This window comes from Streptomyces noursei ATCC 11455, from assembly GCF_001704275.1.
In the GTDB taxonomy this organism is placed as follows: Bacteria; Actinomycetota; Actinomycetes; order Streptomycetales; family Streptomycetaceae; genus Streptomyces; species Streptomyces noursei.
Genome location: NZ_CP011533.1, coordinates 3,081,346 through 3,312,031, shown reverse-complemented (window position 1 = coordinate 3,312,031; position 230,686 = coordinate 3,081,346). Strand labels below are relative to the sequence as shown.

The 230,686-nt window shown below is 71.9% G+C and carries 197 protein-coding genes, 5 tRNA genes, 6 pseudogenes and 2 riboswitches (2 of these 210 running past the window's edge); of the genes and pseudogenes, 150 read left to right on the top strand and 58 right to left on the bottom strand.

Annotated elements, in window-relative coordinates:
* Together SNOUR_RS13705 and glgX are read right to left on the bottom strand one after the other, a co-directional pair.
* Positions 1–510: the beginning of an ABC transporter ATP-binding protein gene (locus SNOUR_RS13705; protein WP_067346811.1), read on the bottom strand. The gene continues 1,356 nt to the left of window position 1, outside the view; the window shows 510 of its 1,866 coding nt (coding positions 1–510); the start codon lies at positions 508–510; its stop codon lies off the left edge, out of view.
* A 158-nt stretch (positions 511–668) separates the two neighbouring features.
* Complete coding sequence (gene glgX / locus SNOUR_RS13700; protein WP_067346809.1) at positions 669–2,933, bottom strand: glycogen debranching protein GlgX; 2,265 nt, start codon at positions 2,931–2,933, stop codon at positions 669–671.
* 313 nt (positions 2,934–3,246) lie between these two features.
* Here glgX and SNOUR_RS13695 point away from each other — a divergent pair, with 313 nt between their 5' ends.
* The 7 genes from SNOUR_RS13695 (at position 3,247) to SNOUR_RS13665 (ending at position 10,166) form a co-directional block, all read left to right on the top strand.
* A complete protein-coding gene (locus SNOUR_RS13695) occupies positions 3,247–4,560 on the top strand; it encodes a L,D-transpeptidase (RefSeq protein WP_067346808.1) in 1,314 nt (437 codons plus the stop codon).
* 201 nt (positions 4,561–4,761) lie between these two features.
* Positions 4,762–5,991, top strand: a complete 1,230-nt coding sequence (locus SNOUR_RS13690; RefSeq protein WP_067346806.1) for a L,D-transpeptidase — start codon at positions 4,762–4,764, stop codon at positions 5,989–5,991.
* A 77-nt stretch (positions 5,992–6,068) separates the two neighbouring features.
* On the top strand, positions 6,069–6,836 hold the full coding sequence (locus SNOUR_RS13685) for an enoyl-CoA hydratase/isomerase family protein (RefSeq protein WP_039632643.1): 768 nt from the start codon (positions 6,069–6,071) through the stop codon (positions 6,834–6,836).
* 275 nt (positions 6,837–7,111) lie between these two features.
* A complete protein-coding gene (locus tag SNOUR_RS13680; RefSeq protein WP_359665497.1) occupies positions 7,112–7,651 on the top strand; it encodes an ATP-binding protein in 540 nt (179 codons plus the stop codon).
* Between the two features lie 337 nt (positions 7,652–7,988).
* Positions 7,989–8,453, top strand: coding sequence for a hypothetical protein (locus SNOUR_RS13675; RefSeq protein ID WP_159425857.1), 465 nt, complete (start codon positions 7,989–7,991; stop codon positions 8,451–8,453).
* 64 nt (positions 8,454–8,517) lie between these two features.
* A complete protein-coding gene (locus SNOUR_RS13670) occupies positions 8,518–9,291 on the top strand; it encodes a DsbA family protein (protein WP_067346803.1) in 774 nt (257 codons plus the stop codon).
* A complete protein-coding gene (locus tag SNOUR_RS13665; protein WP_067346801.1) occupies positions 9,288–10,166 on the top strand; it encodes a cytochrome c biogenesis CcdA family protein in 879 nt (292 codons plus the stop codon). The genes SNOUR_RS13670 and SNOUR_RS13665 overlap by 4 nt, the downstream gene beginning before the upstream one ends.
* 3 nt (positions 10,167–10,169) lie before the next feature.
* Here SNOUR_RS13665 and SNOUR_RS13660 read toward each other — a convergent pair whose 3' ends face one another.
* From SNOUR_RS13660 to SNOUR_RS13645, 4 genes are all read right to left on the bottom strand, one after another.
* Entirely contained in the window at positions 10,170–10,538 is a 369-nt protein-coding gene (locus SNOUR_RS13660) for a hypothetical protein (protein ID WP_067346799.1), read from the bottom strand.
* Positions 10,539–10,721: 183 nt separating this feature from the next.
* The gene (gene nadE / locus SNOUR_RS13655; RefSeq protein ID WP_067346798.1) at positions 10,722–11,552 is read right to left on the bottom strand and encodes an NAD(+) synthase; all 831 of its coding nucleotides are present in this window, start codon (positions 11,550–11,552) and stop codon (positions 10,722–10,724) included.
* 98 nt (positions 11,553–11,650) lie between these two features.
* Positions 11,651–12,205, bottom strand: coding sequence for a glycoside hydrolase family 25 protein (locus SNOUR_RS13650; protein ID WP_067346796.1), 555 nt, complete (start codon positions 12,203–12,205; stop codon positions 11,651–11,653).
* 216 nt (positions 12,206–12,421) lie between these two features.
* A complete protein-coding gene (locus tag SNOUR_RS13645; protein WP_067346794.1) occupies positions 12,422–13,711 on the bottom strand; it encodes a glycosyltransferase in 1,290 nt (429 codons plus the stop codon).
* A 248-nt stretch (positions 13,712–13,959) separates the two neighbouring features.
* Here SNOUR_RS13645 and SNOUR_RS13640 point away from each other — a divergent pair, with 248 nt between their 5' ends.
* Together SNOUR_RS13640 and SNOUR_RS13635 are read left to right on the top strand one after the other, a co-directional pair.
* Entirely contained in the window at positions 13,960–14,706 is a 747-nt protein-coding gene (locus tag SNOUR_RS13640) for a response regulator transcription factor (RefSeq protein ID WP_067346793.1), read from the top strand.
* 1 nt (position 14,707) lies between these two features.
* Entirely contained in the window at positions 14,708–16,207 is a 1,500-nt protein-coding gene (locus tag SNOUR_RS13635; RefSeq protein WP_079142614.1) for a sensor histidine kinase, read from the top strand.
* 35 nt (positions 16,208–16,242) lie between these two features.
* Here the strand turns inward: SNOUR_RS13635 and SNOUR_RS13630 are convergent, their stop codons facing one another.
* On the bottom strand, positions 16,243–17,202 hold the full coding sequence (locus SNOUR_RS13630) for a M56 family metallopeptidase (protein WP_067346791.1): 960 nt from the start codon (positions 17,200–17,202) through the stop codon (positions 16,243–16,245).
* Positions 17,199–17,636 (bottom strand): BlaI/MecI/CopY family transcriptional regulator, encoded by a 438-nt coding sequence (locus tag SNOUR_RS13625; RefSeq protein WP_067346789.1) that lies wholly within the window; start codon positions 17,634–17,636, stop codon positions 17,199–17,201. The genes SNOUR_RS13630 and SNOUR_RS13625 overlap by 4 nt, the downstream gene beginning before the upstream one ends.
* 115 nt (positions 17,637–17,751) lie before the next feature.
* Between SNOUR_RS13625 and SNOUR_RS13620 the strand changes: the two genes are divergently transcribed.
* From SNOUR_RS13620 to SNOUR_RS13605, 4 genes are all read left to right on the top strand, one after another.
* Complete coding sequence (locus tag SNOUR_RS13620) at positions 17,752–18,480, top strand: DedA family protein (RefSeq protein ID WP_067358269.1); 729 nt, start codon at positions 17,752–17,754, stop codon at positions 18,478–18,480.
* A 105-nt stretch (positions 18,481–18,585) separates the two neighbouring features.
* The gene (locus tag SNOUR_RS13615) at positions 18,586–19,242 is read left to right on the top strand and encodes a phosphatase PAP2 family protein (protein WP_067346787.1); all 657 of its coding nucleotides are present in this window, start codon (positions 18,586–18,588) and stop codon (positions 19,240–19,242) included.
* Positions 19,239–20,003, top strand: a complete 765-nt coding sequence (locus SNOUR_RS13610; RefSeq protein ID WP_067346786.1) for a phosphatase PAP2 family protein — start codon at positions 19,239–19,241, stop codon at positions 20,001–20,003. The genes SNOUR_RS13615 and SNOUR_RS13610 overlap by 4 nt, the downstream gene beginning before the upstream one ends.
* A 153-nt stretch (positions 20,004–20,156) precedes the next feature.
* Entirely contained in the window at positions 20,157–20,453 is a 297-nt protein-coding gene (locus SNOUR_RS13605) for a hypothetical protein (RefSeq protein WP_039632613.1), read from the top strand.
* Between the two features lie 103 nt (positions 20,454–20,556).
* Here the strand turns inward: SNOUR_RS13605 and SNOUR_RS13600 are convergent, their stop codons facing one another.
* The 4 genes from SNOUR_RS13600 to gcvT form a co-directional block, all read right to left on the bottom strand.
* On the bottom strand, positions 20,557–21,939 hold the full coding sequence (locus SNOUR_RS13600; protein ID WP_067346784.1) for an L-serine ammonia-lyase: 1,383 nt from the start codon (positions 21,937–21,939) through the stop codon (positions 20,557–20,559).
* A 327-nt stretch (positions 21,940–22,266) separates the two neighbouring features.
* Positions 22,267–23,526, bottom strand: a complete 1,260-nt coding sequence (gene glyA / locus SNOUR_RS13595; protein WP_039632608.1) for a serine hydroxymethyltransferase — start codon at positions 23,524–23,526, stop codon at positions 22,267–22,269.
* Between the two features lie 66 nt (positions 23,527–23,592).
* Positions 23,593–23,970 carry a glycine cleavage system protein GcvH gene (gene gcvH / locus SNOUR_RS13590; protein WP_039632606.1) on the bottom strand — a complete coding sequence of 126 codons (378 nt, stop codon included), beginning with the start codon at positions 23,968–23,970 and terminating at the stop codon, positions 23,593–23,595.
* Positions 23,971–24,092: 122 nt separating this feature from the next.
* Positions 24,093–25,211 carry a glycine cleavage system aminomethyltransferase GcvT gene (gene gcvT, locus SNOUR_RS13585; RefSeq protein WP_067346782.1) on the bottom strand — a complete coding sequence of 373 codons (1,119 nt, stop codon included), beginning with the start codon at positions 25,209–25,211 and terminating at the stop codon, positions 24,093–24,095.
* 33 nt (positions 25,212–25,244) lie between these two features.
* Positions 25,245–25,362: riboswitch (glycine riboswitch) on the bottom strand.
* A riboswitch (glycine riboswitch) is annotated at positions 25,363–25,458 on the bottom strand.
* A gap of 277 nt (positions 25,459–25,735) precedes the next feature.
* Here gcvT and SNOUR_RS13580 point away from each other — a divergent pair.
* The 9 genes from SNOUR_RS13580 to SNOUR_RS13540 all read left to right on the top strand — a co-directional run bounded on the left by SNOUR_RS13580 (position 25,736) and on the right by SNOUR_RS13540 (position 36,488).
* Complete coding sequence (locus tag SNOUR_RS13580) at positions 25,736–26,524, top strand: AAA family ATPase (RefSeq protein ID WP_376738512.1); 789 nt, start codon at positions 25,736–25,738, stop codon at positions 26,522–26,524.
* Positions 26,525–26,649: 125 nt separating this feature from the next.
* The gene (locus SNOUR_RS13575) at positions 26,650–27,495 is read left to right on the top strand and encodes an enhanced serine sensitivity protein SseB (protein ID WP_079142608.1); all 846 of its coding nucleotides are present in this window, start codon (positions 26,650–26,652) and stop codon (positions 27,493–27,495) included.
* Between the two features lie 53 nt (positions 27,496–27,548).
* Entirely contained in the window at positions 27,549–28,337 is a 789-nt protein-coding gene (locus tag SNOUR_RS13570) for an enhanced serine sensitivity protein SseB C-terminal domain-containing protein (protein ID WP_079142606.1), read from the top strand.
* A gap of 412 nt (positions 28,338–28,749) precedes the next feature.
* Positions 28,750–29,748 (top strand): ABC transporter permease, encoded by a 999-nt coding sequence (locus tag SNOUR_RS13565; RefSeq protein ID WP_067346781.1) that lies wholly within the window; start codon positions 28,750–28,752, stop codon positions 29,746–29,748.
* Positions 29,749–29,827: 79 nt separating this feature from the next.
* Positions 29,828–31,576, top strand: a complete 1,749-nt coding sequence (locus SNOUR_RS13560) for an ABC transporter substrate-binding protein (protein WP_067346779.1) — start codon at positions 29,828–29,830, stop codon at positions 31,574–31,576.
* A gap of 78 nt (positions 31,577–31,654) precedes the next feature.
* Positions 31,655–32,665, top strand: a complete 1,011-nt coding sequence (locus SNOUR_RS13555; RefSeq protein ID WP_067346777.1) for an ABC transporter permease — start codon at positions 31,655–31,657, stop codon at positions 32,663–32,665.
* On the top strand, positions 32,662–33,774 hold the full coding sequence (locus SNOUR_RS13550) for an ABC transporter ATP-binding protein (RefSeq protein WP_067346776.1): 1,113 nt from the start codon (positions 32,662–32,664) through the stop codon (positions 33,772–33,774). Before SNOUR_RS13555 ends, SNOUR_RS13550 begins: the two co-directional genes overlap by 4 nt.
* Before the next feature lie 179 nt (positions 33,775–33,953).
* Entirely contained in the window at positions 33,954–34,979 is a 1,026-nt protein-coding gene (locus SNOUR_RS13545) for an ABC transporter ATP-binding protein (protein ID WP_312635963.1), read from the top strand.
* A gap of 99 nt (positions 34,980–35,078) precedes the next feature.
* The gene (locus SNOUR_RS13540) at positions 35,079–36,488 is read left to right on the top strand and encodes a M1 family metallopeptidase (RefSeq protein WP_067346774.1); all 1,410 of its coding nucleotides are present in this window, start codon (positions 35,079–35,081) and stop codon (positions 36,486–36,488) included.
* A 4-nt stretch (positions 36,489–36,492) separates the two neighbouring features.
* Here the strand turns inward: SNOUR_RS13540 and SNOUR_RS13535 are convergent, their stop codons facing one another.
* Complete coding sequence (locus tag SNOUR_RS13535) at positions 36,493–37,125, bottom strand: trimeric intracellular cation channel family protein (protein ID WP_067346773.1); 633 nt, start codon at positions 37,123–37,125, stop codon at positions 36,493–36,495.
* A gap of 116 nt (positions 37,126–37,241) precedes the next feature.
* Here SNOUR_RS13535 and SNOUR_RS13530 point away from each other — a divergent pair, with 116 nt between their 5' ends.
* Both SNOUR_RS13530 and SNOUR_RS13525 read left to right on the top strand, forming a co-directional pair.
* The gene (locus tag SNOUR_RS13530) at positions 37,242–38,090 is read left to right on the top strand and encodes a thioesterase family protein (protein WP_067346771.1); all 849 of its coding nucleotides are present in this window, start codon (positions 37,242–37,244) and stop codon (positions 38,088–38,090) included.
* A gap of 205 nt (positions 38,091–38,295) precedes the next feature.
* Complete coding sequence (locus SNOUR_RS13525; protein WP_067346769.1) at positions 38,296–39,465, top strand: cysteine desulfurase family protein; 1,170 nt, start codon at positions 38,296–38,298, stop codon at positions 39,463–39,465.
* Positions 39,466–39,651: 186 nt separating this feature from the next.
* On the opposite strand, the gene SNOUR_RS13520 is transcribed toward SNOUR_RS13525, so the two are convergent.
* The gene (locus SNOUR_RS13520) at positions 39,652–40,446 is read right to left on the bottom strand and encodes an N-acetylmuramoyl-L-alanine amidase (RefSeq protein ID WP_376738511.1); all 795 of its coding nucleotides are present in this window, start codon (positions 40,444–40,446) and stop codon (positions 39,652–39,654) included.
* 45 nt (positions 40,447–40,491) lie between these two features.
* Here SNOUR_RS13520 and mnmA point away from each other — a divergent pair, with 45 nt between their 5' ends.
* The 18 genes from mnmA (at position 40,492) to SNOUR_RS13430 (ending at position 60,585) form a co-directional block, all read left to right on the top strand.
* Positions 40,492–41,619, top strand: coding sequence for a tRNA 2-thiouridine(34) synthase MnmA (mnmA, locus tag SNOUR_RS13515; RefSeq protein ID WP_067346768.1), 1,128 nt, complete (start codon positions 40,492–40,494; stop codon positions 41,617–41,619).
* Positions 41,620–42,209: 590 nt separating this feature from the next.
* A complete protein-coding gene (locus tag SNOUR_RS13510) occupies positions 42,210–42,761 on the top strand; it encodes a nitroreductase family protein (protein ID WP_312632564.1) in 552 nt (183 codons plus the stop codon).
* Complete coding sequence (gene albB / locus SNOUR_RS13505; protein WP_039632579.1) at positions 42,721–43,038, top strand: albonoursin biosynthesis protein AlbB; 318 nt, start codon at positions 42,721–42,723, stop codon at positions 43,036–43,038. The genes SNOUR_RS13510 and albB overlap by 41 nt, the downstream gene beginning before the upstream one ends.
* Positions 43,039–43,074: 36 nt before the next feature.
* On the top strand, positions 43,075–43,794 hold the full coding sequence (locus tag SNOUR_RS13500) for a tRNA-dependent cyclodipeptide synthase (RefSeq protein ID WP_079142603.1): 720 nt from the start codon (positions 43,075–43,077) through the stop codon (positions 43,792–43,794).
* 170 nt (positions 43,795–43,964) lie between these two features.
* Positions 43,965–44,693 carry a VC0807 family protein gene (locus tag SNOUR_RS13495; protein WP_067346762.1) on the top strand — a complete coding sequence of 243 codons (729 nt, stop codon included), beginning with the start codon at positions 43,965–43,967 and terminating at the stop codon, positions 44,691–44,693.
* A gap of 188 nt (positions 44,694–44,881) precedes the next feature.
* Positions 44,882–46,258, top strand: a complete 1,377-nt coding sequence (gene gdhA, locus SNOUR_RS13490; protein WP_067346761.1) for an NADP-specific glutamate dehydrogenase — start codon at positions 44,882–44,884, stop codon at positions 46,256–46,258.
* Positions 46,259–46,359: 101 nt separating this feature from the next.
* Positions 46,360–46,902 (top strand): LOG family protein, encoded by a 543-nt coding sequence (locus SNOUR_RS13485; RefSeq protein ID WP_067346759.1) that lies wholly within the window; start codon positions 46,360–46,362, stop codon positions 46,900–46,902.
* Positions 46,903–46,936: 34 nt separating this feature from the next.
* Positions 46,937–47,626 (top strand): SDR family oxidoreductase, encoded by a 690-nt coding sequence (locus SNOUR_RS13480; protein ID WP_039632571.1) that lies wholly within the window; start codon positions 46,937–46,939, stop codon positions 47,624–47,626.
* A 90-nt stretch (positions 47,627–47,716) separates the two neighbouring features.
* Complete coding sequence (locus tag SNOUR_RS13475) at positions 47,717–48,175, top strand: MarR family winged helix-turn-helix transcriptional regulator (RefSeq protein WP_312632563.1); 459 nt, start codon at positions 47,717–47,719, stop codon at positions 48,173–48,175.
* 132 nt (positions 48,176–48,307) lie between these two features.
* Positions 48,308–49,708, top strand: coding sequence for an MFS transporter (locus SNOUR_RS13470; protein WP_067346758.1), 1,401 nt, complete (start codon positions 48,308–48,310; stop codon positions 49,706–49,708).
* Between the two features lie 90 nt (positions 49,709–49,798).
* Entirely contained in the window at positions 49,799–50,812 is a 1,014-nt protein-coding gene (locus tag SNOUR_RS13465; RefSeq protein WP_067358252.1) for a methionine synthase, read from the top strand.
* Positions 50,813–50,842: 30 nt separating this feature from the next.
* Positions 50,843–53,059 (top strand): NAD-dependent DNA ligase LigA, encoded by a 2,217-nt coding sequence (gene ligA / locus SNOUR_RS13460; RefSeq protein ID WP_067346756.1) that lies wholly within the window; start codon positions 50,843–50,845, stop codon positions 53,057–53,059.
* 156 nt (positions 53,060–53,215) lie between these two features.
* Positions 53,216–55,324: a putative bifunctional diguanylate cyclase/phosphodiesterase gene (locus tag SNOUR_RS13455; protein WP_067346754.1), complete on the top strand. Its 2,109-nt coding sequence runs from the start codon at positions 53,216–53,218 to the stop codon at positions 55,322–55,324.
* A gap of 511 nt (positions 55,325–55,835) precedes the next feature.
* Complete coding sequence (gene gatC / locus SNOUR_RS13450) at positions 55,836–56,132, top strand: Asp-tRNA(Asn)/Glu-tRNA(Gln) amidotransferase subunit GatC (RefSeq protein WP_039632565.1); 297 nt, start codon at positions 55,836–55,838, stop codon at positions 56,130–56,132.
* A 2-nt stretch (positions 56,133–56,134) separates the two neighbouring features.
* On the top strand, positions 56,135–57,628 hold the full coding sequence (gene gatA, locus SNOUR_RS13445; protein ID WP_067346752.1) for an Asp-tRNA(Asn)/Glu-tRNA(Gln) amidotransferase subunit GatA: 1,494 nt from the start codon (positions 56,135–56,137) through the stop codon (positions 57,626–57,628).
* Positions 57,629–57,662: 34 nt separating this feature from the next.
* Complete coding sequence (locus SNOUR_RS13440) at positions 57,663–57,905, top strand: hypothetical protein (RefSeq protein ID WP_039632561.1); 243 nt, start codon at positions 57,663–57,665, stop codon at positions 57,903–57,905.
* A gap of 31 nt (positions 57,906–57,936) precedes the next feature.
* Complete coding sequence (gatB, locus tag SNOUR_RS13435; RefSeq protein WP_067346750.1) at positions 57,937–59,445, top strand: Asp-tRNA(Asn)/Glu-tRNA(Gln) amidotransferase subunit GatB; 1,509 nt, start codon at positions 57,937–57,939, stop codon at positions 59,443–59,445.
* Positions 59,446–59,658: 213 nt separating this feature from the next.
* On the top strand, positions 59,659–60,585 hold the full coding sequence (locus tag SNOUR_RS13430; protein WP_067346748.1) for an LLM class F420-dependent oxidoreductase: 927 nt from the start codon (positions 59,659–59,661) through the stop codon (positions 60,583–60,585).
* A 53-nt stretch (positions 60,586–60,638) separates the two neighbouring features.
* On the opposite strand, the gene SNOUR_RS13425 is transcribed toward SNOUR_RS13430, so the two are convergent.
* The 3 genes from SNOUR_RS13425 to SNOUR_RS13415 are packed head-to-tail and all read right to left on the bottom strand — an operon-like array spanning position 60,639 to position 62,700.
* A complete protein-coding gene (locus SNOUR_RS13425) occupies positions 60,639–61,643 on the bottom strand; it encodes an aldo/keto reductase (protein WP_067346745.1) in 1,005 nt (334 codons plus the stop codon).
* Positions 61,640–61,882, bottom strand: coding sequence for a DUF397 domain-containing protein (locus SNOUR_RS13420; RefSeq protein WP_067346744.1), 243 nt, complete (start codon positions 61,880–61,882; stop codon positions 61,640–61,642). Before SNOUR_RS13420 ends, SNOUR_RS13425 begins: the two co-directional genes overlap by 4 nt.
* On the bottom strand, positions 61,879–62,700 hold the full coding sequence (locus tag SNOUR_RS13415) for a helix-turn-helix domain-containing protein (protein WP_067346742.1): 822 nt from the start codon (positions 62,698–62,700) through the stop codon (positions 61,879–61,881). The genes SNOUR_RS13420 and SNOUR_RS13415 overlap by 4 nt, the downstream gene beginning before the upstream one ends.
* A gap of 112 nt (positions 62,701–62,812) precedes the next feature.
* On the opposite strand from SNOUR_RS13415, the gene SNOUR_RS13410 reads away from it, so the two are divergent.
* The 6 genes from SNOUR_RS13410 (at position 62,813) to SNOUR_RS13385 (ending at position 72,443) form a co-directional block, all read left to right on the top strand.
* Positions 62,813–63,244: an ATP-binding protein gene (locus SNOUR_RS13410; protein WP_067346740.1), complete on the top strand. Its 432-nt coding sequence runs from the start codon at positions 62,813–62,815 to the stop codon at positions 63,242–63,244.
* A gap of 159 nt (positions 63,245–63,403) precedes the next feature.
* The gene (locus SNOUR_RS13405; protein ID WP_067346738.1) at positions 63,404–65,521 is read left to right on the top strand and encodes a phosphocholine-specific phospholipase C; all 2,118 of its coding nucleotides are present in this window, start codon (positions 63,404–63,406) and stop codon (positions 65,519–65,521) included.
* Positions 65,522–65,864: 343 nt separating this feature from the next.
* Positions 65,865–68,060 carry an MMPL family transporter gene (locus tag SNOUR_RS13400; RefSeq protein WP_067346737.1) on the top strand — a complete coding sequence of 732 codons (2,196 nt, stop codon included), beginning with the start codon at positions 65,865–65,867 and terminating at the stop codon, positions 68,058–68,060.
* A gap of 59 nt (positions 68,061–68,119) precedes the next feature.
* Positions 68,120–68,779, top strand: coding sequence for a hypothetical protein (locus SNOUR_RS13395; RefSeq protein ID WP_067346730.1), 660 nt, complete (start codon positions 68,120–68,122; stop codon positions 68,777–68,779).
* 254 nt (positions 68,780–69,033) lie between these two features.
* Complete coding sequence (locus SNOUR_RS13390; RefSeq protein WP_067346729.1) at positions 69,034–69,222, top strand: hypothetical protein; 189 nt, start codon at positions 69,034–69,036, stop codon at positions 69,220–69,222.
* 80 nt (positions 69,223–69,302) lie between these two features.
* Positions 69,303–72,443 carry a helix-turn-helix transcriptional regulator gene (locus tag SNOUR_RS13385; protein WP_067346728.1) on the top strand — a complete coding sequence of 1,047 codons (3,141 nt, stop codon included), beginning with the start codon at positions 69,303–69,305 and terminating at the stop codon, positions 72,441–72,443.
* Positions 72,444–72,497: 54 nt separating this feature from the next.
* Here SNOUR_RS13385 and SNOUR_RS13380 read toward each other — a convergent pair whose 3' ends face one another.
* Together SNOUR_RS13380 and SNOUR_RS13375 are read right to left on the bottom strand one after the other, a co-directional pair.
* Positions 72,498–73,673 carry a PQQ-dependent sugar dehydrogenase gene (locus SNOUR_RS13380; RefSeq protein ID WP_067346727.1) on the bottom strand — a complete coding sequence of 392 codons (1,176 nt, stop codon included), beginning with the start codon at positions 73,671–73,673 and terminating at the stop codon, positions 72,498–72,500.
* A 202-nt stretch (positions 73,674–73,875) separates the two neighbouring features.
* Positions 73,876–74,919 carry an aldo/keto reductase gene (locus SNOUR_RS13375; RefSeq protein WP_067346725.1) on the bottom strand — a complete coding sequence of 348 codons (1,044 nt, stop codon included), beginning with the start codon at positions 74,917–74,919 and terminating at the stop codon, positions 73,876–73,878.
* Between the two features lie 89 nt (positions 74,920–75,008).
* On the opposite strand from SNOUR_RS13375, the gene SNOUR_RS13370 reads away from it, so the two are divergent.
* Both SNOUR_RS13370 and SNOUR_RS13365 read left to right on the top strand, forming a co-directional pair.
* Positions 75,009–76,001 (top strand): 2-hydroxyacid dehydrogenase, encoded by a 993-nt coding sequence (locus SNOUR_RS13370; protein WP_067346723.1) that lies wholly within the window; start codon positions 75,009–75,011, stop codon positions 75,999–76,001.
* 274 nt (positions 76,002–76,275) lie between these two features.
* A pseudogene (locus tag SNOUR_RS13365) lies at positions 76,276–77,172 on the top strand (phosphodiesterase); the annotation flags it as partial.
* Here the strand turns inward: SNOUR_RS13365 and SNOUR_RS13360 are convergent.
* A pseudogene (locus SNOUR_RS13360) lies at positions 77,166–77,970 on the bottom strand (transposase family protein). The pseudogenes SNOUR_RS13365 and SNOUR_RS13360 overlap by 7 nt on opposite strands.
* Positions 77,971–78,141: 171 nt before the next feature.
* The gene (locus SNOUR_RS13355) at positions 78,142–78,888 is read right to left on the bottom strand and encodes a transposase family protein (RefSeq protein WP_067342830.1); all 747 of its coding nucleotides are present in this window, start codon (positions 78,886–78,888) and stop codon (positions 78,142–78,144) included.
* A 136-nt stretch (positions 78,889–79,024) separates the two neighbouring features.
* Between SNOUR_RS13355 and SNOUR_RS13350 the strand changes: the two are divergent.
* The 7 genes and pseudogenes from SNOUR_RS13350 to SNOUR_RS13320 all read left to right on the top strand — a co-directional run.
* Positions 79,025–81,076: pseudogene (locus SNOUR_RS13350) on the top strand (putative bifunctional diguanylate cyclase/phosphodiesterase); the annotation flags it as partial.
* A 233-nt stretch (positions 81,077–81,309) separates the two neighbouring features.
* Positions 81,310–83,166 carry an acetolactate synthase large subunit gene (locus SNOUR_RS13345; protein WP_067346720.1) on the top strand — a complete coding sequence of 619 codons (1,857 nt, stop codon included), beginning with the start codon at positions 81,310–81,312 and terminating at the stop codon, positions 83,164–83,166.
* 41 nt (positions 83,167–83,207) lie between these two features.
* Positions 83,208–83,732 (top strand): acetolactate synthase small subunit, encoded by a 525-nt coding sequence (ilvN, locus tag SNOUR_RS13340; RefSeq protein WP_067346718.1) that lies wholly within the window; start codon positions 83,208–83,210, stop codon positions 83,730–83,732.
* 102 nt (positions 83,733–83,834) lie between these two features.
* On the top strand, positions 83,835–84,836 hold the full coding sequence (gene ilvC, locus SNOUR_RS13335; RefSeq protein ID WP_039632531.1) for a ketol-acid reductoisomerase: 1,002 nt from the start codon (positions 83,835–83,837) through the stop codon (positions 84,834–84,836).
* Between the two features lie 273 nt (positions 84,837–85,109).
* On the top strand, positions 85,110–86,732 hold the full coding sequence (gene serA, locus SNOUR_RS13330) for a phosphoglycerate dehydrogenase (RefSeq protein WP_067346716.1): 1,623 nt from the start codon (positions 85,110–85,112) through the stop codon (positions 86,730–86,732).
* Positions 86,733–87,004: 272 nt separating this feature from the next.
* Positions 87,005–87,394 carry a PRC-barrel domain-containing protein gene (locus tag SNOUR_RS13325; protein ID WP_079142595.1) on the top strand — a complete coding sequence of 130 codons (390 nt, stop codon included), beginning with the start codon at positions 87,005–87,007 and terminating at the stop codon, positions 87,392–87,394.
* A 42-nt stretch (positions 87,395–87,436) separates the two neighbouring features.
* Positions 87,437–87,655: a hypothetical protein gene (locus SNOUR_RS13320; protein WP_067346714.1), complete on the top strand. Its 219-nt coding sequence runs from the start codon at positions 87,437–87,439 to the stop codon at positions 87,653–87,655.
* A 21-nt stretch (positions 87,656–87,676) separates the two neighbouring features.
* Here the strand turns inward: SNOUR_RS13320 and SNOUR_RS13315 are convergent, their stop codons facing one another.
* Both SNOUR_RS13315 and SNOUR_RS13310 read right to left on the bottom strand, forming a co-directional pair.
* Complete coding sequence (locus tag SNOUR_RS13315; RefSeq protein ID WP_067346713.1) at positions 87,677–89,404, bottom strand: TIGR03767 family metallophosphoesterase; 1,728 nt, start codon at positions 89,402–89,404, stop codon at positions 87,677–87,679.
* 279 nt (positions 89,405–89,683) lie between these two features.
* Positions 89,684–90,943, bottom strand: a complete 1,260-nt coding sequence (locus tag SNOUR_RS13310; RefSeq protein ID WP_067346711.1) for a PucR family transcriptional regulator — start codon at positions 90,941–90,943, stop codon at positions 89,684–89,686.
* 203 nt (positions 90,944–91,146) lie between these two features.
* Here SNOUR_RS13310 and SNOUR_RS13305 point away from each other — a divergent pair, with 203 nt between their 5' ends.
* The 3 genes from SNOUR_RS13305 (at position 91,147) to SNOUR_RS48315 (ending at position 94,451) form a co-directional block, all read left to right on the top strand.
* On the top strand, positions 91,147–92,073 hold the full coding sequence (locus SNOUR_RS13305) for a proline dehydrogenase family protein (protein ID WP_067346709.1): 927 nt from the start codon (positions 91,147–91,149) through the stop codon (positions 92,071–92,073).
* A 282-nt stretch (positions 92,074–92,355) separates the two neighbouring features.
* Positions 92,356–93,996: an L-glutamate gamma-semialdehyde dehydrogenase gene (gene pruA / locus SNOUR_RS13300; RefSeq protein ID WP_067346707.1), complete on the top strand. Its 1,641-nt coding sequence runs from the start codon at positions 92,356–92,358 to the stop codon at positions 93,994–93,996.
* A 323-nt stretch (positions 93,997–94,319) separates the two neighbouring features.
* The gene (locus tag SNOUR_RS48315) at positions 94,320–94,451 is read left to right on the top strand and encodes a hypothetical protein (protein ID WP_099055687.1); all 132 of its coding nucleotides are present in this window, start codon (positions 94,320–94,322) and stop codon (positions 94,449–94,451) included.
* A 73-nt stretch (positions 94,452–94,524) separates the two neighbouring features.
* Here SNOUR_RS48315 and SNOUR_RS13295 read toward each other — a convergent pair whose 3' ends face one another.
* Positions 94,525–96,138, bottom strand: a complete 1,614-nt coding sequence (locus SNOUR_RS13295) for a purple acid phosphatase family protein (RefSeq protein WP_067346706.1) — start codon at positions 96,136–96,138, stop codon at positions 94,525–94,527.
* 141 nt (positions 96,139–96,279) lie between these two features.
* Here SNOUR_RS13295 and SNOUR_RS13290 point away from each other — a divergent pair, with 141 nt between their 5' ends.
* Positions 96,280–97,320 (top strand): 3-isopropylmalate dehydrogenase, encoded by a 1,041-nt coding sequence (locus SNOUR_RS13290; RefSeq protein WP_067346705.1) that lies wholly within the window; start codon positions 96,280–96,282, stop codon positions 97,318–97,320.
* Between the two features lie 399 nt (positions 97,321–97,719).
* The gene (locus SNOUR_RS13285) at positions 97,720–98,826 is read left to right on the top strand and encodes a branched-chain amino acid aminotransferase (RefSeq protein WP_067346703.1); all 1,107 of its coding nucleotides are present in this window, start codon (positions 97,720–97,722) and stop codon (positions 98,824–98,826) included.
* A gap of 95 nt (positions 98,827–98,921) precedes the next feature.
* Here SNOUR_RS13285 and SNOUR_RS13280 read toward each other — a convergent pair whose 3' ends face one another.
* Entirely contained in the window at positions 98,922–100,364 is a 1,443-nt protein-coding gene (locus tag SNOUR_RS13280) for a cytosine permease (protein WP_067346701.1), read from the bottom strand.
* Positions 100,365–100,632: 268 nt separating this feature from the next.
* Here SNOUR_RS13280 and ureA point away from each other — a divergent pair, with 268 nt between their 5' ends.
* From ureA to cimA, 6 genes are all read left to right on the top strand, one after another.
* Positions 100,633–101,358 (top strand): urease subunit gamma, encoded by a 726-nt coding sequence (gene ureA / locus SNOUR_RS13275; RefSeq protein WP_067346699.1) that lies wholly within the window; start codon positions 100,633–100,635, stop codon positions 101,356–101,358.
* A complete protein-coding gene (locus SNOUR_RS13270) occupies positions 101,355–103,067 on the top strand; it encodes an urease subunit alpha (protein WP_174717868.1) in 1,713 nt (570 codons plus the stop codon). Before ureA ends, SNOUR_RS13270 begins: the two co-directional genes overlap by 4 nt.
* A 178-nt stretch (positions 103,068–103,245) precedes the next feature.
* Positions 103,246–104,286, top strand: coding sequence for an agmatine deiminase family protein (locus SNOUR_RS13265; RefSeq protein WP_067346697.1), 1,041 nt, complete (start codon positions 103,246–103,248; stop codon positions 104,284–104,286).
* A gap of 44 nt (positions 104,287–104,330) precedes the next feature.
* Entirely contained in the window at positions 104,331–104,948 is a 618-nt protein-coding gene (locus SNOUR_RS13260) for a TetR/AcrR family transcriptional regulator (protein WP_039632510.1), read from the top strand.
* Between the two features lie 160 nt (positions 104,949–105,108).
* Positions 105,109–106,422 (top strand): MFS transporter, encoded by a 1,314-nt coding sequence (locus tag SNOUR_RS13255; RefSeq protein ID WP_067346696.1) that lies wholly within the window; start codon positions 105,109–105,111, stop codon positions 106,420–106,422.
* Positions 106,423–106,702: 280 nt separating this feature from the next.
* A complete protein-coding gene (cimA, locus tag SNOUR_RS13250) occupies positions 106,703–108,313 on the top strand; it encodes a citramalate synthase (RefSeq protein WP_067346694.1) in 1,611 nt (536 codons plus the stop codon).
* 264 nt (positions 108,314–108,577) lie between these two features.
* Here cimA and SNOUR_RS13245 read toward each other — a convergent pair whose 3' ends face one another.
* Entirely contained in the window at positions 108,578–109,207 is a 630-nt protein-coding gene (locus SNOUR_RS13245) for a YceI family protein (RefSeq protein WP_067346692.1), read from the bottom strand.
* A gap of 256 nt (positions 109,208–109,463) precedes the next feature.
* On the opposite strand from SNOUR_RS13245, the gene SNOUR_RS13240 reads away from it, so the two are divergent.
* From SNOUR_RS13240 to SNOUR_RS13230, 3 genes are all read left to right on the top strand, one after another.
* Entirely contained in the window at positions 109,464–111,914 is a 2,451-nt protein-coding gene (locus tag SNOUR_RS13240; protein ID WP_079142591.1) for a polysaccharide lyase 8 family protein, read from the top strand.
* Between the two features lie 217 nt (positions 111,915–112,131).
* Positions 112,132–113,715, top strand: coding sequence for an acyl-CoA carboxylase subunit beta (locus SNOUR_RS13235; RefSeq protein WP_067346690.1), 1,584 nt, complete (start codon positions 112,132–112,134; stop codon positions 113,713–113,715).
* A 44-nt stretch (positions 113,716–113,759) separates the two neighbouring features.
* The gene (locus tag SNOUR_RS13230; RefSeq protein ID WP_067346688.1) at positions 113,760–113,972 is read left to right on the top strand and encodes an acyl-CoA carboxylase epsilon subunit; all 213 of its coding nucleotides are present in this window, start codon (positions 113,760–113,762) and stop codon (positions 113,970–113,972) included.
* A gap of 79 nt (positions 113,973–114,051) precedes the next feature.
* Here SNOUR_RS13230 and SNOUR_RS49245 read toward each other — a convergent pair.
* A pseudogene (locus SNOUR_RS49245) lies at positions 114,052–114,189 on the bottom strand (MFS transporter); the annotation flags it as partial.
* Between SNOUR_RS49245 and SNOUR_RS13225 the strand changes: the two are divergent.
* Positions 114,190–115,080, top strand: coding sequence for a DAK2 domain-containing protein (locus SNOUR_RS13225; protein ID WP_312632561.1), 891 nt, complete (start codon positions 114,190–114,192; stop codon positions 115,078–115,080).
* Between the two features lie 171 nt (positions 115,081–115,251).
* Here the strand turns inward: SNOUR_RS13225 and SNOUR_RS13220 are convergent, their stop codons facing one another.
* From SNOUR_RS13220 to SNOUR_RS13185, 8 genes are all read right to left on the bottom strand, one after another.
* Positions 115,252–115,830, bottom strand: a complete 579-nt coding sequence (locus tag SNOUR_RS13220; protein ID WP_073447656.1) for a GTP-binding protein — start codon at positions 115,828–115,830, stop codon at positions 115,252–115,254.
* Positions 115,811–116,446 carry a DUF742 domain-containing protein gene (locus tag SNOUR_RS13215; RefSeq protein WP_067346687.1) on the bottom strand — a complete coding sequence of 212 codons (636 nt, stop codon included), beginning with the start codon at positions 116,444–116,446 and terminating at the stop codon, positions 115,811–115,813. Before SNOUR_RS13215 ends, SNOUR_RS13220 begins: the two co-directional genes overlap by 20 nt.
* Positions 116,447–116,530: 84 nt before the next feature.
* Complete coding sequence (locus SNOUR_RS13210; protein ID WP_018542541.1) at positions 116,531–116,944, bottom strand: roadblock/LC7 domain-containing protein; 414 nt, start codon at positions 116,942–116,944, stop codon at positions 116,531–116,533.
* 10 nt (positions 116,945–116,954) lie between these two features.
* Positions 116,955–120,041: a sensor histidine kinase gene (locus SNOUR_RS13205; RefSeq protein ID WP_079142589.1), complete on the bottom strand. Its 3,087-nt coding sequence runs from the start codon at positions 120,039–120,041 to the stop codon at positions 116,955–116,957.
* Positions 120,042–120,442: 401 nt separating this feature from the next.
* Positions 120,443–121,036 (bottom strand): GTP-binding protein, encoded by a 594-nt coding sequence (locus SNOUR_RS13200; RefSeq protein ID WP_067346685.1) that lies wholly within the window; start codon positions 121,034–121,036, stop codon positions 120,443–120,445.
* Positions 121,017–121,427, bottom strand: a complete 411-nt coding sequence (locus SNOUR_RS13195) for a DUF742 domain-containing protein (RefSeq protein ID WP_018542538.1) — start codon at positions 121,425–121,427, stop codon at positions 121,017–121,019. The genes SNOUR_RS13200 and SNOUR_RS13195 overlap by 20 nt, the downstream gene beginning before the upstream one ends.
* A gap of 113 nt (positions 121,428–121,540) precedes the next feature.
* On the bottom strand, positions 121,541–121,954 hold the full coding sequence (locus tag SNOUR_RS13190) for a roadblock/LC7 domain-containing protein (RefSeq protein ID WP_039632486.1): 414 nt from the start codon (positions 121,952–121,954) through the stop codon (positions 121,541–121,543).
* 9 nt (positions 121,955–121,963) lie between these two features.
* A complete protein-coding gene (locus SNOUR_RS13185) occupies positions 121,964–125,536 on the bottom strand; it encodes a sensor histidine kinase (protein ID WP_067346684.1) in 3,573 nt (1,190 codons plus the stop codon).
* A gap of 609 nt (positions 125,537–126,145) precedes the next feature.
* Here SNOUR_RS13185 and SNOUR_RS47130 point away from each other — a divergent pair.
* The 9 genes from SNOUR_RS47130 to SNOUR_RS13140 all read left to right on the top strand — a co-directional run bounded on the left by SNOUR_RS47130 (position 126,146) and on the right by SNOUR_RS13140 (position 130,034).
* Positions 126,146–126,319: a hypothetical protein gene (locus SNOUR_RS47130; protein ID WP_099055686.1), complete on the top strand. Its 174-nt coding sequence runs from the start codon at positions 126,146–126,148 to the stop codon at positions 126,317–126,319.
* An 81-nt stretch (positions 126,320–126,400) separates the two neighbouring features.
* The gene (locus tag SNOUR_RS13175; protein ID WP_039632480.1) at positions 126,401–127,162 is read left to right on the top strand and encodes a fumarylacetoacetate hydrolase family protein; all 762 of its coding nucleotides are present in this window, start codon (positions 126,401–126,403) and stop codon (positions 127,160–127,162) included.
* On the top strand, positions 127,155–128,645 hold the full coding sequence (gene gltX, locus SNOUR_RS13170) for a glutamate--tRNA ligase (RefSeq protein ID WP_067346680.1): 1,491 nt from the start codon (positions 127,155–127,157) through the stop codon (positions 128,643–128,645). The genes SNOUR_RS13175 and gltX overlap by 8 nt, the downstream gene beginning before the upstream one ends.
* 90 nt (positions 128,646–128,735) lie before the next feature.
* Positions 128,736–129,461: an HAD family hydrolase gene (locus SNOUR_RS13165; protein ID WP_067346679.1), complete on the top strand. Its 726-nt coding sequence runs from the start codon at positions 128,736–128,738 to the stop codon at positions 129,459–129,461.
* Positions 129,462–129,551: 90 nt separating this feature from the next.
* Positions 129,552–129,623: transfer RNA gene (locus tag SNOUR_RS13160), tRNA-Gln, on the top strand.
* 21 nt (positions 129,624–129,644) lie between these two features.
* Positions 129,645–129,717, top strand: a tRNA-Glu gene (locus SNOUR_RS13155).
* Between the two features lie 62 nt (positions 129,718–129,779).
* Positions 129,780–129,852: transfer RNA gene (locus SNOUR_RS13150), tRNA-Glu, on the top strand.
* A 16-nt stretch (positions 129,853–129,868) separates the two neighbouring features.
* A tRNA-Gln gene (locus SNOUR_RS13145) sits at positions 129,869–129,940 on the top strand.
* A gap of 21 nt (positions 129,941–129,961) precedes the next feature.
* Positions 129,962–130,034: transfer RNA gene (locus tag SNOUR_RS13140), tRNA-Glu, on the top strand.
* Between the two features lie 213 nt (positions 130,035–130,247).
* Here SNOUR_RS13140 and ndgR read toward each other — a convergent pair.
* A complete protein-coding gene (gene ndgR / locus SNOUR_RS13135; protein ID WP_018541140.1) occupies positions 130,248–130,967 on the bottom strand; it encodes an IclR family transcriptional regulator NdgR in 720 nt (239 codons plus the stop codon).
* Positions 130,968–131,140: 173 nt separating this feature from the next.
* On the opposite strand from ndgR, the gene leuC reads away from it, so the two are divergent.
* From leuC to SNOUR_RS13110, 5 genes are all read left to right on the top strand, one after another.
* Positions 131,141–132,574 (top strand): 3-isopropylmalate dehydratase large subunit, encoded by a 1,434-nt coding sequence (leuC, locus tag SNOUR_RS13130; RefSeq protein ID WP_067346677.1) that lies wholly within the window; start codon positions 131,141–131,143, stop codon positions 132,572–132,574.
* Positions 132,575–132,577: 3 nt separating this feature from the next.
* The gene (leuD, locus tag SNOUR_RS13125) at positions 132,578–133,171 is read left to right on the top strand and encodes a 3-isopropylmalate dehydratase small subunit (RefSeq protein ID WP_067346675.1); all 594 of its coding nucleotides are present in this window, start codon (positions 132,578–132,580) and stop codon (positions 133,169–133,171) included.
* 136 nt (positions 133,172–133,307) lie between these two features.
* On the top strand, positions 133,308–133,553 hold the full coding sequence (locus SNOUR_RS13120; protein ID WP_039632468.1) for an SCO5555 family protein: 246 nt from the start codon (positions 133,308–133,310) through the stop codon (positions 133,551–133,553).
* Positions 133,554–133,678: 125 nt separating this feature from the next.
* Positions 133,679–134,338, top strand: a complete 660-nt coding sequence (locus tag SNOUR_RS13115) for an HU family DNA-binding protein (protein WP_067346674.1) — start codon at positions 133,679–133,681, stop codon at positions 134,336–134,338.
* Between the two features lie 100 nt (positions 134,339–134,438).
* Positions 134,439–134,642, top strand: a complete 204-nt coding sequence (locus SNOUR_RS13110) for a hypothetical protein (protein WP_067346672.1) — start codon at positions 134,439–134,441, stop codon at positions 134,640–134,642.
* Here the strand turns inward: SNOUR_RS13110 and cofC are convergent.
* Positions 134,623–135,390 carry a 2-phospho-L-lactate guanylyltransferase gene (cofC, locus tag SNOUR_RS13105; RefSeq protein ID WP_312632560.1) on the bottom strand — a complete coding sequence of 256 codons (768 nt, stop codon included), beginning with the start codon at positions 135,388–135,390 and terminating at the stop codon, positions 134,623–134,625. The two genes, SNOUR_RS13110 and cofC, sit on opposite strands and share 20 nt — an antisense overlap.
* A 140-nt stretch (positions 135,391–135,530) precedes the next feature.
* Here cofC and SNOUR_RS13100 point away from each other — a divergent pair, with 140 nt between their 5' ends.
* The 3 genes from SNOUR_RS13100 (at position 135,531) to SNOUR_RS13090 (ending at position 138,626) form a co-directional block, all read left to right on the top strand.
* Entirely contained in the window at positions 135,531–136,397 is an 867-nt protein-coding gene (locus SNOUR_RS13100; RefSeq protein WP_067346668.1) for a lysophospholipid acyltransferase family protein, read from the top strand.
* On the top strand, positions 136,394–137,395 hold the full coding sequence (locus SNOUR_RS13095; RefSeq protein ID WP_067346666.1) for an NAD(P)H-dependent glycerol-3-phosphate dehydrogenase: 1,002 nt from the start codon (positions 136,394–136,396) through the stop codon (positions 137,393–137,395). The genes SNOUR_RS13100 and SNOUR_RS13095 overlap by 4 nt, the downstream gene beginning before the upstream one ends.
* A 94-nt stretch (positions 137,396–137,489) precedes the next feature.
* Positions 137,490–138,626, top strand: a complete 1,137-nt coding sequence (locus tag SNOUR_RS13090) for a D-alanine--D-alanine ligase family protein (RefSeq protein WP_067346664.1) — start codon at positions 137,490–137,492, stop codon at positions 138,624–138,626.
* A gap of 198 nt (positions 138,627–138,824) precedes the next feature.
* On the opposite strand, the gene SNOUR_RS13085 is transcribed toward SNOUR_RS13090, so the two are convergent.
* Together SNOUR_RS13085 and SNOUR_RS13080 are read right to left on the bottom strand one after the other, a co-directional pair.
* Entirely contained in the window at positions 138,825–139,319 is a 495-nt protein-coding gene (locus SNOUR_RS13085; RefSeq protein ID WP_067346663.1) for a DUF3515 domain-containing protein, read from the bottom strand.
* A gap of 9 nt (positions 139,320–139,328) precedes the next feature.
* The gene (locus SNOUR_RS13080; protein ID WP_039632455.1) at positions 139,329–139,562 is read right to left on the bottom strand and encodes an Lrp/AsnC family transcriptional regulator; all 234 of its coding nucleotides are present in this window, start codon (positions 139,560–139,562) and stop codon (positions 139,329–139,331) included.
* A gap of 157 nt (positions 139,563–139,719) precedes the next feature.
* Between SNOUR_RS13080 and SNOUR_RS13075 the strand changes: the two genes are divergently transcribed.
* Positions 139,720–140,688, top strand: a complete 969-nt coding sequence (locus SNOUR_RS13075) for a thiamine-phosphate kinase (RefSeq protein ID WP_067346661.1) — start codon at positions 139,720–139,722, stop codon at positions 140,686–140,688.
* A 9-nt stretch (positions 140,689–140,697) separates the two neighbouring features.
* Complete coding sequence (gene thiD / locus SNOUR_RS13070) at positions 140,698–141,516, top strand: bifunctional hydroxymethylpyrimidine kinase/phosphomethylpyrimidine kinase (RefSeq protein WP_079142585.1); 819 nt, start codon at positions 140,698–140,700, stop codon at positions 141,514–141,516.
* A 138-nt stretch (positions 141,517–141,654) separates the two neighbouring features.
* Here the strand turns inward: thiD and rpmB are convergent, their stop codons facing one another.
* Positions 141,655–141,840 (bottom strand): 50S ribosomal protein L28, encoded by a 186-nt coding sequence (rpmB, locus tag SNOUR_RS13065; protein ID WP_043266286.1) that lies wholly within the window; start codon positions 141,838–141,840, stop codon positions 141,655–141,657.
* Positions 141,841–142,046: 206 nt separating this feature from the next.
* On the opposite strand from rpmB, the gene SNOUR_RS13060 reads away from it, so the two are divergent.
* The 9 genes from SNOUR_RS13060 to mutM all read left to right on the top strand — a co-directional run bounded on the left by SNOUR_RS13060 (position 142,047) and on the right by mutM (position 152,232).
* Positions 142,047–143,738 carry a fatty acid kinase ATP-binding subunit FakA gene (locus SNOUR_RS13060; protein ID WP_079143416.1) on the top strand — a complete coding sequence of 564 codons (1,692 nt, stop codon included), beginning with the start codon at positions 142,047–142,049 and terminating at the stop codon, positions 143,736–143,738.
* 108 nt (positions 143,739–143,846) lie between these two features.
* Entirely contained in the window at positions 143,847–146,834 is a 2,988-nt protein-coding gene (locus SNOUR_RS13055) for a helicase-related protein (protein ID WP_067346657.1), read from the top strand.
* A 175-nt stretch (positions 146,835–147,009) separates the two neighbouring features.
* Positions 147,010–147,609: a 16S rRNA (guanine(966)-N(2))-methyltransferase RsmD gene (gene rsmD / locus SNOUR_RS13050; RefSeq protein WP_067346656.1), complete on the top strand. Its 600-nt coding sequence runs from the start codon at positions 147,010–147,012 to the stop codon at positions 147,607–147,609.
* Positions 147,606–148,118 (top strand): pantetheine-phosphate adenylyltransferase, encoded by a 513-nt coding sequence (gene coaD / locus SNOUR_RS13045; RefSeq protein ID WP_039632444.1) that lies wholly within the window; start codon positions 147,606–147,608, stop codon positions 148,116–148,118. Before rsmD ends, coaD begins: the two co-directional genes overlap by 4 nt.
* Positions 148,119–148,246: 128 nt before the next feature.
* Positions 148,247–149,344 carry a F0F1 ATP synthase subunit B family protein gene (locus SNOUR_RS13040; RefSeq protein ID WP_067346654.1) on the top strand — a complete coding sequence of 366 codons (1,098 nt, stop codon included), beginning with the start codon at positions 148,247–148,249 and terminating at the stop codon, positions 149,342–149,344.
* 199 nt (positions 149,345–149,543) lie between these two features.
* Entirely contained in the window at positions 149,544–150,131 is a 588-nt protein-coding gene (locus tag SNOUR_RS13035; protein WP_067346652.1) for a YceD family protein, read from the top strand.
* A gap of 2 nt (positions 150,132–150,133) precedes the next feature.
* A complete protein-coding gene (gene rpmF / locus SNOUR_RS13030) occupies positions 150,134–150,307 on the top strand; it encodes a 50S ribosomal protein L32 (RefSeq protein WP_016578620.1) in 174 nt (57 codons plus the stop codon).
* 7 nt (positions 150,308–150,314) lie between these two features.
* Positions 150,315–151,163, top strand: a complete 849-nt coding sequence (gene rnc, locus SNOUR_RS13025; protein WP_174717867.1) for a ribonuclease III — start codon at positions 150,315–150,317, stop codon at positions 151,161–151,163.
* Positions 151,164–151,284: 121 nt separating this feature from the next.
* On the top strand, positions 151,285–152,232 hold the full coding sequence (gene mutM / locus SNOUR_RS13020) for a bifunctional DNA-formamidopyrimidine glycosylase/DNA-(apurinic or apyrimidinic site) lyase (RefSeq protein ID WP_067346648.1): 948 nt from the start codon (positions 151,285–151,287) through the stop codon (positions 152,230–152,232).
* A gap of 28 nt (positions 152,233–152,260) precedes the next feature.
* Here the strand turns inward: mutM and SNOUR_RS13015 are convergent, their stop codons facing one another.
* Positions 152,261–153,199, bottom strand: coding sequence for a CAP domain-containing protein (locus SNOUR_RS13015; protein WP_067346647.1), 939 nt, complete (start codon positions 153,197–153,199; stop codon positions 152,261–152,263).
* Positions 153,200–153,373: 174 nt separating this feature from the next.
* On the opposite strand from SNOUR_RS13015, the gene SNOUR_RS13010 reads away from it, so the two are divergent.
* From SNOUR_RS13010 to SNOUR_RS12995, 4 genes are all read left to right on the top strand, one after another.
* Positions 153,374–153,655: an acylphosphatase gene (locus tag SNOUR_RS13010; RefSeq protein ID WP_067346645.1), complete on the top strand. Its 282-nt coding sequence runs from the start codon at positions 153,374–153,376 to the stop codon at positions 153,653–153,655.
* Positions 153,656–154,037: 382 nt separating this feature from the next.
* The gene (locus tag SNOUR_RS13005) at positions 154,038–154,241 is read left to right on the top strand and encodes a hypothetical protein (protein ID WP_039632428.1); all 204 of its coding nucleotides are present in this window, start codon (positions 154,038–154,040) and stop codon (positions 154,239–154,241) included.
* 421 nt (positions 154,242–154,662) lie between these two features.
* Positions 154,663–158,355, top strand: coding sequence for a chromosome segregation SMC family protein (locus tag SNOUR_RS13000; protein ID WP_067346643.1), 3,693 nt, complete (start codon positions 154,663–154,665; stop codon positions 158,353–158,355).
* 256 nt (positions 158,356–158,611) lie between these two features.
* Complete coding sequence (locus SNOUR_RS12995; protein WP_067346641.1) at positions 158,612–160,030, top strand: sugar porter family MFS transporter; 1,419 nt, start codon at positions 158,612–158,614, stop codon at positions 160,028–160,030.
* 109 nt (positions 160,031–160,139) lie between these two features.
* Here SNOUR_RS12995 and SNOUR_RS12990 read toward each other — a convergent pair whose 3' ends face one another.
* The 3 genes from SNOUR_RS12990 to SNOUR_RS12980 all read right to left on the bottom strand — a co-directional run bounded on the left by SNOUR_RS12990 (position 160,140) and on the right by SNOUR_RS12980 (position 164,521).
* A complete protein-coding gene (locus tag SNOUR_RS12990) occupies positions 160,140–161,867 on the bottom strand; it encodes an ankyrin repeat domain-containing protein (protein ID WP_067346639.1) in 1,728 nt (575 codons plus the stop codon).
* A gap of 60 nt (positions 161,868–161,927) precedes the next feature.
* Positions 161,928–162,932: an LLM class flavin-dependent oxidoreductase gene (locus tag SNOUR_RS12985; RefSeq protein WP_067346638.1), complete on the bottom strand. Its 1,005-nt coding sequence runs from the start codon at positions 162,930–162,932 to the stop codon at positions 161,928–161,930.
* 92 nt (positions 162,933–163,024) lie between these two features.
* The gene (locus tag SNOUR_RS12980) at positions 163,025–164,521 is read right to left on the bottom strand and encodes a purine-cytosine permease family protein (protein WP_067346636.1); all 1,497 of its coding nucleotides are present in this window, start codon (positions 164,519–164,521) and stop codon (positions 163,025–163,027) included.
* A gap of 434 nt (positions 164,522–164,955) precedes the next feature.
* Between SNOUR_RS12980 and SNOUR_RS12975 the strand changes: the two genes are divergently transcribed.
* Both SNOUR_RS12975 and ftsY read left to right on the top strand, forming a co-directional pair.
* Positions 164,956–165,198: a hypothetical protein gene (locus SNOUR_RS12975; RefSeq protein ID WP_067358240.1), complete on the top strand. Its 243-nt coding sequence runs from the start codon at positions 164,956–164,958 to the stop codon at positions 165,196–165,198.
* A gap of 111 nt (positions 165,199–165,309) precedes the next feature.
* Entirely contained in the window at positions 165,310–166,545 is a 1,236-nt protein-coding gene (ftsY, locus tag SNOUR_RS12970; RefSeq protein WP_067346633.1) for a signal recognition particle-docking protein FtsY, read from the top strand.
* A 260-nt stretch (positions 166,546–166,805) separates the two neighbouring features.
* On the opposite strand, the gene SNOUR_RS12965 is transcribed toward ftsY, so the two are convergent.
* Complete coding sequence (locus SNOUR_RS12965) at positions 166,806–167,507, bottom strand: bifunctional DNA primase/polymerase (RefSeq protein WP_067346631.1); 702 nt, start codon at positions 167,505–167,507, stop codon at positions 166,806–166,808.
* 487 nt (positions 167,508–167,994) lie between these two features.
* Between SNOUR_RS12965 and nsdA the strand changes: the two genes are divergently transcribed.
* From nsdA to ffh, 5 genes are all read left to right on the top strand, one after another.
* Positions 167,995–169,479 carry a transcriptional repressor NsdA gene (nsdA, locus tag SNOUR_RS12960; protein WP_067358238.1) on the top strand — a complete coding sequence of 495 codons (1,485 nt, stop codon included), beginning with the start codon at positions 167,995–167,997 and terminating at the stop codon, positions 169,477–169,479.
* A gap of 171 nt (positions 169,480–169,650) precedes the next feature.
* Positions 169,651–171,000 (top strand): ammonium transporter, encoded by a 1,350-nt coding sequence (locus tag SNOUR_RS12955; protein ID WP_067346629.1) that lies wholly within the window; start codon positions 169,651–169,653, stop codon positions 170,998–171,000.
* A complete protein-coding gene (locus tag SNOUR_RS12950; protein ID WP_039632407.1) occupies positions 170,997–171,335 on the top strand; it encodes a P-II family nitrogen regulator in 339 nt (112 codons plus the stop codon). Before SNOUR_RS12955 ends, SNOUR_RS12950 begins: the two co-directional genes overlap by 4 nt.
* A 70-nt stretch (positions 171,336–171,405) precedes the next feature.
* On the top strand, positions 171,406–173,898 hold the full coding sequence (locus tag SNOUR_RS12945; RefSeq protein WP_067346627.1) for a [protein-PII] uridylyltransferase: 2,493 nt from the start codon (positions 171,406–171,408) through the stop codon (positions 173,896–173,898).
* Between the two features lie 145 nt (positions 173,899–174,043).
* Complete coding sequence (gene ffh, locus SNOUR_RS12940; RefSeq protein ID WP_067346625.1) at positions 174,044–175,594, top strand: signal recognition particle protein; 1,551 nt, start codon at positions 174,044–174,046, stop codon at positions 175,592–175,594.
* Between the two features lie 83 nt (positions 175,595–175,677).
* On the opposite strand, the gene SNOUR_RS12935 is transcribed toward ffh, so the two are convergent.
* Positions 175,678–176,529 carry a methyltransferase domain-containing protein gene (locus tag SNOUR_RS12935; protein WP_067346623.1) on the bottom strand — a complete coding sequence of 284 codons (852 nt, stop codon included), beginning with the start codon at positions 176,527–176,529 and terminating at the stop codon, positions 175,678–175,680.
* A gap of 569 nt (positions 176,530–177,098) precedes the next feature.
* Here SNOUR_RS12935 and SNOUR_RS12930 point away from each other — a divergent pair.
* The 17 genes and pseudogenes from SNOUR_RS12930 (at position 177,099) to SNOUR_RS12850 (ending at position 191,375) form a co-directional block, all read left to right on the top strand.
* Entirely contained in the window at positions 177,099–177,689 is a 591-nt protein-coding gene (locus SNOUR_RS12930; protein ID WP_039632402.1) for a hypothetical protein, read from the top strand.
* A gap of 155 nt (positions 177,690–177,844) precedes the next feature.
* Entirely contained in the window at positions 177,845–178,285 is a 441-nt protein-coding gene (gene rpsP / locus SNOUR_RS12925; RefSeq protein ID WP_039632400.1) for a 30S ribosomal protein S16, read from the top strand.
* Between the two features lie 2 nt (positions 178,286–178,287).
* A complete protein-coding gene (locus SNOUR_RS12920; RefSeq protein ID WP_003980229.1) occupies positions 178,288–178,527 on the top strand; it encodes an RNA-binding protein in 240 nt (79 codons plus the stop codon).
* 193 nt (positions 178,528–178,720) lie between these two features.
* The gene (gene rimM / locus SNOUR_RS12915) at positions 178,721–179,266 is read left to right on the top strand and encodes a ribosome maturation factor RimM (protein ID WP_039632397.1); all 546 of its coding nucleotides are present in this window, start codon (positions 178,721–178,723) and stop codon (positions 179,264–179,266) included.
* On the top strand, positions 179,266–180,075 hold the full coding sequence (gene trmD / locus SNOUR_RS12910; protein WP_067346621.1) for a tRNA (guanosine(37)-N1)-methyltransferase TrmD: 810 nt from the start codon (positions 179,266–179,268) through the stop codon (positions 180,073–180,075). Before rimM ends, trmD begins: the two co-directional genes overlap by 1 nt.
* 134 nt (positions 180,076–180,209) lie before the next feature.
* Entirely contained in the window at positions 180,210–180,557 is a 348-nt protein-coding gene (gene rplS / locus SNOUR_RS12905; protein ID WP_039632393.1) for a 50S ribosomal protein L19, read from the top strand.
* 96 nt (positions 180,558–180,653) lie between these two features.
* Positions 180,654–181,418 (top strand): signal peptidase I, encoded by a 765-nt coding sequence (gene lepB, locus SNOUR_RS12900; RefSeq protein ID WP_067346619.1) that lies wholly within the window; start codon positions 180,654–180,656, stop codon positions 181,416–181,418.
* Positions 181,411–182,448: a signal peptidase I gene (lepB, locus tag SNOUR_RS12895; protein WP_067346617.1), complete on the top strand. Its 1,038-nt coding sequence runs from the start codon at positions 181,411–181,413 to the stop codon at positions 182,446–182,448. Before lepB (SNOUR_RS12900) ends, lepB (SNOUR_RS12895) begins: the two co-directional genes overlap by 8 nt.
* 130 nt (positions 182,449–182,578) lie before the next feature.
* Entirely contained in the window at positions 182,579–183,352 is a 774-nt protein-coding gene (gene lepB / locus SNOUR_RS12890; protein ID WP_067346616.1) for a signal peptidase I, read from the top strand.
* Between the two features lie 54 nt (positions 183,353–183,406).
* Positions 183,407–184,135 (top strand): signal peptidase I, encoded by a 729-nt coding sequence (gene lepB, locus SNOUR_RS12885; protein WP_067346614.1) that lies wholly within the window; start codon positions 183,407–183,409, stop codon positions 184,133–184,135.
* Positions 184,136–184,262: 127 nt separating this feature from the next.
* Positions 184,263–184,814 carry an NUDIX hydrolase gene (locus tag SNOUR_RS12880; RefSeq protein WP_067358235.1) on the top strand — a complete coding sequence of 184 codons (552 nt, stop codon included), beginning with the start codon at positions 184,263–184,265 and terminating at the stop codon, positions 184,812–184,814.
* A gap of 38 nt (positions 184,815–184,852) precedes the next feature.
* The gene (locus tag SNOUR_RS12875; RefSeq protein WP_003980220.1) at positions 184,853–185,161 is read left to right on the top strand and encodes a DUF2469 domain-containing protein; all 309 of its coding nucleotides are present in this window, start codon (positions 184,853–184,855) and stop codon (positions 185,159–185,161) included.
* 403 nt (positions 185,162–185,564) lie between these two features.
* A pseudogene (locus tag SNOUR_RS12870) lies at positions 185,565–185,918 on the top strand (YraN family protein); the annotation flags it as partial.
* Positions 185,918–187,511, top strand: a pseudogene (locus tag SNOUR_RS12865) (YifB family Mg chelatase-like AAA ATPase); the annotation flags it as partial. The pseudogenes SNOUR_RS12870 and SNOUR_RS12865, both read left to right, overlap by 1 nt.
* A 331-nt stretch (positions 187,512–187,842) precedes the next feature.
* Positions 187,843–189,258, top strand: a complete 1,416-nt coding sequence (gene dprA / locus SNOUR_RS12860) for a DNA-processing protein DprA (protein WP_079142581.1) — start codon at positions 187,843–187,845, stop codon at positions 189,256–189,258.
* A gap of 374 nt (positions 189,259–189,632) precedes the next feature.
* Positions 189,633–190,469, top strand: coding sequence for an RNA polymerase sigma factor WhiG (gene whiG, locus SNOUR_RS12855; protein ID WP_067346609.1), 837 nt, complete (start codon positions 189,633–189,635; stop codon positions 190,467–190,469).
* Positions 190,470–190,835: 366 nt separating this feature from the next.
* Positions 190,836–191,375 carry a TetR/AcrR family transcriptional regulator gene (locus SNOUR_RS12850; RefSeq protein WP_067358230.1) on the top strand — a complete coding sequence of 180 codons (540 nt, stop codon included), beginning with the start codon at positions 190,836–190,838 and terminating at the stop codon, positions 191,373–191,375.
* A gap of 317 nt (positions 191,376–191,692) precedes the next feature.
* Here the strand turns inward: SNOUR_RS12850 and SNOUR_RS42895 are convergent, their stop codons facing one another.
* Positions 191,693–192,556, bottom strand: a complete 864-nt coding sequence (locus SNOUR_RS42895) for a murein hydrolase activator EnvC family protein (RefSeq protein WP_099055819.1) — start codon at positions 192,554–192,556, stop codon at positions 191,693–191,695.
* An 847-nt stretch (positions 192,557–193,403) separates the two neighbouring features.
* Here SNOUR_RS42895 and rpsB point away from each other — a divergent pair.
* From rpsB to SNOUR_RS12805, 9 genes are all read left to right on the top strand, one after another.
* Positions 193,404–194,252 carry a 30S ribosomal protein S2 gene (gene rpsB / locus SNOUR_RS12845; protein ID WP_039632376.1) on the top strand — a complete coding sequence of 283 codons (849 nt, stop codon included), beginning with the start codon at positions 193,404–193,406 and terminating at the stop codon, positions 194,250–194,252.
* Between the two features lie 107 nt (positions 194,253–194,359).
* The gene (tsf, locus tag SNOUR_RS12840; protein ID WP_067346607.1) at positions 194,360–195,196 is read left to right on the top strand and encodes a translation elongation factor Ts; all 837 of its coding nucleotides are present in this window, start codon (positions 194,360–194,362) and stop codon (positions 195,194–195,196) included.
* 161 nt (positions 195,197–195,357) lie between these two features.
* Positions 195,358–196,128 (top strand): UMP kinase, encoded by a 771-nt coding sequence (pyrH, locus tag SNOUR_RS12835; RefSeq protein WP_067346605.1) that lies wholly within the window; start codon positions 195,358–195,360, stop codon positions 196,126–196,128.
* 175 nt (positions 196,129–196,303) lie between these two features.
* Entirely contained in the window at positions 196,304–196,861 is a 558-nt protein-coding gene (gene frr, locus SNOUR_RS12830; RefSeq protein WP_067358227.1) for a ribosome recycling factor, read from the top strand.
* Positions 196,861–198,012, top strand: coding sequence for a phosphatidate cytidylyltransferase (locus SNOUR_RS12825; RefSeq protein ID WP_079142575.1), 1,152 nt, complete (start codon positions 196,861–196,863; stop codon positions 198,010–198,012). The genes frr and SNOUR_RS12825 overlap by 1 nt, the downstream gene beginning before the upstream one ends.
* Before the next feature lie 168 nt (positions 198,013–198,180).
* Positions 198,181–199,293 carry a dual-specificity RNA methyltransferase RlmN gene (gene rlmN, locus SNOUR_RS12820; RefSeq protein ID WP_067346601.1) on the top strand — a complete coding sequence of 371 codons (1,113 nt, stop codon included), beginning with the start codon at positions 198,181–198,183 and terminating at the stop codon, positions 199,291–199,293.
* A 258-nt stretch (positions 199,294–199,551) separates the two neighbouring features.
* Positions 199,552–200,631, top strand: coding sequence for a thiamine ABC transporter substrate-binding protein (locus SNOUR_RS12815; RefSeq protein WP_067346599.1), 1,080 nt, complete (start codon positions 199,552–199,554; stop codon positions 200,629–200,631).
* A 53-nt stretch (positions 200,632–200,684) separates the two neighbouring features.
* Positions 200,685–202,334, top strand: coding sequence for an ABC transporter permease (locus SNOUR_RS12810; protein WP_067346598.1), 1,650 nt, complete (start codon positions 200,685–200,687; stop codon positions 202,332–202,334).
* On the top strand, positions 202,335–203,405 hold the full coding sequence (locus SNOUR_RS12805) for an ABC transporter ATP-binding protein (protein ID WP_067346596.1): 1,071 nt from the start codon (positions 202,335–202,337) through the stop codon (positions 203,403–203,405). It begins immediately after the preceding gene.
* A gap of 115 nt (positions 203,406–203,520) precedes the next feature.
* On the opposite strand, the gene SNOUR_RS12800 is transcribed toward SNOUR_RS12805, so the two are convergent.
* Both SNOUR_RS12800 and SNOUR_RS12795 read right to left on the bottom strand, forming a co-directional pair.
* Positions 203,521–204,207, bottom strand: coding sequence for a response regulator (locus tag SNOUR_RS12800; RefSeq protein ID WP_067346594.1), 687 nt, complete (start codon positions 204,205–204,207; stop codon positions 203,521–203,523).
* On the bottom strand, positions 204,201–205,355 hold the full coding sequence (locus SNOUR_RS12795; RefSeq protein ID WP_067346593.1) for a sensor histidine kinase: 1,155 nt from the start codon (positions 205,353–205,355) through the stop codon (positions 204,201–204,203). The genes SNOUR_RS12800 and SNOUR_RS12795 overlap by 7 nt, the downstream gene beginning before the upstream one ends.
* A 284-nt stretch (positions 205,356–205,639) precedes the next feature.
* Between SNOUR_RS12795 and SNOUR_RS12790 the strand changes: the two genes are divergently transcribed.
* The gene (locus SNOUR_RS12790; RefSeq protein WP_067346591.1) at positions 205,640–207,037 is read left to right on the top strand and encodes a glycosyltransferase family 87 protein; all 1,398 of its coding nucleotides are present in this window, start codon (positions 205,640–205,642) and stop codon (positions 207,035–207,037) included.
* The gene (locus SNOUR_RS12785; RefSeq protein WP_067346590.1) at positions 207,034–207,909 is read left to right on the top strand and encodes a glycosyltransferase family 4 protein; all 876 of its coding nucleotides are present in this window, start codon (positions 207,034–207,036) and stop codon (positions 207,907–207,909) included. The genes SNOUR_RS12790 and SNOUR_RS12785 overlap by 4 nt, the downstream gene beginning before the upstream one ends.
* A 124-nt stretch (positions 207,910–208,033) precedes the next feature.
* Here the strand turns inward: SNOUR_RS12785 and SNOUR_RS12780 are convergent, their stop codons facing one another.
* The 3 genes from SNOUR_RS12780 to SNOUR_RS12770 form a co-directional block, all read right to left on the bottom strand.
* Positions 208,034–209,095 carry a DMT family protein gene (locus tag SNOUR_RS12780; protein WP_312632559.1) on the bottom strand — a complete coding sequence of 354 codons (1,062 nt, stop codon included), beginning with the start codon at positions 209,093–209,095 and terminating at the stop codon, positions 208,034–208,036.
* A 213-nt stretch (positions 209,096–209,308) separates the two neighbouring features.
* Positions 209,309–210,478 carry an LOG family protein gene (locus SNOUR_RS12775; RefSeq protein WP_067346588.1) on the bottom strand — a complete coding sequence of 390 codons (1,170 nt, stop codon included), beginning with the start codon at positions 210,476–210,478 and terminating at the stop codon, positions 209,309–209,311.
* Between the two features lies 1 nt (position 210,479).
* Positions 210,480–210,887, bottom strand: coding sequence for a MarR family winged helix-turn-helix transcriptional regulator (locus SNOUR_RS12770; RefSeq protein ID WP_039632353.1), 408 nt, complete (start codon positions 210,885–210,887; stop codon positions 210,480–210,482).
* A gap of 166 nt (positions 210,888–211,053) precedes the next feature.
* Here SNOUR_RS12770 and SNOUR_RS12765 point away from each other — a divergent pair, with 166 nt between their 5' ends.
* Positions 211,054–211,476, top strand: a complete 423-nt coding sequence (locus SNOUR_RS12765; RefSeq protein WP_067346587.1) for a RidA family protein — start codon at positions 211,054–211,056, stop codon at positions 211,474–211,476.
* 993 nt (positions 211,477–212,469) lie between these two features.
* On the opposite strand, the gene SNOUR_RS12760 is transcribed toward SNOUR_RS12765, so the two are convergent.
* The 4 genes from SNOUR_RS12760 to SNOUR_RS12745 all read right to left on the bottom strand — a co-directional run bounded on the left by SNOUR_RS12760 (position 212,470) and on the right by SNOUR_RS12745 (position 216,446).
* A complete protein-coding gene (locus SNOUR_RS12760; RefSeq protein ID WP_067346585.1) occupies positions 212,470–213,645 on the bottom strand; it encodes a hypothetical protein in 1,176 nt (391 codons plus the stop codon).
* The gene (locus SNOUR_RS12755) at positions 213,627–214,367 is read right to left on the bottom strand and encodes an ABC transporter ATP-binding protein (protein WP_067346584.1); all 741 of its coding nucleotides are present in this window, start codon (positions 214,365–214,367) and stop codon (positions 213,627–213,629) included. The genes SNOUR_RS12760 and SNOUR_RS12755 overlap by 19 nt, the downstream gene beginning before the upstream one ends.
* A 241-nt stretch (positions 214,368–214,608) precedes the next feature.
* Complete coding sequence (locus SNOUR_RS12750) at positions 214,609–215,970, bottom strand: aspartate aminotransferase family protein (protein ID WP_067346582.1); 1,362 nt, start codon at positions 215,968–215,970, stop codon at positions 214,609–214,611.
* A 2-nt stretch (positions 215,971–215,972) separates the two neighbouring features.
* A complete protein-coding gene (locus SNOUR_RS12745) occupies positions 215,973–216,446 on the bottom strand; it encodes an Lrp/AsnC family transcriptional regulator (RefSeq protein WP_039640768.1) in 474 nt (157 codons plus the stop codon).
* A gap of 180 nt (positions 216,447–216,626) precedes the next feature.
* On the opposite strand from SNOUR_RS12745, the gene SNOUR_RS12740 reads away from it, so the two are divergent.
* From SNOUR_RS12740 to SNOUR_RS12730, 3 genes are all read left to right on the top strand, one after another.
* Entirely contained in the window at positions 216,627–218,081 is a 1,455-nt protein-coding gene (locus SNOUR_RS12740; protein WP_067346580.1) for a gamma-aminobutyraldehyde dehydrogenase, read from the top strand.
* A 134-nt stretch (positions 218,082–218,215) separates the two neighbouring features.
* The gene (locus SNOUR_RS12735) at positions 218,216–219,397 is read left to right on the top strand and encodes a polyamine ABC transporter substrate-binding protein (RefSeq protein WP_067346578.1); all 1,182 of its coding nucleotides are present in this window, start codon (positions 218,216–218,218) and stop codon (positions 219,395–219,397) included.
* A gap of 99 nt (positions 219,398–219,496) precedes the next feature.
* On the top strand, positions 219,497–220,123 hold the full coding sequence (locus tag SNOUR_RS12730; protein ID WP_079142569.1) for an HXXEE domain-containing protein: 627 nt from the start codon (positions 219,497–219,499) through the stop codon (positions 220,121–220,123).
* Between the two features lie 328 nt (positions 220,124–220,451).
* Here the strand turns inward: SNOUR_RS12730 and SNOUR_RS12725 are convergent, their stop codons facing one another.
* Both SNOUR_RS12725 and ybiA read right to left on the bottom strand, forming a co-directional pair.
* Entirely contained in the window at positions 220,452–221,474 is a 1,023-nt protein-coding gene (locus tag SNOUR_RS12725; RefSeq protein ID WP_067346576.1) for an adenosine deaminase, read from the bottom strand.
* A gap of 164 nt (positions 221,475–221,638) precedes the next feature.
* On the bottom strand, positions 221,639–222,259 hold the full coding sequence (ybiA, locus tag SNOUR_RS12720; RefSeq protein WP_067346574.1) for a riboflavin biosynthesis intermediates N-glycosidase: 621 nt from the start codon (positions 222,257–222,259) through the stop codon (positions 221,639–221,641).
* Between the two features lie 201 nt (positions 222,260–222,460).
* On the opposite strand from ybiA, the gene SNOUR_RS12715 reads away from it, so the two are divergent.
* The 7 genes from SNOUR_RS12715 to SNOUR_RS12685 all read left to right on the top strand — a co-directional run.
* Positions 222,461–223,978 (top strand): gamma-aminobutyraldehyde dehydrogenase, encoded by a 1,518-nt coding sequence (locus SNOUR_RS12715; protein WP_067346573.1) that lies wholly within the window; start codon positions 222,461–222,463, stop codon positions 223,976–223,978.
* A gap of 112 nt (positions 223,979–224,090) precedes the next feature.
* Entirely contained in the window at positions 224,091–225,365 is a 1,275-nt protein-coding gene (locus tag SNOUR_RS12710; RefSeq protein ID WP_067346571.1) for an ABC transporter substrate-binding protein, read from the top strand.
* Between the two features lie 79 nt (positions 225,366–225,444).
* Positions 225,445–226,611 carry an ABC transporter ATP-binding protein gene (locus SNOUR_RS12705; protein ID WP_067346569.1) on the top strand — a complete coding sequence of 389 codons (1,167 nt, stop codon included), beginning with the start codon at positions 225,445–225,447 and terminating at the stop codon, positions 226,609–226,611.
* On the top strand, positions 226,608–227,546 hold the full coding sequence (locus SNOUR_RS12700) for an ABC transporter permease (RefSeq protein WP_067346568.1): 939 nt from the start codon (positions 226,608–226,610) through the stop codon (positions 227,544–227,546). The genes SNOUR_RS12705 and SNOUR_RS12700 overlap by 4 nt, the downstream gene beginning before the upstream one ends.
* The gene (locus SNOUR_RS12695) at positions 227,546–228,424 is read left to right on the top strand and encodes an ABC transporter permease (protein WP_067346566.1); all 879 of its coding nucleotides are present in this window, start codon (positions 227,546–227,548) and stop codon (positions 228,422–228,424) included. Before SNOUR_RS12700 ends, SNOUR_RS12695 begins: the two co-directional genes overlap by 1 nt.
* A 14-nt stretch (positions 228,425–228,438) precedes the next feature.
* The gene (locus tag SNOUR_RS12690; protein WP_067346564.1) at positions 228,439–229,866 is read left to right on the top strand and encodes an NAD(P)/FAD-dependent oxidoreductase; all 1,428 of its coding nucleotides are present in this window, start codon (positions 228,439–228,441) and stop codon (positions 229,864–229,866) included.
* A gap of 181 nt (positions 229,867–230,047) precedes the next feature.
* Positions 230,048–230,686 carry the 5' portion of a DUF4232 domain-containing protein gene (locus SNOUR_RS12685; RefSeq protein ID WP_067346562.1) on the top strand. 84 nt of this gene lie beyond the right edge of the window, so 639 of the gene's 723 nt are visible here — the first part of the coding sequence; it begins with the start codon at positions 230,048–230,050; its stop codon lies off the right edge, out of view.

The window sequence follows — 230,686 nt, the reverse complement described above, 5'->3', positions numbered from 1 at the left end:
CACCCCGCCCACCGCGATCGTCGCGCCGTTGACCAGCAGGAACACCAGCGGGAAGACCAGGAACAGACGTATCAGCTGGAGGTCCGTGGTGGCCCGGGAGAGCAGCTGCCCCGAGGCCCAGCGGTCGTGGAAGGCCACCGGGAGCCGCTGCACATGGCGGTAGAGGGCGTCGCGCATCGCCGCCTCCACCGCCGCCGTCGGCCGGGCCACCAGCCACCGCCGCAGCCCGAACAGCAGCGCCTCGGCGACCCCGAGCAGCAGCAGAAACCCGCCGCCCAGCCACACCCCGCCGGTGTCCCGGTGCGCCACCGGCCCGTCCACCAGCCACTTGAGCACCAGCGGAACGACCACCGAGAGGCAGGACGCGACCACCGCCACGCACGCGGCGGTGCACAGCCGGGCCCGCACCGGCCGCACGAACGGCCACAGGCGTAACAGCGAGCGCACCGCGGAGCGCCGCACCGCTCCGGTCCGCTCGTCACAGGACGTCGAACGCGTGGTCGTGGCCATCACCCGCGAGCGTACGGCGCACCACTGACAATGCTCATGCGGTTTTGGCCCGAGCGTCCGGAACGGATCGGAACGGGGCGCGATGGGCCGGTAATCCCCCTTACCGACAAGAAAGATGACGTAGCGTCAGGTGCAGGGGAGTGGCCGGTCCGCGGGCGTCATTCCGGCACCGCGCGGAACAGCAGCACCGTCCGCCCCGGCACCGTGAGTGCGGCGCCCGCCGCGAACGTCCCCGATTCCGGAGGGCGTTCGGCCGTCCCGTCCGAAGGCGGCTCGACCGACGTGTCCACCAGGAGCGCGTACGACCCGGCCCAGGGGAGGCCGGGCAGGACCACCGACCGGGGCTCGGCGCCGGCGTGCAGGACGGCGAGGAAGCTGTCGTCGGTGACGCGGACGCCGCGGGCGTCGCGCTGCGGGATGTCGTTGCCGGAGAGGTACATGGCCAGGGTGGCACCGGGGGCGTACCAGTCCGCCTCGGTCATCTCGATGCCGTCCGCGCCGAACCACGCCAGGTCGCGCAGGCCGCCGCGGCGCTGCGGGCGGCCGGAGAAGAACGCCCGGCGGCGGAGCACGGGGTGGGCGCGGCGCAGCGCGATCAGGCGGGCGGCGAGGGCGGCCAGGCCGCGCCAGTGGGGGTCCTCCAGCAGCGACCAGTCGAGCCAGCCGGTGGGGTTGTCCTGGCAGTACGCGTTGTTGTTGCCGTGCTGGGTGCGGCCCATCTCGTCGCCGGCGACCAGCATCGGCACCCCGGTGGACAGCAGCAGGGTGGTCAGCAGGTTGCGGAGCTGGCGGCGGCGCAGCGCGATGACGTCCCCGTCGTCGGTCTCGCCCTCGGCGCCGCAGTTCCAGGCCCGGTTGTCGTGGGTGCCGTCGCGGTTGTCCTCGCCGTTGGCCTCGTTGTGCTTGTGCTCGTAGCTGACCAGGTCGCGCAGGGTGAAACCGTCGTGCGCGGTGATGAAGTTGACCGAGGCGTACGGGCGCCGGCCGCCCCAGGCGTAGAGGTCGCTCGATCCGGAGAGCCGGTAGCCCAGGTCGCGGACGTCGTGCGTGGCGCCGCGCCAGAAGTCCCGGACGGTGTCCCGGTAGCGGTCGTTCCACTCCGTCCACAGGGGCGGGAAGGCGCCGACCTGATAGCCGCCGGAACCGACGTCCCACGGCTCGGCGATGAGCTTGACCCGGCGCAGCACGGGGTCCTGGGCGATCACCGCCAGGAACGGGGAGAGCATGTCCACGTCGTGCATCGAGCGGGCCAGCGCCGCCGCCAGGTCGAAGCGGAAGCCGTCCACCCCCATCTCGGTGACCCAGTAGCGCAGCGAATCGGTGATCAGGCGCAGCACGTGCGGCTGGACGACGTGCAGAGTGTTGCCGCACCCGGTGTAGTCGGCGTAGCGGCGACGGTCCCCCTGGAGGCGGTAGTAGCCGCGGTTGTCGATGCCGCGGAGGGAGAGCGTCGGCCCCCTTTCGCCGGCCTCGGCGGTGTGGTTGTAGACGACGTCCAGGATCACCTCGATGCCGGCGTCGTGCAGCGCCCGGACCATCCGCTTGAACTCGCCGACCTGCTGGCCGCGGGTCCCGGTGGCGGCGTAGCCGGCGTGCGGCGCGAAATAGCCGAGGGAGTTGTAGCCCCAGTAGTTGCGCAGCCCCCGGCGCACCAGGTGGTCCTCGTGCGCGAACTGGTGGACCGGCAGCAGTTCGACGGCGGTCACCCCGAGCCGGGTCAGGTGCGCCAGCGCGGCCGGGTGGGCCAGCCCGGCGTAGGTGCCGCGCAGCCGCTCCGGGATGCCCGGGTGGCGCATGGTGAAGCCCCGGACGTGCAGCTCGTAGAGGACGGAATCCGGCCACGGAGTCTTGGGCCGCCGGTCGTCCCGCCACTCGTCCTGGCCGTCGCCCTCCTCGCCGACCACCACCCCCTTGGGGACGTACGGCGCCGAGTCGCGGTCGTCCCGCACGGTGTCGGCTATGTGCTGCTCGGGCCAGTCCCGGACGTGCCCGTAGAGCTGGGCGGGCAGCGCCGGTCCGGTGGGGCCGGCCTCGATACGGGCGCCGAAGTCGCCGTCCACGGCCCGGGCGTACGGGTCGAGCAGCAGCTTCGCCGGGTTCCAACGGGCACCGGTCCAGGGGTCCCAGCGGCCGTGCACCCGGTAGCCGTAGCGCTGCCCGGGGCGGACGCCGGGCAGGAAGCCGTGCCAGATCTCGTGGGTCAGTTCGGTGAGGGGGCAGCGGGTCTCCTGCTCCTCCTCGTCGAAGAGGCACAGTTCGACGGCCTCGGCACCGCCCGCCCACAGGGCGAAGTTGGTGCCCGCCACGCCGTCCGGCCCGGTGCGGCAGCGGGCCCCCAGGGGCGTCGGGCTGCCGGGGCGGACGTCCGCGGGCGGGGCGAGCGGTTCGTCCGCCACCGCCTCCTGCTCGGGTGCGCTGGACACGTGCCGGCCTCCTGCGGCTCGGGGCTGGCGGCGGCGTCCCGGGCCCGGAGCGTCCCGGCCGGGCGCGGGGCCGCCGCCCGCGGTGCGGTGCACGATGATGCACCGTTGTTCTGCCCGCAACCGGGCGTTGCCTCACGCTTCCCGCTGCCGTGGGCTTCCCGCCCCCGGCTCCCGGGCCGTTTCGGGCGGGCACCCGCCCCCGGCCCGCCGCCCCGCGCCACCCGCGTGCCCCGGCCCGCGGAACGGAGCGTCCATGACATTCCTCTTCGCGGCATACCGACCAACTTGCGAATCATCCGTCACAATCCGGCATATGACCGGCCATCAGTATCACCGACCAGGGGGCGACACCGGCGGCCGCAGCGCGGACCGCGCGCCGGCGGGCGCCCCGGCGGCCCGCCGCGCGCCCTGTAGGACGGCGACGCCCCGGCCGTCCCGTCTGCGCCGCGCCGCCCACGTCCTGCTGATCGCGCTCACCGGTGCGGCGACCCTGGCCGGCTGCGCCGACCGGGACCTCTTCCTCGGCGGCGCGCCGCCCGCCCCCGAGGAGGCGATCCGGATCTTCCCCGGCGACGGCGCCCGCGGCGTACGGGCCAACGGGCGGCTGGAGGTCCGGGTCCCGGAGGGCCGCCTGGAGCGGGTGGAGGTCAACCGCGCCGGCGGCAGTGGCCGCCAGCCGGTCGCCGGCCGGATCTCCCGGGACGGCACGATCTGGCGGCCGGTGACCGACTCCCTCGAACTCGCCTCCCGGTACACCGTCGACGCGGTCGCGGTGGACGGCGCCGGCCGCCGCACCACCCGGCACACCACCTTCAACACCTTCGCGCCCCCGCACCGCCTCATCGGCTTCTACTCGCCGGAGAGCGGCGCCACGGTCGGCACCGGCCTGATCTTCTCGCTGGTCTTCAACCGCCCGGTCCTCGACCGCGCGGCCGTCGAGCGCGCGGTCACCGTCAGCGCCCGTCCCGCCGTCGAGGTCGCCCCCCACTGGTTCGGCCACCGGAGGCTGGACTTCCGGCCCCGGGAGCGCTGGCGGCCGGGCACCCGCCTCACCGTCCAGCTGCGGCTGCGCGAGGTGCGGACCGGACCGGGCGCCTACGGGATCCAGCACAAGACCCTCCACTACCAGGTGGGCCGCGACCAGGTCAGCACCGTCGACGCCGCCCGGCACACGCTGACCGTCCGCCGCGACGGCAAGGTGGTGGCCACCCTGCCGGTCACCGCGGGCAACGCCGAGAACCCCACCTACAACGGGACGATGGTGATCCTGGAGCGCCACGCGGTGACCCGGATGGACGGCGACACCGTCGGCTTCGGCGCCGAGTACGACATCCCGGACGTGCCGCACGCCATGCGGCTGACCCGGTCCGGGACCTTCCTGCACGGCAACTACTGGGCCCGGCGGGAGGTCTTCGGCGGGCTCAACACCAGCCACGGCTGCGTCGGACTGCGGGACATCCGGGGCGGCGGCCCGGACACCCCGGCCGGCTGGCTCTACCGGAACTCGATCGTCGGCGACACCGTGGAGGTCCGCAACTCCCCGGACCGCACGGTCGCCCCCGACAACGGCCTGGGCGGCTGGAACATGCCCTGGGCCGCCTGGCGGGCGGGCAGCGCGCTGAACTGAACCGGCCCCCGCCGGCGCGCCCGCGGAACACCCCCGGGCGCTCGTACGCATGCCCGCGCACCCACCCATCACTCGGGACTAAACGGTGACGTCCAGGGGGAGTTCACTGTCGGTGCGGTGTGGTTATGTAGCGGCACGCACCCGGTCGACGGAGCCCGGGAGCGGGGGACCGGGGGCCGTGCGAGGGGGAAGGGGCCAGTCGTGAACGTCCAGCCGATGGCGGGGGAGCCGGTGCGTCGGAGGCGGGCGCGCCGCGCGGGCGCACCGCTCGCGCTGCTGCTCGCTCCGCTGCTGCTGTTGGTCTCCGCCTGCGGGGGCGACGAGGGGGCCGCGTCGCCCCGGCGGACCGGGGCGGACACCGCCGCCTCGCAGGCCGCCGTGGTGATAGCGCCCCAGGACGGCGCGCGGGAGGTGGCCACCAGCGGCGCCCTGAAGGTGACCGCCCGGAAGGGCACCCTGCGGTCCGTCAAGGTCACCGACGCCAAGGGCAACGCGGTCGACGGGAAGATATCCGGCGACGGCGCCCTGTGGCGGCCCGACAGCCACCTCGGCTCCTCGACGCGGTACACCGTCGACGCGGTGGCGGTGGACGCCCGGGGCCGACAGGCCGCCGAACACGCCACGTTCACCACGCTCGTCCCGAAGAACACCTTCATCGGCCAGTACAGCCCGGAGAACGGCCAGCGGGTGGGCGTCGGGATGCCGGTCTCGATCCGTTTCAGCCGCGGCATCACCCGCCCCCGGGCCGTCGAGAAGGCCATCACGGTCACCGCGCGGCCCGCGGTCCCGATCGCCGGCCACTGGTTCGGCAACGACCGCCTCGACTTCCGCCCCCGTGCGTACTGGGCACCGGGCACCAAGGTCACCCTCCGGCTCGACCTCGACGGCGTCGAGGGCCGCCCGGGCGTCTACGGCACCCAGGCCAAGGAGGTCTCGTTCACCATCGGCCGCAGCCAGGTCAGCACCGTGGACGCCCGGACCAAGCAGATGACCGTCGTCCGCGACGGGAAGACGCTGCGGACCGTGCCGATCACCGCGGGCGCCCCGGGCACCGAGACCTACAACGGCCAGATGGTGATCAGCGAGAAGCACCCGGTGACGCGGATGAACGGCGAGACCGTCGGCTACGGCGGCGAGTACGACATCAAGGACGTCCCGCACGCCATGCGGTTGAGCACCTCCGGCACCTTCATCCACGGCAACTACTGGTCGGGCCGGGACGCGTTCGGCACCCGCAACGCCAGCCACGGCTGCGTCGGCCTCTACGACCAGCGCGGCGGCGGCGACGCCGGGACCCCGGCGGCCTGGTTCTACCGCAACTCGCTGATCGGCGACGTCGTCATCGTCAAGAACTCCCACGACCGCACCATCCAGCCCGACAACGGCTTCGGCGACTGGAACCTCTCCTGGGAGCAGTGGCGGGCCGCATAGGGACCCGCGGTCCGGGGGAGGGGAAGGACGATCGGGGCGGGGCGGCGCGCCGCGTTAACGCGTACTAACCTGCCCGCATGACTGTGCATCTCGAGGTCGCCGACGGCGTCGGCACCATCCGCCTGGACCGCCCGCCGATGAACGCCCTGGACGTCGCCACCCAGGACCGGCTCCGCGAACTGGCCGAGGAGGCCGGCCGCCGCGACGACGTCCGCGCCGTCGTCCTGTGGGGCGGCGAGAAGGTGTTCGCGGCCGGCGCGGACATCAAGGAAATGCAGGCCATGGACCACGCCGCCATGGTCGTCCGGTCCAAGGCCCTGCAGGACTCCTTCACCGCGGTGGCCCGGCTCCCCAAGCCGGTGGTCGCCGCGGTCACCGGCTACGCCCTCGGTGGCGGCTGCGAACTGGCGCTCTGCGCCGACTTCCGGATCGCCGCGGAGAACGCCAAGCTGGGCCAGCCGGAGATCCTGCTCGGCCTGATCCCGGGCGCCGGCGGCACCCAGCGGCTGGCCCGGCTGGTCGGCCCGTCCAAGGCCAAGGACCTGATCTTCACCGGCCGCCACGTCAAGGCCGACGAGGCGCTGGCCATCGGCCTGGTGGACCGCGTGGTCCCCGCCGACGAGGTCTACGCGCAGGCGCACGCCTGGGCGGCGCGGCTGGCGTCCGGGCCGGCGCTGGCGCTGCGGGCCGCCAAGGAATCCGTCGACGCCGGTCTGGAAACCGACATCGACACCGGGTTGACGATCGAACGCAACTGGTTCGCGGGGCTCTTCGCGACCGAGGACCGGGAGATCGGGATGCGCAGCTTCGTCGAGGAAGGGCCCGGCAAGGCCAAGTTCCTCTGAGGTTCATGGTGTTGACGGGGCGTATGGGGTTTGGCCGGTACGGCATGCCTCGTGTGGGCGAATTGCGGAAAACTCCGTTGCGCCTTAATGGAGCCTTATCGGCTACCCTCATCGCCCCGTCGCCCATGGGGAGTTGTCGCAGGTCAGCGCGGTAACGCCACCCTCCGGCTGCCGTTGGCATATGTCCAGGGAGAGGCGTGGAGGCCCTGATTCCGGACAAGGGATTCCGGAGGTTCCGCCCCCCAAGGCGGCGCCGAACGGCCATCATGGAGGGCATGGCGGGCCTCGATGGAATGGAGCAGCCGCGGCCGCGGAACGGTCCGGCCGCGCGCTGGGGGACCCCCGGCGCGGACGGGGAAGCACCCCCGGCTCCCACGGAACCGGCGCCTGCCGCCGCGGTGCCGGCCGGACTCGACCTGGTCGGCGACCCGACCCTGGGCGAGGTCAGGCTGCCCTCCCGCCCGCAGTCCGCGCGCACCGCGCGCCGGCTCACCGCCGCCATCCTCCTCAAGCAGTGGTCCCTCTCGCCGCAGCTCGCCGAGCACTCCGTGCTGCTGGTCTCGGAGTTGGTCGGCAACGCCGTGCGGCACACCGGCGCCCGGACGTTCGGGCTGCGGATACTGCGCCGCCGTGGCTGGATCCGGGTGGAGGTGCGCGACCCCTCGCGCGGCCTGCCGTGCCTGATGCCGGTCCAGCCGATGGACGTCAGCGGCCGGGGTCTCTTCCTCGTCGACAAGCTCTCGGACCGCTGGGGCGTGGACCTGCTGCCGCGCGGCAAGACGACCTGGTTCGAGGTCCGGGTCACCGACCGCTGACCGCGTCCGCGCCCGCCGCCTCGCGTACCGGCCCCGAGGACGGGACTGGGGCCCTCCCGCGGGATGCCGCGGGGTGAGCCCCAGTGCCCGGCCGTCCGCGGGCGGAAGGGGAGGCCCGCGCGACCGGCGGCGACCGGTCCCCGCCGTCGGCCGGGAGTACCTCCCGCGCCGCAGGGCATGGGGGAGGGGCGCCGCGGACGACTATGGCAGGCCGGCCCGCCGTCGACCAAAGGCCGCAAAGCGGAAATGAGTGGATATACCGCCATTGGCGGAGGGGTGCTCCGCAGGTGAGCTCCGCCACCGCGGTCGCCCCGGCGCCGGCAATCCGTAGGATGGGATGTTCGAAGCGACACGGACCGACGGCTACAGGGGAGGGACCATGCACCGGCTGCGCCGCTCGGCGACGCTGACCCTGCTGCTCCTCCTCGCGGTCACCTTCGGCCCGCTGCTCTGCCGGATCGGCGGCGACCAGGCATGGCTCGCCGGTCGTGCGGCGGCCGCGGCCGAGTTCTGGCGGGGCGCCCCCGCGGAGCCGGCCGCCACGTTCGCCGCGCACCCCGCCGCCACCGCCCCCATCGCGGTGGCCGACACCGTCAAGAACTGCTCCGGCCGCCATGCGCCGAGCCCCGGCGAGGCCGCCCCGCTGCCCGCCCCGCACCGCGCCGAGCCGCTCGCCCCGGACGTCACCGCCCCCGGGCCGCTCGCCGCCGACCTGCCGCACCGTTTCGCCCTGGCCCGCCCGCCCACCGGCGCCGCGCCCACCCCGGACCACACCGCGCTCCTGCCCGTACTGCGGATATAGGCCGCCCGGCCACCACCCCGGCCGCCCTGTGTCCCACACCCCTCCGTACGTCAGGAGCTTTCGCATGCCCGCTTCCGCTTCCCCTGCCCGCAAATTCGCCGCCGTCGGCGCGGTCCTCGCGCTCGTGGTGGCGGTGATCGCCATCGCCATCGCGGTCGGCAAGGCCGTCGAGAACGGCCGGGACACCCCGGCCGCCTCCCCCGGCGCCGCCTCCACCGCACCCCAGGAGAACGCCGACCAGCAGAAGCTGTACGACGAGCTGGCCACCCGCACCAGCCGCCGCACCGCCGGCGACCCGCTCGCCGTCGGCAAGCCGGACGCCCCGGTCGTCCTCGTCGAGTACGCCGACTACCAGTGCTCGTTCTGCGGTCGCTTCACCCGTGAGACCCAGCCGGCGCTGGTCAAGAAGTTCGTCGACGCCGGCACCCTGCGCATCGAGTTCCGCAACTTCACCGTCTTCGGCGCCGACTCCGAGCGCGCCGCCCGGGCGTCCTGGGCGGCCGGCCGGCAGGGGAAGTTCTGGCAGCTGCACGACGAGCTCTACGCCAAGACCCGCAAGGGCGACGCGCTCGCCGAGGACAAGCTGGTCGAGATGGCCCGCACCGCCGGCGTGCCGGACCTGGAGAAGTTCCGCACCGACCTCAACGGCCCGGACGCCGCGGCGGCCCTGAAGAAGGACCAGGACGAGGGCTACCAGCTCGGCGTGCAGTCCACCCCGTCCTTCCTGGTCAACGGCCGCCCGATCGCCGGCGCGCAGGAGACCGCGGTCTTCGAGCAGGCCATCGAGCAGGCCGCCGCGGCGGCCGGCAAGCACGGCGGCGCGGGGGCCGGGAAGTGACCGCCGACATCGGATACCTCGCCGCGTTCCTGGGCGGTGCGCTGGCGCTGATCAGCCCGTGCAGCGCCCTGCTGCTCCCGGCGTTCTTCGCCTACTCGCTGGCCAGCCCCGGCCGGCTGCTGGCCCGCACCGGGGTCTTCTACCTCGGGCTGGCCACGACGCTGGTGCCGCTGGGCGCCGCCAGCACGGCCGCCAGCCGGCTCTTCAACGGCCATCGCGACCTGCTGATCGCGATCGGCGGCTGGGTCGTGATCGCGCTCGGCCTGGCGCAGATCCTCGGCCTGGGCTTCGCGTCCCGGCGCGCCCAGGCCGCCGCCGCCAGGATCACCCCGCGCACCGCGCTCTCCACGTTCCTGCTCGGCTGCGTCTACGGCCTGGCCGGCTTCTGCGCCGGTCCGATCCTCGGCGCGGTGCTGACCGTGACCGCGGTCAGCGGCTCCCCGGTCTACGGCGCCTCGATGCTCGCCGTCTACGCGCTGGGCATGGCGCTGCCGCTGTTCCTGCTGGCCCTGCTGTGGGACCGCTTCCGGCTCGGCAGCCGCGGCTGGCTGCGCGGTCGCGAACTCGCCCTCGGCCGGCTGCGACTGCACACCACGTCGCTGATCTCCGGCCTCTTCTTCATCGCCATCGGCGTGCTCTTCCTGCGCTTCAACGGCACCAGCGCGCTGCCCGGGATCCTGGACGCGGACACCGAGGCCCGGCTGGAGGAGTGGGCGGCCCGCCTGGGCAACGGCGTCCCCGACGCGCTGCTGCTCGCGGTGGTCGCGCTGGTCGTCGCCGCGGTGCTGGGCCGGATCGCGCTGCGGCCGGCCCGGAAGCGGGACGCCGCGGAGGAACGCCCCGGCGCCGAGCCCGAGGGCTCGGACCGGACCTAGGGCCTACGCGCTCAGCCGGCGGTGCCAGTCCGGGTGCGGCCGGGGGCGCGGGCGGGTGTACGGGCGGGCGTGCGGAGGGTGCGCGTCCGCCCGGCGCCGGCGGTCGTTGCACAGCAGGCATTTGCCGTAGCCCGGCGGAAGCGGGTCTTCCGGGTCGCCGTGCAGGGGGTCCACCGCACCGTTGGGGTGCAGGGCACAGCCCGTCGGGCCGGTGGTCCGGCCGCCCAGCGAGCTGGCGGCGGTCAGTGCCTGGCGGAGGACGTCGACGAGCTGGTCGGCGTCCCGCCGGGTCGGCGCGGCGCGGAGCGCGGAGGCGAGGTCGGAGGCAGTGGTCAGCGCGGTCTGGAGTTCGTGCAGGCGGGCGTCTCCCATGTCGTGGAGAGTAGGCGGCCCCACTGACAGTTGATCTTCCGATCGCACTTCGTGGCTTCCCATGGCGGCATGCATGCCCGCGCGGGCCCACGTTTTAGCACCGGTCCGGTGACCGCTCCCTGGCCGGAGCATGACCAATGTGTGCCGGGGGCGCGCCCGCGGACGGCCGCGCCCCCGCCCGTCTCAGGGCGCGATCGGCAGCGCCCGCTTGTGGGCGGTGAGGCGGTAGCGCCGGGTGATCGCCTCGAAGGCGGCCTCCTCGACGGGCCGGCCCTCCAGGAAGTCGTCGATCTGGTCGTAGCTGACGCCGAGCGCGTCCTCGTCGGGCTTGCCCGGGTCGAGGGTCTCCAGGTCGGCCGTCGGGACCTTGTGGACCAGCTCGGCCGGGGCACCCAGCGCCTGCGCCACGGCGCGCACCCGGCGCTTGGTCAGCCCGGTCAGCGGGACCACGTCGGCCGCGCCGTCGCCGAACTTGGTGAAGAAGCCGGAGACCGCCTCGGCGGCGTGGTCGGTGCCCACGACCAGGCCGTGCTCGGCGCCGGCCACCGCGTACTGGGCGATCATGCGCTGGCGGGCCTTGATGTTGCCGTGGACGAAGTCCTGGTGGTGGGCGTCCCGGAAGGTCACGCCGCCGGCCACGGCAGCGGCCAGCGCCGCGTCGCTGGCCGGGCGGACGTCGACGGTCAGCAGCCGGTCGGCGCGCAGGAACTCCACCGCCCGCTGTGCGTCCTTCTCGTCCGCCTGCTCGCCGTAGGGCAGCCGCATCGCGTAGAAGGTCGCCTCGTGGCCCTCGGCGCGGGCCCGCTCCACGGCGAGCTGGCAGAGCCGGCCCGCGGTCGTCGAGTCGACCCCGCCGCTGATGCCCAGCACCAGGGAGCGCAGACCCGTCGACGTCAGCTGCGCTGTGAGGAAGGACACCCGGCGCTCGATCTCGTGCGCGGCGTCGAATACCGCGGGCACCTGGAGTTCGCGGGCTATCTCCTGCTGCAGGGCCTTGGCCGCCGGGTCCGTCACGGGTGCTCCTTTTGCGTTTCGTCACGCACTGTTCGCCCGCCGCGCGATCGTGTCACGCGGAGTGTCCGCCAGGCGTGTCCGGATACTGCCGGAGGATTTTATGCGGGATGCGCCCACTTCTTGAGCTCGCCCTTGCTGTCGAATGCCGCGACGTTCTTGTCCAGCGGCGAATCGGTGTACTGGTGGAGCCGCCATTTCGCCTTGATCCGCGGATGCCCGGCGGTGACGTAGTCGGCGATCCACAGCCCGTCCGCGGCATACGACGTGGTGTCGCGGTTCAGCCAGAAATCGCGGTTGCAGTAGAGCAGTACGCGGTGGCTGGGCCGCAGTTTCTTGACCTCCAGGAGGAACTGGTCCTTCTGGGCGTTGCTGGCGTAGGTGCCAGAGCCGGTGGTCTCCCAGTCGGCGGCCAGGAGATCACCCTGGACCGACGCGCATTGCTCCACGAAATAGCGGGCCTGGGCGGCGATGTTCCCCGGCCACAGGAAGTGGTAGAAGCCGACCACGGCACCCGCCTCCCGGGCCCGTGCCGCCTGTGCCGACTGGTGCGGGTTCACATAGGAACGGCCCTCGGTGGCCTTGATGAGAACGAAGTCCAATCCCTTGGCGGAATATCCGGTGTTGTAGGAGCTGACATCTACGCCGTGCAGCATGAGCGGCCTCCTGCCCGTCGGACTTGCGGAATGCGAAGCGTCATCTGCTCGAAGCGGCTGCCGCCCCCTCAGCAGTTCAGCATGTGCACGATCGGAGACGCCAGATCGGCGCGCCGAAGTTCCCTATGGAACAGGCGAGTTGAGTAACGCGCGACGCGCATGGGGCGGGTGGTGCGGGTGGGGTGGCGGTCGTCGGTCCGCCCGCGGCCGGCCGTTTCAGGCCCGCCGGGCCTGCCGGGGCAGCGTCCGCGCCCGGGACCGGGCCAGGCCCAGCGCCCGGCGCACGGACCGGGAACGGCGGGTGGCCCGCAGCTCCTCGACGAGCACCCGGTAGCGCTCGGCGATCGGCTCCGGGCCGTGCCGGCGGGCACTCTCCCGCGCGGCGGCGCCCATCGCCCGGCGGCGCTCCGGGTCCCCGACCAGGTCCAGCAGCGCCCCGGCCAGCGCCCGCCCGTCGTCGCACGGCACCAGCAGTCCGCCCCCGCCGCCCTGGATCAGCTCGGTGGGGCCCGGCGGCCGGCCGGTGCCGACGACCGGGACGCCGCGCCGCATCGCCTCGACCAGGGCCGGACCGGACGCCTCGGCGTCCGAGGCGGAGGCGGCGATCGAGGCCCCGGCGAACTCCGCCCCGTCCGGCATCCGCGGCCCGGCCAGCTCGGCCCGGCCGGTCAGCCCCAGCCCGTCGATCAGGTTCCGCAGCCGGGTGCGTTCCGGGCCCTCGCCGTGGATCCGCAGCCGCCAGTCGGGGTCCTTGGTGCAGACCGCGGAGAACGCCGCCAGCAGGAGGTCGAAGCGCTCGCCGGGGACCAGCCGGCCGGCCGCCACGATGATCCGCGTACCGTCGTCCGCGTCCGCGTCCGCGTCCGCGTCGGTGCCCGTGCCCGCGTCCGTGCCTGCGTCCGCGTCGGTGTCGGTGTCGGTGTCGACGTCCGGCGCGGGGACGACGGCCGGTACCGCAAGCACCCGCACCCCGGGCAGCGGCAGCCCCGCCCGCCAACGGGCCGCCTCCGCCTCGGTGGTGGCCACCAGCGCGTCCAACGCCCGGTAGGGGCGGGCGAGTTCGGCTCGCAGCAGGCCGCTGTGCGTGTCGTACCGCAGCGGCTCCTGGGCGATCCGCAGGGCCCGCCGGGGGCCGAAGCGGGCCAGGTAGACATTGACGCCGCTGCGGGTCCCGATGACTACGTCCGCGTCGCAGCCGCGCAGGAACTCCGCGGCCCGCAGATCGGTCAGCCGGCTGTACTGGTGGTGGTGCCGGTCGGCGATCGGGACGTCCACCGCCGGCTCGCCGAACAGCGGGTGCGCCATGTCGTCGCTGCCCACCCGGGTGTCCACCAGCGGCACCAGCCGCACCCGGGGGTCCACCGCGCACCGCGGGACCTCCCGGTGCCGCAGCATCGAGACCAGCTCGACGTCGTGGTGGTCGGCGAGCGCGGCGGCGAGCGCGAGCGTGCCGCGCAGGGTGGCACCGACGGCATACGCGTTGTGCAGCAGGAGCGTGATCTTCATGCGCCGTCTTCCGGTGATGCGCTGGTTCCGGGTGTCGCGCCCAGGGGCCGTACCCGGGGCGCCGGGCCGTGCGGGTGACCGGCCGGGCCGGTCCCGCGGCCGGTCCCCGCGGGTGGCCCGTCCGGCACCGGCCACCGTGGCGGGACCGGGTAAGCACCGGGCGTGTCCCGGGTGAGAGCGCGGTAAGAAACCGCCCGGCGGCCCGACCGCCTCTCGGTCCTCACAGGGGCCCTTGGCAGACTTGCCGGGTGACCCACTCCGTGCTGCTCGCCGAGGACGACCGCCCCATCCGCACCGCGCTGGAACGCGCCCTGACCCTGGAGGGGTACCGGGTCACCGCCGTCGCCGACGGCATCCAGGCGCTGGCCGCCGCCCACCGCGAGCGGCCGGACGTGATCCTGCTCGACGTGATGATGCCGGGGATCGACGGCCTCCAGGTCTGCCAGGTGCTGCGCGCCGAACAGGACCGCACCCCGGTCCTGATGCTGACCGCCCGGGTCGAGACCGCCGACCGGATCGCCGGCCTGGACGCCGGGGCCGACGACTACGTCGTCAAGCCCTTCGAGGTCGAGGAGGTCTTCGCCCGGATCCGGGCGCTGCTGCGGCGCACCGCGGAGCCACCGGCGCGGGCCGGCGCCGACGGCACCGGGCCCGGCGAGCCCGGCGAGGGACACGACGCCCGGGCGGCGGAGAGCGGCGTGGTCGAGGCGGCCGACCTGCGGATCGACGGCCCCTCCCGGCGCGCCTGGCGGGGCGCGCGCGAGCTGGAGCTGACCCGCACCGAGTTCGAGCTGCTGGAGCTGCTGGTCCGCAACGCCGGCATCGTCCTGGACCACTCGACGATCTACGACCGGATATGGGGCTACGACTTCGGACCCGGCTCCAAGAACCTCGCGGTCTACGTCGGCTATCTGCGGCGGAAGGTCGACGTGCCGGGCAGCCGGCCGCTGATCCACACGGTGCGCGGCGTCGGTTACGTCCTCCGGGAGGACTGAGGTGCCCAGGGGCCGTGGCCTGCTCGCCCGGCTGCCGGTGGCCCGGTGGGCCGCCCGGTGGCTGCCGGCCCGGCTGTGCGCCCGTGCACCGGCCAGTCTGCGCACCTCCTTCGCGCTGGCCTTCGCCGCCGGCGCCGCCGGGGTGACCGTCCTGGTCGGCTTCCTCAGCTACGACTCGGCCGCCCGGCTGGTGCGGCTGGACGAGAAGTCGGTCTTCACCGAGGTCGTCCGGGACCTGCGGGCCCAGGTGCGGGAGCGTCCCTACAGCCCCTCCGACTACACCGCCGTCCCCGACCCCGGCGGGCCGCGCGACGAACTGGCCGGCGCCAGCCGCACCGCCGTCCAGGTGCTGGCCGCCGGCGGGCGGATCGTCGGTGCCGGGCACCCCGTGCTGCCGGCCGGGGACCGCGAACGGCGGGTGGCCGCCCGGCGGGACGCCGGAGGCTACGAGGAGCGGGTGGTCGTCCTCGGCGACGCGGAGTACCACGTGGCCACCGTGGCGCTCGGCGGCGGGCGCGGCGCCGTCCAGGTCGCCCGGAAGCTCAGCGGCACCGAGGACCTGCTCTCCGCGCTCCAGCAGCGCACCGTGCTGCTGGCCGCCGCGGTGATCGCGCTGGCCGGAGCCGTCGGCTGGTGGCTGGCGCGACGGATCACCGGGCGGCTGGTCCGGTTGACCACGGCCGCCGAGAGCGTCGCCGCGCACGGCCGGGTGGACGTCGTGGTGCCGGTCGCGGGCCGGGACGAGGTCGCCCGGCTCGGCCGGGCCTTCGACGACATGCTGGGCCGGCTGACCGCCGCGGTGCGCGACCAGCAGCGGCTCGTCCAGGACGCCGGGCACGAGCTGCGCACCCCGCTGACCTCGCTGCGGACCAACATCTCGCTGCTCAAGCGCTTCGAGGAGCTGCCGCCGGACGCCCGCGGGGAGCTGCTCGCCGACCTGGCCGGCGAGGCCCGCGAACTGACCGACCTGGTCAACGAACTGGTCGCGCTGGCGGCCGGGCAGCGCGACGACGACCCGCCGTCGGACGTCCCCCTGGCCGAGGTCGCCGACCGCGCGGCGGCCGCGGCCCGCCGCCGCACCGGCCGCGAGATCATCGTGCGGGCCGTCCGCCCGGCGGTCGTCGAGGGCCGCCCGGCCGCCCTGCAGCGGGCGGTCAGCAACCTCCTGGAGAACGCCGCGAAGTTCGACGCCGACGGCACCGCGCCCATCGAGGTCGTGGTCACCGGCGCCCGCGTCGAGGTCCTCGACCGCGGCCCGGGCATCGCCGACTGCGACCTCCCCTACGTCTTCGACCGCTTCTACCGCGCCCCGGCCGCCCGCGGCCTGCCCGGCTCGGGGCTGGGCCTGGCCATCGTGCGGGAGATCGCGGCGGCGTACGGCGGCCGGGCCTTCGCCGCCGCCCGCCCCGGCGGCGGTGCCCGGCTGGGCTTCACGGTGGGCGACGACGACCCGGACCGGCCGCCCCACGGAACGGCCGAGGACGCCGTCGGGGCGGTATGACACCCGCCGGCGCCCCGAGGGGGCGCCCCGACGCCCTAACGGCCCGGCTGCTCCCCCTGGGCCGTCTCCACGGTCTGGTGGAGATCGGCCGCGGCGTCCGCCGCGCCCGCCGCGGAGAAGGCGACGCAGGCCAGCAGGGCGGCGGCTATCAGCCGGCGGCCACCCGGCAGGGACCGGCCGCGCGGGCGGTCCGCCGCGCGGTCGGAGCCCAGCAGGGCGGCGACCCGGCGGGGGACCGGGCCGGTCGTGGCGGCCGCCGCGGCGCTTGGGCGGGGCGCCGCGGCGTGCGTGCGGGCGGCCAGCGCCGCGCGGCCGATGGCCCGGGCGGTGACCTGCCGGTCGCCCACCCGGGCGGCGGCGGACTCGTCGGCCCAGCGCTCCAGCGCGTACGCCAGCGGGGACCGCAGCTCGCGCAGCAGCGGGTGGCAGACCGCGGCCAGCTCGGCGGCCAGCAGGAAGAGGTGGTGGCGGCCCGCGAGGTGGGCGCGCTCGTGGGCGAACAGGGCCTCGCGCTCGGCGGGCGGCAGCGCCCGCAGCATCCCCGCGGTGACCACCACCCTCCCCGGCCGGCCCGGGAGGGCGTAGGCGTCGGGCGCCGACTCCGGCAGGACGCACAGGTCGCCGGCGAGGCCGTGGGCGTCGGCGGCACGCCGGGCGGCGCGCAGCTCGGCGCGGTGCCGCAGGGCGCGGCGGGCGACCGCGAACGCGCAGCAGGCCAGCAGCGCCCCGGCGACCGGGGCGGCCGGGACCGTCACCACCGCGTCGCCGCCCGGCAGCGCCCGCTCCAGGTGGCCGAAGGCGGCCACCGGCGGCAGCCGCAGCGCCCCGGCGACCGTGAGCAGCCCCAGCGCCGCGGCCGTGCAGGCGGCCAGCGCGGCGGCGCACCCCGCCAGCAGCCAGGCCGCGGCGCGCGGCGGCAGCGACCCGGCGAGCCGGCGGGCGGTCGGCACCGCCAGCAGCGGCATCACCAGCGGGAGCCAGACGGCGAAGATCATGGCGTGGTCCCGGTCCAGGGGGACCGGCCGTCGACCGTGCCCGCCGCTCCCTGGGTGCCCGCCGGGTCCGCCTCGTCCAGCAGCGAGCGGAGCAGTTGCTCGTCCTCGCTGGTCAGCTCCGAGACGAAGCGGGCGAGCGCGGTGGTGCGGTCGTCCTGTTTGTCCAGCTCGCTGCGCATCCGTCGGGCGGTCAGGCCGGCGGAGTCGTGTATCGGCGAGTAGGCGAAGCCGCGGCCGGCCCGGGAGCGGGACACCGCGCCCTTGTCGTGCAGCCGGCTGAGGATGGTGGTGACGGTCGTCCGGGCGAGCCGGCCGCCCAGTTCGCCCTGCACCTCGGCAGGGGTCAGCGGTCCGTCGGCCGCCCACAGGGCCGCCAGCACGCTCGCCTCCAGCTCGCCGGCCGGGCGACGAGCCGCGGGTGATGTCTCCGACATGGAACGCCCTCCACCATTCCTTCGTCTACAGTTCCGTAGACCGTCTACTGGGCTGTAGACGGTCGGGTCGGCCCGCCGGGCGGACCCGGAACCCATTATGGGAGGGGCCACCGACATGGCCGTAGCGTCCGCGGCACTGCACGCCAGCGGCACCGTCACCCAGGCGGTCAACGTCCTCGACGCCGGCTCCCTGCTCGCCGCCTTCGGCGCGCTCGGCGTCGCCGTCGTCCTGTTCGCCGAGACCGGCCTCCTGGTCGGCTTCTTCCTGCCCGGCGACTCCCTGCTGTTCACCGCCGGCCTGCTGTGCGCGCCCGGCGTCGGCGGCGCCGTCCACCTCTCGCTGCCCCAGGTCCTGCCGGCCGCGGTCGTCGGCACCCTCATCGGCTCCCAGACCGGCTACTGGATCGGCCGGCGCGGCGGTCGCGCGCTGCTCGCCCGGGGCCGCTCCCGCAAGCTCCAGGAGGGCGCCGCCCGCGCCGAGGAGTACCTGGCGCGCTACGGCCACGCCAAGGCGATCGTGCTGGCCCGCTTCGTGCCCGTCGTCCGCACCGTGCTCAACCCGCTCGCCGGCGCCCTGAACGTGCCCGGCCGCACCTTCACCCTCTGGCAGGCCACCGGTGGCCTGATCTGGACCCTCGGTCTCACCCTCGCCGGATACGCCCTCGGCGCCTCGGTGCCCAACGTCGACCGGTACCTGCTCCCGGTGGTCGCCCTGGTGATCCTGGTCTCGCTTGCCCCGATCGCCCTGGAAGTGCTCCGTTCCCGCAAGCGGGGCGGGTCCGGCGGGCCGGAAACGGCGGCCACCGATGCGACGGATCACGCCACCGCGCCACCGGCACCCTGAACGACCCGGCACACTTGCTGGTGCACACGGGCGGCCGGCGCACCACCAGGGCCGCCCGGCACCAGTCCATGCACCACGCACCGATCCGCCAAGGAGAAAAGCCCAGTGACCGACCTCGCCTTCGGCGGAGCCTCGATCGACGGCGGCCTGTACACCTCTGTGACCGGCTTCGCCCAGCAGATGCCGAGCTTCCTCAATTCCCTGGTCTCCTACTGGACCGACCTCGGACTGGGGGTGTTCGCGCTGCTGATGCTGGCCGGCTGGTGGCGCGCCCGACAGCGGCTCGGCGGCAGCACCCGCCGCCGACTGACCCCGGGGGAGGGGCGGCACGCGGCTCCCGTGACGATGGCGATGGCGCTGGCCGTCCCGGTCGTCGTGGTCCTGGCCTACGTGGCCAACGACGTGGTCAAGAGCTTCTTCCACGAGCAGCGCCCCTGCCAGACCCTCCATGTCGTCACCGTCGAGCCGTGCCCCGGGCTCGGCGACTGGTCCTTCCCCAGCAACCACTCGGCCATCGCCGCCTCCGCGGCCATCGCCCTGCTCCTGCTGGACCGTCGGCTCGGCGCCATCGCCGTCCCGGCCGCGCTCCTGATGGGCGCCTCCCGGGTCTGGGTCGGCGCCCACTACCCGCACGACGTCGTGGTCGGCCTGGTCGTCGGCACCCTGGTCGCCGCGGTCCTCATGCCGCTCGCCCGCCGCGCCGCACCGCTCGTCGAACGCCTTCGGGAGACCCCGCTGCGCCCGCTGGTCGCCGCGCGGTGACGCCCTCGGGGGCGCCGTCGGCACCGGTCCCCGGTCCTCGACGCGACGGCGCGCGCTCGGCCCCCGGCCGCGGCCCGCGCCTCGGTGCGCCCCCGAGCCGCCTGGTCGCCACCGCGACCCTGTGCGCCGTCCTCTTCGCCGCCGCGGCCGTCACCGTGGCTGTGCGGCACGGCGCCCCGCTCGCCCCCGAACGAGCCGCCCTCCACTGGTCCACCGCCCACCGCGGGGAGCCGCTGCGCTCCCTGGCCGGCGCCCTGACCACCACCGGCACCGGCGTCGTCCCCTATCTGATGGCGCTCCTCGCCGGCCTCCTGGCCGGCCGCGACACCTCCGGCCGGATCCGCGCGGCGGCCTGCGCGGTGCTCGTCCTCGCCGCCGGTCAGGCCGTCCGCTACGGTCTGATGGCTCTGCTCGCCCGGCCCCGCCCGCCGCTCGCCGACTGGGCCGCCCAGGCTTCCGGCCACTCCTTCCCCTCCGGACACGCCACCATCTCCGCCCTGGCCGCCGGCCTCCTGGCCTGGGGCGTCCTGCACCGCACCCGTCCCGGCACCGGCCGCCCCTGGTGCGCCCTGCTCGCCCTGTGGGCCGTCGGCGTCGGCCTCACCCGCGTCTACCTGGGCGTCCACTGGGCCGGCGACGTCCTGGCCGGCTGGCTGCTGGCCGCCGCCCTGCTCTCGCTCGCCCTGCTCCTCGACCCCCGCGCCGTCCCCCGTCCGCGTCCACCGGCCGCCGTCGAACCTCCCCCCAGCGCTTGGCCATGATTGGCTGACGAACGCCCCAGGTCTTCGCCAAGGCCGCATGGACCCCCACCGCGGCGAGCACCACTGTCCTGGGCACCGGTGGCGCCTGTCAGCGCCCGACCGCCACCGGCGCCGCGTCCGCACCCGCACCGACGCAGCACCAGGGGGACCGCAATGAACCAGCCGACGAGCGCCCCGCCCACCACCCGCCCGACCCTCCCGGCCGCCGCCCGCCGCCGCTGCCCCGCCGCCGCGGCCGCCGACCCCACCCCGTGCGACGGCCCGCCCGACGCCGCCACCCTCATCGACCGCCACGGTCGGGAGACGGCCGGCTGCGTCCAGCACTGCGCCCGACGCCTCCCCGGCCTCGACGGCGCCCGCGTCCACCCGTTCGTCCCCGCCGCCCGGGCCCTGGACATCTACTTCCGGGCCAGTGAACTCCCGCCGTTCGCCTGGGAGATAGGCCGCTAGGGCGCTTCTTCCGCGCACCGGCTCCGGCCCACGAAAACCGCCCCGGGCGCCGCCGGGACGAGGTCTCGGCGGCGCCCGGGGCGTGGCACGGGGGGTGCGGGTATCAGCACTCGATGATGTTCACCGCGAGGCCGCCGCGGGCGGTCTCCTTGTACTTGACGCTCATGTCGGCGCCGGTCTCCTTCATGGTCTTGATGACCTTGTCGAGGGAGACGTGGTGGCGGCCGTCGCCGCGCAGCGACATCCGGGCGGCGGTGACGGCCTTCACGGCGGCCATGCCGTTGCGCTCGATGCACGGGATCTGGACGAGGCCGCCGACCGGGTCGCAGGTCAGGCCGAGGTTGTGCTCCATGCCGATCTCGGCGGCGTTCTCGACCTGCTCGGGGCTGCCGCCGAGGACCTCGGCGAGGCCGCCGGCGGCCATCGAGCAGGCGGAGCCGACCTCGCCCTGGCAGCCGACCTCGGCGCCGGAGATCGAGGCGTTCTCCTTGAAGAGCATGCCGATGGCGCCGGCCGCGAGCAGGAAGCGGACCACGCCGTCCTCGTCGGCGCCCGGGACGAAGTTGACGTAGTAGTGCAGGACGGCGGGGATGATGCCGGCCGCGCCGTTGGTGGGGGCGGTCACCACCCGGCCGCCGGCGGCGTTCTCCTCGTTGACGGCCATGGCGTAGAGGGTGACCCACTCCATGGCGCGGGCCGGTGCGTCGCCCTCGGCGCGCAGCGCGCGGGCGGCGTTGGCGGCGCGGCGGCGGACCTTCAGGCCGCCGGGCAGGATGCCCTCGCGGGACATGCCGCGGGTGACGCAGCCCTGCATGACCTGCCAGATCTCCAGCAGGCCGGTGCGGATCTCGTCCTCCGTGCGCCACGCCTTCTCGTTCTCCAGCATCAGGGCGGAGATCGACAGGCCGGTCTCCCGGGAGAGCCGCAGCAGCTCGTCGCCGGTGCGGAAGGGGTACGTCAGGACGGTGTCGTCGAGCTTGATCCGGTCCTCGCCGACCGCGTCCTCGTCGACGACGAAGCCGCCGCCCACCGAGTAGTAGGTCTTCTCCAGGAGGGGGGCGCCCGCCGCGTCGTAGGCGAAGAGGGTCATGCCGTTGGCGTGGTACGGCAGGGACCGGCGGCGGTGCAGGATCAGCTGGGTGGACTCGTCGAAGTCGATCTCGTGCGCGGTGCCTATCTCGGCGCCGAGGAGGCGCAGCCGGCCGCTGGTGCGGATGCGGGTCACCTCGTCGTCGGCGGTCTCGACGTCGACGGTGCGCGGCGAGTGGCCCTCCAGGCCGAGCAGCACGGCCTTGGGGGTGCCGTGGCCGTGGCCGGTGGCGCCCAGCGAGCCGAAGAGCTCGGCGCGTACGGAGACCGTCTGGGCGAGCAGACCGTCCTTCTTGAGCCGGCCGGCGAACATCCGGGCGGCGCGCATGGGGCCGACGGTGTGGGAGCTGGACGGGCCGATGCCGATGGAGAAGAGGTCGAAGACGGAGATGGCCACGGGGGCTGACTCCCTTGTCTGCTCGTGGTGGACGGTGGAGCACATCGGGGCAGGAATGGGGTGTTTTCCGGCCCGACTGTCGAGCGTAACCCGCTCGCGGGGGATTGCCGCCGGACGGGAGGCGGCGGGCGGGATAAGGGGAGGTGAAGCCGGACGGATCCGGACGGAGCCGGACGGAGGGCGCCGGTGCGCGCGGAGGGTGTCCGGGGCGGGGAAAAGGGGGTGCGACCGCCGGTCGGGCCGGGGCTCGTCGGGGCGGCGGCGGGCCGGCGGACCGGTCCGCCGCCGCTGGTCACCGGGGGCCGTGGCGCCCCGGTGACCGACCCGTCACAGCGACGGGTACAGCGGGTACTTCTCCGCCAGGGCGGTGACCCGGGCCTTGAGCGCCTCGCGGTCGTAGCTGGGCTTGAGCGCCTCGGCGATGATGTCGGCGACCTCGCGGAAGTCCTCGGCCTGGAAGCCGCGGGTGGCCAGGGCCGGGGTGCCGATCCGCAGGCCGGAGGTGACCATCGGGGGCCGCGGGTCGTTCGGGATGGCGTTGCGGTTGACGGTGATGCCGACCTCGTGGAGGCGGTCCTCGGCCTGCTGGCCGTCGAGAGCCGAGTCCCGCAGGTCGACCAGGACGAGGTGGACGTCGGTGCCGCCGGAGAGCACCGAGACGCCGTGCTCCTTGACGTCGTCCTGGATCAGGCGCTCGGCCAGGATCCTGGCGCCCTCCAGGGTCCGCTGCTGGCGCTCCTTGAACTCCTCCGACGCGGCGACCTTGAAGGACACCGCCTTGGCGGCGATCACGTGCTCCAGCGGACCGCCCTGCTGCCCCGGGAAGACCGCGGAGTTGATCTTCTTGGCCAGCTCGGCGGTGGAGAGGATCACACCGCCGCGGGGGCCGCCCAGCGTCTTGTGCGTGGTCGTGGTCACGACGTGGGCGTGCGGCACGGGGGAGGGGTGCAGCCCCGCGGCCACCAGGCCGGCGAAGTGCGCCATGTCGACCATCAGGTACGCGCCGACCTCGTCCGCGATCCGGCGGAAGGCGGCGAAGTCGAGCTGGCGCGGGTAGGCGGACCAGCCGGCGACGATCAGCTTGGGGCGGTGCTCCTTGGCGAGGCGCTCGACCTCCTCCATGTCGACCAGGTTGGTCTTCTCGTCGACGTGGTAGGGCACCACGTTGTAGAGCTTGCCGGAGAAGTTGATCTTCATGCCGTGGGTCAGGTGCCCACCGTGGGCGAGGTTCAGACCCAGGATGGTGTCGCCCGGCTTGATCAGCGCGAACATCGCGGCGGCGTTGGCCTGCGCGCCGGAGTGCGGCTGGACGTTGGCGGCCTCGGCGCCGAAGAGCGCCTTGATCCGGTCGATGGCGATCTGCTCGACGACGTCGACGTGCTCACAGCCGCCGTAGTAGCGGCGGCCCGGGTAGCCCTCGGCGTACTTGTTGGTCAGGACCGAGCCCTGGGCCTCCATGACGGCGACCGGGGCGAAGTTCTCCGACGCGATCATTTCGAGGGTGGACTGCTGACGGTGCAGCTCGGCGTCGACGGCGGCGGCGACGTCGGGGTCGAGCTCGTGCAGGGAGCTGTTCAGAAGCGACATGGGACTTCCTGGAGAGAGGGGGAGCGGGCGGGGCGCCGCGGCCCCGCCCGTGCGGTGGCGGGAGGGTCAGCCGGCGGCGAAGGCGGTGTACTCGTCGGCCGTGAGCAGGTCCTCCGGCTCGCCGCTGATCTTGACCTTGAACAGCCAACCGCCCTCGAACGGGGCGGAGTTCACCAGCGAGGGGTCGGCGACGACGTCCTCGTTGACCTCGGTGATCTCGCCGTCCACCGGCGAGTAGAGGTCGCTGACCGACTTGGTCGACTCCAGCTCGCCGCAGGACTCGCCCGCGGTGACGGTGGCCCCGACCTCGGGGAGCTGCACGAAGACGACGTCGCCGAGCGCGTTCGCCGCGTGCTCGGTGATGCCGACCGTCGAGACGCCGCCCTCGGCGTCCGACAGCCACTCGTGCTCCTTGCTGTAGCGCAGCTGCTGGGGGTTGTCCATGGCTCGATTCTCCTGTACGCGGGGGTGTGATCGTGAATGGGGTCTTGCCCAGTGAGACACGTCGTGCCGGACGCAACGGCGCAGGTCCGCGACGGGCACCGCGGACTCGCCGGCGCCGTCGGCTACTTCTGCCGCTTGTAGAAGGGCAGCGCGACGACCTCGTACGGCTCGTGCGTGCCGCGGATGTCCACCCGGACGCCCTCCGCGCCCGGCGCGGCGTACTCGGCGTCGACGTACGCCATGGCGATCGGCTTGCCGAGGGTCGGGGAGGGCGCCCCCGAGGTGACCTCGCCGATCACCGTGCCGTCGGCGGCGACGACCGGGTAGCCGGCGCGCGGCACCCGGCGCCCCTCGGCGACCAGACCCACCAGCTTGCGCGGCGGGTTCTGCTCGGCGCGCTCCGCGGCCCCTTCAAGCGCCGCGCGCCCGACGAAGTCGCCCTCCTTCTCGAACTTCACGACCCGGCCCAGGCCCGCGTCGAAGGGGGTGAGCGCGGTCGTCAGCTCGTGCCCGTACAGCGGCATACCCGCCTCCAGGCGCAGGGTGTCGCGGCAGGACAGTCCGCACGGGACCAGTCCGACGTCCCGGCCCGCCTCGGTCAGCGCCTCCCACACCGCGACCGCGTCGGCCGGCCGGACGAACAGCTCGAAGCCGTCCTCGCCGGTGTACCCGGTCCGGGCGATCAGCGCCTGCACGCCGGCGACCGTGCCGGGCAGGCCGGCGTAGTACTTCAGCCCGTCCAGGTCGGCGTCGGTGAGCTTCTTGAGGATGCCGGGGGACTCCGGGCCCTGCACCGCGACCAGCGCATAGGCGTCCCGGTCGTCGCGGACCGCGGCGTCGAAGCCCGCCTGCCGCGCGGCCAGCGCGTCCAGCACCACCTGGGCGTTGGAGGCGTTGGCGACGACCATGAACTCCCGCTCGTCGAGGCGGTAGACGATCAGGTCGTCGAGGATGCCGCCGTCGGCGGCGCAGATCATCGTGTAGCGGGCCCGCCCGACCTTCAGGGCGCCGATGTTGCCGACCAGCGCGTGGTCCAGCAGCGCGCCGGCCTGCGGACCGGTGACGGTGATCTCGCCCATGTGGGAGAGGTCGAACAGGCCGGCACGGGTGCGGACCGCGACATGCTCCTCGCGTTCGCTGCTGTAGCGCAGCGGCATGTCCCAGCCGGCGAAGTCGGTCATGGTCGCGCCGAGCGCGCGGTGCGTGGCATCCAGCGCGGTACGGCGGGGGGCTTCAGTCATCGTTCCGGGCTCCCAGGCATGGGTGACAAGACGGTCTCCCCATCTGTCATCGGAACCTGAGAGGTTCACCGGGAGCCCACGAACGGGCCCGGTTTGCACCTTGGGTGGAGCCGCCCCTTCAGCCAGGCAGTGGCTCGCTTTTCAGATCTGCCTCGCCCGCGCGGTATAGGGGCCTGAGAGATTCAAGGGAGGACTTGCTCCTTCGGCGCCCCGCCGTGGCGGCCGGGGACTCTCCCGCGCGGATTCAAGCGGCCGGTATGGAGTTGGGCTGGCTGTTGCACGAGTGACCTTCCGGTGTGCCCGTGGCGGCCACATCATTACACGGGATCGCCGGATACAGGAGCCCCGGCCGGCATCCCGTCCCCGCCCACCCGCACCGCGGCCCGGATCCGGGACCCGCCCGCGGACCGCCGGATCCGGTGGCGCCGGACGCCGTCGCCTTGCTGCCCATTACCTTTTCTTGACACTCTGCGGGCAGGTCGGGTCCCGAACCCGGCCTGAGCCGACGGGGAGGGGCGATCACGGTGCACAGCGAAGCGGCATACGCGACGACGGCGGGGACGGCACCCGGGCCCGCGCCCGAGCCCGCGCCTGCCGGGCCCCGGGCGGCGCGCCGCCCGCGCCCCACCGCCCGCCCCGACCGGGTCCGGATCACCGACCTCCGCGACGGCGCCCGCGCCCCCCGCACCGCGCTCCGCTTCGCACCCGGCGATCTGATCGTGGTCTCCGGCCTGCCCGGCAGCGGCAAGAGCACCCTGATGCAGCGGGTGCTGCCGACGCTCGACGGCCGCGGTGACCCGGTGTACCGCATCGACTCCCAGGACAGCCGGGAGCGTTGGGAGCGGGGCCGGCTGCGGCACCTGCCGTACGCGCTCTACCGCCCGCTGGTCCGGGCCGCGCACTATCGCGCCCTGCGCCGGGCGCTGCGCTCCGGCGGCAGCGTGGTGGTGCACGACTGCGGGACGCTGGCGTGGGTGCGCCGTTGGCTCGTCCGGACGGCCCGGCGCGACGGCCGGGGCCTGCACCTGGTGCTGCTCGACGTGCCGCCCGGGACGGCGCTGGGCGGCCAACGGGCGCGCGGCCGCGGGGTGTCGCGGTACGCCTTCGCCCGGCACCGCCGGGCGGTGCGCCGGCTGGTCGCCCGCGCCGAGGAGGCCCGGCTGCCCGCGGGCTTCCGCTCCGCGGTGCTGCTGGACCGGTCCGCCGCCGGGGTCCTGGAGCGCGTCACGTTCACCGCCCGCGTCCGCCCCGCTGGTGCGCCCGCCGCGGACGCCACCGGCTACGGGGAACGGCCCTCGGGGACCGTCCGGTAGATCAGGGCGGGGCCCGGTCCGCCGGAGGGGCCCGGGCCCGTTAGGGTCTGACCCACCGGGGCGGGCCCATGGACCCGCCCCCAGGGTCAGGGGCCGGGCAGCGCGGCCAGTAATGGGTGGGTGAGATGAACTATCCGGACAATTACCCGCAGCACGGTGGTCCGGTGCCGGGGCACGTCCCGGACGCGGGGATACCGCAGTTGGCCTGGCCGGCCAACGAGCTGGAGGAGGTGCTGGCCGCGTCGGTCGGGCACCCCGAGGCCGGTGGCCGGATCGTCGAGGTGCTGGGCCGCAGCCGGGTGTGGGTGCCGCTGCCCGAGAGCGGCGGCCCGGAGAGCGCCGGCTTCGGCGCGGCCGGCCTGGACCTGCCGACCGTCGAGCTCGGCGGCGCCGCCTACGTTCCGGTCTTCAGCTCCGAGCAGGAGTTCCTGCGGGTCGTCGGGCCGCACATGTCGTACACCGTCGCGCCCGCCCGGGAGTTCGCCCGCGGGCTGCCGCCGCTGCTGGGCATCGCGGTCAATCCGGACGGCACCGTCGGCGTCCCGCTGCCGCCGCCCGCGGTGGCCGAAATGTGTCGTGCCGGACGGACCGAACTGGACGGCCCGCAGGGCGGCGGCGCCCGGGTGCGGCTCTTCGAACCGGACTGGCAGGACGAGCCGGTGGACTTCCTGGCCGCCGCCGGCCTGGCGTTCTCCGAGGCCGGATGCGTGCTGACCGCCCGCCGCGCGCTGGCCAGCGTCGAGGGCGACACGCCGGCACTCTTCGTCGGGGTGCAGGTGGAGGTCGCCCCGGAGCGGCTGCACGACGGCGGCGCCCGCGACGAGGTGCTGACCGCGCTGGGGCGGGCGCTGGGCCAGGTGCCGGTGCCCTGGCCGGTCCAGCTCGTCCTGCTCGACATCGCCCAGGGCGACCCGGTCGCCGACTGGATGCTGGAGCGCGTGCGGCCCTTCTACACCCGGGACCACTCGTAAGCTGGTGGAACGACGGGCGGGCGCGGGCCCTGCCGGGAGAAGGGACGGACCACGTGAGCGCCGGTGCGCATCAGGGAGCGGCGGCCGACCAGGTCGAGCAGATGCTGCGACAGGTCTCGCCCGGGCGCTATGACGCCTACGAGGCGCTGCTGGGCGCCCTCGCGCACGGGCAGGTCTGGATGCTCCTGTGGCACGGCCGGGCCGGACAACCCGACGCGCAGTACGGCAACATGGAGGTCGACGGGCTGGGGTACGCCCCCTGCGTGACTTCCGCGGCCGAGCTCGCCGCCTCCGGCTGGACCCGCGACCACGAACTCGTCAGCGGCCCCGAGATCGCCGCCTCGCTCTTCCCCGACCGCTGGGGGCTGTGGCTGAATCCGCACGCCCCCGGCGGCGGCGTCGGCATCCCCTGGCTCGACCTGCGCCGGATCGCCGCCGGCCTCGACCGACTGCCCGCCGGACCGCTGCGGATCTCCGAACCGGTCATCGACATCCCGCAGTTCTACGCCCTGCTCGCGCAGAACGCCCACCGGACGCCCCCCGTGCGGTCGTTGCGTCGGGCTTGGGTGCAACCCGCCCTCGGCGCCCCGTATCTGGCGATCGGGCTGGATCTGTACGACACCGGGCAGCCGTCGGTGGACGCCGCGCGGATGATGATCCAGCAGTCGATGGGCGCCGTGCCGGACGGTCTGCCGGTCTCCACGGTCGCCATGAACGACGAGTACGACCCGGTCGGGATGTGGATGCGGGCGTGCGCCCGTCCGTTCTTCGACCGCGACGGCTACGCCCAGCCGCCGGTTCCCGGACCCACCTACGGTTACGGCTACCCGCGCCCCTATTGACGCCGACGGGTGCCCGCGGCGGGCACCCGCCCGCTGCCGTTCTTGGCCTGAATTCCCCCTTTCCGCACGGCGGTTGACGCCTCTTCCGACCGCCTCGCGCACCGCTGAGTCCGCCCTGGTGTTCGTATAACGGAAAGCCGCGGACCACATCACAGTTACGCATCCATTCACCGTCAGGGCTGGTGAGTGATCGCGAGTCGGATGAAGACTCCCGGCATCGAGGACCTCGGTCCTTTGTACGAGCGCCATCCCCCACCGACGTCACGCACGCTTCCGACACGTCCGCAGCGCCAACTCCCGCGCGACCTGGCGGAGATGGCGGCCGGGGGACACACCAGTGAGGTAGAAACCAGGCCGCCACCGCGGCGCGCACAGGTCGGCCACCGTCGGCCGGGAGGGGTTCTGATCCACCGTGACCGCACCGATCGAGACCACCGGGGCGGCTGCGCAGGCGCAGCCGGAAGCGGTGCTGGAAGGCGTGGAGAGCAAGCGGATCGAGGGGCGCTCGCTCGGCCAGATCGCCTGGCTGCGCTTCCGCCGCGACAAGGTCGCGATGGCGGGTGCCATCGTTGTCATCCTGCTCATCCTGACCGCCGCGCTCTCCCGGCCCCTGCAGCACCTGTTCGGCCTGGACCCCAACCAGCCGCACCAGGACCTGATCGACCCCAACACCACGCTTCCCAAGGGCGACTTCGGCGGGATGAGCGCCGACCACCTCTTGGGCGTGGACCCCAAGTTCGGCCGTGACCTGCTCTCCCGGATCCTGGAGGGCTCCTGGGTCTCGCTGCTGGTGGCCTTCGGCGCCACGCTGCTGTCGGTGGCCATCGGCACCGTCCTCGGCGTCGTCGCCGGCTTCTACCGCGGCCGGGTGGACGCGTTCATCAGCCGCATGATGGACGTCTTCCTGGCCTTCCCGCTGCTGCTCTTCGCCATCGCGATCTCCGCGTCGCTGCAGGGCGGCGCCTTCGGCCTGGACGGTCTGCCGCTGCACATCTCGGTGCTGATCTTCGTGATCGGCTTCTTCAACTGGCCCTACATGGGCCGGATCGTGCGGGCCCAGACCCTCTCGCTGCGGGAGCGGGAGTTCGTGGCCGCCGCCCGCGGCCTGGGTGCCCGCGGGCCGTTCATCCTCTTCAGGGAACTCCTGCCCAACCTGGTGGGGCCGGTCATCGTCTACTCGACGCTGCTGATCCCCTCCAACATCCTCTTCGAGGCGGCGCTGAGCTTCCTGGGCGTCGGTATCCAGCCACCCCAGTCGTCCTGGGGCGGCACGCTCACCCAGGCGGTCAAGTACTACGAGGTCGACCCCCAGTACATGATCGTCCCCGGTCTCGCGATCTTCGTCACCGTGCTCGCGTTCAACCTGCTCGGTGACGGTCTGAGGGACGCGCTGGACCCGCGCGGCCGCTGATCCGGCCGCCCGCCCGGCACCTCACTTCCAGCCGTTTCGATCTGACGTTTCTCGACGAACGAAGGGGACACCGAGCATCATGCGAAGGTCACTTCCGGTCGCGACTGTCGCGGCCATCACCTGTGCGGGCCTTTTGCTGGCCGGCTGCAGCGGAAAGGGCTCCTCCGGCAGTTCGGCCGGGGCCAACGCCGCCACCAAGGGCGTCGTCAACGCCTCGGACGAGAAGGGGGGCACCCTCACCTACGCGATGAGCGACGCCCCCGAGTCCTTCGACCCGGGCAACACCTACTACGCCTTCGTCTACAACTTCAGCCGCCTGTACGCGCGTCCGCTCACCACCTTCAAGCCCGGTCCCGGCACCAAGGGCAACGAGCTGGTCCCGGACCTCGCCGAGTCGTTGGGCAAGCCCAGCGACGGCGGCAAGACCTGGACGTACAAGCTGCGCAAGGGCGTCAAGTTCGAGGACGGCAACCCCGTCACCTCCCAGGACGTCAAGTACGCGGTGGAGCGCAGCAACTTCGCCCGCGACATCCTCTCCCTGGGCCCGAACTACTTCCAGCAGTTCCTGGTGGACAACGACGGCGGCTACAAGGGCCCCTACAAGGACAAGAGCAAGGAAGGGCTCAAGTCCATAGAGACGCCCGACGCGCAGACGATCGTCTTCCATCTGAAGAAGCCGTTCGCGGAGTTCGACCAGCTGGTCAGCGCCCCGCAGACCGCCCCGGTCCCGCAGGCCAAGGACAAGGGCGCGGACTACACCAAGTCCGTGGTCTCCACCGGCTCGTACAAGTTCGAGAGCTACCAGGAGGGCAAGAAGCTCACCCTGGTCCGCAACCCGCAGTGGTCCGCCGCCAACGACCCGCTGCGCAAGCAGCTGCCGGACAAGATCGTCCTCAACCTCAAGGTCGCCCAGTCGACCATCGACAAGGACCTCCAGTCCGGCAACACCCAGGTCGACATGGCCGGACGCGGCGTGGACGGCCAGACCCAGGCCCAGCTGCTGACCGACCCCACGCAGAAGGCCAACACCGACAACGCGCTCGGCCAGCGCCTGGTCTACACCGCCATCAACACCAAGGTGGCGCCGTTCGACAACGTCGAGTGCCGCAAGGCCGTCGAGTACGCCATCGACAAGAAGGCCGTGCAGACCGCGCTCGGCGGCCCGATCCGCGGTGAGATCGCCTCCACGGTCCTGCCGACGGACATCGCCGGCTACCAGAAGTACGACCTGTACCCGCAGAAGTACAACGGCGACAACTTGGACCTGACCGAGGCGCAGGCGCACTGGAAGAAGTGCGGCGCCGGCAACGTCTCCACCACCATCCTGGCCCGCAACGACCGCCAGGACGAGGTCGACGCGGCCACCTCGGTGATCGGCTCGCTGAAGAAGATCGGCATCAACGCCAAGCTCCAGCAGTACCCGACCAGCAAGTACTTCTCGGACTACGCCGGTGTGCCGGCCTTCGACAAGGCCAACAACGTCGGCCTGATGATGATGCAGTGGGGCGCCGACTTCCCGACCGGCTACGGCTACCTCCAGCAGATCCTCCACGGCAAGGCGATCAGCCAGTCCGGCAACTCCAACCTGTCGCAGCTGGACGACCCGGAGATCAACAACCTGCTCGACAGCGCCATCGCCAACACCGACAAGGCCGCCCGCGAGAAGGCGTACGGGGACATCGACCGGAAGGCGATGGAGCAGGCGGCGATCGTCCCGCTGACCTACTTCAAGGTCCTGCTCTACCGCTCGCCCAAGGCCACCAACATGGTGTCCACCTCGGCCTACAGCGGTGAGTACGACTACCTCAACATCGGCGTCAAGAAGTAGCAGCCCTGGAAGGCAGGTGAAGGCATTGGTGTCCGCGGGCCGGTCGCTCCCGGCCCGCGGCACCGGCGCCGCATCCCCGTGTTCTCGTACATCATCCGCAGGTTGATCAGCGCAGTGATCCTGCTGCTGATCGTCAGCGCGGTCACCTTCGGCATCTTCTTCCTGCTGCCGAAGCTGGCCGGGCAGAGCACCGACCAGCTTGCCCAGCAGTACATCGGAAAGGCCCCCACGCCCGCGGACATCGCCGCGGTGAAGAAGAACCTGGGCCTGGACAAGCCCGTGTACGAGCAGTACTGGGACTTCCTCAAGGGCATCTTCGTCGGCGTCGACTACAAGTTCGGCCCGGAGGCGGCCACGTGCCATGTGCCGTGCTTCGGTTACTCCTTCAAGACCCACATCGAGGTCTGGCCGGAGATCCAGTCCCGGCTCCCGGTGACGCTGTCGCTGGCCGCCGGCGCGGCGGTGCTGTGGGTGCTGTCCGGTGTCGCCACCGGTGTGCTCTCCGCACTCCGCCCCGGTTCGCTCTTCGACCGGATGGCGATGGGCGTGGCGCTGGCCGGCGTCTCGCTCCCGATGTTCTTCACCGGCGCGCTGGCGCTGGCCCTGTTCACCTACCAGTGGCCGATCTTCCAACGCAGCGACTACGTACCGCTGTTGGACGATCCGGCGGGCTGGGCGCAGGTCATGGTCCTGCCCTGGGTCACCCTGGCCTTCCTCTACTCGGCGCTCTACGCCCGGCTCACCCGGGCGGGCATGCTGGAGACGCTGAGCGAGGACTACATCCGCACCGCCCGCGCCAAGGGCCTGCGGGAGCGCCGGGTGGTGATCCGGCACGGACTGCGGGCCGCGCTCACCCCGATCATCACCGTCTTCGGCATGGACCTGGGCCTGCTGCTCGGTGGTGCGCTCATCACCGAACAGGTCTTCTCGCTCAAGGGGGTCGGCGCCTTCGCGGTCGACTCCATCAACGCCAACGACCTGCCGAACATTCTCGGCGTCACCCTGCTCGCCGCGTTCTTCATCGTCATGTGCAACCTGGTGGTGGACGTTCTGTACGCCGCCGTCGACCCGCGGGTGAGGCTCTCGTGACCGACTCTTCCCAGGACAAGACCACGGCGGCCGGGCGGCCCGCCGCCGAGCCCGCCCCCGCGCCCCCGGCCCCCTCCGCCTTCCTCGACGTGCGGGACCTGAAGGTGCACTTCTCCACCGACGACGGCCTGGTGAAGTCCGTCGACGGGCTGACCTTCAGCCTGGAGAAGGGCAAGACGCTCGGCATCGTCGGCGAGTCCGGCTCCGGCAAGTCGGTGACCTCACTGGCGATCATGGGCCTGCACCGGGCCTCCCGCCAACAGCGCAGCAAGGTGCGGATGTCCGGCGAAATCTGGCTGGACGGCAAGGAGTTGGTCGCCGCCGACCCGGACGAGGTGCGCCGGCTGCGCGGCCGTGAGATGGCGATGATCTTCCAGGATCCGCTGTCCGCGCTGCACCCCTTCTACACGGTCGGCCAGCAGATCGTGGAGGCGTACCGGGTCCACCACGACGTCGACAAGAAGACCGCCCGCAAGCGCGCCGTGGAGATGCTCGACCGGGTCGGCATCCCGCAGCCGGACAAGCGGGTGGACGACCATCCGCACCAGTTCTCCGGCGGTATGCGCCAGCGCGCCATGATCGCCATGGCGCTGGTCAACAACCCCGAGCTGCTGATCGCGGACGAGCCGACCACCGCTTTGGACGTCACCGTCCAGGCGCAGATCCTGGACCTGATCCGCGATCTGCAGAAGGAGTTCGGCTCGGCGGTCGTCATCATCACCCACGACCTGGGCGTGGTCGCCGAGCTCGCCGACGACCTGCTGGTGATGTACGGCGGCCGGTGCGTGGAGCGGGGCCCCTCGGACGAGGTGTTCGCCACCCCGCAGCACCCCTACACCTGGGGCCTGCTCGGCTCCATGCCGCGGATCGACCGTGACCAGACCGACCGGCTCATCCCGGTCAAGGGCTCGCCGCCCAGCCTGATCAACGTGCCGTCCGGCTGTGCCTTCAACCCCCGTTGCCCGTACGCGGACGTCCCCAAGGACAACGTCACCCGCACGGTGCGCCCCGAACTGCAGCAGGTCGACGGCCGGCACTTCTCCGCCTGCCACCTGCCGCGGGAGGAGCGGGAGCGTATCTGGACCGAAGAGATTGCGCCGAAGCTGTGACCGAGAAGACTGAGAAGCCTGAGGCGACCGCGAAGCCCGAGCGGGCCGAGAACGCCGAACAGGCGGAGCAGGTCGAGAGCGCCGAGAAGTCGGTGGACACGGAGAAGGCCGCGAAGCCCGCGGCGACCCCTGCGGTCGGGCGTGCCGAGCGCTCCGGGTCCGCCGCCCCGGACGAGCCGCTGCTGCGGGTCCGCGGCCTGGTCCGGCACTTCCCGATCACCAAGGGCCTGCTCAAGCGCAAGGTCGGGGCCGTCCAGGCGGTCGACGGGATCGACTTCGACGTCTTCCCCGGGGAGACGCTGGGCGTCGTCGGCGAGTCCGGCTGCGGCAAGTCGACGATGGGCCGGCTGATCACCCGGCTCGACGAACCGACCGGCGGCTCGGTCGAGTTCGAGGGCCAGGACATCACCCACCTGTCCCCGGGCCGGCTGCGCCCGCTGCGCCGCGACATCCAGATGATCTTCCAGGACCCGTACGGTTCGCTGAACCCGCGGCACACCATCGGCGGGATCGTCTCCACCCCCTTCCGGCTCCAGGGCGTCGAGCCCGAGGGCGGGGTGAAGAAGGAGGTGCAGCGGCTGCTGGAGCTGGTGGGCCTGAGCCCGGAGCACTACAACCGCTATCCGCACGAGTTCTCCGGCGGTCAGCGCCAGCGCATCGGCATCGCGCGGGCGCTGGCCCTCAAGCCGAAGCTGGTGGTCGCCGACGAGCCGGTCTCCGCGCTCGACGTCTCCATCCAGGCCCAGGTCGTCAACCTCATGGACGACCTCCAGGAGGAGCTGGGCCTGACCTACGTGATCATCGCGCACGACCTCTCGGTCATCCGGCACGTCTCGGACCGGATCGCGGTGATGTACCTCGGCAAGATCGTCGAACTGGCCGACCGGGACTCGCTCTACGCCTCGCCCCGGCACCCGTACACCAAGGCGCTGCTCTCGGCCGTGCCGGTGCCCGACCCCAAGCGGCGCACCCAGCGCGGCCGGATCCTGCTCAAGGGCGACGTCCCCTCGCCGATCGACCCGCCGTCCGGCTGCCGGTTCCGCACCCGCTGCTGGAAGGCGACCGAGGAGTGCACCACCACCGAGCCGCCGCTGATCCGGTTGCGGACCGGGCACCAGGTGGCCTGCCACCACCCCGAGGGCGAGTCGGACAACTCCGGTGCGGCGACCGAAAGTTCGGACGGTAAGGCATCAACCGGGCAGTAACGCCTGACGACTTGGCAAAGTCGCTGGTGAAGACGGACGGGAGAGTGCAGAGTCGGCGCGGTTGTTCATCACGCATCCGCGTACTCGAAGGGACGGCTCATGGCACTCTCCCGTTCTGCGCGTCGCTCCTCCCGTTGGCTCGCCCTGGCCACCGCGGTGGCCTCGGCCGCCACCATCGCCGCGGCCCCCGCGGCCACGCCGGGCGCCCCCGGCATCGGTGACCCCTACTTCCCCGGGTTGGGCAACGGGGGCTACCGGCCCCTCCACTACGACCTCGGCGTCAGCTACCACCCCGACTCCGGCCGGCTGGACGGCAGGACCACGCTGACCGCCCGGGCCACCCAGGACCTCTCCTCGTTCGACCTGGACCTCCAGAAGCTGACCGTCGACCAGGTCCGGGTCGACGGCCGCCCCGCCCGCTTCTCCAGAACCGGCGACGAACTCGTCATCCGGCCCGGCCGCCCGCTCGCCCGCGGCGAGCGCTTCGCGGTCACCGTCGTCTACCACGGCGTCCCCCAGCCGCTCAGCGGCCCGATCGTCTTCGGTTCGCAGTACGGCTGGATGAAGACCAAGGACGGCGTCTTCGTGGCCTGCGAGCCCAACGCCGCCTCGACGTGGTTCCCGTCCAGCGACCACCCGGACGAGAAGGCCACCTACGACATCCGCATCGACGCCCCCAAGGGCCTGACCGGGGTCTCCAACGGGCGGCTGGTCGGCTCCGGCGAGCACGGCGGCCGGGCGTGGTTCCACTGGCGCGAGAGCCGCCCGATGGCGCCGTACCTGGCCACCGCCACCATCGGGAAGTTCGACGTGCGCACCGGCACCACCCCCGGCGGCACCCCGATCTACGTCGCCACCGACCCGACCCTGCCGACCGGCAAGGTCGACGTCTACGGCGTCACCGCGGCGGCCACCGACTACTGGTCGAAGGTCTTCGGGCCGTACCCCTTCGAGGAGACCGGCGCGATCGTGGACGACATGCCGCAGGCCGGCTTCTCCCTGGAGGTGCAGTCCAAGCCGGCCTACTCCGCCGTCCGCAGCGAGAGCACCATCGTCCACGAGCTGGCCCACCAGTGGTTCGGCGACTCGGTCTCGGTGCGGCAGTGGAAGGACATCTGGCTCAACGAGGGCTTCGCCACCTACGCCCAGTGGCTGTGGGCCGAGCACAAGGGCACGACCACCGCCCACGACGCCTTCCGCAAGGCGTACCAGGGGATACCGGCCGACGACGCCTTCTGGAAGATCAAGGTCTCCGACCCGCAGCGGGACACCATGTTCTCCGATGCGGTCTACGAGCGCGGCGCGATGACCCTCCAGGCGCTCCGCGAACGCATCGGCGACCGGGCGTTCTTCCGCCTGCTGCCGGCCTGGACCGCCCGGCACCGCTACGGCAACGCGGACACCGCCGACTTCATCGCGCTGGCCGAGAAGGTCTCCGGGCAGCGGCTGGGCGACCTCTTCCACACCTGGCTGGACACCCAGAGCCGCCCCGCGCTGTCGGGGGAGTGACCGGCTAGCCGGCGTCCTCGCGCCCCCGGCCGCTCAGCTGCTGCGGCCGGGGCAGGTGCAGCCCGAGATAGAGCGCGCCCATCCGGAGTGCGAACACCAGCCCCGCCGAGACCACCGCGGCGGGGTTGGCCCCGGCCCCGAGGCGGTCCATCAGCAGATAGCAGCAGGCGCCGGCCAGCGCCGCGATGGCGTAGACGTCCTCGCGCAGCAGCAGCGGCGGGAACTCCCCGCACAGCACATCGCGGATGACCTCGCCGGCCACGCCGGTCAGCACCGCCAGGATGATCACCGCGAGCGGGGTGGCGCCCGCCGAGATCGCCGCCCGGGCCCCTATCACCGTGACCACGGACAGCCCGATCGCGTCCACCACCAGCAGCGACTTCCGCGGCAGCGACCAGAAACGCAGATAGACGATGGTGCCCACGCCGACGCAGATGATCACCGTCAGCAGTACCCAGTCGTGCGTCCAGTACAGCGGCCGCCGGTCCAGGATCAGATCGCGCAGCGTGCCGCCGGAGATGGACGCGGCGAAGGCGAGGACCAGACCGCCGAACGGGTCCATGTTGGCGCGGTAGGCCGCCAACACGCCGCTCGCGGCGAAGGCCGCGACGCCGATCAGGTAGAGCACATGAAGCATGCGGTCATGATGACAGCCGCGGAAGCGGCGGCTCCGGCCGCGTTCCCCGTCCGTCGCCGTTCCGTTCCTCGAAATTGACACTACCGGTCGGTAATAAAGCCGTGTAGCGTGCCGCCATGGCATCGGTGACCGTAGGAAACAGCGAGTTCGACCGCGACACCGCGGTCACCCGGAGCGCCCCGGGCGTCTACGACGCGCACCTCTCCGAGGGCTGGACGATCATCAACGCCGTCAACGGCGGCTACCTCCTCGCCCTCATGGGCCGCGCCCTGGGCGACGCCCTCCCGCACCCGGACCCGCTCACCGTCACCGCGCACTACCTGACGGCCTCGGTGCCCGGCCCCGCCGTCGTCCGCACCGAGGTGATCCGCACCGGCCGCACCCTGTCCACCGGCACCGCCTCCCTCGTCCAGTTCGCCGACGACGGCAGCGAGGTCGAGCGGATGCGGGTGCTGGCCACCTACGGCGACCTCGCCACCCTCCCCGACGACGTCCGCACCACCGCCAAGCCCCCGGCCATCCCGCCCTACGAGCACTGCCTGGGCACGGACAGTGCCCCCGACGGCCGGCCGGCGATCCCCGGCAGCACCGCGATCGCCGGACGCCTGGACCTCCGGCTCGACCCGGCGACCGTGGGCTGGGCGGTCGGCGCCCCGTCCGGCAAGGGCGAGATGCGCGGCTGGTTCGGCCTGGCCGACGGCCGCGACCCCGACCCGCTCTCCCTCCTGCTGACCGTCGACGCGCTGCCGCCCACCGCCTTCGAGCTGGGCCTGCGCGGCTGGGTCCCCACCGTCGAGCTGACCTGCCACGTCCGCCACCGCCCGGCCCCCGGCCCGCTGCGGGTCGCCATCACTACCCGCAATCTGGCCGGCGGCTTCCTGGAGGAGGACGCCGAGGTCTGGGACTCCGAGGACCGCCTGGTCGCCCAGTCCCGCCAGCTGGCCCGCACGATCCTGGTGCAGTAGCCGCGCCGCCCGGCGAACTCCCGCACCGTCGGGGAGGGTTGGCCCGGCGCGCGCTCCGCATGCCGCAGGCGTGGACCGTGCGGCCCGCACGGCCGACGGGGCGGGGCGCCGCGGGGCCGCCACGGCCCGATCACAGCGTGCGCCCTGCGGAATGCGCCCCCGCGCGGGGTACGCGCCCCGGGGTGGCTCGTAGAATCAGCGCACCATGGTTTACCTCGACCACGCCGCCACCACCCCGATGCTCCCGGAGGCGGTGCAGGCGATGACCGCCCAGCTGACCGTCACGGGCAACGCGTCCTCCCTGCACGCCGCCGGCCGGCGGGCCCGGCGTACCGTCGAGGAGGCGCGGGAGTCGCTCGCCGCCTCCCTGGGCGCGCGGCCCAGCGAAGTCGTCTTCACGGCGGGCGGCACGGAGGCCGACAACCTCGCGGTCAAGGGGCTGTACTGGTCCCGCCGGGCCGCCGACCCGGCCCGCACCCGGATCCTCGTCAGCCCCGTCGAGCACCACGCCGTCCTGGACGCCGTCGAGTGGCTCGCCGAGCAGGAGGGCGCCACCGTCGACTGGCTGCCGGTCGACCACCACGGCCGGGTGCACGCCGAGGCGCTGCGCGAGGCGATCGCCCGCAACCCCGCCGACGTCGCGCTGGCCACCGTGATGTGGGCCAACAACGAGATCGGCACCGTTCAGCCGATCCGCGAACTGGCCGAGGTGGCAAGGGAGTTCGCGATCCCGCTGCACGCCGACGCGGTCCAGGCGGTCGGCCAGCTGGACGTCGACTTCGCCGCCTCCGGACTGGCCGCGATGACCGTCTCCGGCCACAAGATCGGTGGCCCGTACGGCATCGGCGCGCTGCTGCTGGGCCGGGAGCACGCCCCCGTGCCCGTGCTGCACGGCGGCGGTCAGGAACGCCACGTCCGCTCCGGCACCCTCGACACCCCCGCGATCGCCGCGTTCGCCGCGGCCGGCCGGCACGCCGTGGCGCACCGGGAGGAGTTCGCCCGCGAGATCGGCGCGCTCCGCGACGACCTGATCAAGGCGGTGCGGGCGGCCGCCCCCGACGCCGTCCTGGGCGGCGACCCGGACCCGGCCGGCCGCCTCCCGGCCAACGCCCACTTCACGTTCCCCGGCTGCGAGGGCGACTCCCTGCTGCTCCTCCTGGACGCCCAGGGCATCGCCTGCTCCACCGGCTCCGCCTGCACCGCCGGCGTCGCCCAGCCCAGCCACGTCCTGCTGGCCACCGGGATGTCCCAGGACCTCGCCCGCGGCACCCTCCGCTTCTCGCTCGGCCACACCTCCACCGCGAAGGACGTGGCGGCCCTTGCGGAGGTCATCGGCCCGGTGGTGGAACGCGCCCGGGGCGCGGGGCTGAGCTAGGGCGCTTCTGATGGATCTCCGCGGCGTCGCGGCGCCTGCCACGCACGCTCGCGGCGTTGCCGAAATGCCCCCATAGCTCCGCTATGAAGACATCCCGGCGCCTTGCGATCGCACGCACCAGGCGCCGCTCCTTCTTCCACGGAGATCCATCAGAAGCGCCCTAGGGCCTGACCCATCGGACAGGCCCTAGGGTCTGCCCGGTCGCGTTCGGGCCGCGGGGCGGCGCAGCTCCGCCCGGACCAGCGTCAGATAGCGGTCCCAGTCCCAGTGCGGCCCGGGGTCGGTGTGGTCCGTCCCCGGGACCTCGATGTGACCGACGATGTGCTCCCGGTCGGCCGGGAAGTCGTACCGGCGGCAGATCCCGGCCGTCAGCCGGGCCGACGCCGCGTACATGTCCGGGGTGAAGGACTCCGGCCGGTCCACGAATCCGGCGTGCTCGATCCCCACGCTGCGCTCGTTGTAGCCGCGGTTCCCGGCGTGGAACGCCACGTCCAGTTCGCGGACGGTCTGCGCGAGGTGCCCGTCCCCGCGGACGACGTAGTGCGCCGACGCCTCGTGGAAGGGGTCCCGGAAGACCTTCAGCGCGGTGGCGAAGCTGCCCTGGACGACGTGGATCACCACGCGGTCGACGGTGTAGTCGTCGGGGCGGTTGGCCTGCCGGTAGTTCGCCGGGGAGGCGGCGGACCACTGCGCACCGGCGAAGTCGACCTCGCCCTCCTTCCGGGGGCGGCTGTTCCCCGGCAGCTGCCCCCACCAGTACGCCAGCTCCTCGCGGGCCGCGACCGCCGTCGCCCCCGCGGCCACCGCCGCACCGCCGCCGAGCAGCAGCACCCGGCGCCGGGTGAGCCGCTTCCCGGCGCGCTTCTTGTCGTCCGCCGCCCCGTCCGCCGGGCCCGGGGACGTCCGCTCCGCGTCCCGCGCGTCGTCCGCCGCCGTGTCCTCCACGCCCCGCACGCCCTCCACCTCTCCCACGCCCTCCACAACGCTTTCCGGGCGCCGCCCGGTTCCGTCTACTCTGGAGGGGCTATGACTGATGCCGCCGCCCCCCGCCGCCTCCGCGTCCTCGCCGCCATGTCCGGCGGGGTCGATTCCGCCGTCGCCGCGGCCCGCGCCGCCGAGGCGGGCCACGACGTCACCGGCGTCCACCTCGCACTGTCCGAGAACCCCACGTCGTTCCGCACCGGGGCCCGCGGCTGCTGCACCATCGAGGACTCGCACGACGCCCGCCGTGCCGCCGACGTCATCGGCATCCCCTTCTACGTCTGGGACCTCGCCGAACGCTTCCGCGAGGACGTCGTCGAGGACTTCATCGCCGAGTACGAGGCCGGCCGCACCCCGAACCCGTGCCTGCGCTGCAACGAGAAGATCAAGTTCGCCGCCCTCCTGGACAAGGCGCTCGCCCTCGGCTTCGACGCGGTGTGCACCGGCCACTACGCCCAGGTCATCCTCCGCGAGGACGGCTCCCGCGAGCTGCACCGCGCCACCGACATGGCCAAGGACCAGTCCTACGTCCTCGGCGTGCTCGACGACCGCCAGCTGGCGCACGCCATGTTCCCGCTCGGCGACACCCCCACCACCAAGACCGAGATCCGCGAAGAGGCCGCCCGGCGCGGCCTGTTCGTCGCCAAGAAGCCCGACAGCCACGACATCTGCTTCATCGCCGACGGCGACACCCAGGGCTTCCTCGCCAAGCGACTGGGCAGCGCCGAGGGCGACATCGTCGACGAGTCCGGCACGAAGCTCGGTACCCACGAAGGCGCCTTCGGCTTCACGATCGGCCAGCGCAAGGGGCTGCGCATCGGCACCCCGGCCGCGGACGGCAAGCCGCGCTACGTCCTGGACATCTCCCCGGTGGACAACACCGTCACCGTCGGCCCCGTCGAGTCCCTTGACGTGACCGCGCTCACGGCCATCAAGCCGCGCTGGTGCGGCCGCCCGCCGGCCGACGGCCCGGCCGTCTACACCGCCCAACTGCGCGCCCACGGCGGCGAGACCGAGGTCACCGCCGAGGTGGTCGGCGAGGAGCTGCGGGTCTCCTTCACTGAGCCCGTGCGGGGCGTCGCCCCGGGTCAGGCCGTGGTCCTGTACGACGGGACCCGCGTGGTGGGTTCGGCCACCATCGCCACCACCCGCCGGGCCGCGCCGGTGGCCTGAGCCGGGCCGATCCGGCCGGGCCGTCCGCGACACGCCGGACGCGGCTGAGACATCTGACACACCAGAGGCGTCTGAGGCTCGTGTGGCGTGTGAGGCTGTCCGAAAGTGAGCGCACCGCACCGCGTCACCACGACCCGGCCGGGCCGGGCCCGTCCCTCCAAGGGCAGGCCCGGCCCGGATTTTTCCACCCCGAAAACCGGTGGGAAGGTTTCCGATTTTGTTGCGTCGATGGCGTGAATTCGGTACTGCGGAGCGCTTAAATTCACGTCGCTGTGACGAACGCTCTCCCGACCCCCCTTGTCCGGCCAGATCGCGAGCTGGTACACCTAGTCCGAAAAATCGTTCCGCCGAACTGAATCGAACTCAAGTCGCCGGTCAGCCGGGCGGGTCGGACGTGAATCCGGCCCCAGGGTGATCGATGCGCTATTGCCTGCCGTCGGACCCGGCCGTGCCCGTGGATCCGTCCCGACGGGCGGGAACCGGTGAGGCGCCACCCATCGCATTCGCCGTACCGCGGCGGGTGTGAGGTGCGCCCAAAAAGAAGGGGATTGATGTTAGCTCACAGTTCATCTGAATCGCCGCCGGAATCCTTGCCGGACGCGTGGACGGTCCTCAAAACCCGTACCGCCGTCCGCAATTACGCGAAAGAGCCGGTCGACGACGCGCTGATCGAGCAGCTGTTGGAGGCCATGCTCGCCGCGCCGACCGCCTCCAACCGGCAGGCGTGGTCGTTCATGGTGGTGCGCAGGCCCGCCGCGGTCCGCCGGCTGCGCGCGTTCTCGCCCGGGGTGCTGGGAACCCCCGCCTTCTTCGTCGTGGCCTGCGTCGACCGCAGTCTGACCGACAACCTCTCCCCGAAGCTCTCGCAGAAGATCTACGACACCAGCAAGCTCTGTGTCGCCATGGCGGTGGAGAACCTGCTGCTCGCGGCGCACGCGGCCGGCCTGGGCGGATGCCCGGTGGGCAGCTTCAGGTCCGACATCGTCACCAGCATGCTCGGTATCCCGGAACACATCGAGCCGATGCTCGTGGTCCCGATCGGCCGTCCCGCGACAGCCCTCGTCCCCTCCCAGCGCCGCGCCAAGAATGAGGTCGTCAACTATGAATCCTGGGGAAACCGTGCTGCCGCCCCAACTGCGTGAGGAGATCGCGCTCCTCGCCGTCTATCTGCTCAGCAGCGGCCGCGGACTCCTGGAGGAGCCGGCCGACTACGGAATTTACCGCTGTACCGACGGGGCCCGTCGGGCGCTCCAACTCCTCGACGAACACGGCGGGAGCACGGCACGGCTGACCGCCGTCCGCGAGCGTCTCGACGAGGTCATGTTCGCGCCGATGGGCGAGGACCGGGACATGGGCGCGATTCTGGACGACCTGTGTCGCCAAATGGCAGACGCTCTTCCGGAAATTGAAACCCCCTGACGGCTGTCCGGGGCAACCCCAAAAGGACTTCTTAGCATGCTTGCAGGCTTAGTTCCCGCGCCGGACCACGGAATGCGGGAAGAAATACTTGGCGACCGCAGCCGATTGATCCGGCAACGCGGTGAGCACGCCCTCATCGGAATCAGTGCGGGCAACAGTTATTTCAGCCAGAAGAACACCGTCATGCTGCTGCAATGGGCCGGGCAGCGTTTCGAGCGCACCGATGTCGTCTATGTCGACACCCACATCGACGAGATGCTGATCGCCGACGGCCGCAGCGCGCAGGAGGCCGAGCGGTCGGTCAAACGCACGCTCAAGGATCTGCGGCGCAGACTCCGGCGCTCGCTGGAGAGCGTGGGCGACCACGCCGAGCGGTTCCGTGTCCGGTCCCTGTCCGAGCTCCAGGAGACCCCTGAGTACCGGGCCGTACGCGAGCGCACCGACCGGGCCTTCGAGGAGGACGCCGAATTCGCCACCGCCTGCGAGGACATGGTGCGGGCCGTGGTGATGAACCGGCCCGGTGACGGCGTCGGCATCTCCGCGGAACACCTGCGGGCCGGTCTGAACTACGTGCTGGCCGAGGCCCCGCTCTTCGCGGACTCGCCCGGAGTCTTCTCCGTCCCCTCCTCGGTGCTCTGCTACCACATCGACACCCCGATCACGGCGTTCCTGTCCCGGCGCGAGACCGGTTTCCGGGCGGCCGAGGGACAGGCGTACGTCGTCGTCAGGCCCCAGGAGCTGGCCGACGCGGCCTAGTTGGGGGCGTCCGCGGGCGGACCTGCCTCCCCACCCGCTCCCGGTGCCGGCGCCGGGCATGACAAATGTCATGGGGAGGACAGGACACTTGCTCATGGTGCGGAACGGGGCCCCTCGGCGAAGCTGAAGACGTAGGAAGACAGCACACGTCGCACGCCGGGGGACCCGTCATGACTCAAGCCGCCACCGTCACCGCCACCACGAGCCAGGGCAGGGCACTCCTGCGGAGCCTGACGCCGCTGTTCGTGGACGCCGCGATCCCGCTCGGCTCGTACTTCCTCCTCGCCGAGGGCTTCGGCATGAGCACGGTCGCCGCGCTGGCCTGGAGCAGCGTGGTCCCGGCGCTGCGCACGATCTGGGGCCTGGTCCGGGAGCGGACGGTCAACGGCCTCGCGCTGCTGATCCTCGTCGTCAACGTGGTGGGGCTGGCGACGAGCACCCTGACCGGCGATGCCCGGCTGATGATGGCCAAGGACAGCGGCGTCAGCAGCGTCGTCGGGATCGCGATCCTGCTCTCGGTGCGCGGCCGGCGCCCGCTGATGACCGCCGGACTCCGGCCCTGGGTGACCAAGGGAAGCCCGGAGGGGAACGCCGCATGGGACCGGCTGTGGGCGCGCAGCGCGCGGTTCCGGCAACTGGAGCGGCGATTCTCGACGGTCTGGGGGAGCGCCCTGCTGATCGAGTGCGTGGTCAAGGTCGTCGGTGCGTACGTCCTGCCGGTGCACACCATGGTGTGGCTGGGCACGGTGCTGACGGTGGTGGCGATCCTGCTGGCCATGGTGGTCGCGGGCGGCGGCAGCGCCGAGCCGATGGAGCGGATGGTCAAGGCCGAGGTCGGGGCCGCCGGCGAGGCCGCCACGGCGGGGAACGCCGAGCCGGCGCCGGCCGCCGCGGCCTGAGACCGCGCGGCGGGGGAGTTGGGGAAATCGCGTACAGGATTGGCGCGTCGAGCACCCCCGCCCTCGATAGGGCGGGCCCCCGGCGCATATGGTCGGCGATGCGACGGGACATCGGAGCCCCGCGTCGACGGTTCAACGGCGATCCGGACGGCACGCGGCTTTCGTCGGCCACGAAGGGAACGGAAGTCATGTCGACTGTTCACACTGGGGTCACGCAGAGCGGTCTCACCGCCGAGCTGGCCTCCCTGCACGCCGAGCTCGTCCGTCGGAATCCCGGTGAAGCGGAGTTCCACCAGGCGGCCCTGGAGGTCCTCGAAACGCTGGCACCGGTGCTCACCGCCCGGCCGGAGTTCGCCGACGCCAAGGTCCTGGAGCGGATCGTCGAGCCGGAGCGGCAGATCATGTTCCGCGTGCCCTGGCAGGACGACTCCGGCACGATCCGGGTCAACCGCGGCTTCCGGGTGGAGTTCAACAGCGCGCTCGGCCCCTACAAGGGCGGCCTGCGGTTCCACGCGTCCGTCAACCTCGGCATCGTGAAGTTCCTCGGCTTCGAGCAGATCTTCAAGAACGCCCTGACCGGGCTGAACATCGGCGGCGGCAAGGGCGGCAGCGACTTCGACCCGCACGGCAGGTCGGACGCCGAGGTGATGCGCTTCTGCCAGTCCTTCATGACCGAGCTGCACCGTCACCTGGGCGAGCACACCGACGTGCCGGCTGGCGACATCGGCGTCGGCGGCCGGGAGATCGGCTACCTCTTCGGCCAGTACCGGCGGATCACCAACCGCTGGGAGGCCGGCGTCCTGACCGGCAAGGGCCTGGCGTGGGGCGGCTCCAAGGCCCGTACGGAGGCCACCGGTTACGGCAATGTGCTGTTCACCGAGGAGATGCTCAAGCAGCGCGGCGAGGAGCTGGACGGCCAGCAGGTGGTGGTCTCCGGGTCCGGCAACGTCGCCATCTACACCATCGAGAAGGCCCAGGCGCTCGGCGCCAACGTCCTGACCGTCTCGGACTCCGGCGGCTACGTCGTCGACGAGAAGGGCATCGACCTGGCGCTGCTCAAGCAGGTCAAGGAGGTCGAGCGCGGCCGGGTCGGCGACTACGCCCAGCGGCGCGGCAGTTCGGCGAAGTACGTCGCCGGCGGGAGCGTGTGGGACGTCGCCTGTGACGTGGCGCTGCCGTCGGCCACCCAGAACGAGCTCGACGCGGACGCCGCCCGGATCCTGGTCCGCAACGGCGTCAAGGCGGTCTCCGAGGGCGCCAACATGCCCACCACGCCGGAGGCGGTGGCGCTGCTGAAGGAGGCCGGCGTGGCCTTCGGCCCGGGCAAGGCCGCCAACGCCGGCGGGGTCGCGACCAGCGCGCTGGAGATGCGGCAGAACTCCGCCCGCGAGGCGTGGGCGTTCGAGCGCACGGAGGGCGAACTCGCCGCCATCATGCGGGGGATCCACGACACCTGCCACCAGACCGCCGAGCGCTTCGGGCGGCCCGGTGACTACGTGGCGGGCGCCAACATCGCCGGCTTCGAGCGGGTCGCGGACGCGATGCTGGACCAGGGCCTGATCTAGACGCCCCGCCGGGCCCGGCCGCGGAACCGCTCCGCGGCCGGGCCCGGTGTCCTTCCCCGCGCCCCGTGGGGCGGTCGCCGCGTGCCCGTAGGCTGAACGGCATGAATATCTGCGTCTTCTGTTCCGCCGCCGACCTCGACGACCGTTATGTGGTGCCCGCCCGCGAATTCGCCGAATCGATCGGTCGGGGTGGACATGCCCTGGTCTGGGGCGGTTCGGACACCGGGCTGATGAAGGTCATGGCGGACGGCGTCCAGGAGGTCGGCGGGAAACTGCTCGGGGTCTCCGTGGAGTTCCTGGCGGACAAGGCGCGGGCCAACGCGGACGAGATGGTCGTCACCAAGGACCTCGCCGAGCGCAAGGCGCAGCTGCTGGCGCGGGCCGACGCCATCGTCGTCATGGTGGGCGGCACCGGCACGCTGGACGAGGCGACCGAGATCCTGGAGCTGCGCAAGCACGGGATGCACGGCAAGCCGGTGGTGCTGCTGAACACCGCCGGTTTCTACGACGGGCTCAAGGCCCAGTTCGAGCGGATGGAGGCGGAGGGCTTCCTGCCCGTTCCCCTCTCCGAGCTGGTGTTCTTCGCCGAGGACGGCGCGGCCGCGCTGGCCCACCTGGAAGCGCTGGCGGGCGCCGCGGGCTGACCCGCCCATGGGGGCACGCCGTAGGATCGCCCCCATGGGTACGCACTTGATCACGGGCGCCGGATCGGGCATCGGAGCGGCGGTCGCACGGCGGCTCGCCGAGCGCGGTGAGGAGCTGTGGCTGCTGGCGCGCGACGTCGGCCGAGCCAAGGAGTTGGCGGAGCGGTTCCCCGGGGCGCACACCCTCGTCGGTGACCTCGCCACCCCCGAGAAGCTCGACTGGGCGCTCGGGCACCAACGGCTGCCGGAGCGGCTCGACTCGATCCAGCACATCGCGGGCGTCATCGAGCTGGGTGCGGTCGGCGACCTGCCGGCCAAGGCGTGGCAGCGGCAGCTGGCGGTCAACCTCGTCGCGCCCGCCGAGATCACCCGGCTGCTGCTGCCGCTGGTCCGGATCGCCAAGGGCGACGTGGTCTTCGTCAACTCCGGTGCCGGGCTCACCGCGAACCCCAACTGGGGCGGGTACGCCGCGAGCAAGCACGGCCTGAAGGCGCTGGCCGACGCGCTGCGCGCGGAGGAGCACGACAACGGCGTCCGGGTCACCTCGATCTACCCGGGGCGCACCGCCACGCCCATGCAGGAGAGCACCCACCGCCAGGAGGGCAAGGCGTACGACGCGTCCCGGTGGATCGACCCGGAGTCGGTGGCCACGGCCATCCTCACCGCGATCGACCTGCCGCGGGACGCGGAGATCAAGGACCTGGTGGTCCGGCCGGGCCGCTGACCGGACCCGGCCCCGGGGCTCCCGGGGCCGCCCGGTGGTCCGCCCGCCCTCGCCCCCGTGCACCGCGCGGGGGCGACGTACGCTTCAGGGGTGACCACGTCAAGGGCGACCACCGAAGCGAAGACCACCGCCGCGGCCGGGTGCGGGTTCCGGGAGATCAGGGGGCTGGTCACCGAGCTGAGCCGCCGCCTGGACGCCCACCAGCGCAGCCGGATCGCGGAGCTGGACCTGACGCCGACGCAGGCGAAGGCGCTGGAGGAGCTGGGCGAGCCCAAGACCGCGCGGGAGTTGGCCGCGGTGCTGTGCTGCGAGCCGCCGAACGTCACCTACGTCATCTCCAAGCTGGAGAAGCAGGGGATGGTGGTCCGCCGCCCGCACCCCGCGGACGGGCGCGCCAAGCAACTGGTGCTGACCGAGGCCGGTCGGGAGCTGCGGCTGGACCTGCTGCGGCGGATGGGCACGGAGTCCCCGCTGGACCACCTCTCCCACGAGGAGCGCGCCGCGCTCCGCGACGAACTCCTCAGAGCGCTGGGCCGGGTCGCGGACTAGCGCCCGACCGCCGTCGCGCCGAAGGCCCCCGGGCATCGCTCCGGGGGCCTTCGGCGTTTCTTGGTATCGCTTCGATAAAGTTATAGCTGTAACCATCGCGCAGGACGGATAGATACAGCTATAACTAAATCCATGATCACTGAGAACGCGGCGCCGCGTGCGACGGCGAGCACCCCCACCCGTCCCGCACCCGCCGGCGGAGCCACCCAACTCGTCGTCCTGGCCCTGGGGTTCGTGATGGCGAGCCTGGACACCGGCATCATGAACGTCGCCGCGCACGACCTCCGGGCCCGGCTCGGACTGACCATGTCCGGCCTCACCTGGGTCGTCGACGGCTACGTCCTCGCCTTCGCCGCGCTGCTGCTGCTCGCCGGCTCGCTCGCCAAGCGGTTCGGCGCCCGGCGGATCTACCTCGTCGGGCTGGCCGTCTTCACCGCCGCGTCCCTGCTGGGCGCCGCGGCGCCGGGCGGCGGCGCCCTGGTGGCGGCCCGCTTCGCCCAGGGGGCGGGCGCCGCGCTCTTCATGCCCAGTTCGCTGTCGCTGCTGATGAACGCCTTCCCGGAGCCGGCCCGCCGGGCGAAGGTGCTCGGCATCTGGTCCGCGATCGTCTCCACCTCCGTCGGCCTGGCACCGACCGTCGGCGGCCTGCTCGTCGGCACCCTCGGCTGGCGCAGCATCTTCCTGGTCAACCTCCCCATCGGGATCGCCGGACTGCTGCTCACCCGCCGGGTGATCGCCGCGGTCCCGGGCACCGGCGCCCCGCTCGGCGGCACCGGCCACGTCCTCGGCCTGCTCGCCCTCGGCTCGCTCAGCTACGCCCTCATCGAGGGGCCCGCCGCCGGCTGGGCCGCCCCCGGCGTCCTGGCCGCGTTCGCGGTGACCGTGCTCGCCGCCGCCGGGTTCGTGGTCCGGGAACGCACCGCCCGCACCCCGGTCCTGCCCGTCACCCTCTTCGCCGACAGCCGCTTCTCCGCCGCCAACGTGGTCGGCTTCCTCTTCAACTTCGCCTTCTACGGGGCGCTGTTCGTCCTCGGGCTCTTCCTCCAGACGGGCCGCGGCGCCGACGCGGTGACCGCGGGTCTGCAGATGCTCCCGGCCGTCCTCGTCATCCCGATCGGCAACGTGCTCTACACGCGGATCGCGCCGCGCACCGGCAACCGGGCCGCGCTCGCTGTCTCCCTGGCCCTCTCCGCCGCCGGCTACCTCCTGCTCTTCCTGGTCCTCTCGCCGACCCTGCCGTACGGGGTGATCGCGGTGGTGCTGGCCGTCACCAACATCGGCAGCGGGATCAGCTCCCCGGCGATGACCGGCGTCCTGATGGAGGCCGCGGGCCGCGAGCACGCCGACATCGGCAGCGCGACCCTCAACGCCAACCGCCAGGTCGGTTCGCTGGTCGGCATCGCCGGCATGGGCGCGATTCTGACCGGCGCGGGCGACGCCTACCAGGGCACCGGATACGCCTTCGCGCTGACCGCGGTGGCCCTGGCGGCCGCGGCGGTGGTCGGCTGGCTGGGCGTCCGCGGCCGGCGCTGACCCGGGTGCGGCGTTCGCGCCGGGCGTACGGAGGTGGGCCGGGCGGGGCTGGGGCGGCCCGCCCGGCCCACCGCCGCATACCCTTCCGGGGTGAGCGAGAACACCAGGCACAAGTGGGCCGCGGGCGCGGCGACCGGCATCGGGTCGATGCCGGGCGGCGACGCGCGCGAAGCAGCGAAGACCGTCACCGGATCGCTGGAGGACTTCCCCCATCTGCCCGAGCTCCCGGCCCGGGGGCCCGGCGCCGACATGATCGGCCGCACTCTGGGCCTGCTCGTCGAGCTCTACGCCCATGTGGAGCCCAGCGGCTGGCGGATCAGCGACCGGCCCGGCCGCGACACCCGCCGGGCCCGCTCCTGGCTCGGCGAGGACCTCGACGCCCTGGAGGAGTTCACCCAGGGATACGAGGGACCGCTGAAGGTCTCCGCGGTCGGCCCGTGGACCCTGGCCGCCGCACTGGAGATGCGCAACGGCGAGGCGGCGCTCGGCGACCCCGGGGCCTGCCGGGACCTCACCGAGTCGCTCGCCGAGGGACTCCGCGGCCATCTCGCCGAGGTCCGACGGCGGGTACCGGGCGCCGAACTCGTCCTCCAGCTCGACGAGCCGTCGCTGACCGCGGTGCTCCAGGGGCGGGTGCGGACCGCGAGCGGCTACCGCACCCACCGGGCCGTGGACCGCGCGGTCGTCGAGGGCGCGCTGCGCGACCTGGTCGGGGCGGCGGACGGCGCACCGGTCGTGGTCCATTCCTGCGCGCCCGAGGTGCCGTTCGCACTGCTGCGGCGGGCCGGCGCGACCGGCATCTCGTTCGATGCCGCGCTGCTCACCGAGCGTGAGGACGAGGTGCTCGGCGAGGCGGTGGAGGGCGGTACCGCGCTGTTCGCGGGCGTGGTGCCGGGCGTGGACGGTCGATTGTCAGACCCTGCCGGTAGCGTCATGGGTGTCCGGACGCTGTGGCGCAGGCTGGGGCTGGCACCTGGACTTCTCGCGGAGTCCGTGGTGGTCACCCCGTCGTGCGGTCTGGCGGGCGCCTCGCCCGCCTACGCCCGCGCGGCGCTCGCCCACTGCGTCCGGGCGGCGAGGTCACTCGCAGACAACCCTGAGTGACCGCCCTCAAGGACACGGGAGGACAAGACGGTGGCTGGCGAACAGCACGCGGCGGCATCCGAGGTGCCCGCCGCGGCACGGGAGAAGCACGCGCGGCTCGCTGAGCAGATCGAGGAGCACCGCTTCCGGTACTACGTGAAGGACGCCCCGGTCGTCAGCGACGCGGAGTTCGACAAGCTGCTGCGCGCCCTGGAGGCCCTGGAGGAGACCCATCCCGAGCTGCGCACCCCGGACTCCCCGACCCAGAAGGTCGCCGGGTCGTACGCCACGGAGTTCACCGAGGTCGCGCACCGCGAGCGGATGCTCTCGTTGGACAACGCCTTCGACGACGAGGAGCTGTCGGCCTGGGCCGAGCGGATCGCCACCGAACTGGGCGGCGACGCCAGGGGCGCCGGCTACCACTTCCTGTGCGAGCTGAAGGTCGACGGCCTCGCGGTCAACCTCACCTACGAGCACGGCCGCCTCACCCGCGCCGCCACCCGGGGCGACGGCCGCACCGGCGAGGACATCACGCCCAACGTCCGCACCATCGCCGAGATCCCGCACCGCCTCCAGGGCGACCGGGTCCCCGAGCTGGTCGAGATCCGCGGGGAGGTCTACTTCCCGATGGAGAAGTTCCTGGAGCTCAACGAGCGCCTGGTGGCCGACGGCAAGCCGCCGTTCGCCAACCCCCGCAACGCCGCGGCGGGTTCGCTGCGCCAGAAGGACCCCAAGGTCACCGCCACCCGCCCGCTGCACATGGTGGTGCACGGCCTCGGTGCCCGCGACGGCCTGGAGATCGACCGCCTCTCCGAGGCGTACGACCTGCTCAAGGAGTGGGGCCTGCCCACCGCCACGCACAACCGCGTGGTGGACTCCCTCGCCGCGGTACGGGAGTTCATCGCCCACTACGGCGACCCCGAGACCCGCAGCACGGCCGTCGAGCACGAGATCGACGGCGTCGTGGTCAAGCTCGACGAGATCCGGCTCCAGGGCCGGCTGGGCGCCACCTCGCGGGCGCCGCGCTGGGCGATCGCCTGGAAGTACCCGCCGGAGGAGGTCAACACCAAGCTGGTGGACATCCGCGTCGGCGTCGGCCGCACCGGACGGGTCACGCCGTACGCGGTCGTCGAGCCGGTCACCGTCGCCGGTTCCGAGGTGGAGTTCGCCACCCTGCACAACCAGGACGTGGTCAAGGCCAAGGGCGTCCTGATCGGCGACACCATCGTCATCCGCAAGGCGGGCGACGTCATTCCGGAGATCCTCGGCCCGGTCGTCGACCTGCGGGACGGCGCCGAGCGGGAGTTCGTGATGCCCGCCGAGTGCCCCGAGTGCGGCTCGGCGCTCCAGCCCGCCAAGGAAGGCGACATCGACCTGCGGTGCCCCAACGCCCGGTCCTGCCCCGCCCAGATCCGTGAGCGGCTGTTCTACCTCGCCGGCCGCAAGTGCCTGGACATCGAGAACTTCGGCTATGTCGCCGCCACCGCCCTCAGTCAGCCGCTGGAGCCCGCCGAGCCGCCGCTGATGGACGAGGGCGGTCTGTTCGACCTCTCCGTCGAGCAGTTGCTGCCCATCAAGTCCCATGTCCTCGACCCGGACACCGGCCTGCCCAAGCGCGACCCGAAGACCGGCGAGGAGAAGGTCGTCACCTTCTTCGCCAACCAGAAGGGCGAGCCGAAGAAGAACACCCTGGCCATGTTGGAGAACATCCAGGCGGCCAAGGAGCGCCCGCTGGCCCGGATCCTCACCGGGCTGTCGATCCGTCACGTGGGCCCGGTGGCGGCGCAGGCGCTGGCCCGGGAGTTCCGCTCGATCGACCGGATCCAGGAGGCGAGCGAGGAGGAACTGGCGGCCGTGGAGGGCGTCGGCGGCACCATCGCCGCCTCGCTCAAGCAGTGGTTCGCCGTGGACTGGCACCAGGAGATCATCGAGCGCTGGCGGGCCGCGGGCGTCCGTATGGAGGAGGAGCAGTCGGGTGAAACGGGCCCGCGTCCCCTGGAAGGCGTCACCGTCGTGGTAACGGGCACACTTCAGTCACACACCAGAGATGGCGCGAAAGAAGCGCTACAGGCTCTTGGTGCGAAGGTGACCGGATCCGTTTCCAAGAAGACCGGATTCGTAGTGGTGGGCGACAACCCCGGTTCGAAGTACGACAAAGCCATGCAGTTGAAGGTCCCCGTGTTGGACGATGACGGCTTCGCTGTGCTGCTGGAGCAGGGTCCCGAGGCGGCACGAGCGGTAGCTGTCACTCCGCCTGAGGAGGAGTGAGGTGTCACCCCATCGGCGCATACCAGATTGATCTGGGAGGCCGGGTCGCATTCGGGCAACCGCTGCGGATCGCTGCCCGCAGTGGCCTTCCGCGTCCTACTGTTGACGTGTGCGCCTGCCGTGGCGCGGGCACAGCCGGCTGTGAGAGGGATCGGAATGAAACCGACCGACAGCGCCGCTCCGGCGTCGCGGCTCCGCCGGCTTGTGGTGCCCGCGTTGCCCGCGGCCCTCGTCATGGCGGCGTGCGTGGTGCTCGCCGCCGGTGTGCTCCACTCGCTCGGCGACGGCGAGCCGTTGTTCCCCGCCGGAGCCATCGGCTGGTCGCTGGCGGTCCTGACCGGCGTCATCGTCGGCCACCTGGTCGCCCTCGGCCGGGACCGGTGGTGGGGCGGCACCGGTTCCGGGGCGGCCCTCGCCCTCGCCGTGCTCCTGCTCTACGGCTGGGTGCCGGCCATCCTGGTCAGCCTCTCCGTCGTGGTCCTGGTCGGCGCCGCCCGACGGCAGCGCTGGCGACAGGCCGTCGTCCACGGGGCAGTTGACCTCCTCGGCATCGGCGCCGCGGCGCTCGGCCTGGTCGTCTGCGGGGTGCAGCCCAGCGTCCGCCGGCCCTGGACGCCCGATGCCTGGGACCTCTCCGTCCTGCCCGAGGTCCTCGTGATGGCGGGGAGCTATCTCCTCGTCAGCCGGGGACTGCTGTGGTTCAGCCGGCTGCCGCTCGGCGGCGGTCTGCCCGCCATCGCCCGCCCGGCGGTGGTGCGGCAGGCCCTGGTCGGCATCGCCCTGGTCGGCATCTCCCCGCTGATCGCGGTGTGCGCGGTGGGCGCCCCGCTGCTGCTGCCGCTGTTCGCGGTCCCGCTGATCGCGCTGGACTCCACCCTGTGGATAGCCAGGGCCCGTGCCGAGGAGCAGCTGCGCGACCCGCTCACCGGCCTGCCCAACCGCCAGTGGTTGCTGGAGCGCACCTGGACGGCCCTGGACGAGGCCGAGCGGGCCGGCACCCGTGCCGCCCTCGTCCTCATCGACCTCGACCGCTTCCGCTCCGTCAACGACACCCTCGGGCACCTCGCCGGCGACCGCCTGCTGCTCCAGATCGCCGACCGGCTGCGGCACGCCCTCCCGCGCGGCGCCGAGGCCGCCCGGCTCGGCGGCGACGAGTTCGCCGTCCTGCTGCCCGCCACCGACTCCCTCACCAGCTCCCAGCGGGTCGCCCGCAACCTCGTCGCGGCCCTCAGCTCCCCGCTGGACCTCGACGGACTGACCCTCGTGCTCGAAGCCAGCGCGGGGGTCGCGGTCTTCCCCGAGCACGCGCTGGACGCCGAAGGGCTGCTGCGCCGCGCCGACGTGGCGATGTATCAGGCCAAGCGGGACCGCAGCGGTGTCGAGCTCTACGAGGCCAAGCGGGACGGCAACACCCCCGACCGGCTCGGCCTGCTGGGCGATCTGCGGCGCGCCCTGGACGCCGGCGACGTGGAGCTGCACTACCAGCCCAAGGTCCGCTTCGACGGCCATGTCTCCGGACTGGAGGCGCTGGTCCGCTGGGTCCACCCGGACCGCGGCCGGGTCCCTCCGGACGAGTTCATCGCCATCGCCGAGTCCTCCGGCCTGATGCCCCGGCTCACCGAGTACGTCCTGGAGACCGCGCTCGCCCAGGTGGCGCGTTGGCGCGCGATGGGCCTGGAGGTGCCGGTCGCGGTGAACGTCTCACCGCGCGACGTGCACTCCCCGGGCTTCGCCGGCGCGGTCGCCGCCCGGCTCGCCCGACATCGCGTCCCACCGGGCGCCCTCCAGTTGGAGATAACCGAACACGTCCTCCTGGAGGACCCGCAGCGGGCCGCCGACACCCTGGCCGGGCTCACCGCGCACGGCGTGAAGATGTCCCTGGACGACTTCGGCACCGGCTACAGCTCCCTGGTCCACCTGCGACGCCTGCCGGTCAGCGAGCTCAAGATCGACCGTTCCTTCGTGGCCCGGCTGGCCGTCGACACCGAGGACGCCGAGATCGTCCGCTGCACCCTCGACCTGGCCCACTCGCTGGGCCTGCTGGTCGTCGCCGAGGGCGTCGAGGACGACGAGACCTGGGAGCGGCTGCGCGACCTGGGCTGTGACGCCGTCCAGGGCTGGCTGGTGGCCGCCGCGATGCCACCGGACGAGACCACGGCCTGGTTGCGGGCCCGTGGTGAGCACGGCTGGCGCCGTGCGTCGGAGACGTCCGCCCTCACGGCGGAGAAGGCAGCCGAGCGCCCTTCGGGACAGGTCCTGAACTGACCCGGCCACCGGCCGTCCCAACTCCCCGCTCCGACACCACCGCACAAGCCCAGGTCCCGACCCAGGACCCGAAACCAGATCCTGACCCGGAACCAGACCCGAAACCGGACCCGGAGCCGAAACCAGCCCCGGACCCGGACCCGGACGAGCCCGCGCCGGACGCCCCCGTACCGGGCCTGCCGGCGCCGCGGGAACCGCGCGCGCCCGGCTCCAGAGCAAACGATCCGCCAGCCGGTGCCCCGGGCGAGGCGGAGCCGCCGGACGCCCCCCGGCCCCCGGCGGCGGACGGCGGCTGACCGCCCCCGCCACGGGGCCGTCGGGCGGTCCGGCCGGACCGCCCGACGGCCCCGCGAAACGCTCCGTTGCAGCGGTCCGGCGAAAGCGTTTCGCGGCGGCGTTCCCCTACGCCATAGGATTGGGCCGGAATACTCCTGCGGAGAATTCGCCTAGAAATCTCCTTCCGGAACACTCCGCCCAGAACACTCCACCGAAAACACCAGAGGATCGCTGCATGCCTGGCATCACGCGCGAGGAGGTCGCCCACCTCGCCCGGCTGGCACGTCTGGAGCTGAAGGACGAAGAGCTCGACCACTTCGCCGGACAGCTCGACGACATCATTGGCGCGGTCGCCCGCGTCTCCGAGGTCGCCGGTCAAGACGTTCCGCCGACCTCCCACCCGCTGCCGCTGACCAATGTCATGCGGTCGGACGAGGTCCGTCCGTCGCTCACCCCCGAGCAGGCGCTCTCCGGCGCCCCCGCTCAGGAGCAGCAGCGTTTCAAGGTGCCGCAGATCCTGGGGGAGGAGTGATCATGGCAGACCTGATCAAGCTCACCGCCGCAGAGATCGCGGCGAAGATCGCCGCCGGCGAGCTCACCGCCGTCGAGGTGACCGAGGCCCACCTGGCCCGCATCGAGGCCGTCGACGAGAAGGTGCACGCCTTCCTGCACGTGGACCGCGAGGGCGCGCTGGCCCAGGCCCGCGCCATCGACGAGAAGCGGGCCCGCGGCGAGAAGCTCGGCCCGCTGGCCGGTGTCCCGCTCGCACTGAAGGACATCTTCACCACCCAGGACATGCCGACCACCGTCGGCTCGAAGATCCTCGAAGGGTGGATGGCGCCCTACGACGCCACGCTGACCAAGAAGCTCAAGGCCGCCGACGTCGTCATCCTCGGCAAGACCAACATGGACGAGTTCGCCATGGGGTCGTCGACGGAGAACAGCGCCTACGGGCCGACCGGCAACCCCTGGGACCTCACCAAGATCCCCGGCGGCTCCGGCGGCGGTTCCTCCGCCGCCCTCGCCTCCTTCCAGGCCCCGCTGGCCATCGGCACGGACACCGGCGGGTCGATCCGTCAGCCCGCCGCCGTCACCGGCACCGTCGGCGTCAAGCCCACCTACGGCGGGGTCTCCCGCTACGGCATGGTGGCCTTCTCCAGCTCCCTGGACCAGGGCGGCCCGTGCGCCCGCACGGTGCTGGACGCGGCGCTGCTCCACGAGGCCATCGCCGGCCACGACCCGCTGGACTCCACCTCCATCGACGCCCCGGTCCCGCCGGTCGTCGAGGCGGCCCGCAACGGCAGCGTGGACGGGATGCGGGTCGGCGTCGTCAAGCAGTTCCGCGGCGAGGGCTACCAGCCCGGCGTGCTCCAGCGCTTCGACGAGACGGTCGCGCTGCTCACGGAGCTGGGCGCCGAGGTCGTCGAGCTGGACTGCCCGTCCTTCGACCTGGCACTGGCCGCGTACTACCTGATCGCGCCCTCCGAGTGCTCCTCCAACCTCGCCCGCTTCGACGCCATGCGCTACGGCCTGCGGGTCGGCGACGACGGCACGAAGTCCGCCGAGGAGGTCACCGCGCTGACCCGCGAAGCCGGCTTCGGCCCCGAGGTCAAGCGCCGCATCATGCTCGGCACGTACGCGCTCAGCTCCGGCTACTACGACGCGTACTACGGCAGCGCACAGAAGGTCCGCACGCTGATCACCCGCGACTTCGAGCGGGCCTTCGAGCAGGTCGACGTGATCATCTCGCCGACCACGCCGACCACCGCGTTCCCGATCGGCGAGCGCACCGACGACCCGATGGCGATGTACCTCGCCGACGTGTGCACCATCCCCGCCAACCTGGCGGGCAACGCCGCCATGTCGCTGCCCTGCGGACTGGCTCCCGAGGACGGGCTGCCGGTGGGGCTGCAGATCATCGCCCCGGCCATGGCCGACGACCGGCTGTACAAGGTCGGCGCCGCGGTCGAGTCCGCGCTCACCGAGAAGTGGGGCCACCCGCTCATCGAGGAGGCTCCGGCCCTGTGAGCGGAGCTGTCAACGACCTGCTGGAGGAGACGCTGTGAGTGGAAAGCTGGCCAAGGCCAAGAACTTCAAGAAGTCCAAGCCCGGCACCTACCTGTCCATCGGCACCACGCTGTTCGGCGCGGTGAGCGTCGTCAAGCAGGCGAAGAAGGCCAAGGGGGAGCAGGACATGCTTCAGCTGGTCGACGCCGTCGTCTCCGCCGCCGCCATCGTCACCGGTGTCGCTCTGCTCGTCCGCGAACTGCGTCGTCTCAACGACGACGACGTCCTCGCGGGCTGACCGGCGCCGGACCTGAGAGGTTAGTTTCACCGTGACTGTCACCGACCTGGTGCCGTACGAGGACGCGCTGGCCACCTACGACCCTGTGATGGGTCTGGAGGTGCACGTCGAGCTCGGTACCCACACCAAGATGTTCTGCGGGTGCGCAACCACCCTGGGCGCCGAGCCCAACGCGCAGACCTGCCCCACCTGCCTGGGCCTGCCCGGCTCCCTCCCGGTCGTCAACGCGACCGGCGTGGAGTCCGCGATCAAGATCGGCCTGGCACTGAACTGCTCCATCGCCGAGTGGTGCCGCTTCGCCCGGAAGAACTACTTCTATCCGGACATGCCGAAGAACTTCCAGACCTCCCAGTACGACGAGCCGATCGCCTTCGACGGCTACCTCGACGTGCAGCTGGAGGACGGCGAGGTCTTCCGCGTCCACATCGAGCGCGCCCACATGGAGGAGGACACCGGCAAGTCCACCCACATCGGTGGGGCGACCGGCCGGATCCACGGCGCGCGGCACTCGCTGCTGGACTACAACCGCGCCGGCATCCCGCTCATCGAGATCGTCACCAAGCCGATCGAGGGCGCCGGCGAGCGGGCCCCCGAGGTCGCCAAGGCGTACGTCGCCGAGCTGCGCGAGCTGATCAGGGCGCTGGGCGTCTCCGAGGCCCGCATGGAGATGGGCCAGATGCGCTGCGACGTGAACCTCTCGCTGCGCCCCAGGGGCACCGAGAAGTTCGGCACCCGCTCGGAGACCAAGAACGTCAACTCGCTGCGCTCCGTGGAGCGGGCCGCCCGGTACGAGATCCAGCGGCACGCCGCGGTGCTCTCCTCCGGCGGCACGATCATCCAGGAGACCCGCCACTTCCACGAGGACGACGGCTCCACCACCTCGGGCCGGGTCAAGGAGGAGGCGGAGGACTACCGCTACTTCCCCGAGCCCGACCTGGTGCCGGTGGCCCCGTCCCGTGAGTGGGTCGAGGAGCTGCGGGCCACCCTGCCCGAGCTGCCGCGGGTCCGCCGCAACCGCCTCCGCGAGGAGTGGGGGATCAGCGAGCTCGACATGCAGTCGATCCTCAACGCGGGCGCCGTGGACCTGATCGTCGCCACGACCGAGGCCGGTGCGGACGCCGCCGCGGCCCGCAAGTGGTGGATGGGCGAGCTGGCCCGCCGCGCCAACGAGGACGGGCTGGAGCTGGCCGCGCTGCCGATCACCCCGGAGCAGGTCGCCCGGGTCGCCGCGCTGGTCGCCGACGGTTCGCTCAACGACAAGCTGGCCCGGCAGGCCATCGAGGGCGTGCTGGCCGGCGAGGGCGACCCGGACGCGGTCGTCGAGAAGCGCGGGCTGAAGGTCGTCTCCGACGAGGGTGCGCTCGGCACCGCCGTGGACGAGGCGATCGCCGCCAACGCCGCCATCGCCGACAAGATCCGCGGCGGCAAGGTCGCCGCGGCCGGTGCCCTGGTCGGCGCGGTCATGAAGGCCACGCGTGGCCAGGCCGACGCGGCCCGGGTGCGCGAGCTGATCCTGGAGAAGCTGGGCGTCGAGGGCTGATCGCCGGCCCGTACGGCTCGTGAGCGGCCGTCCCTCCTCGGAGGGGCGGCCGCTTCGCCGTTCCGCCGCACAGCCGGCCGTACCGCTGCCGGCCGGCTGCCGGAGGAATTCCCGATCTTCTTCCGCGGCGGAGGAATGCCGCGCCCCTTCCCGCTGCTGTTACCGAAAAGGATCAAGGGGGGCAACGCCCGCCGGACAGTGGAGGAGTGAGCAATGGCGCAACAGGACACCACCGCACCGGGGCCCCGGGAGGTCGCCGCGCGGATCGGTCGGGTCGGGGTCTGGCACGGCGGACTGGGCCGGGTATCGGCCGCGGTGGCGCGGGAGTTTGCGGTCGAGGTCGAGCGGCTGGGGTACGGGGCGCTGTGGTTCGGTGAGGCGCAGGCCACCAAGGAGGCGTTCGCCCACGCCGGGCTGCTGCTGGCCGCCACCGAGCGGCTGACCGTCGCCACCGGCATCGCCAACATCTGGGGCCGCGACGCCACCGCGATGAACGCCGGCGCGCACACCCTCACGGAGGCGTACGACGGCCGGTTCCTGCTGGGCCTCGGCGCCAGCCACGCCCCGCAGGTCAACGGCCGCGGTCACGCCTACGCCAAGCCGCTCGCCGCGATGCGCTCCTATCTGGCGGCGATGGACGATGCCACGTACGAAGGCCCGGTGGGCACGCCGCCCGTCCGGGTGCTCGCGGCGTTGGGCCCCAAGATGGTGGAGCTGGCGGGGGAGCGGGCCGCGGGCGTGCACTCGTACTTCGTCACGCCCGAGCACACCGCCGGTGCCCGCGAGATCCTCGGCGCCACCCCGCTGCTCGCCCCCGAGCAGGCCGTACTGCTGGAGACCGACCCGGCGACCGCCCGCGCACTGATCCGCGAGCACCACCTCGGCTTCTACCTCGCGCTGCCCAACTACGTGAACAGCCTGCGGCGGTTGGGCTTCGGCGACGACGACTTCACGGGCGGCGGCAGCGACCGGCTGGTCGATGCGCTCGTGGCCTGGGGCGACGCGGACGCGATCCGGCGCCGGGTGCGGGAGCACCTCGACGCGGGCGCGGACCACGTGGCGCTCCAGCCGATCGCCCCCCACCGCGGCCTGGGGGCCGACCAACTCCGCGAACTGGCACCGGCGTTGCTGGGCCACTGACCGAGAGGCCACTGGCCGAGGGGCCACTGGCCGAGGGGCCGGCGACCGAGGGGTCAGTGGCCGAGGCGGGCCAGGGCCGCGAGCGGGTAGCGTTCGCCGGCCACCGCGCCGTCGGGCACCGCCGCCCGGAGCCGCTCCACCTGCTCCGGGCCGAGCACGAGGTCGGCCGCGGCCGCGTTCTCCGCCAGGTACGCCCGGCGCTTGGTGCCGGGGATCGGCACGATGTCCTCACCCTGGGCGAGCAGCCAGGCGAGGACGGCCTGCGCCGGTGTGCAGCCGAGGGACTCGGCGACGGCGCGGACGGCTCGGACCAGCGCGAGGTTGTGCGCGAGGTTCTCGTCCGCGAACCGCGGCCACCGGCGCCGGGCGTCGTCGGCGGTGAGGTCGTCGAGGGAGGTCAGCGCGCCCGTCAGCATCCCGCGCCCGAGCGGTGCGTACGCGACGACGCCGATGCCCAACTCCCGGCAGGTCGCCAGCATGTCGCCCGCCAGCACGTCGCGGGTGAAGAGGGAGTGCTCCAGCTGTACGGCGCTGATGGGGTGGACGGCATGGGCCCGGCGCAGCGTCGCGGGACTCACCTCGCTGAGCCCGAGATGGCGCACCGAACCCTCCGCGACCAGCTCCGCCATGGCGCCGACCGTCTCCTCGATGGGGACGGCCGGGTCGCGCCGGTGCATGTAGTAGAGGTCGATGCGGTCCGTCCCCAGGCGGCGCAGGGAGGCGTGGCACGCCGCGCGCACCCAGGCGGCCGAGGTGTCGACCGCGTTCACCCGCCCCGTCGCCGGATCGTGCCGCAGCCCGAACTTGGTCGCGACGACCAGCCCATCCCGCACGGAGCCCGGCCGGCCGCCCCACCACCGCCCGAGGAACTCCTCGTTGGCGCCCCGCCCGTACGCGTCCGCGGTGTCGAGCAGGGTGACGCCGAGCTCGACCGCCCGGTCGAGGGTGCGGAGCGACTCGGCGTCGTCCGGCACGCCGTACGAGGTGGACATCCCCATGCAGCCGAGCCCGAGCGCGGAGACGACCGGCCCGACGGCACCGAGCCGTCGCTGCTTCACGGCCGCGCGATGACGTCGGTGACGAACGCCCCCCAGGCATCGGCACCGAGCGTGAGCACGGGGCCGTCCGGGTTCTTGGAGTCGCGGACGTGGATGGTGGTGGGGGAGGCGGACACTTCGAGGCAGTTGCCGCCTTCGTCGCCGCTGTAGCTGGACTTGCGCCAGTCGTAGGCGGCTTCGAGGCAGTTGCCGCCTTCGTCGCTGCTGTAGCTGGACTTGAACCAGGCCAGATCGCTCATGCCGCTCCCGCCAGTTGATCGAGCAGGCTGATGCTGTCTTCTGGTGTGAGTGCCTGCGATCGCAGCATCCCATATTTCTGTTGGAGCAGACTGACCTCATCTGGGTCATCCACGAGGAAGCTCACCCGCTGGCCTTCGATGTAAGCGAGTTGACCGTGATCAGGGGTCTCCAGGAGCACGAGAGGCCCGTTGAGTCCCGCGTGCTTCCTGCGGCTCGTGGGCATGACCTGAAGGCCGATGAACGGCAACTCCGCACACTCCCGTAGATGCCTGATCTGCCGTCGCAGCACCTCCGCATCGCCGATCGGCCGGCGCAGGACCACCTCCTCCAGGATGAAGTTCAGGACCGGCGGCGGGTCCCGTTGCAGCAGCTGCTGACGATCGAGTCGCGCGGCGAGGCGTTCGGCGGCGTCGGCCTCCCTTATGGGTGGGAAGAGGCACGAGAAGACGGCATGTGCGTAGTCCGGCGTCTGTAGCAGGCCGGGCACGACGTGGTTCTCGTACGAGAGCAGGGAGAGCGCCTCGGCCTCGTACTCGACGAAGTCCTGCACGAAGGCCGGAAAGCGCTCCTTGTTGGGTACTTTCTCCACCGCAACCGCCAACGCCCCCTTCGTGCCGAGGATTTCGTCGAACGCCTCGGCCAGGTCGATCTTCAGCGCTCTGCGGCCCTGCTCGATCGAGCCGATGGTGTCCTCGTGGACGCCCACCGCCTCGGCCAGTGCCGGTTGTGTCAACCTGGCCGCCTTGCGGAAGTGGCTCAACTGGGCGCCGATCACGTGCCATGACGTGATCCGCTTCGGTTTGTTCGCCTGGTGCATGCCGCTTGCCTTCCCCCTGCCGTGACCGAGTGATGCGGCGCGAAGTCGTACATCGCATCTGTACGACTTCACGCTGTGGTTCAGCGTAATCACGCCCAGTGACAGTGAGGGTATGCAAGAGGAGATTCAGGTGGTGCGGATCCGGACCGCGCGCTATCGGCGGGAGCGCCGTTCCGTGTCGCTGGCCAGGGAGTTCGCGCGTATGGCGCTCGCCGACTGGGACCGGAAGGACAGGGCGGACGACGTCGTGCTCTGCGTGAGCGAACTGGCCACGAACGCGTTGCTGCACGGCGTCCCGCCGGGGCGCGAATACCGGCTGTGGCTGGCGCTGGGGACGGCGGACGACGTGCTGCGGGTCGAGGTGCACGACAGTGGGGGCGGCGAGCCGCGGGTGCCGGAGCGGGGCGGCGCGGGGGACGGCGAGCGCGGGCGCGGGCTGCTGCTGGTGTCCGCGCTCGCGGACGCGTGGGGCGTCGAGGGGCGGGTGCCGGGCAAGGTCGTGTGGTGCGAGTGGTGGCCGGAGGGGGGCGAGGGGCGCGTGTGACGGGAGGCGGGTGGGGTGCCGTTTCCAAAGTCGTCACCCCGATACCTATTGCGCGTCACGGTCGTGCACTACCGTCCCGGTCGCAGCACCTCAATGGGCTGACCGAAAACCATTGGAAGGTCATCGGAAGACCATTGACTGTCGACTGGGAGGTCGGGCGTGGCACCGGAGGTATCTCGTAGGCGGGTACTGGGAGTTGGCGCGGCGGCGGCCGGCGCGGCGGTGGCCGGGTCGCTGCTGCCGCCGTCGCTCCAGCAGGCGCTGGCACAGGACGCGGCCCAGCCCGTGCGGCATCGCGGGGGTGGGCTCCGCGAGATCAAGCACGTCGTCGTCCTGATGCAGGAGAACCGTTCCTTCGACCACTACTTCGGCATGCTGCGCGGGGTCCGCGGCTTCGGCGACCGCAACGCCGTCGAGCTGCCCGGCGGGCGGAGCGTCTTCGAGCAGCCGGGGCCGCTGGGCGTCCGGCACGTGCTGCCCTTCTCGGTGCGCGACGCGGCCGCCGCACAGAAGAAGGACCTCCAGTACATCGGGAACCTGGACCACAGCTGGGAGGGCGGCCACCGGGCCTGGAACGGCGGCTGGATGAACAACTGGATCGCCGCCAAGTCGTCCGCCACGATGGCGCACTACGACCGCCGGGACGTCCCGCTGCACTACGAGCTCGCCGACACCTTCACGGTCTGCGACGCGTACCACTCCTCGATCCACTCCTCCACCAGCCCCAACCGCAACCACCTGGTCAGCGGCTGGACCGGCTTCGAACCGGGCGGCGGCAAGCGCGCGGTGGGCAACGACGCCTACGAGGAGGACAAGCACACCGGCTACACCTGGACGACCTACCCCGAGCGCCTGGAGAAGGCCGGCCACAGCTGGCGGGTCTACCAGGAGTGGGACAACTTCACCGACAACAACCTGGAGTTCTACGCCTCCTTCAAGGAGGTCGCGCACAAGGCCCTGGCCAAGGTGGACGGGGTGCACAACATGACCGCCTACTACGGGAAGCTGGCCGGTGCCGACGCCGCGGAGCGCACCCGGCTGGCGGGCCTCCTGGAGGAGGGCGTCAAGGCGCTGAGCCGGGCCGAGCGCAGCCTGTTCGAGCGGGCGCTGCGGCGCGGTGAGCCGCAGTCCACCGCCGCCGCGTTCGCCGCCGACGTGGCGAGCGGCAAGCTGCCCGAGGTGTCCTACATCGTCCCGTCCGCGGCCGACTCCGAGCACCCCGGCGCGTCCTCGCCCATCGAGAGCGCCACCCTCGTCTACAAGATCCTGGACGCGCTCGGCAGCCACCCGGAGGTCTGGCGGCACACCGCCCTCTTCCTGACGTACGACGAGAACGACGGGTTCTTCGACCACGTGCCGCCGCCGGTGCCGCCGGCCGGGACGGACGGGGAGTTCTGGGAGGGGCAGCCGGTCGGGCTCGGGATGCGGGTGCCGATGCTGGTCATATCGCCCTGGACGGTGGGGGGTTACGCCTGCTCGCAGGTGTTCGACCACACCTCGATCACCCGCTTCCTGGAGCGCTGGACCGGGGTGCGGGAGCCCAACATCAGCGCCTGGCGGCGGACCGTCTGCGGCGACCTGACCGCCGCCTTCGACTTCTCGCGGCCCCGGAAGCAGCCGGCGGTCCACCGGCCCGGCCCGATCCCCCCGTTCAGCGGCCGGTGGAAGCCGAATCCGCCGCTCCACCAGGCGCTGCCCGAGCAGGAGACCGGCACTCGGCCGGCCCGGGCGCTGCCCTACCAGCCGGACGCCGACGGCGGCTTCGACCCGGGCGCCGGCACCTTCCGGCTGGCCGTCCGCAACGGCGGCCCCGCCTCGGCGCACCTGGCGCTCCACCCGTACGCCAAGGAGTTCGACGCGCCCCAGCACCGGGACGTGCGCCGGCCGGCGGAGTGGGCGGTGCCGGTCAAGGGCGGCGCCTACCGCTTCACGCTGACCGGGCCCAACGGCTTCCGGCGGGAGTTCGCCGGCCGCGCCTCGGGCGCCGCCGCGGCCGTCCGGATCAGCACCCGGATCGACGTCGCGCGGCGGGAGCTGCACCTCACCCTCGTCAACCCCGGCACCGCCGACCTGACCGTCACCCTGACCCCGCTCGCCTATGCGCACACCGCGCCCCGGACGCTGACCGTGAAGGCCGGCGGCACCCGCACGGTCGCGCACACCGCGGACGAGGCGCACGGCTGGTACGACCTGGAGTTGAAGATCGCCGAGGACGACTCCTTCCACCGCCGGCTGATGGGGCACGTGGAGAACGGCGAGGAGTCGGTCACCGGCTGAGGCGCGGAGGTCGAAGGGCGGAGGCCGAGCGGCGGGGGAGCGGAGCGCGGGTGCCGGCGAGCGGTGAAGGGCAGGGGGAAAGTCCGTTAAGGGGCTTTTGTCCCGCCCTAACCGCCCGATAAACAGGCCGGGTTGCCTTCTGCGCCCTCTCTGTGGGGAAGTCCACAAAGAGGACAAAGGATCTTTCCGGGCTGGCACCCTGCACTCGGACGCGGGACCGTCGCGCCGCCAAGCGGCGCCGGGTGGCCCCGCGCCGCCCGTCCCGCACACCTCTGTCCGTCCGCGTTCGGCACCCCCCGCTCCCGGGAGCTTTCGGCGCACGACCCGACCCGGGAAGCAGCCTGTGACCGCTCTGGCCCGCTGGTGCCTCAGGCGCCGCCTCGTGGTGATCCTCCTCTGGCTGGCCGCGGTCACCGGGACGGCCGCCGCCGCGGGCCTGGCCGGATCCGCGTACTCCACCGACTACGGGGTCCCCGGCACCGAATCCGGGCGGGCCGGCGCCCTGCTGGCGAAGGCGTTCCCGGACCGCGCCGGGGACACCGACACCATCGTCTGGCACACCGCCACCGGGACCGTCCGCTCCGCCGCGGTCCGCGCGACCATGGCGCACACCCTGGCCCGGGTCGCCGAGCTGCCCGGCGTCGCCGGCGTGCAGAGCCCCTACGGCCCCGGCGGCGGCCGGCAGATCAGCCACGACGGCCACACCGCCTACGCCTCGGTGAGCTTCCGCAGCGCACCCGACGACCTGCCCGCGGCCCAGGCCCGCGCGGTCGTCACCACCGCCCGGGCGGCGGCCGGCAACGGCCTCCAGGTCGAGCTGGGCGGCTCAGGGATCGCCGTCACCCAGGCGCCGCACGAGCGGCTGCCGGAGCTCATCGGGCTGGTCGCGGCGGCCGTGGTCCTCTTCCTCGCCTTCGGGTCGCTCGCCGCGACCCTGCTGCCGATCGTCACCGCGCTGGCCGCGGTCGGCACCGCCGCCGCCGGCATCAGCCTGCTCGGCCACGTCATGACGGTCGCCGACTTCGCCCCGATGCTGGGCACGCTGATTGGCCTCGGCGTGGGCATCGACTACGCGCTCTTCATCGTCACCCGCCACCGCAAGGGACTGCGCGCCGGACTCTCCGTCCAGGAGTCCGCCGAACGCGCCGTGGCGGTATCCGGGCGCGCGGTGGTCTTCGCCGGTGCCACCGTCTGCATCGCCCTGCTCGGCATGCTCACCCTGCGGCTGGGCTTCCTCAACGGGGTCGCGCTGGCCGCCTCGCTCACCGTCGTGCTCACCGTGGCCGCCTCCGTCACCCTGCTGCCCGCACTGCTCGGCGTGATCGGGACCCGGGCGCTGGGCCGGCGCGAGCGCCGCCGGCTGGCCGCCGAGGGGCCGCGGCCCGACCGGCGCACCGGCCCGGCCGCCCGCTGGGCCGGCTTCGTCGCCCGCCACCCCAAGCTCCTCGGCGCCGCCGCGTCCGCCGTGATGCTCACCCTGGCGCTGCCCACCCTCGGTCTCCACCTGGGCACCTCCGACCAGGGCAACGACCCGGCCACCGCCACCACCCGCAAGGCGTACGACCTGCTGGCGGACGGCTTCGGGCCCGGCTTCAACGGGCCGCTGACGCTGGTCGGTTCGCTGGACGGCGCCACCGACCGGCTCGCCTTCGACAAGCTTCCGCACACCCTCCGGGACACCCCCGGCGTCGCGCAGGTCAGCGGCCCGGAGTTCGGCGCCGGCCACGCCACCGGCGTGATCACCGTCGTCCCGGACAGCGCACCGCAGTCCCAGCGGACCTCCGACCTGGTCGACCGGCTGCGCACCGACGTGCTGCCGGCCGCCACCGACGGCACCACGCTCCGGGTGCAGGTCGGCGGGGTCACCGCCGGCTACGACGACTTCGCCGACGTCATCGTCGGCAAACTGCCGCTCTTCCTGGGCGCCGTGATCGGCCTGGGCTCCGTCCTGCTGCTGCTCGCCTTCCGCAGCATCGGCATCCCGCTCAAGGCCGCGCTGATGAACCTCGCGGCCGTCGCCGGGGCCTTCGGGGTGGTCGTCGCGATCTTCCAGTGGGGGTGGGGGAGCGAGGCGCTGGGCCTGGGCAGCGCGGGTCCCGTCGAGCCGTTCCTGCCGGTCATCATGATCTCGGTGCTGTTCGGGCTCTCCATGGACTACCAGGTCTTCCTGGTCAGCCGGATGTACGAGGAGTGGCGGCGGACGGGCGACAACCGGCGGGCGGTACGGGTCGGGCTCGCCGAGACCAGCCGGGTGATCAACTCGGCCGCGGTGATCATGATCGCGGTCTTCGGGGCCTTCGTCCTCAGCGGCGACCGGATCATCGCCATGTTCGGCATCGGCCTCGCCGCGGCCGTCGCCCTGGACGCCTTCGTCCTCCGCACGCTGCTGGTCCCGGCCCTGATGCACCTGCTGGGCGGCGCCAACTGGTGGCTGCCGGCCTGGCTGGACCGCCGGCTGCCGCGCCTGAGCATCGAACCGCCGCCGGAGCCCGCCGCGGCCGCCCCGCCGGCGGACGACCGGCCGCCGGTGGCGGTCTGACGCCCTGGCCCGGGCCGATTCTCATCGGTCTCTCAGACGCGGCACCTACGGTCGCGCCCATGGGAACGACGACCGACAAGCGAACCGACGACGCGACGACCGACCAGCCGACCAAGGGCGCCACGACCGAGGACGCCACGGCCAAGGACGCCACGGCCAAGGACGAGCCGACCAAGGGCGCCACGGCCGAGAAGCGGACCGACGACCCGCCGGCCGAGGGCGGGGCGACCGCCGCCGCGGACGCCGCCACCGACACCACCGACGACGCCTCCGACGCCACTGACGACGCCTCCGACACCGCCGACGAAGCCGACACCCCCGACGAGCCCGCCCCCTCGGCCGCCGCGGGGGCCGGCGCCGTGGTCGCCGCCGGGCTCGGCCTGGCCTCCGTCACCGGCACCTGGCTCGGCACCCTGCTCGCCGAACGGCAGACGGTGCTGGGCCAGATCAAGCTCCAGTCCGGCAAGGTCACCGACCAGATCGGCGCCGTCTACGGCACCCCCTGGCACACCACCGCCCTGGTCAACGGGGTGTTCGCGGTGCTCGCCATGCTCGTCTCCGCGGTGGTGCTGACCGGGCGCCGCCCCACCTGGGTGCGGGCCGTCGCCTGGGGCGGACTGGCACTCGGCCTGCTCGGGCTGCTCATCTCGGCGGGTATGTACCTCGACCTGTTCGCGAGCCTGCCCAGCCTCCCTAAGGCACCCGGCGGCGGCGCCTGAGCCGCGCATAAGGGCAACGGCGGGCGCGCCTAAGGCCCCTGAGGCGGTCCCGGGCATTTCCCGGCCCGCAGCGGACCTCGACGCTGGTTTCTAAGGCCCGGGCCGCCCGCCGCCCCCGGATCACGAGCCCCGTGACCCTCCCAAGATCAGGCAGTCTCCCGATGTGGCGGACCCCCCTCGGCGACGAGAGTAGAGGCCATCGGCACCGGGCAATCGGCTCGGCGCCCCACCGCCTCACCCCAAGGGGAGACACCGTGTACACCTCCGAACTGGAACTCTGGGTCCGCTACGACGAACTGCGCCGCCAGGCCGACCGCAGCCGCCTGGCGCGCCAGGCCGTCGAGGGGGCGAAGGACACCGCCCGCTCCGGGAGCGACGAACCCGAAGGGCGGGTGAGAGCGGCCCGGGCCCGGCGGGGGCGCGTCCGGCGCGCCACCGCCTGACCGCCCCGAGGTCCTGCGGACCAGTGGGAACCGCCATGGGTGTGCCCGATACCACTGCCGGACTGTCGGATCCCTGTGCGATGCTCGGCGGCGTGGAGAGCAGACCCATCAGTCCCGTTTTCGTCGGCCGCGCGGCCGAACTCGCCGAGCTGGGCGACGCGCTGGCGCGGGCCGCGGCGTCCCGCGAGCCCCAGGCCCTGCTGATCGGGGGCGAGGCCGGGGTCGGCAAGACCCGCCTCGTCGAGGAGTTCTGCGAGACGGCCCGCGCCCGCGGCGCACAGGTCGCGCTCGGCGGCTGCATCGAAATCGGCTCCGAGGGGCTGCCGTTCGCCCCCTTCTCCTCGATCCTGCACACCCTCAACGCCCACCTACGGGACGAGCTGGCCGCCGCGGTCAACGGCCAGGAGGACGAACTGGCCCGCATCCTCCCGGAGTTGGGCGAGACCGCGAGGGAGTCCCGGGACAAGGAGACCGGCCGGGCCCGACTCTTCGAACTGACCGCCCGCCTCCTGGAGCGGCTCGCCGCCCACCGCACCCTCGCCATCGTCATCGAGGACCTCCACTGGGCCGACCGCTCCACCCGCGAGCTGCTCGCCTACCTCCTGCGGGCCCTGCACGACGCCCACATCCTCCTGGTCGTCACCTACCGCTCCGACGACATCCATCGCCGCCACCCGCTGCGCCCGTTCCTCGCCGAGATCGACCGGATGCGCACCGTCCGCCGCATCGAGCTGGACCGCTTCAACCGCGACGAGGTCCGTTCCCAGATCGCCGGGATCCGGGGCAGCGAGCCCGCGGAGGACACCGTCGACCGGGTCTTCAAGCGCTCCGAGGGCAACGCCTTCTTCGTCGAGGAGCTGGCCCGCAGCCTCGCCGACGGCTGCGTCTACGGCCTCAGCGACCCCCTGCGCGACCTGCTGCTGGTGCGCGTCGAGGCGCTCCCCGAGGACGCCCAGCGGGTGGTGCGGATCGCCGCCGAGGGCGGCTCCACCGTCGAGCACGAACTCCTCTCCGCCGTCTGCCGGATGCCCGAGGACGACCTCATCGAGGCGCTCCGGGCCGCCGTCGGCAGCAACACCCTCCTGCCCACCCAGGACGGCACCGGCTACCGCTTCCGGCACGCCCTGGTCCGCGAGGCCGTCGTCGACGACCTGCTGCCCGGCGAGCGCACCCGCCTCAACCGCCGCTACGCACAGGCCCTGGAGACCGACCCCTCGCTGGTCCGCTCCGAGGTCTGCGCCACCCGGCTCGCCAGCTACTGGTACAAGGCGCACGACGCCGCCAAGGCGCTGCCCGCCGTGCTCGCCGCCTCCGTCCAGGCCCGCCGCCGGCACGCCTACGCCGAGCAACTCCGGCTGCTGGACCGCGCCCTGGAGCTGTGGGACGACGCGCCGCCCGAGGTGCGCCAGAGCGTGCGCCCGGCCGACTACGCCGAGGCGTACCCGGCCTGCGGCTGCGACGACGACGCCCTCCGGTTCCTGGACCTGCTCGCCGAGATCGCGGTGGCCGCCCGGCTGTCCGGTGACAGCGAGCGGGCCTTCACGATCACCAAACGCGCCCTGCGCGCGCTGCGCACCGAGAGCGACCCTTCCCCGGGCTCTCCCCACGGTTCCGGCAAGGGGGACCCCCTTCGCATGGCCTGGTTCCTGGTGCAGCGCTCCCGCCTCTGCCAGGGCACCGGCCGCGGCGACGGCTGGGAGGACCTGGGCAAGGCCCAGGAGCTGATGCGCGGGCTGCCGCCGTCCTCCGTGCACGCCACCGTCACGGCCGCCGTCGCCAGCTGGCAGATGCTCCACGAACCGGGCCCCGGCACCTTCACCACCGCCGAACGGGCCGTGGAGCTCGCCCGGTTGGTGGGCGACGAGGAGGCCGAGCTGAACTCCCGGGTGACGCTGGCCGGGCTGCGGGTGGACGCCGGCGACGTCGAGGGCGGCCTCGACGAGTTCCGCACCGTCCTCGACCGCGCCGTCGAGCGCGGCTACTTCGCGGTCATCGGCCGCGGCTACGTCAACCTCCCCGGCACCCTTGAAGGCGTCGGCCGGTCCCACGAGTCCGTGGCGGTCACCGAGCGCGGCGTCGAGCTGACCACCCGCTACGGCCTGAAGAACAGCACCAGCTGGGTGCTGAGCAACCGCGCCGAATCGCTCCAGTCGCTGGGCCGCTGGGCGGAGGCCGGCCGGGCCGCCGCCGACGCCCGCCGGTTCGCCATGGACCACCGGGCCATCGCCCTGGCCGCCAGTCGGCTCACCGACCTGGCCCTGGACGAGGGCGACCTCGCCGCCGCCGAGCGCGAACTGGCCGTCGCCCAGGAGCACTACGGCACCCACGACCCCCAGCCGCAGCACGCCCTGCCCATGGCGCGGCACGCCCTGCGGCTCGCCGCCCGACAGGGCCGGATCCTGGACGCCCGCGCCATCCTCGTCCAGGCCGCGCTGGACGCCGGCTTCGCCCCCGGCCTGCACCGCTTCGCCTGGCCCCTGCTGTGGTCGGCCACCGCCGCCGAGTCCGACGCCCGCGGCCTGCCCGCCGCCGGGCCCGACCGGCCCGCGATCCTCGCCCGCATTCGGGACGTCGCCAAGCGGCTGCCCCGGCTCTCCCCGGTGTGGGACGCACACGGCGCGGCGGTCGAGGCCGAACTCCGCCGCGCCGAGGGCCGGGAGTCCCCCGACGCCTGGGCCGAGGCGGTCGCCGCCTTCGAACGGCTGGATCGCCCGCACGAGCTGGCCTGGTGCTGCTGCCGCTGGGCCGAGTCGCTGCTGCACGGCACCGAGCGGGCCACCGTCGGCCTCGACGGCCGGACCCCGCGGGAGGCGGCCGTGCTGCTGCTCGGCCAGGCGCACACCGCCGCCGTGGAGATGGGCGCCCGCCCGCTGATCGGCGAGCTCGAACTCCTCGCCCAGCGCGCCCGGATACCCCTGCCCGGACGGTCGGCCCCCGGTGCGGCCCGCACCGCGCCCGGCTCGCCGCCGCCGGCCGCGCCCGCCGAGTCGCTGGGCCTGACCCCCCGCGAGCGGGACGTGCTCCGCCTCGTCGCCGACGGCCGCAGCAACCGCCAGATCGCCGACGCGCTGTTCATCTCGCCGAAGACCGCCAGCGTGCACGTCTCCAACATCCTCGCCAAGCTGGGCGTCTCGGGCCGCGGCGAGGCCGGCGCGGTCGCCCACCGGCTGCGGCTGTTCGCCGAGCCGGCCCCGGACGAGGAGCCGGCCCCGGTCACGTAGCCGTCGCCGGCGCCCATCGGACGGACGGACCCCGGTTTCCGTCCGCCCGGGGGATCAGCTCACCTCCAGGCGGAGAATCCGGTCGTCCCCCTTGCGGGGCGTGCCCCGGCCGTCCGTATTGCCGGTGACCAGCCACAGCGCCCCGTCACCGGCCGCCACCACGGTCCGCAGCCGCCCGTACCCGCCGGTCAGGAACGCCTGCGGCGCGGCCACCGGCTTCGTCCCGTCCAGGGCGATCCGCCACAGCCGCTGTCCGCGCAGCGACGCCATCCACAGCGAGCCCTTGGCGTACGCCAGCCCGCTGGGCGAGGCGTCCGCGGGCTTCCACACCAGCACCGGATCGGCGTACCCCGGGGGCACCGCACCGCCCGTCCGCTTCCCCTCGACCTGCGGCCAGCCGTAGTTCCGTCCCGGTTCGATCAGATTGAGCTCGTCCCAGGCGTCCTGCCCGAACTCCGAGGCCCACAGCCGCTTGTCGGCGTCCCAGGCGAGCCCCTGGACGTTGCGGTGCCCGTAGTCGTACACCACCGAGTCCGGCTCCGGGTTGCCGTGCGCCGGCTCGCCGTCCGGGGTCATCCGCAGGATCTTCCCGGCCGGGGACTTCTTGTCCTGGGCCAGCGGCTTGTCACCGGTCTCGCCGGTGCCCGCGTACAGCATCCGGTCCGGGCCGAACGCGATCCGCCCGCCGTTGTGGAACCGGCCCTTGGGGATGCCCTTGAAGATGGTGTTGGGCGCGCCCAGCTGGTTGCCCGGTTGGCGCCGCTCGTCGTAGATCATGCGCGCGATGCGGTTGTCGGACGCGGTGGTGAAGTACGCGTACACCTGGTGGTCGGTGCCGAACGACGAGGAGACCGCGAGCCCCAGCAGCCCGCCCTCGCCCCCGGGGGCCACCCCCGGCACCGACCCCAGCTCGGTGACCTTCCCGCCGTGCGCGGCGACCCGGACGATCCGCCCGGTGTCCCGCTCGCCGACCAGCAGGTCCCCGCCGGGCAGCGGCGCCACGCCCCACGGCGACTTCAGCCCGGTGGCCACCGTCCCGGTGACCCGCACGGTGCCCTCGGCGGGCGGCACCACCACGGACGAGGACGGACGCGGCGACGCCGTCCCGGCACGCCCACCGGTCCCGGCGGACCCGCCACCACCCGCGGCCGGCCCCCCACCGGACGAGCACCCCGCCACCAGCAGCAGCGAAGCGGCGGCCAACACGGCGATCCGGGAACGGCGTTGCACGGCAGAAGTCCTCTCGTCGGCGGGCGGCACAAGGACACCACATCCCCCGCACCAACCCCCTCACCCGAGCTTCCACTCAACCGGAATTCCACCCACCGGCGGGAGGTGCCGGGCCCAACAACCGCCGCGCCGCAGGCGCACAGGGCAAACCCCCACGGCGGGAACGCCGACAACGGAGAGAGCCGGCCGCAGGCTCAACGCCTCAATACCAGGACTCCCGCGCCGGCGGCAGCGACGCGATCTCCCGCAGGTCCTCGGGGGCCAGCACCAGCTCCGCCGCCTTGGCGTTCTGCGCCGCCCAGCGCTCCTTCTTCGTGCCGGGAACCGGGACCACATGACGCCCCTGCGCCAGCACCCAGGCCAGCGCGACCTGACCGGGGGTGGCCCCGTACCGGGCGCCGACCCGACGCAGCCCGGCCACCACCGGCTGGTTGGCGGCCATCATCTCCGCGGTGAACCGCGGGTGCCGGGCCCGTATGTCCTCCGGTTCGAAGCCCTGCCCAGGGGTGAGGGTGCCGGTCAGGAAGCCGTTGCCCAGCGGCATCGCCGCCAGGAACCCCACTCCGCGCGACTCGCACCACGGCAGCAGCTCCGCCAGCGCCGCCGGCGACCACACCGACAGCTCCGCCTGCACGCTGCTCACCGGGAACACCTGCTGGACGCGCTCCAGTTGACGCAGCGTCCCGGCGTGCAGCCCCCCACCGGGCGGCCCGCCCCGTCCGCCCGGCGCCGCCCGGCCCGTCCGCAGGGTGCGCGGCGTCCGCGCCGCGCGCGCCCCCACCGCGCAGAGCCCCAGCGACCGCACCTTCCCCGCGGCCACCAGCTCCGCCATCGCCCCCCAGGTCTCCTCGATGGGCACCTCGGGGTCCGCGCGGTGCAGTTGGTAGAGGTCGATGTGGTCGGTCTGCAGTCGCCGCAGCGAGGCGTCGCAGGCGCGCTTGATGTAGCCGGGCCGCCCGTTGGCGACGATGTGCTGGTCGCCGGCGAGCAGCCCGCACTTGGTCGAGACGAAGGCGTCCCGGCGCCGCTCCTTGAGCACCCGTCCGACCAACAGCTCGTTGGTGAACGGGCCGTACATGTCCGCGGTGTCCAACAGGCTGCACCCCCGGTCGAGCGCGGCGTGCAGCGCCCGCAGCGACCCCTCCCCGCTGCGCTGCGACTCGCTGTACCCCCAGCTCATCGGCATGCAGCCGAGGCCGATCGCGCCCACCTCCAGGGCCGCCGCGCCGATTGTCCTGCGCTCCACCTGGTCGTGCCTCCGTCCCCTCGCCCCCCGATCAAGGGCCAGACCAAACTAACGTCTGAACCAAACGTCTCTTCGCATAGCCTCGGGCCATGGCAACCGCAGACCCGCACCCGACCCCCGGCGACGTGTGGCTCCCGATCCCGCCCGGTGAGATCGACGGCCTTCCCGACGGCCTCAACTACGTCCACTGGGACGCCGGTCCCGACTATCCGGCCGATCCCGCCCGGTGCGTCTTCTACGTCGTCCCGTACATGAAGGCCGTCGACGTCTGTCTGCGCCCGCTGACGCGGATGCGCCGGGTGCGCGTGGTGCAGACCCTCACGGCCGGGACCGAACACATGCTCCCCGGGCTGGACCACATGCCGCCCGGTGCGCGGTTGTGCAACGCCCGGGGGCTGCACGACGCCAGCACCGCCGAGTTGGCGCTCACCCTGACGCTGGCGTCGCTGCGCGGCGTGCCGGATTTCGTCCGGGCACAGGACGCGGGCGAGTGGCGGCCGGACTACCGTCCGGCACTTGCCGACAAGTCGGTCCTCATTGTGGGCTATGGTTCGATCGGCAGTGCCATCGAGGACCGGCTCACGCCTTTCGAATGCGCGCGGGTCATGCGCATCGCGCGCACCGCCCGTGACACTGTGCGCGGTCCGGTGCATCCACTCTCCGAGTTGACCGCCCTCTTGCCCACCGCGGACGTCGTCATCCTCGCCACTCCGCTCACCGCGCAGACGCGTGGCCTGGTCGGACGCGATTTCCTGGCCCGGATGAAGGACGGCGCACTCCTGGTGAACGTCGCCCGGGGGGCGATCGTCGACACCGCCGCGCTGCTCTCCGAAGTCGAGTCGGGACGGCTCCGCGCGGCCCTCGACGTCACCGATCCGGAACCCCTGCCCGCCGACCATCCGCTGTGGCACGCTCCCGGCGTGCTCGTCACTCCACACGTCGGCGGCCCCAGCTCTGCCTTCCTGCCCCGTGCGAAGCGGCTACTGCGCGGTCAATTGACGCTTTTCGCGGCCGGCGAGCCCGTCCGGTACGTCGTCGCCACGGCACCGGAATCCGCAGTAGATCGCTCTACGAGGCCGTAGGGCTGCTCTCCGTGTCTATAAATCCCTAGGTGGTCACGCTCTGTAGAGGCACTATGTCCCTGAGTGACGGATCTGGTGTATCGTCCCGAGCGGGGATGCGCCGGGATCGTCACGGCGCGATACGAAAGATCCGGAACCGAGGGGGGCGACGGGCGATGTACTGCCGATGGATGATCCGCGAGACACGCGATCCACGAGCGCCCGCAGCAAGGCCGACGGGACCCCGGACGCACCGCTCCCGACGCGGCCCGGCCCGGAAGATCGGGAGAGCACGGTGAGCGCCCCGGGGGCGATGCTCTCCAGGTCGCCCGTGCAGACCGGCGGTGCGCCGAACCCGGCGCCCCAGGTCGCGCTGGCCGTCGTCTGCGGCGGCTACGCGGTCGGCTCCGCGGTGGGCTGGGGATCACCGCGGATCGCCGCGATCATGGGGGACTTCGGGCTCAGCTTCGCCGCCCTCGTCGCCGCCGTCTCCTGCGGTCTGTACGCCCGCAGGTACTCCACGCCCTTCCGCCCGGCCTGGGTCCTGTTCGCCATCTCGTCCGGGATGGCCGGCCTCGGCAACGGCGTCTGGGGCTGGTACGAGGTCTTCCAGGGGGCCGCCGTCCCCAGCCCCTCGCTGGCCGACTTCTGCTTCCTGCTGTTCGCGCCGCCGGCCATCGTCGGCCTGCTGGTGCTCGCCAAGCGGCCGGTGACCAAGGCGGGTTGGGTCTGCCTCGGGCTCGACGCCTGGCTGATCGCCGGCTCGCTGCTCACCCTCTCCTGGAGCCTCGCGCTCGCGCACACCGCGCACTTCCAGGGCCGCACGGTCGCCCAGAGCGCCCTCTCGCTGGCCTATCCGCTGCTGGACATCGTGCTCGTCAGCATGGTCCTGGCACTGCACTTCCGGCGCTCCTCGGTGCACCGCTCGGCGATCAACACCGCCATCGCCGCGCTGGCGCTGACGGTGCTGTGCGACGCGCTGTTCAGCTCCCCGCTGCTGCACGACCACTACCGCTCCGGCCAGATCCTGGACGCCGGCTGGTTCGCCGGCTCGATGCTCTTCGCCTACGCCCCGTGGGTGGGCCGCCGCTCCGGCGCGGAGAGCGAGGTCCCGGACCCCCGGCAGACGCCCCGCCGTCCGCAGCCGTCCGGCAGCCGCCCGATCGCGGGCTCACTGAACCTCTTTCATCCTGAGTAGTCGCAGGTCAGGAGCGTGTGAACGGCCTGGACGATGCGGCTGATGCGGTTGGTTGAGCATCGTGCCTGGCGGAGGGTCCGCCATTGCTTGAGTTGGGCGAAGGCGCGTTCGCCTGGTGCTCGGAGGCGGGCGTGGTCGCGGTTGAACAGTTGGTAGTGGTCGGGTTGTTCGCGGTGGTTTTTGTAGGGGGTGCGGACGGTTGCGCCGGCGCCTTGGTAGGCGCGGTCGGCCAGGACGAGGATCTGCCTGGTGAGGCAGGCCTGGACGATGCCGTGAGCCCGTGCCGCGGTCAGGTCGTGGGTGCGTCCGGGCAACGCGCGGGAGAACCACAGTGGAGTGCCGTCTGGGGACGCGATGACCTGCACGTTCATTCCGTGCCGCTTGTGTTTTTGGCTGTAGTACGGCTCGTCTGCGGCGATGCGGTCGGTGGGGATCAGTGTCCCGTCAACGACGACGAAGTCGCCCTCACCCAGGCCCACCAGGGCCTCGCGCAGGCCGGGTGCCCACGAGGCGAGGATCATCAAGGTCTCGTCCACGTACCGCCAAGCCGTCGCCTCCGATACCCCGAAACCGGCTCCGACCTGCGCGAACGTCTCGTTCTTCCGAAGGTGCGCCAACACCAGTAGGGCCTGCTTGAAGCAACCGAGCCGTCGCCAGGGCGAGTTCAGCTCCTGCCGGCGGGCATGGATCAGCCAGGAAACGTGCTCAACGAGTTCGTGCGGGACGTCGAGCATGGAAGAATACGGAACCAACAGGGCTCCTCGGACGCTGCGTGATGAGTGATGTCACCACAGCAACGACCAGGGGCCCTGTCTTGTCACCAACTCCCCTCTGACCAGGCATTTCACCCTCGCAGAGGCAGGATGAAAGAGGTTCAGTAACCCCAACCACTCTGGTTACACCGCTCGTTTGACAGACCCTCCCGACGATCATGAACGCTGAGAAAACCTCAGTGAACCTCTTTCATCCTGAATAGCTGCAGGTGAGAAGGGTGTGGATGGCCTGTACGGTGCGGCTGATGCGGTTGGTGGAGCATCGGGCCCGGCGGAGGATCCGCCAGGACTTCAGCCGGGCGAAGGCCCGTTCGCCCGGCGCTCGGAGTCGCGTGTGGACGCGGTTGAACTGCTGGTAGTGCTCGGGGAGTTCGCGGTGTCTGTAGTACGGAGTGCGCACGGTGGCGCCGGCCCCCTGGTAGGCCCGGTCGGCCAGGACCAGGACTTCCCTGGTCAGGCAGGCCTGGACGATGCCGTGGGCCCGGGCAGCGGTCAGATCGTGCGCCCGCCCCGGCAGCGCGCGGGAAAACCACAGCGGGGTCCCGTCCGGTGCCGCGACGACCTGGACATTCATGCCGTGCCGCTTGTGTTTCTGGGAGTAGTATGGCTCGTCCGCCTTGATGCGGTCGGTGGGGATGAGCGTGCCGTCAACGATGACGAAGTCGCCCTCACCCAGCCCGACCAGGGCCTCGCGCAGGCCTGGGGCCCAGGCAGCGAGGATCTCGAGGGTTTCGTCGACGTATCGCCAGGCCGTGGACTCCGAGACTCCAAAACCTGCTCCGACCTGGGCGAACGTCTCGTTCTTCCGGAGATGCACCAGCACCAGCAGGGCCTGCTTGAAGCACCCCAGCCTCCGCCAGGGCGACTTCAGCTCGCGCCGACGGGCGTGGATCAGCCACGAGACGTGCTCAACGAGCTCGTACGGGACATCGAGCATGGCAGGATACGGAACCAACAGAGCCCCTTGGCGCCGGTGTCGAGTGAGATCAACACCCCAACGACAAGGGGCTCTGCCATGTCACCCACCACCCCGCTGACCAGGCCACTTCACCCCCACGGAACAGGATGAAAGAGGTTCACTGGCCGCCCTGACCCCGTATCTGGCCGCCGCCGTCTGCACCTTGGGCATCCTCACCAACGTCCTGGACGGGCGGCGCATCGACCGCGTGGTGCTCTTCACCGGCTGCACGGTCGTGCTGGCCCTCGTCGTCCGGCAGGGCATCATGCTGCTCGACAACATCACCCTCACCCAGGAACTGGCGCAGAAGGAGAACCACTTCCGCTCCCTGGTGCAGGGCTCCAGCGACGTCATCATGATCGCCGCGCCCACCGGCGTGCTGCGGTACGTCAGCCCCGCCGCCGCCGGGGTCTACGGCCGCGACGCCGAGGAACTGGTCGGCGCCGAACTCGCCTCGCTGATCCACCCCGAGGACCTGGGCCGGGTGGTCCACGAGGTCCGCCGGTTCCTCGCCGCCTCGCCCGAGGCCGAGCCGACCACCCGGATCGAGTGCCGCTTCCGGGCCGGCGGGAAGCGGGCCGGCGGTGGGGGCACCTCCCACGCGAGCGGAGCCGAGAGTGGGGGAGGCTGGCTGAACGTCGAGTCCACGGTCAACCGCCACCACGGCGGCCTGATCTTCAACTCCCGCGACGTCACCGAGCGCGTCCGACTCCAGGCCCAGCTCCAGCACAACGCCTCGCACGACGCGCTCACCGACCTGCCCAACCGCGCGCTGTTCACCGAGCGGGTCACCAAGGCCGTCACCGGCCGCCGGGCCAGCGACCACGACACCGCCGTGCTCTACATCGACCTCGACGGCTTCAAGCAGGTCAACGACACCATCGGCCACCAGGCGGGCGACGAGCTGCTGATCCAGGCGGCCCGCCGGCTCGCGGAATCGGTGCGGGCCGGCGACATAGCGGCCCGCCTCGGCGGCGACGAGTTCGCCGCGCTCATCACCGGCGACGGCACCCGCGACCGCGCGGCCCGGGAGTTCCGCATCCTGGAGATCGCCGACCGGCTCCGGCTCCGACTCTCCGAGCCCTACCGCATCGACGGCCGGGACGTCCGGGTCGCGGCCAGCATCGGCGTGGCCTTCGCCGAAGGGGGCGTCAGCCCGGCGGGCCTGCTGCGCAACGCCGACCTGGCGATGTACCGCGCCAAGCAGGCCGGCAAGGGCCGGGTCGAGCTCTACGCCCCGCAGATGCAGGACGAGGTCGCGCACCGCGCCGAACTCGCCAGCAAGCTCCGCACCGCCCTCCAGGACGGCGAGTTCGCGCTGCTGAACCAGCCGGTGGTCGAGCTGGCCAGCGGCCGGATCACCGCGGTCGCCGCGCACGCCCGCTGGCGGTCCGCCGAGGGCATCCTCTTCACCCCGGCCGAGTTCCTCCGGGTCGGCGACCGCGGGCGGCTCACCGACGAGGGCGGCGAGCGCGCCGCCGAACTCGGCCGCTGGCAGCTGGAGGAGGCCGTCGAGCAGGCCGCCGCCCGGCACCGCGCCGGTCACCAGGTCCCGGTCGCCGTCCGGCTCTCCGCCCGGCGCCTGCTGGACCGCGCGCTGACCCCCAAGGCCATCGAGGCGCTGCTCGCCCGGCACGGCCTGCCGACGGGCGCGCTCGTCCTGGAACTGTCCGAAAGCGACCCCCGGATCCCGCTCGACGACCTGGAGCGCCGGCTGGTCGCGCTGCGCCGGCTCGGCGTGCGGACCGCGCTGGACGGCTTCGGCAGCGGGTACGCCGCGATGAACGCGCTGCGCCGGCTCCCCATCGACGTCCTGCGGCTGGACCGCGGGCTGATCGACGGGGTGGTGGAGTCCCCCCGACTGCACAAGATCACCGCCGGGCTGCTGCGGATCGCCTCCGACCTCGGCATGCAGTCGGTCGCGGAGGGCGTGGATCTACCCGAACAGGTGTTGGCGCTGCGCTCGATGGGGTGCACCCACGGCATGGGGCTGGCCTTCTCCGGTCCGCTGGACGAGCATCGGCTGCGTCGCGCACTGACCCGTGGCAGCTACCCGGTGCCGGACCTGACCGGCCCGGGGCGGGCGGTGGTCCTCAGCGGCAGCCGTCCCGTCCGGCACGGTGCGGCGGCCGGAGAGGCGGAGACATCCCCCGTTGCGCCCAAATAGTGAGACCTCCGTCCCACCCACTTGACACTCGGTGCACGGGAGGGGGAGGGTCAGTGCCATGCGCACCCGAATTCTCGTACTTGGAAAGCGCGTCGGCTGAAGCTGGGACCCTGACGAACCCAGCTGACCACACCGACGCGCTCCCCTCGCTTGCCTCACGGCACGAGGGGTTTTTTGTTGCATCGCAACCTCACAAATCCCGCCAAAACCCTCAGCTTCGAGAAGAGACGCAGATGACCGAGCAGGCCACCGGGGCCCACCATCCGCAGCCGCGGGCCCGTAACTCCGGCGGATCGCACCAGCCCGCGACCGTCGAGCACGTCACGGGCGCGCAGTCCCTCATCCGTTCGCTGGAGGAGGTCGGGGCCGACACCGTGTTCGGCATCCCCGGCGGTGCGATCCTCCCGGCGTACGACCCGATGATGGACTCCTCGAAGGTCCGGCACGTGCTGGTGCGGCACGAGCAGGGCGCGGGACACGCCGCCACCGGATACGCCCAGGCCACCGGCAAGGTCGGGGTCTGCATGGCGACGTCCGGGCCGGGCGCCACCAACCTCGTCACCCCGATCGCCGACGCGCACATGGACTCCGTGCCGCTGGTCGCGATCACCGGTCAGGTCTCGTCCAAGTCGATCGGCACGGACGCCTTCCAGGAGGCGGACATCTGCGGCATCACCATGCCGATCACCAAGCACAACTGGCTGGTCACCGACCCGGCCGACATCCCCAAGACGATCGCCGAGGCGTTCCACGTCGCCTCCACCGGCCGCCCCGGCCCGGTCCTGGTCGACATCGCCAAAGACGCCCTCCAGGCACAGACCACCTTCGTGTGGCCGCCGCAGACCGACCTGCCGGGCTATCGCCCCGTCACCAAGCCGCACGCCAAGCAGATCCGCGAGGCCGCCCGGCTGATCGCCGAGTCCAAGCGCCCGGTGCTCTACGTCGGCGGCGGCGTCCTGAAGGCCGGCGCCACCGCCGAGCTGAAGGTGCTCGCCGAGCTGACCGGCGCCCCGGTCACCACCACCCTGATGGCGCTGGGCGCCTTCCCCGACAGCCACCCGCAGCACCTCGGCATGCCGGGCATGCACGGCTCGGTCACCGCGGTCGCCGCGCTGCAGAAGGCCGACCTGCTGATCACCCTCGGCGCCCGCTTCGACGACCGGGTCACCGGCAAGCTGGACTCCTTCGCCCCGTACGCCAAGGTCGTGCACGCGGACATCGACCCGGCGGAGATCGGCAAGAACCGCGCCGCGGACGTGCCGATCGTCGGGGACGCCCGCGAGGTCATCGCCGACCTGATCGTCGCGGTCCAGGCCGAGCACGAGGCCGGCCACACGGGCGACTACGGCGCCTGGTGGAAGGACCTCAACCGCTGGCGCGAGACCTACCCGCTGGGCTACGACCTGCCGGACGACGGCAGCCTCTCCCCGCAGCAGGTCATCGAGCGGATCGGCAAGCTCGCCCCGGCCGACACGATCTTCGCCGCGGGCGTCGGCCAGCACCAGATGTGGGCCGCCCACTTCATCCACTACGAGCGGCCCGCCACCTGGCTGAACTCCGGCGGCGCCGGCACCATGGGCTACGCGGTGCCCGCCGCGATGGGCGCCAAGGCCGGCAAGCCGGACCGCACGGTCTGGGCGATCGACGGCGACGGCTGCTTCCAGATGACCAATCAGGAACTGGTCACCTGCGCGCTGAACAACATCCCGATCAAGGTCGCGATCATCAACAACGGCGCGCTGGGCATGGTCCGCCAGTGGCAGACCCTCTTCTACAACCAGCGCTACTCCAACACCGTGCTGCACAGCGGCCCCGAGGACATCAACCCGCAGGCCAAGGGCACCCGCGTGCCGGACTTCGTCAAGCTGGCCGAGGCGATGGGCTGCGCCGCACTGCGCTGCGAGGACCCGGCCGAGCTGGACAAGGTCATCGAAGAGGCCAACGCCATCAACGACCGCCCGGTGGTGGTCGACTTCATCGTCCACGAGGATGCCCAGGTGTGGCCGATGGTCGCCGCCGGCACCTCCAACGACGAGGTCATGGCCGCCCGGGGCGTGCGTCCCGACTTCGGCGACAACGAAGACGACTGACCCAGGACGTCACGGACGCACGGAAGAAGAGAGAAGACGACATGTCCAAGCACACGCTCTCCGTCCTGGTGGAGAACACCCCCGGCATCCTCGCCCGGATCGCCGCGCTGTTCTCCCGCCGCGGCTTCAACATCGACTCGCTGGCGGTGGGGGTCACCGAGCACCCCGACATCTCCCGCATCACCATCGTGGTCAGCGTCGAGAAGCTGCCGCTGGAGCAGGTCACCAAACAGCTCAACAAGCTCGTCAACGTCCTGAAGATCGTCGAGCTGGAGCCGGGCTCGGCCATCCAGCGCGAACTGGTCCTGGCGAAGGTCCGCGCCGACAACGAGACCCGCTCCCAGATCGTCGAGATCGTCCAGCTCTTCCGCGCCAAGACCGTGGACGTCTCGCCGGACGCCGTGACGATCGAGGCCACCGGGTCCAGCGACAAGCTGGAGGCGATGCTCCGGATGCTGGAGCCCTTCGGCATCAAGGAACTGGTGCAGTCCGGCACCATCGCGATAGGCCGTGGCGCCCGGTCCATCACCGACCGCTCGCTGCGCGCGCTGGACCGTACGGCCTGATTCCGGCGGTCCGTTCGGACCGTATGCCGAGACCCCCCGACTTTTCCCTCCTCGCCCGACGTACTGTGTGGGCACCCCGCTAGATCCAAGGAGAAAACCGAAGTGGCTGCCGAGCTGTTCTACGACGACGACGCCGACCTGTCCATCATCCAGAACCGCAAGGTCGCGGTCATCGGTTACGGGAGCCAGGGGCACGCCCACGCGCTGTCCCTGCGCGACTCGGGCGTCGACGTGCGCGTCGGTCTGCACGAGGGTTCCAAGTCGAAGGCCAAGGCCGAGGAGCAGGGCCTGCGCGTGGTGACGCCGGCCGAGGCGGCGGCCGAGGCGGACGTCATCATGATCCTGGTCCCGGACCCGATCCAGGCCAAGGTCTACGAGGAGTCCATCAAGGAGCACCTCAAGGACGGCGACGCGCTGTTCTTCGGGCACGGCCTGAACATCCGCTACGGCTTCATCAAGGCCCCGGCCGGCGTGGACGTCTGCATGGTCGCCCCCAAGGGCCCCGGCCACCTGGTCCGCCGCCAGTACGAGGAGGGCCGCGGCGTGCCGTGCATCGCGGCCGTCGAGCAGGACGCCTCCGGCAAGGCGTTCGACCTGGCGCTCTCCTACGCCAAGGGCATCGGCGGCACCCGCGCCGGCGTCATCAAGACCACCTTCACCGAGGAGACCGAGACCGACCTGTTCGGTGAGCAGGCGGTGCTCTGCGGCGGTGCCTCGGCGCTGGTCAAGGCGGGCTTCGAGACCCTGGTCGAGGCGGGCTACCAGCCCGAGATCGCCTACTTCGAGTGCCTCCACGAGCTGAAGCTGATCGTGGACCTCATGTACGAGGGCGGTCTGGAGAAGATGCGCTGGTCGGTCTCCGAGACCGCCGAGTGGGGCGACTACGTCACCGGCCCGCGGATCATCACCGACGCCACCAAGGCCGAGATGAAGAAGGTGCTCACCGAGATCCAGGACGGCACCTTCGCCAACAACTGGATGGCGGAGTACAACGCCGGCCTGCCGAAGTACAACGAGTACAAGAAGGCCGACGAGAACCACCTGCTGGAGACCACCGGCAAGAAGCTGCGCAAGCTGATGAGCTGGGTGGACGACGAGGCGTAAGCCGTGGGACGAGGGGGTCGCGACACTGCTCGCGGCCCCCTCGTCCATATGTCGCCGCACCACCTTGTCCACCGCGTAGAACCACGCATGAGTGATCCTTACGCTTCGGCACAGACCGTGCCGTGCCCCGCCACTACACTGCTCGACACAAGCGCGTCAGGCTCACAGCGTCGTGCGTCTTCCACGCGGCATTCCCCCTACCGCCTTCGGCCGTCGGGACGGCCGTCGTCCCCCACTGCCCCAAGGGCATGGGCGGTACCTCCAGCGGACCAGATGAGGACTGAAGACCACGTGAGCACTGCCAACCCGGGTAAACCCGTTGTACTGATCGCCGAGGAGCTCTCGCCGGCCACCGTCGACGCCCTCGGCCCGGATTTCGAGATCCGGCACTGCAACGGCGCCGATCGCGCCGAACTGCTTCCCGCCATCGTCGACGTCGATGCCATCCTCGTGCGCAGCGCGACGAAGGTCGACGGCGAGGCGATCGCCGCCGCCAAGAAGCTGAAGGTCATCGCCCGGGCCGGCGTGGGCCTGGACAACGTCGACGTCTCCGCCGCCACCAAGGCCGGCGTGATGGTCGTGAACGCCCCGACCTCCAACATCGTCACCGCCGCCGAGCTGGCCTGCGGTCTGCTGGTCGCCACCGCGCGCAACATCCCGCAGGCCAACACCGCGCTGAAGAACGGCGAGTGGAAGCGCAGCAAGTACACCGGCGTCGAGCTCAGCGAGAAGACCCTCGGCGTGGTCGGCCTCGGCCGGATCGGCGTGCTGGTCGCCCAGCGGATGTCCGCGTTCGGCATGAAGGTCGTGGCCTACGACCCCTACGTCCAGCCGGCCCGCGCCGCGCAGATGGGCGTCAAGCTGCTGACCCTGGACGAGCTGCTGGAGGTCTCGGACTTCATCACCGTCCACCTCCCCAAGACCCCCGAGACCATCGGCCTGATCGGCGACGAGGCGCTGCACAAGGTCAAGCCGAGCGTCCGGATCGTCAACGCCGCCCGCGGTGGCATCGTCGACGAGGAGGCGCTGGCCACCGCGCTCAAGGAGGGCCGGGTGGCCGGCGCGGGCCTCGACGTGTACGCCGTCGAGCCCTGCACCGACTCGCCGCTGTTCGCGTTCGACCAGGTCGTGTGCACCCCGCACCTGGGCGCCTCGACGGGCGAGGCGCAGGAGAAGGCCGGTATCGCGGTCGCCAAGTCGGTGCGGCTGGCGCTCGCCGGCGAGCTGGTCCCGGACGCGGTCAACGTCCAGGGCGGCGTGATCGCCGAGGACGTCAAGCCCGGCCTGCCGCTGGCCGAGCGGCTGGGCCGGATCTTCACCGCGCTGGCCGGCGAGGTCGCCATGCGCCTCGACGTCGAGGTGTACGGCGAGATCACCCAGCACGACGTGAAGGTGCTCGAACTCTCCGCGCTCAAGGGCGTGTTCGAGGACGTCGTCGCGGAGACGGTGTCCTACGTCAACGCCCCGCTCTTCGCGCAGGAGCGCGGCGTCGAGGTGCGGCTGACCACCAGCAGCGAGTCGCCCGAGCACCGCAACGTGGTCACCGTGCGCGGCACCCTCGCCAGTGGCGAGGAGGTGTCGATCTCCGGCACGCTCGCCGGCCACAAGAACGTCCAGAAGGTCGTCGCGGTCGGTGACCACTCCATCGACCTGGCGCTCGCCGACCACATGGCGTTCCTGCGCTACACCGACCGCCCCGGCGTCGTCGGCACCGTCGGCCGGATCCTGGGCGAGGCGGGCATCAACATCGGCGGCATGCAGGTCGCCCGTGCCGACGTCGGCGGTGAGGCGCTGGTCGTGCTGACGGTCGACGACACCATTCCGGCGAACGTGCTGTCGGAGATCTCCGAGGAGATCGGCGCGACCTCGGTGCGCGCGGTGAACCTCACCCACTGAGCCTTGGGCTCTCGTGGTTCCACGGGCCCGGTCCCCGCTTCGGCGGGGTCCGGGCCCGTGGCCGTCGGGGCGGTGTACGGGGCGCGTGCAGGGTGCGGCACCGGTGTCCGCGAGGGCCGACGACGCGTACGGCGATTCACTCGAATGGGTTAGGGGTGGCCCGCCGGGGCCCGGTGCCGGCGGGGCCGCCGAGTCGCTGGGTCGGCGTGACCGGCGCGCAATGGGAACTGTGCGCGCAGGCAGCCGGTGCGCACGGAAGGAGGCGGGACGCCATGAACGCACCCGTGGGGGACACCCCGCAGAGCCTGACCGGACTGCACGTGGTGGACGCGGAGGGCGCCAAGCTCGGCCTCGTCCAGCAGGTGTACCGGGACGACGCGACCGACGAGCCCGAGTGGATCACCGTGCGGACCGGGCTGTTCGGGCTGAAGGAGACCTTCGTGCCGCTGGCCGGGGCCCGGCGGGTCGGCGACGAACTGCACCTGCCGCACACCAAGCACACGATCAAGGAGACGCCGCGGATCGACGCCCACGGCCATCTCGACCCGTCCGAGGAGGACCGGCTCTACCGCCACTACGGACTGATCGGCCCGGGGCCGAGCCGGGGCACCGGGACGACGGGCACGCCGGGGACCGGTGACACGGGCGGTACATCCGTGTAAGACGCTTGTCCGGTACAGGGGCTGGTCGCGATCTTCGAGGGGGTGTCGGACACCGAGGTCGATGCCACGGCCGCCCGGATCGTCGGCTCCTTCTACCAGGCGCTGCTCACCGGCCTGATGGTGCAGTCGCTGGTCCGGCCGGACGCGATGCCCACCGGCGCCGACCTGGCGGAGGCGGTGCGCCGGGTGACCGAGGGCGAGGTGCTCGGCCCGTACGGACAAGAGCGCGGCGCGGCGGCGCGGGACGAGGACGGGGCGTAGCCCCGGCCCGCGCCGGCCGGCTCACTTCCCGGGGCGGGTCAGCAGCAGCTCGGTGTTGTGGTCGGCGGGGGTGCCGATCTTGGCGTCCGGCGTGGCGTACGGGTCGTTGTACGACAGCTCGCGGTAGAGGGCGGCGAGCCCGGCGTCGGAGGTGTCGGTGATGTCGGCGACGTACGGCGCGGCGGACTCGATCAGGGTGGTGAACAGGGACAGCGTGCCGTCGCCGTTGTCGGCCAGCTCGATGATCCGGGCGTGCTGCGGGAAGTCGACGTGGGAGGCGGTGTTGATCTCCCAGAAGGCGCGCTCGGGCACCGCGTGGCCGTGCGGGGTGATGCGGTTCTCGTGGGTGTGGCCGTTCACCCAGGCGACCACGTTCGGGTAGCGCTGGAGCAGGTCGACCAGGGCCTTGCCGTCGTGCCGGGCCTCGAAGGGCCGGTAGGGGTCGGGCAGCAGATTGCCCATGCTGGCGCTGGTGTGGTGGCTGAACAGGACGATCAGACAGTCGCCGCCGCTGCCGCGCACCGTGCGGCCGTCGGTGTCGTACCAGCGGCTGCTGTGCGACTGCAGGACCGACTCCAGCCAGTGCAGCTGGGCGGTGCCCAGCGAACCGTCCGCCCAGCCCGCGCGGTTGGTGGTGTCCAGGCTGACACCCAGGACGCCCTCGGCGAGCGGGAAGGTGTAGTACAGCCGGCCGCTCTCCGCCGCGTCGGAGGTGAAGCCGTGGCCGACCGGGCCCGCGCCGGTGTAGGCCGGGTCCAGATGGGCCTTGGCGAACTCGGTCGGGGTGAACGGGTGGCGCCGCTCGTCCGGGGTGATCCTGCGGATCGCACCGCCGCCGGACAGCAGCGAACCGAGCAGCGTCGCGGCCTGCGCCGGGTCGTGCTTGAGGGCGTCCGAGAGCCGGGCCGCGGTGGCGTCGTCGCACCCCTCCAGCTTGCGGTCGCCGGTGTACAGCGAGCCCAGCAGGCCGAGGTCGGGCAGGGTGCCCTCGATGCTGTCGTCGTGGTTGCCGACCGTGGTGTACCAGGGGACGGACAGGCCGGGCGCGCTGAACGGGCGGGCCGCGCCGGACAGGAAGCCCGGTATCTGCGGCAGCCCCTTGGCCTTGTAGGCGTCCTGGAGCGTGGACTCGGGGTTCCAGTACGCCGCGTTGTCGGAGTTCTGCACGCCTTCGTAGCGCCGCGGGTCGCCGCTGCTGGGGGTGATCCGGCCGCCGCTCATCACCGTCAGATACCAGTCGAGCTCGATCCGCTCGTGGTTGTCGGTGTTGTCGCCGGTGGCCATCACCGAGCCGAACGGCAGCCCGGTGTACGGGCCTTGGCGCACCGCGTTGACCCGCTCGACCAGCGAGGAGGCGCCGCGCACGGTCAGCGCCTCCTGCGGGCGGTGCGCGCTGTCGTTGAACCGGGCCAGATACTCGAACCGGACCGGCGACTCGACGTCCGCCAGGTGCAGGTCGGTGAACTGCACGAAGGAGGCGAGCCCGGTCCGGCGGTCGTCCCGCCCCGCGCCCGCGCCGGCCAGGTCGCCGCGCACCACCAGCGGCCAGCCCGGACCGGCCACCAGCCTCTTGTACGCCCCGGTGCCGACCGGGCGGGCGGCCTGCTCCAGCGTGGTGCCCCGGGTCCGCACGGCCCGCGCCGCGGTGACCGCCAGCGCCCGGTCGTAGGAGGCCGCGGACCACAGCGCGGCACCCGCCGCCACGGCGGACATTCTCGACACGAATTGTCGGCGGTTCATCCCGTGCATCAAATCCCCCTGGGGCAGCGGTACATGGCGGCAGGCAGGGGTGCCCCGAGAACCCGTCCGGCAGTCGGGCACCCTCGGACGGCGCACACGCTACTTGTCGGTAGCGGTCGTTAACAGGCCCTGTGGACAACGGGTTCATGGACATCAGGTGGCGTCCCGGTGCACTCCGGGGCATCCTGCGGCGCTTTCGTGGACGCGCCGCCAACTCTCGGCTCCCGGCGCCGAGTTCGCCGCGCTCCCCGCCACACCCGCCCCCTCGCCTGACCCATCGGACAGGACCTAGAGGCGCGCCGCCTTGAGTGCCATGTGGAGCAGCAGCCGGTCCGCGCCCTCGTCCAGGTCGAGGCCGGTCAGCTTCTCGACCCGGGCCAGGCGGTAGTAGAGCGTCTGGCGGTGGATGCCCAACTGCTGGGCGGTGCGGCCGGCCTGGCCCGCGCAGTCCAGGAACGCCTCCGCGGTACGGGCGAGTTCGGCGTGCGCGGGGGCCAGCAGCGGGCCGACGGACGGGTCGGGCGCGGCGGCCGGGAGCGCGGTCAGCAGGCGGTAGGCACCGAGGGCGTCCCATTCGGCGACCGGGCCCAGCCGGGGTTCGGCGCGGGCCGCGCGGGCCGCGTCCAGGGCCTGCCGCCAGCTCGCCGGCAGCTCGGCCAGCTCCCGGGTGGCGAGGCCGATCCCGGCGGCGCCCCGGGTGGGGCGGGTCCCGGCCCGGTCGCCGGCCGCCGGGCCGCCCGCCGCCCGCGGGGAGCGCAGCAGATGGTCGGCGGCCGTGTGGGCCGGGCCCGGCGAGCCGGTCTGACGCAGCCGGACGAGCCCGGCCAGCGCGGACTCGGCGGCGCCGGGGCCCGGCAGGTCCGGGCGGCCGGTGTCCCCCGCGGGCAGCGGGCAGGCGGCCAGCAGCCCGGGCAGGCTCGGCAGCGGAGCGATGTCGGTGGCGGCGGTGTCCCAGGGGAGGACCGCCACCAGGGTCAGTGGGGTGCCGGGGGTGAAGCGCAGGGTGTCCCGGAGGGCGTCCCGCAGCGCGGCCGCCGCGGCGGCCCGGCCGGCGGTCCGCGAGGTCAGCAACTCCCTTAGCACCTGGGCGAGTTCGGAGCCGGCCCGGGACTCGTCGGCCAGCAGGGCGCCGATCCGCGCGGCGGTCTCCATCGCCTGGGCCATCCGGGGGTCGGGCGGGGTGCCGGCGCCGCCCAGTGCCAGGTCGGTCAGATGGCCGTCGTCCAGCAGCCAGACGTAGCCGTGCACCACTCCCCGGTGCCGCACGGGCAGACAGATTCGGCCTTTGAACACCCCCGCCGCCGGGTCCGGGGGGATCCGCAGCGGGGATGTGGCGCGGGCGATCCCGAACGCCTCGAACCACGCGCGCACCGCGGCCGAGGACCGCCGCTGGAGGATCGAGCGGGTCCGTACCGGGTCCATGACCTCGTCGTCCTCGCCCTCGTGCGCGCCGAACGCGATCAGCCCGAAGTCCCGGTCCTCCAGCGTCGCCGGCGCCCCGAGCGCCGCCGAGATCTCGTCCACCAACTGCTGGTAGTCACCGCGCACCGCCGCCCGACCCCTCTCCCGTCACTGCCGTCACCTGCCTCCCATTCTCATACATCTGTCTGAGATGCCGGCCACGAAGGCGTGACAGCTGTCGATGGCCGGAAAGTGGCGAGATCCTTAAATTTCAGGTGGCTCATCTTGCCGCCGCGACCGCCCGATCGGCGCCCGCCGGCATTTGTCATCCTGAATCGTGGAGGTGCCCCATGCTGGGTCCCGTGCTCCTCGCCGCCGCGCGCAGCGACAGCATCCGCCGCGTCGTCGCGGCCGCTCCGGTCACCCGACCGGTGGTCGACCGGTTCGTCGCGGGCGAGCGCCTGGACGAGTCGATGACGGCGGTACGGAATCTGGCCGCCCGCGGTATGGAGGTCACCCTCGACCACCTCGGCGAGGACATCACCGACCCGGCCGAGGCGCTGCGCAACCGCGACGCCTACCTCCAGCTGGCCGCGGCGCTCAAGGAACTGGGACTGGGCACCAAGGCCGAGATGTCGGTCAAGCTCTCCGCCTTCGGGCAGGCGCTGCCCGGCGGGCACGACCTCGCGCTGCGCAACGTCACCCCCGTGGTCGAGGCCGCCGCCGAAGCCGGCACGACCGTGACGCTGGACATGGAGGACCACACCACCGTCGACTCCACCCTCGCGATCCTCGGCACGCTGCGCGAGCGCTTCCCCCAGACGGGCGCGGTGCTCCAGTCGTACCTCTTCCGCACCGAGGACGACTGCCGGGCCCTGGCCGGGGAAGGCTCCCGGGTGCGGCTGGTCAAGGGCGCCTACAAGGAGCCCGCGACGGTCGCGTTCCAGGACAAGCGGGAAGTCGACCGGGCCTACGTGCGCTGCCTGAAGATCCTGATGGCCGGGCAGGGCTACCCGATGATCGGGTCCCACGACCCGCGGATGGTCGCCATCGCCCAGGAGCTGGCACACCGCAACGGCCGCAAGCCCGCGGACTACGAGTTCCAGATGCTGTTCGGCATCCGCGAGGCGGAACAGCAGCGGCTGGTGGAGGAGGGCCACCGGATGCGGGTCTACATCCCCTACGGGACGGACTGGTACGGCTACTTCATGCGCCGCCTCGCCGAGCGCCCGGCCAACCTCGCGTTCTTCCTGAGGTCGCTCGCCACCCGCGGCTGACGGAACCGGGAGTGTCCACGGCGGACGCCCGCCGCGGACACCCCGCTGACCGGCTCATTTGGGACGGGGTTTACCGTCTCTTTTGAAGCCATATGGGTAGATCCTGGACAGGAGGATCCTCCCTGGACGGCGCCACCGGTAGCCGGCCACCCGCCGTGGCAGCGGCCTCGGCATGACCGACGTACACCGACGTACGACAACACACCGACATACGACGACGCAGTGATCACATCCCGACGGTCACGAGCGTGACGATCGCAAGCGTAAGGAGACACGGCCACCATGGACGCTGTGACCCAGGTCCCCGTGCCGGTGAACGAGCCGGTGCACAGCTACGCCCCGGGCAGCCCGGAGCGTTTCCGCCTGGAGGCCAAGCTCAAGGAGCTGGCCGGCAACCCCATCGAGCTGCCCATGACCATCGGCGGCAAGCAGCGGATGGGCGGCGGCGAGCGCTTCGACGTCGTACAGCCGCACCACCACTCCGCCCGCCTGGGCACCTACGCCAACGCCACCGTCCAGGACGCCCAGGACGCGGTCGACGCCGCGCTGGCCGCCGCTCCCGCCTGGCGCGCGATGTCCTTCGACGACCGCGCCGCGATCATCCTCAAGGCCGCCGACCTGCTGGCCGGCCCCTGGCGCGAGACGATGGCCGCCGCCACCATGCTCGGCCAGTCCAAGACCGCCCAGCAGGCCGAGATCGACACCCCCTGCGAACTGGTCGACTTCTGGCGCTTCAACGTCCACTTCGCGCGCCAGATCCTGGCCGAGCAGCCCCCGGTGAACGCCCCCGGCGTGTGGAACCGCTCGGACCACCGCCCCCTGGAGGGCTTCGTCTACGCGATCACGCCCTTCAACTTCACCGCGATCGCCGGCAACCTCCCCACCGCCCCCGCCCTCATGGGCAACGTGGTGGTCTGGAAGCCGTCCCCGACCCAGACCTTCGCCGCGGTGCTGCTGATGCGCCTGCTGGAGGAGGCCGGCCTGCCGGCCGGCGTCATCAACCTCGTCACCGGCGACGGCAAGGACGTCTCCGAGGTGGCCCTGACCCACCCCGACCTGGCCGGCATCCACTTCACCGGCTCGACCAGGACCTTCCAGTACCTCTGGAAGACCGTCGGCACCAACATCGAGAAGTACCGGACCTACCCGCGGCTGGTCGGCGAGACCGGCGGCAAGGACTTCATCGTCGCCCACCCGTCGGCAGACCGGGCCGTGCTGAAGACCGCCATGACCCGCGGCGCCTTCGAGTTCCAGGGCCAGAAGTGCTCCGCGGCCTCCCGCGCCTACGTCCCGGCGTCCCTGTGGAACGCCGGCTTCAAGGAGGAGTTCGCCGCCGAGGTCGACGCCCTGACCATGGGCGACGTCACCGATCTGGCGCACTTCATGGGTGCCGTCATCGACGAGCGCTCCTTCGCCAAGAACAAGGCGGCGATCGACCGCGCCAAGGCCGACCCGACCGTCGAGGTCGTGGCCGGCGGCACCTACGACGACAGCGTCGGCTACTTCGTCCGCCCGACGGTCCTGGTCTCCACCGACCCGGAGAACGAGATCTTCAAGGACGAGTACTTCGGCCCGATCCTCGGCGTCCACGTCTACGACGACACGGTCGAGGGCGGCTACGAGGCCATGCTCGACCAGATGGAGTCCGCCTCGGCCTACGGCCTGACCGGCGCCGTCATCGCCCAGGACCGCGCCGCGGCCGCCCGCACCTGCGAGAAGCTGCGCTTCGCGGCCGGCAACTTCTACATCAACGACAAGCCCACCGGCGCCGTGGTCGGCCAGCAGCCGTTCGGCGGCGGGCGCGCCTCCGGCACCAACGACAAGGCCGGCGCCAAGCAGAACCTGATGCGCTGGACCTCCACCCGCTCCATCAAGGAGACCCTGGTCCCGCCGACCGACTACCGCTACCCGCACATGGGCTGACGCCCGCTCGCACGCCGAGGGCCCGGCCCCCGTTTTCACGGGGGCCGGGCCCTCGGCGTTCCCGCCCACCGGGTCGCTTCCGTCTCAGATAGTAGGAAGCCCAAGTAATTGTGCAGACATCACGGCCAAGCTGCCCTAGCGTTGTAGGAGCCGAACGTATCGCTGCATCCAGCGAATGCGGATGCGGCCCGACGCGCCCGCGCAGGTGACCCCTGCGGCGCTTCAGGCCCCCGCCCCTCCGGCCGTTCCCGCACCACCCGACCCCTCTTCTTCGACGCACCCCGCTTTTCGTTCTCGGGGCTTTGGCATGGGAGACGCGCATCATGGCCGACACCACCGTCCGCAGGACCCGTCACTCCTCCCGTCAGACCAACGACGCCGACCGCCGCAACGCCGCGGCCGCCCTCCAGCGCGCACTCGACCGCCGCGACAACGGCGGCGCCAGCGGTCACTGAGCCCGCTCGACCCGCACATGCGCGAGGGGCGCCCGGGAACACGTCCCGGGCGCCCCTGGCGCGGTGGTACGGGTCAGCCGCGGCGGCGGGAGCGGGTGACCTCGAAGTGGTCGACGCGCTCACCGGACTCCGCGAGGGCGGTGACCTTCATCCGCGGACGGCTGCCCGGGGTGACCTCGACGGCGATGAACGAGTAGCCCGTGTAGCGGACCCGGGACCACTCGACGGTCTCCTTGGCCTTCGCCTGGCCCTTGGCCCAGTGGTAGGTGTCCACATGGTCCAGGTCCTTCACATGACCCTCGTAGCTGTCCGGCACGGGGAAGTCGTAGAGGGACTTCCCGGCGCCGCCGGCCGTCACATAGACGATGCCCTCGTGCGCGGCGTCCACGGTCTCGCCGATCGGCACCTTCTTCGACACCCGGCCGCCCTTGATGGCGTCGGTGCGCTCGTAGACGTGGTTGTGGCCGTTGACCACCAGGTCCACCTGGTGCTTCTCGAACAGCGGCAGCCAGGCGTCGCGGACCCCGCCCTCCGAGGCGTGCGAGTTGGTGGTGGAGAACGCGCAGTGGTGGAAGAAGACGACGAGGAAGTCGATGCCCGCACTCGCCCGCAGCTCACCCAGTCGGCGGTCCAGCCAGCGGGTCTGCCGGCCCTGCGTGTAGCCCGCGTTGGCCGGGATCTCGTAGGAGACGTCGTTGGCGTCCAGGGCGACGACGGCGACGTTGCCGTAGGTGAAGGAGTAGACGCCGGGGGCCCGCTCCGGGTCCGGGCCGTTGGCCGGCAGCGACCAGCGGGCGGACTGGCCGCCGTAGCCGTTGGGGGAGTACCACGCCTCCATGTCGTGGTTGCCGGTGGTCACCATCCACGGCACCGACTTCGCCACCGTCTCGGTCTGGGCGAGGAACTGGTCCCAGGCCCGGGCGTCGTAGGTGTCGTGCTCGGAGCCTTGGCCGTCCGGGTCGGCGTAGCAGATGTCGCCCGCGTGCAGATGGAAGGACGGGTTCTGGCCCAGGATCAACTGGTCGTTGGCGAGCGCGTGGTAGCTGACGCCCTGGTCGCCGAAGGCGGTGAAGACGAAGCTCTCGGCGCGCGCCGGAGCGGTGCGGAAGGTGCCGACGGTGGCGAAGTGACGCGGGTCGGCCGGGTCGAAGCCGTCGTGGCCGACGCCGTAGTAGTACGTGGTCCCCGGCCGCAGGCCGTCGAGGGCCGCGTGCAGGTAGTACTGGTCGACCGCCGGGAGCTTGGCGGTCAGCGCCGGGGTGTGCAGGTGGCGCACCTCGGCCTGGACCTTGCGCCCCAGGTCCCACGGCTTCAGGCCGACCCGCAGATAGGGCCGCCTGACCGCGAACGGCACCTGCCAGCCGACCCGCATCTGGGTCCGCGGGTCGGCGCCGAAGGCGAGGTGCCGGCCGAACGGGGCCACCAGGTGGCCGTCGACGGCGGTGGTGGCGGGCGCGGACAGCAGCGTCGGCCCGGCGGCCTGCGCGGCCGGGGCGGCCAACAGGCCGGCGCCGGCGACCATGCCGGCGGTGACCGCGGAGCTGCGCAGCAGCCCCCGGCGGGTCAGCTTGGTGCGGAGGTACTCGTGCTGCTCGGGCATGGTCATCCGGGCCGCGAGCTGCTCCGGTATGCCGACGCGGGGCGTGTGCGAGGGCAGGGGGCGCTCCCGCCGGGGGTGTGCAGTCATGTGGCCGAATCTGGCAGTTCGCGCCTACGGGCGCGGGGCGCCGGGGTGAACGGGGGATGGCCGGCGGTCGAGCGCCCGGCGGCCATGTCCGCATGTCGGACGATGCGTGTCAATCATTGGGACGAGGAGTAAGGTCCAGGCATGTCTCGCAGCATTCGCCTCGCAGTGATCCCCGGTGACGGAATCGGCCAGGAAGTCGTGGCGCAGGGCCTCAAGGTCCTGACCGCGGTCCTCCCCGAGGACGTCAAGCTGGAAACCAAGGAATACGACCTCGGGGCCAAGCGCTGGCACCGCACCGGCGAGACCCTGCCGGACGAGGAACTCGCGTCGCTCAAGGAGCACGACGCGATCCTGCTCGGCGCGATCGGCGACCCGACGGTGCCGTCCGGCGTCCTGGAGCGCGGACTGCTGCTCAAACTCCGCTTCGCCTTCGACCACTTCGTCAACCTGCGCCCCTCGAAGCTCTTCCCGAACACCGCCACCCCGCTGGCGGGCCGCCCCGACATCGACTTCGTCGTCGTCCGCGAGGGCACCGAGGGCCCCTACACCGGCAACGGCGGCAGCCTGCGCACCGGCACCCCGGCCGAGGTCGCCACCGAGGTCAGCGTGAACACCGCCTACGGCGTGGAGCGGGTGGTCCGGGACGCCTACGAGCGGGCCAACGCCCGCCCGCGCAAGAAGCTGACCCTGGTCCACAAGAACAACGTGCTGGTCTACGCCGGCCACATGTGGAAGAACATCTTCGACCAGGTCGGCCAGGAGTACCCCGAGGTCACCACCGACTACCTGCACGTCGACGCGGCGACGATCTTCCTCGTCACCCAGCCCGAGCGGTTCGACGTGATCGTCACCGACAACCTCTTCGGCGACATCCTCACCGACCTCGCCGCCGCGGTCACCGGCGGCATCGGCCTGGCCGCCTCCGGCAACATCAACCCCACCGGCGCGTTCCCCTCGATGTTCGAGCCGGTGCACGGCTCCGCGCCGGACATCGCGGGCACCGGCAAGGCCGACCCGACCGCCACGATCCTCTCCGTCGCACTGCTGCTGCGCCACCTCGGCCACGAGGAGCAGGCGGCCCGCATCGAGACGGAGGTCGCCGCCGACCTGGAGGCCCGCGGGGACACGACCCGCACCACCGACGAGATCGGCGACGCGCTCGCGGCACGCGTAGCGGGCTGACGCCCGACGCACCACGCAGCACCACCTCAGCGCCGGGCCGACCAGGGCCCGGCGCTGTCCGCATGGGCCCCGCTCCCGCCCCGGGCCCCGGCCCCCCTGTGCTACCGGCGGGTCGGGTGCCACCATCTGACGCGGGCGCGCACACCGGTTCCGACGGCGGACGCCCGCGAGCGATAATCGGACGAGGGGCCGCCGTCCGGCGGGAAACTCGGACGTCCCAGTAACGACCGGTACGACCGAGCCACCTGCGGTGCGCGCGGCCGCGCCCAACCGCACCGGTGCCGCGAGCGGGGACCCTCCCCGGCCCGAGGGCCGGGCCGGTGCCCCCTCCCCGGCTCGCGCGGGGAGAGACCCTCTGGCAACGCAGGCATCGGACCACGCAGTGAAGGACACGGATACATGACGACGCCCACGATCGAGCTCAAGCCTTCCTCGCACCCGCTGCCCGCGGCGGAGCGGGAGCAGATCCTGGCGGCCCCCGGCTTCGGCCGCCACTTCACCGACCACATGGTGACGATCAAGTGGACCGAGGGCCGCGGCTGGCACGACGGGCAACTCGTGCCGTACGGTCCGCTCGCCCTCGACCCGGCGACCAACGTCCTGCACTACGCACAGGAGATCTTCGAGGGCCTCAAGGCGTACCGCCAGCCCGACGGCAGCGTCGCCACCTTCCGTCCGGACGCCAACGCCCGCCGCTTCCAGGCGTCCGCCCGCCGACTGGCCATGCCGGAGCTGCCGGTCGAGACCTTCGTCGAGGCGTGCGACCTGCTGGTCCAGCAGGACAAGGACTGGGTGCCCGCGCACGGCGGCGAGGAGTCGCTCTACCTGCGGCCGTTCATGATCGCCACCGAGGTGGGGCTGGGCGTCAAGCCCGCCAACGAGTACCTCTTCGTCGTCATCGCCTCACCGGCCGGCGCGTACTTCCCCGGCGGCGTCAAGCCGGTCTCCATCTGGCTGTCCGAGGACCGGGTCCGGGCCGTCCCCGGCGGCATGGGCGACGCCAAGACCGGCGGCAACTACGCCGCCTCGCTGCTGGCCCAGGCCGAGGCCGCGGCCCGCGGCTGCGACCAGGTCGCCTACCTCGACGCGGTGGAGCACACCTGGGTCGAGGAGCTCGGCGGGATGAACCTCTACTTCGTCTACGGCGCCGCGGACAACGAGAAGCCGGTGATCGTCACCCCGCGGCTGACCGGCTCGCTGCTCCCCGGCGTCACCCGCGACTCCCTGCTCTCCGTCGCCCGCGACCTGGGCTTCGAGTCCGAGGAGGGGCGGATCTCCATCGACCAGTGGCAGAACGACTCCGCGAACGGCACGCTCACCGAGGTCTTCGCCTGCGGCACGGCCGCCGTGATCACCCCGGTCGGCACGGTCAAGCGCGAGGGCGCCGAGTGGACCCAGTCCGGCGGTGAGCCGGGCAAGGTCACGCTGAAGCTGCGCGAGGCGCTGCTGGACATCCAGCGCGGGGTGACCGCCGACGAGCACGGCTGGATGCACCGCATCGGCTGAGCGGTGCCCCGCGGGCCCGCCCGTACGCACGGCGGAGGCCGCCCCGGCAGGATGCCGGGGCGGCCTCGGCCGTCCCGCCCACCAGGGGCGGCGGCTCAGCCGACCTCCACGGGTGTCTCCGGCGCGGTGGGCGCGTCGGCCGCGCGCAGCGGCGGGACCGGGCGCGGCTGCCGGGCGACCAGGGCCAGGTAGACCACGGCGGCGGTGGCGGCGGCGAGCAGGAAGCTCATGTCGATCCCGCCGGTGTACTTCAGCAGCGGGCCCTCGTAGGGGGAGCCCACGCCCAGCAGGCCGACCGCGGAGCCCAGCGCCCAGGCGACGGCGGCCTGGACGTTCCAGCCCGACCTGAACCAGTACACGCCGCCGATCGTGCCGCGGTTGTAGACCTGGAGCGAGTCCGCGTCGTAGACGCCGCGGCAGCGGACGAAGCCGATCACGGTGATGACCGCCCACGGGGTGCCGATGGCGGTCATCAGGAGGACGAAGGACGTCATCGCGTTCTGCGCGTCCCACAGGAAGTGGCCGACGTAGACCAGCGCGGTGGAGACCGCGGCGACGACATAGGTGGCCTGGGTGCGGCTGGCGCGCGGCAGGATCGCGTCCAGGTCCAGGCCCATGCTGTACAGCATCAGACCGGAGTTGCCGGCGGAGCCGGCCGAGGCGTTGAGCAGCAGGAAGATCAGGTACCACAGGGGCGCGCCGGCGACCAGCGGGCCGGCGTAGTCCGAGCCGGCGCCGACCGCGAGCGCGCTGAACGTCCCGAACAGCTGCGGCACCAGCAGACCGAGGACCAGGCCCAGGTAGGTGGCGCCGAAGACCGCCCGGGAACTGTGGCGGCGGGGTGAGATGTAGCGGCTGTAGTCGCCGAGCAGCGTGATGAAGGCGATCGGGCCGCTCAGGCCGGCCGAGACCGCGGAGAGCAGCCAGGTCTGCCAGCAGCCGCCCAGCGCGTAGTGGACGCCCGGGATCGGCGCGGTGGTGAAGTGGTGCGCGAAGGCGAAGACGCCGATCACCAGCAGGATCGTCAGGCCGATCGAGAGCACCTTGCTGAGCCGCAGCAGCACCTTGTAGCCGTAGACCGCGCCGAGGGCGGTGGCGGCGGCCAGCACCGCGTAGACGACCGTGTACGCCGCCCCGTCGGCGGGCAGGTCGATCAGGCGGTGGAGGCAGCCGACCATGGCGTCCCCGCCGACCCAGAGGGTCAGCGCGGTGTAGCCGAGCGAGAGCAGCAGACCGATCACCGAGCCGATGAGCCGGCCGCGGACGCCGAAGAAGGCGCCGCTGCTGGTGGAGAGGTTGGTCGCGCTGCGCAGCGACACCAGGGCGAGCGGCGCGGTCAGCAGCGCGCCGACCAGGGTGCCGGCCGCGAGGGAGGTGACCGAGCCCCAGAAGCCGAGGCCGAAGGAGACCGGCAACCAGCCGAAGATCACAACGCCGAGTGCGAGGTTCGAGCCGAGCAGGATGGAGACGAGGTCGCGAGGGCTACTGGTGCGCTCCTCGTCCGGGATGGTGTCGACTCCGCGTTGTTCTATCGGCATGAGGGCTCCCCTGAGAGGCCGGAACAGGTGTGAGAAGCGGTGCTGGGCGCGGTGCTCCGTCGTGGACAAGGGCTTCGTTCGGCAGTGCCTACGAAGCGGGTGCTCGCTGCTGCGAGATCATTTGAGTGATGCTCTAAAAACGATCAGTTCAAGCCATGTTCTAGAGCGACGCTCAATATGAAGCACCCTTCCCGCCTAGGTCAATGGTTTCGGAATGATGAATTCCAAGTTAGAGTGATGCTCAATTCGATCGGGAGGAAGTGACAGGATGCGGCTCACCCCCACGGAGCGCGACCGGTTGTTGCTGTTCGGCGCGGCCGAGCTGGCGCGGGCGCGTCGGGCTCGCGGACTGAAGCTGAATGTTCCCGAGGCGACCGCGTTGATCGCGGACACGGTCTGCGAGGCGGCGCGGGACGGGCGCCGCCTCGCTGAGGCCATCGAGGCGGCGCGTAGTGCGCTGGGGCCGCAGGATGTGCTGCCGGGGGTGGCGGATGTGGTGACCGAGGTGCATGTGGAGGCCGTTTTCGACGACGGATCCCGGCTTGCGGTGGTCACGGATCCGATCGGTGTCGAGCCGGTCGGGTCGGTCGGGTCGGTTGAGGGTGTCGGTGGTGGGGTGGTGTTGGCGCCGGGGGCGGTGTTGCCCGGTCCGGCGGATCCGGAGCCGGAGCCCGCGGTGGTGATCGAGGTGCGGAACACCGCGATCGTGCCGATCAGTGTCACCTCGCACTTTCACTTCTTCGAGGCGAATCCGCGGTTGGCTTTCGATCGTGGGGCGGCGTATGGGATGCGGTTGTGTGTGCCGGCCGGTTCGTCGGTGCGGTTCGATCCCGGTGGGTCCTTGGAGGTCGGTCTGGTGCCGATCGGTGGTGCCCGGGTCGCGATCGGGTTCGCCGGTCTGGTCGACGGGCCGCTCGATGCGCCGGGGGCCAAGACCGAAGCGCTGCGGCGGGCCGCCGCCTGTGGCTACCTGGGAGCGGAGGAGCAGGGATGACCAGGAGCATCGACCCTTATGAGTACGCGTCCGTGCATGGTCCGCGGGCCGGGGACCGGGTCGTCCTTGGTGACTGCGGTCTGGTGGTCCGGGTCGAGGCGGACTCGCAAAAGCCCGGTGAGGAGTTCCTGGCCGGCTTCGGCAAGACCGCTCGTGACGGTCTGCACCTCAAGGCCGCGTCCGTGCGGGAGACCTGCGATGTGGTGATCAGCAATGTGCTGGTCATCGACGCGATCCTGGGTATCCGCAAGACCTCCATCGGTATCCGCGAGGGCCGCATCCACGCCATCGGACGGGCCGGCAACCCCGACACCCTCGACGGGGTGGAGGTGGTGGTCGGTACCGGGACCTCCATCGTCTCGGGCGAGGGCATGATCGCCACCGCCGGTGCGGTGGACACTCATGTCCATCTGCTCTCTCCGCGGGTGATGGAGGCGTCGTTGGCTTCCGGTGTGACGACCATCATCGGGCAGGAGTTCGGTCCGGTCTGGGGTGTCGGTGTCAACTCGCCCTGGGCGCTGGGGCATGCGTTCAATGCCTTCGATGCCTGGCCGGTCAACATCGGTTTCCTGGGTCGTGGTTCGTCCTCCGGGCAGGCCCCGCTCGTCGAGGCGCTGGCCGAGGGGGGTGCCCTGGGCTTCAAGGTGCACGAGGACATGGGTGCGCACGCGCGGGCGTTGGACACCGCGTTGCGGGTCGCCGAGGAGTACGACGTGCAGGTCGCGCTGCACAGTGACGGTCTCAACGAGTGCCTGACCGTCGAGGACACCTTGCGGGTGCTGGACGGTCGGACCATCCATGCCTTCCATATCGAGGGCTGTGGTGGTGGGCATGTGCCCAACGTGTTGAAGATGGCCGGTGTCCCCAACGTCATCGGTTCCTCGACCAATCCCACCCTCCCCTTCGGGCGGGACGCGGTCGCCGAGCACTACGGCATGATCGTCTCGGTCCACGACCTGAAGACCGACCTGCCCGGTGACGCGGCCATGGCCCGGGACCGTATCCGTGCCGGCACCATGGGCGCCGAGGACGTGCTGCACGACCTCGGGGCGATCGGCATCACCTCCTCCGACGCCCAGGGCATGGGCCGGGCCGGCGAGACCGTCCGCCGCACCTTCGCCATGGCCGGCAAGATGAAGGCCGAACTGGGTCCCCTCCTTGCCCATGACGGGCAGGCCGGCGACGGCGCCCACGACGACAACGCCCGCGTCCTGCGCTACATCGCCAAACTCACCATCAACCCCGCCATCGCCCACGGCCTCTCCCACGAGATCGGATCCATCGAAGTCGGCAAGATGGCCGACATCGTGCTGTGGAAACCCCAGTACTTCGGCGCCAAACCCCAACTCGTCCTCAAATCCGGCTTCCCCGCCTACGGCGTCACCGGCGACCCCAACGCCGCCACCGACACCTGCGAACCGCTCGTGCTCGGCCCGCAGTTCGGGGCGCACGGCGCGACCCCGGCGGAGATCTCGGTGGCCTTCGTCGCCGGCGCCGCGCTCGCACAGGGCAACGACGGAATGCCCACCCGCCGACGCCGGGTCGCCGTCCGCGGCACCCGCGGCATCGGCCCCCGCAACCTGATCCACAACGCCCGGGTCGGCGACGTCCAGGTCGACGAACGCAGCGGACTGGTCACTCTCGACGGCGACCCGATGCGCTCCGAACCGGCCGATACCGTCTCACTGTCCAGGCTCTATTTCCTCTGACGAGACGCCTCCGACGAGGCCCCTCCGAAGATCCGTCCGACGACGCCCGGGCCGCCGCGCCACCCGCTCCGTAACACCGTTACAGAACCACCGTTACCGATGCGACCGGTGCGGCGCCCACCCCGCCCTTCCTTCCGCTCCGCGACCCCGCGCGCACCCCGAGGACCGAGGACCCCGTATGAACACGCCCGCCGCCGACGGCTTCCGCATGCCCCCCGAGTGGGCCCCGCACGAGCGCACCTGGATGGCCTGGCCCGGCCCCAACTTCACCTTCGGCGCGGAGGGCGACGAGACGCTCGCCGAGGCCCGCCGCGCCTGGGCCGCGGTCGCCCGCGCGGTACGGCAGTACGAGCCGGTCACCGTGGTCGCCGGACCCGGCCAGCTGGACGGCGCCCGCGCCCTGCTCGGCGAGGACGTCGAACTCGTCGAGCGCCCCCTCGACGACGCCTGGATGCGCGACATCGGCCCCACCTTCCTCACCAACGACCAGGGCGAACTGGCCGCCGTGGACTGGGTGTTCAACGGCTGGGGCGCCCAGGAATGGGCCGCCTGGGACCGCGACGCGAAGATAGCCGAACAGGTCGCCGGGCTCGCCGGGGCCCGCCGCTACGCGACCTCCCTGGTCAACGAAGGCGGCGGCATCCACGTCGACGGCGAGGGCACCGTGCTGCTCACCGACACCGTGCAGCTCGACCCGGGCCGCAACCCCGGCCGCACCAAGGAAGAGGTCGAGGCCGAGATCCACGCCCACCTCGGCACCACCAAGGCGATCTGGCTGCCGCGCGGCCTGTACGCCGACTACGGCCAGTTCGGCACCCGCGGCCACGTGGACATCGTCGCCGCCTTCGCCCGCCCCGGCGTGGTGATGGTCCACACCCAGCCCGACCCCGACCACCCCGACCACGCCATCTGCAACGAGATCGTCAAGGTGCTGCGCGAGTCCACCGACGCCCGGGGCCGCCAGCTGGAGGTCGTGGAGATCCCGGCCCCCACCGTCATCGAGGCGGACGGCGAGCTGGTCGACTACTCCTACATCAACCACCTGCAGTGCAACGACGGCATCGTGCTGTGCGCCTTCGACGACCCGCGCGACGAGGAGGCGGCCGCGATCTTCCGCCGACTGTTCCCCGGGCGCACCGTCACCCTGGTGGACGCCCGTACGATCTTCGCAGCGGGTGGCGGTATCCACTGCATCACCCAGCAGCAGCCGAAGGTCTGATGCGCCCCTGATCGACCCAGCCCGACCCGACCCCGGAGGTCACCGTGTCCGGTCCCGTACGCCGCCCCCGGCGGCGGCTCAGCCAGCCGCGCGAACAGGTGCTGGCCGCGGCGATGGCCACCATCGCCGCCGAGGGACTGGACCGGCTCACCATGGCCGGACTGGGCCGCGAGGTCGGCATGAGCAGCGGCCACATCCTCTACTACTTCGGCACCAAGGACGAGCTGCTGCTCCAGACCCTCCAGTGGAGCGAGGAGCAGCTCGGCGCCGAGCGCCGGGCCGCCCTCGCCCGCCGGGTCTCCGCCCGGGAGCGACTGGACGCCCTGATCGACCTCTACCTCCCCGAAGGCCACCGCGATCCGCGCTGGACGCTGTGGCTGGAGGTCTGGGTCCGCTCCCAGAACGCCGACGAAGAGACCCGCGAACGCCAGCTCGACCTGGAGCTGGCCTGGCACCGCGACCTCGTCGCCCTGCTCGTCGAGGGCGCCTCCAAGGGCGAGTTCCGACCCGTCGACGCGGAACGCTTCGCCACCCGCACCCGGGCCCTGCTCGACGGCTTCGGCACCCACCTCGTCGTCGGCCTCCCCGGCACCGACCGCGACCAGGCGCGCGACGAGGTCCGCCGCTTCCTGGACGAATCGCTCACCCCGACCGCGGACTGACGACCACCGCACCGGCCCCCGCGGACCCCACCGCACCGGCCCCGCGGACCCCACCGGCCGCCCGCCGCCCACAGCCGTGACCGCAACGCACGCAAGTACGCGCGATCGTTGCCGCCCCGGCCCTTGCCGACGGGCCCGCTCTCCGCGACCGTGATCGGCTATGGGACGAGAGCAATGGAAGAAGATCTGGGTCGGCTCGGCCGGCAACATGGTCGAGTGGTTCGACTGGTTCGTCTACGCCAGTTTCGCGGTGTACTTCGCCGACGCGTTCTTCCCCAAGGGGAACGACACCGCCAACCTCATGAACACCATGGGGATCTTCGCTGTCGGCTTCTTCATGCGCCCGGTCGGCGGCTGGCTGCTCGGCCGGGTCGGTGACCGCCGGGGCCGCAAGGCCGCGCTCACCCTGACCGTGACCCTGATGTCCGCCTCGGCCATCCTGATCGCCGTCGCCCCGACCTACGCCGTCGCCGGCTACGGCGGCATCGCCGTCCTGCTCGTCGCCCGCATGCTGCAGGGCCTGTCGGTCGGCGGCGAGTACGCGGCCAGCGCCACCTACCTCACCGAGGCGTCCGCACCCGAACGCCGCGGCTTCGCCTCCAGCTTCCAGTACGTGTCGATGACCGCCGGCCAACTGCTCGGCCTGGCACTGCAGATCATCCTCCAGCGCAGCATGTCCGAGCAGGCACTGCACAGCTGGGCCTGGCGGATCCCGTTCATCGTCGGCGCACTCGGCGCGGGCATCGTCTTCTACCTGCGCCGCAACATGCTGGAGACCGACGTCTACGCCGAGGACGACACCCGGACCGACCCCGACCGCGGCACCATGAAGGCGCTGTGGGCCCACAAGCGCGAGGCGTTCCTGGTCATCGCGCTCACCATGGGCGGCACGGTGGCGTACTACACGTACACCACCTACCTCACCAAGTACCTCTCCGGCACCGCCGGACTGTCCAAGCCCACCGCCTCCCTGGTGAGCTTCTGCGCGCTGTTCCTCTTCATGTGCCTCCAGCCGCTGGCCGGCAGGCTGTCCGACCGGATCGGCCGCCGCCCGCTGCTGATCACCTTCGCCCTCGGCTCGACCTTCCTGACCGTGCCGATCATGACGCTGCTCAAGCACGCCGGCTCCTTCTGGCCGGCCCTGGGCCTGTCGCTGCTGGCACTGGTCGTGGTCACCGGCTACACCTCGATCAACGCCTGTGTGAAGGCCGAGCTGTTCCCCACCGGCATCCGCGCGCTGGGCGTCGCCCTGCCGTACGCCATCGCCAACGCCCTCTTCGGCGGCACGGCCGAGTACGTCGCCCTCTGGTTCAAGAACGGCGGTATCGAGTCCGGCTATTACTGGTACGTCTCCGGCTGCGCGGCGGTCTCGCTGGTCGTCTACCTGACGATGCGGGAGACCCGGACGATCGACCTGCACCGGGTCGGCAAGGAGACCGGCGACGGCACCGGCGAGCGGGTGCTCGCATCCTGAGACGGAGCAACGGCGGGGGCGGTCATGTGCCAGACTGCCCCCGTGCTCTCGTTCGCCATGATTATTGGCAGCAGGCGCGCCGGTCCGCAGTGACCGCCCGTACGACCCGAGTACGGCGCGGCCATCGTCGTCCCAGACCCGCGCGCAGACCTCTCGCACCCGCGAGAGGTTTTTTCGTTTCCGGCCCACCCGCTCGCCGGAGGCGGAGCGCGAGGGAACATGGAGGGACGGTGGAACCGGTTATTCCGGTAGACCGAGACCCGACAGGAGCCAGACCAGCATGACGGACGTTCCCGAAGCCGCCGTTCCCGACGCCTTCCACGTATTCGACACCACGCTGCGCGACGGCGCACAGCGCGAGGGCATCAACCTGACCGTCGCCGACAAGCTGACCATCGCCCGGCACCTGGACGACTACGGCGTCGGCTTCATCGAAGGCGGCTGGCCCGGCGCCAACCCACGGGACACCGAGTTCTTCCAGCGCGCCCGCGCGGAGATCGACTTCCGACACGCCCAACTGGTCGCCTTCGGCGCCACCCGCAAGGCCGGCGTCCGCGTCGAGGACGACCCCCAGGTCGCCGCGCTCCTGGACTCCGGCGCCCCGGTCATCACGCTGGTCGCCAAGTCCCACGTCCGCCACGTCGAACTGGCCCTGCGCACCACGCCCGAGGAGAACCTCGCGATGGTCCGGGACACCATCGCCCACCTGCGCGCCCACGGCCGCCGCGTCTTCCTCGACTGCGAGCACTTCTTCGACGGCTACGCACTGGACCCGACCTATGCCAAGGAGGTCGTGCGCACCGCCGCCGACGCCGGCGCCGACGTCGTGGTGCTCTGCGACACCAACGGCGGGATGCTGCCGGCACAGGTGACCGCGGTGGTCCGCACCGTCCTCGCCGACACCGGCGCCCGACTCGGCATCCACGCCCAGGACGACACCGGCTGCGCGGTCGCCAACACCCTGGCCGCCGTGGACGCCGGCGCCACCCACGTCCAGTGCACCGCCAACGGCTACGGCGAACGGGTCGGCAACTCCAACCTCTTCCCGGTCGTCGCCGCCCTGGAACTCAAGTACGGCCGACAGGTCCTGCCGGCCGGCAAGCTCGCCGAGACCACCCGCATCTCGCACGCCATCGCCGAGGTCGTCAACCTCACCCCCTCCACCCACCAGCCCTACGTCGGGGTCTCCGCGTTCGCCCACAAGGCCGGGCTGCACGCCTCCGCGATCAAGGTGGACCCGGACCTCTACCAGCACATGGACCCGGCGCTCGTCGGCAACACCATGCGGATGCTGGTCTCCGACATGGCCGGCCGGGCCTCCATCGAGCTCAAGGGCAAGGAGCTCGGCATCGACCTGGGCGACGACCGGGAACTGGTCGGCCGGGTCGTCGAGCGGGTCAAGGAACGGGAACTGGCCGGCTACACCTACGAAGCCGCCGACGCCAGCTTCGAACTGCTGCTGCGCGCGGAGGTGGACGGCAGGCCGCTGCGCTACTTCACCGTCGAATCCTGGCGCGCCATCGTCGAGGACCGCCCCGACGGCACCCACGCCAACGAGGCGACCGTGAAGCTCTGGGCCAAGGGCGAGCGGATCGTGGCCACCGCCGAGGGCAACGGCCCGGTCAACGCACTGGACCGCGCGCTGCGGGTGGCCCTGGAGCGGATCTACCCCCAACTGGCCTCGATGGAGCTCGTGGACTACAAGGTCCGCATCCTGGAGGGCGCCCTGGGCACCGGCTCGATCACCCGGGTCCTGGTCTCCACCAGCGACGGCCGCGGCGAGTGGTCGACGGTCGGCGTCGCCGAGAACGTCATCGCGGCGTCCTGGCAGGCACTGGACGACGCCTATGCCTACGGGCTGCTGCGCGCCGGGGTCGCGCCGCAGGCGTGAGCGCCGCGGCGCGTACGAGCGCCGCGGTTGTCCACAGGCACCGGCGACGGTCGGTGCGGAGCGTTACCTTCACCGCATGTGTGGTGGAGGTGGGGGAGGGGCCTCGCCACGGGGTGGGGAGGCCCCGTTGTCTTTCGGGTTCCGGGGTGGGGAGTCCGTGGGGCGGGGACTCCCTGGTTGGGGAGAGGGAGGGGCCCTGCCAGGAAAGCGGCGAGGGCCCCGGCGGCGTCCTGCCGGGGCCCTCCGCACAGCCGGTGCTCGGTGTCAGGCGGCCTTGACCGCCGAGATGTCGAAGGTCAGCTTGACCTTGTCACTGACCATGACGCCGCCGGTCTCCAGGGCCGCGTTCCAGGTCAGGCCCCACTGGGAGCGGAGGATCTCGGCGCTGCCCTCGAAGCCGACGCGCTGGGCACCGTAGACGTCGGTGGCGGCGCCGTTGAACTCCAGGTCGATGGCGAGCGGGCGGGTGACGTCCTTGATCGTCAGGTCGCCGATGACGCGGTACGTCTCGCTGTCGAGCTGCTCGACCGCGTTGGAGCGGAAGGTCATCAGGGGGAACTGCTCGGCGTCGAAGAAGTCGGCGCTCTTGAGGTGGCCGTCGCGGTCGGCGATACCGGTGTCGATGCTGGCGATCTTGACGTCGATCTGCGCGGTGGACGCGGCCGGGTTGCCGCCGTCCAGCTTCAGCACGCCCTCGTGCTCGCCGAAGGAGCCGCGGACGTTGGTGACCATGGCGTGCCGGACGGTGAAGCCGATGCTGCTGTGGGCCGGGTCGATGGTGTAGTCGCCGGTCAGGGCGGCCAGCGCGGGGTCCGCGTCCAGCACGGCGGCAGCGGCCGGAGCGGGAGCGGCGGTGGGGGCGGGGTCGGCGGTGCGCTTGCGGAACAGGGACATGACTTCTCCTCGGGGGGCGGAGCGCGGCGGAGGCCTCGGCGGTCGAACGAACGACGTTGTTTAACGTTCAACGAGATTCACCGTAGCGGCATCTCGTTCAACTTTCAACCTTTCCGTTCCGGGATTCCTTCGAACGGGTGGCACTCACGCCCCCGACGCGCGGTCATTGCCGCCCCGCGCGGCCCCGTGCTAGACCATCGGGAACTCCCAAGTGCGCAGCGCCACACCCCAGTTGACGCCACGGAGAGGAGCGACCATGTCGCCCGCAGCCACCCCGTCCGCCTGGTCGCGCCGCGGCTTCCTGGCCGCCTCCGGTGCCGGCGCACTGACCCTCGCGCTCGGCACCGCCGCCGCACCGGCGTCCGCCGCACCGGCGGCCACCACCCCCGTCGACCCGTACGCCACCCTCCGCCGCCGCTGGTGCGACCTCGCCCTCGGCACCGGCTACGACCCCACCGCCGCCCCCTACGCCACCGCGCTCAAGGAGACCGGCGACCTGGCCGGCACCTTCCACCGCACCATGCGTCCGGCCGCCGACTCCCTCTGGCCGGACAGCCCCTACGACCCGCCGTCCGGCGTCACCCGCAGCTACAGCCGCCTCGCCACCATGGCGCTGGCCTGGGCGCAGCTCGGCACCGGCCGCACCGACGACCCCGACCTCGCCACCGCCGTCCGTACCGGCCTGGACCACCTCGACCGCACCGTCTACCACCCCGCCACCACCCCCTACGGCAACTGGTGGGAATGGCAGATCGGCACCCCCAGACTCCTGCTCGACACCCTCGCCGTCCTCGACGAGCACCTCCCCGACGGTGCCGGCGACGCCCTCCGCACCCGCTGCCTCGCCGCCGTCGACCACTTCGTCCCCGACCGCGCGCTCGGCGCCTACACCGGCACCAGCACCGGCGCCAACCGCGTCGACCTCTGCCGGGTCGTCGCCCTCCGCGGCGTCCTCGGCCGCGCCCCCGCCAAGATCGCCCTGGCCCGCGACGCCCTCTCCCCGGTCTTCCCCTACGTCACCCAGGGCGACGGCCTCTACGCCGACGGCTCCTTCGTCCAACACACCTGGGTCGCCTACTCCGGCACCTACGGCGCGGTCCTCCTCGACGGCCTCGGCCGCCTCTTCACCCTGCTGCGCGGCTCCGCCTGGGAGGTCACCGACCCCAACCGGCAGATCATCCTCGACAGCGTCGAGCACGCCTACGCCCCGCTGCTCCACGACGGCCTGATCATGGACAGCGTCAACGGGCGCGCCATCAGCCGTGGTTACCTGCGCGCCGACGAACGGCGCCTCCTGCACAGCGACCACCGCCACGGCCACGCCCTGATCGCCGCCATCGCCCTGCTCGCCGACGCCGCCGCCCCCGCCGAACGCGACCGCTGGCACGCCATGATCAAGGGCTGGATCGCCCGCGACCGCACCCTGCCGATCCTCACCGACCGCCAGTACACCGTCGCCGACCTCGCCCGCCTCGCCGCCGTCGACGCCGGCCCCGCGCCCGCCGCCCCCGAACCCGTCGGCCACCGCCTCTTCCCCGCCATGGACCGCGCCGTGCACCGCCGCCCCGGCTGGACCGCCGGCCTGGCCATGGCCTCCGACCGCATCACCCACTACGAGAACGGCAACGGCGAGAACCGGCACGGCTGGCACACCGGCTCCGGAATGCTCTACTGGTGGCCCGCGGGCCGGGCCGGCGACCAGTACACCGACGCTTTCTGGCCCACCGTCGACCCCTACCGGCTCCCCGGCACCACCGTCTCCACCAAGCGGCTCGCCGACAACGAGGGCGGCGGCTGGGGCGAGCCCAAACCCGCCGCCCGCTGGGTCGGCGGCACCACCGACGGCAGTTACGCCGCCGTCGGCCAGGACCTGCGCGGCCTGGCCTCCACCCTCACCGCCCGCAAATCCTGGTTCGCCCTCGCCGACTGCGTGGTCTGCCTCGGCGCCGGCATCACCGCCCGCGACGGCGTCCCCGCCGAGACCGTCGTCGACAACCGCAACCTGGGGGAGCGGGGTACCGCCGCCCTCACCGTCGACGGCGTCCGCCGGCCCACCGCCCTCGGCCGCACCACCGTCCTGCCCCGCGCCCGCTGGGCCCACCTCGCGGGCCACGGCGGCTGGGTCTTCCCCGGATCGCCCGGCGGCGCCCGCCTCCAGGTCCTGCGCGAGGACCGCACCGGCCGCTGGTCCGAGATCAACACCACCTCCACCACCGACCCGTACACCCGCCGCTACCTCACGCTCTGGTACGACCACGGCACCGACCCCACGGACGCCGGCTACGCCTACCTCCTGATGCCCGGCGTCACCCGGAGCGCCCTCGCCGCCCGCGCCGCCGACCGGCACTGGCTGACCGTGCTCGCCAACGACCCCGACCGCCAGGCGATCGCCGTGGACCCGCTCGGCGTAACCGCCGCCAACTTCTGGCGGGCCGGCACCGCGGGCCCGCTTGCCGCCGACGGCCCCGCCAGCGTGCTGATCCGCGAGCGACGTGTCCCCGGCCGGACCGGCCGCACCGCGACCCTGTGCGCCGCGGCCCCCACCCGCACCGGCGACCCCCTCCGCATCACCTGGTCACGGCCGGTCCGCGCGGTCCTCCGCCACGACCCTTCCGTCGAGGTGCGGGGCACCGGCGACACCCTGCGGTTGCGGTTGACGCCCGGCACCGCCTGTGCCACCCACACCTGCACGGTGCTGCTGCGCTGACCGCTCGCGGGCCGGGCCAAACCGTCGGCCGGGCACAACATCACCCGGCTGGCGTTTGTCGGCACCGTACAGACGCTGGACACCGTGTCCACCCCGCCACAGCCCGGTCCTCGGGCCTCGGGCAGCGGGGTTCTGTACCGCCTGCCCACGAAATCGCGTCCGACGTTGTACGAAACCGACATCGGTGTAGGGGGCCTCGCCCACGTACCGTCGATACATGACCACTGTCGAAGATGTGCCCGCCGGCGCCAACGATGCCCGCGGGCGCGTCGCCGAACTGCACGCGATCCGTGAGCAGGTGCGGCGAGGCCCCAGCGAGCGAGCCACCGAAGCGCAGCGTGCCAAGGGCAAGCTGACGGCGCGCGAGCGGATCGACCTGCTGCTGGACGAGGGTTCCTTCAACGAGGTCGAGCCGCTGCGTCGGCACCGCGCCACCGGCTTCGGCCTGGAGGCCAAGAAGCCGTACACGGACGGTGTGATCACGGGTTGGGGCACGGTCCACGGCCGGACCGTCTTCGTCTACGCACACGACTTCCGGATCTTCGGCGGCGCGCTGGGCGAGGCCCACGCCACGAAGATCCACAAGATCATGGACATGGCCATCCAGGCCGGCGCCCCGCTGATCTCCCTCAACGACGGCGCCGGCGCCCGTATCCAGGAGGGCGTCTCTGCGCTCGCCGGCTACGGCGGCATCTTCCAGCGCAACACCAAGGCGTCCGGCGTCATCCCGCAGATAAGCGTCATGCTCGGCCCGTGCGCCGGCGGTGCGGCCTACTCGCCGGCCCTGACCGACTTCGTGTTCATGGTCCGCGACACCTCGCAGATGTTCATCACCGGCCCCGACGTGGTCCGCGCGGTGACCGGCGAGGAGATCACCCAGAACGGTCTGGGCGGTGCGGACGTGCACGCCGAGACCTCCGGGGTGGCGCACTTCGCCTACGACGACGAGGTCACCTGCCTCGAAGAGGTCCGCTACCTGCTCTCCCTGCTGCCGGCCAACAACCGGGAGAACCCGCCGGTGGTGGCCTGCGAGGACCCCGCCGACCGCTCCGGGGACGCGCTGCTGGACCTGGTCCCGGCCGACGGCAACCGCCCCTATGACATGCGCAAGGTCATCGAGGAGATCGTCGACGACGGCGAGTACCTGGAGGTCCACGAGCGCTGGGCCACCAACATCATCTGCGCGTTGACCCGCTTCGACGGCCGGGTGGTGGGCATCATCGCCAACCAGCCGCAGTCGCTGGCCGGTGTCCTGGACATCGAGGCGTCCGAGAAGGCCGCCCGCTTCGTCCAGATGTGCGACGCGTTCAACATCCCGCTCGTCACGCTGCTGGACGTCCCCGGCTTCCTGCCCGGCGTCGACCAGGAGCACGGCGGCATCATCCGGCACGGCGCCAAGCTGCTGTACGCGTACTGCAACGCCACCGTGCCGCGCATCTCCATCGTGCTGCGCAAGGCGTACGGTGGCGCCTACATCGTCATGGACTCCCAGTCCATCGGTGCCGACCTGACGTATGCCTGGCCCACCAACGAGATCGCCGTGATGGGCGCCGAGGGCGCCGCCAACGTCATCTTCCGCAAGCAGATCGCCGAGGCCGACGACTCCGACGCCATGCGCACCCGCATGGTCAAGGAGTACAAGTCCGAGCTGATGCACCCCTACTACGCGGCCGAGCGCGGCCTGGTCGACGACGTCATCGACCCCGCCGAGACCCGCCACACCCTCATCCGCGCCCTGGAAATGCTGCGCACCAAGCACGCGGACCTCCCGGCCCGCAAGCACGGCAACCCGCCGCAGTAGTCCACCGCCACCCCCACGTCCGTCCACGGAGAATCGAGACCGCTGTGAATGCTGCCCAGCGCAGTGCCGCCGCCGCTCCCATCCGCGTCGAGAAGGGTCAGGCCAGCGAGGAGGAACTCGCCGCCCTGACCGCCGTCCTCCTGGCCCGTGCCGCCCACCGTCCCTCGGCCACCACCGGCCCGCACTCCACCGCCGCCCGCTGGCGCCGACTGGAGCGCCAGATGGGCTTCCACGGCGCCACCAGCTGGCAGCGCTGACCCGGTACGCACGTGCGCGCCGAGGCGGCGGCCCCCACCCGAGGTGTGGGGGCCGCCGCCTCGGCGTATCCGAACCGGCACCGCCGGACCCCTGCGGAAGGAAGACGGCGACGATCGCCGGCCCGACGAACGCCGCACCCCCCGCGCCCAGGTTGAGCAGCGCCATCGCGCCGCCCTTGTTGTCCGGGGCGAGCGCCGGCACCAGAGCGGAGAGGGGGTGGCATCTGACGCACGGCCCGACGCGCCGGCCGACGTGCGGTCCGACGTGCCGGCCGACGTGCGGTCCGACGTGCCGGCCGACGCGCAGATCGACGTGCCGATCGACGCGCGGACTGGTGTGCAGCCCAGCGTGCGGGCGGTCGTGCCCGCCGGCCCGTCCACCGGTACGCCGGGCGGGGACGGACCCGTACGGGACGCCGCCCCGCAGCCCCTACGGGACGACACATCCCCCGGTGGGGGACTGCCCGTGACGGCGGCGCTCCATGCCGCGCTGGAGTTGGTCGCGGCCAACGAGGCGGAGCTGGGGCGGCTGGACGCGGTGGCCGGGGACGGCGACCACGGCATCGGCATCGTCCGGGGCCTGCGGGCGGCCGCCGCCGCGGCCCGTGCGGCCGAGCCCGGCCCGGACGGCGATCCACGGTCGGCCGGGACCGCGCTGCTCGCCGCCGGGCTGGCGCCGGCCGACGCCTCGGGCGGCGCGTCCGGCGCGCTGTACGGCGCCCTGCTCGCCGAGACCGGCGCCGTTCTCGTCCGGGCCCCGGAGGGCGCCGGATGGGCGGCGCTGCTCGCCGACGCGGCGGACGCCGCCCAGCGGGCCGTCGGCGAACTCGGCGGCGCCGAGGTGGGGGAGAAGACCCTCCTGGACGCCCTGGACCCGTTCCGCCGGGAGCTGCGCGCCCGCGCCGCCGACGGCCTGCCCACGGCGTGGCGGACCGCGGCGTGGCGGACCGCGGCGGAGGCCGCCACCCGGGCCGCCGCGGACACCGCCCGCCTCATCCCGACCCGCGGCCGCGCGGCCCGCATGGGAGTGCGCGGCCACGGCCACCCGGACGCCGGCGCGGTCTCCCTCGCGCTGCTCCTGACCGCGATCGGCGGAACGCTGCGCTGACCGCTGACCGCTGACCGCTGACCGCTGACCGCTGACCGCTGACCGCTGACCGCCGGCCACGACACGCATGCGAAGGCCCCCGCACCTGGCAGGTGTGCGGGGGCCTTTCGCGATGCGGCGCCGAGGCCGCGTGCCCGGCGGGGACCGATACGGACCCGCGCCGGGAGGACGTCAGCGCAGCCGGGCCATCAGCGCGTGCTCCACGAGCGTGATCAGCGCGCTCTTGGCCTCGCTGCGGTGCCGCGCGTCGGTGGTGATGATCGGCGCGTCCGGGCCGATCTGGAGCGCCTCCCGGACCTCGTCCGGGGTGTAGGGCTGGTGCCCGTCGAAGCCGTTGAGGGCGATGACGAAGGGCAGGCCGCTGTTCTCGAAGTAGTCGACGGCCGGGAAGCAGTCGGCGAGCCGTCGGGTGTCGACGAGGACCACCGCGCCGATGGCGCCGCGGACCAGGTCGTCCCACATGAACCAGAAGCGGTCCTGGCCGGGCGTGCCGAACAGGTAGAGGATCAGGTCCTGGTCCAGGGTGATCCGGCCGAAGTCCATGGCCACGGTCGTGGTCGTCTTGTCCGGTGCGTGCGTGAGGTCGTCGATGCCCGCCGATGCGGAGGTCATCACGGCTTCGGTGCGCAGCGGGTTGATCTCTGAGACGGCCCCGACGAACGTGGTCTTGCCCACGCCGAAGCCGCCCGCCACCACGATCTTCGCCGAGGTGGTGGAGCGGGCTGCACCGCTAGAGCTTGCGAAGTCCACTGAGCACCCTTTCGAGCAGTGTCACATCTGGCTGTCCGCCGGCGGTCTCGTCCCCGCCGGGCTGATGGATGGCGACGAGTCCGGCCTCCGCCAGGTCGGCGACGAGGATCCGGGCGACGCCGAGGGGGATGGAGAGAAGGGCCGAGATCTCGGCCACTGATTTGATCTCACGGCAGAGGTGGCAGATGCGTTGGTGCTCCGGCAGCTGGCCCTGCAGCTTCGCGGGGTCGGCGGTCGTGCTGACCAGCGCCTCGATGGCGAGCTGGTAGCGCGGCCGGGTCCGGCCTCCGGTCATCGCGTACGGCCGCACGAGCGGGTTGTTCGCGCCCCCGGTGGGGGCGGTCGGCTCGGGCCTCGGCCGCGGCGGCTGCACCGGCTGGATGCGCGGCGCCTGCGGCTGGTCGTACGGCGAGGGCTCGGACGGCGGGGGCCCGTAGGGCCGGGAACCGTACGGGCTCTGCTGCTGAGCGGGACGCTGCTGAGGCTGCGGCGGCTGGGGCCGCTGCGGCCTGCGGCTGGGCGCAGACGGGAAGTTGAAGCGGTTCTGATGGGTCTCGCCCTGGGGACCGGACTGCTGTCCGGATCCATACGGGTAGCCGCTCGGGGGCGTTGCCACGTCTCCTCCTCCAACTTGCCTGTCTGACGCCGGTCGCGCCACCGAACCCTATGGTGCGGTGGCGGGAAACGCACTGCCTGTCTGCTAGTTGAGAAGGCTGCCCTGCAGTTCTGCACGCAGATCGGGCGTCAGGACGGTGCCCGCACGGTCGACCAGCAGGGCCATCTCGTAGCCGACGAGGCCGATGTCGCACTCCGGGTGCGCCAGTACGGCCAGCGACGATCCGTCGGAGACGGACATGATGAAGAGGAAGCCGCGCTCCATCTCCACCACGGTCTGGTTGACGCTCCCGCCCTCGAAGATGCGGGACGCGCCGGAGGTCAGCGACGTCAGGCCGGAGGCCACCGCCGCCAGCTGATCGGCTCTGTCACGAGGGAACCCCTCGGACATCGCGAGGAGGAGACCGTCCGCGGAGACCACGACCGTGTGGGACACCCCGGGGGTGTTCTCCACGAAGTTGGTGATCAACCAGTTCAGATTCTGCGCCGCCTGGCTCATCGGGCTCACACTAACGCTCCTGATCGTAGGTGCTGCCGGGGCCGAAGCCCTGTTGGTCATTCTGGGGGACCCCCGAGGAGGGATCCGTGCCGGTGCCGGCGCTACGCCCCTGCTGGACACCGCGGCGCAGATTGCTCAGCCTGCCGCGGACATCCTCCGGAGCGCGGGAGACCTGGGGGCCGCCCTGCGCGCTCTGCTCCGCGGTGCCCTCGACCAAATTGGCCTTGGGCACCCGCCGGGGGAGGCCGGAAGCGGTGACCCCGCCCGCCGTCGGCTGGCGCAGTCGCCCCGCCCGCTGCCAGCGATCGTCGTTCTCGCTGCGCCAGACGGAGCCTTCGTCCTGGCCGGTCTCCGGTGCGGGCTCCTGCTGACCGTGCGGCGAGCTGGCTCCGCGGCGCGGAAGGCCAGCGTCGGTCAGCGAGTGGATCGCGCTCTCGGTAGGGCCGGGACGCTCGAATGTTACGCGCTCAGACGCATCAGCGGGAGCGGCAGGTGGATTCCGGTCAGATTCCGCTTCGGTTCCGAAGTGGCCCTCGTGCACAGGGGGTTCGGCCCAGCCGTCGAACCGGCCGCCGTCCTGCGGCACATAGGGGTACTGGCCGGTGGTCTCCGAGAGCGTCGGGTCGCCGAACGCCTCGCCGCCGAAGGAGCGGTCGTCGTACAGCGGCAGGCCGGGCTCCGCATAGGACGCGGGCTGCTCATGGTGGCCGTCGACGGGCAGCTCGTCGCGGAACAGCGGTCGGTTGTCGACCGGTTCGGGCGCGGGGTGTCCGGCGGCCGTCTGGGCCTCCAGGGCCGCCCGGCGCTCCTCGCGCAGCAGGGAGCGGCCCACCGGGTCCAGCCCGGCCGGGGCACCGGGGTGCCCGTGGAAGCCGTCGTCGAAGCCCAGTTCGGCGGCGGTGCGGTGACCGTCGTCGAACGACGCCTGCTGGTGCTCGGGGACGATCCGGGAGACGGTGAAGGCGTCGTCGAACTGCTCGTCGCCGCCACCGCCATGGGTGATCGCGTCCGGCAGCATGACCAGCGACGTGGTGCCGGCCTGCTCGCCCGAGGGGCGCAGCTGGACCCGGATCCCGTGCCGGTCGGCCAGCCGACCGACCACGAACAGGCCCATCCGCTGGGAGATCGCGGCGTCCACGCTCGGCGGGTTGGCCAGCTTGTGGTTGATGTCCGCGAAGTCCTCGGGGGTCAGCCCGATGCCCTTGTCGTGGATCTCGATCATGATCCGGCCGTCGGGCAGCCGGGTCGCGGCCACCTTCACCTTGGTCTGCGGGGAGGAGAACGTGGTGGCGTTCTCCAGCAGCTCGGACAGCAGGTGGATGAGGTCGGTCACGGCGGTGCCGTGGATCTCGCTCTCCGGGACCCCGCTGAGCTCGACCCGCTCGTACGACTCGACCTCGGACGTCGCCGCCCGCAGCACGTCGATCAGCGGCACCGGCTGGTTCCACCGGCGGCCCGGCTCCTCGCCCGCGAGGATCAGGAGGTTCTCTCCGTTGCGGCGCATGCGCGTCGCGAGGTGGTCGAGCCGGAAGAGGTTCTCCAGCTGGTCCGGGTCGGCCTCGTTGTTCTCCAGGTGGGTGATCAGCTCCAACTGGCGCTCGATCAGGCCCTGGTTGCGGCTGGAGAGGTTGGTGAAGATCGCGTTGACGTTGCCCCGCAGCAGCGCCTGCTCGGCGGCCAGCCGGACCGCCTCGCGGTGCACCTGGTCGAAGGCGCGGGCGACCTCGCCGATCTCGTCGGTGGTGGCGATCGGGATCGGGGTCACGCGGGTGTCGACCCGGCCCGGGTCGGTGCGGGAGAGCTGGTCGACCAGCATCGGCAGCCGCTGCTCGGCGACGCCGAAGGCCGCGTTGCGCAGCTCCCGCATGTTGCGGCTCATCCGGCGGGCCATCAGCCCGGCCACCACGAACGCGATGATCAGCGCGGCCAGCACGATGCCGGAGTCCTGGAAGGTGGACCACTTGGCGTCCGAGGAGATCTGCGCGGCCTCGTTCACCGCCTTGTCGGCCAGGTCCTTCTCGATGCCCCGGTACATGTCGAACTTGCCGGTGGCGGCCTGGAAGAACGCGTCCGGGGTGACGCCCTTGAGGGCCAGCGCTTCCGGCGCGGCGCCGGAGGCGATCAGCGTGCTCATCTGGTCCGGCGACGGTGGGGCGTGGAACGTCTGGCCGGCCGCCTGCGCCTGCGACTTCGCGCGGGCGATCTGCTGCTGCGCCGCCTGCTGGAGCTTGCCGGCGTCCGACTTCAGCCGCGCCACGTCGTCGGGCGTACCACCGGAGGTGTACTCGCCGATGGCGATGCCCTCCAGGTAGCGGTACGACGCGAACGCGGTCAGCTGGAGCTTGTGCTCCTTGCCGCCCTGCGGGGACGCCGGGTCGACCAGGAGGTGGGTGCCGATGGAGCGGGTCAGCGACTCGGCGGCCTTCGCCAGTGCGACCGCGTACACGGTGCGCCCGTAGGAGGTGATGTTGCCGGTGCCGAGACCGAGTTCGTTGGCGAACTCCATCAGCGGGTGCTGGATCTCGACGTAGCCCTCTTCGGTCTGCACGCCCGTGAGCTTGGAGGTGAAGGCGACCTGCCGCAGCTGCGCCAGCTTGGGCTCGGTCTTCTCGAACAGCGCCATCCGGCGCTTGAGGCCCGGCTCGTCCGGCATGTTCTTGGCGGCCTCGTGGAACGCCTGCGCGGCCGTGTCGGTCGCGTCCCGTGCCTCCTGGACGACCGGGTCGTCCTGCCGGCCCTTGAGGAGCGGGGCGGCGGTGCGGTCCCGCTCGTCGATGAGCGCGTTGCTGTAGGAAAGCGCGGCGCGCACGAGCTTCGCGGTGTTCTCGGCGTTCTGGGCGTCCTGCCAGGTGCTGAAGGAATTGTTGACCCGCAGCCCACCGAAGACCAGGGCGACCAGAACCGGGATCAGCAGAATGGCGTTCAGGCGGGTGGCCACCCGCCAGTTGCGCGGGGAGTACTTGCCGCCACTGACCGGAGGCTTCGCGACCGGATTCTCGGAAGCGTCGGAAGCCGGTGCGCCACTCTCGCGTGGTGGCGGCGTGAAGTTGCCCCGCCGCGGTTCCTGCGGCTCGGGGCTCGTCGTGCTTCGCCTCACTCGACCAACAACCTCTCGGCGACGGCACGGGATTGCAGTGCCGTTTCTTCTGGGCGTTACTACTCCGGAGTTCAGCGAATTTCAGCACGTCAGGGCAGTGCGTTCCAAACACCGGACAGAGCCGAAGCGGCTCTGGAAAAGCGCCAGATAAAAGGGGCGTTAAGGGCGAGGCGCGGCAAAAGGCGGGAGAAATGTGAGCGCAGCGAAGCCGGCCATGCGCGCGCGGTGTCGAAGGCCGGCCGATTCACTGTCGAAACGTTATGAAGCCCTGGACGGGCGTGGCGAAGGACACAGATCAACCCCCCGGCGGCGGGAACCGCTCCAGGGCAGGGGTGATGGCCCCCCCGGTGACGCCTGCCGTACGGCCCCCGCCGGTCAGCGGGCGGGCCGTCCGGCCGTCACTACTGCAGGCGGGCCATCAGCGCGTGCTCCACGAGCGTGATGAGCGCGCTCTTGGCCTCCGCGCGGTGCCGCGCGTCGGTGGTGATGATCGGGGTCCCCGGCCCGATCTGGAGCGCCTCCCGGACCTCGTCCGGGGTGTGCGGCTGGTGCCCCTCAAAGCCGTTGAGGGCGATGACGAAGGGCAGGCCGCTGTTCTCGAAGTAGTCGACGGCCGGGAAGCAGTCGGCCAGTCGCCGGGTGTCGACGAGGACCACCGCGCCGATGGCGCCGCGGACCAGGTCGTCCCACATGAACCAGAAGCGGTCCTGGCCCGGCGTACCGAACAGGTACAGGATCAGGTCCTCGTCCAGGGTGATCCGGCCGAAGTCCATCGCCACGGTCGTGGTCGTCTTGTCCTGGACGTGGCTGAGGTCGTCGATCCCCGCCGACGCGGAGGTCATCACGGCCTCCGTGCGCAGCGGGTTGATCTCCGAGACGGCGCCGACGAACGTGGTCTTGCCCACGCCGAAGCCGCCCGCCACCACGATCTTCGCCGAGGTGGTGGAGCGGGCCGGGCTCGGCGCGGTGCCGTCGTCAGAGCTTGCGAAGTCCACTGAGCACCCTCTCCAGCAGGGTCACGTCCGGCGTGCCGCCCGCCTCGCCGCTGCCGCCGGGCTGGTGGATGGCCACCATCCCGGCCTCCGCCAGGTCGGCCACCAGGATGCGCGCCACGCCGAGCGGGATGTGCAGCAGTGCGGAGACCTCGGCCACCGACTTCACCTCGCGGCACAGGTGGCAGATCCGCTGGTGCTCGGGGAGCAGGCCGGGCAGTTGGGACGGGTCGGCCGTGGTGCTGACCAGTGCCTCTATGGCGAGCTGGTAGCGCGGCCGGGTCCGGCCTCCGGTCATGGCGTACGGGCGCACCAGCGGTTGGTCACCTTCGCTCCCGTACGGCGCTGGGCTGTAGGCGCCGTACGGGCCGGAAGTGGCGGGTGGCGGGGTCATGGATCCTCCGGGCGGGACAACTGACGTGTCGTCGGGTTGGGCCGGTGGGGGGTACGGCGTGGATGGATGAGGGGTTACCGGGTGCGGTGCGGCGCTGCGGACGCCGCGGGCACTCAGTTCAGCAGACTGCCCTGCAGTTCTGCACGCAGATCGGGCGTCAGGACGGTGCCCGCACGGTCGACCAGCAGGGCCATCTCGTAGCCGACGAGGCCGATGTCGCACTCCGGGTGCGCCAGTACGGCCAGCGACGACCCGTCGGAGACGGACATGATGAAGAGGAAGCCGCGCTCCATCTCCACCACGGTCTGGTTGACCGTCCCGCCCTCGAAGATGCGGGAGGCACCCGAGGTCAGCGACGTCAGGCCGGAGGCCACCGCCGCCAACTGGTCGGCTCGGTCACGAGGGAACCCCTCGGACATCGCGAGGAGCAGCCCGTCCGCGGAGACCACCACCGTGTGGGACACCCCGGGGGTGTTGTCCACGAAGTTGGTGATCAACCAGTTCAGATTCTGCGCCGCCTGGCTCATCGGACTCAACTAACGCTCCTGCTGGTGAGAGGGATCGACAATGCCGTGGTTGCCGGTGGACGACGTCCCGGCCTGCCGGCCCTGCTGGATGCCCCGGCGGAGATTGGTCAGCCGGCCGCGCACGTCGCTGGGCGCGCGGGAGACCTGCGGACCGCCCTGCGGGGCCTGCTGCTGCGCGGTGCCGGCGACGAGATTGGCGCGCGGCACCCGGCGGGGCAGCCCGGACGTGGTGACCCCGCCCGAGGCCGGCTGGCGGATCTGCTCCGCCTGCCGCCACGTCTCGTCGTTCGGCGAGGTCCGCCACTGTGCGCCGGCGTCGGCCGGGGCGCCCTCGCGGGCGGCACCGCCCGCCGGCGCACCGGCGGCCGGCACGCCGCCGGCGGGCGTGTCACCCGGCGCGGCGCCGTCCTGGCCACCGTCGCGGCGCGGCAGCGGCGGCACACCGGCGGCGGCCGCCGCCGGAGTGTTGAACCAGTTGGACTCGATGGTGTCGAAGATCGGCGTGCGGTCGTCGACGGGGCGGGCGTCCGTGGTGCCGAGCGGGTCGCCGCGGAGCGGACCGCTCAGCGGGTCGCCGAGCGGGTCCTGGCCCGCCGGGGCCCGTCCGGCGTCCGGCTGCCGGACCTGCCCGGCCGGCTCCGCGCGCCCGGTCGCGGGGCGCGGGAACTGTCCGGTGGTCTCGAACGGTTCGGTGTCGGCGTCGGGCCGCGGGAACTGTCCGGTGGTCTCGAACGGTCCGGTGTCGGCGTCCGGCCGGGGGAACTGCCCGGTGGTCTCGAAGTGCCCGGTGTCGGCGTCCGGCTGCGGGAACTGCCCGGTGTCGCCGGGTCCGGCGGCCGCCCAGGTCGGCTCGCGGTCCGCGGCCGGGGCACCGCCCCGACCCGCACCGCCCCGACCCGCGCCGTCCCGACCCGCGCCGGGCCGCGGCCCGCCGAAGCCGGGCCGGGCGAACGCGGAGGTGTCACCGGGGCCGGCGGCCGGCGCGGGCCGCTGGAAGGTGCCGGTGGTCTCCGGCTCCTCGTGGCCCCGCGGCCGGTCCTGCGCCTCGCGGGGCGTCATCGGCCAGTCGTCGTCGGAGCCGCGGTCCCGGCGCACGCCCAGGGGCGCGTCGCCCGTCCGCCCGGCGTCCGCGGGAGCCGCTCCGGCCCCGCCGCCCGGCAGTTCGGCCGCCGCGTTCCGGGTCGGCAGCTGCGGCCGCTCCTCGCGTCCGGGCAGGCCGGCGGGCGGCGCCACGGTCGGGGTGCGGCCGTCCTCGGCACCGCGGCCCGCCTCCGCGCCACGGACCGGCAGTGCGGGCCGCGCCCCGGCGGCGTCACCGCCCGGACCGGGCGCGGACGGTGCGGTGCGGCCGCCGGGAGCCGGCGAGCCGAAGGCGTTCGGGGCGCCGCCCTGGCCACCGCGGCCGGGCAGCGCGGGCCGCCCGCCGGGGCCGGAGCCGACCTGGCCGCGCGGCTGCAGCCCGGCCAGCCGGCTGCTGGGTGCGCCGCCGCCCTCGCCGGGGCTCTTGGCGGTGCTGGGCGCCGGCTTCTTGCCGCCCTGGGCGACGTCGACCGGCAGCATGACCAGTGCGGTGGTGCCGCCGGAGTCGGACGGCCGGAGCTGGATGCGGATGCCGTGCCGCAGGGACAGCCGGCCGACCACGAACAGACCCATCCGCCGGGACACCGAGACGTCCACGGTCGGCGGGCTGGCCAGCCGCTCGTTGATCGCCGACAGGTCCTCGGGGGAGAGGCCGATGCCGGTGTCGTGGATCTCGACCAGGACGCGGCCGTCGGGCAGCGCGTGGCCGGTCACCTTGACCTTGGTCTGCGGCGAGGAGAACGAGGTCGCGTTCTCCAGCAGCTCGGCGAGCAGGTGCACGAGGTCGTTGACGACCCGGCCGGCGACCTCGGTCTGCGGGACCGCGTTCAGCTCGATCCGCTCGTACTGCTCCACCTCGGAGGCGGCGGCCCGCAGGACGTCGACCAGCGGCACCGGACGGGTCCACCGGCGGCCCGGCTCCTCACCCGCGAGGACGAGGAGGTTCTCGCCGTTACGGCGCATGCGGGTGGCGAGGTGGTCGAGCTTGAAGAGCGAGGAGAGCTGGTCCGGGTCGGCCTCACGGGACTCCAGTTCGGAGATCAGCGAGAGCTGACGCTGGATCAGGCCCTGGGAGCGGCGCGAGAGGTTGGTGAACATCGCGTTGACGTTGCCCCGCAGCAGCGCCTGCTCGGACGCCAGCCGGACCGCCTCGCGGTGGACGTCGTCGAACGCCGCGGCCACCCGGCCGATCTCGTCCCGGCTGTGCACACCGACCGACTCGACGGAGGTGTCCACGTCCTGCGGGTCGGACTCGGACAGCTGCTTGACCAGCTCGGGCAGTCGGTCCTGGGCGACCTTCTGCGCGGTGTCCTGGAGCCGGCGCAGCGAGCGGACCATGGAGCGGGCCACGACGAACGCGCCGACCAGCGAGACGCCGAGGACCAGCAGGATCACCGCGCCGTTGAGGATCGCGTCCTGGGTCGCGGCGTTGCGCAGCTCGCGGGACTTCTGCTCCATCTCGGACAGCAGCGAGGTCTCGATCCGCGACATCTCGTCGATCTTGACGGTGTCGGAGTCGTACCAGTCCAGGTACTTGTACTCCTGGCTGCGGATGCCGTTCGTGCTGGCGAAGGCCCGGTGCGCGAACGCGTACGCGGCCTTGATCTCGTCGTTGTTGCCGTCCAGACCGCGGGTGAGGGCACCGGCGTTGCCGCTGTAGATCTGCGAGAAGCGGTCCCGGGCGGCCTTCTCGTTGTCCTCGGCGCTGCGGCCGGCCTGCCGGTCGTTGGCGGAGAGCTGCGGGCCGCCCGAGTGTGCCAGACCGGCACTGACCAGGGCGCGCTGGATCGACGCGTACTCCTTGGCCGACGAGAACGCCGCCAGGGCACGGGTGCTGCGGATCATCTCCGGGTTGCTGGTGGCCTGCGCCATGTCCTGCGAGAGGTCCAGCAGGGAGGCGATCAGCTGGTTGTAGTCGGTGACGGTCCGCGCGACGTTGTTGTCGTCCTTGTAGGCGTTGGCGCGGATCTCGTTGAGGGTGTTGAGCTGGCGGCCGATCTCCAGGACGGTCGCCCGGACGCCGGCCATGGTGGCGTCGTCGGGCTTGATGTCGCCGGTGGCCTGGTTGAAGGAGACCTTGGCGCGGTCGGTGGCCTCGCGCGGGGCCACCACACTGGCGTCGTCCTTGACGTTGCCGGTACCGGCCAGCGGGCCGGCCGACTTGTCGCGCTCGACCTGGAGGGCGTCGGCGAGCTCGGTGGCCTGCCGGGTCATCTCGGTGAGCAGCTGCATCTTGTCGAGCTGGTCGATGTTGTCCAGCTCGGTGTTGACGCGCAGGGCGCCCAGGGTCGTCGCCGCGACGACGGGGAGCGCGAGCAGCGAGACGAGCCGGGTGCTGATGCGCCAGTTGCGCAGCGCTATTCGACTGCCGGGCCCGCTGGGGCTGTTCTTGGGCTTGCCGCCGTCCGCGGCGTCATCACCCGGAGTCTGGCCGCGGTCTGTGCCGCCGCGCAGCTCCGGGTCCGCCGCAGCGTTGCCATCCCTCTTGAAACGTCCCTGCACTAGCGTCGCAACCTCTGGACCAGGCGTCCCACCGCGCCAACGGCGGGACGGTGTCGAGTCGAAGGGGGACCGCGAAGTCCCCCGTGGCGGTCGTGATGACCGGCGGGCCATCCCCTCTGGCAGAGGGAGCGGCACCACCGCGCGGCGCTCCTTCGCGCCTCTGCGCGCCGGCGAAAAGTGCGGCGGTCCGTGGAATTCCAGCACAGTGCCGGATCTCCAACAAGAGCGGAGCCGGTCACCGTGACATGGGTGACGCAATGTACGGAATGCGTTACGACCGGTTGAAGACGGCCCGCATGATTCCGGACTTTTACCCGCGAGTCGCCCACCCTCGCCCCTTGTCCCAGGTGCGGTGATCAGGAGCGGAACATGCGGTTCAATCCGGCAATGTCCGTTTCGACCATGGATGTTGATCAAGGGAAATGCGGCATATGTCACACCCTTCGTGAGGAAACTCACAGGAAGATCGCCGACTTTCCCGCTGATCCGCAGGGAATAGCGCGCTTAGCCTGACGCTTTACACAGTTGCGTAAAACGACAACGCGCAGAAATGCAACGTTCGGCAACTCTTCCCGACCAGACGCGAGGCATACCGCAGTGAAGACGACGATGATGTTCCGCAACATAGCCAACCCGCGGCGCACCACCCTGGCCCACCTGGAGGACGCCGAGGAGCTCGGCACCCTGGAGGCCCCGGAGCACACCGTCGACCTGCCCCGCCAGACCGCCAATCCCCGCCGCACCGTCCTGAACGACCTGCCGAAGCAGGACGTCACGGCCTGAACGGACGGCGATGCGCGCAGGCCCCCGCGATAGCCTGGAGTGTCAACTCCGGCCAATGATCATGAGGGGCAGCGGCAACCCGTGCGCATCGCCAGATTCTCCATCGACGGCAACGTCGGCTTCGGTGTCCTCGAAGGAGACGAACTCGACGTCATCAAGGGGCATCCGTTCGCGGAATTCGAGCGCTCGGGCCAAAAGGTCCCCCTCGACAAGGTGCGGCTGTTGCCGCCGGTCCTCCCCAACAAGGTCGTGGCGATCGGCCGCAACTACGCCGAGCACGCCGCCGAACTGGGCAACGAGGTCCCGGACACGCCGGTCACCTTCTTCAAACCGTCGACGTCGGTGATCGGGTCCGGCGACCCCATCACCTACCCCTCCTTCTCCCAGGAGCTGCACCACGAAGCGGAGCTGGCCGTCGTCATCGGCCGGATGTGCCGCGAGGTGCCCCGCGAGCGGGTCAAGGACGTCATCCTCGGCTACACCTGCGCCAACGACGTCACCGCGCGTGACGTCCAGCGCCGCGAGAAGCAGTGGGCCCGGGCCAAGGGCTTCGACAGCTCCTGCCCCCTGGGCCCCTGGATCGAGACGGACCTCGACCCGAGCGACCTCACCATCCAGTGCACGGTCAACGGCGAACAGCGCCAGCTCGGCCGCACCAGCGAGATGGTCCGCCCGATCGAGGACCTGATCGTCCACATCACCGAGGCGATGACGCTGCTCCCCGGCGACGTCGTCCTCACGGGCACCCCGGCCGGGGTCGGCCCGCTCAACGTCGGCGACGTGGTCGCCGTCACCATCGAAGGCATCGGCACTCTCACCAACAAGGTGATCAAGCGTGGCTAACGCGACCCCCGGAACCCCCGTCCGCGTACGTTTCTGTCCCTCCCCGACCGGCAACCCGCACGTCGGCCTGGTCCGTACCGCCCTGTTCAACTGGGCCTACGCCCGGCACACCGGCGGCCAGCTGGTCTTCCGCATCGAGGACACCGACGCGGCCCGCGACTCCGAGGAGTCCTACAACCAGCTGCTGGACTCGTTCCACTGGCTCGGCTTCGACTGGGACGAGGGCCCCGAGGTCGGCGGCCCGCACGCCCCCTACCGCCAGTCGCAGCGGATGGACCGCTACAAGGACGTCGCCGAGAAGCTGCTCGCCGCCGGCCACGCCTACCACTGCTACTGCACCACCGAAGAGCTCGACGCCCGCCGCGAGGCCGCCCGCAAGGCCGGCAAGCCCTCCGGTTACGACGGCACCTGCCGCGAGCTGACCGCCGAGCAGAAGGCCGCCTACGAGGCCGAGGGCCGCGCCTCGATCGTCCGCTTCCGGATGCCCGACGCGCCCATCGCCTTCACCGACCTGGTCCGCGGCGAACTGACCTTCACCCCGGAGAACGTCCCGGACTACGGCATCGTCCGCGCCAACGGGGCCCCGCTCTACACCCTCGTCAACCCGGTCGACGACGCCCTGATGGGCATCACCCACGTCCTGCGCGGCGAGGACCTGCTCTCCTCCACCCCCCGCCAGATCGCCCTCTACCGGGCCCTGATCGAGCTGGGCATCGCCTCGGCCGTCCCCGAGTTCGGCCACCTGCCCTACGTCATGGGCGAGGGCAACAAGAAGCTCTCCAAGCGCGACCCCCAGGCCAACCTCAACCTCTACCGGGAGCGCGGCTTCCTCCCCGAGGGCCTGCTGAACTACCTGTCCCTGCTGGGCTGGTCGTTCTCCGCGGACCAGGACATCTTCACCATCCCCGAGATGATCGAGAAGTTCGACATCGCGGACGTCAACGCCAACCCGGCCCGCTTCGACCTCAAGAAGGCCGAGGCGATCAACGCCGAGCACATCCGCCGGCTCGACGTGAAGGACTTCACCGCGGCCTGCGAGCCCTGGCTGAAGGCCCCCTTCGCCAACTGGGAGCCCGCGGACTTCGACCAGGCCGCGTGGCAGGCGATCGCCCCGCACGCCCAGACCCGCCTGACCGTCCTCTCCGAGATCACCGCCAACGTCGACTTCCTCTTCCGCACCGAGCCGGTCGACGACGAGGCGTCCTGGACCAAGGCCATGAAGGGCGACCCGGTGGCCCTGCTCACCACCGCCCGCGCCAACCTGGAGTCCGCGGACTGGACCGCCGGCCCCGAGCCCCTCAAGCAGGCCGTCCTCGCCGCCGGCGAGCAGCACGGCCTCAAGCTCGGCAAGGCCCAGGCCCCGGTCCGGGTGGCCGTCACCGGCCGCACCGTCGGTCTCCCCCTCTTCGAGTCCCTGGAGATCCTCGGCAAGGAGCGCACCCTCGCCCGCATCGACGCGGCCCTGGCCAAGCTGACCGCCTGACCCGACCGCACCCGAGGGACCCCGGGCCCGGAAGCGACCCCGCTTCCGGGCCCGCCCCCTTTCCCGCCCACCGCCCGTTAGATTCCCGGCATGCCCCTCCATGCCGTCCTCTGGGACATCGACGACACCCTCTTCGACTACACCGGCTCCGACCGCGCCGGCGTGCTGCGCCACCTGCGGGCCGAGGGGCTGCTGGCCGCGTACGGCGGCGAGGCGGCGGCGCTGGCCCGCTGGCGGCACGCGATGGAGACCGAGTTCGCCCGGTTCCTCGCGGGCGAGCTGGGCTTCCTGGAGCACCGCAGGGCCCGCGCCCGGACGTTCCTGGGCGCCCCGCTGAGCGACACGGAGGCGGACGCCTGGTTCGCCCGCTACGTCGCCCACTACGAGGCGTCCTGGGAGCTCTTCCCGGACTCCGCGCCGACCCTGGAGGCACTGGCCCCCCTGGTGCGCCAGGCGGTGCTCTCGAACTCCTCCACCGCCAACCAGGAGCGCAAGCTGACCACCCTGGGCATCCGGGACCACTTCGAGGCGGTGCTGTGCGCCGACGGCCTGGGATACGCCAAGCCCGCCCCGGAGGCCTTCCTGGGAGCCTGTGCGTCCCTCGGGCTGCCACCGACCGAGGTGCTCTACGTGGGTGACCGTCTCGACGTCGACGGCCTGGGTGCCCGGGACGCCGGCCTGGCGGCCGTGTGGCTGGATCGCGCGGGTGCCGAGGAGCAGCCGCCGCCGGGGGTGCGCCGGATCCGAGGGCTGGCCGAGCTCCCCGAGTTGGTGCGCGGGGTTATCGGTTTTGGAGCACCCTCCGCGATCAGGTAATGTTCTTCCTGCGCCGCCCGAGAGGGCCGAAAGGCCCGGACCGGAAAGCGCAGATCAAGGCAAGGCCCCCCACTGGGGGTTGCACTTTGATGGCCTATGGTGTAATTGGCAGCACGACTGATTCTGGTTCAGTTAGTCTTGGTTCGAGTCCAGGTAGGCCAGCTCGCAGAGCTCATCTGCAAGGCCCCCGTTGTGTAGCGGCCTAGCACGCCGCCCTCTCAAGGCGGTAGCGCCGGTTCGAATCCGGTCGGGGGTACAGATCCTTCTCGGGGAGGCAGTCCGGGTCGCACCCACTGTCACTCACGCAGGATCGCTAGGGCCCCCGTTGTGTAGCGGCCTAGCACGCCGCCCTCTCAAGGCGGTAGCGCCGGTTCGAATCCGGTCGGGGGTACTGGTCTACACCACCATGGCCTATGGTGTAATTGGCAGCACGACTGATTCTGGTTCAGTTAGTCTTGGTTCGAGTCCAGGTAGGCCAGCTCGCAGAGCTCATCTGCAAGGCCCCCGTTGTGTAGCGGCCTAGCACGCCGCCCTCTCAAGGCGGTAGCGCCGGTTCGAATCCGGTCGGGGGTACATCGAAGAAAGGCCCTCCGCATCATGCGGAGGGCCTTTCTGCTGTTCTCGTATGGCAACTCGTGTCGGTGTCCAACGGCCTTGTGCGGCCGGGCGGTTGGTGCGCGGCGGGAGGTGGCGGCCCGCGGCGGGTGGGCAGTTGGGCGAGCGGGGCGGCGCGTCGGGGAGTGCGCCGGCCGGCCGCCGCGGGGGAGCGGGGCCGGCCGGCGGGGCTCAGCCGCCGTTGCGGCGCAGGCCCTCGGAGAGGCGGGCGGCGGCGTCGATGACGGCCTGGGCGTGCATCCGGCCGGGGTGGCGGGTCAGGCGCTCGATCGGGCCGGAGACGGAGACGGCGGCCACCACGCGGTTGGAGGGGCCGCGGACGGGCGCGGAGACCGAGGCCACGCCCGGCTCCCGCTCGCCGATCGACTGGGCCCAGCCGCGGCGCCGTACGCCGGACAGCGCGGTGGCGGTGAAGCGGGCGCCCTGGAGGCCCCGGTGCAGCCGCTCCGGCTCCTCCCAAGCCATCAGGATCTGGGCGGAGGAGCCGGCCTTCATGGTCAGCGTGGAGCCCACCGGGACGGTGTCCCGCAGTCCGGACAGCCGTTCCGCCGCCGCCACGCAGATCCGCATGTCGCCCTGGCGGCGATAGAGCTGGGCGCTCTCGCCCGTCACGTCGCGCAGGTGCGTGAGCACCGGTCCGGCCGTCGCCAGCAGGCGGTCCTCGCCGGCCGCCGCGGCCAGCTCGGAGAGCCGTGGGCCCAGGATGAACCGGCCCTGCATGTCCCTCGCCACCATCCGGTGGTGTTCCAGTGCCACGGCCAGCCGGTGGGCCGTGGGTCGTGCGAGCCCGGTCGCCGCGACCAGCCCGGCGAGGGTGGCCGGACCGGACTCCAGAGCGCTCAAAACCAGAGCTGCCTTGTCGAGAACGCCGACGCCGCTAGAGTTGTCCATGCAACGATACTCGCGTCTCACAGTGTGAAACGCAAGTTCAATTTTCCATGGAAGTCGTCACTCTGTAGATGCGGCCCTCGACCAGGGCCCGGCGTCAGGCCCGCAGGGGATATGAGCGGGTCACCGCGCACAGACGAGCAAGGCCGGCACAGTGGCCGGCCGGAGGGAAAGCGATGGGACGGACACTCGCGGAGAAGGTCTGGGACGACCACGTCGTCCGGCGCGCGGAAGGCGAGCCCGACCTCCTCTTCATCGATCTGCACCTGCTGCACGAGGTCACCAGCCCGCAGGCGTTCGACGGCCTCCGCAAGGCCGGCCGCCAGGTGCGGCGGACGGACCTGACCATCGCCACCGAGGACCACAACACCCCGACCCTCGACATCGACAAGCCGATCGCCGACCCGGTCTCGCGCACCCAGCTGGAGACCCTGCGCAAGAACTGCGCGGAGTTCGGCGTCCGACTGCACCCGCTGGGCGACGTCGAGCAGGGTGTCGTCCACGTCGTGGGGCCGCAGTTGGGGCTGACCCAGCCCGGCACCACCGTCGTCTGCGGTGACAGCCACACCTCCACCCACGGCGCGTTCGGCGCGCTGGCGTTCGGCATCGGCACCAGCCAGGTCGAGCACGTCCTGGCCACCCAGACGCTGCCGATGGCGCCGTTCAGGACGATGGCGATCACCGTGGACGGCGAGCTGCCCGACGGTGTCACCGCCAAGGACCTGATCCTGGCGATCATCGCCAAGATCGGCACCGGCGGCGGCCAGGGCTATGTCATCGAGTACCGCGGCTCGGCCATCGAGAAGCTGTCGATGGAAGCCCGGATGACCATCTGCAACATGTCGATCGAGGCGGGCGCCCGGGCCGGCATGATCGCCCCCGACCAGACCACCTTCGACTACCTCCAGGGCCGCGACCACGCCCCCGAGGGCGAGGACTGGGACGCCGCCGTGGCGTACTGGAGGACGCTGCGCACCGACGACGACGCGGTTTTCGACGCCGAGGTCGTCATCGACGCCGCTTCGCTGGCGCCGTTCGTCACCTGGGGCACCAACCCCGGCCAGGGTGCGCCCCTTTCGGCGAACGTCCCCGACCCGGCTTCGTACGAGGACCCCTCGGAGCGGCACGCCGCCGAAAAGGCCCTGGAATACATGGGGTTGACGGCCGGTCAACCGCTCCGTGAGATCTCCGTGGACACCGTCTTCGTAGGTTCGTGCACCAACGGCCGCATCGAGGACCTGCGCTCGGCGGCCTCGGTCCTGGAGGGCCGCAAGGTCGCGGACGGGGTGCGGGTGCTGATCGTCCCCGGCTCGGTGCGGGTCGCGCTGCAGGCCGTCGAGGAGGGGCTGGACAAGGTCTTCACCGCGGCCGGCGCCGAATGGCGGCACGCGGGCTGCTCGATGTGCCTGGGCATGAACCCCGACCAGCTGGCGCCCGGTGAGCGCTCCGCGTCCACCTCCAACCGCAACTTCGAGGGCCGGCAGGGCAAGGGCGGCCGCACCCACCTGGTCTCCCCGCAGGTCGCCGCCGCAACGGCGGTTCTCGGCCATCTGGCCTCACCGGCCGACCTGGCCGGCCAGTCCGACGTCGTCACGCCCGCGGGAGTCTGAACCATGGAAGCTTTCACCACCCACACCGGCCGGGCCGTTCCGCTGCGCCGCAGCAACGTCGACACCGACCAGATCATCCCGGCCCACTGGCTGAAGAAGGTCACCCGCGACGGCTTCGAGGACGGGCTGTTCGAGGCGTGGCGCAAGGACCCGGAGTTCGTCCTCAACCAGGAGGCGTACAAGGGCGCGACCGTCCTGGTCGCGGGGCCCGACTTCGGCACCGGCTCCTCGCGTGAGCACGCCGTCTGGGCGCTGCAGAACTACGGCTTCAAGGCCGTCGTCTCCTCGCGGTTCGCGGACATCTTCCGCGGCAACTCCCTCAAGAACGGCCTGCTGACGGTGGTCCTGCCGCAGGAGACCGTGGACCGGCTGCAGAAGCTGGTGGAGTCCGACCCGACCGCCGAGGTGACGGTCGACCTGGTCAACCGCGAGGTCCGTGCCGAGGGCGTCACCGCCGGCTTCGAGCTGGACGAGAACGCTCGTTGGCGGCTGCTGGAGGGTCTGGACGACATCAGCCTCACCCTTCGGGAGGAGTCCGACATCGCTGCCTACGAGGCGAACAGGCCCTCCTTCAAGCCGCGTACCATCGAGGTCTGACCTCGGGTTTTATGGCTCAAAGGCTTATTGCGTACGATGCGCCCCCTGTGCAGTTGGCAGGGGGCGCATCGGCTTGTAGAGCCGGGCGTTGAGGCCCCGTGAAGCGACAACTCGCCGCAGATGGCACAATTAGCGCATGGAACGCGACGACCAACTCAAGCTCTACGGTTTCGTCGCCGACCGACTCAAGGACGCACACGCAAGGGTGCGGACACTGCAAGTCCCGGAGGGCGTACGGATGGCGCTGACCCGGAAGCTGCTCGTCATCACGGCCGCGGCTAAACACGATCTTGCGGACGCGGCAAGGCGTCTGGAGTGGTTCATGAGCGACCTTGACGAAGGTCGTTATCCCGAAGATGTGCATGCCGATGGAAGTCCGTGAAGGTCGAGTCCGTTGCGGCACAAGGGTGATTAGCCCGTTTCGTGTTTGATTTGCGGTATATATCTGCCTAACGTGCGAAAAAGCTTGGAAACTTTCGTTCCAGCAATGTCTCCGAAGGGGAAGACGTGAACAAGGCGCAGCTCGTAGAAGCCATTGCCGACAAGCTCGGTGGCCGCCAGAACGCCGCGGACGCGGTGGACGCCGTACTGGACGCAGTCGTCCGTGCAGTTGTCGCGGGCGACCGCGTTTCGGTCACCGGTTTCGGCTCGTTCGAGAAGGTGGACCGCCCGGCCCGTTACGCGCGTAACCCGCAGACGGGTGAGCGGGTGCGGGTCAAGAAGACCTCGGTGCCCCGTTTCCGCGCCGGTCAGGGCTTCAAGGACCTGGTGAGCGGCTCGAAGAAGCTCCCCAAGGGTGGCGAGGTCGCCGTCAAGAAGGCGCCCAAGGGCAGCCTGACCGGCGGTGCCGCCATCAAGAAGGCCGCGGCGAAGAAGGCCGTCGCCAAGAAGGCCGCTGCCAAGAAGGCGGCGCCGGCGAAGAAGGCCGCGGCGAAGAAGACCACCGCGAAGAAGGTCACCGCGAAGAAGACCACGGCGAAGAAGGCGGCGCCCGCGAAGAAGGCCGCCGCGGCGAAGAAGGCCACCGCGGCGAAGAAGACCACCGCGAAGAAGGCCACGGCGAAGAAGACCGCGCCGGCCAAGAAGGCCACGGCGAAGAAGGCCCCTGCCAAGAAGGCCACGGCGCGCAAGACCACCGCCAAGAAGACCACCGCCCGCAAGCGGTAATTCCACGGCGGCAACCCCATGCCAGGCGCCGGGCCGGTCTCCCTCCGGGGAGCCCGGCCCGCGGTGCGTGCCCACCAGGGCCGCCGTCTACCCTTGCCCCATGCAGGCCACCGCGTACACCTACGACGAGACGACCCGCTCCGGCAGCGTGCTGCTGGACGACGGGACCCCGCTGTCCTTCGACGCGGCGGCCTTCGACGCCGGCGGCCTGCTCCTGCTGCGCCCCGGTCAGCGGGTGCGCATCGAGGTCACCGGCGAGCGTGACGCCCGGCGGATCGTCCTCGTCACGCTCCAGACGCTCTGACCTGCGGCGCCACCACGCCGCCCGGAGCGCCTGACAGATCCCCGGCGCCGAGGACGCCGGCGCGGCCCGGTGTGCTCAGCACGGTCGCCCACTCCGCCCAGCCCGGGACCCGCGGGGCCTGCCGCGCGGTGTGCGGGCCGACCCCCAGGGCCAGCGCGGCCCGCAGGTCCTCCCCGGTGTCCACGTCCTGGCGCACCGACGGCACGTCCGGCGCGGCGATCTCCCGCGCCCCGGAGGCCAGGTGACGGGCCCGGGAGGGGCCGCCGAAAGCCGGGTCCAATTCCGTACCGGAAGTCGCCGACAGAAGTGTTGTCCCGATTTCCGCCGCATCCGCGAGAAATGCCCGCGGAAATAGCGCGGCGGAATGGAGCACGGTCGCCAGCTCGGCCGGGCGGAGCGCCGGGAGATCGGCGTTCAGTGCGGCGACCGGCGCACCGGGCCGCCGCGCCCTTACCACGGCCGCGCCATGGGCCAGTGCGGCATTCAGTCCGTTGGCCGGAGCGTCCGGCACGATGCGCGCCCCCAGCGCCGCCAAGTGCTCCCCGGCCACCGGATCGTCCGTGACAACCGCCACATCCCGCACGTCCGCGCAGGCCAGCGCGGCGGCCACGGTGTCCAGCGCGAATGCCAGCGCCAACTTCGGGCGGAACTCCTCGCCGGCGGCCCCGGAGAGCCTGCTCTTGGCCCGCACCAGCGGTTTCAGCGGCACTACGAGGCTCCAGCCCACATCCGCTCCGTCTCTTCGCATCGGGATCATTCTCACCTGCCGCCGGAACCTTTCCGGAGTGGCGGGGTTACGGTGTTCTCGACATAGCGGGTACTCGGGGCGACACTTGTGCGGCTGCCGGCTCGCAGCAGCTTCGCAGGTCCCACAAGGAGGGTGTCCCAGTGTCCCGCCGCAGAATCGGCTTCTGGTACCGCTTGGCCGCGGTCATCTGCAAACCGCCGCTCTTGGTTCTGTTCAAGCGGGACTGGCGAGGAATGGAGCACATTCCGGCCGACGGCGGTTTTATTACCGCGGTCAACCACAACTCGTATCTTGATCCGCTCTCCTATGCGCACTATCAGTACAACACCGGGCGGGTCCCCCGATTCCTCGCCAAGGCCGGACTCTTCAAGAGCGGCTTTGTCGGCCTGATGATGCGCGGAACGGGACAGATCCCGGTCTACCGGGAAACCACCGACGCCGCCACCGCGTTCCGGGCCGCCGTGAACGCCATCGAGAAGGGCGAATGCGTCGCCTTCTACCCCGAGGGCACCCTCACCCGCGACCCCGCGCAGTGGCCGATGCAGGGCAAGACCGGCGCCGCCCGGGTCGCCCTGCTGACCAAGGCCCCGGTCATCCCCGTCGCCCAGTGGGGCGCCAACGAGGCGATGCCGCCCTACGCCAAGGAGAAGAAGCTCCAGCTCTTCCCGCGCAAGACGCTGCGGGTCAAGGCCGGTCCGCCGGTCGACCTCAGCGAGTTCTACGGTCAGGAGCCCACCGCCGAGGTGCTGCGCGCCGTGACCGAGAGGATCATGGCCGCCATCACCGCGGAGCTGGCGGGCATCCGCGGCGAGACCGCGCCGGCCGAACCGTTCGACTACCGCAAGGAAATCGCCAGGGAGCGGCGGGCCGCCCGCGAGGCCGCCCGGGCAGCCGCGGCCGCCGAGGCGGCCCGGATCGGCGACGCCGTCCTGGAACCGGCCGAATCGGCAGCCCCCTCGCAGCAGGTCCGAAGCAACTCGCAGGCACAGGAGGATGAAGGCAAGTGACGCGCTGCGCCGTCTTCGGCACGGGGTCCTGGGGCACCGCATTCGCGATGGTGCTCGCCGACGCGGGATGCGAGGTGACCCTGTGGGGGCGCAGAGCGGCCCTCGTCGACGCCATCAACACCGGCCGCACCAACCCGGACTACCTGCCGGGCGTCGAGCTGCCCGCGGGCGTACGGGCCACCACCGACCCCGCCGAGGCCGCCCGGGGCGCGGACTTCACCGTCCTCGCCGTGCCCTCCCAGACGCTGCGCGCCAACCTCGCCGAGTGGGCGCCCCTGCTGCCCTCCGACACGGTCCTGGTCTCGCTGATGAAGGGCGTCGAACTGGGCACCGCCAAGCGCATGAGCGAGGTCATCGAGGAGGTCGCCAAGGTCCCCGCGGAACGCGTCGCGGTGCTGACCGGCCCCAACCTCGCCAAGGAGGTCGCCGCCCGGCAGCCCGCCGCGGCCGTCGTGGCCTGCGTCGACGAGTCCGTCGCCCAGCGCCTGCAGACCGCCTGTCACACCGCGTACTTCCGCCCGTACACCAACACCGACGTGGTGGGCTGCGAACTGGGCGGCGCGGTCAAGAACGTCATCGCGCTCGCGGTCGGCATCGCCACCGGCATGGGCCTGGGCGACAACGCCAAGGCGTCGCTGATCACCCGCGGGCTCGCCGAGACCACCCGGCTCGGCCTGGCGATGGGCGCCGACGCGCACACCTTCGCGGGCCTGGCCGGCATGGGCGACCTCGTGGCGACCTGCTCCTCGCCGCTCTCCCGCAACAACACCTTCGGCACCAACCTCGGCCGCGGCATGTCCCTGGCGGAGACCATCGCGGTCACCAAGCAGACCGCGGAGGGCGTCAAGTCCTGCGAGTCCGTGCTGGATCTGGCCCGCCGGCACGGCGTCGACATGCCGCTCACCGAGACCGTGGTGGAGATCGTCCACGAGGGCAAGCCGCCGCTGGTGGCCCTCAAGGAGCTGATGTCCCGCAGCGCCAAGCCCGAGCGCCACTGACCGCCCGCTCGTCACCCCGCCCCCGCCCCGCCGGGCCACCGATGGCCGCCGCAGCACTGCCGCGGCCCCTACCAGCAGGTACCCTCAAGCCGATATGAGCAGCGAGACCTCCTCCCACAAGCCCCGCGTCGCCGTCGTGTTCGGCGGCCGCAGCTCCGAGCACGCCATCTCCGTGGTCACCGCCGGAGCCGTGCTGGCCGCCATCGACCGCGACAAGTACGACGTGCTGCCCATCGGCATCACGCCCGACGGACGCTGGGCGCTGACCGCCGACGACCCCGCGCGGATGGCGATCACGGACCGGACGCTGCCCAGCGTGGCCGACCTCGCCGAGGGCGGCGACGGCACGGTGGTGCTCTCCGCCGACCCCACCTCCCGTGAGGTCGTCTACAGCGAGCCGGGAGCGGTCCCCAAGGCGCTCGGCGAGGTCGACGTCGTCTTCCCCGTGCTGCACGGCCCGTACGGCGAGGACGGCACGCTCCAGGGCCTGCTGGAGCTGTCCGGGGTGCCCTACGTCGGCTCCGGCGTGCTCGCCTCGGCCGTCGGCCAGGACAAGGACTACATGAAGCGGGTGTTCGCCTCCTTCGGGCTGCCGGTCGGCCCGTACGAGGTCATCCGCCCGCGCGAGTGGGAGAACGACCCCGCGGCGGCCCGCACGAAGATCGTGGACTTCGCCGGGGAGCACGGCTGGCCGCTGTTCGTGAAGCCCGCCCGGGCCGGCTCGTCGATGGGCATCAGCAAGGTCGACGACCTGGCCGGGCTCGACGAGGCGATCGAGGAGGCGCGGCGCCACGACCCCAAGATCATCGTGGAGTCGCTGCTGCGCGGCCGGGAGATCGAGTGCGGGGTGCTGGAGTTCGAGGACGGCCCGCGGGCCAGCGTCCCGGCCGAGATCCCGCCGGTCACCGCCCACGACTTCTACGACTTCGAGGCCAAGTACATCGACTCGGCCGCCGGCATCGTGCCGGCGCCGCTGACCCCCGGGCAGACCGCCGAGATCCAGCAGCTGGCGATCGCTGCCTTCGAGGCGGCGTCCTGCGAGGGCCTGGTCCGCGCGGACTTCTTCCTCCAGGACAACGGCGAGTTCGTGATCAACGAGATCAACACGCTGCCCGGCTTCACGCCCATCTCGATGTACCCGCGGATGTGGCAGGAGAGCGGCGTCGGCTACCCGGAACTCATCGACCGGCTGCTGCAGGCGGCCCTGCGCCGCTCCACGGGCTTGCGCTGAACGGCCCCCGGGGGGCGGGCGAACGGATCCCCTAAGGGATCGGTGCGCCCCTTGCGGGGCCCAACGCGGCCGGGGCGGGCGGTATTCCGGTGTGCGGCCGGGCGCGGCGACGGCAGTGGTCCGTGGCGGCGGCCGGCACGCCGCCGCGGCGGCCGGCCGCGCGGGCGCCGCGGTACGGGCCCGCCGCGTGCGCGCCGGCTAGATCCCGGCCGGGATGGCCTTCCCCACCGCGCCCGCGAGATCGGGCAGCACGTTGACCTCCGGGGCGTACTTCCCCGGCACGGTCACCTCGACGTAGACCTTCCGCAGCACCGTCGTGAAGCGGTAGCCGTCGTCCTGCTTCTCGAAGAGCCACTCGACGCCGTCGACTTCCGCCGAGTCGGGGTTGGGGTTGTAATGTTCACTCCCGTGCCTGAGCACCTCAGGCTTGGGCACCCCGCAGCGCAGCACCACGGCAGGATCGCCCCATATGGCAGTGAAGTCCGAGACCGGCTCGGCGGTACCCCGTTCCAGCCCGTCCACGGTCCGTGGCAGGTCCCGGTGGAGTGCCCGGCAGTGCTGTGCGGCCTCACCCGTCGGGGAGGGCGCGGCCACCTCCGGGGCGGACGAACAACCCGCCACCGCGGACACCGTGACGAGCAGGGGCAGGGCGGCCAGGTACCGGTGTCTCGCGCGTATCACCCGGCCGAGCATACGGGGGAGCTAGATATGGACCACCGGGCAGGTGAGCGTCCGCGTGATGCCTTCCACTTGCTGGACCTTCGCGACCACCATGCGACCCAGCTCATCGACAGTGTCCGCCTGCGCGCGCACGATGACGTCATAGGGGCCGGTCACGTCCTCGGCCGTCAGCACGCCGGGGATCTTCGCGATCACCTCCGCCACCGCCGAGGCTCTGCCGACCTCGGTCTGGATCAGGATGTAAGCCTGTACCACGGAACCTCCAGGCGGCTACGAGGATCATGTGGGAAGAAGGGACGCCACGGTACCGCGTCACCGAGCGGAGCGGGGAGACCCGCGCGGTGAACAGGGCCAGCGCGGCGCAGTCGTCAGCCACGTACGGACCGTCCGTACACATGGGAAGGGCAACAGCATGAAGGGCACCGTGGGCGAGCTGGGGGAGTTCGGGCTTATCAGAGAGCTCACCTCCCGGCTCACCTCCACTCCCGCCGTACGGATCGGGCCGGGGGACGACGCCGCGGTGGTCACCGCGCCGGACCGCAGGGTCGTCGCCAGTACCGACATTCTCCTCGAAGGACGGCACTTCCGCCGCGACTGGTCCACCGCCTACGACGTGGGCCGCAAGGCCGCCGCGCAGAACCTCGCCGACATCGCGGCGATGGGCGCGGTGCCCACCGCGATCCTGCTCGGCCTGGTCGTCCCCGCCGAACTCCCCGCGACCTGGGCCACCGAGCTGATGGACGGGCTGCGCGACGAATGCCAGGTGGCCGGCGCCGCCGTGGTCGGCGGGGACGTCGTCCGCGGCGACACCATCACCGTCGCCATCACCGCCCTCGGCGACCTGCGCAACCAGGAGCCGGTGACCCGGGCCGGCGCCCAGCCCGGCGACGTGGTCGCGGTCACCGGCTGGCTCGGCTGGTCCGCCGCCGGCCACGCGGTGCTCACCCGCGGCTTCCGCTCCCCCCGGGCCTTCGTGGAGGCCCACCGCCGCCCCGAACCGCCCTACCACGCCGGCCCGGCCGCCGCGGGGCTCGGCGCCACCGCCATGACCGACGTCAGCGACGGCCTCGTCGCCGACCTCGGGCACATCGCCGAGGCCAGCAAGGTCCGCATCGACCTGCGCTCGGCCAGCATCGACATCCCCTCGCAGATGTCCGACATCGGCACGGCGGTCGGCGTGGACCCGATGCAGTGGGTGCTCAACGGCGGCGAGGACCACGCCATCGTGGCCACCTTCCCGCCCGACGTGAAGCTGCCCGCCCGATGGAAGATGATCGGCGAGGTCCTCAACCCCTCGGCGCTGCCCCAGGTGACGGTGGACGGCGCCCCCTGGGCCAAGGCCGGCTGGGACCACTTCGGCGACAACGGGGACGCCGAGTAGATTCGCGGCATGCAGACACCTCCCCGCGTGCTGACCGTCGCCGGCTCCGACTCCGGCGGCGGTGCGGGCATCCAGGCCGACCTGAAGACGATGCTGGCGCTGGGCACCCACGGCATGAGCGTGCTCACCGCCGTCACCGCCCAGAACTCCCTGGGCGTCCAGGGCGCGTGGGAGCTGCCCGTCGAGGCGGTGCGCGCCCAGTTCCGCAGCGTCGTCGACGACATCGGCGTCCAGGCCGTGAAGACCGGGATGCTCTCCTCGGCCGCGCTCGTGGAAACCGTCGCGGAACTGCTCGCCGAGCTCACCGTCCCGGTCGTGATCGACCCCGTCGGCGTCTCCAAGCACGGCGACGCCCTGCTCGCCGCCTCCGCGCTGGACGCGGTCCGCAGCAAGCTGCTGCCCACCGCGACGGTCGCCACCCCCAACCTCGACGAGGTGACACAGCTCACCGGTATACGGGTGCACACCGCGGACGGGATGCGTCGGGCCGCCGACGCGATCCTGGCGTGCGGGCCGCGCTGGGTGCTCATCAAGGGCGGCCACCTGCCGTCCGACGCGGCGGACGCGGCCGGCGACGCGGTGGATCTGCTCACCGACGGCAGCCAGGAGCACTGGCTGCGCGCCCCCCGTCACGACAACCGGCACACCCACGGCACCGGATGCACCCTCGCCAGCGCCCTGGCCGCCCGGCTCGCCCAGGGGGACACCGTCCCGCAGGCCGCCGCGGCGGCGAAGGAGTACGTCACCGGCGCCATCGCGGCCGGCTTCCGGCTGGGCGCGGGCATCGGACCCGTCGACCACGGGTGGCGGCTGCACGGCGGGAACTGACCACGGGGCGGGCGCCGACCGCGGTGCTTCCCGGGGCTACCGGAGCCAGGGCGGTTTCCCCGAGCAATGGCAGAAGCCGGCCCACCGAGGTGGACCGGCTTCATAAGCAACCGGCGGGGCTGCGCTACGGCTAAGTCGTCAGCGCGAGACCTTGCCGGCCTTGATGCACGAGGTGCAGGCGTTCAGCTTCTTCGGCGTGCGCCCGACCACTGCACGCACCGTCTGGATGTTGGGGTTCCAACGACGGTTGGTGCGGCGGTGCGAGTGCGAGACACTCTTGCCGAAGCCCGGCCCCTTGCCGCAGACGTCGCAGTTGGCAGCCACGGGTCACTCCAAAGACTTCAGATGCACTTACGGTGAGAACCTGTCGGACCGAGTGCATGGCCGTGCCGGCGCCGACAGGAGAGGAATGGCCCGATTTTCATCGGGCAACCGGAGCAGCATACAACGGCCGCTTCCTCTGGACGAAACTATCACGCACCCTCCGGCCCCCGCCCCGGCCTCCCCACCGGAGCGCGACTACTGTGCGGGTGCATCCCGCGACCCTCCAGGAGGACGACGTGCCCTACCCGCTCGACGCCGCCGCCGTCCGCACCTGGTGCGGGTTGGCCCTGGAGGCGCTCGGACGGGAACGCGAGCGGATCGACGCGATCAACGTCTACCCGGTCGCCGACGGCGACACCGGCACCAACCTCTACCTGACGCTGGAATCGGCCGCCCGCGCGGTCGAGGCCGCCTTCGACGGTCACGGTTCCGCCGGCACCGCCCCCGCGCTCGCCGACGCCGTGGGTGCGATGGCGCACGGCGCTCTCATCGGGGCGCGCGGCAACTCCGGCACCATCCTGGCCCAGCTGCTGCGCGGCATGGCCCAGGTGCTGGTCGCCGCCCCGGCCGGGGAGACGGGCGCTGCGGAGGCGCTGCGGCGGGCGCTGCGCCGGGCCGCGACGGCGGCCTACGAGGCGGTCGCACACCCCGTGGAGGGCACCGTGCTGACCGTGGCGACCGCCGCGGCCGGCGCCGCCGAGCGGACCGCCGGCGGGGCCGCCGGGGTCGCGGAGGTCGCCCGGGCCGCCCACCGGGGCGCGGCCGAGGCGCTGGAGGCCACTCCCGGCCAGCTCGCGGTGCTGAGGAAGGCGGGGGTGGTGGACGCCGGCGGCTGCGGGCTGGTGGCCCTGTTGGGCGCGCTCGCCGACGCCCTGTCCGGGGAGGTCACCGCCGTCCCCGTCGCCGTACGGGTCGGCGGCCCGCTGCCCGAGCCGTTCGGTTGCGCGGCGGCGGGCCGGGAGACGGAGGGCTGCGCCGACCCGCATGCCGGCGGGCCCGCCTTCGAGGTGATCTACCTGCTGGAGGCCGGGGACGCCGAGGTGGCCCGGTTGCGGGCCCGGCTCGACCGGCTCGGCGACTCGCTGGTGGTGGTCGGCGGGGACGGTCTGTGGAACGTCCATGTGCACGTCGACGACGCCGGGGCCGCGGTGGAGGCCGGCATCGAGGCCGGCCGTCCGTACCGGATCCGGATCACCCACTTCGGCGCGGGCCCCCGGGCCAAGGAGCCCGCGCTGGCGGCCCGGTCCGTCGTCGCGGTGGTGCCGGGCACCGGGCTCGCCGGACTCTGCGCCGGGGCCGGCGCGACGACGGTGACGGTACGCCCGGGGGAGCCGCCGGCCAGCGGCGAACTGGTCCAGGCGATCCGGCAGGCCCGCGCCCGCGAGGTGATGCTGCTGCCCAACGATCCCGAGCTGCGGCACACCGCGGCGGCCGCCGCCGAGCAGGCCCGCGCCGAGGGTGTACGGGTCGCCGTCATCCCCACCCGCTCCGCCGTCCAGGGCCTCGCCGCGCTGGCGGTGCACGAGCCGGGCCGCAGCTTCGACGAGGACGTGGTCGCGATGACCGCGGCGGCCGGCGCCACCCGCTACGCCGAGCTGGCCGTCGCCGAGCACCGGTCCTGGACGATGGCCGGGGTCTGCCAGGCCGGGGACGTGCTCGGCCTGATCGACGGCGATGTCGCGGTGATCGGGCCCGACCTGGCCCGCACCGCGATGACGGTGCTCGACCGGATGCTCTCCGCCGGCGGCGAACTGGTCACCCTGGTCCTCGGCGCGGACGTACCCGAGGCGCTCGGCGAACGGCTGGAGCGGCATGTGCGCGAACGCCATCTCGCGGTGGACACCGTCGTCTACGAAGGCGGCGAATACGCGGCGCCGCTGTTGATCGGCGTGGAATAGCGCGCCGCACCCGGGTATCGAGAAGGCCGACCGGAATGCCGTCCGGTTCCGGAATTCCCGGCCGCGGAAAGCGGCGTCGGTGGCTCGTTGTCAGTGGCGTGGTGTGCAATGGAACGCGTGGCAGCGCTCGACGAACCCCTGAAGAAAATCCTCGGCGGCACCACCGCGAAGGTCCTGGCCGAACACCTCGGCCTGGAAACGGTCGGCGATCTGCTGCACCACTATCCGCGGCGCTATGCCGAGCGCGGTGAGCTGACCCGGCTCTCCGACCTGCCGCTGGACGAGCACGTCACGGTCGTCGCCCAGGTCGCCGACGCCCGCGTCCTCACCTTCAACCACGGCCGCGGACAGCGGCTGGAGGTGACGCTCACGGACGGCAGCGGCCGGCTCCAGCTGGTCTTCTTCGGCAAGGGCATCCACAAGCCGCAGAAGGACCTGTTGCCCGGGAGGCGCGCGATGTTCGCGGGCAAGGTCTCGGTCTTCAACCGCAAGCTCCAACTGGCCCACCCCGAATACGAACTCCTCGACCGGGACGCCGACAACGGCGTCGTCGACGCCTTCGCCAATCAGCTCATGCCGATCTATCCGGCGTGCCAGCAGATGGCCTCCTGGAAGATCGCCAAGGCGGTGGACGCGGTGCTGCCCAGCGCCCAGGACGCGGTGGACCCGCTGCCCCCCGGGCTGCGCGAGGGCCGCGCCCTGATCCCGCTCACCGAGGCGCTGCTGAAGATCCACCGCCCCGGCACCAAGGCCGACATCGCCGACGCCCGGGCGCGGCTGAAGTGGGACGAGGCGTTCGTCCTGCAGGTCGCGCTCGCCCGCCGCCGCTTCGCCGACGCCCAACTCCCCGCCGTGCCGCGGAGGTTGATCCAGGGCGGCATCCTCGACGCGTTCGACGCCCGGCTGCCCTTCACGCTCACCGAGGGCCAGACGAAGGTCAGCCGGGAGATCTTCGACGACCTGGCGACCGAGCACCCGATGCACCGCCTCCTCCAGGGCGAGGTCGGCTCCGGCAAGGCCCAGCCGCTGGACGCCCTGGTGCTCACCCCGCGCGGCTTCCGCCCCATGGGAGAGATGGCGCCGGGCACCGAAGTGGTGGTGCCCAGCGGCGGGACCGCCCTGGTGGACGGGGTGTTCCCGCAGGGCGAGCGGGAGGTGTGGCGGCTGGTGCTGTCCGACGGCAGCACCGTCGAGTGCGACGACGAGCACCTGTGGATCGTCTCGTCCAGGGCCACCGGGGAGCGGGTGCTGACCACCCGCGCGCTGCGGGCCGACCTGCTGGACGACGACGGCCGGCCGCGCTGGTCGATCGCCCCGGCCACCCCGGTGGACCTCGACGACGGCGGCCCGCGCCCGCTCGACGCGTACGAGCTGGGCCGCACCGTGGGCGCGGGCGGCGCCGCGCCGGCCGGCCGCGCCGTCCCCGACGCCTACCGCAACGCCCCCGTCAAGGACCGCCGGGCGCTGCTCACCGGCCTGTTGGACGCCGGCGGCGACCCCCTCGGCACCGACGGTGCCGCCCGGCTCTTCCGCGCCGCCCCGGCCCCGTTGGCCGCCGACCTCGCCTGGCTGGCGCGCTCCCTGGGCGGCACGGCCCGCAGCGCCCCGGCGGCCGGCGGCGGTCACGACGTCACGGTCGCGGTCCCCGAGGAAGGATCCGGCGGCGACGCCTTCCGGCGCACCGTCCTGGCCGTCGAGCACGTCGGCCGCAGGCCCGTCCAGTGCATCAGCGTCGCGCACCCCTCCCACGCCTATGTGACCGACCACTTCACGGTCACCCACAACACCATGGTCGCGCTGCGCGCCATGCTCGGCGTCGTCGACAGCGGTGGCCAGGCGGCGATGCTCGCTCCCACCGAGGTGCTGGCCCAGCAGCACCACCGCTCCGTCACGGAGATGATGGGCGACCTGGCCGAGGGCGGCTTGCTCGGGGGCGCGGAGCAGGGCACCAAGGTGGTGCTGCTGACCGGTTCGATGGGCGCCGCGGCCCGCCGTCAGGCGCTGCTCGACCTGGTCACCGGCGAGGCCGGCGTCGTGATCGGGACGCATGCGCTGATCGAGGACGTGGTGCAGTTCCACGACCTGGGCCTGGTGGTCGTCGACGAGCAGCACCGCTTTGGTGTCGAGCAGCGCGACGCCCTGCGCTCCAAGGGCAAGCAACCGCCGCACCTGCTGGTGATGACCGCGACGCCGATCCCGCGGACGGTCGCGATGACCGTCTTCGGCGACCTGGAGACCTCGGTGCTGGACCAGCTCCCCGCCGGCCGCTCGCCGATCGCCAGCCACGTGGTGCCCGCCAAGGACAAGCCGCACTTCCTCGCCCGCGCCTGGGAGCGGGTCCGGGAGGAGGTGGCCGCCGGCCACCAGGCGTATGTGGTCTGCCCGCGGATCGGCGACGACGAGGAGGCCCCGGCACCCAAGGGCAAGAAGGCCAAGGACCCGGCGGCGCAGCCGAGTTCGCCGGAGGACCTGGCCGAGAAGCGCCCCCCGCTGGCCGTCCTCGACATCGCCGAGCAACTGGGCAAGGGCCCGCTCGCCGGCCTGCGGGTGGCGGTGCTGCACGGCCGGATGGCCCCGGACGACAAGGACGACGTGATGCGCCGGTTCGCCGCCGGCGAGTTGGACGTGCTGGTCGCCACCACGGTCATCGAGGTCGGCGTCAACGTCCCCAACGCCACCGTCATGGTGATCATGGACGCGGACCGCTTCGGCGTCTCCCAGCTCCACCAGCTCCGCGGCCGGGTCGGCCGCGGCTCGGCGCCCGGCCTGTGCCTGCTGGTCAGCGAGATGCCCGAGGCCAGTCCGGCCCGCGCCCGGCTCGCCGCGGTCGCCGCCACCCTCGACGGCTTCGAACTCTCCCGCATCGACCTGGAACAGCGGCGCGAGGGCGACGTCCTGGGCCAGGCGCAGTCCGGCGTCCGCTCCTCGCTGCGGATGCTCGCGGTCATCGACGACGAGGAGGTGATCACGGCGGCCCGTGAGGAGGCCACCGCCCTGGTCGCCGCCGACCCGGAGCTGACCGGCTGCCCCGAACTGCGGACCGCACTGTCCGCCCTGTTGGACGACGAACGGGAGAGCTATCTGGACAAGGGCTGAATCCGGACAAAGGTCGAGCCATGGGCACAGGCCGACCGCACCCGGCCCGTGAGAACGATCACGGTCGGGCGATGCCGGGGGCGGACCCGCCCCTCGGGGGACGGACATATCGTGGGAGAGCGGAGTCCACCGGGCCCCGCCCCTCTCCGACCACGCTCAACGTAAGGACGGGCCCATGACCCGCGTGATCGCCGGTAAGGCCGGCGGCCGCCGCCTCGCCGTACCACCGGGCAACGGCACCCGCCCGACCTCCGACCGCGCGCGCGAGGGCATGTTCTCCACCTGGGAGTCGCTCGACGGCCCGCTGGCCGGTGCCCGGGTGCTCGACCTCTACGGCGGTTCCGGCGCGGTCGGCCTGGAGGCGCTCTCCCGTGGCGCCGCGCACGTCCTGCTGGTCGAGGCCGATGCCCGCGCCGTCCGCACCATCCGGGAGAACGTCAAGGCGGTCGGCCTGCCCGGCGCGGAGGTCCGCCCCGGCAAGGCCGAGCAGACCGCCGCGACCCCGGCCCCCGGCGAGCCGTACGACGTCGTCTTCCTGGACCCGCCGTACGCGGTCGGCGACGCCGAACTCCGCGAGATTCTGCTCACACTCCGTGGTCAGGGGTGGCTTGCCGCGGAGGCACTCGTCACCGTGGAGCGGAGTACCCGGGGCGGCACGTTCACCTGGCCGGACGGATTCGAAGCGATCAGGGCCCGTCGCTATGGCGAGGGGACGCTTTGGTACGGTCGCGCCGCTTCGGCTTCCGCCGAACCGACGTCAGCAACCCTGTCATGAACGGACCGGAGAGCGAGGAGACGAAGTTGCGCCGCGCCGTCTGTCCGGGGTCCTTCGACCCCATCACCAACGGGCACCTGGACATCATCGCCCGGGCCTCCAAGCTGTACGACGTCGTCCATGTCGCCGTCATGATCAACCAGTCCAAGCAGGGCCTGTTCACGGTCGAGGAGCGGATCGACCTGATCCGGCGGGCCACCGCCGATTACGGCAACGTCGAGGTCGAGGCGTTCCACGGCCTGCTCGTCGACTTCTGCAAGCAGCGCGACATCCCGGCCATCGTCAAGGGCCTGCGCGCGGTCAGCGACTTCGACTACGAACTCCAGATGGCCCAGATGAACAACGGCCTCTCCGGGGTGGAGACGCTCTTCGTGCCGACCAACCCCACCTACAGCTTCCTCTCCTCCAGCCTGGTCAAGGAGGTCGCGGCCTGGGGCGGCGACGTCTCCCACCTGGTCCCGCCGTTCGTCCTGGAGGCACTGACCGAACGGCTCCGCAAGAAGCCGTGACCCGGCACCCGGTGCGGTAGGACCGACCCTGTTCTGACGGATCGTCAGCAGGTGTCGGGACGGGGGCTCCTGGCCGTACAGTCGTCCCGTTCCGTCCTTACGATCCTGCAGAGAGTGGCGAGTCCAAGGTGGACGTCCAGAAGAAGCTCGACGACATCGTCGCAGCCGTCGGCAGCGCCCGGTCCGTGCCCATGTCGGCCTCGTGCGTGGTCAACCGCGCCGAGCTGCTCGCCATGCTGGAGGAAGTGCGCGGCGCGCTGCCCGGTTCCCTGGCCCAGGCGCAGGAACTCCTCGGCGGGCGCGAGCAGATGGTGGAGGAGGCCCGCGCCGAGGCCGAGCGGATCATCGAGTCCGCGCACAGCCAGCGCGGTTCGCTGATCTCGGACACCGAGGTGGTCCGACAGGCTCAGGACGAGGCGGACCGCCTCCTGGCCGAGGCCCGCCAGGAGGCCGAGGAGATCCGCATCCAGGCCGACGACTACGTCGACAGCAAGCTCGCCAACTTCGAGGTCGTGCTCACCAAGACCATCGGCGCCGTCGACCGCGGCCGCGAGAAGCTGCTCGGTCGCGGCCCCGGCCTCGACGAAATGGGCCACGAGGACGTCGAGGCCCCTGAGCGCAGCGCCGACCCGGAAACCCTCAAGCAGCGCGCCGACACCTATGTGGACGCCAAGTTCGGTGCCTTTCAGGCCGTCCTGACCAAGACCCTGGAGGCGGTCGGCCGCGGCCGGGACAAGCTCCAGGGCGCCCGCCCGATCGACGAGCTCGCCGACCACCTCGCCGCCCAGAGCGACCCGCACACCGCCGCCCCGCCGCAGGCCGACGCGGACTACCTCGCCGGCCTGGCGGGCGTCACCCCGCTCCAGGAGGCCCCGCAGGCGGTGCCCCAGGAGGTGCTCCACGACCCGCAGCCCGGCTACTACGACGGCCAGGCCGTCGCCTACCAGCAGCCGGACGGCTACCCCTACCAGCAGCACACCGAGCAGGTCCCCTACACCCAGCACCAGGACCTCTACGGCTACGACTGGCAGCAGCCGGCCGGCCAGGTGCCGCAGCAGGGCTACGACGCGGGCACCGGCTACCAGCCGTCGCAGCTGCCCCAGCAGCCCCAGCACGTTCCCCAGGCCCCCGGCACCCAGCCCGCCGCCCTGGACGAGACCAGTCTCTTCGACACCAGCCTGATCAACCTCGACCAGCTGCGGCAGTATGAAGAGGGCCGCCACTAGGCACCGCCGGCCTCCGTGGCCGAGGGGCGACGGGGCGGATTGGGCCTATCGGGGGCCGTCCAGTATTCTGGCCGTTCGGTCGTGTGTATGCCCGCGATCGCTGCTGCCCGCACGCCGGATACCGGCCGTGGGTCGCTGACACCGCAGTACAGAAAGCAGGAAAGCCATCAACGCCCGCCTCGACCACCGTTCCCCGCTCGTGTTCGACACACGCGAGCTGGGTCGTCGTCCCGGCACGCTCAAGCGGCTCTCCCGCTCCGTCGAGGCCCCCGCGGACCTCGGCAACGAGATCATCGGAGCGCCCGAGGGCGAGCCGATCGAACTCGACCTCCGCCTGGAAGCGGTCATGGACGGGGTGCTTGTCACAGGTACCGCCCGTGCGACCGTGAAGGGGGAGTGCGTAAGGTGTCTGGAGCCGCTGGAGCGAGTGCTCGAAGCGGACTTCCAGGAGCTGTTCTCCTACCCCGACGCCGACGTCCGGACCACTGAGTCCGGCGACGACGCCGAGGACGAGGAGGACACGTTCTACATCGAGGACGATCTTTTCGACCTCGAACCCGTGCTGCGGGACGCGGTGGTGCTGGCACTGCCGCTGCAGCCGGTGTGCCGGGAGGACTGCCCGGGCCTGTGCTCCGATTGTGGAGCGCGGCTGGCGGACGACCCGGACCACCACCACGACGCCGTCGACATGCGCTGGGCGGCACTGCAGGAACTCGTCGGGTCCAACCAGGACCACGAGATGGACAATGAACCCCGCGACGGCGGGGATGAACCTCAGGAGAAGTAGCCGTGGCTGTTCCGAAGCGGAAGATGTCGCGCAGCAACACGCGCCACCGCCGGTCGCAGTGGAAGGCTGCGGTCCCCACCCTGGTTGCGTGCGAGCGCTGCCAGGAGCCGAAGCAGCAGCACATCGCGTGCCCGAGCTGCGGCACCTACAACAAGCGCCAGGTCATCGCGGTCTGAGCGGCTGGTGACAGGCACTGTGTCTAGCCCGAAGAAGGCAGAGGACGGCCCTTCCTCACCCTGCAAGCGCGGTGAGGAAACGGCACCGGCGGACACGGCCTCGTCCCTCTCGCTTCTGGAAGGGCGGCTCGGGTACACACTTGAGTCCGCCCTTCTGGTGCGTGCGCTGACGCATCGCTCGTTCGCCTACGAGAACGGCGGTCTGCCCACCAACGAGCGGCTCGAATTCCTCGGGGATTCGGTCCTCGGCCTGGTGGTCACGGACACGCTGTACCGCATCCACCCCGACCTGCCGGAAGGCCAGCTGGCCAAGTTGCGGGCCGCGGTGGTCAACTCGCGGGCGCTCGCCGAGGTGGGCCGCGGCCTCGACCTCGGCGCCTTCATCCGCCTCGGACGGGGCGAAGAGGGCACGGGCGGCCGGGACAAGGCGTCCATCCTCGCCGACACCCTGGAAGCGGTGATCGGCGCGGTCTATCTCGACCAGGGCCTCGACGCGGCCGGCGAGCTGGTACACCGGCTCTTCGACCCGCTCATCGAGAAGTCCTCCAGCCTGGGCGCCGGCCTGGACTGGAAGACGAGTCTCCAGGAGCTCACCGCGACCGAGGGCCTCGGGGTCCCGGAATATCTGGTCACCGAGACCGGCCCGGACCACGAGAAGACCTTCACTGCTGCTGCCCGCGTCGGTGGTGTCTCGTACGGCACCGGCACCGGCCGCAGCAAGAAGGAAGCCGAGCAGCAGGCGGCCGAGTCCGCATGGCGCGCGATCCGCGCCGCGGCGGACGAGGCGGCAGGGAAGGCGCCGGAAGGCGACGACCCGGCTCAGGCTTCCGGCGACACCCCGTCGCCGACACACTGAACCACCGCTTCTGACCCCTCCCGGGTGGCCACACGGCCGCCCGGGAGGGGTCAGAGGTCTTTCCGGAGTCCCATGACTCCGCCGTGTTTCCCCCCTTCCGCAAGGACCGTGAGGAGCGCCCGTGCCCGAGCTGCCCGAGGTCGAAGTCGTCCGCCGCGGCCTGGCGCGCTGGGTCAGCGGCCGCACCATCGACACGGTCGAGGTCCGCCACCCGCGCGCCATCCGCCGGCACACCGCCGGCGCGGAGGACTTCGCCGCCCGGCTCACCGGACTGCGTGTCGGCCCGGCCCGCCGCCGCGGCAAGTACCTCTGGCTCCCGGTGACCGGCGGCGGCCCGGCCGCCCAGAGCGCCGCCGAGGGCATCGCCCCGGTCGTCACCCCGTCCGTCACCCACGGACTGGCGATCCTCGCCCACCTCGGCATGAGCGGACAGCTGCTGGTCCAGCCGCAGGACGCCCCCGACGAGAAGCACCTGCGGATCCGGATCCGCTTCACCGACGCCGACACCCCCGCCGAGGCCATCGGCACCGAGCTGCGCTTCGTCGACCAACGCACCTTCGGCGGCCTCTCGCTGCACGACACCGTGCCCGGCGACCCCGACCTGCTGCCCGACGTGATCGCGCACATCGCCCGGGACCCGCTCGACCCGGCCTTCGACGACGCCGCCTTCCACGACGCACTGCGCCGCCGCCGGACCACGATCAAGCGAGCGCTGCTCGACCAGACCCTGATCAGCGGCGTCGGCAACATCTACGCCGACGAGGCGCTGTGGCGCTCCCGGCTCCACTACGACCGGCCGACCGCCACCTTCACCCGGCCCCGCACCGCCGAACTGCTCGGGCACGTCCGGGACGTGATGACCGCCGCGCTGGCCGTCGGCGGCACCAGCTTCGACAGCCTCTACGTCAACGTCAACGGCGAGTCCGGCTACTTCGAGCGCGCCCTGGACGCCTACGGCCGCGAGGACGAGCCCTGCCGCCGCTGCGGTACGCCCATCCGGCGCCGTCCCTGGATGAACCGCTCCAGCTACTTCTGCCCGCGCTGCCAGCGCCCGCCGCGGCCGCACTGAGCCGGCCCGGGGGCCGGCGGCATCCGGCTCAGAAGCCGAACTCCTGGGCCCACCACGGGCCGCCCGGACCGAAGTGGGCGCCGACCCCGAGGGTCTTGTACTCGCAGTTGAGGATGTTGGCGCGGTGCCCGGGGTCGTCCATCCAGGAGGCCATCACCGCCCGCGCGTCGGACTGGCCCCGGGCGATGTTCTCCCCACCCAGGTCCGCTATGCCCTGGTCGCGCGCCCGGTCCCAGGGCGTGTGGCCGTCCGGATCGGTGTGGCCGAAGAACCCGCGCCGCGCCATGTCGTCGCTGAACCGCTCGGCCAGACCGGCCAGTTCGCGGCTGGCGGTGACCGGCGAGCAGCCCGCCCCGGCACGTTCCTGATTGACCAACGAGACCACCGCGGCCTCGGCCGCGGCCTCGGTGCCGCCGGCGGCGGTCGGGCCGGCGGTGGGGGTCGCCGTCTGCCGGGGCGTGGTGGTGGTCGGTCCGCCGGTGGGTTGCGCGGACGGCCGCCCGCCGGTCACCGGGGACGGCGGCGGGGGTGTGGGCGCGGTGGTCCGGGACGCGGACGGCGTGGCGCCGGGCGAGGGCGGAGCCGTGGTGGAGGGGGCCCGTCCGGCGCCCCGCGACGCCCCGGTTCCCTCGCCCCGGCCCGCCACGTCCGTCGGTGCGGGTGCCGGGGCGGCGGAGCTCTCCTGCGGCCGGGCGTTCGGCAGCACATCGGCACGGACCCGGTCGGCGCGGCCGCCGGAGCCCACCTCGAACCGGCCGCCGCCCGGGACGAGTCCGGACGCGACCGCCACCGCGCCCATCGCCACCGCGGCGGAGGCTCCGAGCAGCCCGGTGCGCACCGGTGCGGTCCGGCGGGCCGCGCGATGGCCGCGGTGTCCGGCGGGCGCGGCCACATCCGTCGGTCCGTCAACAGGCCCCGTACGAAGGCGTTCCGGAGCGTGGGGAGCAGAGCGTCGATGGCGGCCCATCCGCACAAGTTCCTTCCCCCGGTGCAAGCACCGGCTCCACTGGAGCGGCTTCCGCCGCGCAGATTTCCTCGGATTCCCCACCCGAAAGGGTGAGTCCTCGCTGTCGGGGGACTGTACGCCATGACGTACGGGGCGGATGTGCTTGCTGAGCAATTGGCCGGTTAACGTGCACACATGGAAGAGGAAGTGCGGATGACCGCGTGGGTACGCGGGCGGGTCCAGGGAGTTGGGTTCCGCTGGTTCACCCGAGCGAACGCTTTGCGCATCGGCGGGCTCGCCGGTTTCGCGGTCAATCTCGGCGACGGACGCGTCCAGGTCGTCGCCGAGGGGCCGAAGGACCGCTGCGAGGCGTTGCTGGAGTGGCTCCGCACCGGGGACACGCCCGGGGACGTCGACGGCGTCACTGAGATTTGGGCCACGCCGCGGGGCGGCTACGACGGCTTCGAGATCCGCTGATCCCCCCGGAAAGCGCCGCCCGGACGGCCGCGCCGGGCGCTGTCGCGGGTGTGCCTTCGTGAGCTGCTTACAGGAGATAAGCCCTGGTGGTTGCCAACTCGGCCGACCCGTGCAAGGCTGCCGCTGTACGGATGATCTCCACGCCCCGCGGGACCTTTCTGGAGAGTGGGCGCCATGCCTTGGCGGCCGCGCACTCTCAGGTGCCCGAGGATACGGGGCGTGATCGTGTTGACCCTCCATCCGTTTGGTGAGACTCTGGAATCCCCGCGCACCTTAGCTGTTTGGCATTGAGTACACCTGGAGAATGACAAGCACCGCGGGTGCGAATCCCTCACGACCCACACCGCTTCGGTCGGTCACTCATTGTGGAGGACCATCCATCATGGCAAAGGCGCTTCTCGGTTACGTCGGCGGCTCCGACCCCCGAGTCCTCGCCGAGATGCGACGGCTTCAGCAGCGCGTCCAGGACCTCGAATCCGAACTCATTCGGATGCAGGCCGAGAACGACATGCTCTCCGCTGCCGCGCGTCGCGACGATTCGGTGCTCGACATCGACGTACCCCAGGCGGAGCCCGCGCTCACCTGACCCCGACCAGGGTCGGACGGGCTGCACGCCAGCCGCTTGAAGCACCGCATGCTTCAAGTTCTGCGCACGCTTCAAGATCTGCACTGCAAGATCTGCAAGGGACGCTTCGGCGTCCCTTCGTCGTTCCCCCGCTCCGTGTGCCGTCCTCGGTGATGCTCCCGCCCCTGCCGCACGCCGTTTCCCCATTGGCCGGATGGCATGCCGCCCTCCGGTCACTTGCGTCCCGCGGTGTATCCCCAGTCCCTCGGTGTCGTCCTTACCGCATGATGTGCCCCTCCCTTTCCCCGGTGAAACCGGCGGGTTGCATTGCCCGGTGAATGGGAGGGGAACGGCGGCCGATACCCGGGGGTCGTACCGGGCCGCGGCGGTTGCCGGAATGTTGCGGAGAGGTGGCGGGGAGCGGCCGGTAGAGTTCAAAGGCGTGCATCTGAAGAGTCTGACCCTGCGAGGCTTCAAGTCCTTCGCCTCCGCCACGACGCTCCGTTTCGAACCGGGCATCACCTGCGTCGTGGGCCCCAACGGTTCCGGCAAGTCCAACGTCGTGGACGCGCTGTCGTGGGTCATGGGGGAGCAGGGTGCCAAGTCGCTGCGCGGCGGCAAGATGGAGGACGTCATCTTCGCCGGGACGACCGGGCGGCCGCCGCTCGGCCGTGCCGAGGTCTCCCTGACGATCGACAATTCCGACGGCGCGCTGCCCATCGAATACGCCGAAGTCACCCTCACCCGGATCATGTTCCGGAACGGCGGCAGCGAGTACCAGATCAATGGCGACACCTGCCGGTTGCTGGATATCCAGGAACTCCTCTCGGATTCCGGAATCGGCCGCGAGATGCATGTGATCGTCGGCCAGGGACAGCTCGATTCCGTGCTGCACGCCGATCCGATGGGCCGCCGGGCGTTCATCGAGGAGGCGGCCGGCGTGCTCAAGCACCGCAAGCGCAAGGAGAAGGCGCTGCGGAAGCTGGACGCGATGAAGGCCAATCTCGCCCGCGTCCAGGACCTGACGGACGAGCTGCGGCGGCAGCTCAAACCGCTGGGGCGGCAGGCCGCGGTCGCCCGGCGCGCCGCCGTCATCCAGGCCGATCTGCGGGACGCCCGGCTGCGGCTGCTCGCCGACGACCTCGTCACGCTGCGCCGGGCGCTGGCCGCCGAGATCGCCGACGAGGCGGCGCTGAAGGAGCGCAAGGAGGCCGTCGAGGAGCGGCTGCGCGCCGCCCAGCAGCGGGAGGCGGCGCTGGAGGCGGAGGTGCGGGCCCTCGCCCCGCGGGTGCAGCGGGCCCAGCAGACCTGGTACGCGCTGTCCCAGCTCGCCGAGCGGGTGCGCGGCACGGTCTCGCTGGCCGAGGCCCGGGTGCGCAGCGCCGCGGCGGCGCCACCGGAGGAGCGGCGCGGCCGGGACCCCGAGGACATGGAGCGGGAGGCCGCCCGGATCCGCGAGCAGGAGGCGGAGTTGACCGCCGCGCTGGAGGCGGCGAGCCGGGCGCTGGAGGACACCGTCGAGCACCGGGCGGCGCTGGAGCGGCAGTTGGCGGACGAGGAGCGGCGCCTGCGGGACGCCGCCCGTGCCCTGGCCGACCGGCGCGAGGGGCTGGCCCGGCTGACCGGGCAGGTCACCGCGGCCCGCGGCCGGGCCGGGTCGGCGCAGGCGGAGATCGGCCGGCTGGCCGAGGCCCGGGACGCCGCCCGGACCCGGGCGGTCGCGGCCCAGGAGGAGTACGAGCAGCTCAAGGCCGAGGTCGACGGGCTGGACGCGGACGACGAGGAGATCACCGGGCGGTACGAGGCGGCCCGGAGGGAGCTGGCGGCGGCCGAGTCCGCGCTGACCGCCGCGCGGGAGGCGCTGACCGCGGCCGAGCGGGAGCGCGCCGCGACCGCCGCCCGGCACGACGCGCTCGCCCTCGGGCTGCGCCGCAAGGACGGCACCGGTGCGCTGCTGGCCGCCGCGGACCGGATCGGCGGGGTGCTCGGACCGGCCGCCGAACTGCTGACCGTCACCCCGGGCTTCGAGGTCCCGGTGGCGGCCGCGCTCGGCGCCGCGGCGGACGCGGTCGCGGTCACCGACCCGGCCGCCGCGGCGGAGGCGCTGCGGCTGCTGCGCAAGGAGGACGCGGGGCGGGCGGCGATGGTGCTGGGCGGCAGCCGGCCGACGCGGGTGCCGGCGCCGGCCCGGGCCATGGAGGCCGAGGAGGCCGTGTCGGTGGCGGCGGTGGAGGGCGTCGAGCGGGCCGGCGGGGAGACGGTCGCCGGGGCCGGTGGGGCCGGGCTGCCGGGGACGGCCGGCGGTCCTCGGCCCGCCCATGAACTCGTCCACGGGCCACGGGAGTTGACCGCCTCGGTGGCGCGGCTGCTGCGCGACGTGGTGGTGGTCGGGACGCTGGCGGAGGCCGAGGAGCTGCTCGCGGCGCGGCCGGAGCTGACCGCCGTCACCGCGGAGGGCGATCTGCTCGGGGCGCACTTCGCCCAGGGCGGTTCGGCGGGGGCGCCGAGCCTGCTGGAGGTCCAGGCGTCCGTCGACGAGGCGGCGGCCGAGCTCACGGAGCTGGCGGCCCGCTGCGATGCGCTGACCGAGGCGCGGCGTGCGGCGGAGCTGCGGCGTACCGACTGCGCGGCGCTGGTCGAGGAGCTGGACGCCCGGCGGCGCGCGGCCGACCGGGAGAAGTCGAAGGTCGCCGGGGACCTGGGGCGGCTCGCCGGGCAGGCTCGGGCCGCCGCCGGGGAGGCGGAACGATCCGCCGCGGCCGCCGCCCGGGCCGAGGAGGCGCTGGCGCGGGCCACCGAGGAGGCGGAGGAACTGGCCGCGCGGCTGGCCGCGGCCGAGGAGGACCCGGGCGCGGACGACGAGGAGCCCGACACCTCCGTACGCGACCGGCTGGCGGCCGACGGGGCCAACGCCCGGCAGACGGAGATGGAGGCCCGGCTCCAGGCGCGCACGCACGAGGAGCGGGTCAAGGCGCTCGCCGGGCGGGCGGACTCGCTGGACCGGGCGGCGCGGGCGGAGCGCGAGGCGCGGGCGCGCGCCGAACGGCGGCGCGCCCGGCTGCGCCACGAGGCGGCGGTGGCCGGGGCGGTGGCCTCGGGCGCGCGGCAACTGCTGGCGCACGTCGAGGTGTCGGTGCTCCGGGCCGAGGAGGAACGCGCCGCCGCGGAGCGGGCCAAGGAGGCGCGGGAGCGGACGCTGGCGGCCGAGCGCGAGCAGGGCCGGGAGCTGACGACGGAGCTGGACAAGCTGACCGATTCGGTGCACCGCGGCGAGGTGCTCGGCGCGGAGAAGCGGCTGCGGATCGAGCAGTTGGAGGGCCGGGCGCTGGAGGAGCTGGGGGTGGAGCCGGCCGCGCTGGTGGCCGAGTACGGCCCCGACCAGCCGGTCCCGCCGTCCCCGGCGGCCGAGGGCGAGGCGCTGCCCGACGCTGCGTCCGACAGCGGCTCCGCAGCGGGCGAGCACCCGCGGAACCAGCCGGTGCCGTACGTCCGGGCCGTGCAGGAGAAGCGGCTCAAGGCAGCCGAGCGGGCCTACCAGCAGCTCGGCAAGGTGAACCCGCTCGCGCTGGAGGAGTTCGCGGCGTTGGAGGAGCGGCATCAGTTCCTCAGCGAGCAGCTTGAAGACTTGAAGAAGACCCGGGCCGACCTGCTGCGGGTGGTTAAGGAGGTCGACGAGCGGGTCGAGCAGGTCTTCACCGAGGCGTACCACGACACCGCGCGGGAGTTCGAGGGTGTCTTCGCGCGCCTCTTCCCGGGCGGCGAGGGCCGGCTGGTGCTGACGAACCCGGACGACATGCTGGCGACCGGTGTGGACGTGGAGGCGCGGCCGCCGGGGAAGAAGGTCAAGCGGCTCTCGCTGCTGTCGGGCGGTGAGCGGTCGCTGACCGCGGTGGCGCTGCTGGTGTCGATCTTCAAGGCGCGGCCCAGCCCGTTCTATGTGATGGACGAGGTCGAGGCGGCGCTGGACGACACCAATCTGCAGCGACTGATCCGGATCATGGAGGAGCTCCAGGAGAGCTCCCAGCTGATCGTGATCACGCACCAGAAGCGGACGATGGAGGTCGCCGACGCGCTCTACGGCGTGTCGATGCAGGGCGACGGTGTCTCGAAGGTGATCAGCCAGCGGCTGCGCTGAGCCGTTCGGCGGCCCGTCGCGGCGGGTCCGTGAACCCGTCTTTCCGCACCCCCTGAAGATCAATTCAGAACTTGAATGAAGTGTGTGGCGGTCGGGTGAGAAAGACGTCAGCTTTGGGGTATTGACTTCGAAACTTAAAGGCATAGTCTCTGCAACGTTGCTTTTACCTTCAAGTGGTGGGTACCCCCAACGTGTGCACCACTTGTAGGGCCAGCCCCCTACGCCCGGCAGCGCAGCCGGGCCACTGGAGTTCACGTTGACCAGCACCGCGCAGCCGACGGTCCCGGAAGGCCGCAAGGCCCAGCCGGACCACCTCGGCCATGTCATCTTCATCACCGCGGCTGCCGCGATGGGCGGCTTTCTCTTCGGCTACGACAGCTCCGTCATCAACGGCGCCGTCGAGGCGATCCGCAGCCGCTACGACGTCGGGTCCGCCGTCCTCGCGCAGGTGATCGCCATCGCCCTGATCGGCTGCGCCATCGGCGCCGCCACCGCCGGCCGGATCGCCGACCGGATCGGCCGGATCCGGGTCATGCAGATCGCCGCGGTGCTCTTCACCATCAGCGCCATCGGCTCCGCGCTGCCGTTCGCCCTGTGGGACCTGGCGATGTGGCGCGTCCTGGGCGGCATCGCGATCGGTATGGCCTCGGTCATCGGCCCGGCCTACATCGCCGAGGTCTCGCCGCCCGCCTACCGTGGCCGGCTCGGCTCCTTCCAGCAGGCCGCCATCGTCATCGGCATCGCCATCTCCCAGCTCGTGAACTGGGGCATCCTCAACCTCGCCAACGGTGAGCAGCGCGGCAAGATCGCCGGCCTGGAAGCCTGGCAGTGGATGCTCGGCGTGATGGTCATCCCCGCGATCCTCTACGGCCTGCTCTCCTTCGCGATCCCCGAGTCGCCGCGCTTCCTGATCTCCGCCGGCAAGCTCGACCGCGCCAAGGAGGTGCTCGGCGAGGTCGAGGGCCACACGGTGGACCTCGACGCCCGGGTCACCGAGATCCAGGACGCGATGCGCCGCGAGCACAGGTCGACCTTCAAGGACCTGCTCGGCGGCAAGGGCGGCTTCCTGCCGATCGTCTGGGTGGGCATCGGCCTCTCCGTCTTCCAGCAGCTGGTCGGCATCAACGTCGCCTTCTACTACTCCTCGACGCTGTGGCAGTCGGTCGGCATCAACCCGGAGAGCTCGTTCTTCTACAGCTTCACCACCTCGATCATCAACATCGTCGGTACCGTGATCGCGATGATCTTCGTCGACCGGATCGGTCGCCGCCCGCTGGCGCTGATCGGCTCGGCCGGTATGGCCGTCGCGCTCGCCCTGGAGGCGTGGGCCTTCTCCGCCAAGACCGCGGCCGGCACCCTGCCGTCCGCCGAGGGCACCGTGGCTCTGATCGCCGCGCACGGCTTCGTCCTCTTCTTCGCGCTCTCCTGGGGCGTCGTGGTCTGGGTCCTCCTCGGCGAGATGTTCCCCAACAAGATCCGTGCCGCCGCGCTGGGCGTCGCCGCCTCCGCGCAGTGGATCGCCAACTGGGCGATCACGGCCAGCTTCCCCAGCCTCTCGGACTGGAACCTGTCCGGCACCTACGTGATCTACGCGGTCTTCGCTCTGCTCTCGATCCCCTTCGTGCTCAAGTTCGTGAAGGAGACCAAGGGCAAGGCGTTGGAGGAGATGGGCTAACCCCCCCGCCAGCCCTCTCCTCAGTTCTCGCTGCTGCCCCGGCTCACCCGAGCCGGGGCAGCGGTGGTTTTCGCGGCCGGTGGCACCGCGGGGATCCGTCCGAAGCGCCCTAGCCAAGGAGTCGGCTGCCGTCGGGTATCTGCACCCAGCGGCGGGGTGGGCCGGTCACCGGTGCCGGGTCCGTCACCCGCAGGCCGGCCGCCGCGGAGGCGTACCCCAGCTCGTTCGCGCCGTACATGTCCTCCGGCCGGGTCCAGCTCCAGAAGCGGTAGTGCCAGTGCCCCTCGGGCTCGTCCCCGTACGGCGGGAGGCCGATCTCCTCGGTCAGCTCGGTGCGGCCGTCGCGGGAGAGCGTGCCGAAGGTGCCGCCGGCGGGGTTGACGTAGAGGCCGTAGGCGGCGGTGCCCACGGAGAGGGCGTCCAGCAGCCGGTCGGTGCTCAGCAGGTACGAGGACGGCTGGAGCAGCACGCAGCCGCCGGGTACCCCCGTCACCCCCACCCGGCGGTGGGACGCCTCGGCGTCGTGCGCGTCGAAGCTGTGGGGGGCGGTGGCGCCGGGGTCCGCGTCGGCGTCCGGGGCGAGCACCGGGCGGTCGCGCGGGTCCCGGCCCAGCCGTCGGACCGCCTCCGCCTCGTCGATCCCCGCCACGAACGCCACCGAGGCGCCGTCGGTGTGCACTCCCCGGAACACCGCCGCCTGCTCGTCCGCCGCCCGCTGCGCGGCGCGCTCCTCGGGCGTCAGCGGCACCGCTCCCGGCAGTCCGGCGAACAGCGGGGCCAGGGCGCAGGTCAGCGCCAGACGGCCGGGGGAGCGGCCGGCGACCTGCGGGCGCCAGGCGTCGGCGCCGGCCCGCAGCAGCAGCGCGGCGTTCCCCTCGGCGCCGTGGCAGACGGCGTGCCACAGCGGGGTGCGGCCCTGTGCGTCCGGTGCGTCCACCGCCGCGCCGCGGTCGAGGAGCGCGGCGACGGCCTCGGGGGAGCCGTGGGCCGCGGCCAGGTGCAGCGGGGTCTCCTGGGGGTGGCCCGGCACGAGGGCCCGCGGATCGGCGCCGTTGGCCAGCCGGCCCAGCACCAGCGCGGTGTCCCGCCAGTGGAACGGGGCCAGCAGCTCCCAGTCGCCGCGCGCGGGGTCCGGGACGGGCGGGGACCACGGCTGCGGCTCGGACGCGGGCGGCGGGGCCAGGATCTCCGCCGGGCCCGGGCCGACGGTGAGGAACCCCCGCGATTCCTCACCCGTCGCCGGCGGGGCCGGCGGCGCGGCGTCCGGCCAGATCTCCAGCGCCTCGCCGGCCGCCGCCCGCAGCGGCCCGGCGTCGAAGACGGTGACCGTCTCGGGGACCTGCTCGTCCGGCCACTCGACCACGAGTTGGGTGGCGCCGGCGGGCGGCAACTGCGAGAGGTGCAGCTCCAGTTCGTGGTGGAAGGCGCCGCCGGAGCCGCCGACCGGCCGCAGCGTCGGGTGCGGCGGCCCGGCCGTCGGCAGCGGCGCGCCGTCGAGCGTGGTGACCTTCCGCCCGTCGGCCAGCAGCAGCCCGCAGCGCAGCGCCCCGTCGCGCGGCCCGCCGTACGGCGAGGTCCGGCCGCCGGGTCGGATCCGTCGCAGGAAGACCGACAGCCGCATCGTCACCGACCGCGGCCAGACCTCCCAGCCGGTGAGCACGATCCGCACGTCCGGGCCGGCGCCGGCCTCGGCGACCTGCGGGAGCCGCGCCGGAACGAACCAGTGGGAGGGCGCGAACTCCTCGTCCTCCGCGGGCGCGTAGGCGCACAACTCCAGGGTCTCGTCTGGTGGTTCGGGCGGGGGAGGGGACGCGGGCAGACCGTCGAAGAAGCTCATGCATCGATCGTGGCACCCGGCACTGACAATCGGCGTGCCACGCGCGCCGCCCGGCGCGCGTCAGTCCGTCAGCCGCGGCAGCACCTTCTCCGCGAACAGCCGCAGCGACCGCCACCCCTCCTCGACGGGCATCCCGCCGCACAGCGGATGCAGGATCAACGTGCCTCGGGCGCCGTCCTGTTGGGCCAGTTCGACGCAGTCGTCCGGCGTGACGATCCGGTACACGCCCTCCGCGCGCAGCGCCGCGGCGTCCCGCGCGGCGGAGCGCACCGCGGAGCGGCTCCCGGCGGACTGCCACGCCGCGTACCGCCGTGCCTCGTACAGCAGGTGGTCGCCGTGCTCGGCCCAACTCCGGTCCGGATCCTCGGAGATGTGCAGCAGACAGGTGCGCGGCGGCGGTTGGAGCACCCAGCCCTCGGTGCCGGCGGCGGCGCACTGCTCGTGGTAGTAGCGCTCCAGCTCCGGCAGGTGGGCGCTGGGGAAGAGCGGCAGTCCCAGGCGGGCCGCGCGCCGGGCCGCGGGCCGCGAGGCGCCCCCGACGAGCAGCGGCGGATGCGGCCGGGAGTACGGGCGCGGGGTGACCTGGACCGTGCGCCCCTGGTAGGTGAACGGTTCGCCGGTCCAGGCGTTGAGCAGTGTCTGCAGCACCTCGTCCTGGAGGGCGCCGCGGTCGCGCCACTCCTTGCCGTGTGCCGCGTACTCCTCGGGCCGGTAGCCGAGGCCGGCGACGGTGACTAGCCGGCCGCCGCCGAGCAGATCGAGCACCGCGATGTCCTCGGCCAGCCGCAGCGGGTCGTGCAGCGGGGTGATCAGGGCGGAGACGGTGACGCCGATCCGGCGGGTGGCGCCGAGGACGGCGCCCGCGAAGGCGAGCGGGGAGGGCATCCAGCCGTTGTCGGTGGCGTGGTGCTCCTCGGTCTGGATCATGCCCAGGCCGTGCTCGTCGGCGTACCGGGCCATCTCGACGGCGGCCCGGTAGCGGGCGGAGAGGTCCGCGGGCGCGGCCGGTGGTCCGGCGAGGTTGACGCGCAGGACCGTGGTGGGTGCGGTGGTGCCGGCAGACATGACAGGTCCCCTTCGCCAGAGCAGGTGGCGAAGGGGACCGTAGCTGACGATACGTCAGACCGCCAGGTTCATGGTCGGGAACCGGCCGCGGGTCAGCCGACCTCGACGGCGGCCGGCTCCTCGTCGGCCTCGGGGGCCGGCGCCGCGGCGGCGGGGGTCTCCTGGGCGGCCGGCAGGACCGCGAAGAGCACCGCGGCGATCAGGATGGTGGCCGCCCAGCCCAGACCGTTCTCGCCGATCCAGGTGCCGGCCAGCGGGCCGGTGAACCACTGCACCTTGGTGAAGCACAGGCCCGCGACCAGCGCGACCGCCCAGGCCGTCATGGCCTGCCAGCAGAAGCCGCCCTTGTACCAGTAGCGGCTGGTCCGGTCGATGTTCATCAGGCTCTCCGCGTGGTAGCGGACCGCCATCTTGCGGCGGCGGAGCATGTCGATGCCGTAGACGCCGATCCAGGCGGAGAAGGAGACCGCGAGCAGCGTCAGGAAGGCGATGAACTGGCCCACGAAGTCCTTGGCCACCAGCATCATGAACAGCCCGCCGATCAGGCTGATCGCGGCGTTGATGCTGACCGCCAGGGCGCGCGGCAGCTTGACACCCATGGTCTGCGCGGTGAAGCCCGCGGAGTACATCGACAGGCTGTTGATCAGCATCATGCCGATCAGCGCGGTGATCAGGTACGGGATCGCGATGGCCGACGGCAGCACCTGGCCCAGGAAGGACATCGGGTCGGTGTTCTGGTTGGCCAGCTCCGGGTTGGAGACGGCCATCACGCCGCCCATGACCACCATCGGGACCAGCACCAGGGCGGCACCCGAGACGGTGGTGCCGACGATCTTCTTGCCGGAGGCGGAGTGCGGCAGGTAGCGCGCGAAGTCCGGACCGGTGGGCACCCAGCTGAGACCGCCGGCCGCGATGGTGCCGATGCCCGCGATCATCATGGCGCCGCTGCCCGGCGACTTGGCGAAGATGGCGCCCCACGGCATCTCGACGATCAGATAGACCAGGACGACGACGCTGATGAGGCTGAAGAGGTACGTGGAGTACTTGTTGCAGACGTTGAGCGCCTTGCGGCCCATGCCGCTCACCAGGAAGGTGCAGGCGACGAAGCCCAGCAGGGTCACCACGACCAGCACGTTGTTGGTCTTGATGCCGAACACCAGGCGGAGCACGGTCAGGATCGCGTAGGCGCCGCTGACCGCGTTGATCGTCTCCCAGCCGAAGCGGGCGACCCACAGGATCGCGCCCGGGAAGTAGTTGCCGCGCACGCCGAAGGCGGCCCGGGACAGCATCGCGCCCGGCGCGCCGCCCCACTTCCCGGAGACCGACAGCAGGCCGACGATGCCGAACGAGATGGTCGACGCGATCGCGGCGACCACCAGCACCTGCCAGAAGTTCAGGCCGTTGTTGATCACCAGCGAGGCGCCCATGGTGAGCAGCAGCACGCTGATGTTGGCGGCCACCCAGGTCGGGAAGAGCTCGCGGACCCGGCCCCGGCGTTCGTGGTCGGGAACCGGCTCGATTCCGCGGGTCTCGACGGCGCCGTCGACTTCCGGGGTGGACGTGGGTGCGGACGTGGTGCTGGTGCCCATAGGTGCGGCTGTCTCCGTGCGGGGGTCTGGGGGGCACCCCCGGGGAGGAGGTGCAGGCAGCGGCTGTGGTGCCTGGCCAGAAAGCGGTTGCCAGGACTCTACGCGCGTTGCGCAGCCGTCCACCATCGTACTTTGATCCAACTTCGCCTGGTCCGCCCCCTTGGACCCCTTGACGATGACACGGAATCGACGATCCTGTCGATGAATCCAGTCACACCCCCCTGATCAGGACATACGAGACGTGATGGACTGCCTGGCAGGCGAACAGGAGGCTCCTCTTCCGTGCTTGCCGGCGGTTCTGCACCCCGAACAGAGCCCGTCGGAGAGACGCATGTCTCGTTTGAGCGCCGTTGACCGGCCACCGTCCGGACGCCGAACGGCGGGATAACGACGCCCCGGGCATGAGGCACCGGAATTGGTGCAAGGTGATCCCGATGAACGAGAGCGACCACCCGCAGGAGGCCGATGTGCCCGGCAAGACGTGTCAGTGGTGCCAGGGCACCGGCTATGTGTCCCAGGCCCTGGCCTACGCCCCCGGCGTCGATCCGTTCCGGGGCCCCTACGAGACCGTCCAGCGGGCCGGCGAGTGCCGGCACTGCCGGGGATCGGGGACATACGACTCGCACCGCGACCCCACGCTGGAGCGCTGGCGCCCGGAGGAGCGCAGGGAGTCCTGAGACGGAGCACCGAGGAGCCCCGGGATCCGGGGCGGCCCCACCGGGACCCGGGACGGAACCCCGCGCGCGTGCGGCCGTCCCCGGCGGGGCGTGGCTGATACTGGAGGGGTTATGGACACCGTCATCCTTGCTGTAGTCATCGCCGTGGTCGTGCTCGGCGCGATCAGCGGGCTCGTCGTCAGCGGCCGCAAGAAGAAGCAGCTGCCGCCGCCCCCGCCGGCCACCCCCAAGCCCACCGTCACCGCGCCCCCCGCCGAACCGCAGGTCGGCGAGGAGGCCGAGACCCCGCGCGACGAAGAACGTCGCACCATCGAAGAAGTCGAGCTGCCCGCCGCCGAGGCCCCCGTGGCCGAGGCCGAGGCACCCGTCGCCGAGCCGGAGGCGCCCGCGGCGCCCGCCGTCGAGGTCCCCGAGCCGACCGCCGGCCGCCTGGTCCGGCTGCGCGCCCGGCTCGCCCGCTCCCAGAACACCCTCGGCAAGGGCCTGCTGACCCTGCTGTCCCGCGAACACCTCGACGAGGACACCTGGGAGGAGATCGAGGACACCCTCCTCACCGCCGACGTCGGCGTCACCCCCACCCAGGAATTGGTCGAGCGGCTTCGCGAACGGGTCAAGGTGCTCGGCACCCGCACCCCCGAAGAGCTGCGCCGGCTGCTCCGCGAGGAACTGCTCGCGCTCATCGGCACCGACTCCGACCGCACCGTGCACACCGCCAACGGCATCGGCAACGGCGGCGACGAGATCCCCGGTGTCGTGCTGGTCGTCGGCGTCAACGGCACCGGCAAGACCACCACCACCGGCAAGCTCGCCCGCGTCCTGGTCGCCGACGGCAAGTCCGTGGTGCTCGGCGCGGCCGACACCTTCCGCGCCGCCGCCGCCGACCAGCTCCAGACCTGGGGCGAGCGGGTCGGGGCCCGTACGGTCCGCGGTCCCGAGGGCGGCGACCCGGCGTCCATCGCCTTCGACGCGGTCAAGGAGGGCATCGCCGAGTCCGCCGATGTCGTCCTGATCGACACCGCCGGCCGGCTGCACACCAAGACCGGCCTGATGGACGAGCTGGGCAAGGTCAAGCGCGTCGTCGAGAAGCACGGCCCGGTCGGCGAGGTGCTGCTCGTCCTCGACGCCACCACCGGTCAGAACGGCCTGGTGCAGGCGCGGGTCTTCGCCGAGGTCGTGGACATCACCGGCGTGGTGCTCACCAAGCTCGACGGCACCGCCAAGGGCGGCATCATCATCGCGGTCCAGCGCGAACTGGGCGTTCCGGTCAAGCTGGTCGGCCTGGGCGAGGGCCCGGACGACCTGGCGCCGTTCGAGCCCGAGGCGTTCGTGGACGCGCTGATCGACTGACCCGGCCGGCCGAGCCGGCGGCACGGCATGACGGCGGCGGCCCCCGCCACCCGCGGACGACGGGTGGCGGGGGCCGCCGCCGTTTCCCCGGGGCCTGTCGTCACCTGCCCGGCCGCCCCGGTCGGGGCGCCCGCGGCGCACGGATCAGGCCAAGCCGGCGGGCCGGCGCCGCCCGTGCAGACATCCGGCCGATGCGGAACGGCCCCGCGCCGGCCCCGCGCGGCAGGCGGCCGACCGACGGCGAAACGATTTGCCCTCGCTCAGCGGACCGACGGCCCGGCCGCGTCGACGGCCGCCCGGCCCGCCGCCCGGTTGCACACATACGCCAGCGCCCCCAGCAGCAGCCGGGCCTGCGGCGGCCGGCCGGCGGTCTCCAGGGTCGGCGGGCGCAGCCAGCGCATCGGCCCCAGACCGCCGAAGTCGGACGGCGGCGCGGTGACGTGGTCACCGGGGCCCAGCGGGCGAAGGTCCAGATCCGCGTCGTCCCACCCCATGCGGTAGAGGAGGTCGGGGAGCGCCGCGGCCGCCCCCGGGGCGACGAAGAACAGCGCACGCCCGGTGGGCGCGGCGGCCACCGGGCCCAGCGGCAGGCCCATCCGCTCCAGCCGCACCAGCGCGCCCCGGCCCGCGTCCTCCGGTACGTCGAGGATGTCGAAGGTGCGGCCCACCGGGAGCAGCACCGCCGCGCCCGGCGTCTCGGCCCAGGCGGCCAGCGCCTTCTCCAGCGTCGCGCCGGCCACCAGCTCCCGGCCGAAGGAGAGCGGATGGGCGCCCGGGGACGGGCAGTCCGGGACACCGCACGAACACTCCGTCCGGCCGCCGGCCCGGACCGCGCGGGCCCCCGGGACGACGTCCCACCCCCACAGCCCCGTGTACTCCGCCACCGCGGTGCCCTCGGCCGAGCGGATGCGGCGGCGCGACCCGGAACGGAGGTCCCGGATGCCGCCGATCGTGAAACCCATGCCCCCTCCAACGGGTGGTGCATACGAGTGGTTACGAGTCGGGGAGTTGACGAGGGGACGGTTCTTCACGCTGGTGTTCACGCTCCGTCGGCGGTCCGCGGTGCCGGTGGTGTCGCGTCGTATGTCGGGTGGTGCGATGCGGTGTGCACGCCCTGGCGCGCTCCGCTCCGCCTCTCCCCGTACGACCTGTGTCAAGTCAATCGCGAGAGGCGGTCAGGGAGTTCCATCGAAGGGGTGGCGAATGGTGGCGTTTCCGCAATCGACCTCCCGACGGGCGTGATCGTAGGATTACTTTCGGTGCACGAACCCGGAGAGGCACCCTTCGCACTGGTATGCCGGTGGCAACGTCCGTGCGGGCGGCGGCCGGAGGTGTGGCCGGATTCCGCGGTCGGGTAGATGTAGCGCGGAACGGGCGCCGCAACAGGCGGCATCCTGTGGGGGATTCGCGGACGAGCGCTATCGGAATGGGGGCATCCCTGTGGGCGGCATGGACGGCACCGCCGGCTCCACCAGCACGAGCGGCACGGACGCCGTCAAGCGTCCCAACGCACAGTTGGGCTCGTGGTTCATGCGCAGCGGCTGGTCCAAGGGCGAGCTGGCGCGGCAGGTCAACCGCCGGGCGCGCCAGATGGGCGCCCACCACATCAGCACCGACACCTCCCGGGTGCGTCGCTGGCTGGACGGCGAGCAGCCCCGGGAGCCCATCCCGCGGATCCTCTCCGAACTCTTCTCCGAACGCTTCGGCTGCGTGGTCGGCGTCGAGGAGCTCGGGCTGCGCTCGGCGCACCAGTCCCCGTCCGTCTCCGGCGTGGACCTCCCCTGGGCCGGCCCCCAAACGGTCAACCTCATCAGCGAGTTCACCCGCAGCGACCTGATGCTGGCCCGCCGCGGCTTCCTGGGCACCTCCCTCGCGCTCGCCGCCGGCCCCACCCTCGTCGAGCCGATGCAGCGCTGGCTGGTGCCGGTGCCCGTCGCCCCGGGCGAGGTCCCCGCGCAGCTCGACCGGGCCCGCCGCCCGGCCCGGCTCTCCCGGCCTGAACTGGAGCTGCTGGAGGCCACCACCGCGATGTTCCGGCAGTGGGACGCCCAGTGCGGCGGCGGCCTGCGGCGCAAGGCGGTGGTCGGCCAGCTCCACGAGGTCACCGACCTCCTCCAGGAGCCCCAGTCGCCCGAGGTGTCCAAGCGGCTGTTCAAGGTCGCCGCCGAACTCGCCGAACTGGCCGGCTGGATGAGCTACGACATCGGCCTCCAGCCGACCGCCCAGAAGTACTTCGTGCTCGCGCTGCACGCCTCCAAGGAGGCCGGCGACCGCCCCCTGGGCTCGTACATCCTCTCCAGCATGAGCCGGCAGATGATCCACCTCGGCCGGCCCGACGACGCCCTGGAACTGATCCACCTCGCCCAGTACGGCAGTCGGGAGACCGCCACCCCCCGCACCCAGGCGATGTTGTATGCGATGGAGGCCCGCGCCTACGCCGGCATGGGCCAGCCCAGCAAGGTCAAGCGGGCGGTGCGGATGGCCGAGGACACCTTCTCCGACATCGCCCCCGGCGAGACCGAGCCGGACTGGATCCGCTTCTTCTCCGAGGCCGAGCTGAACGCCGAGAACGCCCACTCCTACCGCGACCTCGCCTATGTGGCCGGCCGCAGCCCCACCTACGCCTCGCTCGCGGAACCGGTCATGCGGCGCGCCGTCGAACTGTTCGGCAAGGACCCCGAGCACCAGCGCTCCTACGCGCTCAACCTGATCGGCATGGCCACCGTCCACCTGCTCCAGAAGGAGCCGGAGGCGTGCGCCGTGATGGCCCAGCAGGCGATACCGTTCGCCCGCCAGGTCCGCTCCGAACGGGTCAACACCCGGCTCCGCAAGACGGTGGACACCGCGGTCCGGGAATTCGGGACGGTCAGCGAGGTGATCCAGCTCAGCGACGAGCTCTCCCGCCAGCTCCCGGAGACCGCCTTCGCCGGCTGACCCGACCGCTCACGGAGATCTCGGAATTCATCGGCGCGTAACACGGAGGACCACTTCGTCACCCCGGTGAAACACCGGCAAGGTTTGGCCGAAACGGCGCCGCGACACTCTCATCGCGAAGCCGGCCCACCCCACACCCGCACGGGCCGCATCGACGACGAGGAGACGCCGATGCCCCCAGGCATCCTTACGCTCGCAGACGGCCTCGCGGAGAAAGCCACCCTCAGTCCCGCCAACACCGGGTTCATGCTCATCTGCTCCGCGCTGGTGATGCTCATGACGCCCGGCCTGGCGTTCTTCTACGGCGGCATGGTCCGGGTCAAAAGCGTCCTGAACATGCTGATGATGAGCTTCATCAGCCTGGGCATCGTCACGCTCCTGTGGGTGCTCTACGGCTTCGGGCTCGCCTTCGGCACCGACACCGGCGGCATCATCGGCTGGAGCAGCGACTTCGCCGGCCTCGGCCACATCGGTCTGACGCAGCTGTGGGGCACCACCACCATCCCCGTCTACGTCTTCGCCGTCTTCCAGCTGATGTTCGCGGTGATCACCCCCGCTCTGATCAGCGGAGCCCTCGCCGACCGGGTGAAGTTCACCGCCTGGGCGCTGTTCATCGCGCTGTGGGTGACCGTCGTCTACTTCCCCGTCGCCCACTGGGTGTGGGCCGACGGCGGCTGGCTGTTCAAACTGGGCGTCATCGACTTCGCCGGCGGCACCGCGGTGCACATCAACGCCGGTGCCGCGGCGCTCGGCGTGATCCTCGTCGTCGGCAAGCGCATCGGCTTCAAGAAGGACCCGATGCGGCCGCACAGCCTGCCGCTGGTGATGCTCGGCGCCGGTCTGCTGTGGTTCGGCTGGTTCGGCTTCAACGCCGGCTCCTGGCTCAACAACGACGACGGCGTGGCCGCGGTCGCCTTCGTCAACACCCAGGTCGCCACCGCCGCCGCGATGCTCGGCTGGCTCGCCTACGAAAAGCTCCGGCACGGCTCGTTCACCACCCTCGGCGCGGCCTCCGGCGCGGTCGCCGGACTGGTCGCCATCACCCCCGCCTGCGGCGCGGTCAGCCCGCTCGGCGCCATCGCGATCGGCGTGATCGCCGGGGTGCTCTGCGCCATGGCCGTCGGCCTCAAGTACAAGTTCGGCTACGACGACTCCCTGGACGTCATCGGCGTCCACCTCGTCGGCGGCATCGTCGGCTCGCTGCTGATCGGGCTGTTCGCCACCGGCGGTGTGCAGAGCGACGCCAAGGGCCTCTTCTACGGGGGCGGCTTCGGCCAGCTCGGCAAGCAGACCGTCGGCGTGGTGTGCGTCCTGCTGTACTCGCTGGTCGTCTCCTACGTCCTTGCCAAGGCCATCGACCTGGTGATGGGCTTCCGGGTCGGCGAGGACGAGGAGATCACCGGCGTCGACCAGGCCGCGCACGCCGAGACCGCGTACGACTTCGCCGGCGCGGGCGGCGGCACGACGGCCCGCAGGACCACGGCCCTGGGCGAGACCCCGACCAAGAAGGTGGACGCGTGAAGCTCATCACGGCAGTAATCAAGCCGCACCGGCTCGACGAGGTGAAGGACGCCCTGCAGGCGTTCGGCGTGCACGGTCTGACCGTCACCGAGGCCAGCGGCTACGGACGGCAGCGCGGGCACACCGAGGTGTACCGGGGCGCCGAGTACACCGTCGACCTGGTGCCCAAGATCCGGATCGAGGTGCTCGTCGAGGACGCGGACGCCGAGGAGCTGGTGGAGGTCGTGGTCAAGGCCGCCCGCACCGGCAAGATCGGCGACGGGAAGGTGTGGAGCGTCCCCGTCGAGGAGGCCGTACGGGTGCGGACCGGGGAGCGCGGACCCGACGCGCTGTGAGCCGCAGGCCGAGGGCGGCGGGGTGCGGCGGAAGCGCCGCGGGGGACAACACGACCGAGGAGAGCCCGAGTTGACCGAGAGCGTCGAACCCACCGCACACCCCGCCGCCACGGCCCCGGCGGACGCACCCGGCGGCTACCCCGCCGCCCGGCTGCGCCTCCTCCAGGACGACGGCGCCGCCGGCCCCGACCGCCGCGCCGCCCTCGCCCGCCTCACCGACGACTGGCTCGCCGCCCTGCTGGCCGAGGCGACCGCCCCGGCCGCTCCGGGCACCGCACTGGTCGCCGTCGGCGGCTACGGCCGCGGCGAACTGTCCCCCCGCAGCGACCTCGACCTCCTGCTGCTGCACGACGGCCGCGCCGCCCCCGGCGACCTCGCCGCCCTCGCCGACCGCCTCTGGTACCCCGTCTGGGACCTCGGCCTGGACCTCGACCACTCCGTCCGCACCCCCGCCGAGGCCCGCCGCGCCGCCCGCGACGACCTCAAGGTGCAACTGGGCCTGCTCGACGCCCGCCACGTCGCCGGCGACCCCGCACTGACCGCCGCGCTCCGCACCGCCGCCTACGCCGACTGGCGGGAATGCGCCCCCCGGCGGCTGCCCGAACTCCGCGAACTCTGCCGACAGCGCGCCGCCCGCCAGGGCGAACTCCAGTACCTCCTCGAACCGGACCTCAAGGAGGCCCACGGCGGCCTGCGGGACGCCACCGCACTGCGGGCCATCGCCGCCTCCTGGCTCGCCGACGCCCCCCGCGGTGGACTGGAGGCCGCCCGCACCCGCCTCCTGGACACCCGGGACGCCCTCCACCTCACCACCGGGCGCGCCACCGACCGGCTCTCCCTCCAGGAGCAGGACCAGGTCGCCGGCGCCCTCGGCCTGCTCGACGCGGACGCCCTGCTCCGCCGGACCTACGAATCCGCCCGCACCATCGCCTACGCCGCCGACGTCACCTGGCGCGAGGTCGGCCGGGTGCTGCGCGCCCGATCCGTCAAACCGGTGCTGCGCGGGCTGCTGCACGGCCGCACCGCCGACCGCGGCGAACGCTCACCGCTCGCCGACGGCGTCGTCGAACTCGACGGCGAGGCGGTGCTGGCCCGCACCGCCCGCCCCGAACGCGACCCCGTCCTGCTGCTGCGCGCCGCCGCGGCCGCCGCCCAGGCCGGACTGCCGCTGGCCACCCACGCCATCCGCCGCTGCGCCGCCACGCACGCCGCCGCACCGCTGCCGGTGCCCTGGCCGGCCGAGGCCCGTGAGCAGCTGGTCACCCTGCTCGGCGCCGGCGCGCACACCGTTCCCGTATGGGAGGCCCTGGAGGCCGAGGGCGTCATCACCCGCCTGCTGCCCGACTGGGAACGCGTCCGCTGCCGCCCCCAGCGCAACCCCGTGCACACCTGGACCGTCGACCGCCACCTGGTCGAGACCGCGGTCCGCGCCGCCGCACTGACCCGCCGCGTCCACCGGCCCGACCTGCTGCTGGTCGCCGCCCTGCTGCACGACATCGGCAAGGGCTGGCCCGGCGACCACGCGGTGGCCGGCGAGACCATCGCCCGCGACGTGGCCGCCCGGCTCGGCTTCGGCCCCGGCGACACCGAGGTGATCGCCGCCCTCGTCCGGCACCACCTGCTGCTCATCGAGACCGCCACCCGGCGCGACCTGGACGACCCGGAGACCGTCGGCGCGGTCGCCGAGGCCGTCGGCAGCCCCGGCACCCTGGAACTCCTGCACGCCCTCACCGAGGCCGACGCGCTCGCCACCGGGCCGGCCGCCTGGAGCTCCTGGCGCGCCGGCCTCGTCTCCGGCCTCGTCCAGCGCGTCGCCGACCGGCTCGCCGGGGAGCCCGCGCCGGACCCCCGCGGCACCGACGCCCCCACCACCGAACAGGAGCGCCTGGCCGTCGAGGCCGCGCGCACCGGCGGCCCCGTCCTGGCCCTGCACACCCGCCCGGAGACCGCACCGCCGGCCGCCGCCGAGGACGCGGCCCCGGCCGACGCCGCCCCGGAACCGGTAGGCGTGGAACTCCTCATCGCCGTCCCCGACCAGCCCGGCGTGCTGCCCGCCGCGGCCGGCGTGCTGGCCCTGCACCGCCTCACCGTCCGCGCCGCCGACCTGCGCACCCTGGACCCCATCGGCCAGGGCCCGGTGCTGCTGCTCAGCTGGCGGGTGGCCGCCGAGTACGGCTCGCTGCCCGAGGCCGGCCGGCTCCGCGCCGACCTGGTCCGCGCCCTGGACGGCTCCCTCGACGTCCCCGGCCGCCTCGCCGAACGCGAACGCGCCTACGCCCGCCGCTCCCGCGCCGCCCTGGCCCCGCCACCCCGCGTCACCATCGCCGCCGGCAGTTCCCGCACCGCCACCGTCATCGAGGTCCGGGCTCAGGACGCGCACGGACTGCTGCACCGGATCGGCCGGGCCCTGGACGCGGCGGGGGTCGCCGTGCGCAGCGCCCACATCAGCACGCTGGGCGCCAACGCCGTGGACGCCTTCTACGTCACGGGGCCGGACGGGACGCCGCTGCCCGACGCGGTGGCCCACAAGGTGGCCGAGACGATCGAGGCCGCGCTCCAGTGACACCGGGCGGGGTGCGCTCCGGGGCGCGCCCCGCCGGCGGCCGGAGCACGGGGCGGGCGCGGGCCAGAGCGGGTTCGCTTGCGGGGCCCGATACCCTAGAACCCGACTGGACCTAAGCCCCCGACCCCGAGGATCGACGACCGCCGTGTTCGATACGCTTTCCGACCGCTTGGCGAGTACTTTCAAAAACCTCCGGGGCAAGGGCCGCCTGAGCGAGGCGGACATCGACGCCACCGCGCGGGAGATCCGGATCGCCCTGCTGGAAGCCGACGTCGCGCTGCCGGTCGTCCGCGCCTTCATCAAGCAGGTCAAGGAGCGCGGTCTCGGCTCCGAGGTCAGCCAGGCGCTGAACCCGGCACAGCAGGTCATCAAGATCGTCAACGAGGAGCTCATCGGCATCCTCGGCGGCGAGACCCGGCGCCTCCGCTTCGCCAAGCAGCCGCCGACGGTGATCATGCTGGCCGGTCTGCAGGGTGCCGGTAAGACCACCCTCGCCGGCAAGCTCGGCCGCTGGCTCAAGAGCCAGGGGCACTCGCCGCTGCTGGTCGCCTGCGACCTCCAGCGCCCCAACGCCGTCAACCAGCTCCAGGTCGTCTCCGAGCGCGCCGGCGTCGGCTTCTACGGCCCCGAGCCGGGCAACGGCGTCGGCGACCCGATCCAGGTCGCCAAGGACTCGATCGAGTACGCCCGCACCAAGCAGTTCGACGTCGTGGTCGTCGACACCGCCGGCCGCCTCGGCATCGACGCCGAGATGATGCAGCAGGCCGCCGACATCCGCGACGCGGTCAGCCCCGACGAGGTCCTCTTCGTCGTCGACGCGATGATCGGTCAGGACGCGGTCAACACCGCCGAGGCGTTCCGCGACGGCGTCGGCTTCGACGGCGTGGTGCTCTCCAAGCTGGACGGCGACGCCCGCGGTGGTGCCGCGCTCTCCATCGCGCACGTCACCGGCAAGCAGATCATGTTCGCCTCCAACGGCGAGAAGCTGGACGACTTCGACGCGTTCCACCCGGACCGCATGGCGTCCCGCATCCTCGGCATGGGCGACATGCTCTCGCTCATCGAGAAGGCCGAGCAGACCTTCAGCCAGCAAGAAGCCGAGAAGATGGCGGCCAAGCTGGCGAAGGGCCCCAAGGAGTTCACCCTCGACGACTTCCTGGCCCAGATGGAGCAGGTCCGCAAGATGGGCTCCATCTCCAAGCTGCTCGGCATGCTGCCCGGCATGGCGCAGATGAAGGACCAGATCAACAACCTCGACGAGCGCGAGGTCGACCGCACGGCCGCCATCATCAAGTCGATGACCCCGGCCGAGCGCCAGGACCCGACGATCATCAACGGCTCGCGCCGGGCCCGCATCGCCCGCGGTTCCGGTGTCGACGTCAGCATGGTCAAGAACCTCGTCGAGCGGTTCTTCGACGCGCGCAAGATGATGTCGCGGATGGCCCAGGGCGGCGGCATGCCCGGCATGCCCGGCATCCCCGGCATGGGGGGCGGCGCCGCCCGGAAGAAGAAGCAGGTCAAGCAGGCCAAGGGCAAGCGCAAGAGCGGCAACCCGATGAAGCGCAAGGCCGACGAGGAGGCCGCGGCGGCGCGCCGCGACGCGGCCGCGACCGGCAACCCGCTCGGCCTGCCGCAGGCCGGCCAGGAACCGCAGGACTTCGAACTCCCCGAAGAGTTCAAGAAGTTCATGAACTGAGCGGCAATCCGCACCACCCGACGAGCCCCCGGCCACCCCTCCGTGGCCGGGGGCTCGTCCGTTGCGTTCCGGGACGGCACGCCCTAGCGGGTCCGCGCGATCAGATACCGGAAGACGTTCGCCATCCAGAGCGTCCCGTCCCCCCGCTGGTACGGATGGAGCGCCTCGACCAGCTCCTTCTCCACCTGCCGCGGCCCGGCCACCTCCAACGCCCCGTCGAACAGGCCCGTCGACAGCATCCCGCGCACCGCGCTCGCCATGTCCGCGTACCCGAACGGGCAGGCCACCCGCCCCGACCCGTCGGGCCGCAGTCCCGTCCGTTCCGCCAGCTCCTCCAGGTCGTCCCGGCCGGCCGGCCGCCAGCCCGCGCCGAAACCCGGCGCCGGGGCGGCGAGCCGCTGCGCCACCCGCAGCACGCCGGCCGCCGCACACCGCTCCACCGGGCCCCAGCCGCCCAGTACCACCGCGCTGCCCCGCTCGGCCAGCGCGCTCGCCGCGGTCAGCGCCGCGGCCAGCTCCTCGGCACCGCCGCCGCAGCCCACCGGGTGGAACGCCGTGATCACGGTGAACGCCGCATCCTTGGGCGCCGCGTCCGCCAGCCCGCCGCTGACCAGCCGGGTGATCTCCGGCATGCCGTCCGGCGTGAGCCGCTCGCGCGCCAGCTCCAACCGGCGCTCGTCCGCGTCCACGCCGCTGACCTGCGCCCCACGCGCCGCCGCGAGCAGCAGCGCCAGCCCGGACCCGCAGCCCAGCCCCAGCAGCCGGGTGCCGGGCCCGACGCCCAGCCGGTCGTACGCGGCCTCGTAGAGGGGCACCAGCATCCGCTCCTGGATCTCCGCCCAGTCACGGGCACGGGTGCCGGTCGGCGCGGCCGGGCCGTCGTCGTGCACGGGCCCGGTGTTCGGAAGCTGGTGCCGCACGAGCGTGGGAGACATCGATAGCGCCCCTATTCGCCGAGAACCCGAAGCTGATCAGTACCGTCCGCCCCCGTGTTTCCGAGCGTTGTGCGCCCCCGCGATCCAGACAACTGCGCATCCGACCGGGCGTCCAGAGGGTGCGCCGGGGTTTGGCTCCCGCGCGCCCCTGTGTGCGCCGCCCACCGCACTCCCGGAGCGCCGTTCCAGGGTGCCCCGGGGAGTGCCGTCCCGCCACGGCAGCGGCGCCGCCCGTCGCCCCGCCCGTCGCCCCGGCCGTCGCCTCCCGCGTGCCGCCGCCGGATCCCGCTGTCCTACGGTGGACGGGTGGGGTCGGTGTCCGCAGCACTTCGTACCGCCGGTAACATCGCCGCGTGTCCGGCGCCCTGACATGCGGCGGGCTTACGCCATGTGGTGTACGCGGGGGTACGCGCCCTACGTACCGGCTTGCCGTCCCAGGGGCGCCTTCTCCGCAGATCGGCGTACCGGGCACGGGCCATGCCCCATGCCCGGAAACTGACCGGTACGTGCAAATTATTTGGGATGCCCCGGAATCGGAACACTGGGAGACCCCGGCTCGTTGTCACGACGTGAGCACGACACCGCCTGTTCTCGCCGCCGAGCTGGCGCTCGCGTGGGCCGACATTCAACGGCACCACCCCGAGCTGCCGGACCTGGCCGCGCCCGAATCCCTGATCGGAGAGTCGTCGTCCGCCTGTGGCGCCGAGCTCTCCTTCGAACGGCTGCTCCATGAGGCAGTCCACGGCATCGCCGCCGCCCGCGGCATCCGCGACACCTCCCGGGCAGGCCGCTACCACAACCGCCGGTTCCTGGCGATCGCCGAGGAGCTGGGCCTGGACCACACCGACGAGCCGCATCCCAGCAGCGGCTTCTCGCTGGTCACGCTCAATCCCGAGGCGAGACGGCGCTACCGCCCCACCATCGAGCGGCTCACCAGAGCCCTCAAGGCCCACAGCGCCGCCACCGCCACCGACACCACCCGCAGCTTCCGCGGACCGGCCGCCCGGCACGGCTCCTCCGGGGGCGGTGTCCGCGTCAAGGCCGTCTGCGACTGCGGGCGCAATGTGCGGGTCGTCCCCTCCGTGCTGGCCCAGGCGCCGATCGTCTGCGGCGGCTGCGGCAAGCCCTTCCGGATCCCCGAGGTGGCCGCGGTCGGCTGACCCTCGGGCGTGTGGCACAATTGCCTGCTGTACTCGACAGTCGCACAGGACCCCTCTCTCCTCCGGCTGACGCGTCCATCGGGGCCCCGAGTACCGCAACCCCACGTGGCATCTCGTTGTGCCCCACCACGTCAAGACCAGGAGACACCACTCCAGTGGCAGTCAAGATCAAGCTGAAGCGTCTGGGCAAGATCCGCTCGCCTCACTACCGCATCGTCGTCGCCGACTCCCGCACCCGCCGGGACGGCCGCGCCATCGAGGAGATCGGCCTGTACCACCCGGTGCAGAACCCCTCCCGCATCGAGGTCGACGCCGAGCGCGTCGCCTACTGGCTGGGTGTCGGCGCGCAGCCGACCGAGCCCGTGCTGGCCATCCTCAAGGTCACCGGCGACTGGCAGAAGTTCAAGGGCCTGCCGGCCCCGGCGCCGATGAAGGTCGCCGAGCCGAAGGCCGACAAGCGCGCCCTCTTCGAGGCCGCTGCCAAGGCTTCCGGTGACGAGCCGAAGGGTGAGGCCATCACCCCGAAGGCGAAGAAGGCCGACAAGAAGGCGGACGAGGCCGCGGCCGAGTCCACCTCCGAGTCCACCGAGGACTGAGCGTGCTTGAGGAGGCCCTTGAGCACCTCGTCAAGGGCATCGTCGACAACCCCGACGACGTGCAGGTAGCCTCGCGCACCCTGCGCCGCGGGCGCGTGCTGGAGGTCCGGGTCCACCCCGACGACCTCGGCAAGGTGATCGGCCGCAACGGCCGGACCGCCCGCGCACTGCGGACCGTCGTCGGCGCCATCGGCGGCCGGGGCATCCGCGTCGACCTCGTCGACGTCGACCAAGTTCGCTGATCAAGTTGAACACCGGCTCGGGCCGGGGAGGGCCTTCGGGCCGTCCCCGGCCCGCGTCCGTATGCGATCGTGGGACTGCGGGGCGCCAGCCACCACCCCGGTTCCACGGCAGACACCGTCCACCGAGGAACCCCGACGTTCCGCAACCACATCCGCGAAAGCGGCGGCGGCTTGGCCGCGAAGAGGGAGAACAGTGCAGCTGGTAGTCGCCCGGATCGGCCGCGCCCACGGCATCAAGGGCGAGGTCACCGTAGAGGTGCGCACCGACGAACCGGAACTCCGGCTCGCCCCGGGCGCCGTCCTCGCCACCGCCCCGTCCGCCGTCGGGCCGCTGACCATCGCCACCGGCCGGGTCCACAGCGGCCGGCTGCTGCTGCGCTTCGAGGGCGTCGCGGACCGCACCGCCGCCGAGGCGCTGCGCAACACCCTGCTGATCGCCGAGGTCGACCCCGAGGAACTCCCCGAGGATCCCGAGGAGTTCTACGACCACCAGCTGATCGACCTCGATGTCGTCACCCGCGACGGCACCGCCGTCGGCCGGATCAGCGAGGTCTCCCACCTGCCCTACCAGGACCTGCTGATCGTGGCGCGCCCCGACGGCAGCGAGGTGATGATCCCGTTCGTCAGCGAGATCGTGCCCGAGATCGACCTGGAGGAGCAGCGCGCGGTCATCGACCCGCCGCCGGGACTCCTCGACGAGGCCCAGGCCGAGATCGCCTCCGCCCGCGAGGACAGCTGATGCGGCTCGACGTCGTCACGATCTTCCCGGAGTACCTCGAACCGCTGAACGTCTCGCTGGTCGGCAAGGCCCGTGCCCGTGGACAGCTCGACGTGCGCATCCACGACCTGCGGGAGTGCACCCACGACAAGCACCACACGGTCGACGACACCCCCTACGGCGGCGGCCCGGGCATGGTCATGAAGCCCGAGCCGTGGGGCGAGGCGCTGGACGGCATCCTGGCGTCCGGCGAGGGGGAACCCGTCCTCGTCGTCCCCACCCCCAGCGGTGTCCCGTTCACCCAGCAGCTCGCCGTCGAACTCTCCGCCAAGCCCTGGCTGGTGTTCACCCCGGCCCGCTACGAGGGCATCGACCGCCGCGTCATCGAGGAGTACGGCGACCGCCTGGACGTCCGCGAGGTGTCCATCGGCGACTACGTCCTGGCCGGCGGCGAGGCCCCGGTCCTGGTCATGGTCGAGGCGATCGCCCGGCTGCTGCCCGGCGTCCTCGGCAACGCCGCCTCCCACCAGGACGACTCCTTCGCCCCCGGGGCGATGGCCGACCTCCTGGAAGGCCCCGTCTACACCAAGCCCCCGGAGTGGCGCGACCGCACCATCCCCGAGGTGCTGCTCAGCGGCCACCACGGCAAGATCGCCCGCTGGCGCCGCGACGAGGCGTTCCGCCGCACCGACCGCAACCGCCCTGATCTGATCGAGCGCGCCGACCCCGCCGCCTTCGACAAGAAGGACCGGGAGATCCTCTCGATCCTGGGCTGGGCGCCGGGCGAGGACGGCCGATTTGGGCGGACGAGTCAGTCCATGGAAGAATGAGCCGCTGCTGTCTGCGCCCGGTGTGCGCCCCTGCCACAGGGGGAACGACGTCCGCCCGGCAGCTCGGCAGTACATCAACCTTTCCGAATGATTCCGCTGATGACCTGTGGCATCGGCGAAGAAAGCAGTAGGTCATGCACCTTCTCGACTCCGTCGACTCCGCCGCGCTGCGCAGCGACATCCCGGCCTTCCGCCCGGGTGACACCGTCAACGTCCACGTCCGCGTCATCGAGGGCAACCGCTCCCGTGTGCAGCAGTTCAAGGGCGTTGTCATCCGCCGCCAGGGCTCCGGCGTGCGCGAGACCTTCACGGTCCGCAAGGTCAGCTTCTCGGTCGGCGTGGAGCGCACCTTCCCCGTGCACACCCCGATCGTCGAGAAGATCGAGGTCGTCACCCGCGGTGACGTCCGCCGCGCCAAGCTGTACTACCTCCGCGAGCTGCGCGGCAAGGCCGCCAAGATCAAGGAGAAGCGCGAGCGCTGAGCCGCGCCGCACCGGGCGGCGGAAATCCGCCCCGGTGCACCGCGAGGCCACGCTCGCGACCGGCGTCCGGGCCCGGCCGGATAGGCTCTGGGCCCCATGGACACCGACGCACAGCTCACGGAGCGCGACCCCGCTTCCGATCCCGCTCAGGGGTCGGAGCGACGGTCGCGCTTCGCGCGTTTCCGGTCCCGGACGGCGCAGCCGCGGTACCGGCCGGTCACCCTCCTCGTGCTCTGCCTGGCCTTCCTGTTCCTGCTCAGCACCTTCGTCGCGCAGCCGTTCCTGATCCCCAGCACCTCCATGGAGAACACCCTGCGGGTCGGCGACCGGGTCCTGGTGAACAAGCTGGCGTACCGTTTCGGCGCCGGCCCGCAGCGCGGCGACGTCATCGTCTTCGACGGCACCGGATCTTTCGTTTACAGGGAGCAGGGGGAGAATCCCGTCACGGGACTGCTGCGCAAGGCAGGCGCGGCGCTGGGCCTGGCCCGGTCCGACGACACCGACTACGTCAAGCGCGTCATCGGCGTCGGTGGAGACCATGTGACCTGCTGTGACAAACGGGGGCGGATCGACGTGAACGGTGAGCCGGTGACCGAGGGGTATCTCCATCCCGGGGACGCGCCCTCCGCCGTCCCCTTCGACATCGTGGTGCCGGTGGGCCGGCTCTGGGTCATGGGCGACCACCGCTCCCGGTCCAGCGACTCCCGCGACCACCTCGGCCAGCCCGGCGGCGGCACCGTCCCGGTCGACAAGGTCATCGGCCGCGCCGACCTGATCACCTGGCCGGTCGGCCGCTGGAGCACCATCGACACCCCGGGGTCCCTGGCCCGTATACCGGCCCCGGCAGGCCCCCATGGGTAACCGCGGACGCCCCCGCCACGGGCGCGAGGACGCCACCGAGGGCGCGATGCACGGCGGCGCCGCAGAGGACGACCGCGGGTCCGGCACCCGTGCGGCGACCGGCGGGCGGGCCGAGCGACGCCGTCAGGCCCAGCGCATCAAGCGCCGCCGACGCCGCTCCTACCTCAAGGAGATCCCGATCCTGATCGGGGTGGCGCTGGCCATCGCGCTGGTCCTGAAGACGTTCCTGGTGCAGGCGTTCGTCATCCCGTCCGGCTCCATGGAGCAGACGATCAAGATCGGCGACCGGGTGCTGGTCGACAAGCTCACCCCGTGGTTCGGCGCCACGCCGCACCGCGGCGACGTCGTGGTCTTCAAGGACCCCGGCGGCTGGCTCAAGGGCGAGCAGAACCAGTCGGCTGGCAACCCCGGCCCGATCAACGACCTGTTGACCTTCATCGGGCTGCTCCCGTCGGCCAACGAACAGGACCTGATCAAGCGTGCGGTCGCGGTCGGTGGCGACACCGTCCGCTGCTGCGACACCAAGGGTCGGGTGACGGTCAACGGCACCCCGCTCACCGAGCCCTACGTGCACCCGGGAAACCCGCCCTCCCAGCTGAAGTTCACGGTGACCGTCCCCACCGGACGGATCTTCGTCATGGGCGATCACCGCTCCAACTCGGCGGACTCGCGATACCACCTGGACGAGCCGTACCACGGCACGGTCTCGGTGGACAACGTCGTGGGCCGGGCCGTGGTCATCGCCTGGCCGTTCAGCCACTGGCGGTTCCTCGAAGAGCCCGACACCTTCGCCACCGTCCACGACGCGCCGGGCGCGAAGGCGGCGGCAGCGGACACAGCGCATAGGGTGTCCTCCGAGAGTTTGACCGTACTCCCGACCCCTGCGGAACTCCCGCTCGTTATGGGAGTGGTGGGCCTGCACCGGTTGACGGGCAGGCGAGAGCGCGGAGTGAGGAGCAGATGTGGGGGACTTGGCGGTCGGCGCGCGGTCCGGAACCGAAGAGCCCGAAGAGCCGGCAGGTCGCGGTGAGTCCGCGCGGCAGGCGACGAGTTCCGTACATCAGCCACAGGCGCAGTCAGGCGGGTCCGCGTCGGGCCTGCCGCGCACAGATCCATCGAAGCAGTCGGACGCAGCGGCCGACGAGGAGGCGACCGGCAGCGTGACCAAAGGCAAGAAGCCGCGTGCCTTCTGGAAGGAGCTGCCGATCCTCATCGGCATCGCGCTGCTCCTCGCCCTGCTCATCAAGACGTTCCTGGTGCAGGCGTTCTCCATCCCGTCCGACTCCATGCAGGACACCCTCCAGCGCGGCGACCGGGTGCTGGTCGACAAGCTGACGCCGTGGTTCGGCTCCAAGCCGCAGCGCGGCGAGGTCGTCGTCTTCCACGACCCGGGCGGCTGGCTCAACGAGACGCCCACCCCGCAGCCCAACCCCGTCCAGAAGGTCCTCAGCTTCATCGGCCTGATGCCCTCGGCCGAGGAGAAGGACCTGATCAAGCGGGTCATCGCGGTCGGCGGGGACACCGTCGAGTGCCAGGGCGTCGGCCCCGTCAAGGTCAACGGCAAGGCCCTCAAGGAAGACTCCTACGTCTACCCCGGCGCCACCCCGTGCGGCGACCGTCCCTTCGGCCCGATCCACGTCCCCAAGGGCCGGATCTGGGTGATGGGCGACCACCGCGACGACTCCCTCGACTCCCGCTACCACCAGAACCTCCCGGGCAACGGCACGGTCTCCGAGGACGAGGTCGTCGGTCGCGCCTTCACCATCGCCTGGCCCATCAACCGCTGGGCAACCCTTCCGGTACCGGACACCTTCGACCAACCCGGGATCAACAAGGCAATGGGTGCGGCTCCCGCGGCCCTGGGCCTGGTCGGCGCCGTTCCGCTCGTGATCTGGCGTCGCCGGAGGCTGACCGCAGCGCGTAACCCCAGGTAAGGTGCCGTCCCGGATCTTCGACGCGGGCGTGTCCCGCGGGGCGGGAGCGCTGGGATGAGCAGCAGTACGGAACGTACGACGGACGGCCACGGCCGGACCACGGGCAGTGTGCTGTCCGGTCTGGCCGTGGCCGTCGGCTGTGTGCTGTTCCTGGGCGGCTTCGTCTGGGGGGCGCTGATCTACCGCCCGTACACGGTGCCGACGGACTCCATGACGCCCACCATCGCCGCCGGCGCCCGGGTCCTCGCCGAGAAGGTGAACGGCTCCGAGATACGCCGCGGCGACATCGTCGTCTTCAAGGACGCCTCCTGGGGCGACCTGCCGATGGTCAAGCGGGTCGTCGGCGTCGGCGGCGACACGGTCGCCTGCTGCAGCAAGAAGGGCCTGCTGACGGTCAACGGAACCCCCGTCGTGGAGCCGTACCTGCAGAGTGACGGCCCCGCCTCACCCACCGTCTTCAAGGCCACCGTCCCCACCGGCCAGCTCTTCCTCCTCGGCGACCACCGCAACGTCTCCCTCGACTCCCGCGTCCACCTCACCGACGGTGACCACGGCTCCGTGCCGCGCAGCGCCGTGGACGCCCGGGTCGACGCCCGCGCCTGGCCCCTCGGCAGCGTCGGCATGCTCCAGCGTCCCCAGAGCTTCGCCGCGCTCCCCGGGGGCACCTCCCAGCCGGGACCGCTCCGCCCCATCGTCCTGGCGGTCGTCGCCGGTGCCGTGCTCATCCTTGGTGGTGCGGCACACGGGCCGATCGCACGGCGGAAGGGACGCGGACGTGGATGAGCGGGAGCGGGAGCAGGACCGGGGGCGGGCGCCGGAACGGGACGGGGCGGCCGGAGGAGCCGCTGGAGAGTCCGGCCTGACCGGCGAGGTGGCGGGGGGCTGTCGGACCGTTGAGGCCGAGGAGGCCATCGGGTCCGCTGAGCCGCCTGCCGGCGCCGCGGGCGCGAGGGCCGCTGAGGTCGGCGGGGCCGATCAGGCCACCGCGCGCCAGGTTTCCCGCGTGGTGCTGCTCGACTCCCAGGACCGCATCCTGCTGCTCCACGGCTTCGAACCGGACCGTCCGACCGAGACCTGGTGGTTCACCCCCGGCGGCGGCCTGGAGGGCACGGAGACCCGTGCGCAGGCGGCCCTCCGCGAACTCGCCGAGGAGACCGGCATCACCGAGGCCACCCTCGGACCCCTCCTGTGGAAGCGTCGCTGCGCCTTCCCCTTCGACGGGCGACGCTGGGAACAGGACGAGTGGTACTACCTGGCGCGGACCGACCGCACCGCCACCGACACCGCCGGCCACACGGACCTGGAACGACGCAGCGTGTCCGGACTGAAGTGGTGGACCTCGGAGGAACTGTCGGCGTCGCATGAGACGGTGTATCCGACCAGACTCGCCGAGCTGCTGCGCACACTGCTCGACGAAGGGCCCCCGAGTGCGCCGGTGCTCCTGGAGACCGAGAGGGTCTGACGCACAATAGGGGGACGCACGGCTGAAGGGGATCTGCCATGAGCGCCGAGGACCTCGAAAAGTACGAGACCGAGATGGAGCTGAAGCTCTACCGGGAGTACCGCGACGTCGTCGGGCTGTTCAAATACGTGATCGAGACCGAGCGTCGCTTCTACCTCACCAACGACTACGAGATGCAGGTGCACTCGGTCCAGGGTGAAGTGTTCTTCGAGGTCTCGATGGCCGACGCCTGGGTCTGGGACATGTACCGACCGGCCCGGTTCGTCAAGCAGGTGCGGGTACTCACGTTCAAGGACGTGAACATCGAAGAGCTGAACAAGAGCGATCTGGATCTTCCGGGGAGCTGAGCCACCGGTAGCGCGGAGCAGCCTCCGACGCGGGCCCGCCGGTTCGGCCGGCCCGGCGCCGGCCGCTGTGTGCTGCCCGGCCACCGCCGCGCGTCGCCCTGACGGGTGACGGAGTTATCCACAACCATGCGGTTATCCACCAAGATCCAATAGATCCGGGTGGCGGCGTCACAGTCGGTGCCGGAGGTGGTACCGCATGAACGCCACACAGACCGGCCACCAGGCCGTGGATCCCGCACGCACCGCACAGCGCACACAGCGCACACCGGGAAATGGGGAGAGGCCCTCGACGGCGACCGGGAAGCAGTCCCCGACGCCACGCACGACGGACACGGCGCATACCGCGTCCGCACCGCAGACCGCACGCCCGGCACAGGCCACGCGGCCGGCCCCACCGACCACGTCCCGCGGCGCCCTCGGCCGCTACGGCGAGGACCTGGCCGTCCGGCGGCTCACCGAAGCCGGCATGCGGATCCTCGCCCGCAACTGGCGCTGCCGCCACGGAGAGATCGACATCGTCGCCGTCGATGGTGACGCCCTGGTCATCTGCGAGGTCAAGACCCGCCGCGCCGGCTGGTACGAACACCCCATGGCGGCCGTCCGCCCCGAGAAAGCCACCCGGCTGCGCCTACTGGCCGAACGCTGGCTGGAACGGCACGGCGGCCCACCACCCGGCGGCGTACGCATCGACGTCATCGGCATCCTGCTGCCCGCCCGCGGCGCCCCCGTGGTCGAACACGTACGAGGGGTGGCGTGATGGGATTCGCCCGCACCTGCTCCGTCGCCCTCGTGGGCGTCGAAGGAGTCGTCGTCGAGGTCCAGGCCGACCTGGAGCCCGGCGTGGCCGCCTTCACCCTCGTCGGACTGCCCGACAAGAGCCTGGTCGAATCCCGGGATCGAGTCCGCGCAGCCGTCGTCAATTCCGGCGCCGAATGGCCGCAGAAGAAGCTCACCGTCGGCCTCAGCCCCGCATCCGTCCCCAAGAGCGGCAGCGGCTTCGACCTCGCCGTGGCCTGCGCGGTCCTCGGCGCCGCCGAACGCCTCGACCCCCGCGAGCTCACCGACCTGATGATGATCGGCGAACTCGGCCTCGACGGCCGCGTCCGCCCCGTCCGCGGCGTGCTGCCCGCCGTCCTCGCCGCCGCCGACGCCGGATACCGCCAGGTCGTCGTGCCCGAACAGACCGTCGCCGAAGCCTCACTCGTCCCCGGCGTCTCCGTCCTCGGCATCCGCAGCCTGCGGCAACTCATCGCCGTCCTCGCCGACGAACCGGTCCCCGACGAGGAAAACCCCCTCGACGAAGGCCGCCCCGACCCGCTCCTGGCCGGCCTCGTCATGCCCGGCACCGGCGTCACCGCGGGACTGCCGCACGGCGACCACCTCCCCGACCTCTCCGACGTTGCGGGCCAGCACGACGCCCGGCGCGCCCTGGAGGTGGCCGCCGCCGGACGCCACCACATCTTTCTGAAAGGCCCACCGGGCGCAGGCAAAACCATGCTCGCCGAACGCCTCCCCGGACTGCTGCCGCCCCTGACCCCTAAGGAATCCCTGGAGGTCACCGCCGTCCACTCGGTCGCCGGCACCCTCCCGCCGGGCCAGCCACTGGTCCACCGCCCGCCCTACTGCGCCCCGCACCACTCCGCGACCATGGCCTCCCTCGTCGGCGGCGGGACCGGCCTGCCCCGCCCAGGGGCCGTCTCGCTCGCCCACCACGGCGTGCTGTTCCTCGACGAGGCCGCCGAATGCAGCCCACGCGTCCTGGACGCACTCCGCCAACCGCTCGAATCCGGCCACATCGTCGTGGCCCGCGCCGGCGGCATGATGCGGATGCCCGCACGCTTCCTGCTCGCCCTCGCGGCCAATCCCTGTCCGTGCGGACGTCACGGCACCACCGCCGGCGGCTGCGAGTGCCGCCCCTCCTCGATCCGCCGCTACCGCGCCCGACTCTCCGGACCGCTGATGGACCGGGTCGATCTACGGATCTCCGTGGAACCGGTCGCCCGCTCCGAACTCATCGCACTCGGCCGCGCTGCCGAATCCACCGCCTCCGTCGCCGAACGCATTCGCGCCGCCCGCGAACGCGCCACGGCCCGCTTCGCCGGCACGCCCTGGCAGACCAACAGCGAAGTACCGGGCCACGAACTGCGCACCCGCTGGCCGGTCCACCCCGGCGCCCTCACCCAAGCCGAACGCGACCTGGAATGCGGCCTCCTGACCGCCCGTGGCCTCGACCGCGTTCTGCGCGTCGCCTGGACCGCCGCCGACCTCGCCGGCCGCGGCCGCCCGACGAAAGAGGACGTCAACTGGGCGCTGGAACTCCGCACGGGGGTACGACGCGGCGCGGTGACGACGGGAAAGCCGACGACGGGAAGGACGGCGGGGGGAACAGCAGTGGGGACACGAGCGCACGGCGGCGCAAGGGCCGGAGCCGGAGGGGGCCCGGGGGCGGCGACACGGCCCAGCGACCGGGCGAGAGCCGCCGCACGGACGGAAGCAAGGACCGCACCGGCTCATACCGCCGAGGCGGGAGAGGAACCGGGCACCGGGAGCAGAGGCGCGGCAACGGGCCAGGCCGGCGCAGGAACGTCACCGGTGACAGCACCGGGGGAGAGGCTGCGAAAGACGCCGGACTCCCGCCCGCGGATCGCCCTCGCCCCCGCCCCGGACGACCGAGGTGAACGATGAACACCATCGACGAATGGGGCTTCGTCACAGGTGAGGAGGAGCCGAAACCGGGAACCGACCCGCAACCGGCACCTAGGCCTCAGCCGGCAACCGGGACGGGACCGGGAACGGGGACGGGGACGGACACCGGCGGATCCTGTCCCACCCGCCGCGCACGCGCAGACACCGACCGCGCCACGACGACGCCCATCGAGCGCCCGACGGCAAGGCCCACCACACCCCGAAAGCCCCGCGCACACCGACCGGCACCCACCGCGCACGAACCCTACGAACCACAGCGAGCGGCCCGCGCCGCCCTCACCCGCATCCTCGAACCCGGCGACGAAACCGCCGGCCGCTGGCTGCGCGAGATGGGCCCGGTGGCCCTCTGGCACGCTCTCTCCCAGAACGACGTGCCCCCGCCCCTCGGCGCCGGCCTGGCCAAGATCGCGGGCCTCCGGCTGCGCGCCGCGCGAGCCCGCCCCGCAGCCGACCTCGCCGCCGTCGCCAGGCTCGGCGGACGCTTCATCTGCCCCGGCGACGACGAATGGCCCGGCCAACTGGACGACCTCGGAGACGCCCGCCCCATCGGCCTCTGGGTACGGGGCACCGCCAACCTGCGGATCTGGGCACTGCGCTCGGTCGCCGTGGTCGGGGCACGCGCCTGTACCGAATACGGTGCCCACCTCGCCGCCACCCTCGGCGCCGGACTCGCCGACCGCGGCTGGACCATCGTCTCCGGGGCCGCGTACGGGATCGACGGCGCCGCCCACCGCGGCGCGCTCGCCGCGGACGGGCCGACCGTCGCCGTGCTCGCCTCCGGAGTGGACCACCCCTATCCGCGCGGACACACCGAGTTGATCGACCGGATCGTCGAACAGGGCCTACTCGTGGCCGAGTTGCCGCCCGGTGACCACCCCACCCGGAGCCGCTTCATCCAGCGCAACCGCGTCATCGCCGCCCTCACCCGCGGCACGGTCGTCGTGGAGGCCGAACTCCGCAGCGGCTCACTGGTCACCGCACGGCGCGCCCTGGCCCTCGGACGCTTCACGATGGGCATGCCGGGACCGGTCACCAGCGGACTGTCCGCCGGGGTGCACCAACTCCTGCGCGGGGAGGCGACGGTGGTCACCGACGCCGACGAGGTCATCGAACTCGTCGGCAGCATCGGAGACCTCGCCCCCGAGCGCCGCGGCCCGACCCTCGCGCACGATCTGCTGGACCCGGTCGCCCGCCGCGTGCTCGAAGCGCTGCCCGCCCGCGGCGGCGCCGATACCGAACACGTCGCGCGGGAGTCGGGCACGCCCCGCGACCTCACCCGGGGCAAGCTCTTCGAGCTGCAGTCCCTCGGATTCGTTCAAAGGTGCGGTGAGCGCTGGGAGTTGGCCCGCCGCGTCAACTCGACCGAAGGTTCCCGGCGAGGCGGTACTTGACCTGGCGCGAACGGGTGAAAGGGTGAGGGGAATGACCGCAGAATCCAGATTTGCCGTGGTTCGGCGCGTGCGGCCGACCCGTTGGAACGCGACGGCACGGCACAGCGTACGCACGGGTTCCCGCACGCCAGGCCGGCGCGTCCGCCCGCACCGCCCGCCCGGCGGGCGCCCCCGGCGGACGCGCCCCCGGGACTCCTTCCGGGTGCCGCCGTGCCCCTCGAAGTAACCCTGGGGTGCGGGCAGCGGAACGTATCTGCGCACACCCAACCCGCCTTCCTCGCACACCGCGACGCCGCGGTCACGCTACGCTCACGACAGTTCAAGCCTCATACATCCACCCACCCCCGTCTCGGCAGAACGGCTCAAGGCGACGAATGCCCCAGCACACCTCCGGGTCTGACCGCGCGGCAGTACCACCCGCCGCGCGCGGCAGCGTGCGCCCCGCCCCGCCCTCCTCGGTCGACGAGCTGTGGCGCGCCTACAAGGCATCAGGCGACGGGCGCCTGCGGGAACAGCTGATCCTGCACTACTCACCGCTGGTCAAATACGTCGCCGGCCGGGTCAGCGTCGGCCTGCCCCCCAACGTCGAGCAGGCCGACTTCGTCTCCTCCGGAGTCTTCGGACTGATCGACGCCATCGAGAAGTTCGAGCCCGAACGCTCCATCAAGTTCGAGACCTACGCCATCACCCGCATCCGCGGCGCGATGATCGACGAACTGCGCGCCCTGGACTGGATTCCCCGATCGGTGAGACAGAAGGCCCGTGCCGTGGAGCGCGCCTACGCGACCCTCGAAGCACAGCTGCGCCGCACGCCGACCGAGGCCGAGGTCGCCGGCGAGATGGGCATCCCACTGGAGGAACTCCACGGCGTCTTCAGTCAACTGTCCCTGGCGAACGTCGTGGCACTCGAAGAGCTGCTCCACGTCAGCGGCGAGGGTGGTGAGCGACTCAGCCTGATGGACACCCTGGAGGACACCGCCGCCGAGAACCCCGTCGAGATCGCCGAGGACCGCGAACTGAGACGGCTGCTGGCACGCGCCATCAACACCCTGCCCGACCGTGAGAAGACCGTGGTCACCCTCTACTACTACGAGGGCCTCACCCTCGCCGAGATCGGCAACGTCCTCGGCGTCACCGAGAGCAGGGTCAGCCAGATCCACACCAAGTCCGTCCTTCAGCTCCGCGCCAAGCTGGCGGACGTCGGACGCTGAGGGCCGGACGCCCGGGACGCGAGCGTCGAGCCGAACCGGCGACGGCTGGGAGGGGGTACGTGCGGGTGCTGTGTGGGGTGGCTTCCGGGCGACCGGACTAGGGGGACGACCGGACCACTGGACTACTGCTGGGGCACGGCAGGTCTCGGGCCCACCGGAGGACCAGCGGGGGAGGGGGAGGGGAACGGGGCGCTGCTTGCCGCCCTTTGTGTCCTTGATCGCCCTGCGGGTGACAGGCCGATGAGGAGCCGACGGCCGCACTGGCGCGGATCTGTGTCGCGATGCGGAGTGCCACGGCGAGGATGCCATCCGTAGAGTGGTGACGTGCCCAGGATTCGAGCGGCCTCGGTGGCCGAGCACCGGACGATGCAGCGCGGCGCCCTCTTGGACGCCGCCCGCACCTTGTTGTCCGAAGGCGGAACGGAGGCGCTGACCTTCCCCGCCCTCGCCGAGCGCACGGGACTCGCGCGCTCCTCCGTATACGAGTACTTCCGCTCCCGAGCGGCCGTTGTCGAAGAACTGTGTGCCGTCGACTTCCCCGTATGGGCCGCGGAAGTCGAGGCGGCGATGGAGAGCGCCGAGTCACCCGAGGCGAAGGTCGAGGCGTATGTGCGCCGGCAACTGGCACTGGTCGGTGACCGACGCCACCGCGCCGTCGTCGCCATCTCCGCCGGAGAACTGGACGCCGGGGCGCGGGAGAAGATCCGCGCGGCGCACGGCGGACTGATCGCCATGATCGTCGAGGCGCTGGCCGCCCTCGGCCATGCCCAACCCCGCCTCGCCGCGATGCTGCTTCAGGGTGTCGTCGACGCCGCGGTCCGCCGTATCGAACTCGGAGCCGCCGAAAACCCGGAAGAGATCACCGAGGCAGCGGTGGCCATGGTCCTCAACGGGGTGCGCGGCTGAAGAGAGGGCCCGGCTGGGGCCTGGTGTGGGCTTGAGGGGCGGCCTTGGGTGGGCTGGGCCGGGTGCGTTTCGGTCCTGGCGCGGCTTGGGTGCGGGGTGTTTCGCCGGGGGCAGGGCGGCCCCTCTGTCCCGGGGCCCCGCCCCTCCCCCCCCCGCCCCACCCACCCCGCTCCTCCACCACCACCCCTGTCAGCCGGCAGTCAGCAACCAGTAGCTCGAAACGGTCTGCTACCGCGCACCGCATGGCGGGGCCCGTAGGGCACGGCAAACCGGGCCCTACGTTCGCACCGTTCGCATGGGCATCGCCCCGCTCTCCTTTACGCGCTGCTCTTCACCGCCGCCCTCACGCCGCATCGCCTCCGCCGCCTTTTCCCGATCGCAGCCCAACGGCTAGGGCCGCGAAGCCGGGCTCGCCGGCTCCCCTTCGCTGGACGACGGAGCCGCCCCAAGGCCCACAGCGCAGCGCCCGCGAGAGTGACCGCTCCGAGCAGAGCCGCGCCCGTGGTTCCTGCCGACATGTCCGTCGTTTCGTGGGCCGTTGGCGCAGGGTGCTCACGATGCGGACGGTACGGTCCGACTGCCGGGACGCCTCCCGGTAAGGGAATGCCGAAGACAGGGAGCAGCCGTGAGGGTCCGTTGCGGAACGCGGTCGGCGGCATGAGCGAAAGAGGGTTCAGGTAGGCCGTACCGCGGCGCAGGCCCCAGTGGAGGCACGGAGCCCGGCAGTGGTAGGGGCCGTCCGCCAGTATGCCGACCGGCTGGCCTGCGGTGACGCGCTGGCCTTTGTGGACGGTGGCGCGGATCGGCTCGTACGTGGTGTGCAAGGGAGGGTGGCCCGAGCCGGACACCTCGATGGTGAGGACACCGCGGCCGGCGACCGTGCCGACGAATGCGATCTGTCCGGGCGTGGCGGCCCTGACGGCTGTGCCGTCGGATGCGGCCAGGTCTACGCCTCTGTGCCCCGCCGCCCATGGGGTCGGCGGAGGTTCCCAGCCGCGTAACACCACGGGGCGTGTGCCGGCAGGGCCGTCGACGGGCCAGGAACGCTCCGGCGTCGGAGCCGTTGGTCCGGAGCCCGGTGCCGCTTCGGTGTACGGCGCCGCGGCCTCGGCCACGCCCGTTGTCACTTCGATCGTGCCCGCCCCCACCGCGGGCACGACCACGACATGCAGGGCGCACATGGCGAGGGCAGGAAGCCAGCGCCGTCCGGTGGTGGCGCTGACGTCCCGAGCCGCGGACGTCACCTGTCCCGCCGTCGCCTGGTTGAACACCGACATCGATGCTGGTCCTGGCCCTAGACCTAGTCCTAGTCCTGGTCCTCTTCCCGTTCCTGTTCCGGATTCCGTTTCCGACCCTGGCGCCACCTCAGGCCCCGGCTCCGGCTCCCGTCCGGCGGCCGTCGGCCCCGGAGGCGGGACTTCCGCAGGCGGGTCCGGTGATGGTGCCGACGCCCGGCCTGTGGGCGGTGGGCCCTGGTGGTCCCGTGGGTGCGGGTGTGGGTGTGGGTGTGGGTACGGCTGACGGGGGCGTGGCACGTGGGGCTGACGGGGGCGTTGGTCGGGGGGTGGCTTCTGGCGGGTGTGCTGGTCGCGTTTATGGGCGGAGCGTCGTGGGCGGGGCACGGTCTGTCGTCGAGAGGGTGGGCGTGTGGTGAGGGGGCGCCGTCGTGCGGGGCCGGTGAGTCGTCGCATGTGTTGACCATGGCGGATGCGGGACCGGCGCGCGGATCTTGGTCAAAAGCTGTGGACGACGGGCCGATTGTGGATAACGGCGTCACCCCTGCAGGGCGCGAAATGGTGCGTGTCGCCCGGTGCATCGCCCGTCCCGTACACTTCTGATGGCGATCCGGGTCACCGGGTCGACTTCGCACGCCCCGCCACCAGTGCAGCAGTCCCATTCGGGCAGCACGTCGGCCGCGCTCTCGGTCCTCGGAAGGTTCCACCCGGTTCCTCCCTGGCAGGCGCGTCGGGGCGTCAGGCACTGCGGCCGACCGGTCGTGGTGGAACCGAGAAAACAAGGAGTACGGCCATGGCCGTCGTCACGATGCGGGAGCTGCTGGAGAGCGGCGTCCACTTCGGGCACCAGACCCGCCGCTGGAACCCGAAGATGAAGCGCTTCATCTTCACCGAGCGCAACGGCATCTACATCATCGACCTGCTCCAGTCGCTGTCGTACATCGACCGCGCCTACGAGTTCGTCAAGGAGACCGTCGCCCACGGCGGCTCGGTGATGTTCGTCGGTACGAAGAAGCAGGCCCAGGAGGCCATTGCCGAGCAGGCGACCCGCGTGGGCATGCCCTACGTGAACCAGCGCTGGCTCGGCGGCATGCTGACCAACTTCTCGACCGTCTACAAGCGTCTGCAGCGCCTCAAGGAGCTCGAGCAGATCGACTTCGAGGACGTGGCCGCCTCCGGCCTCACCAAGAAGGAGCTCCTGGTCCTCTCCCGCGAGAAGGCCAAGCTGGAGAAGACCCTCGGTGGTATCCGCGAGATGCAGAAGGTGCCCAGCGCCGTCTGGATCGTGGACACCAAGAAGGAGCACATCGCCGTCGGCGAGGCGCGCAAGCTCAACATCCCGGTTGTCGCGATCCTCGACACCAACTGCGACCCGGACGAGGTCGACTACAAGATCCCGGGTAACGACGACGCGATCCGCTCCGTCACCCTGCTCACCCGCGTGATCGCCGACGCCGTCGCCGAGGGCCTGATCGCCCGCTCCGGCGCCGCCACCGGCGACCAGAAGCCGGGCGAGAAGGCCGGCGAGCCGCTCGCCGAGTGGGAGCGCGACCTGCTCGAGGGCGACAAGAAGTCCGACGACGAGGCCCCCAAGGCCGAGGCTCCGGCCGCCGAGGCCGAGAAGCCGGCCGAGCAGGGCTGACCTCAAGACCGGTTGATGACGGCGGGGGAGGGCGCCACAAGCGCCTCCCCCGCCGTCCACCCGTAGATCTTTCGACTTCCGCGATTCCGAGAAGAGATTCACAGACCATGGCGAACTACACCGCCGCTGACGTCAAGAAGCTCCGCGAGCAGACCGGCGCCGGCATGATGGACTGCAAGAAGGCCCTGGAAGAGGCCGACGGCAACGTCGACAAGGCCATTGAGGTCCTGCGCGTCAAGGGCCAGAAGGGCGTCGCCAAGCGCGAGGGCCGCTCCGCCGAGAACGGCGCAGTGGTCTCCCTGATCGCCGACGACAACACCTCCGGCCTCATCCTTGAGCTGAAGTGCGAGACGGACTTCGTCGCCAAGGGTGAGAAGTTCCAGGCCGTCGCCAACGACCTGGCCGCGCACGTCGCCAAGACCAACCCGGCCGACATCGAGGCTCTGCTCGCCTCCGAGATCGAGGCCGGCAAGACCGTCCAGGCGTTCGTCGACGAGGCCAACGCCAACCTCGGCGAGAAGATCGTCCTGGACCGCTTCGCGCAGTTCGCCGACGGTTACGTGATGGCGTACATGCACCGCACCATGCCCGACCTGCCGCCGCAGATCGGTGTCCTCGTCGAGCTCGACAAGGACAACGCCGAGGTCGCCAAGGGCATTGCGCAGCACATCGCCGCCTTCGCCCCGAAGTACCTCTCCAAGGAGGACGTCCCGGCCGAGGTCGTCGAGGCCGAGCGTCGCGTCGCCGAGGAGACCACCCGCGCCGAGGGCAAGCCCGAGGCCGCCCTGCCGAAGATCGTCGAGGGTCGCCTCAACGGCTTCTTCAAGGACGCGACGCTGCTCGGTCAGCCGTACGCGCTCGACAACAAGAAGTCCGTCGAGAAGGTCCTCCAGGAGGCCGGTGTCACCCTGAAGCGCTTCTCGCGCATCAAGGTCGGCATCTGAGCCTGCCGCGAAGGCAGCGAATGACCTACGGCCCCGCTAGGGTCGTACGCAGTCGACCGCTCATCGGTCGGCCGCAGATGTGACGAGGAGGCCATTGCCGGACAGGGATCTGACCAGACCCACGGCAATGGCCTTCTTCGTATGTGCACGAGGAGAGCTCAATGAATCACGGTGCCGACGGCGCGGACACACACAAAGCCGGGAACGGCGGCAGGCGCCGCTTCCTTCTGAAGCTGTCGGGCGAGGCATTCGCCGGTGGCGGCGCACTGGGTGTCGACCCCGATGTCGTGCACGCCATCGCTCGCGAGATCGCCGCGGTGGTTCGTGACGGCTATGAGATCGCCATCGTGATCGGCGGCGGCAACTTCTTCCGCGGCGCCGAACTGCAGCAGCGCGGTATGGACCGGGCCCGCTCCGACTACATGGGCATGCTCGGTACGGTCATGAACTGCCTGGCCCTCCAGGACTTCCTGGAGAAGGAGGGCATCGACTCCCGCGTCCAGACGGCGATCACCATGGGCCAGGTCGCGGAGCCGTACATCCCGCTGCGCGCGGTGCGCCACCTGGAGAAGGGCCGGGTCGTCATCTTCGGCGCCGGCATGGGCATGCCGTACTTCTCCACCGACACCACCGCCGCACAGCGCGCCCTGGAGATCGACGCCGAGGCGATGCTGATGGGCAAGAACGGTGTGGACGGGGTCTACGACTCCGACCCCAAGCAGAACCCGGACGCGGTCAAGTTCGACGCCCTCGAATACGGCGAGGTCATCACCCGCGACCTGAAGGTCGCCGACGCCACGGCCATCACACTGTGCCGGGACAACAAGCTCCCGATCCTCGTGTTCGAGCTGCTCGCCGAGGGGAACATCGCGCGTGCGGTGAAGGGTGAGAAGATCGGCACGCTCGTCAGCGATCAGAACACCCGGGCCTGACGGCCTCAACTGCCGTGATTCCGTGCGGGCGTCGGCCCGTACGGGCGGCAACCCCCGGTCGTGGGAAGACCTCGGTACGGGGATGGACAACCGCCTGCCGGTCGGACACCGTGCAGGAGAAGACGCGCGGCAGGGGCGAGGCTCTGCTTCTTACCGAAAAGACCAGGAGCAAGTGGTGATCGAAGAGATCCTCCTCGAAGCCGAGGAGAAGATGGAGAAGGCCGTCGTGGTCGCCAAGGAGGACTTCGCCGCGATCCGCACCGGGCGTGCGCACCCGGCGATGTTCAACAAGATCGTGGCGGACTACTACGGTGCCATGACGCCCATCAACCAGCTGGCGTCGTTCTCGGTGCCGGAGCCGCGGATGGCCGTGGTGACCCCGTTCGACAAGAGCGCGCTGCGCAACATCGAGCAGGCGATCCGTGACTCGGACCTCGGCGTCAACCCGAGCAACGACGGCAGCATCATCCGGGTGACCTTCCCCGAGCTGACCGAGGAGCGCCGCAAGGAGTTCATCAAGGTCGCCAAGAACAAGGCCGAGGACTCGAAGGTCTCGATCCGCAGCGTGCGGCGCAAGGCCAAGGAAGCCCTCGACAAGCTCGTCAAGGACAAGGAAAGCGGCGAGGACGACGTGCGCCGCGCCGAGAAGGAGCTCGACGACACCACCGCGAAGTACGTCGCGCAGGTGGACGAGCTCCTCAAGCACAAGGAATCCGAGCTCCTAGAGGTCTGATGAACGAGTCATCCTGGGGGACCCCGTCCGGCGCCGGCCATTGGGGACCGCCCGACCACGGATCGGCCGCCTCGCTGCGCGGGGCGGCGCCTCCCGTCCCGGCGGGTCCCGTGCACGACGGGGGCGGCGCGGCGCAGACTCGGCCCATGCCCATCGTGCCCGAGCCGGGCGGACACCAGGATGACCATCGGGACATCCGGGATGACCGGGACAATCCGGAGCATCGGGGGGCTGCTCGCCTGAGCGGCCCCCTGTTCCGCGACGACAGGCCGCAGGAGCCCATGCCCACCTCGCTCCCCGGGTCCGACAGCGACCCAGTGAAACCGCAGAAGAAGAGCGCGGGGCGCAATCTGCGCGCCGCCATAGGGGTCGGCGTCGGACTCGGCGCCGTCATCCTTGCGTCGCTCTTCGTCTACAAGCCGGTGTTCATCGGCGTCATAGCGATCGCTGTCGTCGTGGGCCTGTGGGAACTGACCTCGCGGCTGGCGGAGCGCAAGGACATCCGGGTGCCGCTGGTCCCGCTCGCGATCGGCGGCACCGCCATGGTGATCGCCGGGTATGTGCGCGGCGCCGAGGGCGCGTGGGTGGCCATGGCGCTCACCGCGCTCGCCGTCCTCGTCTGGCGGATGACCGAGGCGCCCCAGAACTACCTCCGGGACGTCACGGCCGCGGTCTTCTCGGCGTTCTACGTCCCGTTCCTGGCGACGTTCGTTGCCTTGATGCTGGCCGCCGCGGACGACGGGCCGCAGCGGGTGCTGACGTTCCTGCTGCTGACGGTCGTCAGCGACACCGGCGCCTACGCGATCGGCTGGCGCTTCGGGAGGAAGAAGCTCGCGCCGCGGATCAGCCCCGGCAAGACCCGTGAGGGGCTCGTCGGCGCGGTCCTCTTCGCGATGGTGGCCGGCGCGCTGTGCATGCAGTTCCTGATCAAGAACGGTGCCTGGTGGCAGGGGCTGCTGCTCGGCGTTGCCGTCGCGGTCAGCGCCACTCTCGGCGACCTCGGCGAATCCATGATCAAGCGGGATCTGGGCATCAAGGACATGGGCACCCTGCTGCCCGGCCACGGCGGCATCATGGACCGGCTGGACTCCCTGCTGCCGACCGCCCCGGTGGTCTGGCTGCTGTTCGTGATCTTCGTGGGATCGGGCTGAGCGCCGCCGGTTACCCTTGAAGGGCGCGCCGCTTGTTCGCGGCGCGCCCTTTCCGTCCCCGCGACCGCGGGGATGATCCGTGAGGTCTCCTGGTTCCGGCCCCGTCCGGACCCTGGTTCCGCGTCGGCGGAAGCCGCCCGGCCTCGTCGCACAGAGGAGTTTCCGCCCATGGCACGCCCGGCCCCGGGAGAACTGACGTTCGTCGCCCCCCGCGGCGCCAAGAAGCCCCCTCGACACCTCGCCGACCTCAGTCCGGCCGAGCGCCGGGAGGCGGTGGCCGCGATCGGTGAGAAGCCGTTCCGCGCCAAGCAGCTGTCGCAGCACTACTTCGCCCGCTACGCGCACGACCCGGCGGAGTGGACCGACATCCCCGCAGCGGCCCGCGAGAAGCTGGCGGCGGAGCTGCTGCCGGACCTGATGTCGGTGGTGCGGCACATCTCGTGCGACGACGACACCACCCGCAAAACCCTGTGGCGGCTGCACGACGGCACCCTCGTCGAGTCCGTCCTGATGCGCTACCCGGACCGGGTCACCATGTGCATCTCCTCGCAGGCCGGCTGCGGCATGAACTGCCCGTTCTGCGCCACCGGACAGGCCGGTCTGGACCGGAACCTCTCCACCGCCGAGATCGTGCACCAGATCGTCGACGGAATGCGGGCGCTGCGCGACGGCGAGGTCCCCGGCGGTCCGGCGCGGCTGTCCAACATCGTCTTCATGGGCATGGGGGAGCCGCTCGCCAACTACAAGCGGGTGGTCGGCGCCATCCGGCGGCTGACCGACCCCGAGCCGGACGGCCTGGGCCTCTCCCAGCGCGGCATCACCGTCTCCACCGTCGGGCTGGTCCCGGCGATGCTGCGGTTCGCCGACGAGGGCTTCAAGTGCCGCCTCGCGGTGTCGCTGCACGCGCCCGACGACGAGCTGCGGGACACACTCGTACCGGTCAACACCCGCTGGAAGGTCCGCGAGGTGCTGGACGCGGCGTGGGAGTACGCCGAGAAGTCCGGCCGCCGGGTCTCGATCGAGTACGCCCTGATCCGCGACATCAACGACCATGCGTGGCGCGGTGACCTGCTGGGGCGGCTGCTCAAGGGCAAGCGGGTCCATGTCAACCTCATTCCGCTCAATCCGACGCCGGGCTCGAAGTGGACCGCCTCGCGGCCCGAGGACGAGCTGGCGTTCGTACGGGCCATCGAGGCACACGGCGTGCCGGTGACCGTCCGGGACACCCGGGGCCAGGAGATCGACGGCGCCTGCGGACAGCTCGCGGCCTCGGAGCGCTGAGCCACCCGCTGGTACGGTGTCGTCGAACAAACGCACATTCCGACAGGGGAGCGCCACAGCGCTGAGAGTGCGGAGACGTCGTAGCCCTACGGCGCCCGCAGACCCTTGAACCTCGCCCGGGTCATTCCGGGTAGGAAGTTCGGTCGTCACTCATGCTGTTGCGCCCCGCCCACCGTCCGTTGCCGTACGTCACCGACGCAGAACGCAGCGGGCACCGGGCGGGGCCGCGTCTCTTCCTGGCCAGCCAGGAGGAAATCAGTGAGCACCACCAGCAGGATCACCGCGGCAGCGCTCGCCGCCGCGGCCGGCATGACCGCACTCGCCGGGTGCGGCAGCTCGGGAACCAGCGGCAGCGCGGACGCCAAGACCGTCACGCTCGTCAGCCATGACTCGTTCAACGCCTCCAAGTCCGTTCTGGCCGCCTTCGAGAAGGAGAGCGGCTACAAGGTCAAGATGATCAAGGGCGGCGACGCCGGCGAGGCCGTCAACAAGGCGATCCTGTCCAAGGACAATCCGCAGGGCGACGTCTTCTTCGGGATCGACAACGCGCTGCTCTCCCGCGGTCTGAACGCCGGTCTCTTCACCCCCTACAAGGCCCAGGGCCTCGACAGCGTCCCCGCCGACCTCCAGCTCGACAAGGACGCCCACCGGGTCACGCCCCTCGACTACGGCGACATCTGCGTCAACTACGACCGCGCCTATTTCACCGAGCACAAGCTCACGCCGCCGCAGAGCTTCGACGACCTGCTCAAGCCGCAGTACAAGGGGCTGCTCGTCACGGAGAACTCCGCCACCTCCTCTCCGGGGCTCGCCTTCCAACTCGGCACCATCGCGAGCCACGGCGAGGCGGGCTGGTCGGACTACTGGAAGAAGCTCAAGGCCAACGGCGTCGAGGTCGTCAACAGCTGGGAGCAGGCGTACAACGAACGCTTCTCGGGCTCCGCGGCCGGCAAGGGCAAGGGCGACAAGCCACTGGTGGTCTCCTATGCCTCCAGCCCGCCCGCCGAGGTGATGGGCAAGACGCCCGCGCCCAAGGAGGCCCCGACTGGCGTCGCGACCGGCACCTGCTTCCGGCAGATCGAATTCGGCGGTCTGCTCAAGGGCGCCAAGAACGAGAAGGGCGGCAAGGCGCTGCTCGACTTCCTCCTGTCGAAGAAGTTCCAGGAGGACATGCCACTGCAGATGTTCGTCAACCCGGCACGCAAGGACGCCAAGGTGCCGGAGCTGTTCACCCGCTACGGCGCGACGATCGACAAGCCGGCGACGCTCGCACCGGAGACGATCAACAAGAACCGTGACCAGTGGATCAAGCAGTGGTCCTCGCTCGTTCTGAAGTAGCCCCCACCCGCCGAAGGGGGCCCGCGCGCGGAACGGCGGCGCGGCTCGGCCTGATGGCCCTGCCGCTCGTCTTCTTCGCCCTGTTCTTCGCCTACCCCGTCGTCGAGATCGTCGGACGGGGGGTGAAGGACGGCGGGCAGTGGCAGCTCGGCAGGTTCGGGGCCGTCCTCAGCGACCCGGACATCCTCCACGTGCTGTGGTTCACCCTGTGGCAGGCCGCCGCCTCGACCGTGTTGACGCTGGTGGTCGCTCTGCCCGGCGCCTACGTCTTCGCGCGCTTCGACTTCCCCGGCAAACAGTTGCTGCGGGCCGCGGTGGCAGTGCCGTTCGTGCTGCCGACCGTCGTCGTCGGCGCCGCCTTCCTGGCGCTGGTCGGCCGGGGCGGCTTGCTCGACGAGCTGTGGGGCGTGCGGCTGGACACCTCGGTGTGGGCGATCCTGTTGGCGCACGTCTTCTTCAACTACGCCGTCGTCGTGCGCACCGTCGGCGGGCTCTGGGCCCAGCTCGACCCGCGGCAGGAAGAGGCGGCCCGGGTCCTGGGAGCCGGACGGTTCGCCGCCTGGCGGAAGGTGACGCTGCCCGCGCTGGGACCGGCCGTGGCCGCCGCGGCGCTGATGGTGTTCCTCTTCACCTTCACCTCCTTCGGTGTCGTGCAGATCCTGGGCGGTCCCACCTTCTCCACCCTGGAGGTGGAGATCTACCGGCAGACCGCCGACTTCCTGGACCTGCCCACCGCGGCCGTACTGACCGTGATCCAGTTCGCCGCCGTACTGGGGCTGTTGGCGCTGCACGCCTGGACGGTACGGCGCCGCGAATCCACCCTGCGGCTCGTCGACGCCTCCCTGACCACCCGTCGGCCGCACGGCCCCGGCCAGTGGGCGCTGCTGTGGGGCACGCTCGCGGTCATCGCCGTGCTGCTCGTCCTGCCGCTGGCCGTGCTCGTCGAGCGGTCTTTCGCCGGGCCCGACGGCTACGGCCTGGCCTTCTACGAGACGCTGCGGTCCGCGGCGTCCGCCGACAGCACCTTCGCCGTCGCCCCCCTCGACGCCCTCTGGAACTCCCTCGCCTACGGTGCCGCGGCCACCGCGATCGCGCTGCTGGTCGGTGGTCTGGCGGCGGCCGCGCTGACCCGCTCCCGGCCGGAGCCCGGGACGTCCGGACGGACACCGGCGATCACCAGACTCCTGCGCGGTTTCGACGGGCTGCTGATGCTGCCTCTCGGCGTGTCGGCCGTGACCGTCGGCTTCGGCTTTCTGATCAGCCTCGACAAGCCGCCGCTGGACCTGCGGTCCTCGTGGTGGCTGGTGCCGCTCGCCCAGGCCCTGGTGGGCGTGCCGTTCGTGGTCCGCACGATGCTGCCCGTGCTGCGCTCCGTCGACAGTCGACTGCGGGAGGCAGCGGCCGTCCTCGGCGCCTCGCCCTGGCAGGTCTGGCGCGAGGTGGACCTGCCGATGGTGCGGCGGGCGCTGCTCATCGCGGCGGGCTTCGCGTTCGCCGTGTCGCTCGGCGAGTTCGGTGCGACCGTCTTCATCGCACGGCCGGACCAGCCCACCCTGCCGGTGGCCGTGACACGGCTGCTGAGCCGCGCGGGGGAGTTCAACTACGGCCAGGCAATGGCCCTTTCGACCATCTTGATGGTGGTGTGCGCGGCCGCCCTGCTGGCCCTGGAACGCCTTCCCATCGACCACTCCGGGGAGTTCTAGATGACGGCACAGGCCCAGACCGCGGCACCGCACATGCTGCGACTGGACGGCGTCACCGTCCGCTTCGGCGCGCCCGGCACGGCACCCGCCCTCGACGCGGTCGATCTCGACGTCGCCGCGCACGAGATCGTCTGTGTCCTGGGCCCCAGCGGCAGCGGCAAGTCCACCCTGCTCCGGGTGGTGGCCGGGCTGCAGCACGCCGACGAGGGCACGGTCCTGCTGGAAGGGCGCGATCAGGCGGCGATCCCCACCCATCGGCGCGGCGTCGGTTTGATGTTCCAGGACCACCAGCTCTTCCCGCAGCGCGATGTCGCGGGCAATGTCGCCTTCGGGCTGCGGATGCGGCGAACCTCCCGCGCCGACCAGGAGCGCACCGTCACCGAACTGCTGGACCTCGTCGGGCTGCCGGGTGCCCAGCGCAGGGCCGTGGCATCGCTGTCCGGCGGCGAGCAGCAGCGGGTCGCGCTGGCCCGCGCACTCGCCCCGAGCCCACGCCTGCTGATGCTGGACGAGCCGCTCGGACAACTGGACCGAGGGCTGCGCGAGCGCCTCGTCGTCGAACTGCGCCGACTCTTCGGCGAGTTGGGGACGACGGTGCTTGCCGTCACCCATGACCAGGGGGAGGCGTTCGCGCTCGCCGACCGGGTCGTGGTGATGCGGGACGGTCGGATCGCGCAGAGCGGCACCCCACTGGAGGTCTGGCAGCGGCCCGCCACCGCGTTCGTCGCCCGCTTCCTCGGCTTCGACAATGTGGTCGAGGCGACCGTGCAGGGCGAGGCCGCCGCCACCCCGTGGGGCAAGGTGCCGGTGCCGGCCGGCACTCCGGACGGCCCCTGCCGGCTGCTCGTACGCCCGGCCGGCGTCCGGCTGACCTCGACTGCGGACGGCCTGCCCTGCACGGTCGAGGCCCGGACGTTCCGCGGCACGCATGTCGCGCTGTTGCTCCAACCATCGGGCGGGCCGCAGATGGAGGCGGCGTGCCCACTCCACGAGGCACCGGAGACGGGAGACCGGGTGGGGATCTCGTTCGCCGCCGAGGACGTGGTGGTGCTGGACGCCGCCGCGGACTAGCCGCGCCGCGTTGCGCCGCTGTGCCATGGATCGCTCCTGAAGGATCGGGCGCCATCGGGGCCTGTCGTCGCCTTCCCGCCTGCCCTGCACGACGACGGGAAGGCGACGACACGCCCTAAGGGCGTGGGGGAAGGGCGGGGCGTCGGCCTTGCGGGACGACCAGCCCCAGCTCGTAGGCGAGGATCACCGCCTGGGCGCGGTCACGGAGGCCCATCTTTGTGAAGAGCCGGTTGATGTGGGTCTTGACGGTGTGATCGGTGATCGTCAGTCGGGTCGCGATCTCCGCGTTGGACAGTCCCTGGGCGATCTGGACGAGCACCTCCACCTCACGGCCGGTCAGCTCCTCCACCGTGCGCACGGGAACCGGTGCCGACCGCTGTTTGACGAACTCCGCGACCAACCGCTTGGTCAGCTCGGGTGCCAGCAGCGCATTGCCCTCCGCCACGACCCTTACGGCATGCAGCAGTTCGGGAAACGTGGTGTCCTTCAGCAGGAATCCACTCGCCCCGGCTGCCAGCGCGTCGTACACATACTCGTCGAGCCCGAACGTCGTCAGCATCAGCGCCTTGGTGGCACCACCGGACGCCCGGGTGATCTCGCGGGCGGCCTCGATACCGTTCTTGTGCGGCATCCGGATGTCGAGCAGCGCGAGGTCCGGACGCTGCTCGGCGGCGATCCGGACCGCCTGGACACCGTCCTCGGCCTCGCCCACCACCTCGATGTCGTCCTGGGTGCCCAGGAGATTGACGAACCCGGTGCGGACGATGGCCTGGTCGTCGGCCACGATTGCTCTGATCACCACGGGAGTTCCGCCTCCACGAGAAAGCCGCCGTCCGGGCCCGGGCTGGCGGTGAGCTTCCCGCCGAGCAGCGCCGCCCGCTCCTGCATACCGGCCAGGCCGTGACCGGAGTGGACCACGCCCGGCTGGCCCGGCCCGTCGTCCGCGATCCGCACCGCCAGCCGGTCCGGCCGGTAGTCGATCTCCACCACCGCGTGGGCTCCCGGGGCATGCCGGCGCACATTGGTCAGCCCCTCCTGCACGATGCGATACGCGGAAAGCTCACAGGACGTGGGCAATTCGACCCGGTCTCCGCTGATCCGCAGCTCCACCTCGCCGCCCACCGACCGGTGCTGCGCTATCAGATCACCCAGCGCTTCCAGCGTCGGCTGCGGTGCCGTACCGGTGCGGTCCTGAGGGTCCGTCCGCAGCACGCCCAGCAGCCGGCGTAGTTCGGTCATCGACGCGCGGGCGGACGCGGCGATCTGCTGGAAACCCTCGCGGGCCTGCGGCGACAGGTCCGGCGTGGTGTAGGTGGCGCTCTCCGCCTGCACCGCGATCACCGAGACCGAGTGCGAGACGACGTCGTGCAACTCGCGGGCGATCGCCGCCCGTTCGGCCTCGGCGGCCTGCCGCCGCTCCATCGCGAGGACCCGAGCCTGCGCCGCCGCCCGCTCCCGCTGTGTCTCCTCGCGCGCGCGTACCGCGTCACCCATCGAGACAGCCGCCAGGATCGCGACGGTCAGCACGAACCACTCGGCGAGCAGATCGAGAGAGTAGGACCTCGGGTGCCAGGAGACGATGTGCCAGACGTTCACCGCGAGGGAGAGTGCCGAGCCGCCGCCGACGAGCAGCGCCGGATGCGCCACGCGGTGGCGGCCGAGGGCGTAGCACGCCATGAGGCCGCTGACGGCCGCCGCGATATAGAGGTCCGTCCCGGCAGCGAAACTGACCAGGACCGCTGCGGCCGAGAGCGCCGCGGTGGCCGGATGGGAACGCCGCCACGCCAGCGCCGCCGCGGACAGCAGCACGCCGAGCGCGATCACCAGTGAGTGCCGCGGCACGACCAGCAGCTCCACGGCCGCGAACGCCGTGAGCGCCCCGCCGGAGATCCAGGGATAGAACGGCGACGCGACCCATGTGCGCAGCCGCTGCCGGAGAGAAGTGCTCATGCCGCTATTTTTTCGGCTCGCGGTGGCAGCCGCATCGCAGCACGGGTTGATCCACGATCGGCATGTCATGCCACGGGTTGACGCCGAAGTTAGGTTGCTCGTTTGACGCCGCGTGATCCGACCGTCCATAGCCTCGTGATCAAGGCGAGGACGGGAGCGTCATGAAGAATCAACTTGCGTTTCAGAAAAGGGAATTGGCGTCGTGTCGTGCGTCGCTGCGGGCTGCGCGCGCACCGTGGCGTTCGGACGGTGGGACCCGCGGACACAGGAACCACGAGGTATGGGTGTGGAGCGCGTGCGCGGTCGCCGCGCTCGGCCTCGGATTGCTCACCAGCCTTCCTCCGCACCGCACGTGGGGTCTCATCGCGGCGGCCGGCTACGGCTGCGCCGCGGTGGTCACGGCGCTCCGCGCGAGACGGTGGGGCACACCGCGCGCCCCCACGATCAGCACTCGACTGCCCCTGGTGCTTGCCGTGGTGGGGGCGGTGGGCCTGCCGCTTCTCCTTCTCGTACTGGCCGGCAGCGCACAGCTCGAAGTGGCGGTCGTCCAGCGCTCGGGCGACCTGCTGCTGCACTCCGGCAGTCCCTACATACCCGCGCCCGCCACCGTCGCGGGCCACAATCCGTATCTGCCGGGCATGGCGGTCTTCGGCCTGCCGCACGCGCTGTTCGGTGACGGGCCGTTGACGGACGCCCGATGGTGGATGGCCGGAACGTTCTTCTTGTCGACGGCCGGCGCGGTGGCCACGCTCGTCCGCAGCGCTCGGACCGCCCCCGATCGCGGGACGGGGCCTCGCGGCGCATTCCGCCGAGACAGCGTGTCTGCCGCGCTGTGGCTGGCGGCCTGCCCTCTGGTGGCCTTGCCGCTGGTCGTCGGCGGCATCGACCTCCCGGTCATCGGCCTGATGTGTTGGGGACTGGCCACGGCCGGCCGCGGAAAGCCGGTGCGCGCGGGGCTCTTGCTGGGCATCGCGGCAGCGTTGAAGTGGACGGCCTGGCCCGCCGTGCCGGTCGCACTTGCCCTCGTGGCCGCCCGCCATGGCCGACGTCAGGCCCTCGCCTGTGGCGCCACCGCCATGCTCGCGGTGGCGACAGCGGTGCTCCCTTTCTTGCTGATCGACCCCCGTGGCTTCGCCGAGAACGTCCTGGCGTTCCCGCTGGGGTTGGGGACGACGGCATCACCTGCCGAAAGCCCACTGCCCGGGCGACTCCTGGCCGCCTATGTTCCCGGCGGGACGCTCATCGCGATGGTGCTGCTCGCGGTGGCGGCCCTCGGTATCGCCGCGTCGCTGTTGATCCGGCCGCCGCGGACGGTGCCGGCGGCGGCCGATCGCCTGGCGATGGGGCTCGCGCTCGCCATGGCACTGATGCCGGCCACCCGCTTCGGGTACCTCGTCTATCCCCTGGTGCTCTGGGCATGGCCGCGCCTGGCGCATGCCGCGGCCGGATCACGCACGCCAGCCGGTCACTGCTCGCCGTCCCGGCCCCTGGTGGACTCCGCGACGCGGACCGCCCCACCCCGGCACTCCCGACCCGGCGCAGTTCCCCGTCCGCACCAGCGTCGGACCGACGACCGCGAACGTCGCTGCGGCGAAAGACCTTTGAACTGCCCTGTGCAGACGGCGGACGGAGTGGGCCGGAAGCGAGCCGACCCCGAACCTGGAGAGGAGACGGCTCCATGAGCCGCACGCTGATCGTCACCAACGACTTCCCGCCGCGCCAAGGCGGTATCGAAACCTTCGTCCATGCCATGGCCACCCGCTTCCCGCACGATGCGGTGGTCGTCTACACGTCGTCCGAACCCGGGGCGCCGGCCCATGACGCCGCACTGCCCTTCCCGGTGATCCGCGATCCGGCCCCGATGCTGCTCCCTACGCCCCGCATCACGTCCCGTGCCGCTGCTCTCGCCCGCCGATACGCATGTGACAGCGTGTGGTTCGGGGCCGCGGCGCCGCTCGGACTGATGGCCGCGCGACTGCGGCGGGAAACGGGAGCGGCCAGGATCGTGGCCACCACACACGGACACGAGGTCTGGTGGGCACGCACCCCTGGGGCTCGTTCGCTGCTCCGTAGGATCGGTGCGGCGACGGATGCGGTGACATACCTCGGTGCGAGCACCCGGGGACCGATAGCGTCCGCAATCGGGCCCGCCGCCGCGGGCCGCATGGCGCGACTCGTCCCCGGAGTCGATTCCGAAGCCTTCCGCCCCGGGCTCGACGGGCGTGCCGTACGCGAGCGCTACGGCCTCGCCGGCCGGCGGCGCGGACTTGAGGTCGAGGGGTTGGGAATCGTCTTCCTGGAGGCGGCGGCTGCCGGGCTCCCCGTACTGGTCGGCGATTCGGGAGGCGCACCCGATACCGTCCGCGACGGGGAGACGGGACACGTCATCGACGGTCGAAGCCCGGATGTCGTGGCCGAGCGGCTGATAGCCCTGTTGACCACCCCGGAAGCCGCGCGGGCGATGGGAGAGAAGGGGCGGGCCTGGGTGGCGGAAGAGTGGGGCTGGGACCGTTCCTACGAGCGACTGGCCCGTTTGCTGGCCAGAGACCCATGAACGATCGCGGGGGCCGGGGAACCCGCCGTCCCACTCCGGTGCCGGCGACGTCCGAGATGACCATGCGCCCCACCGCGTACGACGGGCCGTGGCGAGGAGGCTCACCCTCGGCGCCGGCAGCGGCTCACACTGCCGCCTGACGCGCCCTCTCCGCAGAAGAACTGTCGGCGCCGGCGGGCTTGCCGCCGTCCGGGCCCGTCCAGCCGGACTCCTGCCCCGACACGCTTTCGCGGTCCGCCCCCGACGCCGGATCGGCGCCCGTATCCGGACCGGATCCCGCCTTCCGTACCTGCTGATCCGCCCCCTGTTCCGGGGCCGTCTCCGGCTCGCCGAACCAGGCGACCGCGACGGCCCCGGCCACAGCGACCACGAAGCCGAGGATCGCCATCCAGGCGAAGCCCGGACGAGAGGAGTCCCCCAGCCACAGCACGCCGAGGATTCCGGGCACGACGGTCTCGCCCACCACCAGAGCCGCCGTGGCCCCGTTCACCGAACCGATCTGCAGGGCGACCGTGTGGAGATACATGCCGCCGATGCCCGCGACCAGGATCGCGTACAGCGCCGGATCGCCGAGAAGGGAGGGCAGATGGAACGGATCCACACCGTTCAGCACGCGTACGCCGACGCCGAGCGCGCCGAAGCCCAGGCCGGACAGCAGACCCGCGAGGATCGCCGCCCGTCCGCCGAGCAGCCGCACGATCAGGGTGCCTCCACCGATGATCACGACCGAGGCCACCAGCAGCCACCAGTGGGTGCCGATCGGAGTGTGGCCGCTGCCCTCCGGCCCGGCGGCGGTGGCCAGCAGCACCAGCGCCGAGCAGACCACGCCGATGGAGACCCATTCGTTACGGGTGAGCCGGATGTTGAGGAGCTTGATGCTGAGTACCGCCGTGATCACGAGGTTGGCGCTGATCACGGTCTGCGAAAGGAACAGCGGCAGCAGCCGCGCCGCGAGCGCACCCAGTCCGAAGCCTATGAAGTCCAGCACGGTGCCGACCATGAATTCCCAGGTCACGGCTGCCTTGGCGGTGGACGACAGGCTGGGGCCACCGTGCTGGGTGACGGCGCCACCGGTGGCCTTCGCGGCCTCCCGGCGCGCGGACTTCCGCGAGCCCACCGCCTGCAGGACCGAACCGGTGCCATAGCAGACGGACGCTGCTATGGCCGTCAGAAGGCCGATGATCACCGAGGGCTCCGTTCGCGTGCCGCATTACCTGTTCATTACCTGGCTTGGCAGACGCGCATTTCGGGATGTGAGTTGCCTCAGTGGGTGAAAAGTTCTCCAGTCGACGAAGGTCGGGGTACAGAACGCGCGACCATGGCGGGCTCCAGACGAGGCTCCCCGTCGGCCCCCGGGGCTCCTGCGCGGCCGCCGGGAACGGCAACCGGGGAGCGACAGTCAGCGAGGGCCGTCAGGGTCGGTCGCGGCAGCGGTGAGGTGGGTCAGCGCCTCCGGAACATCGTCGACGGAATCGACCAAGGCGATCCGGGTCGTCATCGGGTGTCCGGTCGCCAGCGTCCGGAGCAGGGGCCAGGCCGGCAGCGTCTCCGTCCAGTACTCGCGGTCCACCAGCACCATGGGGGTCGGCCCGCTGTCCGACCGGTAGTAGTTGAGGGTCGCGGCGTCGAAGACCTCCTGCACGGTCCCCGCCGCACCGGGCAGGAACACCACGCCGGCGTTGGACCGGGCCAGCAGCCCCTCCTCGCGCAGCGCGTTCGCGAAGTACTTCGCGATGTGGGTGGCAAAGGCATTCGGAGGCTCGTGCCCGTAGCACCAGGTGGGCATGGAGATGGACGTTCCGCCGCCCGGCCAGTTCCGGAGCACTTCGTACGCGACGCTCGCCCATGCCGTGACCGAGGGTCTGAAGCGCCGGGTCGTGGAGAGGAGGTCCAGCGCTTCGTCGAGCATGGCGTCCTCGAACGGCGCGGCGTACGCCCCGAGGTTCGCCGCCTCCATCGCACCAGGGCCGCCGCCGGTCGCGATGGTCATGCCGGTGCGGCCGAGCCGCCGCCCCAGCGTGGCTGCGCCCGCATAGGCTGCGGAACCGCGCTCCAGGGCGTGCCCACCCAGGACCCCCACCACGCGTGCCCCGGCGAGATATTCGTCGAGGGCGTCGGAAACGGTGTCGTCGTGGATGCTGCGCAGCATGCCGGCGACCACATCGCCGGTCGCCTTCGCCTCCTGGTACCAGCGGTAGGTGCGAGCGTCCGGGGTGGCGTCGTAGCCGGCGTCGAGCAGCCCCGCGAAGAGTTCGTCCGGGGTGTAGAGCGTGCCGCGATAGGGGTCGAACGGCAGGCCCGGAGCCGGCGGGAAGACCAGGGCGCCACCGGCGCGTACCTTCACGGCGGCGTCCGGTTCCATCGCGCAGCCGAGGAAGACGGAATCTGCGGTGTCCGTGGTGAGCAGGGCGAACGTACGGTCCGTCAGGTCGAGGGAGCGGATGCGATATCCGGCGAGCCTGCCGGCCGCGGCGACCCGGTCGAACTCCGTGAGCGCGTCGATCTCGCGGCCGCGCTCGTGGGAACCGAGGGGCACCGGGGGCTCTGCGCTCGACTGCACATCCGCCATGCTAGGACCGCAGGGACTTCACCAGGGGGCCGAGCAGACCGTCTTCGGCGGCGGCGTCGAGGGCGGTGCGCAGAGCACTGTCGTACGTCGGGCGCGCCCTGCTCCGCATCTCGCGGCCTTCGTCGGTGATCACGCTGTAGACACCGCGCCGGTCGTCGGGGCACAGGTCCCGGCGGGTCAGGCCGGACGACTCCAGACGCGAGGCGAGTCGGCTGACCGAACTCTGGTTGAGGCCGATCAGATCGGCGAGTTCCTGCATCCGCAGTTCGCCGTCCTCCGAATCCGCCAGACGAGCCAGCGCGCGGTACTCGGAGAGGCCGAGTCGGTGGTGCTGTTGCAGCGCCTTCGCCAGCTCCTGCTCGATGCGTGTGTGCAGTGCTCCGAACCGGTCCCAGTGCTCCGCGTCCATCGTTCCGCTCTCTTCTGTTCTCTTCTGGCAGCCGGCCTGTCCGGCTTTGCTCTCCGGCGTTCCGAGGCGTTTCCGACTGAACTCTTGACAGCAGCGTACATGCATCTGAAACTTATGTATGTGCATGCAAGGGATGCGCGCACATGGAAATTCGAGGGGGAGCGTCATGTCGTCGACGGATGTCGCGGAAGCGGGAAGCGTCCAAGGGATCCAGCGGATTGCGACCACGCCGGACTGGTATGAGCCGTACAAGATTTCACAGGCCATCAAGGCCGGCGGGCTGATCCACGTATCCGGTCAGGCGGGGATCGATGAGCAGGGGCGGACCGTCTCGGACGACTTCCTGGCCCAGGGCCGTCAGGCGTTCGCGAACGTCGAGCGGGTCCTCGCCGAGGCCGGGGCGTCGCTCGCCGATGTGGTGAAGGTCGGCATCTTCGTCACGGACATGGCCGCCAACCTCGCCCATGTCATCACCCTGCGCGAGGAGTTCCTGTCCGAGCCCTATCCCGCGGACACCTTGCTCGAAGTCTCGTCGCTGGCCCAGCCGGAGTGGCGAATAGAGGTCGAGGTCACCGCCCTCGCCCGCTGACGGCCGGGCGCTCATCCCCGCCGGCCGCCGGTCGCCCCACGCCGCGCTGCGCGACTCCGTCCCGGCCGGGCGCGCCTCGACCGGCCGACGCCTTTCGCCCGGCCCGGCACCGCGGCTCGACGCCGGGGGAGGTCCCGGCGCCTGCTGTCGCCGACACCGAAGGAACCCGGACCGGCCGGGCCTTGCCGAGCCACCGACTCAACGGCCCCACATGCCCCAGTAACGGCATCCACTGCGTCCACGGCATGCACCGCATCCACCGCGTCGTGTCACAGCTTGCCCGAGCCGCCCTGCCCACCCACCGGACGGCGACGCCAACGCCCGACTTCAACCCGCCAGATCGAGCAGGCCCCGTAGGGCTCCTTCTACGTCTCCTTTGGCTGCTTCGCTGCCTTCTCCGCCCGGGCAGGCTTGCCCCCGCGGCCGCACGAGCGCATCACCATCGATTCCTGTCGCACCCCGCCACACCAGAAGGAGGCACCCAGCAAAACACCGAACGACGCACGCACAGGGAGGAGCGCACAGAGCGGAGCACGCAGAGAGGAACGGACAGACCCAGCACCGGACTTCGACACACCACGTTCCGGGGTCTCCCGTCGTCCTGCCGTCCTTCACGACACGGCCCTTCACGACACGGCCTTTCGCGGAACAGTCCTACGACACACAGCCCCACGACACACAGCCCTACGCCGCGTCGCAACTCGCAACATCGCCCTTCGGCGCTGCGGACCAGGCGGTACCGGGCATCACCACGTCGACGAATACCACCTCGACAAATACGACCTCGACAAATACCGCCTCAAAGACGCACCGCCTCAAGGAACAGCGCCTCAAGGAATGTCGCCTGAAGGAGAACGTCGAGTTGGAGGAACACTGCTACACGGGACACCGCCGCAGACATCAGCGGCCTGCGCACACACCCGTGTGTCAGCAGCTGCCCAACCCAAATGCAACGCATGCGAGCCGGCGCGCCCGCGCTCTACACGCCGCAACTCAATGCACCAGCGGAAGCGTGGCCATCTCGGCGACGGTCCAGGTCAGGGGGCCGAGGACGAGCACGAGGGTTGTGACGCGGAGGGCTGTGGCGCGGTGGAGGACGAAGGCGGATGCGCCCAGCCGGCGCAGGGTCGCCGTGCTGCGGGCGCGGGCCGCCCGGGATTCGAGGGCGGAGCTCAACGCGCTGACGGTGACGCAGGCAAGGACGACCGCCGCGCCGATCGCGGTGAACGGACCGAGAGGACGGGAAGGAGCGGCTTGGTGCAGCACGCCGGCGGCGTAGACGCCGGAGGCGACCGCACAGAGGACGCCGAGGGGTCGCCCCAGCCGGTGCGACTCCTCCTGGAGGACGCGCCCGGACAGCAGGCGCAGTGCGCCGGGACGGCCTGCACACAGCAGTTGGCCGGACAGATAGACCAGGCCGGGGCCGGCCAGTACGAGACCGATGGCGGCGAGGGCCCAGCCGGCCAGGACGCCCGGCGGGCTGCCGATCAGCCGACCGGAGAGGGGCAGCAGTCCGCCGGCGGTGCCTGCGGCGGGGCTGGTGTACGCCTCGATGGCCAGACCCGCCGCGGCCAGGGCGACACCCCAGGGGAGACCTGAGGGGGCTTCGGTGGTCGAAGGAGTGTCGGTGTCGACGGCGCCCGCTTCGGTGCGGGGCCGGAGCGAGAAGGCGGTGGCCACGGCTGCGGTCAGCGGGATGACGGAGATCAACATGAGGGCGCCGATCCACGGCAGCGGGTGACCGGCGCCGAGCAGACCGGAGTCGATGGCGCGGGAGCCGGTGCCGGAGGCGGCGGTGCCAAGGTCGCCGCGGAGGGCGAGGAAGACGATGAGCGAGAGGAGGACGCCGAGGGCGCAGAAGAGGGCGGTGGAGGTTGCGGCGAGCAGGGTGAGCCGGAACGGGCCGAGGCCGGCGGCGGCCATGCCGCGCTGCAACCGGGCGGCCGGGTCCGTACGGGCCACGGACACCGCGAGTTGGGCGGTGGCGGCGAGCGGGGCGGCGCACCACAGGAGCCGGGCCAGGGAGTCGCCGGCCGTGGCGGGGTGGGCGGCGGCGTGGCCCAGGGCGGCCAGCACCAGGAAGCCGGTGCCGGCCGCGGCGGCGGTGACGAGGAGACGGCGCAGCAGGACGAGGGGGTGGGTGCCGCGGGCTAGACGGAGAGCGAGCACGCTGCCCTGCTTTCCTCATCGGAGGCGCCGGCGGTCTCGGGAACGGCGCCCGAGCGGTGGCCGTCCAGCAGCGCGATGGTCCGGTCGGCGAGGGCGGCGACCTTGGGGTCGTAGGTCGCCAGGACAACGGTGATGTGGTGCGAGCGGGCCGCGGTGGTCAGGGTGCGCAGTACCTGGGTGCCGTCGGCGCTGTGCAGGGGAGCCGTGGGTTCGTCGGCGAAGAGCACCTGCGGGGTGGTGACCAGGGCGCGGGCGATGGCGACGCGCTGGCGCTGGGACTGGTCGAGCCGGCCGGGGCGGCGGCGGGCGCACATGCCCACGTCGAGGCGTTCCAGCCACTCGATGGCGGTGTGCTTGGCCGCGCGGTGGCCGGCGCCGCGCAGCAGGAGCGGGAGGGCGGCGTTCTCCCAGGCGCTGAGTTCGGGGACGAGGTGGGGTTCGGTGTCGATCCAGCCGAACCGGTCGAGACGCAGCCGTTCGCGGCTGGGAGAGGAGAGGGTGTGGACGGGGGCGCCGTTGAACCAGATCTCGCCCTCGGTCGGGACGAGTTGTCCGGACAGACATTTGAGGAGCGTGGTCTTGCCGCTGCCGCGGGGGCCGGAGACGGCAAAGATCTCGCCCTCGCGGACATCGAGCGAGACATCGGTGAGGGCGACGGTGGCGCCGTGTGTGTGGTGCAGGCCGTGGGCCCGGAGAACGTCGTTGTCAGGCGGGGCCACCATCTGCACACCTCTCGCTTGTTTCGCTGCTCGCTTCCCCCGGCGGGGGGAACGACCACGGAGGGTATCGGTCACCAGCACGGTAAGGAATCGCATCCTCGGTCATTTGTGGCTCGGCAGCCACAACGGCCCAGATTCACTCGTATGGATGGGAACGAGCGAATCCAGGCCGTCGGATGTGCAGTTGTGCACTGGTGTTCAGTTGTTCAGCTGTCCCCTGGCGCACCAGGAGGTGACGCGATGATCAGAGCTTGGTCCACGCCTCGGTGAGGACGGAGCGCAGGATCTGCTCGATCTCGTCGAAGACCGGCTGGTCTGCGATCAGCGGCGGGGCCAGCTGGATGACCGGGTCGCCACGGTCGTCGGCGCGGCAGTAGAGGCCGTTGTCGTACAGGGCCTTGGAGAGGAAGCCGTAGAGGACGCGCTCGGTCTCCTCGTCGTTGAAGGACTCCTTGGTGGCCTTGTCCTTCACGAGCTCGATGCCGTAGAAGAAGCCGTTGCCGCGGACGTCGCCGACGATCGGCAGGTCGTGCAGCTTCTGCAGGGTGCTGAGGAAGTTGCCCTCGTTGTTGAGCACGTGCTGGTTGAGGCCCTCGCGCTCGAAGATGTCGAAGTTCGCGAGCGCCACGGCCGAGGAGACCGGGTGGCCACCGAAGGTGTAGCCGTGCAGGAAGGTGTTGTCTCCCTTGTAGAACGGCTCGGCGAGGCGGTCGGAGATGATGCAGGCGCCGATCGGGGAGTAGCCCGAGGTCATGCCCTTGGCGCAGGTGATCATGTCCGGGACGTAGTCGAACTTGTCACAGGCGAACATCGTGCCGAGGCGGCCGAAGGCGCAGATGACTTCGTCGGAGACGAGCAGCACGTCGTACTGGTCGCAGATCTCGCGGACCCGACGGAAGTAGCCGGGGGGCGGCGGGAAGCAGCCACCGGCGTTCTGCACCGGCTCCAGGAAGACCGCGGCGACGGTCTCCGGGCCCTCGAAGAGGATCTGCTGCTCGATCTGGTCGGCGGCCCAGCGGCCGAAGGCCTCGGGGTCGTCGCCGTGGATCGGGGCGCGGTAGATGTTGGTGTTCGGGACCTTGTGCGCGCCGGGGACCAGCGGCTCGAAGGGGGCCTTCAGGCCCGGCAGGCCGGTGATCGACAGGGCGCCCTGCGGGGTGCCGTGGTAGGCGACCGCACGGGATATGACCTTGTGCTTCATCGGCTTGCCGGTGAGCTTGAAGTACTGCTTGGCGAGCTTCCAGGCGGTCTCGACCGCCTCGCCGCCACCGGTGGTGAAGAAGACCTTGTTCAGGTCGCCCGGGGCGTAGTTCGCCAGGCGCTCGGCAAGCTCCACGGCCTTGGGGTGGGCGTAGGACCACACGGGGAAGAAGGCCAGCTCCTGGGCCTGCTTGTAGGCGGTCTCGGCGAGCTCGACCCGGCCATGGCCGGCGTTGACCACGAAGAGGCCGGCGAGGCCGTCGATGTAGCGCTTGCCCTTGTCGTCGTAGATGTTGGTGCCCTCGCCGCGCACGATCGTGGGCACGGGGGCGTTCTCGTACGACGACATGCGGGTGAAGTGCATCCACAGGTGGTCGTACGCCGTCTTGGAGAGGTCGGCGCTCATTGCTATCTCGTTCCCCAGGTGTAGGTCTGCTTCCGGAGCTTGAGGTACACGAAGCTCTCGGTGGATCGGACGCCGGGAAGCGTGCGGATCCGCTTGTTGATCATTTCCAGAAGGTGGTCGTCGTCCTCGCAGACGATCTCGATGATGAGATCGAAGGAGCCTGCCGTCATGACGACGTATTCGACCTCCTCCATGGTCGTCAGGGCGTCGGCCACGGGGTCGAGGTCGCCCTCGACGTTGATGCCGACCATTGCCTGCCGGCGGAGACCGACCGTGAGGGGGTCGGTGACCGCGACGATCTGCATCACGCCTTGGTCGAGCAGCTTCTGTACGCGCTGCCGCACTGCCGCCTCGGACAGGCCCACGGCCTTGCCGATCGCGGCGTACGGACGGCGCCCGTCCTCCTGGAGCTGCTCGATGATCGCCAGGGAGACGGAGTCGATCGACGGAGTGCCGTTTCTGTCACGAGTGGCCACGTCCTTCACTGTGCACGAGGTTCGACGGTATGGCAACCCCAAATCGATGAAATCAGTTGTTGATCGAGGAAGATTTCACTGATTTCGTTGTTCGAGCCGTGTGGGTGTGTTGAAAACGTGGCCCCCGCGGATAGTGTGGGGTCGCAACCACCGGACATCTGACATTGAAGGGGGCGCACAGTGACCACCGCACTGCGTCGTCTGCGCAACTACATCGACGGGGAGTTCCGGGACGCCGCCGACGGGCGGACCACGGAGGTGGTCAACCCGGCCACGGGCGAGCCGTACGCCACCGCCCCGCTCTCCGGCGCCGCGGACGTGGACGCGGCCATGGCGGCCGCGGAAGCCGCGTTCCCCGCCTGGCGCGACCTGATCCCGGCCGAGCGCCAGAAGGTCCTGCTCAAGATCGCCGACCGCTTCGAGGAGCGCGCCGAGGAGCTGATCGCCGCCGAGTCCGAGAACTGCGGCAAACCGATCGCCCTGGTCCGCTCCGAGGAGATCCCGCCGATGGTGGACCAGATCCGCTTCTTCGCGGGTGCCGCCCGGATGCTCGAAGGCCGCTCGGCCGGCGAGTACATGGACGGCTTCACCTCCATCATCCGTCGTGAGCCGGTGGGTGTCTGCGCCCAGGTCGCGCCCTGGAACTACCCGATGATGATGGCCGTGTGGAAGTTCGCCCCGGCGCTCGCCGCGGGCAACACCGTGGTCATCAAGCCCTCCGACACCACCCCCGCCTCGACGGTGCTGATCGCCGAGATCATCGGTGGCGTCCTGGACGAACTGGGCCACTCCCGCGGCGTGTTCAACGTCATCTGCGGCGACCGGGAGACCGGCCGCCTGATGGTCGAGCACAAGGTCCCGGCGATGGCCTCGATCACCGGCTCGGTGCGCGCCGGCATGCAGGTCGCCGAGTCCGCGTCCAAGGACCTCAAGCGGGTCCACCTGGAGCTCGGCGGCAAGGCCCCGGTCGTGGTCTTCGAGGACACCGACATCGCCAAGGCCGTCGAGGACATCGCCACCGCCGGCTACTTCAACGCCGGCCAGGACTGTACGGCCGCCACCCGTGTGCTCGTCCAGGAGTCCATCCACGACGAGTTCGTCGCCGCGCTGGCCAAGGCCGCCTCGGAGACCAAGACCGGTGCGATCGACGACGAGGACGTGCTCTACGGCCCGCTGAACAACGCCAACCAGCTCAAGCAGGTCAAGGGCTTCATCGAGCGGCTGCCCGCGCACGCCAAGATCGAGGCCGGCGGCGAACAGGTCGGCGAGAAGGGCTACTTCTTCGCCCCGACCGTCGTCTCGGGCCTGAAGCAGGACGACGAGATCGTCCAGAACGAGGTCTTCGGCCCGGTCATCACCGTGCAGTCCTTCGCCGACGAGAAGCAGGCGGTGGAGTGGGCCAACGGTGTCGAGTACGCCCTGGCCTCCTCGGTGTGGACCAAGGACCACGCCCGCGCGATGCGGATGTCCAAGGCCCTCGACTTCGGCTGCGTGTGGATCAACACCCACATCCCGCTGGTCGCCGAGATGCCGCACGGCGGCTTCAAGAAGTCCGGCTACGGCAAGGACCTGTCCGCCTACGGTTTCGACGACTACACCCGGATCAAGCACGTGATGACCTCGCTGGGCGGCTGAGTCGACCGGCACCCACCGGGGGATCCCCACCGTCGAGCGGCACGGAACGCTCGACACACCGTCGCGGGCGGAGGCCCGGCAATGGACGCTCTGTCTCTTGCCGCCTCCGCCCGCGGCACGTGAGAGTGCTCGCCATGGCTGATCTTTCGCGGCGTTCGCTGCTTCGGGGCATGGGCGGAATCGGTGTGACCGGGGCGCTGGCCGCCATGACGGGATGCGGGGTGCCGCCGGCGTACGTCGAGGCCGCCGACCGCGAGGCCCCGGACCGCTCCGCCCGCGAGCGCAGGCTGGTCTTCGCCAACTGGCCGCTCTACATCGACGTCGACGACCACGACCCGCAGCGCCGCCCCACGCTGGACGCGTTCCAGAAGCGCACCGGGATCTCCGTGACGTACACCGAGGAGATCAACGACAACGACGAGTTCTTCGGGAAGATCAGCCCCGCGCTGATGAACCACCAGGCCACTGGGCGCGACCTGGTCGTCATCAGCGACTGGATGTGCGCCCGGTACGTCCGGCTGGGTTGGGTCGAGACGATGGACCGCGCGGCCCAGCCGAACGTCGCCCGGTACCTCGATCCGCTGCTGCGCGATCCGCACTTCGACCCCGGCCGCACGCACTCGGTGCCCTGGCAGTCGGGGATCACCGGCATCGCCTACAACCGCAAGAAGCTGGGTCGGGAGATCAAGCACACCTCCGACCTGTGGAGGGACGACCTGCGCGGCCGGGTCACCCTGCTGTCGGGGATGGACGAGGCGTTCGCCATGCTGCTCCAGGGCAACGGCGTGGACATCACCCGCTGGACCGCCGCCGACTTCCACCGGATGATCGACCAGGTGCGCGCCCTGGTCCACAAGGGCCACATCCGCCGGTTCACCGGCAACGACTACATCAAGGACCTGGACTCCGGCGATGTGCTCGCCGCGCAGGCGTACTCCGGCGATGTGATCCAGCTGAAGGCGGACAACCCGGACATCGAGTTCGTGGTCCCCGAGGAGGGTGCGGAGCTGTGGGCGGAGAGCATGATGATCCCCAACCTCGCGGCCCACAAGCGGAACGCCGAGCGGCTGATCGACTACTACTACCAGCCGGAGGTCGCCGCCGAACTGGCCGCGTGGGTCAACTACGTCTGCCCGGTGCCGGCCGCGCGTGAGGTGCTCGCCTCGTCCAAGGACAAGGAAAAGGCCCAACTGGCCGCGGATCCACTGATCTTCCCCAACGAGGCGATGCGCAAGCGGCTGGCCATCGCGCGGGACGTCACGGCCAAGGAGCGGCCCGAGTTCGCCAAGGAGTGGAACGGGATCGTGGGGCTGTAGCGGCTGTAGCGGCTGTAGCGGCTGTAGCGGCTGGTGGGGGCCGTGGTCGGGGTGGGGCGGTGGTCGAGGTGATCAACTGGCCTGCCAGACTTGGCGGTTATGTCGATCTCTGCGATGCAGTCGAAGCTCCCGGAGTCGTTCGGGCTGTCCGGGCTGTCCGGGCTGTCCGGGCCGTGTGGGGCGTCCGAGTCGTGCGCGTCGTCCGGGGGCCGGATATCGCCGGCCGTGACCCTGGGGCTGTTCGCCGCCTGGGCGTTGCACGACTCCGAGGAGGTGGCCTTCGGGCCGCGCTGGGTGCGGGAGAACGTACCGGCGCTGCGCAGGCGGTTCCCGCAGGTGCCCGAGCGCGTCTGGCGGGCCGTGGAGGGCGTCACCGAGCGGGAGTTCGCCGTCGCGGTGACGGTGATGGCGGGCATCGTGGCCGCGGCGGCGGCCAGTGGGTACCGCACCGGCGGCCGGTCCGCGTTCTTCCAGGCCACGCTGGACGGCTTCGGGCTGCACGGTCTGATGCACCTCGCGCAGGCCGCCGTGGTCCGCGGCTACACGCCCGGGGTCGCCACCTCGCCGGTGCTCGTGATCCCGTTCACGCTCTGGGCCCGCGGTCGGCTGCGGCGGGCCGGTCGGCTGCGGCTGACGACCCCGGGCAGCGCGGTACGGGGGATCGCCGCCGCGGCCGCCGCCACCGTCGTCTCGCACACCGTGGCGCGGCGACTGGTCACGGAGTGAGGGCGGCCGGGGGCGGTCCGGCCCGCGGTGGGGCAGGTGCGCGGCTGAGCCACCGTCGCCGCCGAACATAGGCCGACCGCCGACCGCCGACCGCCGACCGCCGACCGCCGACCGCCGACCGCCGACCGAAACCCGCCGACCGGCACTCGCCAACCGGCAAGTGGAAAGCGGGAGTTCCCGTTCCGAGGCGGTGCGTGCCGCGGGCGGCCGCCACTCAGCCACCCGGGTTGTCGCCCAGTCACCCGGCCGCCCCGGCCGCCGCCCGGCTGTCCCGGTCGCCCCGGATGCCGGTGGTTTCGGTCTCCTTCCGGGGGCGGCCGGAGGCCGGTCAGGCGCGCCAGCCCGCCGCGTAGGCGTCGATCTCGGCCGCCAGCCGCGCCTTGGCCAGGTCGTCCATGAACGACGCGGTGACCGCGTTCTTGGCGAGGGCGGCGACCCCCGCGGCGTCCAGGCCCAGCAGACGGGCGGCGACGGCGTATTCGGTGTTGAGGTCGGTGCCGAACATCGGAGGGTCGTCGCTGTTGATGGTGACCAGGACGCCGGCGTCGACCATCTCCTTGATCGGGTGCTCCTCCAGGGTGCGCACCGCGCGGGTGGCGATGTTGGAGGTCGGGCAGACCTCCAACGGGATGCGGTGCTCGGCGAGATGGGCCAGCAGCTTCGGGTCCTGGGTGGCGCTGGTGCCGTGGCCGATCCGCTCGGCGCGCAGGGAGGTCAGGGCGTCCCAGATGGTGCCGGGGCCGGTGGTCTCGCCGGCGTGCGGGACGGAGCGCAGCCCGGCGGCGATGGCCCGGTCGAAGTACGGCTTGAACTGGGGCCGCGGGACGCCGATCTCGGGGCCGCCCAGCCCGAACGAGACCAGGCCCTCGGGCTGCAGCTCACAGGCGATCCGGGCGGTCTCCTCGGCGGCCTCCAGGCCCGCCTCGCCGGGGATGTCGAAGCACCAGCGCAGCACCACGCCCAGCTCGGACTCGGCCGCCTTCCGGGCGTCCTCGATGGCCTCGATGAAGGCGGCGTCCGGGATGCCGCGGCGGACCGAGCTGAACGGCGTGATGGTGAGCTCGGCGTAGCGGATCTGCTGGCGGGCCATGTCGCGGGCGACCTCGTACGTCAGCAGCCGGACGTCCTCGGCGTCGCGGATCAGGTCCACGACGGAGAGGTAGACCTCGATGAAGTGGGCGAAGTCGCGGAAGGTGAAGTAGTCGGCGAGCGCCTCGGGGTCGCTGGGCACCGCGGAGTCGGGGTGCCGGGCGGCCAGCGCGGAGACGATCCGCGGCGAGGCCGAGCCGACGTGGTGGACGTGCAGCTCCGCCTTGGGCAGGCCCGCGATGAAGGTGTCGAGGTCGGACAACGGTTCCTCCTGGGTGAGGGTGCGCGGGGGTGGGGTGCGCGGGGCGGACGATGCGGTGTGGTCATCGTAGGGCGGGGGCCCGGACGGTCGTGGGGCCGGTGGGGGAGCCCCGTGCGGGGAGCTCGGCCCGGCCGCGGCGACCCGTGCCGGCCCGCCGCCGTGCCTCACCCCTGGACAGCCCGGCCGGCGTCCCCCTCCGACAGCTGCTGGCGGGCCTCCATCAGGGCGAAGCCCAGGAGGTTCAGTCCGCGCCAGCGTGCCGGATCCGCGGCGCGGTCGTCGTCGGCGGCCATGCCGATGCCCCATATCCGGTCCACGGGGCTGGCCTCCACCAGAACGCGGGAGCCGGTGCCCAGCAGGAACTCCCGCAGCTCCGGATCCTGGCCGAATTTGTGCCGACTGCCCTCGACGATCAGGTCGAAGCGGTGCTGCCGCCAGACCTCCTCGTCGAAGCCGCGGACCGTTCGCCCGGCGTCCTTGGCCTGCTTGGGGTGGGTGGCGGCGAGGGCCCGGCGCTCGGCGTCCGCGTCGTCGAACAGCCGGGCCTTGCCGGCCATCATCCAGTGCTCGGCGGTGGCGTAGCGGACGTCGTCGACGGTGAAGGGGGAGGGCCACCACTGGCTGAAACAGCTCGCTCCGATGCCGCCGCCGCGGGGCGGACGATGCCCCCAGAAGTGGACGTACTTGACCCGCTGGCCGGTGGCGGTCAGTGCGATCAGCTCCGTCACCGAGCGCGGTCCGTCGGCGGCGCGAGCGGCGGTGGTCCCCGTGTTGTCGTGCATCATGCCGGGATTCTGTCAGCGGGCACTGACAACGTGTCGGGGGCCCGGGCCACTGAATTCGCAGAATTCGTTGCGTAACCAAAAGGCAACAACGGAATCACTTGTTGGTCGCCTTCTGCTCTGTCAGGATCGGCCATCGATTCCGGTAATAGCTACGCCTGGTAGTGCCCTGAGCGGCCCCGGCGCCCGGCGGAGGAGAGCACCATGGACCAGCGATCCGAAGTGACCGAACGATTCGCCGAGGGCGCGCAATTCATCGCCGGGAGTCTTCGGAGCGGCACCTCCGACCGCACCCAGGACGTCGTCGACCCGGCCACCGGCGAGACCGTCCTGCGGTACGAACTCGCAGGTACCGGCGATGTGGACGCCGCGGTGGCGGCTGCCGCGCGGGCCTTCCCGGCCTGGGCCGGGGCGACGCCCGGTGAGCGTTCCGACACCCTGCACCACTTCGCCGCGGCGCTCGCCGAGGACGCCGCGGACCTCGCCGCCGCCGAATCCCTGAACTGCGGAAAGCCCATCAAGCTCAGCAAGGAGTTCGACGTCCCGGGCACGATCGACAACGCCGCGTTCTTCGCCGGCGCCGCCCGCCATCTGGAGGGCAAGGCGGCCGCGGAATACAGCGGCGACCACACCTCGATGATCCGCCGGGAACCGGTCGGCGTGGTGGGTTCCATCGCGCCCTGGAACTACCCGCTCCAGATGGCCGCCTGGAAGGTGCTGCCGGCCATCGCCGCGGGCAACACCATCGTCCTCAAGCCCGCCGAGATCACCCCGCTGACCTCGCTGCTGTTCGCGCGGGCCGCGCAGCGCGCCGGGCTTCCCGACGGCGTCCTCAACATCGTCTCCGGCGCCGGCCGGGACGCCGGTGAGCACCTGGTGGGCCACCCCGACGTCGCCATGACCTCCTTCACCGGTTCCACCGCCGTCGGCAAGCGGGTCGCCGAGATCGCCACCGGCACCGTCAAGCGGCTCCACCTGGAACTCGGCGGCAAGGCCCCGTTCGTGGTCTTCGACGACGCCGACCTGGAGGCCGCGGTCCACGGGGCGGTCGCCGGCGCCCTGATCAATACGGGCCAGGACTGCACCGCGGCCACCCGCGCCTACGTCCAGCGTCCGCTCTACGACGCGTTCGTCAGCGGCGTGGCGGACCTGATGGCGACCGTGCGGCTGGGCGACCCGTTCGACCCGTCCACCGACCTCGGGCCCCTGATCTCGCACGCCCAGCGGGACCGGGTGGCCGGGTTCGTCGAGCGGGCCCGCGGCTACGCCACCGTGGTCACCGGCGGCGGGGCGCCCCAGGGGGAGCTGGCCAAGGGCGCCTACTACCGGCCGACGCTGATCGCCGGCGCCGCCCAGGACAGCGAGATCGTCCAGTCCGAGATCTTCGGCCCGGTGCTGGTCGTGCTGCCCTTCGACAGCGACGACGAGGGCCTGGCGCTGGCCAACGACACCCCCTACGGGCTGGCCGCGTCCGCCTGGAGCCGGGACGTCTACCGCACCGGCCGGGCCACCCGCGAGCTCAACGCCGGCTGCGTCTGGATCAACGACCACATCCCGATCATCAGCGAGATGCCGCACGGCGGTGCCAAGGCGTCCGGCTTCGGCAAGGACATGTCGGCGTACTCCTTCGAGGAATACACGCAGGTCAAGCACGTGATGTATGACATCACCGGGGTCGCCAGGAAGGACTGGCACCGGACGATCTTCGGGGACCGCGGCTGACCCCGCCCGAGGGGGCGCCCCTCCCGCGGGCGTCCCACCCGCCCGCGGCCGGGGCCGCGCACCACCGTCACCACCGGCCGCACGCCGGGCACACCCCTGAAAGGCCACGCGCATGGAGCACCACGAGCAGCCCGCCCCCGCGGCACCATCGGCCCCCCACGCCCCCTTCTCGACGGCCGAGCTCACCGCCCTGCGCCGCAGCCTGACCACCGGCCGGCTCGCCATGACCCGCCGCTCGCTGCTCCGGGCCGGCGGGGCCCTGGCGGCCGTGGTCGGCGGCTCGGCGGCCCTGTCGGCCTGCGGCATCGCCCCCGCCGGCCGCACCGACGCGGCACTGACCGCGGACCACTCCACGGCGGAGAAGCGGCTGAACTTCTCCAACTGGACCGAGTACATGGACGTCAGCGACGACGGCAGGCGCCACCCCACGCTGGATGCCTTCCAGCGGCGCACCGGCATCGCCGTGACGTACACCGAGGACATCAACGACAACGACGAGTTCTTCGGCAAGATCCAGGCGCAGCTCGCCAACGGCCAGGACACCGGGCGCGACCTGATCGTCCTCACCGACTGGATGTGCGCCCGGATGATCTCGCTGGGCTGGATCCAGCCGCTCGACGCGGACCGCCTGCCGCACGCCCGGGCCAACCTCGCGGCGCAGTTCCGCAACCCCACCTGGGACCCGGGCCGCAAGCACTCCTACGTCTGGCAGAGCATCCCCGCGATCATCGCCTACAACGCCAGGGCCACCGGCGGTCGGAGCGTCGACTCGATCAGTCAGCTGCTGGAGGACCCGCAGCTCAAGGGGCGGGTCGGCTTCCTCTCCGAGATGCGCGACACCGTCGGGCTGACCCTGCTCGACATGGGCAAACGGCCCGAGGACGTCACCGCCGACGACTACGACGCCGCGCTCGCCCGCCTCCAGAAGGGCGTCGACTCCCAGCAGATCCGCCGCTTCACCGGCAACGACTACACCAACGACCTGGACAAGGGCGACCTCGCCGCGTGCGTCGCCTGGTCCGGGGACGTCGTCCAACTGCAGAGCGACAACCCCGACATCCGCTACGCCGTCCCCAAGGCCGGCTACATGACCTCCACCGACAACTTGATGGTGCCCAGCAAAGCCCGCCACAAGGGGAACGCCGAACGGCTCATCGACTACTTCTACGAGCCGAAGGTGGCGGCCCGGCTCGCCGCGTACATCAACTACGCCTGCCCCGTCGACGGGGTGCGCGCGGAACTCGCCAGGATCGACCGGAAGTTGGCGGAGAACCCGCTGATCCTGCCGGACGAGGAGATGACTGCCCGGTCGCACTCCTTCCGCGCCCTGAACCCTCAGGAGAACAGGGTGTTCAACCAGAAGTTCTCCGACCTCACCGGTGCCTGAGCCGGTCCCGACGGCGCCCGGCCGCACACCGGGCCCGCCCGAGCCGTTCTGCCCCCTTACGACCCACGGGACGACCCATATGACCACCACCTCGACCCCCCAGAGCAGCAGCGGCGGCGACGTCCGCCTGCACCGGATCAGCAAAACCTACGGCTCCTTCACCGCCGTCCACCCGCTCGACCTCACCATCCCCGCCGGGTCCTTCTTCGCGCTGCTGGGCGCCTCCGGCTGCGGCAAGACCACCACCCTGCGCATGATCGCCGGCCTGGAGGAGCCCACCACCGGGACGGTCGAACTCGCCGGCCAGGACGTCACCGCCCTGCCGCCCTACAAGCGCCAGGTCAACACCGTCTTCCAGAACTACGCGCTCTTCCCGCACCTGGACATCTACGAGAACGTCGCCTTCGGGCTGCGCCGCCGCGGCATCAAGTCCGTCAAGAAGCAGGTCGAGGAGATGCTCGACCTGGTCCAGCTCGGCCCGATGGCGCGCCGCAAGCCGCAGCAGCTCTCCGGCGGCCAGCAGCAGCGGGTCGCGGTCGCCCGCGCGCTGATCAACCACCCCGAGGTGCTGCTGCTGGACGAACCGCTGGGCGCCCTCGACCTCAAGCTGCGCCGCCAGATGCAGCTGGAGCTCAAGCGTATCCAGACCGAGGTCGGCATCACCTTCGTGCACGTCACCCACGACCAGGAGGAGGCCATGACGATGGCCGACACCGTGGCCGTGATGAACGGCGGCCGGGTCGAACAGCTCGGCGCCCCCGCCGAGTTGTACGAGAACCCCGCCACCACCTTCGTCGCCAACTTCCTGGGCACCTCCAACCTCATCGAGGCCGAGGTCACCGAGGCCGGCGGCACGGAACTCGTCCTGACGGCCGGCGGCGCCACGCTCCGGCTTCCCACCCGGCGATGTAGCACCCCGGCCCGCAAGGGCGACAAGGTGCTGGCCGGCTTCCGCCCGGAGAAGGTCGTCCTGGCGCACGCCGACGACGCCGCGGCGATCCCCGAGGGGCACAACCGGATGGCCGGCCGCGTGAAGCTCGCCAGCTTCATCGGCGTCTCCACCCAGTACGTCGTGGACGTCCCCGGCGTCGGTGAACTCTCCGTCTACGAGCAGAACATCGGGCGGGACGGCCGCCTGGTCCCCGGCGCCGACATCGTCCTGCACTGGGAGCCGGAGCACACCTTCGGGCTCGACGCGGCACAGGACATCCAGGCGGGCGCGGACCTCGACGAGGAGGCCGCATGACCGCCACCGCCACCCCCGCACCACCGGACGAGCAGACCGGCGACGAGGCGCTGCCGATCCGCAGGACGCCCACCCGCAAGCGCCTGGTCCCCTACTGGCTGCTGCTCCCCGGCATCCTCTGGCTGGTCGTCTTCTTCGCCGCCCCGCTCGTCTACCAGGCGTCGACCTCCCTCCAGACCGGCTCCCTCGAAGAGGGCTTCAAGGTCACCTGGCACTTCGCCACCTACTGGGACGCGCTGGCCGAATACTGGCCGCAGTTCGTCCGCTCGGTCGGCTACGCGGCGATCGCCACCGTGCTCTGCCTGCTGCTCGGCTACCCCCTGGCGTATCTGATCGCCTTCAAGGCGGGCCGCTGGCGCAACCTCGTGATGATCCTCGTCATCGCCCCGTTCTTCACCAGCTTCCTGATCCGCACCCTGGCCTGGAAGACGATCCTGGCCGACGGCGGCCCAGTGGTCGGCGCGCTCAACGCGCTGCACCTCCTGGACGTCACCAGTGCCCTCGGCATCACCGAAGGGCACCGGGTACTGGCCACCCCGCTGGCCGTGGTCTGCGGTCTGACCTACAACTTCCTGCCGTTCATGGTGCTGCCCCTGTACACCTCGCTGGAGCGCATCGACCCTCGGCTGCACGAGGCCGCCGGCGACCTCTACGCCCGCCCGGCCACCACCTTCCGCCGGGTCACCTTCCCGCTGTCCATGCCCGGCGTCGTCGCCGGCACCCTGCTGACCTTCATCCCGGCCGCCGGCGACTACATCAACGCCGAGTTGCTGGGATCCACCGACCAGAAGATGATCGGCAACGTCATCCAGTCGCAGTTCCTGCGGGTTCTGGACTACCCGACCGCCGCCGCGCTCTCCTTCATCCTCATGGCGGCCATCCTCGCCATGGTCACGATCTACATCCGCAAGTCCGGGACGGAGGATCTGGTCTGATGGCGGCAACCGACACCCCCGCGAAGGACCCGGCCGCAACCACGGCCACCGCCCCGGCGCCCCGGCGCACCTCCGGCAAGGGCCTGCGCTGGCTGCGCCGCAACCTCGTCACCCTGGCGGGACTGGCCACGCTGGCCTACCTGGTCCTGCCCAACGTCGTGGTGATGGTCTTCTCCTTCAACAAGCCCAACGGGCGCTTCAACTACCAGTGGACGCGGTTCTCCACCGACGCCTGGACCGATCCGTGCGGCGTCGCCGACATGTGCGGCTCGCTCGGGCTGAGCCTGGAGATAGCCGTCTGGGCCACCGTCGGTGCGACCGTCCTCGGCACCATGATCGCGTTCGCGCTGGCCCGCTACCGCTTCCGGGCCCGCGCGGCCGTCAACACCCTGATCTTCCTGCCGATGGCGATGCCCGAGGTCGTCATGGCCGCCTCCCTGGCGACCCTCTTCCTCAACATGGGCATCCAGTTCGGCTTCTGGACGATCCTGATCGCGCACATCATGTTCTGCCTGAGCTTCGTCGTCACCGCCGTCAAGGCCCGCGTGATGAGCATGGACCCGCGGCTCGAACAGGCCGCCCAGGACCTCTACGCCACACCGGTGCAGACCTTCCTGCGGGTGACGCTGCCGATCGCCGCGCCCGGCATCGCCGCCGGCGCGCTGCTCTCCTTCGCGCTCTCCTTCGACGACTTCATCATCACGAACTTCAACGCCGGCTCCACCGTGACCTTCCCCATGTTCGTCTGGGGATCGGCACAGCGGGGCACACCCGTTCAAATCAATGTCATCGGTACGGCGATGTTCCTGGTCGCCGTGCTCTGCGTGTTCGCCGGCCAACTGGCCGGGAACCGACGTAAGCGCAGTAAACGCAGCTAGAGGAGCTGAGAACCATGGCACGAGCTGCCATGAAGACCTCGGGGGTCTCCCCCGTCCATGCGCTGGCCGACGCCGCCCTCACGCCGTTCTGGCTGGAGGACCCGGCCCGGCCGGACACCGAGCCCGCCCTCGTCGGCGACGAGCACTGCGACCTGCTGGTCGTCGGCGGCGGGTACTCAGGACTGTGGACCGCGCTGCTCGCCAAGGAGCGCGACCCGCAGCGTGACGTCGTCCTCATCGAGGGCCAGGAGGTCGGCTGGGCCGCCTCCGGCCGCAACGGCGGCTTCTGCGCCGCCTCCCTCACCCACGGGCTGGGCAACGGACTGGCCCGTTGGCCCGACGAACTGACCAGGCTGGAGGAGTTGGGCGCCCGCAACCTCGACGCCATCGAGGACGCGGTCGCCCGCCACGGCATCGACTGCGACTTCGAGCGCACCGGCGAGATCGACGTCGCCACCGCCCCGCACCAGGTCGCCGAACTCCACGAGATGGCCGAGGAAGCCGAGCAACTGGGCCTGACCGGCTACGAGTTCCTCGACCGCGACGCGGTCCGCGCCGAGGTCGCCTCGCCCACCTTCCTGGCCGGCCTGTGGGACCGCACCGGCGTCGCCATGGTGCACCCGGCCAAGCTCGCCTGGGGCCTGAAGCGGGCCTGCCGTTCCCTGGGCGTGCGGATCTACGAGCACACCCCCGGCACCCAACTGTCCTCGCGCGGCGCGGGCATCGCGGTCCGCACCCCCTACGGCCGGGTCTTCGCCCGGCACGCGGCGCTGGCCACCAACGCCTTCCCGTCGCTGGTCAAGCGGCTCCGCCCGTTCGTCGCGCCGGTCTACGACTACGCCCTGATGACCGAGCCGCTCACCGAGCAGCAGCTCGCCGCCATCGGCTGGAAGAACCGCCCCGGCCTGAGCGACAGCGCCAACCACTTCCACTACTTCCGCATCACCGCCGACAACCGCATCCTGTGGGGCGGCTACGACATCATCTACCACTACGGCGGCGGCGTCCGGGCCGAGTACGACCACCACCCGGACACCTACCGCAAGCTGGCCGAGCACTTCTTCACCTGCTTCCCCCAGCTGGAGGGCATCCGCTTCACGCACACCTGGGGCGGCGCGATCGACACCTGCTCCCGCTTCTCGGCCTTCTTCGGCACCGCCCACGGCGGCCGGACCGCGTACGCGCTCGGCTACACCGGGCTCGGCGTCGGCGCCACCCGCTTCGGCGCGGAGGTGATGCTGGACCTGCTGTCGGGGGAGCGCACCGAGCGGACCGAGCTGGAGATGGTGCGGAGCAAGCCGCTGCCGTTCCCGCCCGAGCCGGTGCGCTCGCTGGGCATCGGCATCACCCAGTGGTCCATGACCCGCGCCGACGAGAACGGCGGCCGGCGCAACCTGTGGCTCAAGGCCATGGACAAGGTCGGCCTGGGCTTCGACAGCTGATCCGCCGAGCCTACGACGCCCGTCCGGGGGCGGGCGGCCCGCGCGGCCGCCCGCCCCCGGACGGGTCGGATCGTCCGGGCCCGGACGGCGTTAGCCAACCGTTAGTGGATCAACAGTCGCCCTGGGCAGATTGGTGGTGCGGCGGAAGACCGCCCACCCGACCACGAGGGGGACACCCACCATGTCGCACCGCAGCACGCTCCGCCGGGGCCGCACCGCCGTCGTCGCCGGCCTGATCGCCACCGCCGCGCTCGGCCTCACCGCCTGCAACGGCACCGGCGGCTCCGACGCCGCCCCGGCCTCGTCCGTCTCCGCCACGGCCCCCGGCTCCCAGGACGGCAGCACCGGCTCCCAGGGCTCCGCCGGCACCACCGCCGGGTCGGGCGATGCGTCCACCGCCTCCGCGCACGGCACCGGCGGTACGGGCGGCAGCGGCGGACACGGCGGCCACAAGGGGCAGTCCGGCGACCGGCTCGGCCACTGCACCACCGACGGGCTGCAGGCCGGCTGGGGCTCGGAGGGCGGCGGCGTGCCGGACATGAAGAGCGACCAGCAGCAGACCGCCGCGGTGTGGCTGAAGAACATCAGCGGCACCCCGTGCAGCATCTCCGGCTTCCCCGGCGTCCAGATCAAGGGCACCGACGGCACCACCTGGGACCTCCAACGCTCGGCCAAGAAGCCGGAGTCGAAGGTGCTGAAGCCGAACGCGCACACCACGTTCACCCTCGCCCTGCTGCCCAGCACCCGCGCCGACGACAAGAAGGTCGAGCCCGGCCAGGTGCTGATCACCCCGCCGAACGAGAAGAAGCACTTCCAGCTC

Bases quoted from the DNA above. Each gene is read 5' to 3' on its own strand.
- SNOUR_RS13695 (WP_067346808.1), top strand. From the start codon at position 3,247: ATGACCGGCCATCAGTATCACCGACCAGGGGGCGACACCGGCGGCCGC.
- SNOUR_RS13685 (WP_039632643.1), top strand. From the start codon at position 6,069: ATGACTGTGCATCTCGAGGTCGCCGACGGCGTCGGCACCATCCGCCTG.
- SNOUR_RS13680 (WP_359665497.1), top strand. From the start codon at position 7,112: ATGGCGGGCCTCGATGGAATGGAGCAGCCGCGGCCGCGGAACGGTCCG.
- SNOUR_RS13675 (WP_159425857.1), top strand. From the start codon at position 7,989: ATGTTCGAAGCGACACGGACCGACGGCTACAGGGGAGGGACCATGCAC.
- SNOUR_RS13670 (WP_067346803.1), top strand. From the start codon at position 8,518: ATGCCCGCTTCCGCTTCCCCTGCCCGCAAATTCGCCGCCGTCGGCGCG.
- SNOUR_RS13660 (WP_067346799.1), bottom strand. From the start codon at position 10,538: ATGGGAGACGCCCGCCTGCACGAACTCCAGACCGCGCTGACCACTGCC.
- SNOUR_RS13650 (WP_067346796.1), bottom strand. From the start codon at position 12,205: ATGCTGCACGGCGTAGATGTCAGCTCCTACAACACCGGATATTCCGCC.
- SNOUR_RS13645 (WP_067346794.1), bottom strand. From the start codon at position 13,711: ATGAAGATCACGCTCCTGCTGCACAACGCGTATGCCGTCGGTGCCACC.
- SNOUR_RS13630 (WP_067346791.1), bottom strand. From the start codon at position 17,202: ATGATCTTCGCCGTCTGGCTCCCGCTGGTGATGCCGCTGCTGGCGGTG.
- SNOUR_RS13625 (WP_067346789.1), bottom strand. From the start codon at position 17,636: ATGTCGGAGACATCACCCGCGGCTCGTCGCCCGGCCGGCGAGCTGGAG.
- SNOUR_RS13620 (WP_067358269.1), top strand. From the start codon at position 17,752: ATGGCCGTAGCGTCCGCGGCACTGCACGCCAGCGGCACCGTCACCCAG.
- SNOUR_RS13605 (WP_039632613.1), top strand. From the start codon at position 20,157: ATGAACCAGCCGACGAGCGCCCCGCCCACCACCCGCCCGACCCTCCCG.
- glyA (WP_039632608.1), bottom strand. From the start codon at position 23,526: ATGTCGCTTCTGAACAGCTCCCTGCACGAGCTCGACCCCGACGTCGCC.
- gcvH (WP_039632606.1), bottom strand. From the start codon at position 23,970: ATGGACAACCCCCAGCAGCTGCGCTACAGCAAGGAGCACGAGTGGCTG.
- gcvT (WP_067346782.1), bottom strand. From the start codon at position 25,211: ATGACTGAAGCCCCCCGCCGTACCGCGCTGGATGCCACGCACCGCGCG.
- SNOUR_RS13575 (WP_079142608.1), top strand. From the start codon at position 26,650: ATGAACTATCCGGACAATTACCCGCAGCACGGTGGTCCGGTGCCGGGG.
- SNOUR_RS13560 (WP_067346779.1), top strand. From the start codon at position 29,828: ATGCGAAGGTCACTTCCGGTCGCGACTGTCGCGGCCATCACCTGTGCG.
- SNOUR_RS13540 (WP_067346774.1), top strand. From the start codon at position 35,079: ATGGCACTCTCCCGTTCTGCGCGTCGCTCCTCCCGTTGGCTCGCCCTG.
- SNOUR_RS13535 (WP_067346773.1), bottom strand. From the start codon at position 37,125: ATGCTTCATGTGCTCTACCTGATCGGCGTCGCGGCCTTCGCCGCGAGC.
- SNOUR_RS13530 (WP_067346771.1), top strand. From the start codon at position 37,242: ATGGCATCGGTGACCGTAGGAAACAGCGAGTTCGACCGCGACACCGCG.
- SNOUR_RS13525 (WP_067346769.1), top strand. From the start codon at position 38,296: ATGGTTTACCTCGACCACGCCGCCACCACCCCGATGCTCCCGGAGGCG.
- mnmA (WP_067346768.1), top strand. From the start codon at position 40,492: ATGACTGATGCCGCCGCCCCCCGCCGCCTCCGCGTCCTCGCCGCCATG.
- albB (WP_039632579.1), top strand. From the start codon at position 42,721: ATGAATCCTGGGGAAACCGTGCTGCCGCCCCAACTGCGTGAGGAGATC.
- SNOUR_RS13500 (WP_079142603.1), top strand. From the start codon at position 43,075: ATGCTTGCAGGCTTAGTTCCCGCGCCGGACCACGGAATGCGGGAAGAA.
- SNOUR_RS13495 (WP_067346762.1), top strand. From the start codon at position 43,965: ATGACTCAAGCCGCCACCGTCACCGCCACCACGAGCCAGGGCAGGGCA.
- gdhA (WP_067346761.1), top strand. From the start codon at position 44,882: ATGTCGACTGTTCACACTGGGGTCACGCAGAGCGGTCTCACCGCCGAG.
- SNOUR_RS13485 (WP_067346759.1), top strand. From the start codon at position 46,360: ATGAATATCTGCGTCTTCTGTTCCGCCGCCGACCTCGACGACCGTTAT.
- SNOUR_RS13480 (WP_039632571.1), top strand. From the start codon at position 46,937: ATGGGTACGCACTTGATCACGGGCGCCGGATCGGGCATCGGAGCGGCG.
- SNOUR_RS13470 (WP_067346758.1), top strand. From the start codon at position 48,308: ATGATCACTGAGAACGCGGCGCCGCGTGCGACGGCGAGCACCCCCACC.
- SNOUR_RS13455 (WP_067346754.1), top strand. From the start codon at position 53,216: ATGAAACCGACCGACAGCGCCGCTCCGGCGTCGCGGCTCCGCCGGCTT.
- gatC (WP_039632565.1), top strand. From the start codon at position 55,836: ATGCCTGGCATCACGCGCGAGGAGGTCGCCCACCTCGCCCGGCTGGCA.
- gatA (WP_067346752.1), top strand. From the start codon at position 56,135: ATGGCAGACCTGATCAAGCTCACCGCCGCAGAGATCGCGGCGAAGATC.
- SNOUR_RS13430 (WP_067346748.1), top strand. From the start codon at position 59,659: ATGGCGCAACAGGACACCACCGCACCGGGGCCCCGGGAGGTCGCCGCG.
- SNOUR_RS13420 (WP_067346744.1), bottom strand. From the start codon at position 61,882: ATGAGCGATCTGGCCTGGTTCAAGTCCAGCTACAGCAGCGACGAAGGC.
- SNOUR_RS13415 (WP_067346742.1), bottom strand. From the start codon at position 62,700: ATGCACCAGGCGAACAAACCGAAGCGGATCACGTCATGGCACGTGATC.
- SNOUR_RS13410 (WP_067346740.1), top strand. From the start codon at position 62,813: ATGCAAGAGGAGATTCAGGTGGTGCGGATCCGGACCGCGCGCTATCGG.
- SNOUR_RS13395 (WP_067346730.1), top strand. From the start codon at position 68,120: ATGGGAACGACGACCGACAAGCGAACCGACGACGCGACGACCGACCAG.
- SNOUR_RS13385 (WP_067346728.1), top strand. From the start codon at position 69,303: ATGCTCGGCGGCGTGGAGAGCAGACCCATCAGTCCCGTTTTCGTCGGC.
- SNOUR_RS13370 (WP_067346723.1), top strand. From the start codon at position 75,009: ATGGCAACCGCAGACCCGCACCCGACCCCCGGCGACGTGTGGCTCCCG.
- SNOUR_RS13355 (WP_067342830.1), bottom strand. From the start codon at position 78,888: ATGCTCGATGTCCCGTACGAGCTCGTTGAGCACGTCTCGTGGCTGATC.
- SNOUR_RS13345 (WP_067346720.1), top strand. From the start codon at position 81,310: ATGACCGAGCAGGCCACCGGGGCCCACCATCCGCAGCCGCGGGCCCGT.
- ilvN (WP_067346718.1), top strand. From the start codon at position 83,208: ATGTCCAAGCACACGCTCTCCGTCCTGGTGGAGAACACCCCCGGCATC.
- serA (WP_067346716.1), top strand. From the start codon at position 85,110: ATGAGGACTGAAGACCACGTGAGCACTGCCAACCCGGGTAAACCCGTT.
- SNOUR_RS13325 (WP_079142595.1), top strand. From the start codon at position 87,005: ATGAACGCACCCGTGGGGGACACCCCGCAGAGCCTGACCGGACTGCAC.
- SNOUR_RS13315 (WP_067346713.1), bottom strand. From the start codon at position 89,404: ATGCACGGGATGAACCGCCGACAATTCGTGTCGAGAATGTCCGCCGTG.
- SNOUR_RS13305 (WP_067346709.1), top strand. From the start codon at position 91,147: ATGCTGGGTCCCGTGCTCCTCGCCGCCGCGCGCAGCGACAGCATCCGC.
- pruA (WP_067346707.1), top strand. From the start codon at position 92,356: ATGGACGCTGTGACCCAGGTCCCCGTGCCGGTGAACGAGCCGGTGCAC.
- SNOUR_RS48315 (WP_099055687.1), top strand. From the start codon at position 94,320: ATGGCCGACACCACCGTCCGCAGGACCCGTCACTCCTCCCGTCAGACC.
- SNOUR_RS13295 (WP_067346706.1), bottom strand. From the start codon at position 96,138: ATGACTGCACACCCCCGGCGGGAGCGCCCCCTGCCCTCGCACACGCCC.
- SNOUR_RS13290 (WP_067346705.1), top strand. From the start codon at position 96,280: ATGTCTCGCAGCATTCGCCTCGCAGTGATCCCCGGTGACGGAATCGGC.
- SNOUR_RS13285 (WP_067346703.1), top strand. From the start codon at position 97,720: ATGACGACGCCCACGATCGAGCTCAAGCCTTCCTCGCACCCGCTGCCC.
- SNOUR_RS13280 (WP_067346701.1), bottom strand. From the start codon at position 100,364: ATGCCGATAGAACAACGCGGAGTCGACACCATCCCGGACGAGGAGCGC.
- ureA (WP_067346699.1), top strand. From the start codon at position 100,633: ATGCGGCTCACCCCCACGGAGCGCGACCGGTTGTTGCTGTTCGGCGCG.
- SNOUR_RS13270 (WP_174717868.1), top strand. From the start codon at position 101,355: ATGACCAGGAGCATCGACCCTTATGAGTACGCGTCCGTGCATGGTCCG.
- SNOUR_RS13265 (WP_067346697.1), top strand. From the start codon at position 103,246: ATGAACACGCCCGCCGCCGACGGCTTCCGCATGCCCCCCGAGTGGGCC.
- SNOUR_RS13255 (WP_067346696.1), top strand. From the start codon at position 105,109: ATGGGACGAGAGCAATGGAAGAAGATCTGGGTCGGCTCGGCCGGCAAC.
- cimA (WP_067346694.1), top strand. From the start codon at position 106,703: ATGACGGACGTTCCCGAAGCCGCCGTTCCCGACGCCTTCCACGTATTC.
- SNOUR_RS13245 (WP_067346692.1), bottom strand. From the start codon at position 109,207: ATGTCCCTGTTCCGCAAGCGCACCGCCGACCCCGCCCCCACCGCCGCT.
- SNOUR_RS13240 (WP_079142591.1), top strand. From the start codon at position 109,464: ATGTCGCCCGCAGCCACCCCGTCCGCCTGGTCGCGCCGCGGCTTCCTG.
- SNOUR_RS13235 (WP_067346690.1), top strand. From the start codon at position 112,132: ATGACCACTGTCGAAGATGTGCCCGCCGGCGCCAACGATGCCCGCGGG.
- SNOUR_RS13210 (WP_018542541.1), bottom strand. From the start codon at position 116,944: ATGAGCCAGGCGGCGCAGAATCTGAACTGGTTGATCACCAACTTCGTG.
- SNOUR_RS13195 (WP_018542538.1), bottom strand. From the start codon at position 121,427: ATGACCCCGCCACCCGCCACTTCCGGCCCGTACGGCGCCTACAGCCCA.
- SNOUR_RS13190 (WP_039632486.1), bottom strand. From the start codon at position 121,954: ATGAGCCAGGCGGCGCAGAATCTGAACTGGTTGATCACCAACTTCGTG.
- SNOUR_RS47130 (WP_099055686.1), top strand. From the start codon at position 126,146: ATGATGTTCCGCAACATAGCCAACCCGCGGCGCACCACCCTGGCCCAC.
- SNOUR_RS13165 (WP_067346679.1), top strand. From the start codon at position 128,736: ATGCCCCTCCATGCCGTCCTCTGGGACATCGACGACACCCTCTTCGAC.
- ndgR (WP_018541140.1), bottom strand. From the start codon at position 130,967: ATGGACAACTCTAGCGGCGTCGGCGTTCTCGACAAGGCAGCTCTGGTT.
- leuC (WP_067346677.1), top strand. From the start codon at position 131,141: ATGGGACGGACACTCGCGGAGAAGGTCTGGGACGACCACGTCGTCCGG.
- leuD (WP_067346675.1), top strand. From the start codon at position 132,578: ATGGAAGCTTTCACCACCCACACCGGCCGGGCCGTTCCGCTGCGCCGC.
- SNOUR_RS13120 (WP_039632468.1), top strand. From the start codon at position 133,308: ATGGAACGCGACGACCAACTCAAGCTCTACGGTTTCGTCGCCGACCGA.
- SNOUR_RS13110 (WP_067346672.1), top strand. From the start codon at position 134,439: ATGCAGGCCACCGCGTACACCTACGACGAGACGACCCGCTCCGGCAGC.
- cofC (WP_312632560.1), bottom strand. From the start codon at position 135,390: ATGCGAAGAGACGGAGCGGATGTGGGCTGGAGCCTCGTAGTGCCGCTG.
- SNOUR_RS13090 (WP_067346664.1), top strand. From the start codon at position 137,490: ATGAGCAGCGAGACCTCCTCCCACAAGCCCCGCGTCGCCGTCGTGTTC.
- SNOUR_RS13085 (WP_067346663.1), bottom strand. From the start codon at position 139,319: ATGCTCGGCCGGGTGATACGCGCGAGACACCGGTACCTGGCCGCCCTG.
- SNOUR_RS13075 (WP_067346661.1), top strand. From the start codon at position 139,720: ATGAAGGGCACCGTGGGCGAGCTGGGGGAGTTCGGGCTTATCAGAGAG.
- thiD (WP_079142585.1), top strand. From the start codon at position 140,698: ATGCAGACACCTCCCCGCGTGCTGACCGTCGCCGGCTCCGACTCCGGC.
- SNOUR_RS13055 (WP_067346657.1), top strand. From the start codon at position 143,847: ATGGAACGCGTGGCAGCGCTCGACGAACCCCTGAAGAAAATCCTCGGC.
- rsmD (WP_067346656.1), top strand. From the start codon at position 147,010: ATGACCCGCGTGATCGCCGGTAAGGCCGGCGGCCGCCGCCTCGCCGTA.
- coaD (WP_039632444.1), top strand. From the start codon at position 147,606: ATGAACGGACCGGAGAGCGAGGAGACGAAGTTGCGCCGCGCCGTCTGT.
- SNOUR_RS13015 (WP_067346647.1), bottom strand. From the start codon at position 153,199: ATGGGCCGCCATCGACGCTCTGCTCCCCACGCTCCGGAACGCCTTCGT.
- SNOUR_RS13010 (WP_067346645.1), top strand. From the start codon at position 153,374: ATGGAAGAGGAAGTGCGGATGACCGCGTGGGTACGCGGGCGGGTCCAG.
- SNOUR_RS13005 (WP_039632428.1), top strand. From the start codon at position 154,038: ATGGCAAAGGCGCTTCTCGGTTACGTCGGCGGCTCCGACCCCCGAGTC.
- SNOUR_RS12990 (WP_067346639.1), bottom strand. From the start codon at position 161,867: ATGAGCTTCTTCGACGGTCTGCCCGCGTCCCCTCCCCCGCCCGAACCA.
- SNOUR_RS12985 (WP_067346638.1), bottom strand. From the start codon at position 162,932: ATGTCTGCCGGCACCACCGCACCCACCACGGTCCTGCGCGTCAACCTC.
- SNOUR_RS12980 (WP_067346636.1), bottom strand. From the start codon at position 164,521: ATGGGCACCAGCACCACGTCCGCACCCACGTCCACCCCGGAAGTCGAC.
- SNOUR_RS12975 (WP_067358240.1), top strand. From the start codon at position 164,956: ATGAACGAGAGCGACCACCCGCAGGAGGCCGATGTGCCCGGCAAGACG.
- ftsY (WP_067346633.1), top strand. From the start codon at position 165,310: ATGGACACCGTCATCCTTGCTGTAGTCATCGCCGTGGTCGTGCTCGGC.
- SNOUR_RS12965 (WP_067346631.1), bottom strand. From the start codon at position 167,507: ATGGGTTTCACGATCGGCGGCATCCGGGACCTCCGTTCCGGGTCGCGC.
- nsdA (WP_067358238.1), top strand. From the start codon at position 167,995: ATGGACGGCACCGCCGGCTCCACCAGCACGAGCGGCACGGACGCCGTC.
- SNOUR_RS12955 (WP_067346629.1), top strand. From the start codon at position 169,651: ATGCCCCCAGGCATCCTTACGCTCGCAGACGGCCTCGCGGAGAAAGCC.
- SNOUR_RS12935 (WP_067346623.1), bottom strand. From the start codon at position 176,529: ATGTCTCCCACGCTCGTGCGGCACCAGCTTCCGAACACCGGGCCCGTG.
- trmD (WP_067346621.1), top strand. From the start codon at position 179,266: ATGCGGCTCGACGTCGTCACGATCTTCCCGGAGTACCTCGAACCGCTG.
- rplS (WP_039632393.1), top strand. From the start codon at position 180,210: ATGCACCTTCTCGACTCCGTCGACTCCGCCGCGCTGCGCAGCGACATC.
- lepB (WP_067346619.1), top strand. From the start codon at position 180,654: ATGGACACCGACGCACAGCTCACGGAGCGCGACCCCGCTTCCGATCCC.
- lepB (WP_067346617.1), top strand. From the start codon at position 181,411: ATGGGTAACCGCGGACGCCCCCGCCACGGGCGCGAGGACGCCACCGAG.
- lepB (WP_067346614.1), top strand. From the start codon at position 183,407: ATGAGCAGCAGTACGGAACGTACGACGGACGGCCACGGCCGGACCACG.
- SNOUR_RS12875 (WP_003980220.1), top strand. From the start codon at position 184,853: ATGAGCGCCGAGGACCTCGAAAAGTACGAGACCGAGATGGAGCTGAAG.
- dprA (WP_079142581.1), top strand. From the start codon at position 187,843: ATGAACACCATCGACGAATGGGGCTTCGTCACAGGTGAGGAGGAGCCG.
- whiG (WP_067346609.1), top strand. From the start codon at position 189,633: ATGCCCCAGCACACCTCCGGGTCTGACCGCGCGGCAGTACCACCCGCC.
- SNOUR_RS12850 (WP_067358230.1), top strand. From the start codon at position 190,836: ATGCAGCGCGGCGCCCTCTTGGACGCCGCCCGCACCTTGTTGTCCGAA.
- SNOUR_RS42895 (WP_099055819.1), bottom strand. From the start codon at position 192,556: ATGTGCGCCCTGCATGTCGTGGTCGTGCCCGCGGTGGGGGCGGGCACG.
- rpsB (WP_039632376.1), top strand. From the start codon at position 193,404: ATGGCCGTCGTCACGATGCGGGAGCTGCTGGAGAGCGGCGTCCACTTC.
- tsf (WP_067346607.1), top strand. From the start codon at position 194,360: ATGGCGAACTACACCGCCGCTGACGTCAAGAAGCTCCGCGAGCAGACC.
- pyrH (WP_067346605.1), top strand. From the start codon at position 195,358: ATGAATCACGGTGCCGACGGCGCGGACACACACAAAGCCGGGAACGGC.
- SNOUR_RS12825 (WP_079142575.1), top strand. From the start codon at position 196,861: ATGAACGAGTCATCCTGGGGGACCCCGTCCGGCGCCGGCCATTGGGGA.
- rlmN (WP_067346601.1), top strand. From the start codon at position 198,181: ATGGCACGCCCGGCCCCGGGAGAACTGACGTTCGTCGCCCCCCGCGGC.
- SNOUR_RS12810 (WP_067346598.1), top strand. From the start codon at position 200,685: ATGGCCCTGCCGCTCGTCTTCTTCGCCCTGTTCTTCGCCTACCCCGTC.
- SNOUR_RS12805 (WP_067346596.1), top strand. From the start codon at position 202,335: ATGACGGCACAGGCCCAGACCGCGGCACCGCACATGCTGCGACTGGAC.
- SNOUR_RS12795 (WP_067346593.1), bottom strand. From the start codon at position 205,355: ATGAGCACTTCTCTCCGGCAGCGGCTGCGCACATGGGTCGCGTCGCCG.
- SNOUR_RS12785 (WP_067346590.1), top strand. From the start codon at position 207,034: ATGAGCCGCACGCTGATCGTCACCAACGACTTCCCGCCGCGCCAAGGC.
- SNOUR_RS12775 (WP_067346588.1), bottom strand. From the start codon at position 210,478: ATGGCGGATGTGCAGTCGAGCGCAGAGCCCCCGGTGCCCCTCGGTTCC.
- SNOUR_RS12770 (WP_039632353.1), bottom strand. From the start codon at position 210,887: ATGGACGCGGAGCACTGGGACCGGTTCGGAGCACTGCACACACGCATC.
- SNOUR_RS12765 (WP_067346587.1), top strand. From the start codon at position 211,054: ATGTCGTCGACGGATGTCGCGGAAGCGGGAAGCGTCCAAGGGATCCAG.
- SNOUR_RS12755 (WP_067346584.1), bottom strand. From the start codon at position 214,367: ATGGTGGCCCCGCCTGACAACGACGTTCTCCGGGCCCACGGCCTGCAC.
- SNOUR_RS12750 (WP_067346582.1), bottom strand. From the start codon at position 215,970: ATGAGCGCCGACCTCTCCAAGACGGCGTACGACCACCTGTGGATGCAC.
- SNOUR_RS12735 (WP_067346578.1), top strand. From the start codon at position 218,216: ATGGCTGATCTTTCGCGGCGTTCGCTGCTTCGGGGCATGGGCGGAATC.
- SNOUR_RS12730 (WP_079142569.1), top strand. From the start codon at position 219,497: ATGTCGATCTCTGCGATGCAGTCGAAGCTCCCGGAGTCGTTCGGGCTG.
- ybiA (WP_067346574.1), bottom strand. From the start codon at position 222,259: ATGATGCACGACAACACGGGGACCACCGCCGCTCGCGCCGCCGACGGA.
- SNOUR_RS12715 (WP_067346573.1), top strand. From the start codon at position 222,461: ATGGACCAGCGATCCGAAGTGACCGAACGATTCGCCGAGGGCGCGCAA.
- SNOUR_RS12710 (WP_067346571.1), top strand. From the start codon at position 224,091: ATGGAGCACCACGAGCAGCCCGCCCCCGCGGCACCATCGGCCCCCCAC.
- SNOUR_RS12705 (WP_067346569.1), top strand. From the start codon at position 225,445: ATGACCACCACCTCGACCCCCCAGAGCAGCAGCGGCGGCGACGTCCGC.
- SNOUR_RS12700 (WP_067346568.1), top strand. From the start codon at position 226,608: ATGACCGCCACCGCCACCCCCGCACCACCGGACGAGCAGACCGGCGAC.
- SNOUR_RS12695 (WP_067346566.1), top strand. From the start codon at position 227,546: ATGGCGGCAACCGACACCCCCGCGAAGGACCCGGCCGCAACCACGGCC.
- SNOUR_RS12690 (WP_067346564.1), top strand. From the start codon at position 228,439: ATGGCACGAGCTGCCATGAAGACCTCGGGGGTCTCCCCCGTCCATGCG.